This is a genomic window from Myroides gitamensis (assembly GCF_029894455.1).
GTDB lineage: Bacteria > Bacteroidota > Bacteroidia > Flavobacteriales > Flavobacteriaceae > Flavobacterium > Flavobacterium odoratum.
Map to the genome: position 1 here is coordinate 518,258 of NZ_JARYHN010000001.1, position 230,686 is coordinate 748,943.

Below are 230,686 nucleotides of genomic sequence, written 5' to 3' on the forward strand. Positions count from 1 at the left end.
GTAAAAGCACCATTGCTTTCTGGTACTAATTCGCTTAACAAATAGGGGGTAGGTTTATTTAAAATAAATCCCATACAGCCATCGATATTGTGATCCGTTAACAGAATAACCGATTTGTTGAATTCGATATCTGTTGGATTATATCCAGAGGGAAGTGCAATTAAATAATCTCCTTTATTAATCTCGTGTTTTGTCATAACAATACGGCATAAAAAAAAGTCTCATTATACAATATAATAAGACTTTTTCAATTTTTTACTATTTTGATCTGTTTATATTACATAAACAAAGTCAGTAACTACTTGTTTACAGATCCTTCTAATTCAGATCCAGCTTTAAATTTAACTACTTTTTTAGCAGCAATTTTGATTGTTTTTCCAGTTTGAGGGTTTCTTCCTTCTCTAGCCGCTCTTTCAGATACTGACCATGAACCGAAACCTACCAATGAAATTTTGTCTCCTTTAGCTAATGTAGATTCAACGTTAGATAAGAAAGATTCTAAAGCTTTTTTAGCTGCAACTTTACTGATCTCTGCATCTTTTGCGATAGCATCAATTAATTCTGTTTTGTTCATAATAATTTTTTTTAAAGGTTAACTTTATTAACGTTCTTATTACAAATTTAGGGTTATAAAGTTATAAAACAAGCTTTTTGTAAAAAAAAAACGCAATGCAATATCTTTTTTTGTGTTAAGGTTCTATGTGAAGTATTCCTTTGTAGGGAAATGAGTTATAAAACGATAGCGTTTTCGCTAAATTTTTGCCCATTTAATACTTCATTTGCTAGCATCATTTTCTTGCCTGGTAGCTGTAATTTTATGAGGTCTAAAAAGCCATTTTGAACCGCAATTTTTATGGTTTTTTTAGTTGTAACTAATTGACCTATATTTAGTTGGTGTTCTTCTTTTTCGAAGTGTGCTTCGTATATTTTGATGTTCCATTCTTGCTGTGTATCGCGGTCTTCTAGCATGCACCAAGCTGCTGGATAAGGGCTTAGACCTCGGATTAACTGCTCAATCTCAATACCTGTTTTTGAAAAGTCAATTTTGCAATTCTCTCGGTTCAATTTATAGGCCGTTTTCGTGTCTTCAGCAGGTTGATGAACCACTTGTACGTCTCCTTTTTGAATTAATTCGAGTGTTTCTACCACAGTTTCAGCACCTAAAACCATTAAGCGATCGTGTAGTTCGCCGGCAGTTTCTTTGGCTCCAATAGCCGTTTCTTTCTTTAAAATAATAGCTCCTGTATCAATTTTTTCATCAATAAAGAAGGTCGTTACACCCGTTTTAGTTTCTCCATTGATAATCGCCCAGTTGATTGGCGCAGCACCTCTGTAATCAGGGAGTAAAGAAGCATGTAGGTTAAAAGTTCCCAAAGAAGGCATTTGCCATACTGCGGCAGGTAACATTCTAAAAGCAACCACCACTTGTAGATTAGCTTGGTAAGAAGCTAACTCCGTTAAAAAAGCTTCATCTTTTAAATTCGTCGGCTGTAAAACAGGCAATTGTTTCTCTACTGCATATTCTTTAACCGCAGAAAATTTTAATTTCTGTCCTCTACCTGCTGGTCGATCGGGTGCTGTAATCACAGCCACAATATTGAAGTTATGTTGATACATCGCATCGAGAATTCCAACTGCAAAATCAGGGGTTCCCATAAAAATGATACGTAAGTCTTTCATTATAGTAGAATATATTGATTTTTGTTATTTAATTTTATTTTTCGTTGTTCTGACAACTGTTGTAAAAGCAGGAGTATATCCTGTAAATCAAGCGATAAATCTGCTTCCATTTCACTTGTAGATGCCGCTTGTTTATGCTGTAAGTACAAGATAATACGATCTTTTTTGTCAGCCAACTGATCGGTTGATTTCTTTTGATTCGCTTGCAAGCAGGTGGAACAACTCCCACAATTTTGCTCTAGCGTTTCATTGAAATAATGTAAGATGATTTTATTCTTACAAATATCGTCATTTTGTGCGTAAAAGTAAATAGCGCGATATTGTTCAAGTTTGAGGTTGTTTTGTTGTTCTAAGAATGGGAAAGTTCGATAAATTGTTTTATCCTCTTCCCAGGCTTCGAGAAACGTAATTTCCAAATCGTGTTCCTCTGGTGTAAAAACACAGAGTTCTTCTTGATGCCAGGTTTGCAAGCACTCTTGTACAAATAAAATAGGTTCCCCTACTTGTTCGCTGATGAAAGCCAAGTTAATAGGGGTGTTGTATTCGTGTATCCCTGGGTAATGGCGAATAATCTGCAGTAAAACGTTTTCTTGTCGTTCATTGTCATATACATAGTCGAGTAATTCACTACTACTCACAGTGAACTGAACCTGTGTTTTATTCGTCGAATTGGGGGTTAGTTTACAAATACCTTGACGATCCAAGAACTGCAACGCATTATAAGTTAACGTATACGGAAACTTATAATGTACACAAAACTGATTAAAGCTAAAGGAATACGAAGTATTATAGCCTTCGCCTAGACCAATACTCAAATAATTGTTGAGCTTGCGGTATACGAGTTTTAAAAAACTTTTGTCAAATAGGTTGTCTTTGGCCCATTCCTCAATAGGTTTAGGCTCATTGGGTGCAACGAGTAAAGAGGCAAAAGCCTTTGTTTCATCTCGTCCTGCGCGTCCAGCTTCTTGGTAATAGTTTTCTAAATTTTCAGGAAGCTGCAAGTGAATCACATTGCGAACATTCTTCTTGTCGATTCCCATTCCAAATGCATTCGTAGCCACCATAATAGGTGTTTTTTCCGAAACCCAATCGTCTAGTCGCTTCTTTTTCTCAAAGGTGTTTAACCCTCCGTGAAAAAATCCCGCCTTATAATTTTTTTGATTCAATTGTTGGGCTAATACTTGCGTCTCCTTTCGACTGCGTACATAGATAATGGTCGGAAAGGGATTCTTTTGCAGAATACGCTCTACGATGATTTCTTTATTCTCAACCTTATAGACCCCATAAATCAAATTGCTGCGATAAAAGCTCTTCTTGAATAAGGCAACATCGCGCAGTTCGAGATTGGTGCAAATATCATGGATAACGCGTTGGTTGGCAGATCCCGTTAAGGCAATCACAGGAATGCTCGGGAATAGCTTACGCAATTGATTTATCTTGAGATAAGCAGGACGGAAGTCATGCCCCCATTGTGAAATACAATGGGCTTCATCTACGGCAAGCAAACTTATTTTTAAATTTTCAATTCGCTCCAGTAACCACGTTTGTTCCAGTCGCTCTGGGGAGATATAGAGTAATTTATATTCTCCATACAAACAGTTGTCCAGAATTGCATCAATATCCGTTAAGGATGTACCTCCAATAATGGCAGCCGCTTTGATACCTAATGCATTCAAATTGTTGACTTGATCTTGCATTAAGGCAACTAGAGGGGAAATAACCAAACAAGTACCAGGTAGGAGTAGTGCTGGAATCTGAAAACAGACGCTCTTTCCACCGCCTGTTGGCAATAAAGCAAAGGTATCTTTTCCTTGTAAAACAGATTCGATAATGGCTTCTTGTGGTTCACGAAAAGAACTGTGTTTCCAATAGTGTTGAAGTAAATCGATCGGTTTTTTAGTCATTGAAACAGGGGTTTTGCTTTCGACTAAGGTAGTCAAAAATGTAAAAAGGATTGCTACAACAATCCTTTTTTATATTATACTCGATCTAAGATAAATTCGACTCTTTTAATGATAGGTTCTCTAGGAACTTCAATTAAATCATAACCATAACTCTTATAGGTATCAACCAAGTAACGGTGAATTAAATTGGCTTGTTCAAATGATTCATAACGTTGCTCATCACTAATATAGATATTTTCCCAAGGCGGTAATAGGAAAATTTGATGATAGATATGATTTTTACAAGCTAAATCAAAGCTTTCTGGATAGGCATCTCCTTTGTAATGCATATACGCTAGTACATCTGGAATCCCACGATCAATAAAGACGATAGGAGCTTCTTCTTCGGCTGCATTTTTATGTTGATCAATTCTACCTTCTAGTAAAAGTTGACTAAATAGCAAAGGTTCCGTTAAAAAAAGTTGATCAATCCCTTTCTCTTGTGCTTTCTTTGTAACTTCTCTTGATATTTCAGGATAGCAGATGTAACCTCTATCAGTTAATTCATTGATAATAGTTGTCTTACCAGATCCTGGGCCACCGATTATTAAAACGAGTTTTGTATTCATTTCTACGTAAAAATAGGAAAGGGGCAAAAGTATAATAAAAAGTTGGGATAGCATGCCTTTTCGAGGACTCTTTATTATTAAGAGAAGGTTAAAATGGGGTTGAGAAGGTGAGGGGTTGAGAAGGTGAGGGGTTGAGAAGGTGAGGGGGTGAGAAGGTGAGGGGGTGAGAAGGTGAGGGGGTGAGGAGGTGATGAAAAAAACTGTAGGGGCAAATGGCAATTTGCCAAGTAACTGCATAATTCACCAAGTAATTGGATAATTTGTTTGATTAAGAGTGAATCAAAAAAAAGAATTTCTTGGATCAGCAATTTCTGATTGAAAACAAATCTTATTTAACCCATAAATTTCACAACTTCACAAACAACTCTACTTTAGCTTTCCTTCTACATTTCTCGGGCATTCCTTCGACTTTCCTTGGACATTCCTTGGAGTTTCCTAGGAAAAAAGGGGTTTTTGTCGAAGGAAACTCCAAGGAATGTCCAAGTGTGGCCCCAGTATAGTCTAAGCAACCTCCTATGAAAGGTAAGTGAGGTTTGTTTTTTGTGAGGTCGTGAAATCGTAGGTTGTTTTTTTGTGAAGTTGTGAGGTTTATCGATTAAATAGAAATGTTGCATAAAAGCGAAAAACACCTTTAAAAAAGAAAGGGGTGCTCTTTGTGAAGTTTGCTCACCGCCTCACCGCCTCACCGTCTCACCACCTCACCATCTCACCGCCTCACCTCACCACCTCACCCATAACCTTCACTCATTTCCCTTTTCCACTTTCTCATTTCCAATCTCCAATAAAAAGATAGAAAATGCTTATATTTGCATCAAAAGAATGTATGGATACTAAGACGAAAGAATTTTACGAAAGCTTGAAAGAAAAGTTGGAGTTTGAGAGAACTTGGCCAAATGAATATTTATTTAAATTTATTGTTCCTGCGGACGAGAGTAAAATCGCTCAAATTGAACGTGCTTTTGACGAGATGAATCCCGTGATTAACTTCAGAAATTCTAGTAAAGGTACTTTTACCAGTGTATCGATAAAAGTGCATATGACTAGTGCACAAGCTATCGTTGATAAGTATATTGAACTATCAACTATTGAAGGGTTATTATCACTATAAAAATTGCTTTATCCTAGAAAGTTTTATATTTTTATAGCTCAGGCAGATAGCCAAACTTTGTAAACACCAATTAGATGAAATTTAACTCCGCAGAAGCAGTAACACACTTGGGCTATAATACAGCCACCAATAAATTAGTAATTCCCGATTATGGTCGTCATCTTCAAATAATGATTGAGCAAATTGCCGTGATGGAAGATAATGAAGAGCGAAATAAGGCCGCAAATTATGCCATTCGCGTGATGGGGGATATGAACCCGCATTTACGTGATGTTCCTGATTTTCAGCATAAATTATGGGATCAGCTTTTTATGATTTCTGACTTTAAGTTAGAGGTTGATTGTCCATTTCCTATTGCGACGAGAGAAACGGTGTATGCAAAACCAGAAATTCTACCTTATCCAAAGAAACAATTGAGTTATCGCTATTATGGCAATAATATCAAAAGTATGATTGAGGAAGCGTTGAAATTCGAAGAAGGCGAAATGAGAGATGCATTGATTATTGTTATTGCCAATCACATGAAGAAAAGTTACTTAAGCTGGAACAAAGACAATGTGAAGGATGAAGTAATCTTTGAACATCTTAGTGAACTTTCTGGAGGGAAAATCAATCTATCTAAACAAGAAGAAGAGTTATCTACTACGGCTAACCTGATTCAGGTGAATCGTAAACAATCTAATAAAAGCAATTATTCGAACAACAACAACAACAGTCCGAGTAATACAAATAACCAAAAAGGAAATAACAACAAAAAGTATAGCAAGCACAATTATCAAGCAAAAGGTAAAAAGCAATGAGTACATTTAGAATTGAAGGAGGTCACCAATTAAAAGGTGAGGTATATGCACAAGGCGCTAAAAATGAAGCATTACAAGTACTTTGTGCAGTGTTGTTAACAAATGAAAAAGTAGTAATTTCCAATATTCCAGATATTATTGATGTCAATAAATTAATTGAATTATTGGAATCTTTAGGAGTGAAAATTGAACGATTAGCTCCAAATAAAATGTCTTTTCAAGCAGATAATCTAAATCTAGATTATTTAACTTCGGATGACTTTAAAGCAGGCGGAAAAGCTTTGCGTGGATCTATCATGATGGTAGGCCCACTTTTAGGACGCTTTGGAAAAGGGTATATCCCAAAACCAGGAGGAGATAAAATCGGAAGACGTCGTTTGGATACGCATTTCGAAGGATTTATCAAGCTAGGTGCGACATTTAGATACAACAGAGAAGAGCATTTCTATGGAGTAGAAGCAGAGCAGTTAGTGGGTGCGGATATGCTGTTGGAAGAAGCTTCTGTTACAGGAACAGCTAATATCGTAATGGCAGCTGTTTTAGCAAAAGGAACAACAACAATTTACAATGCCGCTTGTGAGCCATACTTGCAACAGCTTTGTAAAATGTTGAATAGCATGGGAGCGAAAATTTCAGGTGTTGGATCTAATTTCTTGACTATCGAAGGGGTGGAAACACTAACAGGATGCGATCATCGTATCTTACCGGATATGATTGAAATTGGTTCTTGGATTGGATTAGCTGCCATGACTAAAAGTGAATTAACCATTAAAAATGTAGGATGGGAGCATTTAGGTGTTATTCCAAATACATTCAAGAGATTGGGAATTCAATTAGAAAAAAGAGGAGACGATATCTATATTCCTGCTCATACGCAAGGATACGAAATACAAAGTTTTATTGATGGTTCTATCTTGACTATTGCAGATGCACCATGGCCAGGACTAACACCCGATTTATTGAGTGTGATTTTGGTTGTTGCAACACAAGCAAGAGGAGAGGTATTAATTCATCAAAAGATGTTCGAAAGCCGTTTGTTCTTTGTGGATAAATTAATCGATATGGGAGCGAAAATTATCCTATGTGATCCACACCGAGCAGTTGTTATTGGACATGATTTTAAATCACAATTGAAAGCAACACGCATGTCTTCACCAGATATTCGCGCGGGAATTTCGTTGTTAATTGCAGCTTTATCTGCACAAGGAACAAGTGTGATTCAAAATATCGATCAAATTGATCGCGGGTACGAAAGAATAGACGAGCGTCTACGCGCATTAGGTGCGAAAATTGACCGCGTTGATGAGTAAATCTATATATCTTAAATAAAAAAAAGCCCCTATTATAGGGGCTTTTTTTTATTTAAGATATTTTTCTAAGAACTGATCTTGTTCCCATAATAAATGTAAAATGTTTTCTTTAGCAACATAACTGTGGCTTTCTTTCGGTAGAATTACCATACGTACAGGTGCTCCTAATCCTTTTAATGCTTGGAAATAGCGTTCTGTTTGCAGGGTAAACGTTCCAGGGTTGTTATCAGCTTCTCCGTGTACTAACAACATCGGTGTTTTCATTTTATCTGCATTCATGAAAGGTGACATGGTATTGTACACTTGTGGTACTTCCCAATAGTTGCGTTGTTCCGTTTGGAATCCAAAAGGAGTTAACGTTCTGTTGTACGCCCCACTTCTTGCAATTCCAACAGCAAATAAATCAGAATGTGTCAATAAGTTAGCCGTCATAAACGCCCCATACGAGTGTCCTCCAACTCCAACTTTTGAACGATCAATATAACCTAAAGCATCAACAGCATCAATTGCTGCTTTACCATTGGCAACTAATTGCTCAATATACGTGTCATTAGGTTCCTCTGTTCCTTCTCCTACAATTGGGAAAGCTGCATCATCTAATACCGCATATCCTTTCGTTACCCAGTATACAAATGATCCATAGTATGGGAACGTAAATTCGCTTGAATTAGACGTTACCTGTCCAGCACTATTTTTATCTTTATATTCTGTTGGATAAGCCCAAATTAATAAAGGTAATTTCTCTGTTTTGTTCTTTCTGTCGTAATTCGCAGGTAAATACAAAGTACCTGATAGTTCTAAACCATCTTCTCTTTTGTAGGTAATTACTTCTTTGTAAACCCCATTTAAGCTTTCAAAAGGATTTTTGAATGTAGTAATAGGTTTAATATCATTTTTCTTCTTGATATTTCTAAAGTAGTAATTCGGATACTCTGTTGCAGATTGAATTGAAACGAGTACCAATCCTTTTTTGATATCTTCAATAGATTGAATACTTTCTTTTTTCGTTGTATACGTAGATTGATATAAACGTTTTGTTTTTAGCGTTGCTAAATCAAATTCGTCGATAAAAGGGAATTGACCTTTTGGTGTATAACCTTCTCCAATCAAGTACATTTTATTGTTTTCAATCGCTAAGGTATAGCGACCATATTCGTTTCTTTTTGTTTCAAATGTTCCTGGATCACTGTAAACATCTTGTGAGTTTCGATCTTCAATTTTTACAGGATTTGCATTGAAAGTAGAAGGATTAATGATGTATTGTCTGATATTACGTGTGTCATACCATTGATCTGCTACAAGAGCCACTTGATCATTCCCCCAAGTAATTCCCGCATAGCGCTGTGATAATTTCACGATAGATTTTGGTGCTGCTGTAAACGGAGCCTCCCAAGTGAATACTTCATCTCTGTATTCGATTTCTTTTGCCGGATCACCACCGTCTAAAGCCTCTACATAAGATAAAGTAGCCGGTTGATCACCACGCCATTGCATGCTTCGCTTTCCTTCTCTTACGGCCATAAATCCTTTTGGCATGATTTCGTTTAGCGGTACATCATTCACTTCCTTAACTAAGGTTCCATCCATCTTGTATATCGTTGTCTTCATCGGAAAACGATTCAGTGGAACAAGGTAAGAAAAAGGCTTTTCTAATGTAGTTAGCATCAGGTAATTTCCATCAGGAGAAATAGCCTCACTAGCATACATCGCTGCCTCTTTGAATAGTTTTTTAGACCCATTTATATCAACTAGATATAATTCAGAAGTGACCAACGTTTCAAAGTTAGCTTCATCCGTTTTGTTCTTTAAAAGATCTTGATAGGTTCTGTTTTGAGAAACAACCCCTTCTTCACTAACTGAAACAATCGGACCTGTTGGTAAATCCTTTTTGGTGTCTACTAAAGCAGGTCTATTTGCTGGTATAACACTAACCAAAACTTGTTGGTTATCTCTTAACCAAGTAATAGGATTTCCTAAATTGGCATTTAGGTTTGCTTCAGTGAGTTTTTTAGCTTCTGCTGTTTTGAAATCAGCAACCCAAAGTTCAACACCCGTAGCAGTGGTATGAGTAAAAGCTATTTTCGTTTGATCAGGCGAAATAGTAAGATTTGAAATTCTAGGGTTTGCAGGTAATCCTTTCACCTGAATTTCGGTTTGACCTTTTACTTTTCTAACTTTTAGGTTGTTAATGTACGTAAGGGTACTTGAAATGTTTGTGTTTACATCGATTCGTAAACCACCTAATCGCATCTCTTCAACATTTAAATCATCTAATGTTTTGTATGTGCTGCGGTAACTTAAAAGCATATACTCCATGTTGCTATCCATAAAGATAGAAGGAGCGCGTTCAAATTCTGCTAGTTGCAAAATTTCTTGCGAAGGCTTTTGGTAGGTTACATTTTCTTGTGCAAACATAGATGTAATTAAAAAAAGAGAGAATAAAGAAGTTTTTAAAATCTTCATTTTTTGTTTGTTTTAGTTTATCTGAGCAATATACGTGGAATATTTATAAAATATATCGTTTTTGTAGTTGATGTTTTTTAAAATACACAAAAAACTTACCTTTGCTTCAACAAATTAAATCAGATAAATATGTTTAGATCAAAGATTTCGGGTCTAGGTTATTATGTACCCGATAACGTAGTAACCAATGACGATTTGTCAAAAATAATGGATACAAACCATGAATGGATCGTTGAAAGAACGGGAATTCACGAGCGTAGACATAAGGTTTTGGAAGAAGATACTACTTCAGGAATGGGAGTGAAAGCGGCTAGAAAAGCCATGGAGCGAGCTGGAGTAGAAGCCAAGGATATTGATTTTGTTGTATTCGCAACACTGAGTCCAGATTATTATTTTCCTGGTCCAGGTGTTATGTTACAAAAAGAATTAGGTCTAAATACCGTAGCTGCCTTAGATATTAGAGCGCAGTGTTCTGGTTTTATTTATGCGTTATCTGTAGCAGATCAATACATCAAAACAGGGATGTATAAGACCGTTTTGGTTGTAGGATCAGAAGTACATTCAGCAGGATTGGATATGACTACTAGAGGAAGAGCCGTTTCGGTTATTTTTGGTGATGGAGCAGGAGCAGCTGTTTTAACGCGCTCAGAAGATGAAACAGGCATTTTATCTACTCATATTCACTCTCAAGGAGAACATGCAGAAGAACTGGCTTTAATTGCACCAGGAATGGGAGGAAGATGGGTGTCTGATATTTTGAAAGACAATGATCCAGATGATTTGAGCTATATGCCCCATATGAATGGACAATTTGTGTTTAAGAATGCAGTTGTACGCTTCAGTGAAGTGATTATGGAAGGATTGGAAGCTAATAAACTTCAAGTATCTGATATCGATATGTTGATCCCGCATCAAGCGAATTTGAGAATCTCTCAATTTATTCAACAAAAATTTGGATTGTCTGATAATCAGGTATTTAATAATATTCAAAAATACGGTAATACAACCGCGGCATCTGTGCCTATCGCGCTAACAGAAGCTTGGGAAGAAGGTAAAATCAAAACCGGAGATGTAGTCGTTTTGGCTGCTTTTGGAAGTGGGTTTACCTGGGGAAGTGTTGTGTTAAAGTGGTAATTTTTTTATCTTAGCTAGAAAAGTAGTTAAGATATATGAAATTTGATAAGATAAATAACAAAGGACAGGCGAGACTATTTGAGAATCCTTATTTAGAAATATTGACTAAAGGACATCCCGCTATCATCTGGGGGATGTACATTCCAATATTGTCTTATATTATTTATACCGGTTATTCCGCATACAATTTATCCGTTCAGAACCTCATACTCCTTTTTTTAGGAGGGATGTTGTTCTGGACGTTTTTTGAATATTTAGCCCATCGCTATTTGTTTCACCTCATTAGTGAAAAGCAAAACCTACAACGCGTGGCTTATATTATGCATGGCAATCATCACCATTACCCTAGAGATAGACAGCGTCTATTTATGCCTCCAATTCCCAGTATTATTTTAGCTTCTATACTGTTTGGACTACAATACCTCCTCTTAGGCCGATATACCTTTGGGTTTTACCCAGGATTTATTATTGGTTATTTACTCTATGCTTCCATGCATTATGCTATTCACGCATTTGCTCCACCTTTTAAGTTTATGAAACCACTTTGGCGTAATCACCATTTACATCATTATAAAAACGAAGAATTAGGCTTTGGTGTAAGCAATACCTTTTGGGATCGCGTTTTTGGTACGATGTTCGATTTATCAAAGGAAAAAGAGGACAAAGAAAAAGTAAAGGAATTGATGTTTGAGAAAAGAAAAAGGGAGAAATAAAATCGAAACGCAGTGTAGATTGATGAGGTGATGAAATCGGAACGTAGTGAAGATTCATCGAATACGAAAACAAATATAATCCAATGAGGTGGTGAGGTGATGAGGTGGTGAGGTGGTGAGATGGTGAGGTGGTGAGGTGATGAGGTGGTGAGGTGATGAGGTGGTGAGGTGATGAGGTGGTGAGGTGATGAGGTGGTGAGGTGATGAGGTGGTGAGGTGATGAGGTGGTGAGGTGGTGAGATGGTGAGATGGTGAGATGGTGAGGTGGTGAGGTGATGAGGTGGTGAGGTGATGAGGTGGTGAGATGGTGAGGTGGTGAAATCGGAACGTAGTGAAGATTCATCGAATACGAAAACAAATATAATCCAATGAGATAGATGGTGAGGTGAGGGGGTGAGATGGTGAAATCGGAACGTAGTGAAGATTCATCGAATACGAAAACAAATATAATCCAATGAGATAGATGATAAGGTGGTGAGATGATGAAAAAAAACTGTAGTGGCAAATGGCAATTTGCCAAATAACTGGATGATAATGTAGATTTTCCTTTAATCGATAAATCTTACGACTTTACGAAAAAGTAAAAAAGCGACCTACAACTTCACGATTTTACAAAAAGCAAAAAAGCGACTTCACAAATAACAAACCTCAAACACCTTTTATTTTTACAGCCTTTTCAAACATTTGACGCTCTTTATTTGACTTGCGTTGGGGTTAAATTGTCTTTTGTAAAGATGTCTTTTGCTTTTAAGTAAATTGGTTATCTAATATCTGCTAGGTCGCTTTTTTTGCGAAGTTGTAGGTTTATTGATTAAAGACGATTTGCAAAAAAGCCTCTCGCAAAAAAGCAACCTACAACTTCACGATTTCACAAAGCACAAACCTCACAAACCACAAACCTCACAAAGCACAAACAAAAAAACCAATCCTAAAAAGAATTGGTTTTCTATATCTTGATAATCTTCTGTTAATCATAAGTTGTTTACCTTGAGTTATTTACCATCTATTTTCCGCTACTGGTCCACCCCATAGTTGAGTTGCCAAATGCGGATTGTCGATAAATGGATTTCGGTTGCCTTGAACTTCAGGTTTACTTAAATATTCATTGCGTTGTATTTCAATTGCAGAAACAGGATCCTCAGCATTCCATTGCAGCAGTGTGTTTACCATATGAGCATCGCGATCATTTTTTTCTCCAACTGCTACGTTGGTGGGTAAACATTGGCTAGGGTAGCGCAGATACATATAGAGCATCATACGGGCCACATCGCCTTTCCATTCATCTCCCGGATACCATCCACCTTGTACATCACCAGCAGTACCAGTTCCTTGTGCAAATTTCTTATTGCCTCGTTGTGCATTCCATTGTACATCCGCAGGTCTGATATGATGAGCATCTTCATTTGCTCCTGTGCTTGACTGTTCTAGCTTAGGTGTACCTAAAGAACGCGCATAGGTATGCTCTCTATTCCATTGGTTTTGACGACCTCCGTTTTGGTTCTTTCCTTTTGCGTATGCTTTCTTCCCTTGCAGAACCCCTTGCTCTCCATAAAGTAAATACACTTCATTGGCTGCAGGAGTTAAATCCGTTACTTTCAGTACATCCCACAACTCATTATACGTAAGACGATGAATGTGTTGTTTTGCCGTTAATTGACCTAAATCCTCTTGTAAAGCCACACTAGATTTAGAAAAATCGATTTCCTTATAGTAAGCCTTTAGCGTTTGAGGAATGGTATACGTAACGCCCTGTTTTGTTTCAGAAACTGCTGTTTGTGTTGTTTCTGTTGAACTAAAACCTGTGATGGGTTGTGTTTTGTTTTTTGTACATCCACAACCAAGGAGTAATGAAGCGAACAAAACAACGACCAAATGCTTTTTCATACCGTAATCTCCTTCGCTCTTATTTAACTCTTTCTAATAAAGCCATGTAAAACCCATCAAAACCTGTTTGATGCGCCAATACTTTGTGGTCTTTAATGAATTTGAAATTCTGTCCATGTTCAGAAGCTAAGAATTGTTCAATTTGCTTCTCATTTTCAGAAGGTAAGATTGAACAAGTCGCATATACTACATTTCCACCTACTTTAACTATTTTAGAATAGTCTTGTAAGATTTGTTGTTGTACCTTTTTGATTTCCTCAATAAATTCAGGTTGTAATTTCCATTTTGTATCTGGATTACGCTTGATCACCCCTAAACCACTACATGGAGCATCAATCAATACGCGATCCGCTTTGTCGTGTAGTTTTTTAATGGTTTTTGTCCCTTCAATGATGCGGTATTCAATATTAAAAGCACTATTTCTTTTCGCTCTGATTTTCAATTGTTTTTGCTTGCTTTCATAGATATCCATGGCAATAATCTGCCCTTTGTTTTCCATTAAAGAAGCCATGTGAAGCGTTTTTCCACCAGCACCAGCACAAGTATCAACCACGCGCATACCTGGTTCAACCCCTAAGAAAGGAGCTACCAACTGAGAAGAAGCATCTTGTACTTCAAATAATCCTTCTTTGAAAGCATCAGTTAAAAATACATTCGCTTCTTTCTTTTAAGATTAAGGCATCTGGATATTCTTCCGGTTGTATCGTTTCAATATCTAAATCCATTAAAATAGCATGCAATTTCTTACGTGTTGTTTTTAAAGTATTCACACGTAAAATAACCTGTGCTTGTTGGTTTTGCGCTGTTATTTCTTTAGACCAAAGTTCTTCACCTAATTCTTTTACGCCCAATTCATCCATCCAATCTGGAATCGCTTCTTTGAATTTTCTGATTTTACTTAGTTCATCAAATCTACCTTTAATTCGGCGAATAGGAGCATTTTCAAAATACTTCCAATCCGGCAAGTTGTACCCTCTTAATACAGCCCAAACGGTAAAAATACGCCATGCATCGTCGCGAGTAAATGGTTCTTTTACTTCTGCGATTTCAGTATACAGCCTTTTCCAACGCACAATTTCGTAAATGGTCTCAGCTACGAATTTGCGGTCTGCACTTCCCCAACGTTTGTCTTTTTTCAAGGCTTTTGCAACCACTTTGTCTGCATATTCCCCTTCGTTGAAAATTAGTAAGATAGAGTCAATAACGGTAAAAACTAAGTTTCTGTGTAATCTCATTATATATATAAATAAAATAGCCTACAAATATAGGTCTTTTGTAGGCTAGGTTAAGAAAGTTTTGCTATTTTTTATTCAATAGCTTATTTTTTGTCTTTATACTTTTTAAGTAACTTTCGATTAAAGTCGTCTTCTGCTTTTTTCAACAAGAGTATTTTTTTGTTTGATAAAATCTTCTTGCTATCTAAAATGAACTGGCTTCGAAGGGAACAATAATCCTCTTCAAAAGTAAGTAAAGCTTGTACTTTTTCTGTTGCTTGTTTTTCAGTTAGCCCCTCAATATCTTGAGTTTCATTAGATTTGATATAATGAATAACTTCGGAGTGTCTAAGTTTAGACAGCTTATTGTCGTAGGTATTGTATATCGGCCAAAATTTTTCAGCTTCCTCACTTGTTAAGTTTAAAACTGAAGACAAGTGGGCTATTTTTAACGATTTTATTTGATCTGATGATTGCTGTGCCTGGCTGAAACTCGAAATGCACAAGAAGATCAATAGCAGTAGAAATCTTTTCATCGTATAATTAGTAATTTAAGTAATAATCTAAGTCAATATTCGTCTGAACGTATTCATTAAGTTCTTTTTGATTCACTTGAATCGCTTGTTCCATTTCTTGAAGGTCTTTTTCATCAAAGGCTTGAATAAATTCATTCGACAAAGTATAAGGCGAATTGTATTCGAAGTAGTTTTCTAACGTTTCATGACTAAGGGTTGAGGTACTTTGTTGTTTCACTAAAAGACCTATACCAACAAGGAGTGCAACTGCAGCTGCCAAAGCAACCAGCATTTTCATTGGTCTGAACTGACGAATGCGCGTATCTTTTTGGTGGAGTTGTACATTCCCGTCTAATCGTTCAAAAAGACGTTGTTCTACTGTATCAAAGTAGCCTTCCGGAACGTTGAAGCCGTCTTTTCTGTTGTGTTTAGGATTGTGATTCGTTATCATGTTATATGTACTTCTATTACTTAGACTGATTTTTAATACAAAGGTTTAATGCTCCCGCAAAAAAAGTTCTATTTTTTTTGTTGCATGGTGATAAGAGGCTTTTAAAGCTCCAACAGAGGTGTCTAAAATAGCAGCAATACTGTTGTAATCGAGCTCCTGAAAATAACGCATTTTAAAAACCAATTGTTGTTTTTCTGGGAGAGTAGCGATCGCTTTATGTAATAAAACGGTTGCTTCATCCCCATTGAAAAAAGGATCAGTTTCGATTTGTTCGATTAATTGTTGATTGTATTCATCTAAAGTTACCCGTTGTAAACGACTTTTTTGTTTTAAAAAATCCAGGGCTTGGTTGGTTGCAATGCGATATAACCAAGAAGAAAGTTTACTCTGACCTTTAAAAGAAGCGATATTTTCATAGGCTTTGATAAAAGTTTCTTGTAACACATCATCCGCATCTTCGTGTTGAATTACAATCGAGCGAATATGGTAATACAACATCGTCTTGTTTTGCGCGATAAGGTTGCGAAAAGCACTGTCTTTGGTATCGATATGTTGCAGTTGTTGCACGAATTGTTCTTCTTCCGACGCTGACAAGATGATTAAGTATTTGAATTTGAGGTAAGGTGTAAACGTAAAAATAATAAAAAGAGTCGAGGCGACACCACTATTTCAGATATAATTTACTTGTACTACGCTAAATCTCTCGTTCTGGGCTATTTGGTATAGCGAAAAACCCCTTACCTTTACACAAAAATAGAACATATGTTACGTACGGTTATTTTTGATATGGACGGGGTGATTGTAGATACAGAACCTGTTCATCGTTATGCCTATTTTCAACATTTTGACGAATTGGGAATTGAAGTTCCTGAAGAGATGTATACTTCTTTTACAGGTTTTTCTACTAAAAATACCTATCAAAAAGTAAAAGAACACTTTCAATTAGAACAAGAGGTTCCCGATTTGGTTTTACGCAAACGCGCGTTGTTCAACGAGTCTTTTGATACAAAACCCGATTTAGAGCTTATTGAAGGAGTTCGCGATTTAATTGTACAGCTTCATGCACAGGATATAGAATTGATTTTAGGATCATCTGCATCAAAAAGTACGATTCACCGCGTATTTAATCGTTTTGAATTATTTCCATACTTCACGCATATTGTAAGTGGAGAGGATTTTCCTAAATCAAAACCCGATCCAGCGATTTTCAATCAAGCCGCTTCATTGGCTAAGATTGCTACAAAAGAACATTGTTTGGTAATTGAAGATAGCACTAATGGGATAAAAGCAGCGAATGCGGCTGGAATAAAAGTACTAGGATATAAAAGCCAACATTCCAAACAGCAGGATTATAGTACAGCGGATTTTATTATTGAATCTTTCTTGCAAGTAGATTCACACGGATTAGCTCATTTATTTCAATCGAAATAGGTGAAAATAAGGCGAGGTATAAAATTTGATGCGTAAGGAGGAAAGGAGCATTCGTTCAATTGATTGAAATAATTGGAATAAAAAACGAAGGATACCGCCACAGCGTAAATAAACCGAACAAAAGAGGAGAGGTTTATGAGGAATAATTTTTATACTACGCTTATTTTTTTAATTTTGCATTCTTAATGAAGTTAATTATAGCGTATGTTTCATAGGTATATTAAATTAGGTATCGCAGCACTATTACTAGCAACGGCTGTTTGGCAGTTTTATGAATCGAATATTGGAAATGGAATTTTCTTATTATTCTTAATGGGGCTTGTAATACTACTGTATTTTAAAAATGAGTTCATCCTATTGTCTTTTTTAAAATTGAGAAAACAAGATTTTGAAGGAGCTGAAAGATGGTTGAAAAAAATTAAAAATCCTGAAACAGCTTTAGTGAGAAAGCAAAATGGATATTATAATTACTTAATGGGAATTATGACTTCTCAAACGAATTTGAATGCTTCTGAAAAATACATGAAGAAAGCGATCGAATTAGGTTTAAATATGGATCAAGATTTAGCAATGGCCAAATTGCAATTAGCGGGAATCTCGATGACAAAGCGCAGAAAATTAGAAGCGACGAAGTTATTAGGAGAAGCGCAAAAATTGGATAAACAAGGGATGCTAAAAGATCAAATTAAGATGATGAAAGAGCAAATGAAACGCTTGTAAACAAGGATATAAAAGTAAAAGCCACATGTCAACCATGTGGCTTTTGTTTTTTACCGCTAGTTTTACTGCTTTCTAGCATAAAATAAATCGCAGAAAGTGAGGAATATTTGAAAAGTTTTATATTTTTGATTTCTTAATAAAATATTAATAACATGAAGTTATATCTGTCGGTCATTTTACTTTTCTTAAGTATTGTTCAAATTCAGGCACAATGTTTAGATGAAAATAAGGTAAAAATAGGAGGAAGTTATCAAAGTGATTTGTTTATTGATGCTTGTCCCTATTATAATTACTTTGTTGATGCAGAGAAATCCTCCACAGGATATCATTATAGTAATAGACCCATTGATTTAGTTCCAGAAGGATTTGCTACCGTAAAAAAGAATTTAGAAGATCTTTTGGTGACTAAAGTAGGAGCAGATATGGTAAGTAAATTAACTTTTAAAGGGGTTAGTATTAGTGCATACGACAGCATACGCAAGTTTGAATCGAGATATCCCGTGGTGGATATGAGTAAATGTTTGACTAAATATTTCTTTTATTACGATTTTGAACCTGTAAAGGGCGTGAGCTATTGTGTTGGTATTGCATTAAACGATTACCAACAAATTATTTCACCGTTGCAATTACCCGAAACGCAAGAGAAATTAGCATTAGATTATTCCTTAGATTTGTGTAAAGTATTGCAAATTGCCAAAGAAACAGGAACGAAGTTTGAACCTGTTGATTTTGTGTCTTTTGAGTTTGATCCAGATAAAAAAGAATTTTTCTGGGTGGTACGTCAGCAAATTGTCAAGCCTAAAAAAGGATTGAACGAATACAATCAGATATTAATTGAAGCAAGAGATGCTACGCAAGTAGTATCCTATCGAAGAACGGTTTATATAGAATAATGAGTTTTAAATTACAGCATACCAGTTGGAATACAGTTTTACAAGGTGAATTTGAAAAACCGTATTTCAAAGATTTACAAGCCTTTGTGGCTCAAGAAAGAGAAACGAAAACAATTTACCCGCCTCAGGAGCAGGTGTTTAAGGCTTTAGAAAGTCTAGATTTTCCTGATGTCAAGGTGGTTATATTAGGGCAAGATCCTTATCACGGCGAATTTCAGGCGAATGGATTGGCTTTTTCAGTGCATAAAGGCGTAAAATTTCCTCCAAGCTTGAAGAATATATTCAAAGAATTGGAAGAGGATCTAGGAATTAAGAATATCCACAATGGAGATTTGTCAAGCTGGGCTAAACAAGGCGTTTTATTGCTTAATGCGACCTTAACGGTTGAAGCCTCTAAAGCTGGGTCTCATCAAAAGAGAGGATGGGAGACGTTTACAGATGCTGTAATTGAACGTGTAGCTACAGAACTGGAGCATGTTGTATTTGTTTTATGGGGAAGCTACGCACAAAAGAAAGGCAAGATGATTGACCGATCGAAGCATTTTGTCATAGAAACGGCACACCCTTCTCCGTTGTCAGTCTATCGAGGATTTTACGGGAGTAAACCTTTTTCAAAAATTAATGATTATTTAGTTGAAACAGGACAAGAACCAATCAACTGGCAAATATAAAGTAAGAATATAAAATAAGAATATAAAAAAACCGCCTACTCAGTAGACGGTTTTTTTTATATGATTAAATAGTTTTTGTTTTTTCTCTTAACCAAGAAGCTTCCTCGGCAGATAATAAATCTTTTAAGCTATTGTATACCCATTCGTTGTATTGGTTCAACCAATCAATATGCGTTTGTTCTAGCCATTTTGTATCCACTAAATCTGTAGCAATATAACAGATAGTCAACGTTTCAAAATCCATGAAATCTCCAAATTGATTTGAATCCAAATCTTTAGCTAAAACTAAGTTTTCAATTCGAATTCCATGTTTTCCCTCACGATATAATCCTGGTTCAATGGAAGTAATCATCCCTTTTTCAATAGCAATATCGGTAGGCGTTGGGTTGAATATGTGTGGTCCTTCGTGTACATTCAAGAAAAATCCAACACCATGACCTGTACCATGTCCATAGTTTCTCAAGGTAGCCCAAATTGGTCTTCTGGTAATGGCATCAATTTGATATCCACGTGTTCCTTTCGTATAAATAGCCATAGATCCTTCAATTGTACCTCTTAAAACGATGGTATAATCATCTTTTTCTTCTTGTGTAGGTGTACCTAAAGCTACAACACGTGTAATATCTGTTGTTCCTGTTTCGTATTGTCCTCCCGAATCAACTAATAATAACCCTTCGGTTTTTAAATCATAACTACTTTGCTCATTAGCAGAATAGTGAGGCAATGCCCCGTGATCTTTATAACCTGCAATGGTATTGAAACTGATGTCTTTAAACCCAGGTTGAGCCGCGCGTAACCCAAGTAGATGATCCGCAATATTTAATTCGGTCAAGGTACCGCTTGCCACATTTTCTTCAATCCATTTGAAGAATTTAGTCATCGCAACACCATCATTGATCATGGCTTGTCTTTCGTGTGCAATTTCAACGTCGTTTTTAATTGCTTTTAGTAAAGTAGAAGGATTCATATCCTCTTTGATGTTTACCGTAGTAGGAACGCTGTCATATGTTGCAAAACACGTGCGTTTAGGATCTAGTAAAATCGTACTTCCAGCAGGAATAGCTGCAATGGTTTGAGGTAAGCTACTGTAATCTGCAATTGCAATACCAAAGTTGCTTAGTTCTTGCTTGGTTGCTGCTTCTAATTTAGTTGCATCAATAAACAAGGTTGCTTTTTCTGCATCAAGGTAGACAAAGCTCAACGTAACAGGATTACAAGGTACATCCGTTCCTCTAATATTTAATAACCAAGCAATATCATCCAAAGATGAAATGATATGACAAGTGGCTCTTTTTTGTTTGAGTATGGCACGTACTTTAGCTAATTTATCTGCTGTACTTTGACCTGTTGTAGTCAACGGTAACGTATAGGCTTTTTCTGTAGGTAGCGCAGGTCTATTTTTCCAAATAGGACTTAGTAAATCCACATGACCGTTAATAGTAAATCCAATAGGAGCCAATGTTGATTGAATGGCATTAGCCACAGCTAAAGAAGCTAAATTTCCATCAAATGCTACAACACCTGTTTCAAATTGACTTGCAATCCAGTCCACGTATTCTGGCATGTGTTGCACCTTCAATTTTACTAATTCAAAGCCACTATTAGCTAATTGTTCATTTGCTTGAACAAAATAACGTGAATCTGTCCATAAACCAGTAAATTGTTGAGTAATCACTAATGTTCCAGCAGAACCTGTGAAACCAGAAGTCCAAGCAATGCACTTGTAATATTCGGGTAAGTATTCACTGATATGAGGATCCGATGAAGGGATAATATAGGCGTCTATTTTTTGTTCTTTCATCAAAGAACGAATAGCGTTTAGCTTTTCTATATGTGTCATAATATGCGTAATTTCAGTTAAAGGTACGAAATGCAATTTTTATACCTAATATAATTCAGGTGTTTTACTCAGAAAAAAGGGAAATAATCAAAGTCTTTATTGGAAGGACTTGATGTTTGCCGGTTTTTTACCTCTGTGTTTCCATCGTTTGTGTGTCCAGAAATAGTAAGCAGGCGCTTCGAGTATTTGTTTTTCAACCTCTTGTAGAAAGCGATTGGTTAATTCATAATTGGGAATTTCTTTTACGTTTTCTCCTTCCTTGCGAAGAGGAATAAATGTCGCTTGGTAATGCCCGCGTTTTACATATTCAACTTTTAGGTACATGGGTTCCATATTGAATTTTTTACACAACGCTTCCCCACCAGTGAATACAGGTACCTCAATTCCCATGAAGTTTTGCCAGTAATTTGCATCTCCAATCATAGGAGATTGATCACTGATAAAGGCATAAATACCGTGGTTTTTGTCCATTTCATTTTGACGAATCACGCGAATGGTTTCTTTCATTTCGATTAAACGAGTATTGAAACGCGTGCGAATCTTTAAAAATAAGTTATCAAAATGAGGGTTGCCTAATTTTTTATATACAGCATAGCCTTGGAAACTGATGAATTTATCCAAAATAATTAACCATTCCCAATTGGCATAGTGTGCACAAAAAAGCAAGGCGCTTTTGCCTTGTTTCTCTACCTCTAAAATGGTGTCTAAATTGGTGAATTGAAAGCGTTTTTTTAATTCTTCTTCAGATATGGTGAAGGTTTTTATCATCTCTAAGAAGATGTCACAGAGGTGTTTGTAGAATTGTTTTACTGTTTTCTGTACGTCTTGATCTGATAAATGTGGCATCGTTAACTTGATGTTTTCTGTTACCGCTTTACGGCGGTATCTTACGATATGGAAGAGCAAAACAAAAAAGCAATCCGATACAAAGTAAAAGATTGGAAAAGGTAATTTAGAAATAAGCCATAAGATCGGATAGGCGATATAGTAAATTAATAACTTCATTATTTTGGTTTAATTTACTAGCAAAGATACTCGATTTAGACTATTTTTAGCCCGTAATTTGCGACATAAATTACACCAAGTAACGGATTTTAAATGTTTAAAGATGGATATAGCTCCTATTATTTTAGTTATTTTAATTGCTTCTGGAATTGTCACTTATAAGGGACTGCAGGATTATTCTTTTTTTGCGAAGTACAATTTTGATTTAGATCGCATTCGCAAAGGAGAGGTTTATCGCATGATTACGGCTGGTTTTTTGCATGTGGATTGGATGCATTTTGCCTTTAATATGTTTACTTTATATATGTTCTCGGGTATTGTAGTGGCTATTAGTGGAAGCTTTTACTTTGTACTGATTTACTTATTGAGTATTATAATAGGGAACATTCTGACTTACCAATTGTATTTCAAACAAAGACAATACTATGCGGTTGGTGCTTCAGGAGGAGTTACTGGTGTGGTATATGCATCTATATTATTGTATCCTGATTTAAAATTGTATTTGTTCTTTATTCCTATAGGGATAAAGGGATACATTTTCGCGTTAGGGTATTTGCTGTATAGTTTATATGGTATGAAAAAGAAAAGTGATAATATTGGACATGCAGCCCATTTTGGAGGGGCGATTGGAGGGTTAGTTTTGACGTTAATTCGCTACCCAGAACTGCTTCAACAACAATTATTTTTGATAGGCTTATTATTGATTCCCATTGTTTTACTCCTAATTTTGGCTAAAACCAATAAAATATAGGTGTTAAAGGTTTGCTATAAAATGAACGGTAAACGTGTTTTTTTGAGTGAGTTCGCTATATTTGTTAGAAACGATTAAGAAAATATACAAGATGAGAAAGAGTATTTTATTAGCAGGGGCTTGTGTGGCTATGGGGTTAACAGCTCAAGCGCAAGTTGCTACAACAGGAAATAATATCCCCCAAATTCAAGTACAAGGGGTAGGTAAAGTAAAAGCAGTACCAGATCAAGCGATTATTCGATTGGGTATTGAAAATAAAGGAAAAACAGCAGAAGAGGTTAAAAAAATAAATGACGCAGCTGTTTCAGCAGTTTTGAAATATTTAAAAGATTCAAAAGTTCCTGAAAAGGATATCCAAACGGAACGTGTAAGTTTTTATTCATACAAGGATTATACCGATAAAAAAGACTATTATCAAGCTAGCCAAACAATTACGCTTACAATAGAAGATTTGTCTAAATACGAAGTATTGGTAGCAGGAGTGATGGGAAAAGGTGTGAATCGAATCGATGGAGTAGAATATAAATCTTCTCAGTTAGCTTCTTACCAAACAGAAGCTAGAAAATTAGCTGTGCAAGAAGCAAAGAAAAAAGCAACAGATTATGCAACGGCTTTGGGACAAAAGGTTGGAAAAGTATTAGTTGTAAATGATGGTGGAGGTTCTATGCCCCCTGTTTTTAGACCGATGTATGCTTTGAAAGGAGCTGCAGCTGATGAATCAATGGATCAAACATTAGCAGTTGGTGAAATTGAAATTAATACATCCGTATCAATTAGTTTTGAATTGGAATAAACAAAATAAATGTATTTTTACAGACGCTAGGTAGTTTTACCTGGCGTTTTTTTTTTCATTCTTCACAAGTTGAGGTTAAATAACCAAATAAAAGTGGAATTTAAAGGAGGCTCTTCACCTCTAAAATTTCGAAAATCAGTAAGGAGGTGTGTCTTTTTAAAACCATTTCTGAGCCTTATTGAGCAGAATTTATCCAAAATTATGGTTTTTCTTTACAAAAAGAGATACAGATTCTTTAAAATATTGTGTACGTGGTTTTTAGCTACAATATGTCACATTTAGTATTTTTTACTTATGAAATACAGATAAACCCGCAATACGAGAAATTATCAGAATCAAATGTGGTGAATCGTGTGTCTTTAGAATAATTTTAAACTGTTTGGTTTATAATTTAAGTGTTAATTTATATTTAATCATTATTGTTTTTTATGGTTTATAGGTGTTTTGTAGTAAAAATATCAACCATACTCCGTTTATTTTGGGTAATGTTTAAATTTGCTTAATTGCACTTGAAGGGAAGATTGCTGCTACATTATCTATTAAATAATGCAGCTATTCTTATTTCGTATCAATGAGCGTATGTTTTATTCTCAATAATAAGAATTTTCATTTTTCCAATATCGATGTATCGTTGTTTCGAATGTTTTTGGAACGGCAATTCGCGATTTTTTCAATGTGATTGATATCCTTTTTAAAGTTTTTAATGAAGCTTAAACCTAGTTTTTATTTGATAATTAAAAGTTTTTTGTTAATAAAAAGCTAAAAATAAAATAGGCTTTATTGTTTTTATGTTGTTTATTTTTAGTTGATTACATTTTTTTTACAACATAATATTAACATTATTTTTATTAAAAACTAAAATTGCGATTTTTCTGGCAAGATAATTGATTTTTAGAGAACAGAAGAAGATGTAGAATTAAGAAAAAGAAAGAAAGTTATGTTACAAGCAAACGAAGTAATTAAAAGATTGAAACAACTACTTGGATACAAGAATGATCTAGAGTTAGCTAACCTATTGGGGATTAAACCCAATACTTTATCCTCGTGGAAGGTTCGTGAAACCATGCGTTATGATAAAATTATCGCCATCTGCAAGAAACATAAAATTGATTTGAATGATTTATTTTTGGCTCACCCCAATTCAGTTTTAAATGTTGATTTAGAAAATAGACGTGTAAAAATGATCTCTGTTGATCATCATATAGAATATTTTTTAAATGCAGAAAAGTGCTGCGGTACTTCACCTACCTGTGTTTTTCCAACGGAAGAAGAAATAGATATGGCTTTTCAGGTTGGAGTAGAAAACATGTATCCTACTATAAAGGTTAGTTCTTATGTGTTGACTAAACAGATTGATTTAAGTGAAATTAAACCTTGGCATATCTATTTATTAGTAGTAGAAGGAAAAGGAATTTTATGTTATCGCTTTAAGCGTTATACACCAGAAGGAGAATTGTTATTCATTAGTGATAATCCTGCGTTTGATTCCTTTTTAGTGGAACCTAAAGACATTCGAGAAATATTTTGCATTCGAGGTGCATTTTTACCGAATATCAAAAATTTATCGGACTATTAATAGTTCTAAAATTGACAAAGGTCTATAATTGATGTTCATACTTCATAAAGACTAAGTGTATATAATATAGGGTAGAGTTGATCGAATATGTTCGCCTTACTACGTGATACTTTACCCGATTTTATCGATTTATTTTCTATATAATTCGATAGTTAATATGAATACTGTTCAACTCTATTTTACATCTCCCTTCATAATAAGAGTCAAGTAGTTAGGAATATTTTAGCTTGGCTTGATGACTACAGCCATTTCACATTATTAATTGAATGAAGAGAAGTATTGCTCTTTTAGTAAAAAGAAGTGCCACCTGACGTTTTTTTTGAGTTTTTCATATTTATTCTTTCAAAAGTGAAAAAAACAAGAAACGAATTATTTAATTTTTTTTCGTTGCAAAGAAATGCTCATTTCGAGATTGTTTTTATTCTAAAACCCACTATAAGTAGAGCGAAATCAATGGAATAGAATTTAATAGATACAAAAGGTGACTGTATGCGAATAATTAACAAAAAGCAGAATATGATTTAAATTCAAATTTAATATAATTTTATGGTTTTAATATTGTTTATTTTGATATTTATGAGTGTTTTTTGTAAAAATTGTATGTTATAGTTAAAGATAATATAATGGTTGTAACTTTGTGGGACAAGATTTTATGAGTTGTATAACAAAAAAAATTGAATATGATAAGAAGATTAATTCCGTTAGTAGCACTTATATTGAGTAGTTCAGCAATGGCTCAAGTTGGTATAGGTACTAAAAAAGCAGCTAGCTCTGCTCAGTTAGATGTTGTTGCTTTAAAAAAAGGGGTTTTACTCCCTAGAGTAGAATTGAAGACTAGTACTGCATTTGATCCTATTGAAGGAGAGAGAATTGAAAGTTTATTAGTTTATCATACTGGAAACACTGAGTTAGTTGCAGGATTTTACTATTGGAAATCAAATGCATGGACTCCACTCCTTTCTGGTGATACTTATATTGATCGAAAAAACTATTCTTTTACTATTGCAGGAAACCCTACAAAAAATGGAGAAGAGTCTTTAGTAGTTACAGATAACCAAAATCATAGTGTATATCTTGCAGTTGCAGAAATTGCAAACAACACTACATTCGTTACGAACTTGGTTGAGAACCAAGAGTTCATTACAAAGTTAGGAGATAACGTAGAATTCATTAATCACATTACCAATAATAATGAGTTCATTGAAAATATCATCAACGAATTAAAAGGAACGTATGGAAACGTAAATTACGATTCAACCAATAATACGTTTGTTTACTATGATGAGAATGGAAACGAACATCCAATTGATTGGTCTAGATTAAATACAACCAACGTTAGTTTTACTTTGGTGAATGACCGTTTGGTAGTGACAGATTCAGAAGGAAATGCTGTTTCTGTAGCTGTAGAAGAAATTGCAAACAACACTACATTCGTTACTAATTTAACAGAGAACCAAGAGTTCATTACAAAGTTAGGAGATAATGTAGAATTCATTAATCATATTACCAATAATAATGAGTTCATTGAAAATATCATCAACGAATTAAAAGGAACGTATGGAAACGTAAATTACGATTCAACCAATAATACGTTTGTTTACTATGATGAGAATGGAAACGAACACCAAATTGATTGGTCTAGATTAAATACAACCAACGTTAGTTTTGAATTAGTTAACGATCAATTGGTTGTTACGGATTCAGAGAACAATGCGGTTCGTTTGGATGTTTCAGAAATTGCAAACAATACTACGTTTGTAACCAACTTAACAGAGAACCAAGAGTTCATCACCAAGTTAGGAGATAACGTAGAATTCATTAATCATATTACCAATAATAACGAATTTATTGAGAACATTATTAAAGAATTAAAAGGCGAATATGGAAACGTAACGTATAATTCTACAAATAATACATTCGTATACTACGATGAAGATGGTAATGAGCATCAAATCGATTGGTCTAAATTAAATACAACCAACGTTAGTTTTGAATTAGTTAACGATCAATTGGTTGTTACGGATTCAGAAAACAACGCGGTTCGTTTGGATGTTTCAGAAATTGCAAACAACACTACGTTTGTAACTAACTTAACAGAGAACCAAGAGTTCATCACCCAATTAGGAGATAATGTTGAGTTCATCAAACATATTACAGAAAACAACGAATTTATTGAAAACATTATTAAGGAATTAAAAGGCGAATACGGAAACGTAACGTATAATTCTACAAATAATACATTCGTATACTACGATGAAGATGGTAATGAGCATCAAATCGATTGGTCTAAATTAAATACAACCAACGTTAGTTTTGAATTAGTTAACGATCAATTGGTTGTTACGGATTCAGAAAACAACGCGGTTCGTTTGAATGTTTCAGAAATTGCAAACAACACTACGTTTGTAACTAACTTAACAGAGAACCAAGAGTTCATCACCCAATTAGGAGATAATGTTGAGTTCATCAAACATATTACAGAAAACAACGAATTTATTGAAAACATTATTAAGGAATTAAAAGGCGAATACGGAAACGTAACGTATAATTCTACAAATAATACATTCGTATACTACGATGAAGATGGTAATGAGCATCAAATCGATTGGTCTAAATTAAATACAACCAACGTTAGTTTTGAATTAGTTAACGATCAATTGGTTGTTACGGATTCAGAAAACAACGCGGTTCGTTTGAATGTTTCAGAAATTGCAAACAACACTACGTTTGTAACTAACTTAACAGAAAATCAAGAGTTTATCACCCAATTAGGAGATAATGTTGAGTTCATCAAACACATTACAGAGAACAACGAATTCATTGAAAATATCATCAAGGAATTAAAAGGATCATATGGAAATGTAAATTACGATTCAGTTAATAATACGTTTGTGTATTATGATGAGAATGGAGATGAACATCCAATTGATTGGTCGTCTTTAAACACAACGAACGTTAGTTTTACTCTAGAACAAGATCGTTTGGTTGTTTCTGATTCAGCAGGAAATTCAGTTTCACTAGCTGTTGAAGAAATCGCAAACAATAGTACGTTTGTGACTAATTTGGTTGATAACCAGGAGTTTATTACTAAGTTAGGAGATAGCGTAGAATTTGTTAAACAAATTACAGAAAACAACGAGTTCATTAAAAATATCATCAAGGAATTAAAGGATACTTATGGAAATGTTGGATACAACACGGAAAATAATACTTTCTATTACTATGATGAGAACAAGAATATTGTACCGATTAGCTGGGATGCTTTAGGAAATACAAAAATTGCAACATTTGCAGTAGATGAGGCTACTGATACTTTGGTAATCACGGATACAGAAGGAGCAAGTTTTTCAGTTGCAATTAATGATTTAGGAAAAATCATCGCAAATAACGATGTATTTGTAACCAACTTAGTGGAGAATCAAGAGTTTATTACTCAATTAGGAGATAACGTTGAGTTCATCAAACACATCACAGAAAACAATGAATTCATTGAAAATATCATCAAGGAATTAAAAGGATCATATGGAAACGTAAATTACGATTCAGTTAATAATACGTTTGTGTATTATGATGAGAATGGAGATGAACATCCAATTGATTGGGCTTCATTAAATACAACGAACGTTAGTTTTACTTTGGAAAATGATCGTTTGATTGTTTCTGATTCAGCAGGGAACTCAGTTTCACTAGCTGTTGAAGAAATCGCTAACAATAGTACGTTTGTGACGAATTTGGTTGAAAATCAAGAGTTTATTACCAAGTTAGGAGATAATGTTGAGTTTATTAATCACATTACAGAAAACAATGAATTCATTAAAAATATCATCAATGAATTAAAGGATACTTATGGTAATGTTGGTTATGATACTGTAAACAATAATTTCTTCTACTATGATGAAAACAAGCAACCTGTAGTTATTAGCTGGGATGCTTTAGGAAATACAAAAATTGCAACATTTGCAGTAGATGAGGCTACTGATACTTTGGTAATCACGGATACAGAAGGAGCAAGTTTTTCAGTTGCAATTAATGATTTAGGAAAAATCATCGCGAATAATGATGTTTTTGTAACGAATTTGGTTGAAAACCAAGAGTTTATCACCAAGTTAGGAGATAGTGTAGAATTTACGAATCACCTAACAGAGAACAATGAATTTATTAAACAAATCATTAATAAGCTAGAAGGAGAATACGGAAACGTATACTACAACACTACAGATAATAAATTCTATTACATTGATGGTGATGGTGATCAGCAACCTGTAGATTGGTCATCAATTAATACAACCAACGTTCGTTTTGAGTTGCTTAATGATCAGTTGATCATCACGGATTCTGAAGACAATACAGTTGCTTTAAATGTAGAAGAGATTGCTAAGAATACGAAGTTTGTAACTGAGTTGGTTGAAAACCAGGAGTTTATTACCAAGTTAGGAGATAACATTGATTTCATTAATCACATTACAGAAAACAACGAGTTCATTAAAAATATCATCAATGAATTAAAGGATACTTATGGTAATGTTGGCTATGATACTGTAAACAATAATTTCTTCTACTATGATGAAAACAAGCAACCTGTAGTTATTAGCTGGGATGCTTTAGGAAATACAAAAATTGCAACATTTGCAGTAGATTCGGCTACTGATACTTTGGTAATCACGGATACAGAAGGAGCAAGTTTTTCAGTTGCAATTAATGATTTAGGAAAAATCATCGCAAATAATGATGTGTTTGTAACGAATTTGGTTGAAAACCAAGAGTTTATCACCAAGTTAGGAGATAGTGTAGAATTTACGAATCACCTAACAGAGAACAATGAATTTATTAAACAAATCATTAATAAGCTAGAAGGAGAATACGGAAACGTATACTACAACACTACAGATAATAAATTCTATTACATTGATGGTGATGGTGATCAGCAACCTGTAGATTGGTCATCAATTAATACAACCAACGTTCGTTTTGAGTTGCTTAATGATCAGTTGATCATCACGGATTCTGAAGACAATACAGTTGCTTTAAATGTAGAAGAGATTGCTAAGAATACGAAGTTTGTAACTGAGTTGGTTGAAAACCAGGAGTTTATTACCAAGTTAGGAGATAACATTGATTTCATTAATCACATTACAGAAAACAACGAGTTCATTAAAAATATCATCAATGAATTAAAGGATACTTATGGTAATGTTGGCTATGATACTGTAAACAATAATTTCTTCTACTATGATGAAAACAAGCAACCTGTAGTTATTAGCTGGGATGCTTTAGGAAATACAAAAATTGCAACATTTGCAGTAGATTCGGCTACTGATACTTTGGTAATCACGGATACAGAAGGAGCAAGTTTTTCAGTTGCAATTAATGATTTAGGAAAAATCATCGCAAATAATGATGTGTTTGTAACGAATTTGGTTGAAAACCAAGAGTTTATCACCAAGTTAGGAGATAGTGTAGAATTTACGAATCACCTAACAGAGAACAATGAATTTATTAAACAAATCATTAATAAGCTAGAAGGAGAATACGGAAACGTATACTACAACACTACAGATAATAAATTCTATTACATTGATGGTGATGGTGATCAGCAACCTGTAGATTGGTCATCAATTAATACAACCAACGTTCGTTTTGAGTTGCTTAATGATCAGTTGATTATCACGGATTCTGAAGACAATACAGTTGCTTTAAATGTAGAAGAGATTGCTAAGAATACGAAGTTTGTAACTGAGTTGGTTGAAAACCAGGAGTTTATTACCAAGTTAGGAGATAACATTGATTTCATTAATCACATTACAGAAAACAACGAGTTCATTAAAAATATCATCAATGAATTAAAGGATACTTATGGTAATGTTGGCTATGATACTGTAAACAATAATTTCTTCTACTATGATGAAAACAAGCAACCTGTAGTTATTAGCTGGGATGCTTTAGGAAATACAAAAATTGCAACATTTGCAGTAGATTCGGCTACTGATACTTTGGTAATCACGGATACAGAAGGAGCAAGTTTTTCAGTTGCAATTAATGATTTAGGAAAAATCATCGCAAATAATGATGTGTTTGTAACGAATTTGGTTGAAAACCAAGAGTTTATCACCAAGTTAGGAGATAGTGTAGAATTTACGAATCACCTAACAGAGAACAATGAATTTATTAAACAAATCATTAATAAGCTAGAAGGAGAATACGGAAACGTATACTACAACACTACAGATAATAAATTCTATTACATTGATGGTGATGGTGATCAGCAACCTGTAGATTGGTCATCAATTAATACAACCAACGTTCGTTTTGAGTTGCTTAATGATCAGTTGATCATCACGGATTCTGAAGACAATACAGTTGCTTTAAATGTAGAAGAGATTGCTAAGAATACGAAGTTTGTAACTGAGTTGGTTGAAAACCAGGAGTTTATTACCAAGTTAGGAGATAACATTGATTTCATTAATCACATTACAGAAAACAACGAGTTCATTAAAAATATCATCAATGAATTAAAGGATACTTATGGTAATGTTGGCTATGATACTGTAAACAATAATTTCTTCTACTATGATGAAAACAAGCAACCTGTAGTTATTAGCTGGGATGCTTTAGGAAATACAAAAATTGCAACATTTGCAGTAGATTCGGCTACTGATACTTTGGTAATCACGGATACAGAAGGAGCAAGTTTTTCAGTTGCAATTAATGATTTAGGAAAAATCATCGCAAATAATGATGTGTTTGTAACGAATTTAGTTGAAAACCAAGAGTTTATTACCAAGTTAGGTGATAGTAATGAGGTTTAAAACGATTATAAAAGGTAATTCAGCAATAGCATCAGTAAAATTAACAGACGGAGCTGTGAATGCAGAAGCTGTGAAAGCTGGATTTACTTTTAATAATGGTAAAGATCTTACTACTGTTGAATTTGCAGAAACGTTAACTGCAATGGAAAAAGGAGCAGATGCAGCAGGTTTCATTGAATACTATTTTGTTGATGAAACAGGAAATCATGATGATGTTGTAATCCAAGTAACACAAGATATTATCACAGACTTTGAAAAAATTCTAAATGATAATAGTGTAAAAAACTTATTAGAACAGTTTATTTCTTCAACAACAGGAGATGTTTCTGTGGTAAGAGATTCGATTGGAGATATCATTATCAAAACTTCGAATGATAATTTTAACCTAACGGATGAAATTAAGAGTAAAGAGACGAAGACAACATTGAAAGCTGTAAAATATCCAGTATATGTTTATATCGATGGAGATTTAGAAGTACACGAAGAAATAAAACGCGAAGGAGAATTTCCTTCAAGAGAATATGAAGGAACTAAATTCGTGTATAATAATGAGGCGGATGAAAATGTTGAAATTAAAGGAACTGATTTGTTTGGTCCAACAGGAAGCAACAATTTAGAAACGGTCACTTCACTTTCATTAGAGGATAATTACGCAGGATTAGGAAAGGCTTTAGTATATGAAAACGAAGAAAGATCGAAGAGTCCAATTTATATTACAGACATCTTTGATAGTTCAGAAACATTAACACACTTAGATATTAAGCTTGATACACGTGAGTTGATCTATACAGACGAAGAGAAGAATACTACAATTATTTCTCTTAATGATCTTGTACAAGAACCTTGGTATACAGGAAGTGATGTTCAAGCAACGAAAAACGATCAAGATATTTATACAATGGGCTGGGTAGGAATTGGTTATAAAACAAAATCTACTGCGCCAAATGAAAGATTACGTGTAAATGGTAGTATTACGGCAACGAATAGCTACTATGCGGATTATGTGTTTGAGAATTATTTTGATGGGTATTCATCATTGAAGTATGACTATACATTTAATGATTTATCTACAGTGGATAGCTACATTAAATCAAACAGACATTTACCTGGAATTACACCAATTAGTGAATTAGAGAAAACAGAAACAGGTTATTCATTTAACGTATCTGAATTATCGATTCAACTATTAGAAAAGACAGAAGAACTTTTCTTACACGTAATTGAACAGAAGAAGGAGTTAGATCAAAAAGCAGATGAAATTCAAGTATTGAAAAATGAGGTGAGAGATTTAACGGAGCGTTTAGAAGCAATTGAAGCGCTTTTAAAATAATCAATTGTATAAGTCAAAATAGTTTATTGATGAAAAAATTAAATTTGAAATCTATTCAATATATAGTATGGATAATGGTAGCTGTATTTTTTAATATAGCTACCGTATTCGGACAAACTAATCTTCATACAACAAAGATTAAGGATGGTTCGGTAGCTAATAGTGATCAGACGGCAGCGCCTGCAACACTATTAGAATTAGAGAGTTCTACGAAGGGATTTTTACTCCCTCGTATGACAACGGCAGAAAGAAATGCGATTAGTATTTCTGATGTTGAACGTGGAAATGGTTTAGTAATTTACAATAAGGATACAGATTGTATCAACTATTGGAGTAGAGAAGGAAACCGTTGGTTGAGTTTATGTGGTACTTTACCACCTGCAATTGTAGATGTTACAGATTGTAGTAGAATTGTTTTAAGTGCTTCTGGTAAGGATTACTTAGAACAAGGAAAATTCTTAAGAGACACAGATATTTTGTATATCCAATTGAATGTACAAGAAGCTGGTTCGTACCATGTTACAGCAACACCGACGCCAGAAAATGGATATTCTTTTAGTAAAAGTGGAACCTTTAATGCTCCAGGTGTATATACCGTAGCGCTTGAAGGTTTAGGAACACCTTTAGCGGGAAATGATGGAACAGGAGGAGGAGATGTATTAACCTTTTCTATTAACGGAAAAGTGAGTACGAGTTGTACCAATACACGAATCAAAGTAAGACCTTCAGAGCTTAATTTTAGAATTGTTGAAGGGCAAAATGTTACAACATCATGGAACGGTTATATTGGAGTTCCTTTAAATGCGAATGATAATAAGGTAGAACTAAATGTCAATGTAACCACACCTGGTTTTTGGAGAATACAGTCTACAAATACAGTAAATGGAATGTCGTTTGCTGGTTCAGGTGAATTTACAACAGAGGGGCTGCAAAGAATAGAAATTGTAGGACAAGGAACACCAATAAATTCTACACCAGTTTCAGATCCTAACAGGTTTACTTTTACTACAAATTCAATTAGTAATTCAAGTGCTACCAATGTAAGTGTTATGGTACATGTAAAAGCAGTTGCCTTTGAATTAGTATGTGATGATACCAATAATAAAATTGAGATTAGAGGAAGTTACCAAGAGGATACAAAATTAACGCAAGCAAATTCAATTTTAATTCCAGTGAAAGTATTAGCACCAGGAACAACTTCAATTGAATTGAAAGGAGCTTTTGTAGTTGGAAATGCTACAACACCAGTGAGCTTTAAAGCGAACAATGTGAATTTAGCCTTTAATCCAAATAGAAATAATATTCAATATGTTACACTCTATCCAGAAGATGTTAGAATTCCAAAAGGAACAACAGCAATTAAATTTACAGATTTAACTCCTGGAACATCAGCGATTTGTACAACATTCCCAGAAATTACAGTAGAGGTTCAACCAATCCGCTATAGTGTTTTATGTCATACGGTTCGTGTAAATGGATCATATTTAGTGGATTCAAGTTTAGGGGCTAATAATTTTATTGAGCTTCAAGTGAATGTAGATTATCCAGGACCTTATTCGATTACAACGAATGAAGTAAATGGAGTTAGTTTTAGTGCTTCTGGTACATTTACAGGACAAGGACAACAAACAATTCGTTTAGTACCTTCAGGTAGGTATACAGAAGGAGGAAATTTAAATTATACCATTACAACCAATAGCCAAGCAGGTACAACAACATGTTCAGCTAGAGTAGATGTTCGCTTTAGAGATATTGTAGTATTGCGTTTAGGTTCTAATAGTTATGGACCTTCTACATCGAATACTTATGCAGGAGGAGCGATTCTAAACAGTAAGGTAAATTTTGGACCAAATGGAAAAGTCAAAGTAAATAATATTCGAATCGTAGATACAGGACATCAGGGTGAAAACCTGCGTAATTTCATTACTTCAAATCAAGTTGATATTATCGTAAACGTAATTGGATATAATGCAACAGCTGCGACAAATCAAGTATTATTAGATTTTGTTCAAAATCAAAAAGGAGTATTGATCACCAGTGATGAGAATACTGTACATACAACAACAAAGAGCTTTATTGAAGCTTTAACGCATACTACGGGGATTACATATAATAACCGATTTACAATGTTGAACCCAGTATTAAGTAGTGCAAATAATGATCCTATTATTAATGGACCATTTGGAAACCTAAGTGGTAAATATTTAGGTAATGATGCTACTAATGGATGGTACTATAGCAATTTACCAAGTAGTATAGTTCCTTTAATTACCAAACAAAATGATGCTTCATCTGTTTGGGCATTGAAACACAGAGATTTAGGTTATGTGTTTGTAGGAGATGGAGGATGGTTTGTTGGAACTGCGACAAATACGAGTACAAATGTTTGGCCTTCAAGATATTTAGCAGATGGAACGCCAGTAGGAAAACCATATTATCAAGGTACAACGGTTTATAATGCTGTGCTATATGCGAATCTAATGGCTTGGGCTATTGAATATGTGAAAGAAAATAGACACTAATTAATTAAGAAGAAGCTGGAACTTTTGATATGTTCCAGCTTCTTAAATCAAAAAAAGAATGCATATGAATTTTGAAATGAAACAATATAACGTATTGTATTATGTATTACTAGCTGTCTTTTTTAGTGTAACTACAATTAATGCACAAAATCTAGCAGATAATAGAGGAATGAAACTGGAAGATAACTCAGTAAGTTCCCCTACCAGTGATATGTTGCCTTTTAGTATTTTGGACTTGAGTTCAGTAGAACGAGGATTTTTACTTCCTAAATTAACTACAGAAGAACGAAGAAATATTCCAAAAGCTGATTTACAGCAAGGATTAATGATCTATAATACAACCATTGATTGCATGGAGTTCTATAATGCAACTCGTGATAGATGGTTAAATCTATGTGGGGAAATCGAACCTGCAACTTTTGTCATTCAAAATAGCCAATGTTCAAAAATAAAAATTGAAGGAAACTATTTTGAAGGTGTATTTCTAAAAGAAAGAGCGAATGTTATTTTTCTTGAAGTAAGTGTTTCTACACCTGGAACTTATAAGGTAGAGGCAACAGCTTTAAATGGAAGTGATGCTAATGGATATGCATTTGAAGGCTCAGGTATTTTTCCTGAAGCTGGAAACTATCATATTGTATTAAGAGGGTCAGGTACTCCAATTAAAGGATATACAAGAGACGGAAATGGTGTTCCAACTAGCCAAGGAGATATCATTAAATTTATATTAAATGGAAAAGAAGCCAATTGTGTTGTTTACAACTTTGTAGAGAAAGAATCGCTAAAATATAAAATTAGTAGAATTGATTCTGTTGGTAAATTTTACACTAGAGTAGATTTAACAAATGCTCGAAGTGGAAATTTAGAAGCCACAATTAAAGATATTACAATGGGTGGAATCGTTGAGATTACTACCTCAGATAATAATGGAATTCGCTTTTCAGGAACACATAGACTAACCAATGCAGAGATTGCTGCAAGAACAGCAAAGGTTGTACTTAGAGGAGAAGGAGCACCTGTTGTTCCACGTAATACACCATTAGATTTCTTTACTAATTCTCACGTTCAGGTGGAATTAGGACACTCAGCAGAGTCTTTTCCGCATAGTGTAAAAATAGAACCTTTATACGCTAACTTTTTGTGTAATGATCCAAATAATCGAATCTCACATACAGGAGAGTTTGAATATAATACGGTGCTAACAGATGCAAATAAAATTCATGTCCCATTAAAAGTAGTTGCTCCAGGACGTGGAGAATTAATTGGAACAATTGAAGTTACTGGTACAGGATATGGACATCAAACAGAAAAAATTGAATTTACTTCAGGACAAACTGATTTTGTATTTAACAATTTAAGAGATGATATCCAAAATGTAGTGCTAACGCCTAAACGCGGGACAGGAAAACCAACCGTAGGAAATAGAGGGCTTACTGTGAAACTAAAATTGGTTTCAAAAGGTGCCCATGAATATGATTCAAGTTATCCAATTGAAGAAAGTATTGTCAATGGATGTGATTATGATATTCCAGTATTTGGAGCTCCTGTGAATTACGAAATGAGAAATGTAAGACTCTTTAGTATGCATCGATCTGTGAGTCAAGGTGGAACTCCTTTTATTACGCCACGTACAAAGATGCCTGATAATGGAAGTGAACAATTTATGCTTCTTGTAACACTTGTTCCGCAAGCTCCAGGTGAATATGAAATTAGAACGAATACATTTAACGGGGTTTATTTCTATGGTCAAGGCATTATCGAAGACAGTGATGTAGCTAGAGGAACAAAAGAAATTTCGTTGAAAGCCTATGGAAGATCAGAAAGAGATTTACCTAAATCAATTTCCCTTTATACCTTAACAGGAAATAGTGAAGTTGTGCAAAGTACTCCAGCACGTATTAATGTGGATTATGTATATCGTGCAATGAAAATGTATTCTATTGGAGGAAGCAGTGAATCTTGGCATCCAGGAGGAACAAACAGAAGCCCTTCGCAAGGATGGTCTTTTGCTGGAGGTCCTCGATTGGTACGTAGCTTAGAGAATTTTGGATGGAATGGAGTTGTTCGAATCGATAAACTTGACATTATCGGAATTAGTAATCCTCAATCGGGTGATTATGTTAATACTTCCGCAGATATGTCAAATACAGGTTATGCTGCTACTTTTAAAGCTAAATTAGACCAAGCTGATATGGTGTTTATCGGAGGGCATAATAAAAATAATTTTGCAAAACAAAATCAACAACTGACAGATTTAGCAAATTATGTAAAAAATAAAAATGGAGTATTGATGTATGGAGAAGGTAATAAAACCTATATGGAGAGTTTCTTCCAAAAATTAGGTTATACTATCGCGACACAGACTTATGGTTATGGTAAAACTAACCCAAGTACTATGGTTTCGTCAGGATATGCCAATCAAATGATATTAGGAAGTCGTACTTCTCATTTTGGAGGTGCATATGGCAATATTGCATTACATGGTCGTAACATTAGTGGAGGATATCCTACTTCATTTAGTATTACCAATCTACCTTATGATTTTGAGCAAATTGCGTACAACGGAAATACAAATTTAAGTTTTTCTTATGTGCACAAAACACTTGGTTTTGTAGGTGTAAATAACGCTTTATTTATGGGAGGATGATATGTAACTACTGACGGATCTGGTCAAACTAAAGCTTATGATTATCCTATGAATTCAACAGTTACGGGGCAACCATTAGTAGGTGATGAAACTTATAACTCATGGTTCTTATTAAACCTTGTACACTGGGCCATTGACTACGCACAGGAACACCAACCAAACGTAGTGAGATAGTAAGAAATGTAAATAAAGGGACCCGAATGTTTTACAAACATTCGGTCTCCCTTTCACTTAAGTAAGAGATATGATGAAGAAAATAATATATACACTAGTACTTGCAAATTGTTGTAGTATAATACTATATGGACAAGAAGATCCTTCTTTGACAAGTAACGAAGGAATCCTCTCTGTATCTTCAGCAGGTTTAGTTTCCTTTGAAGGAACCTTCGAAAATCAAGTATCTGGAGATGTCACCAATGATGGAACTGTGATGTATTATCACGATTTTATCAATGATGGAGGCTATGGTTTGACTAAGGGAAGCACCACTTCGAACACTATTTTTACAGTTGAAGGTCTGCCAACAACAGCTAAACAAATCGCGGGGAATGAGATTGCCTCATTTTACAATGTGATTTTTGATAGTCCGGTGAGTAAAGTAGCCTTTGATTTAAAGAATAATATAGATGCCTCAGGTTTAGTTGATTTTCAAAATGGAATCATTTTGGTTGATTCCACCTACAATCCAGTAACGAAGGTTTCCCACGGGATGTTTACCTTTAAAAAAGGCGGAAAAGCGCAGTCTATGGGGGATGCTTCTCATATTCAAGGCGCGGTAGAAAAGATTGGAAACGAAGTTTTTATCTATCCAATAGGCGATAGCGAGCGATATCGTCCTGCTCGTATTTCAGCTTCTAAAGCGGATGGCGATGTTTTTTTAGGACAATACGTGTATAATGATGCTGCTTTTTTCAAGGCTCGTACCAATACGGTAGGGGTTATCAAGGCAATCAATGACCAAGAATATTGGATTATCGACAAGGGGAACAACGAGCAAAGTGATGTGTTGTTGACTCTAACTTGGGATGAATCTACTACAGCTGCCGCTGTGTTAACCAATCCAGAGGAAGAATTGCACATTGTTCGCTGGGATGCCAAACAGCAAATTTGGGTTGATGAAGGTGGAGTTGTGGATATGTCTACCAAAGAAGTAACAACCATTGGTACGGTAAAAGGCTATGGTTTTTTCACTTTAGGTACAGTTAATAAAGACTGGGTGTTAGACGGAGATATTGTAATCTACAACTTAGTTACTCCAGATGGAGATGGGAAAAACGACTACTTTATCATTGATAACATCAAGAACTATCCCAACAATAAGGTTGAGATCTTCAATCGTTGGGGCGCTCGCGTTTATGAGACTAGAGGGTATGACCCGCATGGGGATGGAAGTACCAATGTTTTCAGGGGTTATTCTGAAGGTAAGGTTACTGTAGATAAAGGAACCAAACTCAGCAGTGGAACGTATTATTACGTGATTACGTATGAGTACACCGATTCCAATGGAAGTCGCATGATTAAAAAAGCGGCGAATTTACACCTTGAAACCAATTAACACCGGAAGCAATGAAAAGAAAAAACACAATCAAGCAGGTTTTGCTGAGCTGTTTAGGTTTGATGAGTATGTATCCAGCCTTGGCTCAACAAGATCCGCAATACACACAATACATGTATAATCCCGCAACGATCAACCCGGCTTATGCTGGAAGTGTAGATCACTTGCAACTCTTCGGATTATACCGCACCCAATGGGTGGGCTTAGAGGGAGCGCCTAAAACGGCTTACCTCTCGGGAACAACACCTTTGACTGATAACGGTTTGGGTATGGGCTTTCACTTTAAGAATGACCATTTAGGTGTGATGGACGAAAACAGCTTATCGATTGATTTAGCGTACACCGTCAATCTGAATTACCACTATAAATTGGCCTTTGGATTAAAAGCCAGTGGATCACTCTTGGATGTGAATTATGATAAATTACACATCTATGACGGAACAGATCCAATTGCGGAAAACAATATCAGCAATAAATTTTCAGGTAATATAGGCGCAGGGGTTTATTTATATTCCGATAAAGCGTATGTAGGGTTGTCGGCTCCTATGATTTTGTCTAATAGTATTTACAACGACAACGACTATAAAGTGATGAAAGAGAAAGCTCACTTTTATGCGATGGGGGGGTATGTATTTGATATCAATCACGACATTCAGTTCAAACCAGCCGCTTTGGTAAAAGTGGCTACAGGATCGCCTTTACAGGTAGATGTGACGGCAAACTTTTTGTTCTACAATAAGTTTACCTTGGGAGCAGCGTATCGTTGGGATGCTTCTGTTAGTGGATTGGCAGGATTCCAAGTGACTGAAGGCCTATTTGTAGGATATACCTATGACGCAGATACCAGCAAGCTCTCCAACTACCATTCGGGTTCTCATGAGATCTTTATGAAATTTGAATTATTTAATAACAACAGAAGAAAAGTGGCTCCTCGCTTCTTCTAAAGACAAGCATATATGGTTAGAAAATATATAGTTAATGGCGTCCTGCTTTGTTTACTATTTTCAAGTATAAGTAGCTTGGGACAAAATAGAAAAGAGCGCAAAGCTGATCGCAACTTTGATACGTATGCCTATATTGATGCAATTAAGGTATATGAAACGATGGTTGAGAAAGGCGAGGCAAACGCCTCTGTTTTGAGTAAACTCGGCGATTCCTATTACTTCAATGGCAAGTTTGCTGAAGCATTTAAGTGGTATGACGAATTGTTTCAAGGTTCTTATGCCGATAAGAATGTAAGTGCTTTAGACAAAGAATATTACTATCGCTATGGGCAAACACTAAAAGCGATGAATTATACCGAACAGGCCGATAAAGTGTTGCAAGAGTTTGCGAAGCTTCAGTCTTCGGATTCTCGCGCCCAGTTATTCATTTCCCACGAAGAATTAGTAGATCAAACCCTACCATCGTCTCGTTTTACCTTGGTTAATCTGTCTACCAATAGCGAGCATTCGGATTATGGGGCTACACTTTTAGACAATCGATTGATTTTTACTTCTTCTCGCGAGAGTGATGAAATGAAAAACAAGGTTCACAGTTGGACCAATCAACAATATACCAAGTTGTATTCCACGACCATTGGCCAAGACGGTAGCTTTAGCGATCCTGTTTTATTCGCCAAGGAGATTGCTTCCAAAGAGCTAAATATGGGAACGGCTATCTTTACAAAAGATGGGAATACGATGTATTTTACTAGTAATAATGGTTCAGTACGCGGGGGCAAACGCGCCCAATACAACGAGGAAGAATCGTCTTTGTTGAAGATTTACAAATCTCGCAAACAAAGCGATGGAAGTTGGGGGACAGTGGAGGAATTGCCTTTCAACGTAGCGGATTATAACACGGCTCACCCAGCATTAACTCCAGACGAGAAATGGATGTATTTTGTTTCGGATCGCCAGGGAAGCTTAGGTCAATCGGATTTATTCCGCGTGAGTATCTATGAAACAGGTCGATTTGGACCAATTGAACATTTGGGTCACGAGGTGAATACGGCAGGACGTGAGACTTTCCCTTTTATCTCGAGTGATTATATGTTGTATTTTTCCAGTGATGGCCACCCCGGATTTGGAGGATTGGACTTGTACAAATCCAAGATCAATCCCGATGGGAAGATGGGAGTACCAGTTAACTTAGGACCGGATATCAACAGTTCTTTTGACGATTTCAGTTTGTATATTGACACTGCTTCGAAGAAAGGGTTTGTTACTTCTAATAAAGCAGGCGGACATGGAGCCGATGACGTGTATTTATTTGTAGAAAAACCATGTTATCAAATCATGGACGGTGTGGTATCGGATCTCGAATCCCATGGCGGTATTCAAGGGGTAGAAATCACGGTATACGACCAGCAGAATAAAGTCGTTGAAAAGGTATATAGCGATGAGCAAGGATACTATAGCGCTGAGAAGTTATTCTGTGGTCAGCAGTATCGCGTTCAAGTTCATAAAGAAGGATATTTTTCTAAGGAATTTGAAGTAGATACCAACCGCGATGCGCAGCAACGCGTGAACATTCAAATAGAATTGATTGAGAAAGGGCATGATTTATTCAAGAAATTGAAATTATCACCGATTCACTTTGATTTTGACTCTGCAGTGATTCGTCCGGATGCACAAGTTGAATTGCAAAAGGTTGTTGACGTCATGCTTGAACATCCAAAACTGGAGATTGACGTACGTTCGCATACCGATAGCCGCGGAAATGACGCGTATAACATGGCTTTATCTGAGCGTCGTGCGCAAGCTACGATTCAATGGATGATCAGCCAGGGTGTAGCAGCAAAACGCTTGACAGGTAAAGGATATGGCGAGAGTCAATTGGTGAATACATGTAGCAATGGTGTAGAATGTACCGACGAACAACACCAAGAAAATAGACGAAGTGAATTTATCATTGTGAACTTGTAAGTAATGTAACATAAGTAATTTAATTTTTTCAATTGAAAAGGATTAGCTGGAAACAGCTAATCCTTTTTTTTTATGCTAAAATTAATCAGGTAAGAAAGGGGTAAGATGAAAGGATAAAATTTTTTAAATAAATAATCCATGTTTTTTAAATATTTGTTTTTATGGGTTAAAATATTTGTTATCAGTTTGTTGTGTTTGTTTTTTGTTGTGAAAATAGAATAAAATCTAATATTGAGATTTTTTTGGTACGGTACTTGATAAAATGTAAATAAATGATTTTGTAAATCAAATAAATTGAGATCAAAGTGAAGAAATGTAAATGCATTGAATACAATCTTGCAGTAATATTCCTTGTTTTTTATGATGATGATACGGAAGTGAGATTTACCCTTTGAGATCAGAAGAACAATCAAAATTAATACAAAAAAAGGATGAAAAAGAGAAGAAAATATATCGTATGGCTATTAGTCTTCAACGGTCTACTACTTTATGGACAAAGTACCGATCCGATTACAAATGAAGGTATCTTGAGTATAGCACCAGAAAGTCTAGTATTCTTTAAAGGAGATTTTGAAAATAGTAAATCAGGTGAGATGACTAATGATGGTACGGTAATTTATTTTGAAAATTTTGCTAATGATGGATCGTATGGATTGACAACGCATAATACGACTTCTACTACCATATTTAAAACAGAAGAATCTTCTCAACAAGTCAAGCAACTTAAAGGGAACCAAATGGCTTCCTTTCATCATATTACCTTTGATAGCCCAGTACACGATGTGGCTTTTGATTTAAGAAATAACATTGATGTTTCAGGAATAGTAGAGTTTCAAAATGGAATTATTCGAGTGGATTCAGTTTATAATTCCATAACAAAAGTATCTAATGGAATGTTTACGTTTAAAAAAGGAGCTAAGGTACACCAAGTTAGTGATGCATCTCATATTCAAGGAGCCATAGAGAAGATTGGGAATGAATCTTTTACTTATCCCAGTGGAGATGGAGGAAAATATCGTTCGGCGCATATTTCTGCTCCTAAAGAAGATAACGCTGTTTTCATCGGTCAATATGTGTATAATGATCCCGCTTTTTTTAAGGCACGTCCAAATAGTGTAGGTGTGGTTAAAAAGCTTAATGATCAAGAATATTGGATTATTAATAAAGGCAACGATAAACACAGTGATGTACTGTTGACGTTAAGTTGGGATGAATCCACTACAGCACCCGAAATATTAACTAATCCCGAAGAAGAGTTACACATTGTACGTTGGGATGCAAGGCAACAATTATGGGTAGATGAAGGAGGAGTTGTGGATATGTCAACCCAAGAAGTAACCACAATTGCGGGTGTAAAAGGCTATGGTTTTTTTACGCTGGCAGCAGTTAAGAAAGAATGGATTACAGACGGAGATGTTGTCATCTATAACCTCGTAACAGTCAATGGTGATGGAAAAAATGACTATTTCATCATTGAAAATATCCAAAACTATCCCAACAATAAAGTAGAAATTTTCAACCGTTGGGGTGCACGAGTATATGAAACTACAGGATACGATCCAAAAGGAGATGGAAGTAGTAATGTCTTTAAAGGATATTCAGAAGGAAAAGTAACAGTAGATAGAGGAGCTAAACTCTCAAGTGGAACCTATTACTATGTTGTTACCTACGAATACAAAGATGCCAATGGAAGTCGCATGATTAAAAAGGCAGCTAATCTCCACCTTGAAACGAATTAAAAATGAATGCTATGCAAATAAAAAACACAATAAAGTCCTTTGTTCTGATTAGTTTGAGTTGGTTGAGTATCCAACAAACTTTTGCTCAACAAGATCCGCAATATACCCAATACATGTATAATCCTGCAGTCATCAATCCTGCTTATGCAGGTAGTGTTGATCGACTACAGATTTTTGGATTGTATCGCACACAATGGGTAGGCCTAGAAGGAGCTCCTAAAACTGCACACTTATCTGTAACAACACCTTTAACAGATAATGGTTTAGGGATGGGCGTTCACTTTAAAAATGATCGTTTAGGAGTGACAGATCAAAATAGTTTATCCGTTGATTTAGCGTATACCGTGAACTTAAACTATGACTATAAATTAGCATTTGGACTAAAAGGAACAGGATCTCTTTTGGATGTCGATTACAATAAATTGCATATCTATGATGGAACAGATCCTGTGGCAGAAAACAATATCACAAATAAGTTTTCAGGTAATGTTGGGGCAGGGGTCTATTTATATTCTGACAAAGCCTATGTCGGATTATCTGTTCCTATGATTTTGTCTAGTACGATTTACAATGATAATGACTATAAGGTGATGAATGAGAAAACTCATTTTTATCTGATGGGAGGTTATGTATTTGATTTGAATTACCAGGTTCAATTTAAACCTGCTGCTTTAGTAAAAGTGGTAACAGGTGCACCCTTACAAGTTGATCTTACTGCCAACTTCTGGTTCTATGAAAAGTTCACGTTAGGTGCTGCTTATCGTTGGGATGCTTCAGTAAGTGGATTAGCTGGTTTTCAAGTTTCAGACGGTTTGTTTGTAGGGTATACCTATGATGCAGATACCAGTAAACTAGCAAATTATCACTCAGGTTCTCATGAGATATTCATGAAGTTTGAGCTTGCAAATAAGAAAAGAAGAAAAGTCGCACCTCGATTTTTCTAAACATATAAAGATTTCATAATTTTTTTTTATTGTTCTTACTGCTTGGTAACAAGCAGTATATAAGAAAGGGAGTAGTTCATCTGAATTACTCCTTTTTTGTTGAATCATTTGGTACTGAACTAGAAAAAATCACTTTCTTAGTCTAAGGAGGCTAAAGCAATAAAACGCTCTGTGATCTTTAGTATAGTGAATTGATAGTGTTGTGCGATATATTCAAAGGTTTGAGCAGTATAAATAAAAACATGAGTTTCATCTTTGCGGTAATACCACGATTCGAAAGGTTTTTGATTAGCATAGAGATGTGTCATAACAAACAACATTCCCTTAGGTTTTAATAGTCCTTTTAAATGTAAAATTTCTTCATGAGGATGATACAAGTGTTCAAATACTTCACAGCTGAAAATATAATCATATTGGTAATTTTGGTATGATTTATCCGGATAAAAATAAGGATCATATAAGTTGATTGCATAGCCACGGTCAACTAATTGTTTAGTAATAACAGGGCCTTTGCCACAACCAAAATCCAATCCTAAAGTATCGGGTTGATAACGCAGGAGAATTTCATTGGTGATGGGTGAGGTAAACTTTTGATAGCCTAAATCATTGACATCGTTATTGTGAAATTCGTAGTGCTTTTTTTCTTGTTCTTCCGAAAAGTAATATTGAACATCTTTGACGTATGCAAAACAAGTGTCACAGTGATAATAGTGCGGATCAACTTTATGGGTTAACTGACTTTGACATAATATACATTTCATAGGAAGAAGTACTTTATATGGTTTTTATCTACCAAAGATAAGGAGGATTTCTGGCGGTTATTCTTATACCTCCAATCCTTTATTTAGTTCCAACTGATACAAATTCAAAAGTTCATCTTCAGGATGTATGGTTTCAATAAAATGAAAACCTAGACGAGTTAAGAGTTTAATTGAACTTCTATTCTCTGGTAGCGTTGTTGCATATAGCTTGGTGTGTAATTGATTGTTTTTTAGGTGCTCAATGACCTTGGAAGCAGCTTCATGTGCATAGCCCATATTCATGTGATGAGGAAGAAAAGCAAAACCTAAATCATGAGCATCCAAGTGTGTTCGCTTAATAAGCGAAACAACACCAATAGGACTTTGATCTGTATGGAGGCGAACCACCCAATAGGTAAATAATGGATTGTCTAAAATATTTTGAATGTAAAGTTGTGCGTCTAATGCGCTGTAAATATTGCGATTACCAATGAATTTTAACCAACCAGGGGTATTGACAATTTCCATCATAAAAGCATTGTCATGATGATCAAGTATAGTAAGAGATAAGCGTTGGCTTTGCATAAAAATTAGTTTTTGTGAAATGTGTGCTACATAATATAGCGTATACGTACTATATTCCTGATAGAATAAATGTTACATAGCTAGTAAACATTAAAAGTACTCTTTTTTTATAAAAAAATAAATTTTATTATGTTATTAACAGTAAATAAGGGTGATGTTTGTTGAAAATAAATGAAATAGAGTGAAAATTTAGCTTAAATGATATAAACGTCTTTTATCGCACTATAATTTAACAAATAAGAAAAGATTCTATAAGGGTAAAATGTAAAATATATTGTAATTTGCAAGGAGCAAAACAACAAAAAAATGAGAAAGAAAATTAATGTACTAGTTGCTTTATTTTGTCTTGTTTCCTTTAATTTAAAAGCGCAAATTTTAGAAATTTACAGCAACAATAAAGCTCAAGAATATTTAGGTTGTCTGAATTGCCCCTCAGAAAATAAAAATTCGGTGTGGAATTCGAATGGAATTTATGGCAATGAATACAATAAAAAATCTATTTGGAATAAATATGGTGTTTATGGAGATGATAAGAGTAATTTCTCGCCTTGGAATCCACATGCAGAAAAACCGCCATTGATTAAAAAAGGTGGAGAATTTCACGGTTATTTTACCTTGAATGAAGTGATGGGACAACGAGTGGAAGTAAAATTAACTCGTATGTTGTATGATTATTATATCGACATCAAAGAAGATCCAACAAAATGGACCGAAATTGAAGAAAAATTAAAATAAGCAAATAGAAAAAAAAGTGATCAAAGGTAATTTGGTCACTTTTTTTTATTTCTTTTTTCATTGTAACTTCTGCAATAGATTTAAAGGATTGATGAAAAAAATAGAACAAAATAAATAGATAGGGACTGCAGTTTGATTTATTTGAGGATGAATGCTAAAAATACACAAAGAACAAGCATTCGGTTTTTTAGGAACAAACAAGTGTAAAATAGGGTAGATGAATGTATTTTTCGAATTATGTGCATAAAAAGAAGTAAATTGCAGGTAAATTAAAACAGATACTATTATGTCAGGAAAAATAACTTCAGAACAAGCTATTGCTTTAGAAAATAAATACGGAGCACATAACTACCATCCACTACCAGTTGTATTATCAAAAGGTGAAGGAGTGTATGTTTGGGATGTTGAAGGGAAAAAATACTATGACTTTTTATCTGCTTATTCAGCAGTAAATCAAGGACACTGTCATCCGAGAATTATTGAAGCAATGACGAAACAAGCCAATACATTGATGTTGACTTCTCGTGCTTTCTACAACGATCAATTAGGAGTGTATGAAAAGAAAATCACTGAATTGATGGGGTATGATAAAGTATTGCCAATGAATTCTGGAGCTGAAGCAGTGGAAACGGCTTTGAAAGTTTGTCGTAAATGGGCATATGAGAAGAAGGGAATTGCTGAAAATCAAGCAAAAATTATTGTTTGTGAAAATAACTTCCACGGAAGAACTACAACAATCATTTCGTTCTCAAATGATGAAGAAGCTAGAAAAAATTACGGTCCTTATACGGATGGTTTTATCCGTGTGGCTTATGATAATATTGATGCTTTAAGAGCAGCATTAGAAAAAGATAGTGCAACAATTGCTGGATTTTTGGTTGAACCTATTCAAGGGGAAGCAGGAGTTTATGTACCGCAAACAGGATATTTAGCAGAAGCAAAATTACTATGTGAGCAACACAATGTATTGTTCATTGCAGATGAAGTACAAACGGGAATCGCTAGAACAGGTAAAATGTTGGCAATCCAACACGAAAATGTAAAAGCAGATATCCTGGTATTAGGAAAAGCTTTATCAGGAGGTGCTTACCCTATTTCAGCTGTATTGGCAGATGATGAAATCATGAACGTAATCAAACCAGGACAACATGGATCTACCTTTGGTGGAAATCCAATGGCAGCAGCAATTGCTATTGCGGCTTTGGATGTTGTATTGGACGAAAAATTAGCAGAAAATGCAGAACGTTTAGGGCAATTGTTCAGAAGTGAATTAACAAAATATATCGAAACAAGCAACATCTGTACTTTAGTACGTGGAAAAGGATTGTTGAATGCAATTTTAATCAACGATACAGAGGATAGTGATACAGCTTGGAATATCTGCTTGAAATTAAGAGATAACGGATTATTGGCTAAGCCTACACACGGTAATATTATTCGCTTCGCACCACCTTTAGTAATGAATGATGAACAATTGTTGGATTGTGTGTCTATTATCGTAAAAACATTGAAAGAATTTGAGAGATAGTAAATAAAATATATTTTTCGTTTCTTTTTTTGTTATAATTTAAAATAAAAGTAGTAACTTATGAAAGCTTTATTGGTAGTTGATTTACAAGTTGATTTTTTACCGAACGGAGCCTTAGCAGTGAAAGAGGGGGATGTAATTATCCCTTATATTAATGCAATACAAGATCGTTTTGATTTGATTGTTGCAACGCAAGATTGGCATCCTTTGGATCACCAAAGTTTTGCTTCTCAGCATCTCAATCAGCACGTATACGATGTGGTTGAAGTGCATGGAATACCGCAGGTATTATGGCCTGATCACTGCGTACAAGGAACGGAAGGAGCAGCATTTAGTAAAGCGTGGAAGAGTAATTCCGTCGCTGCTGTATTTCGAAAAGGAATGAATAAACAAGTCGACTCCTATAGCGGTTTTTACGATAACAATAAAATTGATTCGACAGGGCTTCTAGGTTTTCTCAAGGATAAACAAGTTACAGAAGTGTATGTTTGTGGATTGGCAGCAGAATTTTGTGTGTTTTATACCGCAATGGATGCTAAGAATGCAGGGTTTAAAACTTATTTTTTAGATTTTGCAACGAAGCCAATTACAGTTGAAGGACTGAAACAAGCGAAAACAAAGTTGATTGAGAATGGTATCGTTATCGTAAATGAAAGTGAAGAATTGAAGGTGTAAATGAAAAAATACAACGCGACGAATTTTTTTAAACATACATATTGTGAATGGACAGAAGTTCCGATGGAAGAAATAGCAGATAAAAAACCCAATTTTAAAAGTGAAAAAGGGAGTTGTTATTTCTTTGATGCACAAGGTATTTTTAGATATGCAAATCATTGGGGGAGAGTTGCGAATTGTAGATGGAAATTGATTTCTGACAAACATGCAAATCAAGGGTATACAGTTGGTTATGCCGCCTGGTCTAGTTTTTATCCCAATGATGAAAGAGAAAATAACTATGTTATAAGTGTTAATTTTTTGCAAAAAGAAGTGACGTTTAAACATTATGCAAGTCTTAACGGTAGCGATGCGTTTCGCAGAAATGCCAAAGACACAGCAAAACGCATAAGCGAAATTAAGAAAGTACTTCTTTCGGATGAGTGGGCGAAATACATTACCCATCCCAATAAGGAAGAACTTCGACAATATTTAATTAACGGTCTCATCTGTACGAATAAAAGCTTGTTAGTATTAAAACGAGAATTTTTATCCCAAACTTGATGAAGGCAGCTAAGAAAAATAGGTATAATTAAAAAAGCAAAAAAGATGAAAAAGATTACATTGATTGCAGCATTATTGTTAGGTAGTATGACAATTGCACATGCACAAAAAGGAAAATTAGTAGAAACACCAAAATTATCTGAAGATGTTGGAACAACACCAATCAAAAAAGGAAACTGGATTGTTGGGGGAGCTTTAGGATCAACTGGATATAGTTTCGAAGAAGAGAGTTTTAATATTAATGTAACACCAAGAGCAGGTTATTTTATTTCTGATGGAATTGCGGTAGGTCTTGAGATTGGAACAGGGTTTCAAACAGTAAAAGACGGTGATAACATTTGGAGTTATAAAGTTATGCCATTTGCAAGATACTATTTCCCAGAGGGAGCTAGTGCTACAGGACGTTTCTTTGGACAAGGTGCTGTAGGTATTTCAGGTGCTGAAGTTGCAGGAGAAAGCGATACATCTTTCGCATTTAACATTAATGCAGGGTATTCTCACTTCGTCTCTCGTAACGTTGCCTTAGAAGCAATTGTGGGATATAACTACAGTAAATCTAATCAAGCAAGTGCTTCTGCACATAATGGATTAGGATTATCTCTAGGTTTCCAAATTTTCTTAGGAAAATAATCAAGTAACGATACTAAAAAAGGGACTCAACAGAGTCCCTTTTTTTATATAATTTACACGGGTATTTTTCGCTCAATTTGTTATTTAATAAGAGTGAAAACACAAAATTAATCCGTGCATTCCATTAATAGTAAATCGCCACTTTCATAGGTGATACTGACTATACCATCTTCTAGCACACTATTACTTGATCCTGTGCGAATGCCGAGTTCTAAGGCTTCATTCAACAAAGGGTACTTCAAATTAGATGTTGTAATTCCGCCAGCTTTTCCAACGGGAATCAAAGATAAAATAGTATCCTTCGTATACCATTTTTTATAGGTAGAAGGTAACCGGAAAATTTTAGAATAATCATCGAGGATAACTATTTTCATGCTATTGCGATACTTCACTAAAGTTGTAATATTCGTGAAGGTATGATCTGCTCTTTTACCAGTTGCCCAAATAACATTAGCAGCCGTTATTCCTTTGGTTAGTAAGAAATTTAACGCTTTTTCCAAATCTGTAGTTTCTTGATCGGGGCTGTGTATAATTTCTAAAGGATACTGTTTGGCAAGATATACGGTTGGATCAAAATCTCGATCAAAATCTCCAATCAATACATCTACCTTGATGTTCAGTTCAATAACTCGTTCTATCGCTTGATCTAATACTACAATATAAGGAGACCATTCTAGTAATTGATCTAATAAATCTTGACTACATGCCGCCCCATTAGCAATAATTAAGGCAGGTTCTTGATCATCTCGAACGATGTGATGTGATGACATAAATTATTTCTTGTAATTGATAGAACAAAGTAAAACAATAAATCCTACCAAAAGTCTTTTTTTAGCGCGAAATAATAGATAACACGCAAAATAACTTTATCTTTGAAGCTATTAAAACAAGTAAGCAAAAAATGGATTTAGCACAAGAACAATGGTGGGAACAATATCAAAATGATAGCAACGCTGTTATGTTAGATGTTCGCACAGATGAAGAGGTCGAAGAAGTTTCAATTCCCAATGCAATCAATATTGATATCTATAAAGGTCAAGGTTTTTTAGATGCAGTAGAGCAATTGGATAAAACAAAGAACTACTACGTGTATTGTAAAGCAGGCGGAAGAAGTAACCAAGCTTGTATGTTGATGAACCAATTAGGGTTTGAAAACACCTTTAATTTACTTGGAGGAATTATGGAGTGGGAAGGACCAACCGTATAGAAAGTCAACATAAGTTGACTTTCTTGTTATAATAAAAATAAAATACGGAGGAATACGTATTTTTTCAATCCCTTATCGTCGTTGTATGATTCATATTCATTTTATCGTTAATCCTATTTCAGGAAAAGGTAAACACAATATTACAGAAGAACATATTAGAACTTTTTTTCCCAGCGAAAAATATAACGTTGTTGTTCATTTAACTACTCACAAAAAACACGCCATTGAATTAACCAAATTAGCGCTAACACAAGGGGCATCAATTGTTGTCGCATGTGGAGGGGATGGTACAATTCATGAAGTGGCTACTGAGTTAGTACACAAAGATGTACTATTTGGCGTAGTACCTGTTGGTTCAGGTAATGGATTAGCTTCTAATTTGTCTATTCCTAAAGATATTGATAAAGCCCTTGAAGTCATCCAAAGACAATCAGTTGTTGCTATGGATGTGGGGGTGTTGAATGGAGAGTATTTCTTTAGTAATATGGGATTCGGAATTGATGCGACCATTATTGAACAATACGAAAAATCAGGCAAGCGAAAATTGGGGGCCTATATTCGTGCCGCTTTAAATTCTGCTCAGCATTATCAGGCGAAACAGATGCGTGTAACCTATAATGGAGTGACAAAAGAAGTAAATCCCTTGTTGTTGTTTATTTCCAACTCAAATGAAATGGGATATAACATGAGTTTGACGCCTCAAGCAAGCCTTACAGATGGGTTATTGGATTATTTAATGGTACCTAAAATTGGTATTTTAAAACAATTGACCTTTGGGCTATATGTTTTACTGAAAAAAACAGAAAAATTTAGACGAACAGATTATGTGCAAACAACCAAAATAGAGGTTGAAATTAAGCACAGCCCAAAGAATGGAGCACAAATAGATGGGGAATATTATGAATTTGATACCAACCATTTTGTAATCGAAGTCGCACAAAAGAGTTTAAAAGTTATTTGTTAGTGCAAAATGGCTTTTTTATCATAAAAACAACACCGAATCGTGTAAAGAGTTATTTTAGAAAAGCGTACATTTGTACATCGTATATAAACATCAAAAAGTTAAAAAAAATATGAATTCATTTGACGTAGTTGTAATTGGTTCAGGGCCTGGTGGATATGTAGCTGCAATCCGTTGTGCCCAATTAGGTTTTAAAACTGCAATCGTAGAAAAATATGCAACATTAGGTGGAACTTGCTTAAACGTAGGTTGTATCCCTTCTAAAGCGTTGTTGGCATCTTCTCACATGGTAGAGGAGATGAAACACTTTGCAGAACACGGTATCGAAATTGCTGGAGATGTAAAAGTGGATTTAGCCAAAATGATTGAGCGCAAACAAGCTGTTGTAGACCAAACTTGTTCAGGAGTTAAATTCTTAATGGACAAGAATAGTATTACTGTATTCGAAGGAGTTGGATCATTTGAAAATGCAACTACAATTAATGTAACAAAGAACGATGGTTCTGTAGAGCAATTTGAAGCAAAACACACTATTATTGCTACAGGTTCTAAACCATCAACTTTGCCATTTATCCAATTAGATAAAGAGCGTATTATTACTTCTACAGAGGCGTTAAAACTTCCTGAAGTACCAAAACACTTGATTATCATTGGTGGTGGAGTAATTGGATTGGAATTAGGTCAGGTTTATTTGAGATTAGGTGCTCAGGTATCTGTAGTAGAATTCGCTGATCGTATCCTTCCTACAATGGATGGTGCAGTTTCAAAAGAATTGACGAAAGTATTAAAGAAACAAGGAATGAAATTCTACACGTCACACAAAGTACAAGGTGTTGTACGTGAAGGAGATGTAGTAAAAGTTTCTGCTGAAGATAAAAAAGGAGAAATCATCACATTAGAAGGTGATTACACGTTAGTAGCAGTAGGTCGTCGTCCATATACAGATGGATTGAATGCTGAAAAAGCGGGAGTAAAAGTAACGGAAAGAGGACAAATCGAAGTGAATGATCACTTGCAAACGACAGCTTCTAATATTTATGCAATTGGTGACGTAGTTCGTGGAGCAATGTTAGCACATAAAGCGGAAGAAGAAGGAGTTTTAGTAGCTGAATATTTAGCTGGTCAAAGACCGCATATCAACTACAACTTAATCCCTGGTGTAGTTTACACTTGGCCAGAAGTTGCTGCTGTTGGAAAAACAGAAGAGCAATTGAAAGCAGAAGGTGTAGCATACAAAGTAGGTAGTTTCCCATTCAGAGCGTTAGGACGTTCTCGTGCTAGTGGTGATTTGGATGGGCTAGTGAAAATTATCGCTGACCAAAATACAGACGAAGTTTTAGGAATTCACATGGTAGGTGCTCGTGCTGCTGATTTAATCGCAGAAGCAGTAACAGCTATGGAATTTAGAGCTTCAGCTGAAGATATCTCAAGAATGTCTCATGCTCACCCAACGTTTGCAGAGGCTATTAAAGAGGCTGCTTTAGCGGCTACTGAAAACCGCGCATTACACGTATAGGTTAAGAGAAAATATGTTAAAAAAAGAGTCTAAATGTCTATTTAGACTCTTTTTTATTTTTAGTCGTATAAAAAAGAATATATTTGTTTCCTTAATTAATAAAACCAAAGCGAAATGAAAAAGATAATAGCGATTTTAGTAGGGAGTATCGCCCTAGCATCTTGTTCAAGTGATGATAATAAATCGTCTTCAGATGATCCTATTTTTTCTCAACCTTATACTGAATTAGCTAATTTGGATGAATTGCAAACAGGTAAATATCAATATGTAGGAAATAAAATAGGAGATCGTAAAGTAGGAGTAGTTGGTGAAACAAGTAACTGTAAAAGAATTGACTATTTATTGGTACATAGAAATCCAACAACATCAGTATTAGATTCCTTAACGTATAATAATTTTCGTTTGGATAAAGTTGAAGGAAAACTAGAATGTATGAGTATTTTTGAATTTCCTCGTTTGTTACAAAAAAATGAACTTTTACGTCCTGGTTATATGAGAACTTCTATAGAAGATGGTTATTATGAACAGTTATATAAAGATGATGGGAAAACAAAAGATGGAAGGGCATATAGACGAAAAGATCATTTTAAAGGAGAATTAGAAATTGGTTTTCAAGCTGGTTATTTAAGAGTTGAAGATCGCATCTCAGATTATAGTCGAATAACAAAAGACGAAAAAGTATACCTTTATTTTAAAAAAATGTAATTGCAATAGTTGCAAAGCTTCCTTAATTTTAAAGGAAGCTTTTTTTATTAGCTAAGATTTCCAGAATGTTTTTATAACTTTGTGTTTTAACTAAGAGCGTAGATTATGGATATAAAGGCATTGATTCATCATAACCTAGATGAATTATTGTATTTAGCGGATAAAAAAGGAGTCTTAAATACAGATTTGGTGGTGAAAATTGGAGCTTTTGTGGGCGCAGCTGTACTAAGAGGTAGATTTGCAGACAAAAAAGAAGTAACAGAAGAAGAAATTAATGGTGTCTTTGGGATAGTAGGAGATTTCTGTAAGATGAGCTTTGGGCGTAGTTATACTAAAGTTCACTTTAAAAAAATGACAACAATGGCATTGGAACTCATACAAGAACCTACATTTGATACCGATGTAGAGGTTTTTATACAAGATTTGCAGTCATAAGTATTAAAAGAATAGAAAATAGAGGGGATACTAGGGAACTAGTGTCCCTTTTTTTATTACTAAAGATTGAAAATCAGCCTTTAATATATTGGATAAAAAAGTTAAATCCTTGCATATCATCTAATCAACGCTTCATCCTTTGAATCTCAGGTGTTAATACATTTGCTAGATCAGGGCTAATGCGATATCTTGTACCTTTCGATAAAAATACTTAAATCAACATTTTACACCTATATAATGATTCGAATGAATAGAATAGCCCCTTTAGGAATTGGTTTGTTACTATTGACAGCCACTTTAGGGTATGGACAAAAGAAACCTTTAGATCACTCGGTATATGATCGTTGGGAAACGGTTGCAAGCAAACAATTTACGAACGACGGAAAAGCAATTACTTACCAAATTGCACAACAAGAAGGCGATAAAACCTTAGTGCTTCAGTTTTTAGATCAAAAGAAAAAAGAAGTGTTCCCTCGTGGAGAACAAGTAGCATTTACAGCTGATTCTAAATATATTGTTTTTGCTATTAGACCATTATATACGGACTTAAAAGCTGTAAAAAACAAGAAAAAGAAAGAAGACGAAATTGCTAAAGATTCATTAGCGATATACAATCTGATGCAACAAACTATAGTGAAAATTCCACAGGTAAAATCGTTTAAATTACCACAAAAAGGAAATGATGTTTTAGCTTATTTGTTAGAAAAAGAACAAGATACGGTTGGTGGAAAAAAGAAAAAAGCGGAGAAGAAAACAGATAAAAATGAACCTTTAACGCTTGTTGTACGCCAATTGGAAACAGCCAAAGAGGAACGTATTGCCAACGTGGTGTCGTACCATTTTGATGAAAAAGGAAATTATCTTGTTTATGTAACGGCTAATCCGGAACCAAAGAAAAAAGAGGACAAGAAAGAGGAGAATAAAGAAGAAGTAGCAGAAGAAACTACTGTAATTACCCCTATTAACCAAGAATATGGAGCCTATGCTTTAGAGGTAAAAACAGGGAAGAAAACGGCTTTATTACTTGGAGAAGGGAAATTTACCCAGTTTAACTTGGATAAAGAAGGAAAACAAGTAGTTTTTACCTATACAGGGGATGAAGAGAAAGCTTTGGTGAAAACATATACAATTTACCATGCTTCTTTACCTAAAAAAGCGACCCCTTTAGTTGCTAATACAAGTAAAGGAATGCCTGAAAATTGGGTGGTATCAGAAAATTATACGCCTCAATTCAGTAAAAATGGAAAAAGATTATACTTTGGAATAGCGCCTCAACCAATTGCAAAGGATACTACTTTAATTGCTGATGATCACGCTATTGTTGATATTTGGCATTATAAAGAAGATTATTTACAACCACAACAATTGGTCAATTTAGATAAAGATTTGAAGAAATCGTATGTAGCAACGATGGATCTTACAAAAGTAAATGCTATTGTTGCCTTGGCAGATGAAACATCAAATTATACGTCTTTAGTAGATGAGGGAGATGCAGCTATCGCATTTCAAGCATCTGATTATGGAAGACGGGTAGAAAAACAATGGGATATTTCAGGTGTGACATCGTATTATATTGTTGATGTGCGCACAGGAGTACGCAAAGAGATTATCAAAGATTTACCTGGAAGAGCGACCATATCTCCTAAAGGAACTGCTGTAGTATACTACAATAGTCAAGAGGCAAATTGGTATGTGTATGAAGTAAAAACGGGGATTACCAAACAATTGAATAAAGGGGTAACCGTATCTTTCGCTGAAGAAGAATTTGATATGCCAGATCTTCCTTCTGCTTATGGAATAAAAGGTTGGACAGATAACGACGAATCAGTGTTGATTGGAGATCGATATGATATATGGGAGTTTTACCTGAAAGGAAATAAAGCACCTCGTATGATTACCAATGGCTATGGACGTCAACATAATCTTACGTTTGATTTATTGCAATTAGATGATGAAAAGAAATCATTCAATCGAAATGAAAAAGCAATTGCAGCTGTATTGGATAATCAAACCAAAGATGCAGGTTATTTTTATGTGAATTTAAAAACAGGAGAGAATCCAACGAAGATTGTAGTTGAGAATTACAGCGGATTTACCTCATTGTCTAAAGCGAAAAATGCTTCTGTATACGCTGTTACAAAAGGGAATTTTATCCATTCGAATGATTTATATGTAGGAGAGCAATTAAATCTAATGACCCAACTAAGTCAATTGAATCCACAACAAGAAGAATACAATTGGGGAACGAATGAATTAGTGCATTGGACAACGCCTAATGGATACGAGGCAACTGGAGTTTTGTTTAAACCAGAAGATTTTGACGCAACGAAGAAATATCCGATGATCGTGTATTTCTACGAAAAATTATCGGATAACTTGAATCGTTATGAAGCACCAGCACCGACACCTTCTCGTTTAAATATTCCTTATTTTGTGAGTAATGGTTATTTGGTATTTACACCCGATATTAGTTATACAGATGGATTCCCAGGAAAAGCGGCAGAAGAGTTTATTAATTCTGGAGTAGAGTTTTTGAAAGAAAATGCTTGGGTTGATGGAGATAAAATCGGAATTCAAGGACAAAGTTGGGGAGGATATCAAGTAACGTATTTGGTTACGGTTACAGATATGTATGCAGCAGCTTGGGCAGGTGCTCCAGTAGCTAATATGACTTCGGCTTATGGTGGAATTCGTTGGGGAACGGGAATGAGCCGTCAATTCCAATATGAAAAAACACAAAGTAGAATTGGTAAAACACTTTGGGAAGGATATGATTTGTACATTGAAAACTCTCCTTTATTCAAAGTTCCGAATATAACAACGCCTTTGGTAATTATGCACAATGATAACGATGGAGCGGTGCCTTGGTATCAAGGAATTGAAATGTTTATGGCGATGCGTCGATTGGAAAAACCAGTGTGGATGTTGAATTATAATGGAGATGAACACAATTTGATGAAACGTCAAAATAGAAAAGATATTCAAATTCGTCAACAGCAGTTTTTTGATTATTACCTAAAAGGAGCACAAGCACCTGTATGGATGGTAAAAGGAGTTCCTGCTGTATTAAAAGGAAAGGATTGGGGATTCGATTTGACAACAGAAAGAGTGCAGTAAATCACCAAAAGTAAGCATACAAAAAGGCCTAGAAGAATTCGTTCTTTTAGGCCTTTTGTTGTATGTGAAATATTGCATTTCCTCCAAAAAATAGTAGGAGTGTACTAGGTACAAATACATTCTTATCTGTACATTTGCTGTAAGAAGGAGACCTTGTTTCAAGATCAGAAGACTTCGTTAAAGCTATGAAAAAAATTATTTTAGGGATGCTGCTTTTGCTGTGTGTGTCCTGTATGAATACCTCCTCTAATACGAATCCCAAACTTTCGTTTTACTATTGGAAGACGACTTTCTCTTTGGATCAAGCAGAAAAAGAGGCATTAACCAATTTGAATGTTAGTAAGCTGTATATTCGATATTTTGATATTGGATTGAAAAATGGAACGGCTATTCCTATTACGCCTATTGTATTTAAGGAAGCTGTGCCATTACTAGAAGTAGTTCCGGTTATTTATATTAAAAATGAAGTTGTTTCTCAGTGAGCAATTAGAGGTGAAAAAATTGGCGAATCAAATTGTGGATTTCGTTATACAAATTAATGAACACAACAATATCGACAGTCAAGAAATTCAAATCGATTGTGATTGGACGTTGAATAGTAAAGAGCGCTTTTTTGCTTTAATTGACCAATTACACAAGGAAACGGAAATGAAAATATCTGCTACTGTTCGTTTACATCAGGTTAAATATGCATCAAAAACGGGAATCCCCAATGTGGACCGAGGAGTATTGATGTATTACAACATGGGACGTATTGCTTCCGATTCTTTAAATTCAATATACGATCGCGAAATTGCTCAAAAATACATTGGTGGATTACGAGATTATCCCTTGCAGTTGGATTATGCATTGCCTATTTATTCCTGGGTGGTTCACAGCAGAGATAATCAAGTGATTCGCTTAATCAGTCGTTTGCGAACCGCGGATTTAGCCCAGCAACCAAACATAAAACAGCAGCAGGCAAATCAATTTGTTGTTACGCAAGAAATGGAGGCATTCGGATTTGTGTTTCAGCCTGGTGATGTATTGAAGGTTGAAAGTATCTCAGCCGATCAACTCAAAGAAATGACAACAGATCTGTATCGAGCAAGTGGTACATGCCCTAAAGAAATAATATTATACGACTTAAATTCAAAAAACATCAATTACTATGATCAAGAAATCTTTAAAGAAATGGTACGTTGTAAGTAGCCTTGCCGCTTTGCTGGGAACAGGTATTTATACGTATGGTTGTGCTGATGGCTGGTGGAGCTATTCAAGTATCTCCAATTTTACACCAGAAGCCTTTGCGGATGATTCTTATAAACCTTTATTTTTTGCTCCTTATGATCGCTTTTACAACGGTGGATATATGGACAATAGCTCCATGTTTAACGATAATATTGTAGCGGAATGGGCCACTTATTTACAAGGAAAATTAGAGCAAGCTGAAGTGGAGAAATACCTGTTGTCTAGTCAAGAAAAAGCAGCAGAAATTGATCAATTATACGCTAACTTAAAAGGAAAGAAGTCGACAACTTGGAATTTAAAGGATGAACGCATTCAAAATTTCGTTACTTTTTTATACCATGCTAAAGCAATAGAAATGTATTCCAATGATACATATAGCTATTGGAATTATGAATCACATGTGGCTACTTTAATGGAGGAAAATCAAGCCGATAAAGTAGAAAAAGTATATAAAAATCTGAAGAGTAAAGATGCGTTTTATGCCAATAGAATGTGGTTTCAAGTTATGAAAGCCAAGTTCTACTCAACGAATCGAGCAAGTGCAATTGCCTTTTTTAATGAAAGTGCAGCAAAACAGCCAAAGAATAACTTGTATTATAGAGCATTGGGATATGTAGCTGGAGCCTATTATCAAGCGGGTGATTATGATCAATCTAACGTCTTATATGCCGAGATTTTTAATGCAAATCCTACTTTGCGTCAAGTGGCTTTATATAACTATAAACCTAGAGAAACGGAAAGCGTTAGAGCGTTAGCACAAACTATTCCAAATAAAGATGTACAAGCTGCTTTATGGGCGATGCAAGGATATTACAGCAATGTAATGGATGCATTAAAAGAGGTTGTTGCAGTAGATAGTAAAAGCCCACATGCTAACTTTCTATTAACCCGTTGGGTAAATGAACAAGAAGCTTCCGTTTTACAATTCCGAGAGGAATCATTCAAAACGAGCAAAGAATACTTTGGAAGTTTAAAGAAAAAAATTGATCAGCCTGGATTGGATTGGGTAAAGAAAATAGCAAAAGAAGAAAAAGTAGATAACCCTGCGCTGTGGTATATGGCTAGTGGTTATTTAGCTATTTTTCAAGGACAATATAAAGAAGCGGACGAAGCTTTTGTAAAAGCAAAAAAAGAAGCAAAGGGAAATGCATTAGTTGAAAATCAAATTCGTCTATTTGGATTGATTAATCAAGTATCTCAAATCAAAAAAGTAGATGCCAAAGCCGAACAAGTTATCTTAGAGGATATGCAATGGATTTACAATGAGATTATACCAAAGGCTAATTGGGAAGATCCATTTCGTTATGATTACGCTTTGCATTGGGTTCGTCAGTATTTAGCTGCTATCTATGCAGAACAAGGAAATAACGTAATGAGTGAAATTATGTATTCAAACCTTGATTTTTACGGTAAAGTAGAACATACAGTAAAAATGGAGCAATTCTTACTTGCTACTAAAAAGACCAAGTTTGAACAACTGATGGTGGATAAATACCAATATAACTTGAGTGATATTTACGAAAGAAGAGCAATTAATTTGTTTTACCAAGATAAAATCGACCAAGCTATCGTAGAAATGAAAAAGGCAGAGCCTATAACAGCGACCTATGAGTATAGTGGAGAGTCTTATGTGAAAACCTATAAAAATACAGAATTACTTGGAAATCCATTCAATGGTAAAATTCAAGACTGTAATGATTGTGATCATATGGCGAAACAAAGCGTGAAATATACCAAATTGAGTTTCTTAGAAAAAATTAAAGAAATGCAGGATAGGATTGCGCAGGGTGAAGATGTCTTTAATAATGCGTTATTAGTAGGAAATGCTTTCTACAATGGAACCTATTACGGAAATGCACGCGTATTTTATTATAATGCTTTAGTCAATGAATATGGAAATTTTATTTCTCCTTCAGAGCGAAAATATTTGTTGAATATGGCATTGGCGAAGAAGTATTATGGCTTAGCTAAAAAAGCAGCAACGACAAAAGAGCAAAAAGCCAAAATGGCTTATTTAGAAGCGAAGGTAGAGCGCAATGAGTTTTATGCTAACCAGTATCAAAATAAAGATTACTATTGGGGAGCAGGCTGGGATGATCCGATGTTTAAAAAATGGAAGGGATTCCAAGAATTAGCAACGTTGTATAGTGATACCAAATACTACCAAGACGTAATCAATGAATGTGGTTATTTTAGAACCTATTTAGAAAAAAATCAGTAATAGAAACAAAAAAAATCCAGAAAGTACTTTCTGGATTTTTTATTTTTAATTTTTTGCTAAAACCTGTTTCAATCGATTAATTGCAAACAATATTCATCGATGTAAGGCGGAAATTTCTCAGAAATGCTTCAGGCGCATTTTCTAGTTTCTCTAATTGATGTTTAGATAAAACGAAGTTAGTAATAACCCAGTTTTTTGTATCATACAACATAATTAGAAGCTCCTCATTCAATTGTTGAGAAGAAAGTTGAGCCATGTTTTGTTGTTTCTGCTCAATTCCTTGTTGATTGAAAAATAATTTTTTCATTTTCGGCTACTTTTTAAGAACGACAATCAATTTTTGTAAGGGGCTTTAATAGAATTAAATTGTAAGCGTTGTTTTGTTAGTGTAAAATTACTAAAAATAATTTTATTTTTAACTTAAAATCGTTAAAAACTGTATTTTGTTTCTTTTTATTTGAAATAGAATCTAATTTTTTTTAAAAAATGTATCATTTAATCCTTGATGGTTACTGCGTTATTCAGTAGTTTTTCTTCTAAAAAAAGAAGAAGTAAAAAAAATATTTTTTATGTTTTTCTACTAATTATTTCCCTATTAGGCACTTTTTTATGTTCCATAAAAGGAGAAAAAAGAGAAACAGAAGGAGAGAAAAGATTTTATTTTTTAAAAAAAAGAGAAGAGGTGCAGTTTAATCAACGTGAAAAAAATCAAATCCTTGGAACTGAATTTTTTAAAAGAGAAAATAATTTAATTTTTTCACTATAATAAAAGAGAAAAAGACTACTATTTGTGAAATATTAGTTATTTGTATCCTGATATGCAGGATGTTTTTGTTATTTTTGAGTAAAAATAAAAGACTTTGAAGAAACTACTTGTTAAAATAGGTAAAATAGTGGGTTGGATTGTGTTTTCAATCCTCGTTTTACTGATACTTTTAATTGTATTAGTGCAAATACCTTCTATTCAAAACGCAATAAAGGATAAAGCCATATCATTTGTTGAAAATAAAATTGGCACCCCTGTTCAATTGGATCGGATTGCCATTTCTTTCCCAAAAAAGATAGTGGTCAAAGGACTATATCTAGAATCTCAAGAGCAAGATACTTTAGTTTATGTAAACCATTTAGGCGTAGATATTGGCCTATGGGGATTGTTGAATAATCAAGTCAATATCAATGCAATTGATTTGGATGGGGTAAGGGCTAATATCCAAAGGGATACCTTGCAGCGTTTTAACTTTGATTATATCATAGCGGCATTTGCTTCAGAAGATGAAAAAGAAGATACACCTTCAACCATGGCTATTTCTGTGGGGCAAATCAATCTTAGCGCTATTGCACTGAAATTTGATGATGAATACGATGGCCATCATGTTGATTTTAAATTGAATCAATTTGTTACGCGATTTAGGGATTTTGATTTAGATCAGATGCGATTCGCCTTACCCGTTATTTCTTCAGATGGATTAGACTTAGTGTACCACAAAGAAAAACCGTTTGGTGAACGAGAAGTACTTCAAGAAAAGGAACCGGAGGAAGATGCAACCACGCCATCGAAACCTCTCGATCTGACTATTGGAGTCGTTGAATTGACCAAAACCAAAATTGATTACCAAAGTATAGAAGATTATATTCAGGCTTTTTTATCCTTGGATGAGTTTAAATTGTCTTTGAATAAAATGAACCTGGAAAAGCAACAGATAGACATTGAGGATATTACATGGAATAAAACGGTAGCCAATGTTCGATTTTTACCGCGTAAGATAGTACCTGAAACTACTCCTACAGCTGCTGTTGCTAGTGATACTTTGGCTACAGATACACCAGCAAAATTGGGGTGGAATCTTGCTATTCGAAATTTAGGAATCAAAGATTTCAATGCGAAATACGATGATGATAACCATAAACGAACGCCAGAAGGGATAGATGCCAATCACATCGGAATTGAGTCTTTAAACTTTAGTTTAAAAGATTTTCAATACACAGATGCAGGATTGAATGGAAACTTGCAGCAATTCTCGTTTAAAGAACAAAGCGGATTTACAGTTGATAATATAAAGGCCTATTTTCAATATGGTCAACAAGCGTCTTTTGTAAAAAATCTGAGCATAGAAACACCCAATACTCAGTTTTATACAACTGCTGTATTCAATTACAATAGCCTAGATCAATTACAAGATGAATTAGGTCAACTGTCAACTGATGTGGTTATTTCAAATTCTCATTTGGGATTGAAAGATGCTTATTTACTATTGCCAGATGTTTTTAAAGCAAATGGCTTGACCAAATTGAGTCAGGAAAAGATTAAAGTAGAATTGATTGCTAAGGGATTGGTGAATGACTTGAACATTGAAAAGTTATATGTCAATATGTTAGGGTCTACTTTTTTAAATGCAGAAGGGAAAGTTCGAAATTTACCAGATGCAGCAAAAGCCTATATTGATTTTACAATCAAAGATTTCCAAACATCAGCAAAGGATATTAAACTTATTGCTCCTCCAAAAACGTTGCCGGATAATATTGAAATTCCAGCAATAATTAGTTTTACTGGAAAAGCAAAAGGAACACAACAAGACATAGCGAGTACGTTTAAGTTAAAAACGAGTTTAGGATCTATCGACTTTGATGGTTCTTTTGATCAACGCATAAAGAATAAAGAGAAATATCGTGCCAATTTAACAGTTGATAAACTGAATATAGGTCGTTTAATTAAAAACGATTCGATAGGAATTGTCAGTATGCAAGCGAAAATAGATGGAATGAGTTTTGAACCATCGAAGGCACAAGCGAAGGCATTTATAAAATTAGATCGAGCGGAGTATAATGGGTATGCCTATAAAGATATTCTACTGGATGGACAGCTATCTAATGGAGAATATGCAGTAACCACACATAATGCAGATCCGAATCTTGATTTCGATTTAAAAGCTGCGGGTACATGGACCAATCAAGCGCTAAGCCTGGATTTACTTGCTGATTTAAAGAAGATTGACTTGTATCAACTGCATTTGAATCAGGAGCCGTCTACGGTTTCAGGTCGTGTGGAAGTAGCAATGCCGAATATCTTACCAGATAGTTTGGTGGGAACGGCAACAATTAGCGACTTAAGCTTTAATGCATTGAGTCGATCATTTCGATTGCAACCGATTCAATTCACGGCAGAAGCGGAAGCTTCTCACCGCAAGATGAACCTAACCTCTCAAGTAGTCGATTTCGAAATGGAAGGGGATTATCTGTTAACTCAATTGGGAGATGCAATTACTCAGACTATTGATAAATACTATAAGATTAGTACAACGGATACAAAAGAAGACGTAAAATCCAAAGAAAAAGAAACACAAAAAACAACGGAGAAAACGCCAATAAAACAGCAGTATTTTACCTATCAGTTGCGTGTGAAAAATGACCCTATTTTTCAAAAAATAGTGCCGGATTTAAAGGAAATACAGCCTATTGTATTTGGAGGAGTCTACAGACAAAAGGATGATTATTTGACGTTGAAAGGAGAAATTCCAGCGGTAGAATATGGAGATATTACAGTGGAAGCTATTACCTTGGATGTGCAACCGAATGCTTCTGCTTTGGAATATGAATTAGCGATTAAGAGTATTTCTAATGCTTCTTTTAGTATTAGACGGATGGTTTTAGATGGATTTGCTAAGGATAACCTACTTGATTTTAATTTCAAACTACTAGATAAAGAAGATAAAACCTGCTACCTGATCGGTGCAGAGCTGCTTGCGGAGAAAACGCAGCAACAGTTGCACATGAAAGAAGGGAGTTTTATCTTAGATTATACCCCTTGGACGGTTAACCCAGCGAATCGTATTGTATTTGGTGATAAAGGATTTTATGCGAAAGATTTTGAGTTAGGTTACCAAAAAAGTCTTATTCGCTTAGCTTCAGAGGAAGAGAAAATGAATAGCCCATTGGCTGTGAATTTTGAAAACTTTAGTATTGAAGCGATAACGAAGATGATTCAGAAGGATAAGTTATTGGCAGGGGGAACAATTAATGGAGAAATTCACCTCAAAGATTTAACTTCTGATTTCCGATTTGTTTCGGATATTGATATTACAGATTTAGCAGTATATGAAATCGGATTAGGAAACCTTCATATTGGAGTGTCTAACCAATCATTGAGTCAATATGCAGCTAATATTGTCTTAGAAGGAAAAGAAAACAAAATCAGATTGTTTGGTGTAACGGATGTAGATCAACAAAGTTTAGATTTAAAACTAGCAATAGATAAGTTCCAATTGGAAGCACTAGAGCATTTCAGTATGGGTAACTTGAGCAATGCGCAAGGGTATTTGTCTGGACAAATCGCACTAGGTGGAAAATATGATAAACCTACGATTTTAGGTGGATTAGATTTCAATTCAATTGGTTTCCATGTCAATCCAATTAATGCTGATTTTAAAGATATCAATGAAAAAATAGCGTTTACAGCACGTGGTATTGAATTGGATAAATTCAGTGTTACGGATTCGGAAGGTAATTTGCTTGTTATTGATGGGCAGATCCTTACTCAAACCTATTCCGATTTTAAATTTAATTTAGATATTAAAGCAGTGGATTTCCAAGCAGTAAACTCAACATCGAAAGATAATGATATGTACTATGGAACCTTGCTTTTTGACTCAAACCTTAAAATTAGAGGGGACTTAAATACGCCTAAAGTAACAGGACAAATTAGTATTGGTAAAAAGACCGATTTTACCATGGTTATGCCACAAGAAGATCCTTCTATCGCCGATCGAGAGGGAATTGTGGAATTTATTGATGAAGAGAGTTTACGACAAGCAGAACTGTTGAAATACCAGGATGATTTTAATCAATCTACCTTGAAAGGAATGGATGTTTCGGTATCCATCATCGTTGATAAAGAAGCTACTTTTACCATGATTATGGATAAGAGTAGTGGAGATAAAATTGTACTGAAAGGAGAAGGAGATATTGTTGGAGGAATTGATCAATCAGGAAAAGTTTCCTTGACAGGACGTTATGAGTTTTCAGAGGGGTCTTATGATTTATCATTTAATTTCTTGAAGCGTAAATTCTTAGTTGAAAAAGGAAGTTCCATTACCTTTGCGGGGGATCCAACGGATGCAATCCTCAACCTAACGGCTATTTACGAAACAAAAACAGCCCCAATTGATTTATTGCAAAATCAATTGGCCGCGCTTTCACCAACTCAACAAAATATGTATAAACAACAGTTGCCTTTCCAAGCGCTGTTAATGATGAAAGGCGAATTGTTGAAACCTGAAATTTCATTTGATATTCGATTGAAAGATGGGGTTACAAGTGCTTCTGGAGATGTGATTTCCAATACAAAATCAAGATTAGAGCAGATTAGAGCAAATGAATCTGAATTGAATAAACAAGTGTTTGCCCTGTTGTTATTGAATCATTTTATAGGGGATAACCCTTTTGAAAGTAGCATGGGTGGATTAAGTGCAGGAACAATGGCCCGTCAAAGTGTAAACCGATTATTGTCAGATCAATTGAATAACCTCGCTAGTAACTTAATCCAAGGAGTAGAGTTAAACTTTAATCTAGAATCAACAGAGGATTTCTCTTCTGGTTCGAGAGAAAATAGAACGGATTTGAATGTTGCTGTTTCGAAACGCTTGTTTTCAGATCGTTTGAAAGTAACGGTTGGAAGTAGTTTTGAAGTAGAAGGAAATCAACGTCAAAATGAACAAGCAGCAAATATAGCAGGAGATATTGAGCTAGAGTATGCCTTATCTAAAGATGGCCGTTATTTAATGCGTGTATATCGCAAAAACCAATACGAAGTAGCCTTGCAAGGACAGGTAGTAGAGACGGGAGTAGGTTTTATTATTACCATGAGTTATGAGCATTTTAGAGAATTATTTGAACGCTCTAAAGACAAAAGACAATTGAAAAAACAGATAAGAGATGAAGCTAAAAAAGAAGAATAGTGTCCTATTATTGACCATAACTGGAATTGCAGGATTCTTTATAAGCTCATGTAGTTCCACGAAATATATTCCAGAGGAGGATGCCTTGTATACCAAAGGCATCGTTGAACTAGAAGAAACGGATCTGGGAAAATCCAAGCAAAAAGAAATTGAAGAATCTCTAGAGTCGCTCTTGCGTCCAGAACCGAATAGTTCTTTTTTGGGATTTCGCCCCAAATTGTTTTTTTATAATTTAGGTGGAAATCCAACGAAAACCAATAAAGTAAGACGTTGGATGCGCAATTCTCTTGGTGAACCTCCTGTGCTTTTCAGTCAAGTAGATTTGGAACACAACCGTGCTATTTTGGTTAATCGAATGGAAAACGATGGATATTTTAATGTCCGTGTGAAGGCGGATACACTCAAAGTAAGTGAAAAGAAAAAAGCAGCTCAATATACCATTGTACCAGGAACACAGTTTACAATCAACGATGTTACGTTTTTGAATGATTCAACTCCGCTACAACAAGCTATTTACGATGCGGGAAATCGATGGACAAGGCTAAGAAAAGACAAACCTTATAATCTGGAACAGATTAAAGAGGAACGCGTCCGATTTGATAACTATGTAAAAAATAAGGGATACTATTATTTTAGTCCCAATAACTTATTAGTGCAAGTCGATAGTACAGTAGGGAACCATAAGGTTAATCTATTTGTCAAGGTAAAAGAAGATACCCCTGTGTTGGCTACGAAAGCATATACAATTAATAAGGTCTATATTTTCTCTGATTATTCTTTGGCTGATACGGATATTAAACGCGATATAAAAACGGCTCAAACGTACAAAGGATTTGAAATTATTGATCCTAAAAATAAATTTAAACCGAGTATCTATGATCGAACGGTTTATTTGGAAGAAGGCGAACTCTATAATCGAAATGACCACAATTTATCCTTGAATCGCTTGGTTAATTTAGGAGTTTTCAAATATGTAAAAAACCAATTTGAATTAGCAGATACCGTAAATAATAAATTAGATGTTTACTATTTTCTAACGCCAGATAATCCGAAGTCCATTCGATTAGAGTTTGTTGGGAAAAACAAACTCAGCCAGCTATAGTGGAGCAGAGTTAAACGTAAACTGGAGTCATAAAAATTTCTTGAAGGGAGCGGAATTGTTTTCCGTATCGGCTTATGGAGGAGCTGATTTCCAAATGTCCTCTAAAAACAAAGGGTATAATGTCTATAAAGCCGGATTGGAAGCGAGTCTTACCTGGCCTCGTTTAATAGCTCCGGGTAATTTCCATTCGTCTAGTGGATATATTCCGCGTACAAGAGCAACGTTAGGAGGAGAATATTTAGAACGCAGCCAATTGTATTCGTTGACGTCTTTTAAAGGTTCTTGGGGGTATATGTGGAAGGAAAATGTGAGAAAGGAACATCATTTTAATGCGCTAGAAGTAAACTATGTAACGCCACAAAATGTAACAGACTTATACCGCGAAACAGCAGCAGGAAACCCATCGTTAGAAAGGGTATTGGATAAGCAATTGATTTTTGGACCAACGTATACCTATACGTATACGAATACCATGAACCAATACAAGAAACATACCATCTACTACCGTGGAGGTTTGGATTTCTCTGGAAATATTACAGGATTAATCATGGGAGCTGATGTGGATAAGGATAAAGAAAAATCCATCTTAGGTGTACCTTTTAGTCAATATGTGAAAACAGAACATGACTTTAGACATTATTTAAAGTTGAGTAGAACCTCTCAATTGGTGAGTCGTGTTCATGCTGGAATTGGGTATGCTTATGGGAATTCGAAGAACTTACCTTATACCAAACAGTTTTATGTGGGTGGATCAAATAGTATACGTGCATTTAGAGCGCGAACGTTAGGACCAGGAAGTTTTGATCCGAGTTCATTCGATGCTAAATTTATTCCAGATCAATCTGGGGATATGTTGTTGGAGTTCAATTTGGAATACCGAAAAAAATTAGTGAGTATTATTCACGGAGCTTTGTTTATTGATGGAGGAAATATTTGGAATCTAAATGAAGTATCCGATAGACCAGGAGGTAAGATATCAGGTGACTTCTATAAAGAAATAGCTTTAGGAGCTGGAGCTGGACTTCGCTTTGATATTACTTTTTTGGTGGTTCGTTTTGATTTTGCTTTCCCACTTCGTGTACCTTATAATGAGCCAGGAGAACGTTGGGTGGTAAAAGATATTAATTTTGGAAGTGGAAAATGGAGGAAAGACAACCTCATGTTTAACTTGGCAATTGGGTATCCATTCTAGTATTTGGGGAATATCTACCCACTTTGTGATGGGGATTTTACAGGAATGGCACACAGATAAAAAAAAGATACCAGCTTAAGTGGTTGATAAATAATAAATTATTTGATTTGAAGGTAAATTTGTATTTTTGGCACGCTTTTTTCTATATACTATAGCGTAAGGTGTTATACAAAAAAACAAATAAGTTGAGAAATCAACTTTAATTGCTAGAAAAAGAAAATTAAGTGTTTGTTTTAAAGAAATTTTATTACCCAACGAGGTAATAGGTTAGATCGTTAGTAAGGTGAAGAAGAGAAATCTTCAGGTAAATAGGGAGCTTAGGCTCCCTTTTACTGTTTATAGGAGGTTAAAGTTTTGCTACTTGTTAGTTTCTACAAAATAATTATATTAAATTTGTCTTTAGCCCTTAAATAAAGACGGATAAAATATGAGTCATAAAGTTCTTGTTATAGACGATGATGTACCATTTTGCGAAATGTTGAAAGCCTTTTTAACCAAGAAAGGTTTTGTTGTTATGAACGCCTTTAATTCCTTAGATGCAAAGAAAGCAATAGATGATACTTGTTACGATATTGTATTAACGGATGTAAGACTCCCAGATAGCGATGGAATAGAATTGCTGAAATACATCAAAGAAAAGTGTATTACTTCCCAAGTTATTTTAATGACAGGGTATACTGAAATCAAAACGGCGGTGAATGCCATGAAATTAGGTGCCTTTGATTATGTGGCTAAACCCATCAATCCAGATGAAATTGTTCTAACAATAAAACAAGCGCTAGATAAGAAAAGTAAAGGGGAAGATACGGTGAAACACGAAACGTCAAAATCGACTTCCATCGACTTATCTACAGATGAAACAGCTTTAGAAGAATATGTAAAAGGAGATAGTAAAGTGTCTTCACAATTACAAGAATATATCGAATTGGTAGCACCAACGAATATGTCAGTCTTGATTATTGGGGACAGTGGTACAGGAAAAGAAAATATAGCACATTCGATTCACTTACTAAGTAAGCGTAGTAAAAAGCCATATATCGCTGTAGATTGTGGTGCAATTCCTAAAGATTTAGCGTCTAGTGAGTTTTTTGGTCATATTAAAGGATCTTTTACAGGGGCTGTTACAGATAAAATAGGGCATTTTGAAGCAGCAAATGGAGGAACTATTTTCTTAGATGAGGTCGGAAATTTATCTTATGAGGTACAAATACAATTGTTACGTGCTTTACAAGAGAGAAAAGTTAAACCCGTTGGAAGTAGTACAGAAATTGATGTAGATATTCGCGTTATTGCTGCAACAAATGAAGATTTGCCTAAAGCAGTAAGAGAAGGAGAGTTTAGAGAGGATTTATATCACCGTTTAAATGAATTTGGTATTGTAGCTCCTCGCTTAACAGATAGAGGAAGTGATGTACTTTCTTTTGCTAAGCACTTTTTAAAGCATTCGAATCAAGAGTTAGAGAAGGTTGTAAAAGGATTCTCTAGTGAAGTAGAACGTATTTTCTTGACTTATGACTGGCCAGGAAACTTGCGTGAAATGAAAAATATTATCAAACGTTCGGTTTTATTAACGAAAGGAGATTATATCGAAAAAGAGGTATTACCAGATGAAATGTTTGCTCCTAAGCCGATTGTTTCAGATACTCCAAATGAAGAAGAAAGAGATTTAAAATTGTTTTCTTCGCGCAATGAAGAACAAGCGATACGCACAGCCTTGGAGAAGGTGAAGTTTAATAAAACGAAAGCGGCGCAATTGTTGGGGATTGACAGAAAGACATTATACAATAAAATGAAACTTTATAATATAGAGTTATAAGTAAAAAGGCATCTAAAATCGATTAGATGCCTTTTTTTGTAAACAATTTTATGTAGTAAAGTAAAACACTATTTTCTCGTCACTTCTTCAATCAAATAAAAAATAGATTTGAAGCTTCGGTGACTATGTGCCGTTAAACCAATTTCACAAGTTCGACTAGTAGAAAACCCGTCTGAACAAGTAGAGGGTATTTGTTGCTCAATGGTTTGGGTTCCATGTTGATTTAATTCAGGAAATGTAAATCCACGATCACCTGCAAACCCACAACAATTACTGTCAATATAGTTTACTTTTTTAGCACATTGTTTAGCAATATCTAGTAATTTTTCTTCTAAACCTAATTTTTTAACAGAACAGACCGGAAAAAGAGTTATTTCCTCTCGCGGATGGGTAATGGATAAATCAGGAAGAACAAAATCTAACATGAATTCAATAGGATCATAAAACTGAAAAGCTCCCGCTGCATGATGGTCGTGGTAGGTATAATGACATGGACTCATATCAAATAAAATAGGATAGGTGCCATTTTCAGATGCAGCTAACAATGCGGCTTCTAGCGCAGTGGACTTTTGCAATCCTTCTTCTTGAAATCCTTTGCTACTAAAGGGCATACCACAACACAGATTGGCGATGTTATCAGGATAAATGACTTCATAACCCGCACGTGCTAATAGCAGAACAGTCAAATCTTTTAAATCTAATTCATCTGAGGCATAATCTTTTGATTTACCCATCGTTCGGTTGATACAAGAAGGGAAATAGACTACTTTTCGCTTGTTCTGTTTGTTTTCAACTGTTGGTTTTATTTTTGATTGAGTTCCAGTTGGCATGGCTGGATTCCATTGTGGAATTCGATCATTACTCCAAGTCCTCATTTTAGTGGATAAACGCAACATATTGCGATTGCCCAAGGTATTTTGAAAGAAACGAACAAATTTTAAGCTGTAACGCCCCAATTGGGTGACGCGATCTAAATGTTCGACGAAATATAGGGCATCTTGATGATTTTTAGCCGTTAGGTGAGTCGAACGCCAACTTTTGACATATTGACCTGTGTCAATCTTAACAGGGCAAGCAATCGCACATAAACCATCTGTGGCACATGTATCATCTACAAAGTACTGTGCTTGCTTATGGAGCTGCTCTAATAAAAGAGGATTCTCTCCCGTTTGTTCTAAACGCGCAATTTCTCTCCCTATTACAATGCGTTGACGAGGGGATAAGGTCAATCCTTCGGAAACACAATGCGATTCACAAAACCCGCATTCAATACATTTATCCACTAGAGGGTGGGTAGCTGGTGTTGCTTTTAGGTTTTCTAAGTGAATCTGTGTATTGGCATTAATCATCACGCCCGGATTAATAACCTGATGCGGGTCGAAAATATGCTTAATGCGAAGCATCAAGGCATACGCTTGTGCACCCCATTCTTTTTCTACAAAAGGAGCCATATTACGACCTGTGCCATGTTCTGCCTTAAGCGAACCATCAAACTGATGTACGACTAAATCTACAAGCTCGTCCATTAGATTGGCATAGCGTTGAATGGAGGCTGCGGTACTAAAATCTTGTGAGAAAACTAAGTGTAGATTGCCTTCTAAAGCATGGCCAAATAAAACAGCATCTTCATATTGGTGCTTGGCAAAGAGCTGTTGTAAAGCAATACTCGCTTCCGCTAATTGTTCTAACGGAAAAGCAACATCTTCAATAATACAAGTGGTGCCTGTTGCTCGAAGTGCTCCTGTGGTGGGTAATAAGCCATTGCGCGCTTTCCAATTGAAGGCATATTCTTTCGGATCAGAGGTAAATACAAAAGGAGCTAAGGTAGAAAGAGAAGCCATTGCTTGTTGAACTTCGTCTTGTTTTTGTTCTAATTCCTCCTGATTATTCGCCTGCACTTCTACTAGTAATAAACAAGCAGAGGCAGGAAGTGTTTTAAAATAAGTCGGTGCTTGTGGTTCATTTTCAATGGAGCGAATGCTGTTTCGGTCTAATAGTTCTACCGCAGCAACAGGGCTCTTCTTTAAAAATGGCACAGCTTGACAAGCAGTTGTGATAGAATCAAAGACCATTAAGGTACACGCCTTTTTCTTGAAATTAATTACGGTATTGTACGTAATAGTTGAAATAAAAGCAAGTGTTCCTTCCGAACCAATCATTAAGTGTTTGATGATATCAAATGGATCTTGATAATCAATAAATGCATTTAAGCTATAACCTGTTGTGTTTTTAATTTTATACTTGCGTTTGATTCGTTCGTAGAGGATTGAATCTTGTTGTATTTCGCTGTGAATGGCTTGAATTTCAGCTAGTATTTCTGGATGTTTGACTGCAAACTCTTGTTTACTATTAGAATCAGCGGTATCTAATACTGTTCCATCATAAAAAACAAGACGAATATCCGCTAGGGTGTTGTAGGAGTTTTGCGCGGTTCCACAACACATTCCACTGGCATTGTTCGCTGCGATTCCACCAATCATTGCGGCATTGATTGAACCAGGATCTGGACCTATTTTGCGTCCATAAGGGGCAAGTAGAATATTGGCTCTTCCGCCAATGATACCCGGTTGAAAAGTAGCACGTAAACCGTTGTCTTCAATGTGATAGCCCTTCCAGTGATGCGTAGCGACCAATAGAATAGAATCCGTTATCGCTTGCCCAGATAAACTCGTGCCCGCAGCACGATAGGTGATAGGCAATTGATGTTGATGCGCTAAGGCAATCACTTGAATCGCCTCTGTTTCATCTTTTACTTCTACTACTATTTGAGGATTTAAACGATAAAAACTCGCATCCGTGCCGTAAGCAATCGTTTGAATGGGGTCTGTAATGATTTGTTGAGAAGGGAGGAATTGCTCTAGTTCTCGCGCAAAAGAAGCATAGTTTTCCAATAGCATAACCGTGTGTTTTGTAAGCAGAAAGTTACGATAAAATTGAAAGAGATGTTTTTGACGGAATTAGTTTATATTAAGTTTAAATAGGGGTTAAGGTTAAGGGTTAAGGTTAAGGGTTAAGGTTAAGGGTTAAGGGAAAGACGGCACCTCATAACCTACATCCCATAACCCATAACCCATACCCCATAACTCCTTAACCCACTTCTCCCCATTAATACACAAACTCCAAAGGCACATCGATTTTTTTAGCGATGCGTTCAGCTTGTAAAGCACGTAGTTCTACTCGTTTAATTTTACCGCTAATTGTTTTGGGTAATTCAGTTACAAATTCTAGTCTACGCGGCATCTTATATGGAGCGAGATGTTGACGAGAAAATTGAAATAACTCCTGTGCTAGTGCTGCATTAGCTTGTTGAATATCTTTGATAATGACAAAAGCTTTGACCTCAAATCCTTTGACTTCATGCGGACTTGCTACAACAGCAGATTCAATTACAGCAGGGTGTTCAAGTAAAACACTCTCCACCTCAAATGGGCCAATGCGGTAATCGGATGCTTTAATTACATCGTCATCGCGACCAATAAACCAGATATAGCCATCCTCATCTTTGTACGCCTTATCCCCAGTGAAATAAACCCCATTTTTGAATACTTGCTTTTGACGTTCTTTATCATACATGTATTCCTTGAAAATTCCGTTGATCTTTTTTGTATCTGTTTTGACGCAGATATTTCCTTCTTCATTCGTAGGGAGCTCTCGTCCCTCATCATCAGCAATGATTATATCATATAAAAAAGTAGGTTTCCCCATGGAACCATATTTTAGTGTTGCATTAGGGTAATTGGCAACCATACACGTACTTTCCGTTTGGCCAAATCCATCTCTAATATATAGCCCTGTTGCTTCATACCACTCTTCAATAATTTCAGGATTTAAAGGTTCACCTGCAGCTACACATTGGCGCAAGCTAAATTGGTAAGCGGATAAATCTTCCTGAATAAAGAAGCGGAGCACAGTGGGAGGCGCACAAAGTGTAGTAATTTTGTGTTTTTCAATTAAAGAAAGTGTTTTAGCCGCATTGAAGCGCTCTTTCGTGTGATGGGCAAAAATCGTAGCCCCGACATTCCACGGAGCAAATAAACTACTCCAAGCAAACTTAGCCCATCCAGGTTGGGAAATATTATAGTGAATATCTTCTTTTTTGAGCCCAATCCAAGCGGCAGTAGTTAGATTTCCGATAGGATAGCTCAATTGAGTATGACATACAATTTTGGGCATGCCTGTAGTTCCAGAAGTAAAAAATAAGAAGAGGTTATCGTCAGGTTTGGTTCGAGCTGCTTCGGCTTCGGTATCTTGCTCGTCTAGAACAGATAAAGGATACCACCCTTCGCGATGTCCATCGATAATGATTTTAATCGGAATGTTGAGGTTTGCCGCTTTTTCAGCGGCATCAATTTTTTCCACATTATCCGCATCTGCAAGGATAACTTTAGGCATAATCTTCTCAAAGCGATATTTCAAATCATTTACACCCAGAATACTCGCAGCAGGTGATAAACGATATCCTCCTTTAATTGCTGCCAGATGAGTGACCCAATTGATGCGTTGTAACATCATTTGGGTGAGAATTACATCCTGTTGTTGAATTCCTTTTTGACGAAGGAAATTCAGCAATTGATTGTATCGGTTGTGAAGGGTTTGAAAGGTATAATGCTCTGTTTTTGTACCATCAGTCCAAAGGAGCGCAGTTTTATCAGGATGCTCTTTGACGTTAATCCCTTCAAATATTTCGGTTACCCAATTAAAATATACAGGTTTCTCTACCTGTAGGTCATGTAAAGCATTAAAATTCTCTTCGGCAATGAAGTTTCCAATGCTTTTAAATAAATTTTTCATGTTTGGTTGTTTTTTGTGGTAGTATAAGATACATAAAAGGATTGAAAATTAGGACGATGGACGAGTAGATTTTTACTTTTTTGCGGGTGAGGGGGATAAAAAAATGGAAAAGAGTGTGTGTTTTTGGTAGGGGTAGTTATTTTTTAATTAAAAACAGTAAAAAGATTAAAAATAAATAACTATTGAATATAGTCTGTTAAAAATTAGAAAATAAGCCTTTAATTTCTAATAAAACATAGTATTTATTGCTATGTATTATAGGGGATTTTTGTTCATTTTTCAATTAAAATACCCTTATTGTGTATTTTTTTAAAATAAAATAACATTTCGTTGCAATATGATTAATAAATTTTCGTTTTCTTTGGTACAAACCAAGAAACTAAATGTTATTATGAAGACATACTCCTTAAATGAAATAAATGATATTCTTAATGGAAGCATAATAGGAACAACAGTAAAACAAATTCACGCAGCGGAACAGTTAGACAAAGCACAAGATGGTCAAATTTCCTTTATCGGAAATAAAAAATATGAACGCCTATGGGCGAATTCTAAAGCGAGCATCGCCATTGTGAATCGTGATATCTCCATTGTACCTGGAGATGATCGAGCGTTTATTAAGGTTGACAATGTTGATTTAGCCATGTCTCAATTACTTGCTTTTTTTGCACCTAAATTACCTCATGTAAAAGAGGGAATTCACCCAAGAGCCAATGTTGATGCTACTGCACAAATTGGGGAGGGAGCACAAATTGGAGCAGGATCTTATATTGGAGAGCATGTAATTATTGGAAAAAATGTAGTGGTATATCCTAATGTAACGATTTTAGACCATTCTGTTATTGGAGATAATACCGTTTTATGGTCTGGAGCAATCATTCGTGAGCGTACACAAATTGGACATCATTGTATTATTCATCCAAATGCTGTTTTAGGAGCAGATGGATTTGGTTTTTGTCCTTCTGAAAAAGGGTTGGTTAAAATTCCTCAAATTGGGCATGTGGAGATTGGTAATCACGTGGAGATTGGAGCGAATTCTTGTGTAGATCGCGGTAAGTTTAGTGCAACGATCATTGGAGATGGTTGTAAAATAGATAATTTAGTTCAAATTGGGCATAATTCAGTCCTTGGTAAATGTTGTATCATGGCGGGTAATAGTGGATTAGCCGGGTCTGTAACCTTGGGTAATTTCGTTGTGATTGGCGGAAGTGCTTCAATCAAAGACCACGTTACATTAGGAGATGGTGTTGTAGTAGGAGCAGGATCTGGTGTAACAGGTAACGTAGAAGCAGGTAAAACCGTTTTAGGGTATCCAGCTTTAGAAGCTAAAACAACCTTAAAACAATGGGCCTTCTTAAAGCAATTAGTAAAAAGTTACAATACAAAAGGATCATAGGTCGTTTGCATCATTTGATTTTTTGTAAAGTTGATAAAGACAAAATAGTATAAAAAAAGCCTTGTGAACTCACAAGGCTTTTTTTTATAATTCTTCTCCAGCTTTTTGCTTATTTTCATGAATCATTTTTAAATCTTCTGATTCAATTTTATTTCCTTCTAAGTCATATTTTGTGTCTTTTTCTGGAATAGTAAAAGCCTTTTTATTTGATTTATAAAGTGGGATGAAATAACTCACGGTATAATTAAATCCAACTCCAATAGCTCCACTGTACTTTCTATTAAATCCTGGAATATAAAGGTTTTCAAAATCATCGGGTTGTTTTTGAGAAATTAAGCCCGTTAAACGAAGGCTGAATCCCATAAAAACATTGTTGAATACTCTCGTTTTTACTCCTGCAATAAATTCTATCCAATGCGCAGATAAACCACTGTATTTTTTATTTACCGGAATCGCAGGATTCTCAAAATAAGGATTGGTTGTATACGGTTTATACCAATCTAAGTTCTGAGTAAAAGTAGAAAAACCATAACGTCCTCCTACGTATATTTGGTCCTCACGATCCAACCAGTTCTCATGGAGGTTGTAATCGACCCCAATACGCAGGTAAGTTCCATTGGTGGTATAACCATAGGTACTTTCCGTTTTATTCAATTTGTCATGACCTAATTCAGCCACAGCAAATAGCTTTTTAGTCAATCGATAATCTCCAACAACTTCAAATCCATTGTAGGTTTTATCATACATGGAACGAGTGATTCTAAATAAATCCGCTCCTAAGCGTAAACCGTAACGTTGAGGGTATTTTGGAGGCACTTGAGGTGCCATATGTGTCGTCGTTTTTTCTGTGGTTTCTTCCGTTTTCTTTTGGGCTAAACTTACAACTGAAAACAACAGAATTATACCACTAGTAATATACTTTAAAATGGGCGTCATTTTCATTTTCTAAATTGTTTTCGATTTCGTTCGTTTCTGTTCTATAAAGTTTAATCCAATTTCCTTTTGTTACATTGGCTTGGCCATTTAAGAGTGGAGAAGTACCATCTTGAAGTAAAGAAAAAGTAGAAATATAACCACAAGCTTTATTCAAGTAACGCGTGTTCACTCTGTATTTTAAGGAAAGCGTATCGCGAATAATCAGCGTTTCTTTTCCTTTTACCTCTTGAATTTGTAGGACCCAATCGGTTGCTGGTTGATCCAGACGAAGAGGTAATAATAACGTATTCCCCGTACTGCGAATGGTATCTGGAATACCTATTGCATAGGCCTCAACTAAACCATTTTTGGCAACTTCTTGATCTTCATAGTTGAAGAATTGAATTTTATAATTAGGAGTTGTTGGTTCTTCCTTGCCACATATATCATCTTTCTCACAAGCTACAAATGCAAGAGTAGCAAGGCATAGAAAAGAGGCGATAACCATTATTTTTTTCATAAAGGAATAAGTCTAACGAATAGTAATAGCACCAAAAATACTAAAAACAAACCAAACGATTTATATTCTTAAGATTGGTTTTGCAAATAAGTAGGAATAAAATGATTTCATTTAAAGAATCAGAAGCTGTCTTCTGATTCTTTAAATGAAATAAGCGGCAACTACACCGAGTAATATGGCTATTAATTTATTGATATTGAATTTGTGGTCTTCGTTACTTTCAAAAATAATAGTAGAGGAGATATGGAATAAAATTCCAACTACAACAGCTGATATTTCTGCATAGTACGTGCTCAAAATAGGAACATTACTTGAAATTAAAGTACCTAAAGGTGTCATAATGGAAAATAACATCATAAACACAAAAACCATTTTTTTATTCATTTGGGCATTGATGAAAAAAGCCGTTAGAATAATGGCAATCGGTAAATGATGAATTCCAATTCCTAAGGCCAACTCACTGTGTTGACTGATAGGCATTCCTTCAAACAAAGCGTGAATACACAAGCTGACAAACAACAACCAAGGGATGCGTTCTAGTTTTTCATGTCCATGAACATGTCCGTGTTCAGCACCTTTAGAAAAATATTCTAAGATAATCTGAAACACAATACCTGCCATGATGAAAAATCCAATTCTCCCTGCGCCACTGTGATCATGATCATGTACGTGATCTCCTTCCATAACGAGATGACCAATAGCAGCCTGATAAACATCAGGTAACAAATGAGTCACTGTTATCGTTAGTAAAAAAGAACCACTAAACGCCATCAATAATTTGATGTGTTTTTTGTTCTTGGGTTGAATGAGTAGTGCAATTAAATATCCAATAATTACAGCTAGTAAAGGTACGATATACGCCATCGGCTTATTTAAAGATCATGATTAATCGATCAGATTCGTTTGGATAGAATTTTCTTAATTTATAATCACCAAAAACATCAAGTAAATAAATTTCATTTTCATTCATCATTTGCTCAAAGTCTTCTAAAGTAAAAGCTTTCACACGCTCTGAATAAGCGTGATCTTCTCCATCGGCTTGAAAGCGAATATCTTTGATAATATACCCGTTTTCTACTCTGCGTTCAATGTGAAATTCAATACCATCAACTGTTTTAATCTCAGATGGAACTAAATTAGCAATTACTTTGTTTACATTCATAAAGTCAATCACGGCTAATCCATAATCGGATAAGCTATCATGCATGGCTTTTAATGCTTTGGTGTTATCTTCTGGATTACTAAAATAACCAAAACTTGTGAATAAGTTAAAAATAGCTTCGTATTTATTTTCTAAAGGCTCACGCATATCGTGTACCTCAAAATGAAGCGTGTCATTTTCCGCTACTTTAGCTGCTTCAATACTGTTAGCCGATAAATCTGCGCCTACCACATCATAACCTAAGCTGTTAAGATAAATGGCGTGACGGCCTTTACCACAGGCTAAATCTAAAACTTTAGAATTTTCGGATAAGTTTAAATAATGGGTAAGGTTATCTATAAAAAGTTGTGCTTCATCATAATCTCTATCCTTATATAAAATGTGATAATAAGGGGTATCAAACCACGATGCATACCAAGCTTTCTTCTGTTCAGACATAGTTTTAATTTAAATCTTTTATTAGCTTGCAAATTTACTTTATTTTTGCACATTTGGATAACGAATATAATTATTCCTTATAGCGATATAAAAAAATGGAAAATTTTAAAATGGTAGCCAAAACGCTTTTCGGTTTAGAGGAGGTTTTAGCGAAAGAACTACAGCTTTTAGGAGCAACGAAAGTGAAGGAAGGAACTCGTATGGTGAGTTTCGAAGGAGATAAAGGATTTTTATACAAAGCGAATTTAGCTTTGCGTACCGCTTTGAAAATCTTAGCTCCAATTAAACAATTTGCTGTTTATAACGAAAGTAATCTTTATAAAGGAATTCAAAGTATTGATTGGAGTAAATATATCGGAGCACATCAGTCGTTTGTGATTGATTCAACCGTGTTTTCTGATCAGTTCAACAACAGTTTATTCGTATCATTAAAAGCAAAAGATGCTATTGTCGATCAGTTTAGAGATAAATTTGACAAGCGTCCGAATGTGGATAAAGACTTCCCAGATTTGCGTATTAATGTGCATATTCAACGTGATTTATGTACGGTTTCATTAGATTCTTCAGGTGCTTCTTTACACCAAAGAGGATATAAAACAGCAACCAATATTGCGCCAATTAACGAGGTATTAGCAGCAGGTATGTTGTTGTTATCTGGCTGGGATGGAAGAAGTCACTTCATGGATCCGATGTGTGGTTCAGGAACTTTGTTAATCGAAGCAGCGATGATTGCCTGTAATATTCCGGCGAATATCAACCGAAAAGAATTTGCTTTCGAACGCTGGAACGATTGGGATGCAGATCTATTTGAGGTAATTCAAAGTTCACTGCTTAAACGCGTGCGCGAATTTCATTATACAATCCAAGGGTATGATAAAGCACCTTCTGCAGTAATGAAAGCCCAGGATAACGCTCGTAATGCGAATTTAGAAGAATATATTAAGATAGAAAACGTAAACTTTTTTGAAACTTCAAAAGAGGTAGAAGGACCTTTACACATGGTATTTAACCCACCGTATGGAGAACGTTTAGATATTAATTTAGAACGTTTTTACCGCGAAATCGGAGATACTTTGAAACAAGGATATCCAGGAACAGATGCTTGGTTCATTACTGCTAATATTGAAGCTTTAAAATATGTTGGTTTACGCCCTTCACGAAAAATTAAATTATTTAATGGTAAATTAGAGGCACGTTTAGCTAAATACGAGCTCTATGAAGGAAGTAAAAAAGGAAAATATATGGATCAAAATTAAAAAATGATGAGTGTAGGAACTAAAACAATACTGTTTCAATTTGTGAGCTTTGCCGTATTATTTCTTTTAGCGCGAACAGGTTTGATGTATTTTACCGATTTATCGGGTATATGGCTACCTATTGTTAGTGCTATTGTAGCAACTGTTTTTGCTCCACAATTTAAAGTTTTTAAAACGGATGAAGGAGATAAAATCTGTGTGAAATGGATTTTTCTAAAAGGCGTAAAAGTCTTGAACTAATAAAAAAAAAGGAAGCGTAGTGCTTCCTTTTTTTGTTTGTGGGTTGAGTTGAGGGTTAAGGGTTAAGGGGGAAAGAGAGAAGGTGAGACGATGAGGTGGTGAGACGATGAGGTGGTGTGATGTAAAACCCCGTAGTGGCAAATGGCAATTTGCCAAGTAATTAGATAAAAAGTCTGGACAACCCTCACAAAAACAGCGTTCCTTCATTAATTGATAAATCTTACAACTTCACAAATCAATTGGAAAGAGGAAATAAAGGATGTAAAACCCCGTAGTGGCAAATGGCAATTTGCCAAGTAACTAGATAAAAAAAACTGGGCAACCCTCACAAATCACAAACCTCACAAATCACAAACCTCACAAAGGGCAACCCTCACAAACCCCCTCCCAATTGTTAAAATACTTCTTAACTTAAGTAAAGGACAATCTACCTAGACTTATGTACTTTTGTGGTGTAAAAAAAAGGAAATGATACGATTATTTACAGCTGAGGACAGCAAAGAAGTAGTTGAGCTTTGGTATGAAGCTTCGGTGATAGCTCATGATTTTATTGAGGCAAGTTATTGGCAAGAGAAAAAGGCTGATATGGAGCAGATTTATATTCCCAATAGTGAAACTTATGTATATGAAAAGGAAAAACATATTGTGGGTTTTGTATCTTTGATAGAGAATTATATCGCAGCGATATTCGTTGCTCCAAGTGAACAAGGAAAGGGGATAGGGAAGGAATTGATGCAGTTTATCAAACAAAAACGTTCAACGTTAGAGTTGGGGGTTTATGTGAAAAATATCAATTCTATTGCCTTTTATGAAAAGGAAGGGTTTGTAATCGTAGAAGAACAAATCGATGAATCAACTGGAGAACGAGAAGTTGTGATGGCATATAAATAAAAATGATATCCTTTCACCGAACAGATTTACCTTTAGAAGAAGAATTAAGTGATGCTAGCGTAGCTTTAATTGAGCAAACACTTACACCTATCGTTTTACCTAAAGGGTATCGGCTGTTGGAGGATAAAGAAGGAATAAAGCATGCGTATCTCATTAAAAAGGGCATTGTACGCATCTTTATTACGACGGAGGATAAAGAAATGACATTCGAATTTGCTCGAGAAAAGGATATTTTAAGCACTTCTTTGGGCTATTTTTATCAAGCCCCAAGCTATGAGCGTTTTGAGTTACTAGAGGATACGATTCTTTATCAGATTGATCTCGTGGCAATGAAGCAGCTTTTTTATGAATCTATTGAAATATGTAATTGGGCGAGACAATTCACAGAACTCAACGCCATCAAAACACAAAAGCAATTGATTGATATGTTAGTCTTAACGCCAGAAGATCGTTATCTGCAGTTAATGAAATACGATAAAACACTTTTTCAACGGGTTCCATTGAAACAGATTGCTTCTTATATCGGTATATCACCCATTTCATTGAGTAGAATTCGAGCGAGAATAAAATAGAAAAGCGGTTGTACAACCGCTTTTATTATATCATTTGACTAAATTCAATTAAAGATTCGTGAATCTGTTGCATGCCTACCGATGCCTTTTCTGCAATCACTTCAATCTTGTGATGGAAGTGTTTAGTAGAAGCAGGATGCAAATCGATGTAGTAAACTAAAACATCTGGTTTTGCGAAATCAAGCAAGGAAGCAGCAGGATATACTTGCAAGGAAGTTCCGATAATTAAAATCACATCCGCTTCTTCAACATAAGGAATCGCGCGTTCTAGTTCTGGAACCATTTCTCCAAACCACACAATATGCGGACGTAAACCATGGCCGTGTTCATTGTAATCCAACGCCGTTAAGTCAGTAGTCCAAGGGTAAACCAGCTGTTCATTTACTTCACTGCGCACTTTGAGTAATTCACCATGTAGGTGAATAACATCTTTACTTCCTGCACGTTCGTGTAAATCATCGACATTTTGAGTAATGATAGTGGTTTTAAAGTGTTGTTGCAATTCCGCAATAGCACGATGAGCTGCATTTGGTTCACACGTCAGCAATTGTCGACGTCGATCGTTGTAAAACTTTAAAACCATTTCTTTGTTTTTTGCCCAACCAATAGGAGAAGCAACTTCCATAATATCGTGACCTTCCCATAATCCATCAGCATCGCGAAAGGTTTTGATTCCACTTTCTGCACTCATTCCCGCTCCTGAAAGCACCACTAAACGTTTTTCCATAATATTCTTACCTTTGCATTTTTGAATAAAACTAAAGATATAATGAATATTTCAAACAAGCTATTTCAAGACGTTGAATACTTAGCTTATTTAGAAACTTTTTTGACAGAGAACCGAGTAGAGCGATTCAAAGAAGTTTTATCGAATCGAACCAACCATATAACGGTTGTAGCAGAAGATGTTTATCAATTGCATAATACCAGTGCTGTTATGCGTAGTTGTGAGGTATTTGGTGTGCAAGGACTTCACGTTATTGAACAAAAATTTGGTAAGCGAATTGATAAGCAAATCGCACTTGGAGCAGAGAAATGGGTGGATATTCATCGGTATAATTCTGTACAAGGTAGTATTGATGCAATCAAGGCAAAAGGATATAAAATAGTCGCTACAACACCGCATGGGACAGCACAAAGTTTAGATAAATTTGATCTATCAGAACCGGTAGCTATCTTTTTTGGTACAGAAAAATCAGGATTGTCACCTGAAATTATAGAACAAGCTGATGATTATATTACGATTCCAATGGTCGGGTTTACAGAAAGTTTGAATATTTCGGTTTCTGCTGCTATAATCATTCAAAGTTTATCTACGCGATTAAGAGAATCAGCAATTCCATGGCAATTGCCCAAAGAAGAACTATTGGCAAAACGAATCGATTGGGCTAGGAAATCTATTAAAGATATTGATTTTGTGACTGAACGCTATTTGGAGAATAGTAATAGGAGAGAGGAGTAAATTTAAAATATATACCTAAAAAAAGGTTCAATCTTATTGATAAGATTGAACCTTTTTTTTATAGGATATTTGATATTTCATTAATGTTTATTTCCTCTTTTTCTGATTCGCATATTGATAAATTCCACAACAAGTGAAAAGGCAATAGCAAAGTAGAGGTATCCTTTCGGAACAGCACCCACATCTTGTCCAGCTAATTTCGCGTCAGATAAGTGCATACTTTCTGTAGTAAGCATAAATCCAATTAGAATAAGGAACGATAGGGCTAAGATTTGAATCGAAGGGTTATTGTTGACAAAGGTTCCAACAGGAACAGCAAAAATCATCATAACCGCTACAGAAACAATTACTGCTGCAATCATAATGTACAAAGCACCTTCCACACCATTGGTCATACCTACGGCAGTAAGGATACTATCTACAGAGAAAATCAAGTCAATCAATAAGATTTGAACGAGAATATTTCCAAATGATTTTGTAGCAATTTGCTTGGCATTAGGCGTAGAACTAACATCTTCTGCTACCTGAACATGGGCCACTTTTTCGTGTATCTCCTTGGTGGACTTGTAAATTAGAAAGATTCCTCCTGCTAATAAAATAAGCGCCTGACCATTGAAATTAGCACTGAACCAACCCCAGTCTACACTAAAGAGTGTTGCTTTCATTTTGATTAGCCACGTGATAGCAAATAGCAAGCCAATTCGCATAAACATCGCTAAAAATAAACCGATTTTAGTCGCTTTTTTTCTTTTTTCTTCTGGGAGTTTCCCCGTCACAATGGAAATAAAAATGACGTTGTCAATTCCTAGAACAATTTCTAAGAAGGTTAATGTAATAAACGCTACGATAGCGTCAGCTGTTAAAAAAATTTCCATATAGAGATAGGATTATAGTTCTCCAATTTTTTTAAGGTTTCCGCGCTCTTTTCTCGCGTCACCTACTAAGCCATATTCAAAAACGCAACTATCGCCATCGGTTGTAACAATTTTGATACCCACTGCTTTTTTCTCTGCCATGTTTTTAGGATTTTTCTTTTGTAAAATAAATTCACAATCATTAATCCATCGAATACTTGAGGTGTCAACTCTCCCTTCAAATTCCTCTATTTCATATTCAGCTGTACGAATAAAAGTGGATCTTTTTTCAACACCGTCAATTTCGGTAACAAACTCAAATTTTCCTGTTCGGAAGTTTGCGCAATTGCGCTCTTGTTGATAGCATGAAGCAAACAAGGCAAAGCAGGGTAAAAGATAGAATAGTTTAGTTTTCATAGAATAATTATTTCCCAAATAATGATTTCATAATGGTGTTAATACCTTTAAAAAGTAAAAACATAGAAGATAAACAAATGATACATCCTAATCCAAAGACTGGAATAAAAAACGGATTAGCCTGGTTTTTTAACGAGCTGTGAATTACAATGGGGCCAAGAAACAATAAAGGCAGTGTAATAGCAAGATATTTAACTCCTTTTTGTAATACTTTTCGATTTGTACCTTGAGGTTCCATACTGTTTATAATTTATAATGATCTAGTGCCGAACGGACACTTTTGTATTGATTTAATAGTTGAGTAGCTTCTGCTTTACTCACTTGTAGTTCTTCCTGTAACATGGCAATACCGCGTTGAATTAATTTGGCATTGGTCATTTTCATATCTACCATGCGATTGCCTTTTACCCTTCCCAATTGAATCATGGTAGAAGTAGAGATCATATTGAGCACCAATTTTTGAGCTGTTCCAGCTTTCATGCGGGAGCTACCTGTTACAAATTCTGGACCAACAATCACTTCGATAGGGTATTGTGCTACTTGACTCAATGGACTATTGGGATTACACGTAATACACGCCGTTGGAATTTGATGGGCTTGACAAGCTTCTAAAGCTTTGATGACATAGGGGGTTGTTCCAGAAGCTGCTATCCCAACAACGAAATCGTTGTCGTTGATTTGATAAGCTTGTAAATCCAGCCATCCTTGATTGGGGTTATCTTCTGCATTTTCTACTGCATGGCGAATAGCATGATCACCACCAGCAATTAATCCAATAACTAAATCAGGAGAAACACCATAAGTAGGTGGACATTCTGAAGCATCTAAAATCCCTAATCGACCTGAAGTTCCCGCGCCAAGATAAAATAAACGTCCCCCTTTTTTGAGTTGCTCCACAATTTTGTGAACGGCAACTTCTATCTGAGGAATAGCCTTTTCAACAGCCAACGGAACTAGTTGATCCTCTTTGTTGATATTCGTCAATAGTTCTTGAACAGACATTTGCTCTAAATGATCATACGTAGAAGATTGTTCCGTAATTCTGATAAAATCCACTGGTATCGCTTTTTTGGGTTGATACAAAAATACTCAAAATAGTTTAGATTTAATACGGCTGAAAGGGAATTCCATCTTCTATTTTAAGCATATAATTTTCTGTTTATCAAGCCAAAAAAACGCCAATAGAAAAATAGAATTTTCTACTGGCGTTTGACGTAAATCATTGAAAATTAAAGACAAATATTTTAAAATTCAATTCAATAGTACTACTATACTTGGAGAATTATAGTAATATATTGAAACTGAAGTACTACTTTTTGTAAACTAATCTTTCGTTTAAGCGGAATGTATCAGTGAATGACGTTCTTTCCGATGCTACAACAGATGAAAATTGTCCATCAACAATTGAAAATGCTCCAATAAGTACATGTTGGCTAGGGTCGTTACCACTCCCTGGATTTTCATCTGCAAATTTCCCCATCATATGGTCAGATAAACGGATACTTGTACCTCCAACTATTACATTAACAATATATTTACTACCTGCTTCTGCATTCGTACATTTGCTGTATAAATCAACATAAATGGCATATTCACCATCTTCTAATTGATGAAAATAGATGTTTTCGTTTTTAATGCCATCCAATTGACAACCTGGATTAGAATCAATATCTAATTCAGCAATTTCAATCCCTTCTGAATTATACAAATGTTTACTTCCATAATAGATACGATCGCTATCTTTTTTTACTAAGTGTAAATCCACATCATCTTCTTTATCCCAAGATAGTGAAATTTGCAATTCACCCGTACCAGCTGGAATTAATTGGAATTCTCTGTAGTAAACTACTGTTCTTGTACCATCTGTAATGTAGCCTACAATTTGCAATTCAAAAACTTCTAAATCTAGTTTTTGAGATAAGTCTAAAACTACCTCGTAGCTATATAGTAAATCTCTTGTTTGAATTTCATTAGTCGTTTTGAATTCGTAAAAACCATCATGTCCTTTTAGACCAATCAAAATCGATTGAAGTTCTGCAGTACTTGTAATCGTCATAATGGCTTTTCCTCCGTTGATAACGAAATTATTGACATTAATTTGATTAATAGCATCCTTTTCACCCCCTTGAATAGTTCCTGGCTTGAAAGTAGCTCCTTCAATGTCAAAGAATTTATCCTTTAGGGTATTTGGAACTTCAACTTCCTCAATTTCTGTTGTGTTGGAATCATCACTACTGCATGATGCTGTACTAAAAAGTAAAAACCCTGCTAGGGTGCATAATAAAAATTTCTTTTTCATAGCTTTTTTATTTGATATTAATTAAAACTGTATTTTCTTTTCTTTTTCAGGACAAACATAGATATAATTTTATGTATAAAATAAAATAAATTATTACTTTTTAGTATAAGATATTTTGTTTAAGTGGTTATTGTTTGATTTAAATTCAATTAAAAAGTAAAAAACAGAAATAAATGTAAAAGCTAGGTGTTTTTTGCTAACAGATTGTTTTGTAAAAAGTTAAAAAAAAGTTTTTTCAGATTGTGTTGAAAATGAGGTTGTTTTGGAAAAATGAGTGAATAGTACAAAAAAGGGCGCATGATTATGCGCCCTTACTATATTGTAATAAAAGTTATTTACCCTTTACACCTGATACACAAATGCATTAATATTCATTCCTGCTCCAACAGATGCAAACAAGAGATAATCCCCTTTTTCGAAACTGTGGTTATCCAATTGTTTATTGACAATCATATCATATAATGTAGGAAGTGTAGCTACGCTGCTATTCCCTAATTTTTGAATATTCATCGGCATAATATGTTCAGGCATGCTTTTGTCGTATAGCTCATAAAAGCGCTTAACGATAGCCTCATCCATTTTCTCATTGGCTTGATGGATGATGATTTTTTTGATTTGATTAATGTCCACACCACTGTCATCCAGACAAGCTTTCATCGCTTTGGGTACTTCTGTCAAGGCAAATTCATAGATTTTACGGCCTAACATCTTGATGTAACGTGTATCCTGTTGTGGTTCTTTTTTATAAGATTCACCAAAGTGAATATAATAAGCCTCATCCGCAGTGAAACTACAGCTTTTTGTTGCGATAATTCCCCCCGGTTCATCTGTTACCTCTAGAACTGTAGCACCAGCACCATCTGCGTAAATCATAGAATCCCTATCGTGTAAATCAATCACGCGAGATAATGTCTCTGCACCAATAACCAAACAGTATTTAGCAATACCTAATGACATATAAGCATAAGCTTGAATGACACCTTGTAACCAACCTGGACATCCAAAAAGCACGTCATAAGCAACGCAACTAGGGTTTTGAATTTTGAGGTTGTGCTTCACACGTGCAGCTAAACTGGGAACAAGATCTGATTGATCAGTACCGTATTTCATGTCCCCAAAATTGTGTGCAAAGATGATATAATCTAATTTTTCAATGTCTATTTGTGCATTTTCAATGGCACGTTGCGCAGCAAGGGTACCAATATCTGTGGTTGTTAAGTTGGAAGTGATATAGCGTCTTTCCTGGATACCTGTAATTTGCTCCAGTTTCTTTGCCACTCTTTCGTTGGAATCTTTCAAAGGTTGACCGTTTTCATCGCGAAAGTCGAACTGATGAAAATCGTTGTTGGTCACAACTTGTGTCGGAATATAACTCCCTGAACCTTTTATTTTAACAGCCATAATTTAACGTTTTTTGAAGTAATTAAGAATAGTATTGTAATTACTCCGAGATTAGATGAATTAGTTTAGATAATTTGTACTACTAAGGTACAGAAACCTCCTGTTTCAAGCACTTAAATAAAAGTGAAATTATACATAATATAGCTTAAATTCAGTTAATGAGAAGGATATAAGATATACAACGTTTGATTCGTGATGGTTATTGCTTTCTATTCTTTAATATATTAATCTATAATAAGTGAAAAAGTATTTTTAATTCTTTAATTTAGTGAAAATTAAAAGTTAAAGAGGAGTATGGCAACAAAACAAGAGCAAGTAGCTTATATTACAGGAGGTACAAAAGGTATAGGAAAAGGAATTGCACAAGCATTACTAGCAGCGGGATATCGAGTGGCTATTTCAGGTCGTTCTTTAGAAGAAGTAGAGCGAATAGCTCGTGAATTGGGAACAACGGATCAAGTTTTAGCCCTTGCTTCTAATGTAACACAATATGAAGATGAAGTACAAGCCGTAGCTAAGATTGTTGAAAAATTTGGACGTTTAGATGTGGTGATTGCCAATGCAGGTGTAGGTATTTTTGCTTCGATTGAAGAGCTGTCGATTGAAGATTGGAATACCATGATAGACACGAATCTAACAGGAGTTTTTCATACGTTGAAAGCAAGTGTAGCTCAATTGAAACAAAACAAAGGATATTACATCAGTGTAGCGAGTTTAGCAGGGATTAATTTCTTCGCCACAGGAAGTGGATACAATGCAAGTAAATTTGGTGTGGTAGGATTCACACAAGCAGCTATGCTTGATTTGAGAGCACATGATGTAAAAGTAACGACTATTTTACCTGGTTCTGTGACGAGTCATTTTAATAACCATGAACCCAATGAAAAAGACGCATGGAAAATTCAACCAGAAGATATTGGAGAATTAGTAGTTGATTTATTGAAAATGAACCCACGTGCTTTACCAAGTAAGATTGAAATTAGACCTTTAAAAACAAGTTAACCCATATAGAAAAAGAATATGCAAGATTTAGGAAAATTTATTTTACGATTAGGAGTAGGGGGATTGATGATTTTTCATGGGATTCACAAAATTATCCACGGACACGATATGATCATTGAACAATTAGCAGCCAAAGGATATCCTACTTGGTTGTGGTTAGGTGTTCCTGTAGGAGAAATTATTGCACCTATTCTCCTGATTGTAGGCGTGTTTACCCGTTTGTCTGGTGTATTAATCGCTTTTACTATGGTCATGTCTATGGTTTTAGTAAAAGGAGGTGGATCATTTGCCCTTAGTGCTGCCACTGGCGGAATCGGAGCGGAACTCAATGTGTTGTATTTAGTAGGAGCATTGGCAATCGCTATGATTGGACCCGGTTCTTATCGTTTATACAAAGGCAAAAAAGGATGGTTTATTTAAGTTTTTTGACTGTTTACGGTTAACTTTAACAGTCAACCGTAAACAGTCAAACAAAACACCTTTTAATTAATTCAGATTTTGTATGTTTAGGACATCAACTAAAACATATAAATTTTGTTTACGCTAAAGAAGAAACTGTATCCCGCATTTTTGTGCGCTATGCTATCATGGGCAAGTATAGCTCAAGAAGTACCTGCAAATTATAATTTTGAAACGTTTAAAGACGAAGAACCAGTAGGGTGGATTATTGAGGGAAATAGTCTTTTTATACCTACTCAAGATCATGAGATTTTCAAAGAAGGAAAATCTTCTTTTGCTCTAGCAATGCATGAAACGGATGAGGTTAACCCTATGTTTTCTGTTTCAAAAATATTGCCAAATTACAGCGGGAAAAAGTTAGTTTTCTCGGGTTATATCAGGACAGTTGGAGATGAAACGTTTCAAGTTACTCCTGTGATACGCATCGATCCCATGTTGGATTTTGTCAAGTTATCTGAATTGATTACAGGAACCAATGAATGGCAAAAATTTGAAATTGCGGTCAACCTTAGACAAGAACAAGCCCAACAAATGGTCATTGCAATCCAAACGGCTGGCTATGGAGTTATGTGGTTGGATGATTTTAAAGTAACCATTGACGGTCAAGATGTTTCAAAAGCAAAAGTCGCAGAGATCAATTTTCCAGCAAAACAAGACAAAGCATTTGATCAAGGATCTTCTGTTGTATTTCCAACCTTACAAACCGATCACATTACTAACCTCGCTTTATTAGGAAGAGTGTGGGGATTCTTAAAATACCATCACCCTGCTATTGCTGAAGGAAAGTATAATTGGGATTATGAACTCTTTCGTCTTTTACCCGAGTACCTAGCAGTTACATCCAAAACAGAACGCGATGCCTTGCTGTTGAAATGGATAGATCAGTTGGGCATGGTAAAGTTATGTGAAACCTGTGAGGACACCGATAGTGATGCTATTTTAAAACCGAATTTAGATTGGATGACTACGTATGCACTTTCAGACGAACTTCAGCACAAAATAAAGTACATTTATAAAAATCGAAACCAAGACAGACATTACTATGTCAGTGAAGCTCCTGGTATAGGCAATGCTGTTTTTACCAATGAGGAAGCATATGAAAATAGGGAATTACCCGATGCAGGCTTTCGCTTAATGGGGTTATATCGCTTTTGGAATGTGATGCAGTATTATATGCCGAATCGCCACTTAACAGATACCAATTGGGAAGATGTTTTGGCTATGCATATTCGTCCATTTCTTGAAGCTTCAGATCGCTTAGCTTATGAAACAGCTGTTCTACAGTTGATTGCGGAGGTAAATGATTCTCACACAGATTTATGGCAAGGAAGTAAAGCCTTGAATCAAAAGAAAGGAAATCGATATGCTCCATTTCGCGTGGAATTTATTTTAAACCAATTAGTGGTGACAGATATTTACAATCCCGAATTAATAACGGATATTAAATTGGAGAAAGGGGACATCATAACCCATATTAATCAAGAGCGTATCGAACAAATTTTAGATCGTATTTCTCCGTATCACCCAGGATCTAATTGCAGTGCTCAACTGAGAGATATTAGTTTGTTTAATATTTTGAGAACGAATGAAGAAGAGGTTGAAATTACCTATTTGGATCGCAGCTATAAAGAGCAACACGCCACAATAAAGATGTATCCGAAAAGTGAGCTCAAGTCTTACGGCTGGTTTAAGCCCTTGAAAGGAGAACCAAGTTATCGCTTTTTAGAGGATAATATTGGGTATGTTACACTTGGCAATATTCAGGATGGTGACGTTCAGAAAATTAAAGATACATTCCGAAATACGGAAGGAATTATAATTGATATTCGCAATTATCCATCTGCTTTTGTACCCTTTACTTTAGGAAACTTCTTTGTTTCTGAAACTAAAGCTTTTGCGAGGTTTTCTAAACCAAATTACAAGAATCCAGGAGAAATTGTATTTGATCGTGTTTTTCAGGTAATTGAACCCGATGGAGAACCCTATCAAGGACAAGTAGTTGTTTTAGTAGATGAACGTACCCAAAGTTCAGCAGAGTATACTGCGATGGCCTTTAAAGTCGGTGATCGAGTAACGTTAGTCGGGAGTCAAACCGCAGGTGCAGATGGAAATGTATCATCTATTTCATTCCCTGGAGGGCTAGGGACTTATATTTCGGGCTTAGGTGTATATTATCCTGATGGTAAGGAAACGCAACGTATTGGTATTGTACCCAATTTAGATATACTAAAAACGATACACGATGTACGCAATAATGTGGATACATTCTTGGAAACAGGAGTGAAGGTGATTAAAGGAACCTTATAGTAGATGAATGTGTTGGTTTTTTTTACCTTTTTTGATCTACTTCGTTGAGGGAAATAAATAATAGATTATTTTTATCACAAAATTATAGAAATATACAAAAATGAAACCAAAATTAAATTATATAGAAATCAATCGAAACTCATGGAATAATCGCACGGAGACACATATTCAATCCGATTTTTATGATGTAGAGGGATTCAAAAAAGGAAAGAGTTCTTTAAATGAAATCGAACTCAATTTATTAGGCGATATTAAAGGCAAGAAAATCTTGCATTTGCAGTGCCATTTTGGTCAAGATACCATCTCTTTAAGTCGACTAGGCGCTGAAGTAACGGGTGTTGATTTATCAGATGAAGCCATTAAAAAAGCAAAAGAATTAGCAGAAGAAACTGGGTCAACGGCTCAATTCGTATGTTGTGATATATATGATTTACCTAATCATTTAAACGAAAAATTTGATATTGTCTATACGAGTTATGGCGTGATTGGATGGTTGCCTGATATGGATAAATGGGCCAATGTTGTTGCTACTTTTTTAAAACCAGGTGGACATTTAGTATTTGTTGAATTTCATCCTGTGGTATGGATGTTTGATGATGACTTCACGAAGGTAGGATACAATTACTTTAATGCTGCTGCTATTGTAGAAACGGAAAGTGGAACCTATGCAGATAAAGCAGCGGATATTTCGCAGTCGTATGTTTGTTGGAATCATAGTTTGAGTGAGGTGATGACGAGTCTAATTCAAAATAAATTAACGATTCAGGGCTTTGAAGAATTTGATTATTCTCCCTATGCTTGTTTTCAACATACGGTTGAATTTGAACCGAATAAATACCGCATCAAACACTTGGATAATAAAATTCCAATGGTGTATTCTATTGTAGCTCAATTGTAAGAGTAAGAAAATAAGGATAATAAAATAAGATAAAATAGGAGCGAATTGCAATTCGTTCCTATTTTTTTTACATTTAAGGAACCAACAAAAAAACGAAATAAAAGTATATGAATCAGGTAGATATAACGAAAGAACTAGTTGAAAAATACAGTGAATTTGTACAGCGTATCCATCAACTATCCGAGGAAGCGTATCGCTTTCACCCTTCACCAGGAAAGTGGAATGCAGCCCAGCATTTAAAACATTTGGTTTTAGCAGTACAACCCTTGGTTTATGTTTATACGTTACCAGAAACGGCTATTGAGGCAAAATTTGGACGTGTAGAACGACGCAACCAAACTTATGAGGAGCTAAAGGCGGCATATTTAGTGAAATTGAAAGAAGGAGGGAAGGCGCCTGAACCATTTGTTCCTCAAGAGGAAATTACGGAATCTAAAGAAGAGCTAATGGAACAATTGATGGCGTTAATCTCACAATACAATGCAGCTATTTTAAGATTAGCAAAAGCTGATTTTGAGAGCTTGCAAATCCCTCATCCTTTATTGGGATTGATTACGCTGAAAGAAATGGCTTATAATGCAAGTTATCATGTAGAACATCATTATAATGGTTTACAGTTAGCAGTTAACGGTTAGCAGTTAACGGTGGACGGTTGATGGTGGACGGTTGATGGTGGACGGTTGATGGTGGACGGTTGATGGTTTACAGAGGAAAGTTAACGGTTTACAGTTGCTGTTTTAGACGGTAAACCTTAGTAAGGGCATTCGAATCTATATATTAAACGATATAAAAACGATATAATAAAAAAGGAAGCCATTGGCTTCCTTTTTTATTATTCTCTATAAATCTTTTCGTATAGATCTTTGTAAATTTCCAAAATAACTCTTCGTTTTAATTTTAACGTAGGGGTTAATTGTCCATTGTCAATACTCCATACATCTGGTGTCAATTCGAATTTTTTCACTTGTTCCCACTTACCAAATTTACGGTTTACAAATTCTACTTCTTTCTCGATACGTTGACGTACTTGTTCATTTTGGATCAACTCTTCATTGGTATTCCCCAATGCAATATTTTTGCGTTTCGCCCATTCTCTTACAAACTCAAAGTTTGGCTGAATCAACGCTGCTGGCATTTTTTCTCCTTCTCCAATAACCATGATTTGCTCGATGAAACGCGATTGTTTCAAGGTGTTTTCAATGATTTGTGGTGCTACATATTTCCCTCCAGAGGTTTTGAACATTTCTTTTTTACGATCGGTAATCTTCAAGAATCCTTCTTCATCAATGGTTCCAATATCACCCGTATGGAAATATCCGTCTTTTAACTCCTCTTTGGTGCGTTCTTCATCTTTGTAATACCCTAACATAACATTAGGTCCTTTACATAGAATTTCGCCATCTTCTGCGATTTTAACGACTACATTGCTTAACGGTTTTCCAACAGTTCCAATTTTCATGGATTTGTTTCGCTCGTCATTTACTGCAATCACAGGAGAGGTTTCTGTTAATCCATATCCTTCCATTACAGGAATTCCGGCAGCATTAAATACACGAGATAAACGAGGTTGTAAAGCAGCACTTCCCGAAACGATGATCTTCATCTCTCCGCCCAAGGCTTCTTGCCATTTCTTGAATACTAATTTACGGGCGATACCCAATTGTAAATTGTAAAAGAACCCGCGGTTATAAGGTTGGTATTTGAATCCAAGCTCTAAAGCCCAGAAGAAAATACTCTTTTTTATGCCTGTTAATGCAGAACCTGTTGCAAAAATCTTGTCGTACACTTTCTCTAAAAGACGAGGTACAACAGTCATTACATTAGGTTTCACTTCTTTCATATTCTCACCCATTTTATCAATGGATTCAGCATAGTAAATACCTACACCACTATATTGATACAAATAGATCAACATACGCTCAAAAACGTGACATAAAGGCAAGAAACTTAATGCTTTGAAGTGTTGTTCTCTGGTGAAAGGTACACGCTCACTACTACCTAACACATTGGAAAGGATATTGTTGTGTGAAAGCATAACTCCTTTGGGTTTTCCCGTTGTTCCAGAGGTATAAATTAAAGTTGCTAAGTCATCAGGGGTTACTGCTGCCTTGCGTTGTTCTACTACTTCTTGATTGGATTCATCTGCTCCTAATTCAAATAATTCATCGAGATTTTTACATCCAGCAATAGTATCAAAAGAATAGACTGCTTTGATCAAAGGTAATTGATCAATAACAGACATTAATTTATCGTAGATTTCCTGATCCGATACTACGCAATAGGTAGCTTCAGAATGACCTAAAATGAAGTGATAGTCCTCCGGAGCAATCGTTGGGTAAATAGGAATATTTTGAGCACCAATCTGTAGAATACCAATATCCAATAGATTCCATTTGGTTTGGTTGTTACTAGAGATAACTGCGATTTTATCATTGGGTTGAACACCTAATCTCAAAAGAGCTCTAGATAAAGCATTGGCCTTTTGAAGGTAACTGGCGGATGACGTCTTTTCCCAAACACCGTTAACTTTGGTTACCAGCGCATCTTCCAAAGGAAAATGTTCATGTTGGAAATAAGGTATATCAAAAAGTCTAGTTGGATTCATCATCGTCGTAATTAATTAGTTAATGCAAAATACGAAAAAAAAAGGGAATTTGATACAAAGTAGGTCAAAGTTGTTGACTTTTAAAAAAATAGAAGTAAATCTGCTAATGGATGGTTGATTTATGTTGAATATTCACAATAAAAAGAGGTGTTTTATTGCATTTAAAAATGATTTAAAACACAAAAAACACCTCTTTTTACAGAACTAATAAAAAAGAAAATTTACCCTTTTTTAAATAATATTGTTGGATTTAAAACGAGCTTTTTCTGCTGCATTTCTTCTCTCTTATCTCGAATTACCTTACTTATTTTTAATATTTTTTCAGATAGATGGGCCAACCACGTCAACTGTTGAATTACCATGGCAGATTCTTCCATTAAGTTTTTAATTTGGGTATCGTCTGTATAGGATTTTTTCAACTCGTATTCTCTAACATTTTGTAAATAACTCATGCTTACACGATAGCTTTCCTGATCTTCTGCTGTGATTAAGTCCTCTTCTGTAGGAGTATTGTTAAGCAAGTTATGGGTTAACTGTAAGTTCTTGTCAATATAATCCATCACCAAATTAAACGATTCTGAGGCTTTGGTGGTATGACGAGACTGCACATACACACCAATAGAAGCTGCTGTCGATAAGAAGGTATGATTCAATACGGCTAATTCATAAATTTCGGAACGCAAACGCTGTTTGGATTTTGGTTCCTGAATCATGCGTTGAAAAGAAGCCATTAAGTTTCCAATTTCGATAAAGGCATATTTACGAGCCAATTTATACGATAAAGTAGGCTCGCTCTTTTGGTTGTAAATTTCCTTGATTTCCTTCACGTATTGTTGGTTGGCTTGAATGGATTTAGACAAGTGTACATTGACATTGAGGAACTCCCAAGACGGCCATAGTACATAGTTTGCAGCCAAGGCCAATAGTGCACCAATCAAGGTATCAATAACGCGATAAATCAACAAGTCCATGAAATTAGGCGTCAGGATTGCATAGATCAATACGACATACATCGTAATGAATGTCACCCCTACTTTGTAATCCGTATGAGAAAACCAGTAGCCTAAAATCATCGTCAAGATGGTTAAATAGGCAATAAGCGTATGGTTATCCTGAAGGATAAACAACAAACCAAAGGCAATCAATCCTCCTAATATTGTACCAATTACACGCTCAAAGGAACGCGTTTTTGTCAATCCATAACCTGGTCGCATAATCACGACAATCGTTAGTAAAATCCAATATCCATTAAGTAGATTGAAGATATTACTGATGATCAATCCGATTAAAATAGTCAAGGTTAAACGTGTAGCATGTCTAAAAATTGTAGACGTAAAGTTTAGGTTGACAACAAGTGTTTCCCAACGATAATGTACTGGAGTTAAGAATTTTTCTAACTCTTTAAAGCGATCTTCTACATTATCACTAAATGTCTTTTCGGTTAAGATGCGCTCTAAGATGTGAATTTTATCAATCTGGCTTTGCGCATAGTGCAAGACATTGGAAAAAGAGAGCACTGCTTCTACTTTTTTTGGAGATTTACTATCCGCAATAAAGGCAGTCAGTTTCTCTTGTAAGGCGATTAATTTGCGATCAAAATCGTATTTAGGCTTGTAATTCAATCCCATATTGAGGGAATCCCCAATGTCCTTAATAGCAGCAGCAAAATCTTCTGCTAAAGATTGGTAATCGCGAATAATTGTCGGATCATCCTCATCTAAGAGTTCGTGCAGTTCTTTATGGTCGAAAGAAGTAGAAACGGCAATTTCTAATATTTCAACTAAGGTGGAGAAAGCTACAAGTAAACGTCTGTTATTCGAGGAGTTTCCTGTATTAGCTTTATTGAGTACAAGAAATTCACGAAGATTTTCGTGTACATCATTGAGTTTAATTTGAATGTTGAGTTGTTCTTCAACAATTTTATCTGCATTGACCCCTGGAGTCCATAACTGCGCGCGGTATTTAAGGTATTCTGCAGTTAAATCCATACACTCTGACGTTTGTAAAACTCCATAACGACGAGGTCGTATGAAATAAAACGCAAGGGAAACAACTAAATAGAGTAAACCTCCCAGAAGTAGGAGTAAAGCATGGATCCATAAATCTTTACCGACATAACTGTGTGCCAATCCTAAACTGGCAGCTAATAATCCACTGAAGGATAGTAGATTGGCTCGATGCCCATAGACTGAAATCATCCCTAAACTAAAAATAATAAAGATGAAAACAGGATAAAAGTACCAATTCCCTTGGGTTAAGGATAAGAGCAAGGTAACGAAGGGAACAAGTAATGCTCCAACTAAGATACCGTTAATTTTATCCTTGAGGTTACTAGGAATATCGACAGGAGCCGTTAGTAAAGCACCAACAGCCATAGCAAATGCCCAATCGAATTGTTGACTTGGCATAAAAAATAAGAAGGGAATTACTCCCGAAATGGTGATTTTTAACGAATCTGCTAAATGGGTATTATCAGTGTATTTTCTTGCTTTTTGAAGCATATTTTCAGTGGCTTAGATTTAGTTTTTCTTTTTTTTATCTGCAATTTTTTGTTTTGTCTGGCATACTATCTATGGAATAATATGGTACAAGTTAATTTCTCGCATAATTTTTTTTTACAGTAGCATTATTTTCTATAAAGTTACTCAAAATGCTTGATTGTATTGGATTTCCTGCTTTGAATTTAATAATAATTTAAAACTAAAGCAACTTAATTGAGTAAAGGGAGTAAAAGTGATAAAATGATGGGGGCTAAAATCGCAGTTAGAATCCCGTTGAAGATCATTCCAACACTGGCAAAAGCACCGTATTTATTACTGATTTCCATCGCTTTCATCGTTCCCATAGCATGGGAAGAAGTTCCTAGGGCAATACCTTGAGACATCGGATTGTTGATGTGTGTAAGGCGAAGGACCTGAAAACCAACCATACTACCAAATATTCCCGCAATCATAACAGCCGCTGCTGTGATGGAAGGAATACCATGTACTGTTTTGGAAATTTCAAGTGCAATCGGCGTGCTGACAGATTTAGGCACAAGAGAATAAATAATTTCGCGTTCTGCACCTGTCCAATGAGCTAACAGTACAACAGAAACAACCCCTGTTACGCAACCAGCAAATTGACTGAGAACAATAGGGAAGAGCTGTTTTTTGATTACCGGCCATTGAAGATATAAAGGGATGGCTAAGGCTACAATGGATGGCTTTAAGAAAAAGTCAATGTATTGCCCGGCTTGACTAAAGTTTTCGTAGGGAATTTCTAGCAGAACCAAATACGCAATGAGAATGGCTGTAGATAGAATAATGGGATTAAAAATAATCCATTTGTATTTCTCCGTTAGTGTAAGACCTAAGGCATAAAAGGCTACAACCAAAAAGAGTAAAAATGTTGGGTTAGATAAGAAGCTCATTTTTTTAGTTTTCTCAAAAGTTGGTGAGTTAATCCCGTAATAAAAACAACGAGAACTGTACTGAGTAAAGTCGCTACTACAAGAGGAACAAAAGAGGCTTGTAGTAAGTCAAAATAATTGAGCATGGCTACACAAGGCGGAACAAAGAAGATACCCATATTGCGCATAAGAAAACCCGAAATGTCTTGAATAGTGTGTACTTGTACCACTTTTGTTTGCAATAAGATCCACAAAGTAAGGAGACCAATAATACTAGAAGGAAGCTTGATGTCTGTGAGGTAAATGATTAATTCACCAAAGGCAAGGCAGCCAAAAATGACTGCGACTTGTTTGACTACGTTCATTTTGGATGTAAATTTTAGACAAAATTACTAAAAGTGTTTGGGAGCAGCCTCGGAAATCAACTAGAATTTTATACTGAATAGCGTTAATTTTTAGGAATAAAATTAAGAGGAACACTCCATTTTTATCGGGTAAAAAGGAAATTTTTCTTTGCAAATTTCAGGCGATTGCCGTAAGGGATTGAAAGATACGACGCAGTTTACCTTTGTTATCTTATTGTTTCATGCGTATGGGATTCTTAATAATTAGTTAAAGTAAAAAGCGGGATTCTTGTTTTTTGCGTAATACGATAGCGCGTTGAAAAAACAATATTTGTCTCAACTTAATTAAAAGAATCATGAGACAGCAATTACTATTTTGGAATACCGTATTTCTACTATGTGTCAGCCTGACCTATGCGCAACAAAAGCGAAATATTACAGGGGTGGTACAAGATGAAACAGGATTAGAGTTACCTGGTGCCTCTGTTGTAATAAAAGGAACAACAGCGGGAACAACAACAGATTTAAATGGAAAATTCACATTAGAAGTAGAGGATAAAGATCATATTGTAGTTTCTTTTATAGGGTACAAAAACAGTGAAAAAGCAGTACAAAAAACAATTGATTTTACTTTTGTATTAATCCCAGAACAAGCTTCTTTAGATGAAGTAGTCATCACGGCTTTGGGGATTTCAAAAGCAGAGAAGAAAATTGGATATGCAACGCAAAATATAGACGTTAAAAAAGTACAAGAAGTAGCTACACCGAATATGGGAAGTTTGTTGAGTGGTCAAGTAGCAGGACTTCAAGTATCCAATCCTCCTGGGATGCTACAAGCACCTAAGTTTTCCTTAAGAGGAAAAGATCCACTTATTGTGATTGATGGGATTCCAGTAACGACCGATTTTTATGATGTATCACCAGAGGATATCGCCAATATCAATGTGTTGAAAGGAACGAGTGCTTCTGTACTGTATGGTTCATTAGGTCGTAATGGTGCCATTATGATTACAACTAAAAATGCTAAAACAGAAGGTATAACGGTTGAGGTGTCGCAAAATACAATGATCAGTGCAGGGTATACTTTATTTCCTAAAACGCAAAATGAATATGGAAGTGGGTCAAATGGGAAATATGAATTCTGGGATGGAAAAGATGGAGGAATCAGTGATGGGGATATGATTTGGGGACCTAAATTTGAACCAGGGGTGAATATTGCACAGTGGAATAGTCCAATCCGAGACAAACAAACGGGAAGTGTAATTCCTTGGTATGGAAACGTAGAAGGGACACAGTACGATGATAAATCGCGTTACGAAAGAGTGCCTATTGCTTGGGAGTACCACGATAACTTGAAAGAGTTTATGGAAACGGGAATCATCTCTCGTACCAATTTCGCGGTTTCAAACAAATCAGCAAAAGGATCGTATCGTTTAGGTGGGGATTTTTCGTACAACAAAGATCGAGTACCGAATACGAGTATGTATAGAGGAAGTTTAAACTTCAAATCAACAACTTATTTGACCGATAAATTGACGTTAGATTCTAAGCTTTCTTATAGTAGAGTACATGCGCCAAATGTGCCAAATTATGAATATAACCCAAGTGGGCATATGTACACTATTTTAATTTGGATGGGAGATGATGTAAATGGACGTGATTTGAAAAACAATTTATGGACTCCAGGAATGGAAGGATATAAACAAGCAAGTTACAATTATGCATGGTACAACAACCCTTGGTTTGGATCAGAATATTTCAAACGAATCTGGAATAAAGATGTGACAAATGCACAATTGAGTTTGAGTTATCAAGCAACGGAAGATTTAGTATTACAAGGAAGAGCTTCGATGATTTCAACGAATAACAATACAGAATTACAAAGCCCAAAATCATATTTCAATTATAGTACATCAAGAGAAGGTGGATATAGTTTAGAGCAAAATGATCGATTGGATATTGATTATGATTTCTTAGCGATGTACAGCAAGACCATTACCGATAATTTCGGAATTAATATTAATGCAGGTGCGGCTTCTCGTTACTATCGTTTAACAAATTCATTTGCAGCAGCTGATGGATTAACCGTACCAGGTGTACACAATTTAGGAAATTCAAAAGGTCCCGTTACCGCAACGAATTACTTGGAGAAAAAGGCAGTAAATAGTGTGTATGGAACCATAGAATTTGATTTATACAACGCATTTTTCTTGAGTTTTGCAGGACGTAATGACTGGTCTTCAGCTTTAGCGAAAAGTCAACGTTCCTACTTTTATCCTTCTGCTTCCTTGAGTGTGGTGGTCTCTAATTTAGTTGAGATGCCTGAACAAATTGATTATTTAAAATTGTATACGTCTTGGGCAAATGTATCGAGCGATTTAACTCCTTATCAATTGCAATCGACTTATTCTCCTGTGAACCCTTCTTTCAATGGCAATCAAATGGTAGAATATCCCAATGCCGTTTTGAATCCGTATTTACTTCCTGAGAAATCAAAAACCTATGAGGTTGGTTTATCAAGTGCTTTTTACAAGAAGCGTTTAAATGTAGATGTAACGTATTATCGCGTGTTAGACTCAAACTTTATTATTGATTATCCTGTTTCAGAAGCATCTGGATTCAATAACATGAAGGTGAATGGAAATGAATATACAACAAATGGATGGGAAATTTCTTTAACAGGTGCTGTAGTGAAAAATGATAATTTTCAGTGGAACTCAGCCATTAATTGGAGTGCGAGAACTAGACGTTTGACGAAAATTCACGAAGATGCAGAGCGATTTGGCGATTTGCGTTTGAATGACCGTGTGGATTCCTATTATGGTGTGGATTGGATGAAATCACCAGATGGAAAAGTCATCTTAGACGAAAAAACAGGAATGCCTACCGCAAATAAACAAGCGGCATATTTAGGACATAAAGACCCAAAATGGACATTAGGGTGGAACAATAGTTTCAAGTATAAAAATTGGGGATTGAATATTGGAATTGATGGTATTTGGGGTGGTGTAATGCGTTCTGAAGTGGTAGAGAAAATGTGGTGGGGAGGAAAGCATCCTGAATCTGTTCGCTACAGAGATGAAGAATACTCAACAGGAAATCCCGTGTTTGTACCTAGTGGGGTTAACCTAGTTTCGGGAGAATTAGTAACGGATGTACAAGGAAATGTGATTTCAGATACCCGTGTATTTAAAGAGCATACAGGAGCTGTAAACTGGCAAAGTTGGGCGCAAAACTACCCTTATCGCGCTCGAGTAACTGAAAAAGAAAGCAAATTATTCGCAAACGTATTTGATCGTACCTATTTTAAATTGAGAACCTTGAGTTTATCGTATGATTTTACGCCTATGATAAAATCAAAGAAAATCACGCAGTTATCTGCTTCTTTAACGGGATATAACTTATTGATGTGGAAAAAATCAAAAGGATTGTATTCTGATCCAGATTACGATACAGCAAATAAGAACGATATCCAAGATCCTTCAACACGTTGGATTGGACTAGGGTTAAATGTAAAATTCTAATACTGAGAGTCATGAAAAAATACTTAAAAACACTATACGCAATTACTTTGGCATTAACCGTAGTGGGATGTCACGATTTAGATCAATTGAATGAAGATCCAAATAAAATCAAGGAGGCAGATCCTTATTTACTACTCACAAAAGTTGAAAAAACAGCTTTTTCATTACAAAATATAGATAAAGAGTATGCTTCTCGTATGATTATACAAACGGATGGAGAAAGCACCTATCAGTATTTGAAATGGGGAAGTAAAGGATTTGATCGTTATAAAGATTTGATGCAAACCCAAAAAATGATGGACGAGGCTACTCGTACAGGAAAGACCGAATACCTTGCAATTGGACATTTTTTAAAAGCTTATTTCTTTTATGAATTAACCATGTCGTTTGGTGATATTCCTTTCTCAGAAGCTTTGCAAGGCGAAGGAAGCATCCAATTTCCGAAATACGATACACAAGAAGCTGTGTTTGTGGGAATTTTAGAGGAATTAGAACAAGCGTCAAAAACATTGAAAAAAGAAGGTTCAATTCAAGGTGATATCATTTACAATGGCAATTTAAATCGCTGGGAAAAATTGATTGAATCCTATAAATTAAAAGTGTTGTTGACTTTGTCTAAAAAGCAAAAAGTAGGCGGAATTGATGTGGCTCAACGCTTTAATGAAATCTATCAAAAAGGAATCTTGATGATGGATAATACAGATAATGGCCAGCTTACTTTCTTTGATCAAGCAGGAAGCCGTTATCCTCAGTTCAACTCAAGTTCATACGGATCAAGTATGTATATGTCAAGTACTTTTATTGATTTGTTGAAAGAATTGAAAGATCCGAGATTATTTGCATTTGCTCAACGTACCGCTTCAGCTTTGGAGCAAGGATTAGCCGAAGATAATTTCGATGGATACAATGGAGGAGATCCTACGGTACCTTATGCTGAAAATGAAAAATTAGTACAAAGTAAAAATATCTCTAAAGTAAAAAGCAGATACTATCAAGATCCAACCAATGAAACCAATGTAATTTTGAGCTATGCCGAATTGCAATTCATTTTAGCGGAAGCATCGGCTAGAGGGTGGATTGCAGGAAATGCAGCAGATTTTTACCTGAAGGGAATCAAAGGGAATTTTGAATATTATGCTCAATATGCTAAGGGTTTAGGAAACTATTTCACAACAGAAAAGTATGAGGAATATGTGCAACAGCCTAAGGTAAGCTACCAAGGTGGGGATTTACAAACCCAATTGAAACAAATCTTGACGCAAAAGTATTTGATTATGTTTCATCAAGCGGGAATGAGTATTTATTTTGATTATTTGCGTACAGGATTTCCAGCTTTGAAACTACAACAAGGCGTTACTGCTCCAACGAGATGGCAATACCCAAGTTCAGAGTACAACCGAAATCAAGAGCATTTACAAGAAGCATTAGATCGTCAGTTTAGCGGTTCAGATAATATTAGAGGAATTAGTTGGTGGTTAAAATAAGAGAGATGAGTACAACTAGAAGAGATTTTATTAAAACGTCATCCCTTTTTATGGGAGGGATGACGGTTCTAAATGCAATGCCATCGTCAATTCAACGCGCATTGAGTATTGAAGCAGATCCTGGAACGACTTTTCTCGATGCAGAACACGTGGTGTTCTTGATGCAAGAAAATCGCTCTTTTGATCATTGTTATGGAACGTTGAGCGGTGTTCGCGGGTTTAATGATCCTCGCGTAATTCGACAGCCCAATCAGTTGCCTGTTTGGTTTCAAACAGACCAAAATAAAACGATATATGGCCCTTTTCGATTGGATATTGAAAACACAAAAATCACCTGGATGGGGAGCTTACCGCATAGCTGGAAAGATATGGTGGAAGCGAGAAATGACGGTAAAATGGATCAATGGTTGATTGCGAAAAAACCGGGAAATAAAGAATACGCGCATATGCCTTTAACTATGGGGTATTTTACGCGAGAAGATATTCCGTTTTACTATGCTTTTGCGGATGCTTTTACAGTTTGTGATCAGCACTTTTGTTCTTCCTTAACGGGAACAAGCGCCAATCGATCGTATTTTTGGGCAGGAGCAATTCGCGAAAATCCACGTGATCCCAATTCTGTTGCTCACGTCAACAATGGGCAAATCAACTACAAAGATGTGAGTTGGAAAACCTATCCCGAGCGATTGGAAGAAAATAATATCTCTTGGAAGGTGTACCAAAATGAGTTGAGCGTACCTGTAGGGTTTACGGATATGGAAGAATCGTGGTTGGCTAATTTTACGGATAATAACTTAGAGTTTTACAGGCAGTATAATGTTCGTTTTCACAAGGTGCATATTCAATTCAAGACATTAGAATTGAAACGCTTAACACAACAGATAACGGATGGTACGCTAACTGGAGAAGCGTTGCAAAAAGCTGAAACAGAACGCTTAGCATTAGAAAAATACCTAGCAGAACACGGTGAAACTGCATTTGCTCAATTATCGGATTTTGAACAGCAAATTCACAAAAAAGCTTTTACAACCAATACCGCTGATCCTGATTATCACCAAATAGAAGAAATGGAATACCAAGAGAATGGAGAAACCAAAAAGGTAGCTGTTCCCAAAGGAGATATTTTGTATCAATTTAGAAAAGATGTTGCGGAAGATCAATTGCCTATGGTGAGCTGGTTAGTTGCTCCTTGTAATTTTTCAGACCATCCTGGTGCTCCATGGTTTGGCGCTTGGTATGTATCGGAAGTTTTAGATATTCTAACGAAAAATCCAAAGGTGTGGAAAAAGACTATCTTTATTTTAACGTACGATGAAAATGACGGCTATTTTGATCACGTCGCACCGTTTGTTCCTCCACTGAGCACAGATGAAAAACAAGGGAAAGTATCTAGTCAATTGGATACACAAGATGAGTGGGTAACGCTAGCACAAGATCGCGCCAGAGATAGTAAAAGCGCATTGGCAAGTCCTATTGGTTTAGGGTATCGCGTACCTATGGTAGTTGCTTCACCTTGGACAAGAGGGGGTTGGGTAAATTCAGAAGTATGTGATTTAACGTCAACCTTGCAATTTTTGGAGTATTTCATCGAGAAAAAAACAGGAAAAAAAGTAATTGAAGAGAATATATCAGCGTGGAGAAGAGGTACATGCAGTAATATGACATCCGTTTTTCAACCAGCGAATGATTTGAAGAAATTGGATTTAGATTTTGTTGACCGAAGCAAGTATGTGGAGCGTATTCTAAATGCCCGAGATAAAAATGTACCACAAGGTTTTAATGCTTACACTTGGCAGGAATTGCAACAGCACCAAGCGTGGAATGATTTTCAACATTTCCCTAAACAAGAAAGTGGCGTAAAAAAAGCGTGCGGATTGCCTTATGTAATCAATGTCAATGCATTAGTTGATAAAAAAGGAGTGCAAATGCAATTGGATATTCACGCCAATCAACTTAAAAATAAGGACTATTTAGCGCCTGTTCAAGTATATGCTCATCAGAAGTTTCAAGGAGAAACAGGTCGTAATTGGAATTTCAGCGTAGATGAAAAGGAATCTTTGGTATACCAATGGGGAAGCCAGGATTTAGAACAAGGACGATACAACTTTAGTGTACATAGTTTCAATGGTTTTTACCGAAATTTCAAAGGGAAAGTACAAGATCCTAGTGTAGTTGTTGATTTTATAGTACATGTCGATCAAACTGTAACGATTTCCCTCAAGAACAAATCAAATGAAACACTTGCGTTCTATGTTCAAGATGTTGTATACAGCAAAGAAAATCAGAAGATATCAGTAAAACCAAACGAAGAACACACCCTGAAGCTAGATTATACTAAATACAAAGGATGGTATGATGTGGTGATTACGCTAGTCAATTATGCTAATTTTGTTTATCAATATGCAGGTCATATCGAAAATGGAGCAAGTAGTATTACGGATCCTTATATGGCGAGTTTTTCAAAGTGGAGTTAGGTGAGATGAGGTGGTAAGATGATGAGGTGGTGTGATGTAAAACCCCGTAGTGGCAAATGGCAATTTGCCAAGTAACTAGATGAAAAGTCTGGTCAAACCTCACGAAGAGCAAAAAACAAACCTCACAAAGAGCAAATTCACTTCTGACAAAATAAAGACAAGCAGTACCTTTGTTCGACATTCCTTGGACATTCCTTGGAGTATACTAGGAAAATACACCCTTTTGTCGAAGGAATGTCCAAGAAAACTCGAAGGAAACTCCAAGGAGTGTTGAAGGAGAATCGAAGGAACCTTATCCAATAATAGAAAAAGTGAATGGTGAGAAGGTTAGACGATGAGAAGTTGAGATGTAAAATCCCGTAGTGGCAAATGGCAATTTGCCAAGTAACCAGATAAAAAATCTGGGCAAACCTCACAAAAACAGCATTTCTTCTTTAATCGATAAATTTTACGATTTCACAAAAAACAAACCTCACAAAGAGCAAAGCACAAACCTCACAAAAAACAACCCTCCCAAAGCTCCAATCATAAATATCGTATCTTTGTTGTATTCGTCAAGTGATGAGTGGTAAAAACCGATCAATCGTGGATAAGAGAGCATTTAAAGACACCGTATATACAGAGTTAGCAAAAGTAGCCAAAGCAATGGCAAATCCCGTGCGATTGGAGATTATTGATCTATTAGCGCAAGGGCCTTTCTCTGTAGAACAGATTGCCAATTATACCAATCAATCCATTGCGAATGCATCCCAGCACTTGCAGAACCTTAAAAAAGCGCAACTCGTTCAAATCAATAAACAAGGAAATTTTATATACTATTCACTGAGGAGTAATGGGGTATATAAGACGTGGATTGCCTTGCGTGAATTGGGGATTCATTTCAATGCAGAAGTAGAAAAGGTGATTACTGATTTTCGTCAAGGACAAAATGAAAACCTACAAGCAATCGATGCAGATACGTTAGCAACTCTACTTAAAGAAGAAGAGATTTTATTGTTGGATGTTCGCCCAGAAGAAGAATACAATCGAGGGCATATTCATCAAGCACTATCAATGCCTTTACAGCAATTAGAAAAGGCAATAAAAGCATTCGACAAAAGAAAAACCATTGTGGCATATTGTCGCGGTCCTTTTTGTGTTTATGCGGATGAAGCTGTTGCTTTCCTGATGGAAAAGGGCTTTAAAGCGATTCGCTTGGAGGAAGGGTATCCTGAATGGGCTTTAAAAGGCCTGCCTACAAATAAAAAAGAAGAATAGATTTTTGAAAAATAGCAGAGAAGCGCATGGAGGAATCCATGCGCTTTTTTTGTTATGGATCTGATTGTTTGTTTTGATCCAAAGAGTAAGGAAGTATATTTCATAAAGTATCTATTCAATGAATTTATTGAATAGATGATGGGAAATATTATCTTTGTTTTCGATCTGATGTAGAAAAACATAAAACAAAAAAATAACAGATGAAGGCTATACAACTTGGTTTAAAAGAAAACTGGAAGCAATTTATCCTTTTAGTCGTAGTCAATATGATGGTTGGAGGAATGGTTGGATTGGAGCGCACGGTTGTTCCTTTGGTGGGAACAGAGGAGTTTCATATTCAATCGGACGTTGTTGTCTTTTCTTTTATCATGGCTTTCGGGGTGGTCAAAGCGTTTACCAACTTAATTTCAGGGGTGTTAGCGGATCAATATACGCGCAAGAAAGTATTGGTTTTAGGCTGGCTTATTGGTGTCCCCGTTCCTTTTTTATTGGCTTATGGACCGTCATGGGATTGGATTTTATTTGCGAATATTCTTTTGGGGATTAGTCAGGGATTGGCTTGGTCTATGACGGTAAACATGAAGATCGATTTAGTGGGAAGTAAAAGTCGCGGCTTGGCTATGGGATTAAATGAAGCTGCTGGTTATGGTGCTGTAGGGCTAACTGCTTTGGTCACCGGGATTATTGCTTCTCGTTATGGTTTGCGTCCAGCGCCTTTTTACTTGGGAATTGCTTATACGCTTATTGGTTTACTACTTTCGATTTTTGTTGTGAGAGATACCCGTCAATTTGCACAATTGGAAGCCAAACAGCACAATCAAACAACAAAAGAAGGAATTGCTAAGCCTAACTTGTGGTGGGTGTTTAAAGAAACTACCTATAAAAATAAGAACTTGTTTTCTATTTCTCAGGCCGGGTTAATCAATAATTTAAATGATGGAATGTCTTGGGGAGTATTTCCTTTGCTTTTTATCTCGATGGGTGTAGGATTAGAAGGCGTGGGATGGATTAAAGCTGTCTATCCAGTTGTTTGGGGAGTAGGACAGATTGTAACAGGTCCTTTGACTGATAAATGGGGGAGAAAACCCTTAATTGTTTGGGGAATGTTTATCCAAGTATTGGGACATCTAGAGATTGGAAGTGCTGTTTTCAATCCTTTAACGGCGGGTTTAATTGGTTCTGTTCTATTGGGGATAGGAACAGCTATGGTATATCCTGCGTTGCTCGCTGCGGTTAGTGATGTGGCACATCCCAATTGGAGAGCTTCTTCTTTGGGTGTTTATCGCTTTTGGCGCGATATGGGTTATGCTATAGGAGCGTTAATGGCTGGAATTGTAGGGAATTATTTCGGCTTGATGTGGGCTGTTCACATCGCGGGAGCCTTGACGCTTGTATCAGGTATTGTAGTGTGGATCCGAATGAAAGAAACCCGCTGAGGTAGAATGTAGCTTTATTGATTGGAACAATTGCTCAACAAACATCTTCCCGATGTACCCAGTAAATCAGTATCTTTGATATTGTAAATCTCAATCCATGCGTTATCAAGAAATTCTTCCCATTCCTGCTTTACAAGGGTATATCCGTTACTTTTGGGTATTGGAGAGTGGAGAAGAACAACCGGTGAGCAAGCAATTTAAAATAGTACCCGATGGGATTCCCGCTTTGATTTACCAAGATACGCCTAATCTATTTCGAGATGAACACGAACAATATACGCCTCAATTGTATGTTTACGGTGCCTTTACAACGTATACCAATCAATTAATTGATGGTGCTTTTCGCATTATTGGCGCGTATCTGGAACCTACAGCTTTAAAAAGTATATTCAGATTGGATGCTTCTGATGTAACCAATCAAACCATTGCATTAGCTGATTTGATGGCTACTCCTTTATTGGATCAATTGCAGCATGCTTCTACGATAGAGGATAAAATTACCTTGCTTTCTGATTTTATTCTTCGACAAATCCAGCTTGTCCGTTATGAAAATCAAAAGGCTAAATTTGCCTCTAATTTATTACAATGCGGTAAATCACTAGCAGAGATTCAAGAAGAATTGAAAATGTCTGAGCGCACCTTGGAACGTCTCATGAAACAACATGCGGGAATATCTCCCAAAATTTTCTCGCGAATTATGCGTTTTCAGACGAGTTTAGAATTGCTAAAAACCAAGGGGTTTGATACCCTAACAACGCTAGTGTATGATCAAGATTACTATGATCAATCTCACTTTATCCGAGAGTTTAAAACTTTTACAGGAAATAATCCAACGCAGTTTTTGAAACATTCAGACGAAAAGCTCTCTAATTTTCCCGAGTGGAAAAAGGAGAAAAGGAGAAAAGGAGTAATTTTTAGGGATGTCGGTTTTATCCAATCCTAAGGATTTCGCATCCTTTAGTTTTGCAGTATAATTTTAAAAGATAAAAAAATGCAAAACAAAATCGTTCGAATGAACCCTGCAACAGTACCTCACCCTGTGGGAAAATATGCACACGTAACTGTGATTCCAAAAGAAGCTAGTTTATTTACCTTTTCAGGTCAAATTGGCATCAATGCAGAAGGCGTGATTCCGTCTAATTTTAATGAACAAGTAAAATTGACTTTTGACAATATCCAAGCCCTATTAGCAAGTCAAGACTTAACAGCTGAAGAAGTAATCAAAGTGAATATTTGGGCAACACAAACCATCGATTGGGAGTATTTTGACCCTATCTGGATTAGCGTTTTTGGAAACAATTATCCATCCATGACCGTTGCCTATATTTCCGCTTTAGGTTTACCAGAAATTGCGATTGAAATTGAAATTTGGGCTGCGAAGTAAAAGAAAACATCCTTTTTGTATTGGTATAAAAAGGATGTTTGATTTTAGTATGAAATCAAGTGTAAATACTTGATTTGTAGATTTTTAATTTGATTTATTGTTGCTAATTTTATAGAATAATAACCATTAAAAATTTTATACATATGAAAAAATTACTCTTTTGCTTATTAGCAATTACAGGAATTCTTCTTACAGGGTGTAGTAAAGAAGACGAAAAGACGAAGAATCCTTCAGATTTTCAGTTAACAGAACAAGAATATCGAGAAAAAGTTATTGAAATGAATGAAATCTTTGATAAATATGGCGCTTATGATGATGGAACTATTTCGTATGACTATTATAAAAGTGAGCATAGACATGCAATTGAAAAATTAGATTTAAAAGAATTGGAAAACTTCTTTATTGAGCTTCATTCACCAGAAGGATTGAAAAATGTTGAGGATGAATTTACAATTGAAAAAGTAAATACTAGTGAATCGAAAAAAAGTACTAAATCTACAACACAGTATCAAGTGACAGGTAAACATAGTAGTGCTATTATTGGAAAATCAAGTTCATTTGTTGATTTTACAATTAGAGATTATGAAACTATTGCCTTTGTTAATGCTGGTGCAACATATGAGAATGATAATGTGAGTTATGATAGGACTAATGGTAATAATATTGTTCCGTTTTATCCTGATGCGAATCAAGATTATTTTGAACATAAAGGGGGAATTAATGTTTCTTGTCGAATTCTTGCATTTGGACGTCCAGTTACCGCAGATATGCAAGCTAGATTTAATCGCAATGGCTCAGGAAGTGTTGTGAGTTTTAGAGCTTAATTAAGAAAGAAAAGCTAGGCGTTAATCTAGTCTATTTATAGTAAAAAGTTATACTATTTACTGTAAATGGTTCACCATCCACTGTCAACCATTCACCATCCACCGCCAACCAAACTGTCCACTGTTAACCGTCAACCAAAAACCTATCTTCCTTTAGAAAACGCCATTTTTACAGCTAAAAAGAGCAATACGCTCCCCATAAACCACTTTTGTATTTTAACCCAAAACGGTTGTTTTTGAAAGAAGGATGCGAGTTTAGCAGCGAATAAAATAATTAGTAAGTTATTTAAAAAACTAACGATTAATTGAGTGGTTCCCAGCGTTAAACTTTGCAGTAGAACCGAACCGTGCATCGGTTTTATAAATTGTGGAAATAGCGACAAGTAGAATACAGCCACTTTTGGATTGAGGACATTAGTCAAAAAACCAATAGAAAATAGTTTACTTGGTTTATCAATTTTGAGTGTTTGTTCAACATCAAAGATATTTTTCCCATTGGGTTTTACCGCTTGAAAAGCGAGGTAAACCAGATACAGGGCTCCTGTCCATTTTAAAATGGTATAAGCATAGGGAATTGCAAATAAAACAGCGGTTAATCCAAAGGAAACCAATAGGATATGAAATAAAAATCCAACCATAACACCTAGTAGCGAAATAAGTCCCGCTTTTTTACCTTGTGATAAAGTTCTTGAAATTAGGTAAACCATATTAGGTCCTGGAGTGATAGCTAAAATTAAAGCGGCTAAAGCAAATAGCAACAAGGCTTGAAACGGAATCATAGACTTAGTTTTAAAAGAAGGTGATAGAAAGCAAAAACAAATCGGTTGAGCTAGTATTTTTTGAAAAAAAAGTACTATCTAAAAATAAGGCAAGTAGATACTGCATGTGCATAAATCACACCTGTTGCATCAACGAGTTTAGATTCCAAATAGGCTGTTGTTCTACCTTGGTGAATAATAGTTGTTTCAGTATGTAATAATGGACTGTCGGTGGTGATTTTTTTTAGAAAATTTACTTTTAAATCTAAAGAAGTAAAGCTTTCACCTGCTGCTAAAGTAGTGAGTAGTGAACATCCAATAGCCGTATCCAATACTGTACTGATAATACCTCCGTGAACAGTACCAATAAGATTATATAAAAATGCGCTTGCTTTTAATTCAAAAACAGCTTGTCCTTTTTCTACCGCAATCAGCGTACTGTGAATTGTCTCGAGTGCAGGTGCTTGTGGCAATGAACCATTGAGAACTCCTACTAAAAGATCATAACCACTTTGTTTTTTCGCTTCGTCTAAAAGGGTAGTAGGGTTTTCCCAAGTATAGGTACGTGTATTTTTTGTCATAATTGTTTGTTTTTGTATGTAAATTTATTCGATTTCTTTTAACAGAAAAAGCTTTATTTGTCACCAAATTTAGGAAGATAAATACTTTCAAACAATTGAAATTTTTGGTAGCTTTACTTCAATATTTTAGAAGTATGGATGTACATCAATTAAAAAGTTTTAAGACAATTGTTGAAAAAGAAAGTTTCCAAGAAGCAGCAAAGGAATTAAATTATTCCCTATCGGCTATTAGTTATCAAATGCAACAACTTGAAAATGAGCTTAATTTTTCCTTGTTTGAAAAAATAGGAAGAAGGATGCACCCTACTGAACAGGCTTTAAAAATGATTCCACATATTAAGCGTATTGAGGAAGAGGTTCAACAAATAAAATTACTTAATACAGATTGTACAAAAATAGAAGGTAGTTTAACTATATCAGTTTCGGATAGTTTAGTAACCTATATCTTACAACCTGCATTAAAGAAATTTATTGAAAAAGCACCAAATGTACTTTTAAAATTAAAAGTCAAAAACTGTTATGAAATACAAAGAGATATTATTAAAAATGAAATTGATTTAGGGATTCATTACCAGGTAGATGGTTATGGGCCACAAATAAAAACGGTTCCTATTAAAGACTTTAAAGTAGGCTTGATGGCTTCTCCTCAGTTTCCAAAAAAAGAGATGGATTTCAGTCAATGGAATCAAGAGAAAGGTTGCGCATTGATTAATAGTGATAGCAATGGAGTGTATCAAAAAGCTTTCAAAGAAGAATTAAAAAAGAGAAGTATAGCGGTTAAACAACACATTGAACTTTGGAGTATTGAAGCAACAAAACGAAGCATTATGAGCCAGATCGGTATTTCTTATTTGCCTCATTTTGTGGTAGAGGAAGAATTGAAAGGAGGGAAGATTATCGAAATTCCAGTACAGGGTTTTTTGCCGACAATTACGATGATTGCGGCTTATCATCACCAAAAGTGGATTAGTCCTGCCATGCAGTTATTTTTAACTATTTTACAAGAGCAGATGGAAGAAGATGAAACAGTATAACAATTAGAAAAGGAACAAATGAAAAAAATATTTTTTATCGCTCTACTTATTGTAAGTGGACTTGTACTAGCTAATAGTACAGTATTTCATCAAAGTAAATACACAGCTAAAACAGAGGAAGAAATGGAAACAAGAAAAGATAAAAATACCAAAGTAATTTATTTTGCAGGCGGGTGCTTTTGGGGAACAGAACACTTTTTCCAGCAAGTTAGAGGAGTAGTTGCTACTGAAGTGGGCTATGCAAATGGGAAAACGAAAAATCCAACGTATAAAGAGGTTACTACAGGAACAACTGGTTTCGCAGAAACAGTAAAAGTAACATATGATCCTCAAGTTGTTGATTTTGAGTTGTTACTTGATTTATTTCTACAAATAATTGATCCTACCACCTTAAATCGACAAGCCAATGATGTGGGAACGCAGTATCGCTCTGGGATTTACTATGCAGATCAGTCAGATGAATTTTTAATTACGCAAAAAATTAAGGAATTAGCGAAGCAGTACACGAAAGAAATCGTAGTTGAGGTAGAACCATTGCGCAATTTTTACGATGCAGAAACGTATCATCAAAAATACTTAGATAAAAACCCAGGGGGTTATTGTCATATTGGTGCAGATTTATTTGAAATAGCGAGAAAGGCTAACCCTAAAAAAGAGCAAACGTATCAACGTCAAGAAAAAGAAATATTAAAGACAACATTAACTCCAACTCAATACGAAGTAACGCAAAATAACGGTACAGAACGAGCGTATAGCAATGAACTATGGAAGGAGTTTCGCGAGGGGATTTATGTAGATATTACAACAGGTGAACCGTTGTTTATTTCAACAGATAAGTATGATGCAGGTTGTGGGTGGCCTAGTTTCTCCAAACCGATTAATACGCGATTAATTGAAGAAAAAGAAGATAAATCACACGGTATGGATCGCATAGAAGTGAGAAGTACTACAGGTGATGCTCACTTAGGACATGTCTTTAACGATGGACCTGCTGAGACAGGTGGGTTGCGTTATTGTATTAATGGAGCTTCTTTGCGCTTTGTTCCTAAAGAAGAAATGCAAGCAGCAGGATATGGAGCTTATCTCTCTTTACTTCAAAAGAAAAAATAAGGGCGAAAATAATTTCGCCCCTCTTTTTGAAAAATAGAAAATAAAATTAATCTCGTATTTTATTGTTGATACGTTTCTACGTCTTGAATTAACTGAGTAAGAATTACTTTGATTGATGCACCTGGATAAGGCCCACGAGATTGTCCGGTCCATAAGCTTAAAAATTGTGCATCTTCTTTCTTTTTAGCTGCGATTCGAAAACCTACCGTCAATTTATTTTGGAACGGATAGGGTAGAATATAATCTGAATGATCTAGTTTTTGCGTAAAAGTATTGCGCAATCCTCTTGCATAACGACCTGAAAAACTTTTAGTTAAGACCAATTGGTCTTCAGCAGCTTGTCGTAAAGCTTCTTTTTCGAATTCGGCTAAATTGCTTTCCTCCGATCCCATCAATAAACTACCAAGAGCAAATCCTTGTGCACCTAATGTTTTAACAGCTAGGAGTGTGGAAGCATTATATAATCCACCTGCATAAATGAGTGGTGTTTTTACCGTTTCATATACTTTAGCTAACAAAGATAATCCTCCAATTTCAGGTAGCGTTTCACGTAAAAAAGTACCTTGATGCCCACCTGCTTCAATGCCTTGTACACAAATGATATCGATGCCTTTTTGTTCTAATAGTTGCGCTTCCGCTACAGATGTAGCTGTACCAATAAGGATAACCCCATGTTGTTTGAGCTTTGCAATCGTTGCCTCATCAAAGACACCAAAAGTAAAACTGACGATTTGACAACCTTCGGCAATAATTGCATCCACTTGGTCGCGGTAGTCTGTATAAACCACTTGGTCATAGTCTGCTAATTGAACGTCCAGATTAGCTTGTTTGGAAAAATCTTCTAAATATTGTTTTGTACGGGTATATTGATTTTTTAATTCAGCTGTGCGTTCCGGTAAAGGATTTAGAAACACATTAACCGCAAAAGGATGAGAAGTCAACTGCTTTGTTTCCCGAATTAATTCTCTACATTTTGTAGCAGGTAAGTCGCCCAATGGGAGTGTACCTAAAACACCAATTTCACCAGCTGCAGCTACCATTTGAGGAGTAGCGACGCCAAACATGGGAGCTTGAATAATAGGGTATGGTATAGATAGAAGTGTGGTAATGTTGTTTTTCCAACTAAAAGTTTTCGTAGACATCTTCATTCGTTTTTTGGGGTTAATACTCAAAAGTACGAGTTAAAATAAAAGGAAAAGATGATAAATAGCAGTATTTTAAAACAGGGTAAAAATAAAAAAAGCCCAATTGCAGGCAATTGGGCTTTGATTGTATAAGAGAAGAAAACTATTTTCTACTGTTTTTAGCAGCGTCGAATTTTTTTCCTTTGTTGTACGATTTTTTAGTAGCTTTTGTTTGTTTAGCAGCAGCTCTATTAGCGTTGTTTACGAATTCCAAGGCTCCAGTATACGAAGCAGTAATCTTGTTTTCTCTGTCGTCGATTGCGTTAACAGTGATTGTATATTGATCGCCTGTTTTTTCAATTTTTACAGTTCCTGTACGCGTAGGAGCGAAGTTTGTTGGATTGCCATTCTTTAATTGATAAAACCAAGTTCCCCAGTCTAATCCTGGTTCAGAACCTCCACCTAAACCTGCATTTCCTGCATTTTCTTCTCCGATTGGGAATTCTCCTGTCGGAATATCAGTTGTTGCATTTACGTCTGTGTAAAGTGTTACACGCATCCATTCTCCTGTTCCATCTACATCAAAGTACTCGCCAGGAGTAGGAGTTAACGTACCTGAATATAAATACATATTCCAACGGTTGTTTTCTTTTCCCGTGATTGGTGATTTGCCTTTGTACTCTAAAAATCCTTGTGTTAATTGCTCAACTTCTTTATCTGCTCTCAACGTAGAAACGGTATATTGATCGCCTTGTTTTACTTTTCCGATGTATTTACCTAAATGTCTTGTACCATCTTCTAATAAAATATTAAAGCGAATTTCTTGTCCCTTTTCGTTGTCCATCACTTTGATTGCACCATCTAAAATGTACAATTCATCTTTGATTCCAGCTGCTTTATCGTTGTGTTGGAATGAAGCAAATGAATAATCATAATCTCCATTTTCAATCGCTTCTTTTGATCCTACTCTAAATGTGCCTACTTTATACTCAGTAGATGCCTTAAAGGTTTTCACAGGAACTTTTGCTTCCCATGCTTTTGGAGCCATTTCGTCAAAGAAAGAAAGAGAAATATAGTATCCATCTCCATCTTCTTTTAATTCCCCGTATTCATTTGCATCTCCTTGAGTGAAATACGTCATATATTCCGCTACATTGGGGTGATCAAAGATATTATCTCCCCAATACCAACCGTTTTGAACTTCATACGTTACATTGTAAACAGGTTCAATATCAATGGCTTGTGTGTAATTGATGTCATATTCTTCCCCTTGTTCGTCTTGTAAAGTACCCTTGAAAGTATAAGAACCATTGGTATTTACTACCGCTAATTCCCCTTTTGTGATTGCAACTACTGCGTCACCATTTTTTATTGTACTCGTTGTTGAAAGGGTGTATAGATTTTCTGTATCAGCAACAATATACGTTTCTGATTTTAAGGTTGCTTCTAATAATTCTTCTTCTTTTACAACATTAGAGATGAATTTTAAATTAAATTCCCCTTTGTTGGTTGTAAGAACAATAGCGAAATTCCCGCTATCTTTTACTTTTCCTACATAAGTTCCTGTAGCTTGCTTTACGGTAGTAGGAACTGTTGGATCGATTGGATCTACAGGGATTAAGTAATTGTGGTCATCACTACTACATGATGTGATTGCTAAACTACTAAGCAAAACAAAGTTTATTACATACGATAGTCTTTTCATAATTAAATCGAATTAGTGTCAAAGTGTGTGCAGGCACACGAGTTATTTTTGTTTGTTGGAAGAATTTTATATTTTGATTTTTGGTTTTTTTTGGGTGTTTATATTTGATGTTTATAAAATTCTACTTGGTGCAAGTTAGATTTTATTTTGAACAAAAGGTTAATGTCTAAATAAATTAACATAACAAAACAAGGCTATTTCGCAAGATGTGAATAAATAGAATGTTATAAATGGTTAAATTATTGAATTAAAATTTTTATTATCTAAATTATGATTCAATTTTTTCAAATTGATTTGTGAATTCTTTAAAAGAAAAAGGATTGTCCTAAAGTTGCGTTGACAAAATGCAATAAAAAAGTCCAACTACAAAAGCAGTTGGACTTGATTGATCTATTAAAATTAGATTTATTGCATACTTTCTACACAGAGGATTGCGCATTTCTCTCCATCAATGGCAGCAGAAATAATACCACCGGCGTAACCAGCTCCTTCCCCACAAGGATATAAACCTTTGATTTGAGGGTGTTCTAGTGAGCGATCATCACGAGGAATACGCACCGGTGATGAGGTTCTACTTTCTGGTGCATGTAGAATGGCTTCATTGGTAAAATAGCCTTTCATTGATTTTCCGAATTCCTGAAAAACCTTCTCGCATAATGTCCGTTAAGAAATTAGGAAATACTTCTCCTAGTTCAACCGCTGTTGTTCCAGGTAGGTATGAAGTTTTCGGAATAGCAGTTGATACCTTCTTTTGTGCAAAATCTACCATGCGTTGAGCGGGAACGCGTTGTGTTTCTCCAGCCAATCTAAAAGCTTGTTGTTCGATGGACTTTTGGAATTCCATTCCTGCTAATGCGCCGAATTTTTCAAAAGGTTTGAAATCTTCTAATCGCAATTCAACTACGATACCCGAGTTTGCTGTTGCTTGATCGCGCTTAGAAGGAGACCATCCATTAGTCACTACTTCTCCAGGAGCGGTAGCACAAGGGGCTATTACCCCACCCGGACACATACAGAAGGAATACATTCCACGTCCATTAACCTGCTTTACAATCGAGTAGGGAGCAGGAGGAAGAAATTCCCCTCTATAATCGCACGAATATTGAATTTGATCAATAAGTGATTGCGGATGTTCTGCACGAACACCCAAAGCAAAAGGTTTAGCTTCGATTACTATATTCTTTCGATCCAATAATTCATAAATGTCACGAGCAGAGTGTCCTGTGGCTAAAATAACCTTATTGGCTTCAATTGTATCTCCATTTTCAAGTACTACTCCTCGCATTTCATTGCCATCTAAGACAAAATCAGTGACGCGTTTTTCAAAGAGGACTTCACCACCAAATTCTTCAATTTTATGGCGCATGTCTTGCATGATTTTGGGTAGTTTATTTGTCCCAATATGGGGATGAGCTTCTACTAAGATATCTTGTGAAGCTCCAAAAGCAACCAATAATTCTAAAATACGGTTGATGTCTCCGCGTTTTTTAGAACGCGTATATAATTTACCATCAGAATAAGTCCCTGCACCACCTTCACCGAAACAATAGTTCGAATCAGGATCTACAATATGGTCAATGTTGATTGCTTTTAAGTCTCTTCGACGCCCACGAACGTCTTTTCCTCTTTCGATTACAATGGGTTTTTACGCCCAATTCAATGAGTTGCAGTGCAGCAAAGTAACCCGCAGGTCCTGCACCAACGACAATAACGCGTTTGGCATCTTTTACATTTTTGTAAGCAGGAAAGTCAATGTGTCGATGTACAACCTCTTCTCCAGTAAAAAACACCTGTACTTTTAAATTGATTTTGACGATGCGTTGTCTAGCATCAATCGATCTCTTTAGAATAGTAATGTGTTGAATGTCAGAAACTGAACTTTTAATATGTTGTGCAACATAAGACGTTAATAAGTCCGCAGAAGCCGCAACTTCAGGAAGCACTTGGAGCAGTAATTCTTGTGGCATTTTTTTATAAAGCAATAAAAATTAAAGCGCAAAAATACACTAAAAAAATAGAAAACAATTTTTGAAATTAAATGCAATGAAAAAAAGATACTTCCAGCCTAAATCTGTTTATGCCCTTGCTTAGCGGTGATTATGTTTGTTATTTCTTGCGTATCCTTTTCTATTTTACTTCCACTTGTAAAATAGTTTGAATATCAGCTAAATCAAATGCTGTTAAGCCAAGAAACGACTGAGTAACAATTGCTCTTTCTTTTATATGTGGAGATAGACCATAAATAGATTTATCGTCATCCAGAATAAGTATATCCTCTGGAAGCAAATGATAAGTTACTATATGAGTTTCAATTTCTTCTTTCCTTGAAGTATAAGGACTGCAAGATATCATCTTTGTAAGTTTAGAAAATTTTAATCCTCTGCTTTTTAATAAAGCGGACCATTCCGCTATAGAAAACCTATTTCGATGTGAAGTAGATAAAATAATTTCATCTACTTCGATTTGATTGAAAATAGCAATGGCTTTAGTCATGAAGACGTAAAAACCATCCTCAGCAATTTCCACTTTTTTTTGTGGATTGCCGTGAACCATGACGCCATCGATGTCTAAAAAAACTTTCATATTAAAAATCTAATTTACAGTATTCATTGTCTCTTTTAAATTTGCTCTTGGCTTACTAAAATATAACGTTTTTAGTAGGTTTTACTCTTGTACTTTGTTTTTAGTATGCAATTGTAATATTATCTTTGAAAACAATCGTTTTTTCGTAAAAGAAGAATGTTGTGTTTAGTTTCTCAACCTCAAAGGAGAAAAAATATTTAATTCTGCTTGACAAACAGTTGTCAGTTGGAAGTTTTATTTTTGTTGGTACCAAAATAGTATTGAGTACTAGTAAACAGAATTTTAAAAAGAGAAAGTATGTCTTATTGTGATCACGTTGAATTATTGACTGGGGACCGACAAATACTCCATAAAAATTATCATGACAATCATTATGGTTTTCCGATTCATGATGATAATGAGCTATTTGGACGATTGTTGATGGAAATCAATCAAGCTGGATTGAGCTGGGAAACAATGCTGAAAAAGGAAGAAGCTTTTAGGACAGCTTATAGCAATTTTGATCTTCAGGCGGTAGCTGCTTATACAGAGGAAGATCGAGCGCGCTTGATGCAAGATGCAGGAATTATTCGAAATCGCCTCAAAATTAATGCTGCTATTGAAAATGCAAAGGTCATCGTACAGTTTCAACAAGAGTTTGGTTCATTTGAGCAATGGCTAGAGCACCATCATCCCAAAACAAAAGAAGAATGGGTGAAGTTATTTAAAAAACACTTTCGCTTTACGGGCGGAGAAATTGTCAATGAATTTTTGATGAGTATTGGCTACTTAAAAGGAGCTCATACTGAAACTTGTCCTATTTATGCTAAGGTACTAGCACATCAGCCTTTATGGTCTACAGAAAAATAAAACTTTTATTATTATCTGTTTGTAATTCAGGGGGATAAGTGTGAATTTTGATGTTAAAATTTTCCTTTTTTAGCACCTGTTTTTGTATTGCAGGGCTTTTTTTGTTATCTTTAATCTTGCCCTTAAAATGAGAAAACAGCAATTCTTGATACGAGCTGTAGTGATTTTAAGGTTTAATATTCAAGTAAACCAATACAAAACAGATGGAATTTAGAAAACTAGGTACTTCTACTATAGAAGTTTCCGCTATTACCTTTGGTGCGTGGGCAGCAGGGGGATGGATGTGGGGAAGTACAGACCGCAAAGAAGCGGTTGAGGCTATCCAAGCAGCCCATCAAGAAGGAGTAACCACCATTGACACTGCGCCTATATATGGGCAAGGGGTGAGTGAAGAGATTGTAGGAGAGGCCATAAAAGGATTGGCACGAGATAAAGTACAGCTATTGACGAAGTTTGGTATGCGTTGGGACTTAGCTAAGCCTCAAGGTACTTTTGTAATGAATAGCCAAGATAATCAAGGCAAAGACATCGCTATTTACAAGTATGCGAGTAAAGCGAGCGTGATAAAGGAAGTGGAAGATAGCTTGAAGCGTTTAGGTACAGATTATATCGATTTGTTGCAATTGCATTGGCCTGATGCGACTACGCCTATCGCAGAGACGATGGAAGCTATGGAATTGTTGATTCAGCAAGGTAAAATTCGCGCAGCAGGAGTAAGTAATTACAACCTAGAGCAAGTGAAAGAAGCCAGAAATACCGTCGGAATCGTGAGTAATCAAGTACCCTATAGTATGCTCAATAGAGGAATAGAAAAAGAATTAGTTCCTTATGCTTTAGCTCATGATTTGAGTATTATTGCCTATAGTCCGATGGAAAGAGGACTATTAACAGGGAAATATTTTAAAACTAATGCTTTTATGGAAGGCGATCATCGTGCGAGTTATTTTTCTCAGTTTGATTTGCCTAAAGTAGAGAATTTTTTAGAAGAGATTCGACCACTAGCAGAAGAGAAACGCGCTACTTTAGCTCAGCTTGTTTTGCGTTGGACCACTTTGCAGCCTGCTATTACCGTGACGCTAGCTGGTGCGCGAAACGCGAAGCAATCCATAGCAAATGCACAGGCGATTACTATTGCATTAAATGCAGATGAACTTGATTTTATTAATCGTGCTTTGGCAAAAATGTAATAAATCGAGGATATAAAAATAAAGGGTGGTTCAAAAGACCACCCTTTTTATATTCTATTTGAACAAATAGCGAATTGTGTGGATAGAATTTATTCTTTCCAACGAATCAAAAGATAAGAAGGTTGTTCAAAAGGTTGCATCACCTTTTCTTCACTAATTTCAAATCCCCATGCTTTGAAGTAAGGCAATAAAGGATCATGTTGTAAAACTTCCAACCAGATAGCATCATATTGACGCGTTAGCGATAAGGTTTTGTTCCATAAAGAAGCTCTCACTTCTTCTTGGTTCTGATTTGGTTCGATGTAAAAAGAAGCTAAATTAATTACTTTTTTATCTGCTAAAACTGCAGGTTGATCAACCTGCTTGATCATGACATAACCAGCAGGAATTTCTTTGTTATATACCGTCAACATTTGGGTACTTAAATCATTTAGTTCAAGTATCGTTTCTTTGTGGTCAAGTTGTTGGGAAATATATTGATTCAAAGAAGCGGTATCCGTACTTGAGGTATAAAGATTTCTGATTTGCGCTTCTCTTAATTGAAAAAGAACAGCAAGTCCTTCTTCTGTTGCTATAGTAAATTTAGATATAATACTCATATTCATTTGTCTTTATATACAAAGATAAAAGAACAGCGCTGATATTTTTCGATACAGTATCAGTAAAAACTATCAGTACATCGGTTATTTCAATTCTTCTCCCAATTGTTTAATCAGGGATAAATCTGTAGCAGTGAGTCGTTGTGCAAAAATCGCTCTAAAGTGGCGTTTGTACACATCCGTAAAAGAAAAGGTTTCTCCAGGGGTAAAGCCTATGCCCATCGTTTGACAAGTTTCGTAAAAAGATTTAGCGTCCACATCATTGGGTAATTGTCCCCAAATACTGTAACCACCCTGTGGCGCTTGTTGCGTAAAATCGGAAGGAAAATAAGCGTTGAAGGTGCGGAGAAATTGCATCGCTTGACGTTCCAATTGCTGACGAAAAATACGCAAGTGTTTATCATAGCTTGGCATTTGTAGGAGTTGAATAATGACTTCCTGATTGATTGGGGAGACGGATCTTCCTAAGGAGAATTTAAGGCGCTCAGCTTGTGCAGCATATTGTCCAGCGGCCAACCATCCTAAGCGCAAACCTGGGGCAATTGTCTTTGAATAGGAGGAAAAGGTCAGGACAAGGCCTTTTTTGTCGAAATTCTTGATATTTATCGGTCTTTCCCCCTGAAAGTGTAAATCTCCATAGATATCATTTTCGATGATGGGAATCTGATGTTGTACACCAAGGGAGTAAAGTTCTTCTTTTTGTTCATCGCGCATGAGAATGCCCGTGGGGTTATGGAAATTCGGCGTGAGGACAACTGCTTTAACTGCGTGTTGTTGACACATTTTTCTTAAATAAGCGAGATCAAAACCATGCACAGGTCTTACGGGAATTTCTAAAGCGCGTAAACGCAAGCTCGACAACACTTCCAATACCGAAAACACACAGGGACTTTCTACAGCAACAATATCATGAGGAACGGTAGTAGAAGCTAAAGCAATATATAAAGCTTGTAATGCGCCATCAGTAACAATTAGTTCTTCTTTTTGCAAAGATGCACCATGCAACGCTGCTCGTTTGATTAGCAGGGCCTGTAGCTCTTCAGATCCTGTATTGGGGTAATATTGCAGTAATGAAACGCCTTTTTCGCGAATAACCGTTTGCATCGTCTTTAAAATAAGCTGTTGTGGGATAAAGGTTGATGCTGGCGCAGCTATGTGAAAAGAAGGACGTTCCGTATGCGTTAATCGCTGGGAAGTCAAGGTTTTTTTAGTAGTAAATACGGCATCTTTGGGGATGGTTGGCAAATCAAGCTTAGTCGCTGCTGTAGTTTGAATATGAGCGGCAACCACATAACCCGAACGAGGAATACTCGTTACTAGTCCTTTAAATACAAGGTAATCATACCCACTTTGAACCGAACTTGTACTGAGTTGATACGTTGCTTTTGTTTCGCGAACAGAAGGCAAGGCATCACCAGCTCGTAAATGCCCTTGTTGAATTGCGCGTTCTATTTTGGTGGTAAAGATTTCGTATTTGTATTTTTTCACGGTGCTGTATTGAAAGTCTGTATAGAACAAATATAGTGTTTTTTGATAGTATAATCGGTACAGTTGAAGGAGGGACAGTAAACTTTAGCAGTAATTGACAAGTGAATTGATAACATTTGTTATCGTCTTCCCGCTGCGTAAATATGGACTTTTGTTCTTTCATAATTAAATCACATAAAATGGAAAAATTAGTACGAGAGATGTTACATCAAATCATTGAAAATAAGGTGTATGATGAACAATTAATAACCACTTACTTTTCACCGCAGTATGTACAAGTAGTGAATGATACAGTGTTGGATTTTGAAGGATTTAAGCAGCATATCAAGAAATTAAAAGAGGTTGTTCATACCATTCGTTTAGAAATTCTACAAACAGGAGTAGGGAAAGATTGTGTATTTACCAAGCACAAGGTAGAGGTACTTTTGAATGATCAGTCAGCACATACCTATAAAGTAATGGCGGAGTTTCTTTTTCAAGAAGGGAAAATCATTCGCTGCGAAGAGTTGACTTATTTAGTAGAAGGAGAGGCTAGCTATAATTTAGGTGCTGTGGTATAAGGCGAATCAGCAACATAAAAACAAAAAGAGGGCAACCTTGAAGGTACCCTCTTGTTTACTTTTCAATTACTTCACTTGTTGTTTCAGTAACTGAATCTGTAGTGTTCTGTTTAGGAGCTGCGGTATTCGCATTTGTTTCTCTTGTAGCAGCTTTGAACTCCCTAATTCCTGTCCCAAGTCCCTTCATTAATTCGGGTATTTTTTTACCGCCGAATAACAATAAGGCTATTGCAACAACAACTATAAGTTCAGATGGTGCTACTCCTCCTAAGGGTAATGTAGTCATCAACATGGTTGAATATATTAGTGGTTGAGGAAAACAAATGTATATCAGGTATAAAATTAGATAATACTATTTAACATAACTTTATTATTGGAATTAAAGGGATTAAACGGGTTTTAATGTTGTAAAAGTGTAAAATATTAACAAATGGGCGTAAAAATAAAAGCTATTTTTGTTCATTATGCTTAGTAGTTGAGCTTGTTCTGTTTAAATCCTACTAATATCCAAAATAATACTTTTTTGAATTTTAATCCCGAGCATCGCAAATGGTCATTTAATTGTATCTTTGATTGTGCATTTAGCCTAAGATAAATCTGTTTTTCCGCTGTAATCTTTTAATTGATGGTGTATTTTTTCTATTTTAAACGTATTGTAGCAATCCAATTTTTCATTACACTGCTATATTTAGGAAGTTTATGCTTTTTGATCTACTATCAACCAGCTTTTTTACTCGTATTATTTTTATTACTCTACCTCGTGATTGGTTTTGATTTCCTCATGTGTGAATGGAGAAACTGTTATCTTGCTTACAAGAAAAAACCCATACTTGAAATAAGAGAAGATTATTTTATCGATCATCGTTTAAACTTAATAATACATTGGAAAGACGTATCCAAAGTAGAAATAAAACATTTAAAATCAGATTATTATGCTGTTGTTTATCAGCTTAGAAATGAGGGTGTTATTAAAAGACAACTTCGAAAATTTTACCAAAAATGGCGTTACAACTTACTAGGAGCAATGTGGTATAGTGCCTTTCATCTTGTTCAGATAAAAACGGCTAAAAATGAGCTGTTTGAATGCACGGAGCAGTATCAAAAGGAGGCAAATGAATAAGAATATTTATCTATTTCAGTATAAATGATAGGATTAAGTTGAAATAAAACAGCCTCAAAAATCATTGAGGCTGTTTTATTATTTTTTCGGTGCTTGATCGATAAACATTTGTTTCACTTTTTCAAGACTGTACCCTTTTCCTTCTTCCAATTCACCAGAAGAAATAATATTGGTTACTTCCCCATTTCCATCCAAGACAAAAAAGAAAGGATAACCAATACCACGCGCATTTGGAGCATAAGCATTGAAAACCGCTTTATTTTTGTTCTTTTGAGAGTAATTCAAGTGATAATAAACAAAATTTTGATCTACTATTTGTTTCAACTCAGGTGTTTTTTGCACAAAATCATTGAAGCGCAAACACCAAATACACCAGTTTCCTCCTGCTTGAACAAAAACGTATTTTCCTTCTTTTTTCGCTTGAGCAACGAGTTCATTTAATTTTGCTTGTGCATCTTCGTCTTCATTATACGGTTTGCTCAATGTTTCTTTCTCCTGTTCAATCTGCTTTTTCAAAGCTACTGTATCAACCGCTGTTTCTGGTTGTGGTGTAGCTGTTTGTTCAGTCGATGGAGAAACAACAGGATCTGCTTTTTTCTCTTGCTTACAACTGATAAAAGATACCGTTGAAAGTAGAACTAAACCAAGTAGCGTTTTTCTTTTCATGTGGATTGTATATTTGCTTTTTGTCGTACAAAGTAATGAAATTATAATCAAACAGCCACTCTTGTAAACGGTTATTTAACAAGCTTGTAAGCGAAGCAGACAGAAAGGGATTAAAAGGAAAATCAAGTTCAATTAAAAGGCAATATTTCAGTAATGTAAAGGGAATGTTTAGTCAAATGTGGTGGAATTATCAAATAGTTAAGGAATTGATTCGTTGTGTTTTATGTGTTTTTTTGGTTGTACTTTCGAACTGTGAAAAAGAAAAAGGAAGTAAAACAAAAAAGAAAGGTTACAACATAACAATAGCAAAAAAGGACCAATGCTACCTTGAGCGATTTTTGAGAAACCCTAACAACCACGTGTTCTTATTTTCTCAACCTAAAGTTTATCTATTTATTGATCCCAATTTGTTACTATTTATGGTCCAACCTGCATTGTCGTTGTAACTTTTTTTTTAAAATCTTATTGTTTGAACGATAAAAAATAGAATATGAAACAGCCTTATAGACATTCAATTGAGTTAGGAGTACAAGGAACGATAAAACCTGCACCTGTTCGATCTTTAGGAAAAAGAAGACCAGGTATTGAGGCACTGCAAACGCCCAAGGCTTTTCCACGTCCTAAAGGACATTGTATCACAGATACGTTGTCTTTTGCAGGATTATTAGTTGCGCTAACACTGGTTGTCGCTATTGTTTGGAACTTTGAAAATTTCGATTGGACCAAGCGCCAAGTGGCTTTCTTCTTTTTGAATATGATATTGAGTTTGATTCCTATTGTTTGGGCCTTTCACCTGCTATACCCTCGTTTTGACCGCAAACGCGTGCAAAAAGGCAAATTAAAAGCCTTAGGTCGAGTAGTAGCAACTGATCATGCAGGAAAACTAGTTCAAAATGATGCACAACAACGCGCTTTGGTTGAAGTTGTATATCAAAACCAACGCTATTTGTTAGTAGCAAATCAAGCAGGATTAGCTGTTGATTCGAATGCAACTGTTGAGGTAACGTGGAGTAGTGTTTCTCAATTGTGTTGGATTCACAATGTTAGCTAGAGCTCTCAATTTTTAGACAGGCTCACAAATTAAAAATACCTTTTGATTCGATAGGGTAGTGGTAAAGAAAATATACGTATCACCTCCCTCTTTAATTTTCCATTTCTTGCGTAGTTCATCCACTTTAATAGGGAAATTACGCACCGTAACATTCGCTTTTTGTTGTTGTAAATATTCTTTGGCTGTAGCTTTATTATAAGGCAAATGTTGCTTTATTTTAAAGCGTCTGCCCGAGAAGTCCACAAGTGTTTCACTGGTGTACAGCTGGCTGTGCTGGTGTAATTTAGCAACGTTAAAATAGGCGCTAATGGCATTGAACTTTCCCGTTTTGAGCAAAGCACTATTCGGCTCATACAAATAAGTTTGCGGTTCTGCATAGGTAGCCACAGACTCATCTGATAAATCTAGAATGGTAATTTGAGGCTCCTTTTTAGTTAGATTAACTGCGGTTAATACAATGGTTCCCACATATTCTTTCTCAATAATCCACAGTAATTCTTTTACCTCATTTTGCAAGGCAACAATGTGAATGGCTTTGACATGTTTTAATTCAGAAAACCCCGCTTGAATATCTAACAAAGGCGAGGTTTTTACTAAAACCGTCGCTGTATGTTGGAAAAGCATATCCAGATGTTCAACAATATTCGGGGTACAATCGCTGAGGAAAAATACTTTTTCTTTGTTTTGATTTCTGCGCGCAGGATCCAAGTAAATATAATCGAACTGTTGATTACTATTGGCTAGATAGTCCAAGCTATCTCCTGCGATACAAGTGATATTGGTCTGTTGAAGTTGTTGGTAATTATGTTGCACAACAGCACTTAATTCAGGCTGTATTTCACAATGGGTAACCTGTTTAATACGTTGAGCAAAATAGTAGCAATCAATTCCAAACCCCCCCGTTAAATCAATCAGCGTATTGCCTTCCACTAAAGAAGCTTTATAAGCAGCACATTCTTCGGAAGACGTTTGCTCAATAGATAATTTGGGTGGAAATACGATGCAATCGGTGGTATACCACTTAGACAACTTGTGTTTAGACTTTTGCTTACTCTCAATCTGCGTCAATAAATCAGACATGGGAATAGCTGGAAATGGACTTTTTTTGAATGCCAAATCCGTTAAAGTAGCTTGACTGTGCTCTTTAAGATATGCTTGAACTTCGGGTTGTACGATAAGATGAATATCCACTTATAACTTTTTGGTGAGTACTTGAATAAATCGAACATTTGGGAAAAACTCTTTACCAATAACTTTTAAGCAAGTGTATAGAGGAACAGCGGCAATCATACCGAAAATTCCACTAAACATACCACTAGCTAAGATGACAACGAAAATTTCCAATGGATGTGATTTCACACTATTAGAGAAAATCAACGGTTGATTTACTACATTATCAATCAGTTGAACGATTAAAAAACCAATCATTACAGATATAGCTTTCGGTAAGGTAATTGCGATAAAATCATCGCCAATATACGTTAGCATAGTAAATACAACAGCTAGAATATTTCCGATTAATGGTCCGATATAAGGAATAATATTGAGGATAGCACACAAAAAGGCAATCGTAGCAGCCCCTTTTACACCAAAAATCAATAATACGATGAGGCAGAGAATATAGATGACGAACATCTGAACGCAAAGTCCTAAGAAATAACGGGATAATAGGTTGTTAATCTTATTGATAGAGTTTAAAACCTTGTTTTCGTGCTTTTTGGAAAACAATTTTTTAAATTGATATTCCAGTACAACTTGATCTTTTAGGAAGAAAAAAGCAATAAAAAGAACAGAAAATAGTCCAATACCAATATCGCTCAACATGCTGATGAGGGTATTGAGTAAATTAGGTACAAAATCCAGGTTGAATTGCGATTTCAGGTGAGACTCTTCGACAATTTTATCCAAGCTGATTCCTTTGGCATCGAGGTAAGCGTCAATTTTTAGGATTAAACCATTAAAATCCTCTTGTAAATGCGCGGTATTTAATACAGATAAATTCTGTGCTTGCGTAGTAAATAAAGGCACAAACATAAAAGAAAACCCGATAAAAACAGCTATAAAGAAGCCCATCGTAATACTGATGGCAAACATTTTCTTTAGCCTGCATTTTTTATAGAGAAAATCAACTAAAGGCTTGCCTATTAAGGCTAAGACAAAAGCTAAGGCGATATAAATAAACAAGGTGCGAATTTGATACAACAACCCCGCACTTAATGCAATTCCACTTAAAATAAGAACGGCTTGAACAATACCTTTGGAAATTTCTTTGGATTTCAACATGCAATGATTTATTCGTTAGCGAATACAAAACTATGACAAGCAACAAGAGCAGCAGTTTCTGTTCTCAATCTTGTATGTCCTAAAGATACAGGTTTAAAACCTTTTTCTAAAGCTATTTTAATTTCAACAGGAGAAAAATCCCCTTCAGGACCAACCAATAAGAGGTAATTTTCTTGCGGTTGAATCTTATTTTTCAGGAGTTCTTTCGTTTGGTCATCCTCACAATGCGCAATATATAAAGCACCTTGATGGTCTTGTTTTAAAAATTCTTTTAAGGTAATCGGTTCATTCAACTGAGGTAAATGCAGTTGAAGGGATTGCTTCATTGCCGATTGAATGATTTTTTCAAATCGCTCTGTTTTAACTACTTTTCGTTCCGAATGATCACAAATAATAGGCGTAATCTCATGAATACCGATTTCAGTTGCTTTTTCTAGAAACCACTCATAACGCTCGTTCATTTTAGTCGGTGCAACTGCCAAATGCAAGCGAAAAGGCGTCTGTTCTTTATCTGTATACCCTACAATATCAGTTAAACAACTGCGATCTGAGGCCAATGAAATTCTAGTTTCGAACAAGGTTCCACGACCATTGGTCACGAAGAGAATATCCCCTTCTTTTTTGCGTAAAACGCGTATAATGTGTTTACTTTCATCTTTGTCAAAAGTGAAAGTTGATTGTTCTTTATCGATAGCGGGAGCGTAAAATAACTGCATAATGTAAAACCTTAAAATTCAATTCTAGCTTTGGATACAACAGAAGAATCAGCAAAAAGAGATTCTCTATAACGATAGTATCCTACAATACCAATCATGGCTGCATTGTCCGTTGTATATTCAAATTTGGGAATATATGTTTTCCACTTGTATTTTTGTTCGGCTTCTTTTAAAGTTGCGCGTATACCTGAATTAGCCGATACACCACCGCCAATTGCAATTTGAGTAATACCGGTTAGTTCAACGGCTAACTTAAGCTTATCCATCAATATTTTGATAATCGTGTGTTGAATTGAAGCACAAATGTCTGCTTTGTTTTCTTCTATAAAGTTTGGATTTTCGGCTACTTGTTTCTGAATAAAATATAAAAACTGTGTTTTTAAACCACTAAAACTAAAGTTTAATCCCTCCACTTTTGGTTTTGTAAAAGGATACGCTTTAGGATTCCCTTCCTTGGCATATTTGTCAATCAAAGGCCCACCAGGATAAGGAAAACCAAGAATTTTAGCTGATTTATCAAAGGCTTCACCTACAGCATCATCTGTTGTTTCTCCCAATACTTTTAAATCAAAGAAACTATTTACTTGTACAATTTGAGTATGTCCACCTGAAATTGTCAAAGCTAGAAAAGGGAAAGTAGGCTGATCATATCCGCTTTCATCAATAAAATGACAAAGAATATGAGCATGCATGTGATTCACTGCAATCAAAGGAATATCTAAAGCCAAAGCCAAAGATTTAGCAAAAGATCCACCAACTAAAAGTGAACCCATTAATCCAGGACCTTGTGTAAAGGCAATTCCCTGCAATTCTTCTTTCGTAATTCCCGCTTTCTTTAAAGCAATATCAACAACTGGTACGATGTTTTGTTGGTGTGCTCTTGAAGCTAGTTCTGGAACAACACCACCGTATTCTTCGTGTATCTCTTGACGAGCTACGACGTTAGACAATACTTTGTTATCTGCTAAAACTGCAGCTGCGGTATCATCACAAGAACTTTCAATCGCTAATATATAGGTGGGTTTTGTGGACATGTATAATTTAATTTAATGCTAATTTATATCTTCTTTTTTTAGTCAATCACTCCTAAAAATTAATTAAATTTGTTGATTGTACGTAGGTATTTAAAAAAAGTAGATTTTAGGGGCAAATTTAAAACATTAATAGTTATCAAAAAATTTAAAAAAATAGTTTTTCGCCTGCTTTTGGCTCTGTTCTGCTTGCTGATTTTAGCAGCGGGATCCATGATGTTGCCAATTGTGCAAAGCTATTTAGCACGCTATGTAACGGAAAAAGTCAATGAAAAATTCGGTACGGATTTTTACATTGACCGTTTATCTATTGATGTTTTTGGAGTGATTCACCTCAAAGGGGTAGAAGCAAGAGACAACCACGAAAATATATTAATCGGAATTGATCATCTTCAAACGCGTTTGGCGGACCTAAACGCTTTGCAGCAAGGAAAGGTGTATTTGGGAACAACCCGAATCAATGGCTTGTACATGAATATTCACAAGTATGAAGGGGCAGAACTAACGAATCTAGATGAACTTATTGCTGTTTTTGATGATGGACAACCTGGAGAAGGAAAGTTCCGATTGAAAGCTTCACGCATATTTATTAAAAATTCACAGTTAATTATTTCGGACGACAATACGAAGGCAAAAGTAGCGGTTGATTTCAGAAAGTTACAAGGTCAAGTGGATAACTTTTTAATCAAAGGACCTGAAATATATGGAACTGTGAAAAACGTGAGCTTCCTCGATCATTGGGGAATGAACGTACAAAACTTAACCGCAGATTTTTCCCATACCAAAACAAGTATTGGACTAAAAGACATGAAATTAGTCACAGATCAATCGGATATTGAAGGAAACCTGAAATTGACGTTTGAACCTGGCGATATGAAGTATTTTGTCGATAAGGTGAAGTGGGATTTCGAGATTAAAAAAGCCAAATTAAATTCTTCTGATATCAATGTATTCGCCCATGAGTTTGCTTCTAATAAAGAAGTATTCTTCAAAGGATATATGAAAGGAGTGATGAACGATTTTGTTCTTGAAGGAGCTAATTTAGTAGATGAAAACAATTCGCAGATTATTGGGAAATTTGCATTCCGCAATGTATTTGATGATCATGAACCCTTTTGGATGCGTGCCGATTTATCGCGTTTACAAACTACACGCTATAACTTAGTTGCTTTAATGCCAGATCTGTTAGGTAAATCTTTACCAACGGAATTGGATGACTTGGGATTAGTAAATATCATAGGGAATATTGAGTTAACCAAGAGAACCTTAGATACGGATATTGAATTAGTAACGGCTATCGGAAAAGGAAATGCTAAAATTGCCATTCAACAGCTGAATGATCCAGATCACGCTACATACAAAGGAAATATTAAATTAGATCACTTTGATTTAGGTCACTTTATCCACAATGAACAGTTTGGATTAACGTCTTTCGATTTATATATAGATGGACATGGGTTTAATCAAAAATCGTTGAATACTTCTGTAAAAGGGGATGTATTCTCTTTTGTTTTCGGTAAGTATAAATACACCCAATTAGCCGTGGATGGATTAATGAAAATGCCATACTATCGCGGGTTATTACACAGTGCAGATCCGAATGTAAAACTCGATTTTAACGGGACGATTGATTTAAGTACCAAAGAGAAGAATTACGATTTTGTTGCGCAAATTGATTATGCGGATTTATATGCCTTAGGTTTCGTCAACGATACGTTATCTAAGTTTACAGGTGATTTTGAATTTAAAGCCAAAGGGAATAATATTGAGGATTTAGAAGGTGTATTTAAGGTAAATAATGCGGTTTATGACAACAGTAAAGATCATTATGTATTTGAAGAGTTTTCTATTGAATCTAGTTTTACAGAAGGCGGAGAGCGTTTGTTGAAGTTAAATTCAAAAGAAGCTATTCAAGGATACATCAAAGGGAAATTCTTGTTTGGTGAATCCAAGATGTTGTTTACAAATGCATTGGGTAGTTTGTATACCAATTACTCTCCGTATAAAACAAAAAAAAGGACAATATGTTGATTTTGATATTACGGTACACAATCGCTTAATTGAGGTTTTCTTGCCCCAATTAACGCTAAACGAGCGTACGCACGTAGATGGAGAAATTGACAGCGATGAGAATTTGTTTAAACTTAATTTCGATTCGCCAAGTATTGCCGTGAGTGGCGTGGAATTCTTCAATATCTTATTGAATGTCAATAATTCCAATCCCATTTATAATACGTATGTTTCTATTGATAGTGTACATACTAATTTCTATGATATTTCTGATTTTAACTTGCTGAATTTAACGCATAATGATACGTTATTTGTGCGTTCAGAATTTAAAGGAGGTAAAAACTTAAAAGATAAATACGAATTGAACTTGTATCACACCATTAACGAAGAGAAACTCTCTGTGGTGGGATTCAAAAAATCAGAGGTGTTCTTCAAAGATTTCCAATGGAGTATCAATGAGAATAACGACAAGGCCAATAAGCTGGTATTCAATAAAAAATTGATGGACTTTACCATTGATTCTCTCGCTATTTCTCACAACAAGCAAATGGTGAATTTAAGTGGAGTAATGCGAGATTCTACATACAAAAAACTGAATTTATCTTTCGGAAATGTAGATTTAAATAAGATTACACCTGATATTGAAAATCTGTCTTTTGGCGGTAAAATTGATGGAGAGGTGAATTTCTCCCAAATGAAGGATGTGTATCATCCCCAGGCTAATATCGTCATTGATTCGCTGCTGATTAATAAAATATACTTAGGGGATATGTTCTTCAAAGTGGATGGAGATAAGCGATTAGAGAAGTTTACCGTTCAATCTAGTTTGATGGATGATGAAGAAAAGGAGCGATTTTATTTGAATGGAGATGTTGATGTTATCAATAAACAGACCCATTTCAATTTAGAGTCCGGGCTAACGGATTTCCCATTGGGTACGATTGCACCTTTTTTAAGTAGTGTGGCTAGTGATATGACGGGAACTGCTTTTGGTAAGATTTCCTTCTTAGGAACTGCAAAAAATCCAGATGTCAATGGACGTTTGTACTTGAATGATACCAAATTCAAATCGAAGTTTACAGGGGTAAGCTATGCTTTTGATCAAGAAACCCCACTGGATATTACAACGAAACAATTCATCCTCCGCAAGGCAGGGTTAACTGATACCAAATACAAGACCAGGGGATTGGTCGATGGAAATGTATCTCATAAGATGTTCAAGGATTGGGTGATGAATCTATCGCTTTCGTCTACGAATTTATTGGCTTTGGATACCCAATACGCAGAAGGAAGTTTATACTATGGAACTGCTTATATCAATGGAAAAGCAGACATTGTAGGGCCTATTGAAATGTTGAGTATCAATATTAATGCGACTTCCAATAAAGGAACATCAATTAAGATTCCATTGAAGGAGGCGCAAAGTACAGGCGAAAATAACTTTATCCATTTCCTGTCGCCTCAAGAAAAGAAATTACGTTTAACAGGAAACGATTACGATCCATATAAATACCGCAACAGTGGAATTGAATTGGATTTTGAGTTTTATGTAACGCCAGATGCGGAAATTGAAATTATCCTCGATCGGGAGTCTGGACATGCTATGCGCGGAAAAGGAGCTGGATTTATTACCATGGAAATCAATACACTTGGTAAGTTCAATATGTGGGGGGATTTCCAAGCGTATGAAGGGGAATATAATTTCAAATATGGTGGATTGATCGACAAGAAATTTGTCGTGAAAAAATATGGAACAATTCGCTGGGATGGTAACCCAATGAATGCGATTTTGGACCTTCAAGCCATTTACCATACAGAAGCTAATCCAAGTGTAATTATTGATAACTCGATTATCAATAGAAAAGTACCTACGGATGTGGCGATTGTATTGAATGGAAGTTTAAGTAATCCAGAAGTAGATTTTGATATTAACTTTCCAACGGTGAGTTCGGTTGTAAAATCGGAGTTGGACTATAAACTGAGTGATCGCGATACACGTGAAAGACAAGCCATGGCTTTATTAGCAACGGGGTCTTTCTTCTCCTCTGATAACTCTTCATCTGCTTTAGCAGGAAGTTTATTTGAGCGCGCAAGTAGTATTTTTGATGACTTATTCTCGGATGTAGATGATAAGTTTAAAGTAGGACTAAACTATGCGCAAGGAGAACGAAATCCGTATACGCAAACAGAAGGACGATTAGGGGTAACTTTTACCACGAAAGTGAATGATCGCATCTCTGTAAATGGAAAATTAGGAGTACCTGTCGGTGGAGTAGAGCAATCGGTTATTGTTGGTGACGTTGAAGTATTGTTGCGTATCAATGAAGAAGGAACGCTAAATGCACGCTTCTTTAACCGAGAGAATGACATCAACTATATTGGGGAAGGAATCGGTTATACACAGGGGGTAGGATTGTCCTATGAGGTGGATTTTGATACGTTGAAAGAGTTAATCGCGAAGTTTTTAAATCAATCCGAGAAAAAGAAGAAGAAAAAAGAAGAAAAAGAATCTTCCAACAATAGAGCCGAAGACCTGCCAGATTCAGATTACAGTCAGGAGTTTATTCGTTTTTATGAAACAAGACGCAAAAGCGGAAATACGCCTTCGGGACAGTAGGTGAGAGTAAAGGAATGACTATATAATTTAGTAAAGAGTTTTAAGTAACTGCTAAGGCTTATATTGACTTATGTGCTAGGGTAAAGATTGATTTTATGTTTACCAAGGAGGAGCAAGAAATATATAGTGCTAAGAAAAACAAAAGTGAAATTATTTTATATTATTTTTTTTATCGTTTTAGATTTTATGTTTTTTAGCTTTCTAGTAAAAAAAATTAGATTGGGAAGAAGAAGATTATTTTTGCTTACTGTATTTTTGTTTTTCTTTACTATCATTCATTTTTTGAATCCTTTTGGATTGGCTATTTCTAACGAAGTCTTTTACATATTAATTGGTTTTAGTATGACTTTAATTGTTTCTAGATTTGCAAAGGAGGTAGCTATTTGGGTTACATCAACGTTTAATAGAGAAAAAAACGAGTTGTTTTTAAAGTGGTTTAGTATTTGGGTTGATTATGTGATGTATATCATGGTTTTAATATTCCAAATAGCAACTATAATTAGTAATTAATATAAAGGTTGTTTTTTATTTTCCTTTTTAATTTTGTAGGATATATGGAGGGGCGTTTATTTATAAGCTATATGTTTTACACGATTTTGTCTTTTATATAAGTCAATTAGATCATAAAGGATTTGTTTTTGCGTTCTTCTAGTTCTCCTCAAGACTTGATATCTTCTAGTTTTTTTCAACGACTGTTTACGAAGTATTATCATCTACTAAATAATCCAAATATACTTCTGGGTGTCCACTATTTTTTAGCCGTTTCAGTGAAAGAAATTGCCCTTGCAGTTCATGCTAACCAATAATTTAAAAAAATCTCTAATCTTTTAAATAAACATTTTTTCAATCGTAATAAACTTTATTTTTATAAGGACAGTTGACCCTTTGATAATGAGGGTTGAGTTCGCGGAAAGAAAGGGAGTAGAGTTGGAAGAGTGTGGATCCGTTGGCGGAACAGTTTTATCTGGGTTGAAAATACTTGCTCAAATTATGAAAGGCGTTCAAGATGTAATAGGTACTATATCGGTAGGAGGTGCCGCAGGAGATGGTTTGGAGAGTTGGTTTGGTGGTGATAAAGTAAGGAAACACACATTTACTAGTTATAAAGTATCGAACCCTAATAGACCATACACATATTCACCTGATAAAAAAACCTTTTGGAATTATGGAAATAAAAAAGGATACTTTTTTACATAATAGCCAAATACTAAGAAACGAATTGGAGTGGATTGAAGACAAGAGGTTCAGTGCGCGAAATTGGAAATACAAAAAAATGGGATAATTTATATAATATAAAATGAGAATAGTTAGTTTTTTTTTAATAGTGTTGTTGTTTTTTTCATGTGAAAGAAAACAAGAGAAAAAGGATGAATTTGAAGAGTATAAAGGAATTCAATTAACAGAATCGTTTTCTAAATCTTTAGGAGGTAATATTAGTTATACCTTGGAATTGCCTGATACCTTAAAAGTTAATCAAGCTTATCAAGCTATTTTCAAATTTGATAGCCCTTTTGATACAATTCTTGATCCTATGGTGTCGGATAGTATTAAATTTAGAACAATAAAATTGTCTTATTATAAACCTATAAAAATAGAAACTGAGATTCTAAAAGAGGATATTGTTCTAAAAGATTCTGTTTATATCCCTAATAAATTGTTTACATTAGGAAATATTAGATTTAAAGAAAAAGGGAAGTATCTTTTTTTAGTATTAATTGAAGATGAAATTATGTATAACTATTATAATAAGCATGGAAAGCGTGATTCAGTTCATTTAGATAGAATATTTGAAGAAATAAAAAAAGAGGTGGTGGTTATTGAATAAAACAAACTGCTATAATTAGAATAAAATACCACCCCAACCTTCCAAAACGGATTGTTGGGGTTTTTTTAAGTTAACAGTTTACTGTTAACGGTTGACAGAGGTATTATTCAATAAAAGAGAATTAAAACTGTCGACCGTAAACCAAATAAAACACCCAACAAGACAACAACCCACGAAAAGAATTAACTTTGTTTCTGTTGCGTGTAAAAAGGATCACGCGTGTATAAAAATAAATCGGACCAAACCATGAACAACCAAGTCTATATCTCATGTAGTTTTGCTTTACGAAAGGCATTAGAACCAGAATTGCAAACGATGAAAGATGTGTTGTTGAGCTATCAATATCAACCCTGGGTATTTGTAGAGCACTATACATTTACTGCACAACAAGAAAAAGAAATGATGCAACAAGCGATGCAGGATATTGAAAATAGCGCATTTTTACTCGCAGAGACTACGGATAAAGGAATTGGTATAGGTATAGAAGCAGGGTATGCAAAAGCCTTAAAGAAACCAGTTGTATATTTGAGAAAACAAACGGCGGAACATGCTACCACGTTGTCGGGATTAAGCGATTATCAAATTGTATATCAAGATACCACTGATTTAGCAAACAAATTAGAGGAAGTGATGAAGGCGTTAAGGAAAAAGAAAGGATAATATTTTAGTTGAAAAGAGATTTCACTTTAAAAAACGAAAATACATCCACATCAAAATATGAAAAAAGAAATTTTAGATCGAATTAGTCAATTAGGAGGTGATGTGAGTCAAGTAAAAGGATAAATGATACTAGACGATTTGCTGTCTATTACCTTCAATACAGTGTTGTATAAAAGACCCGTGGATACACCTTGGGCTAAAGCAGAGGAAGAAGAACCTATTTTTGGATTAGGCGAATTCATTGAAGAACATCAAGAACTAGTAGAAACGAATCGAGAAGCACTGTATCAAAAAATAATCACTCATTTTTATCAAAATACAGAAGAAGCGTATGGGCAAACCTTTTGGCAGCCTGTACTTTTTACGCCCTTTAAAGAAGGAACTACGGATTATGACAATTGGTATGAGGGGTGTTTTGATGATGAGACGCTGGTAGATTTAAGTGAAGTGGAGAAAGTAACAGGTACTCGAACGGGCGATTTCTTACAATTGTTTTACAGCTATGGATTTCCAGATCAGTTGTATATTAGTTTAGATGATCCTGAAAAAGAGAATCCAACAGTGTTTGGTACAGATCATGAAGTATTTTTTGGAGAAATTACCAATGAAGGTGCTTTAGAAGCATATTTCAATCAATTTATGACGAGGGACGAGCTTATTGAAATAGTAGCAAAAGCGTTAGATAAACAGCAAAACAAATGAAAATACAAGAACTACTAAAGCAGTTAACAGCAAAGGAGAAAGCTCAAATAAAAGCCGTTGAAGTGCGAGAGTTAGATGAGGAAGATACGGGACATTTTGTTGCTTTTGTAGATGAAGCAGAAGAAACCTATGATGTACATATTCAGTTAAACGAACAAAGTGTGCAACAGATGACTTGTGATTGTGGAACGACTCAAAAAAATTTGTATCCATCAAGGAGCTGTATTGCTGCAAATCATGGAAAAAGGATTGAAAGTGGCTCCAACACAAGTGGTCAAAAAAAGAAGAACAAAGGCGAAGCAAACGGTTAGTGAAGCTTTGGTGCTGGAGCAAAGTAAAGAAATATTAGCCCAATGGTTGATTGATGTTTTTAAGAAAAATAAAACCTTAGAACAGCAGTTTATTGTTACTTTTTCGAAAGAAAAAAGAGAGTACACCGTCGAATATGTGGAGGAAATCATGCAGCAAACATTTAAGGCTGTAGCGGGGAAACGCAAAACCCTAGAAGGAGTAAAGATTAAAAAAATATTGGATACCCTTGCTATTGCTTTTGAACCAGTCAATGATTTTATTACGGTGAATATGGATAAGCCCATCGCATACGAACTCTTTTCAAAAATCATGTTGGATATACAAATCTTTGATAAGCGTATTTCACATCACAGTAAGAAATTCATCGATTTTTACCAAAGTTATAGCACCTGGTTTGCGTTGACGTTGAATAATATGCAAAATCAACTTGCTTGGCAAACGCAGGTTCAACACGTGATTGATCGTGTATTTTTGGAAAATAACACAACGAAAACAATTGATTGTGTGTTGTTAAAAGGCATTTATGATTGCGCGGATGCGAAGCAGCAGAAAGACTTTGCAGCAGCCTTATACCCAAGTGTATTTAAAACAACGCATACCCGATATGATTTCAAAGTGGATTTCATTAGTTTTATTCGAGATGTCGCTTTAACCTATGATTTCTTTGATGAATTGCACCTGTTTTTTAAAATTAGAGCTTAAAAAAATTGAGAATGTAACTTAAGTTACTGTAGGGAACCAAAAAGAGGGATACCTTCGTTTTTTAAATAGAACAAGATGTTACAGTGGTTAAAAAATATATTCGGCTCATCTGAGGCAAAACCTTCTCTAGCAACACGAGTACAAGAAGGTGCTATATTGATTGACGTACGCACCCAAGGAGAATACCTCAGTGGGAGTGTAAATAAAGCAGTTAATATCCCCTTAGACCAATTGGTCGCTAAAAGTGGTAGATACAGCAAAGAAACGCCTTTAATTGTCTTTTGTAGAAGCGGTATGCGTAGCCAGCAAGCAAAAAGAGTATTAGAACAGCTGGGATACCAAAACGTATACAACGGAGGAGGAGTTCGCGCAGTGAGGAATCAATTAGATCAATAATAAAAAAACCAACTGGAATGCCAGTTGGTTTTTTTTGTTTATTCTTCTTTCTCGTCTGAGAAATATTGATTGTAAATTTTGATACTGTCAATCGGGTCAGGCATACCCATGGGAGCATTATCGCGCTCGTATTTCTCAATTAGAATTTGTAGTACCTCTAGTTCATCTACAGTATCTTTATTTTGTGGACTACTTTCTAATAGTTGTACTTTGATCATAGCCATGTGGTAATCTTCTTCCGTACGAATAGGTCTTAATTTCATAATACTATAATTTATTGCACTTTTTGGTTTGAATCAAGGCTCGTATTTTCTAGCCTTTCCTATAAAACTACACATTTTTTTTGATTAAAGCACCTGATCGATTGCTAATTACTGTTAAGAGCCATAAAAAAAGCCCTCGTAATAGAGGGCTTTCATTGTATATTATTTTGTTTGATTTGCTTCAATCCATTGACGTGCATTAACAAAAGCTTCCATCCAAGGAGAAACTTCGTCTTTGCGTCCTTCTGGGTAATTCGCCCAATGCCATTGGAACAATGAACGCTCAATATGAGGCATCATAACCAAGTGACGTCCTGTATTGTCACACATCATAGCGGTGTTGTAATCAGAACCATTTGGATTCGCAGGATAGCTATCGTAAGCGTATTTTGCTACAATATTATAGTTGCTTTCTGCTTCTGGTAAGTTGAATTTACCTTCACCATGTGAAATCCAAACACCTAATGTACTACCGGCTAAAGTAGATAACATGATTGAGTTATTCTCTTGAATGGTAACAGAAGTAAAGTTACTTTCGTGTTTTTGAGAATCGTTGTGTAGCATTTTTCCGTGCACTGCATGCTCAGGATTAATTAACTCCAACTCCATAAACAACTGACAACCATTACAAATACCTACTGATAAAGTATCTTGACGTGCAAAGAAGTTTTTCAATGCTGTATTTGCTTTTTCATTGTACATGAAGGCACCAGCCCATCCTTTTGCTGATCCTAATACGTCCGAGTTAGAGAAACCTCCAACGGCTCCAATGAATTGGATATCTTCTAATGTTTCTCGACCTGAAATTAAATCCGTCATGTGAACGTCTTTCACATCAAATCCTGCTAAGAACATTGCGTTGGCAACTTCTCTTTCAGAGTTACTTCCTTTTTCGCGTATAATTGCTGCTTTTGGACGTGGTTTAGACGCATCAATTGCAGGTTTCTTACCGTCAAATTGCGATGGGAAAGCAAACTGTAAAGGTTGGTTTTTATAGTTGTTAAAGCGCTCAGTCGCTTTGTTGTTTTTTGTTTGTTTTTGATCCAACAAATACGATGTTTTATACCATGTATCGCGGATTGCTGGAACACTATAGCTAAAGCTATCAGTTCCATTTTGGAACGATACCGTTTCTTCAGCTAAAACCGTTCCGATTTTAGTTGCTTCAACACCTGCAGCGTTCATTGCTTTTTCGAAAGTTTCGTCGTTTTTCGCTTGAATCACTAAACCGATATTTTCGTTGAAAAGAACTTTTACTGTATCTTTTTCATTTAAAGCAGTTAAGTCATAACGAGCTCCCAAGTTGATATCAGCAAATGTCATTTCTAAAAGTGTAGTGATTAATCCACCACTTCCAATATCATGACCAGCAGCAATTTGATTGTCTTGTACTAAGTCCTGAACTGCATTGAATGCTTTTTTGAAATAAGCCGCATCTTGAATTGTTGGTACTTCGTGTCCGATTTTATTTAAAATCTGAGCAAATGATGAACCTCCTAATTTGAAATTATCTTGTGATAAACGGATATAGTAGATAGAACCTGCATTTTTCTTTAATGTTGGCTCTACGATTTTCGTAATATCTGTACAGTTTGCAGCAGCAGAAATAATAACCGTTCCTGGAGCAATTACCTCGTCATTTGGGTATTTTTGCTTCATAGATAAGGAATCTTTTCCAGTTGGAATATTGATTCCTAATTCAATAGCGAAATCTGAACACGCTTGTACAGCTTCGTATAAACGAGCATCTTCCCCTGGGTTATTACAAGCCCACATCCAGTTTGCAGATAAAGAAATTCCTTTCATTTGGTCTTTTAATGGAGCCCAAACAATGTTAGATAACGCTTCTGCAATTGCATTTCTACTTCCTGCAGTAGGATCAACTAAAGCAACAACTGGCGCATGTCCAACTGTTGTAGCAATTCCTTCTTTTCCTTTATAATCAAGAGCCATAGCTCCTAAGTTATTCAATGGTAATTGTAATGGACCTGTACATTGTTGTTTAGCCACACGACCACCCACACAACGATCCACTTTATTCGTTAACCAATCTTTAGAAGCAACAGCTTCTAGTTGTAATAATTGAGTTAAATAAGTATCCACTTTTTCAACAGCATAGTCTAAATCAGCATAGATGCGCTCGATGGTTTGATCTGCCATAATTGTTTTTGGAGAACTACCGAACATTTCTTCAATGGCAAAATCCATTGGTTTAGCTCCTGTTTTTGCAGATTCAATCGTAAAGCGATGATCGTTAGTGATTTCACCAACTGTGTACATGGGTGCACGTTCTCTCTCCGCAATACGCTCTAAAGTATCCATATCTTTTTTACCGATAACCAATCCCATTCTTTCTTGAGATTCGTTTCCGATTGTTTCTTTAGCAGAAAGCGTTGGATCTCCAATTGGTAACTGATCTAAATTGATATGTCCTCCTGTTTCTTCTACTAATTCAGATAAACAGTTTAAGTGTCCACCCGCACCGTGATCGTGAATAGACACGATAGGGTTGTGGTCAGCTTCAACTAAACCGCGAATCGCGTTCGCTGCACGTTTTTGCATTTCAGGGTTTGAACGTTGAATGGCATTCAATTCAATTCCAGATCCGAATGCTCCCGTATTTGCAGAAGAAACTGCTGCTCCTCCCATACCAATACGGTAGTTTTCACCTCCTAAGATGACTACTTGATCTCCGAGTTCTGGTTTGTGTTTTTTCGCTTGATCTAACTTTCCGTATCCGATACCACCCGCTTGCATAATCACTTTGTCAAAACCAAGTTTGCGCGCATCTTCTTCGTGTTCGAAAGTTAAAATAGACCCCGTAATTAACGGTTGTCCGAATTTATTTCCAAAATCAGAAGCTCCATTAGAAGCTTTGATTAAAATATCAATTGGTGTTTGGTATAACCAAGCTCTTTCATCCATGGCTTTTTCCCAAGGACGATTCTCCTCTAAACGAGAATAAGAAGTCATGTAAATTGCAGTACCCGCTAAAGGCAATGATCCTTGTCCTCCAGCTAAACGGTCGCGAATTTCCCCTCCAGAACCTGTAGCAGCACCATTGAATGGTTCTACAGTTGTTGGGAAGTTATGTGTTTCTGCTTTTAATGAAATAACAGAATCAAATTCTTTTTCTGCATAAAAATCCGGTTTGTCCGCTGATAACGGAGCAAATTGCGTAACACGTGGTCCTTTTACAAAAGCCACATTATCTTTATAAGCAGAAACAATATCATTTGGATGAGTCTCTGAAGTCTTCTTAATTAATTTGAATAAAGAAGTTGGTTTTTCTTCTCCATCAATTACAAATGTTCCGTTAAATATCTTATGACGACAGTGCTCTGAGTTTACTTGTGAGAAACCGAAAACTTCTGAATCCGTTAGTTTACGGCCTATTTTTTGAGCTAAATCTTCTAAATAGGTAATCTCTTCTTCGTTTAGCGCTAATCCTTCTTCTTGGTTGTATTTCGCAATATCTTCAATGTAAATGATTGGCTCTGGTTGAATGTTAATCGCAAAAATATCTTGATCTAATAAGTCAAACACTTGCGATAACATCGGATCAAATGCTTCTTGGTTAGCCTCAAAAAATTCTTCAATGCGAATAATTCCATTAATCCCCATGTTTTGCGTGATTTCAACCGCATTGGTACTCCAAGGTGTAATCATGGTAGCACGTGGACCAATAAATTGACTGTTAATTACTTTTTGATCTAAGTGTTTAGCGTTGCCAAAAAGCCAATTTAGTTTTTGAATATCTTCAATAGATAAAGCGTTCTCCACCTGTACAGCGTAGAACTTTTTCGAAGGGTTTTCGAAGAAATAAATCATTGCGATAAGATTATTTTAGTTGTTGTTGTAAGATGCAAAAATATACTAAAAAAAGACAATTAAAAAATTATTCTTTTGTAGTTTCAATATGTTGATAAGCACCTAAATCGGCTGATTGACGACGGTCTTTTCCATCGATATCTCGAGGAATACTACGCGCAATTTCTTTGTCGCCCTTGCCAATTAAGTGTGTCATCTGACTAGAGTAGTAGAAGAGGTTCTTTTTTGGGTCAGAAAAATCAATGGCCGCTGAGGAAGGGGTATCCATTAAAATAGTATTGAAATACATCATTTCATTGGCGTAATTGTAAACAGAAGCGTTGTTGTTTCGTTTACTTGTATCTTTTAAAGCACTTGATTCAAAGCGAATATTAGCTGTTTCTTCAAGTTGAAGAATAAAGCTTTGTGCAATCGATGCGTGTAAAATACTGTTTTGAATTGTTAAACGATCAAAAGGAGTCGCGGTATTGTTTGCAATAAGTAAGGCCGTCTGATCGGGACGGAGTCCTGTATTGCTAAAGGTACAATGTTGGAATACATAATTTCCACCATTGCGCAACACAACCGTTGCGTTTTGCGTATTAGAAGCAACGATATTTTGCCCTAGAACTTGCGAGTTTATCGCAACTAAAGAGGAATATAAATGATTGAATAATTTAGTATTACGCAGCGTGAAATCCGTTGCATGATCAAGATACAAACCAATTTTGGCATGAGCGATTGTCACGTGATTGAAAACACTGCTGCCTGGATTTTGTAAACGAATTCCCGACCATTGACCAGCAGTATACTCATAAGCAGGTTCCAAACGGTCATTGCGCATGATAATAGGCTGCTCTAATGTTCCTTGTGCTTGTATAGCGCTACCTGGTAAACCAATGATTCCAGAATTTTCATGAAAATAGAGTTCCGTTCCTTGTTTTAGGGTTAAGGTTTGATTTTCAGGAATGAATGCATAGCCATAGATGACATAAGGTTTCGTGTTATCTAGGGTTAATGTATTTCGAACATGTACATCAGAATCGCCCAGATAAAACCCTTCAACAGTGGTTTGATTGTCCAATTGAACAGTGTGTAAAACTTGTTTTCCTACTTTTCCAGGATGTAAAAAATAAGCATCCTTGATTAGGGTGACAAGTTCTATACTTTGAGGTTGTGCAGCTCCAAGTAAGCGTATTTGATCCGTATAAATAAAATCTTTAGCTTGAGGATCTGCTTTACCTAAGGTATGAACAAAAACGTACAAGCTATCTTTAGGGAGTAGTTCAACATTGGAAAACTGTTTTCCAGACACGCCCTCAATTAACAAATTAAAATAGGATTGCGCTCCTTTACCTAGAGTTAATTGTGGAATTTGGATGTTTTTATTACTCGGATTGTAGATTTTTACCAAATAAGAGCTAGACTGTGTTTCTGTAAAAACAGGATCTAAGAATACGGTATCAGCAGAAAATAGCAAAGGTTGCGTATTGGGTTCAAAATCCATGTCTGTTCGGCAACTAACGATGCTAAACAAAACGATAAAGAACATAATAAACCTAGGTGTATTCATAGCTGGTGTTTAAAGGTAAATGTAGTGAAAATAACGAGACAATGAACAGGCTAATTGTTAATGTTGTTGCGTAACATCCAGAGTTTTACGTAACGTAAAAACGTCGCATAAGCATTCAACGAAGATAGAATTAATCCTGGTACACCATCTCTGAAACCTTGTTTCAAAATATAATGCTTGAGAAAGCGCATGCCTGGTTTAAAGATGAAATGATATCCTGTTAGCTTTCCCGTTTTCTTATCGTAATCTTCGGCTTGTAAACTAGCATATCGACTCAATTTGGCAATGTGAAAATCAAATCCTCTATAGGTGTTGTGATACAGTTTAGCAGATAGAAAACCAAGGGTACCGTTGACGTGTAAACACTCGTGAACGCGATTGGTATAACTAGAAACATCTTTTTTAAACAAACGGATAACCTTGTCATTTTGATAGCCCGAATAGTTGATTTCTCGATTAAAAAAGAAGTTTTTTCGATACACCCAATATGCATCGTATGCATCTAATGTATTCTGTTCTTGTAAGGTTGTAATCTCTTGGTTTAGCTCTGGAGTCAACTGTTCATCTGCATCAAGTAAGAGAATCCATTCACTTGGCATTTGTGTAATCGCCCAATTCTTCTGATCGGAGTAATTGTCAAATTCTCTTACAAGTACTTTTGCTCCAAGTTCTTGTGCGATTTCTGCTGTTTTGTCTGTACTGAAAGAATCTACAATATAGATATCGTCCACTAAATTTTTAGCAGATAAAATACATGCTCTAATATTTGACTCTTCATTCTTTGTAGGAATTAAAAGAGTTATCTTCTTTTTCATAAATACGTTGACACAATTTAGTTTGTTTTCTGAAAAAATATACTTTTAGCTTTTAGATTTATGCAAACGAATGAGTTTTACATATTTCATAAACGAAAAGAATGATTGTATTATTGCAAAAGCCAAGCCATCTATACCATTTAAGACTCCTTTTTTGAAAAAATAACATCTTACAAAAGCTACTGCACCATTTAATACGGGTTTGAACGAAGAAACTTTTTTTCCTTTTTCAAATAATTGTTGCGCAGCCCAGGTCGAATATTGGTTCTTTTTATCAATAACTTGTTTGTAATTTTGCCAACCATAATGAAGAATGTGTACATTCACACTTTTCTCCTGAGTCGTCACAATATATTGATGTGTAATATCAGCAGAAGGACCAGCTGTGTTTTTATTAAAAAAGCGAACTTTTGAATCTGGATACCATCCAGAGAAGTTAATCAATTTATCTCCTAAAAAGTTTTTAACTCTGAATTTATAGCCATCATATGGACTATGTTCATATTCTTTCTTTTGAATAAAAGCCAGTGCATCTACGTCTAGGAATTCATCTGCATCTAAATTCATAATCCAATCATGTTTACAGAATTGTAAACCGTGAGTGCGTTGTGGTCCATCTCCTAAAAAGGCTTGAAGATGAACTTGTGCTCCTTTGCTTTCGGCAATTGCTACTGTATTGTCTGTACTATTAGAATCAATGATGATAACTTCATCACAGTATTGAAATAAAGCATCAATACACTTGCCTATATTTTTTTCTTCATTAAATGTAATTACTAATCCACTGATAGCCATGGTATACTGTATTTTGTAACTTTAAATTGTTTGATAACCGTTGTAAAGATGCTAAAATTATAGCTTTTTTTTAACAATTAGTTGATTGTTTTTTACTCGTGAATTAAAAGTTTGTATATACGCTTTTAAGAAACGTTCCATTTCTTTTACTTTTTCAGGGTTTTTGATAAGCAGATTGTCTTTTAATTCAGGATCAATTTTCCAATTGTAAAGGCCTAAACTTTTGGTTCCATCGAAAGCAAGGTAGTAATCTCCTTCCTCATAGTTGTAAATATTGTTTAAATAACTGATGGCAAAGTCACGATCGGATTGATAAGATTTACCAAAAGAAACTACTTCTGTATTGATTTGCAAATAATCCATTAAACTTGGAAGGATGTCAATTTGCTGAAAGTTGCGTTCTATTTTTGCTACCGGTATACGTTCATCTCCAGGGGCATAGAATAAAATGGGAATTCTAAATTTACCTACATTGGTTTTCCATTTTTCTTCCTGTCCATCCGAAGAGGTATGATCGGCTACAACAATAAAAATAGTGTTGTTATACCAAGCTTTGGTTTTCGCTGTTTTAAAAAATTGTTGCAGTGCATAATCTGCATAGGCAATTGATTCGTGTATAGCAGCTGTTCCTTTAGGGAATTTCCCTTTGTATTGTTCAGGAATTGTATAGGGGTTATGAGAGGAAATCGTAAATAGAGTAGTGAAGAATGGAGCCTGGAAATCATCTAGTTTTTGAGCAAAAAACTGCAAGAATTCTTCATCAAAAATTCCCCAAGTACCATCAAAAGCTTCTGGACCTTCGTATTCATTTTTTCCATAATATTCCTTAAATCCTGCTACTGTTGAGTATTGGTCAAAGTTTTGACTTCCATTAAAAGCACCATGGAAAAAAGCGGTATGATACCCTTGATCATTGAGGATTTTCGGTAGGGGATAAATGTCGTTTAAGGCATAACTTGACGTAATATATGTACGATCCATTAAGCTAGGAACACTTGAAATTGAAGAAGGAACAGCATCAATTGATACCTTTCCATTAGCAAATCCATTTTCAAAGAAATAGCTATTCTGAGCCAAAGAATCCATAAAAGGAGTCAAGCCGATGTTCATGTTTTCGCGGCCAAAACTTTCGATAATTAATAAAACAACATTCTTTTTGTTGATGGAGTCATACTGAAATACTTGTACAGGATTAAAAATATCGAGTAATTCCTCTTCGCTGTAAAAATTATAATCGGGTAAAGTTTCCTTTTTACCCATCGTTTTCAAGACAGAGAAAGGGGTGTTTAACACTAAGGCAGTATTTTTCATTCCTCCATATCCCGCTGCATCAACTAAGCGAATGGGTTTGGGTTGAAGTCCACCACGTCCTAAAATAAGTAAAATACCCAAGACCAAAACAAGTACAATGACTTGTGGAAAGTTGAAACGAGAATCGTGTATTTTGTAGTCTATTTTTCTGTATATCAACCAGAAGAATACAAAAGAACCCAGCATAAAAAGCGGAATCCACCAATAATCTACAATGAAGTTTTTCAGTAAACCAGGCAATTCGTTTTCCATCCCAGAAGCCGTAATAAAGGCATACGAACTGCGTCTACCAATAAAACGGAAGTATTCATAATCCACGAAATTTAAGCATAGAATAAAAATATTGACAAGGTAAAAACTGTAAAATAAAAACGTTTGATATCCTTTTTTGGTTTGGAACTTACCTGGCCAAAGATGCAAAAGAGCAAAAGCAAGGTTAATAAAGCCCAAAGCGGCGAAGTCGAATCGAATACCACCCCAAATGACTTTAGCATCAAAAGGATCTAATAAGTGGTTGTTATACCAATAAAAACCGAGTCTACACAATTGATAGAAAGCAAAAATAAGCAAGAAACGCAACGTGAAAACCTTGAGGTTTTTAGAAAATATTTTAGTCATAAAATAATCGTGTGATTTTAAAGCGAAATTACCACAGCCAATACATGGACTGTGGTAATCTATTAGTTGTACGGTGCCGTATTAAACAGCAACATTGTATTCTCTTAGAGCATCGTTTAACGATGTTTTTAAATCTGTAGAAGGTTTGCGTTTTCCAATAATTAAGGCACAAGGCACTTGATATTCTCCTGCTGGAAATTGCTTGGTATAAGAACCTGGGATAACAACAGAACGTTCAGGAACGTACCCTTTGATTTCTACAGGAGTTTCTCCTGTTACATCAATAATTTTCGTTGAAGCAGTTAAGACTACATTGGCGCCTAAAACTGCTTCTTTTCCTACGCGAACGCCCTCAACAACAATACAGCGTGAGCCAATAAAGGCATGATCTTCAATAATAACTGGGGCTGCTTGTAAAGGTTCTAAAACGCCTCCAATACCCACACCACCAGAAAGGTGAACGTGTTTGCCAATTTGAGCACAAGAACCTACAGTTGCCCATGTATCTACCATAGTTCCCTCATCTACATAAGCGCCAATATTAACATACGAAGGCATTAAAATTACACCCGATGAAATATAAGCCCCATGTCGAGCAACAGCATTAGGTACAACGCGAATTCCCTTTGCTGCATAATGCTGCTTTAAAGGCATTTTATCGTGATATTCGAAAATTCCCACCTCAAAGGTTTCCATTTTTTGAATCGGAAAGTATAAAACAACTGCTTTTTTTACCCATTCATTAACTTGCCATCCTGTTGCTGTAGGTTCTGCAACGCGTAATTTACCTTGATCAACCGCTTCGATCACTTCGCGGATTGCGTCTTGTGTATCTTGATGTTGAAGTAAGGAACGATCATTCCATGCCGTTTCAATAATGTGTTGTAGCTGATTCATTATCCGATTGTTTTGAGATTAAAATTAATTTCGAACTGTCTTGCGATAATCCTTGTACTCGTTTGTTCTTTAGGTTTTATTCTTCTTTTGATGAAGTAAAATAAAAATCAGATTACCTGCATCATATTGGCAGGCATAAAAAATTGCTTTTTTTTACTAAAAAACAGCTACAAATATAAGTATAAATGTTTAGAAAAATTAAATGGAAATGAAGGAAATCAGGCAAAAATCAAGGTGAAAATAGAACAAGAAAGGGAGAGAAGATGGCGAAATCGGAAGGCAGTGAAAATCGAAACGCAGTGTAGATTCATCGAACATCAAAACCAATATTAAGTAGGTGAGATATATTCATCGAATACGAAAACAAATATAATTTCATGAGATAGATGAGGAGAGGGTGAGGCGATGAGATTTAGGTGTTTGATAGTAAAAAATAGGATGGTTTATATTTTACCTTTACTTTTACAAAAAAATGTTAAAAAAGAAAAGACAGGGTATGCAAATAAAAAAAATAGGCTTTGGACTAGCAGCTTTACTATTGCTGGGGTATGTATTTATTTGGTGTAAATATGATTGGATGTATGAGGAATATGATCCTCAAAAAGCAGAAGAACTTTTTGCATCCAAAAAAATAAGAATTCCAGTTTACGATACCTTGAGAGTGAATAACTTTAAGATTGGGTACTTGAGTAATAAGCGATATACCTATGTAGACGGATACGATTATTTAGGGGGTGTACGAAATCCTTACTTAGTTTTGGTGCCTCGTAATGGAGATAATATTACCAGCTTATTGCCTTATTTTCTAGATGAGGAATTAACCAATAATTTTCATCTTATCGCCATCGATCGCATTGGGTTTGGTGGAAGTAAGGTAGGGAAGAATATCCAAGGGGAGCCTTATGGATACTATGATTCAAAAAAAGCTTTTGAAGAAAATGCAGTTTATGCTACTATTTCGATGCTAGATCGGATTGTAGACAACGAAGGAAAACACCTTGATGAAGGGCGTTTTATCTTAGGTGGACCTACAGCAGCTATGGGGTTAGGTGCGGCGTATTCCACTTATTTGTCTTCAGATAAATTTTTGATGGTAGATGCAACTCTTACCAAGCGATTCTTTTTCAGTCAATGGTACAGCCAATTGGTGGTGAGTGGAATAGGACGTGCAATTTTCCCAGCCAATTACGTGAGTAAACAGTGGGATTTATTGCTCAATGATCGCGTCTTAGCGGAATATAAAGAACCTTGGTTAGAAGGAGTAAAGTATACCGAAAATAAGGAAAATGAAAATGAATATAGCATGTACAAAGGGGCTTCTGAAGCTGGCATGGGGAAAATTTTGTTTTTCAGAGGTTTGAGCAACTCCGATAAGAAGGAAATAAAAGAACTAACGGACGAAAAAGCATGGGAAGCTAAAGATCATGCAGTAGATTTATATACTCCTGAGGAGGTAATGAAAGCGCTAAAAGAAATGGATGTTTATACCTTAAACTTTAACCGATTAGATCGATGGAAAACGACTGAATAGGATGGAGTGAGAAATAATATTCAACTAAAAAGGTTCGATTGGATGCAATCGAACCTTTTTAGTTTCTTGTTTTTCTATGCTAACGCACTATTATTTCGTTGTCAATTGATCCTTGAATACTTTACCATCCTTGATAATCAAAAGTAAATTGTTTTTAGGGTCTCCAATCACGGCGATATCTTCTAGTGGACTTTTGTCAAATAGTAAAATATCAGCATAAGCTCCTTCTGCTAGGGTTCCTAAATCACTTGGATATGGATTTCTTGGACCACTCATCTTTAGTAATTGTGCATTGTCATACGTAATCATCTTTAAGATTTCAAAATTGCTAAACCATTGTTGCAAATTCACCACTAATTCATTTTGTCTCAATGGATTTTTTGGTGGAGCAACTAAATCTGTTCCAAAAGCGACTTTTACGTTGTGTTTTTTAGCCCAAGTATATACGTTTTCTGTTCCCATTCCTACCGCTCTTTTATTTGAAGCTTGTTCAGGGTTGGTATAAGCACTTGCATCTAAGTCAAAAGGTTGCATGCTCAACCAAATATTTTTCTCTCCTAAAAGTTTTACCGTTGCCTCATCTAATAAGTGACCGTGATCAATACATCTAACACCAGCTTCAACGGCTTGTCTTACCGCTTTAGGGGTATACGCATGTACCGTTACATAGGTGCCCCAATTTTCAGCTGCTTCTACTGCTGCTTTGATTTCTTTTGTGGTGTATTGTGTGGCATCTAAAGGATCATAGATCGTCGCCACACCACCGCCAGCCATCACTTTTAGTTGAGAAGCTCCTTTTCTTAATTGCTCTCTTGCCGCAACCGTAACTTCTTGTTCGCCATCTGCAATGATACTGCCTCCTAAGACTTGAAATCGAGGGGGAGTATGATCAACCATACGAGGTTCTGACCAAGGGAAACTGGCGTCTCCATGCCCTCCCGTTTGTGATATCATTGCTTCACTAGGGTAAATACGAGGACCTTTATTGATGCCATAATCATTCGCTTGTTTAATTCCCATAACATGACCACCTAGATCTCGAACTGTTGTAAAACCACGTTGTAAGGTATTCTCCGATTCTTTTGCTGCATTGATAAACAGAAAACTCTCATCGCCCAACATAATCGCTTGGTTAGAGTTGGCTGCTAAAAAAGAATGCCAATGGGCATCAATCATCCCAGGCATGGCAAATTTTCCTTTTCCATCAATCACTTGAGCTCCCTCAAGATCGGTTGCTGTAAGTGTTCCAGAAACAATTTTTACAATTTTATTCTTCTCTACAACAATAGACCCGACCTTCGTCTTGTTGTCTTTTCCATTAAAAATCTCTACGTTTTGAAGAACAAGTTTGTTTTGTGCAAAACCTGCAGTAGCCAAACAAAGTGCACCGAAAAGTAAACTAACTTTTAAAAAATTATGTATCATCTTAAATTTTTAGGGTAAATATACACTTATTAAATTTTATTTTGGCTTATTTTGAATTAAAAAAGTTATTTTGTCTGTATATATTGAGAATAATTTAATTTTTTCTTAAAAAGTGAAAATGTTATAGAAACTCAGCTAGCTTTGTGTGTAAATAAGTAATGATGGCTAAAAAATATTTAATATATGGAATCAGCAAAGGTTTAGGAAGAGCCCTTGCACAAGCGATTCCTCAGGAACAAGATGTGGTCTTTGGTGTTTCTCGATCAAAACCAGCAGATGTAAAAGATAATTTGGTATGGATTCAGGCTGATTTGTCTCAACCAACAGAAGCGGTAAGTGCTGTTGAAGCTATCGTAGGTGATACACCTCTTGATTATTTGATTTACAATGTTGGTATTTGGGAACAAGAAGCATTTTCGGATACTTATGATTTTGAACAGTCCTCCACTGCTGAAATTGTACAAATTATACAAACGAATATTACGGCTTGTATTTTATCCTTACACGCTTTTCTTAAGAATCTAAAAGGCAGTGAAAACGCGAAGATTATCCTTATTGGATCAACTTGGGGGCTAGAAAACCACAAGGGAAAAGAGGTCGCTTTTTCAACTTCTAAATTTGCTTTAAGGGGCATGATTCATGCCTTGCGCGAATCCTTGCGCGAGCATGCTATTGGTATTAGTATCCTCAATTTGGGATACTTGGCTACGGAATGTGATTATACTGTACCGCCAGAACAAGTAATCGAAGAAACAGCAGGGGCATTAATTCCTTTAACAGATGTATTAGCTGCTATTCGCTTTATCTTAAGTACAAGTAAAGCTACTTGTGTGAAGGAAATTGACATGCCAGCCATGCAAGATTTTAACGTATAAGTTAATCATCATGCGCTAAATAAATCGTACCTTACTTTTTTAAATCAGACACCATGTTTAGTACACAAACCTATCTCAAACGAAGAGAAAAATTAATACAACAAGTAGAAGACACCGGACTTTTATTGTTCTTAAGTAATGGAGAAAATCCCATTAATTTTGAAGATAATACCTATCGTTTTAGACAAGATAGCACGTTTTTGTACTATTTTGGTATTCAACAGGCGCATATTGCAGCAGTTGTTGATTTGGACGCAAATAAAACGTTGATTTTTGGTGATGAATTGTCGATAGATGCTTTAGTTTGGATGGGAAGACAAGAAACGCTGAAAGCGAAATGCGAGAAAACAGGGGTAAAAGAAACGCGTCCGTATGCAGCTTTAGCAACATATATTGCTGATGCTCAAAAAGCAAAACGCAAAATCCATTATCTGCCGCCTTATCAACCAGCAAACAAGATTGCACTCAGTGCATTACTTCACGTGGCAATCGCTGATCTTCATCCTTCAACAGCGTTGATTCAAGCCATAGTGGCACAAAGAGAAATCAAAGAAGAACAAGAAATTAGCGAAATTGAAAAAGCCTTGACTATTTCTACGCGTATGCATTTAGCAGCAATGCGTCTAGCAAAACCAGGGGTGAAAGAATACGAAATTGCAGCAGCTATTCAACAGATTGCAGCGCAAGAAGATTGTGCCTTAGCGTATCCATCAATTGTAACAGTTCAAGGAGGAATTTTACACAATCACTATCAGGGAAATACGCTACAATCGGGACAATTACTACTGAATGATTCAGGTTGTGAAGTACCCATGGGCTATGCTTCTGATTTAACGCGAACTTTTCCGGTTGATCAGCGTTTTACAGCGGAACAACGCAATCTATATCAAGTTGTACTCACTGCTTTTGAAGAGGCGAAAAATCAATTGAAAGCAGGCGTAAAGTTTAAAGACGTACACTTGCATGCTGCCTTAATTCTTACGGAAGGGTTAATTGATTTTGGATTGATGAAAGGGAATGCTGCAGATGCAGTAGAAGCACACGCACATACTATGTTTTTTCAATGTGGTTTAGGACACATGATGGGATTAGATGTTCATGATATGGAAGATTTAGGAGAACAATATGTGGGATATACCCCAAATGAACCTAAAGAAAAACAGCAATTTGGACTTAAATCACTTCGTTTAGGTAAAGCGTTAAAAGCAGGTCATGTAGTGACTGTTGAACCTGGAATTTACTTTATTCCAGAACTGATTGAACGTTGGGAGGCTGAAAAGAAATACCTCGATTTCATCAATTATGAAAAGCTAAAGCAATACCAAGGGTTTGGTGGAATTCGAATTGAAGATAACTTTCTCATTCAAGAAAGGGGATATCGTCAATTAGGACCTGAATTAATCCGTACAGTGGAAGAAATCGAAGCTTATAAAATGGGGTAATACTTGTTATCTTCGTTTTTTGTAAAATGAAATAATCGCGAAAGAATAACGGAGTAAAGTCAATAGAACTACAGTATAAAATAGAAAAACACGGCATGCAGTTAATTTTGCATGCCGTGTTTTTTATGTTCATATTATAAAACAGAAGTGTTCTTCAATCTTGTTTACTCTTCCTCTTTTTTAGATGCTGTCATTTTGATTGAAAATTGCATTAAGACAGCAAGGATAATAAAGATGCTAATACTTCCTACAAGTAAAGCAGTCTCTTTTAGTTCAATTAAAAAGTAAAGTAAACCATATAGCAGTAGGAGTAAACCAAAGATAGTTCCCGTACTGCTCTTGTTTTTGGAGATTTTCCAGGTAAAAATCGTGATGAGTATTATCGTAGATAAAGAGGAAAGAACATAGGAAATGCTAAACCCTAGGTATTCTGAAAAAGAAAGCAGTAAAATGTAGTTTAAGAAAATAGCAAACCCAATCAAAGCGTATTGGATTAAATTGATTTTTAAGTTTTTAATATTCTCTAAAAAGTAAAAGACAATAAAGGTAAGTCCTACAAAGAGTAAGGCATACTTAATAGAGCGATCAATTTTAGAATAAAAATTATTGAGTTCTAAAAATTCAATCCCAAAGGTGTATTTATCAAACGTTAGGTTGCGTATAGATGTTGTATTTAGAGGTAAAGGCTGGTAAATATTCCAAGTGCTACTCGCTTGTTCTTTCCCTTTTTCAGATTCCTCAGGCAGGTAATTTCCGATGTATTTTACATCGTGGTAATCGCTTTTTATATTGACTTTTGTCGTTGTTGCATGAGCGAGAAACTGCAAATTCGAAGAGCCTTTTAGTTTGAGAGGGAGTTTGATTGCAGTCGGTGTTGATTCTTCTGCAGTATAGTCTAAGCTTAAAAAGGGAATTTGCTCTATAATGGGATTGTCGTTCAACGTAAATACTTTGCCAGGAGTATTCAATAAGGCTAGAGCTTCGGAAAGCCCTTTGGTATCCGAAATTCCATAGAGAATTTTCTTACTTGTAATTTCAGGATTCCCTTGAGTTCCAAGAGAGGCAAGGAGCTTTTCTTGCGCTTCAAATTGAGCTTCAATGAGAAGATCCGTATTGTATAATGTAACTTGGTACAAGCTTCTTTTTTTGGTTGTTGTTGAAATAGAACCCGTTATTGTCTGTGTTGAAGGGGAGAATAATGCTCTTTCTCGTTGATATAAGACTTCATTTTTTTCATTGATAGTAGCAACTCTGTATTCTAATAAGATAAATGGACCATATAAGGTCTGTTGATCTCCCCATTTTTCAGATACTTCTTGTACAACTTCAGTTTGAAAAGCTGAACGTTCGGAAATAATACTTCCAATGATCGGGATGAAAATTAGTAAGCCCAAGGTTAAGGCTGCGATGGCTAACCCTTTAAACAAGTGTTTTTTTGTTTCTTTTTCCATGTTTTTTAATTTTAAAAGTACTTTGTTTTTCAAAGTGAATGAGTAAAAAAAATTATTTTAATTTCTGTATTAAATTTTCTAAATAAGCCAAGTGTTGTTTGAAGGCTAATTTGCCTTCTGCTGTAGCGCTGTAAACGGTATTGGTTTTTCGACCAATAAAACCTTTGTGTACGGTAATATATTGACTGTCCTCTAAATTTTTTAAATGAGAAGCAAGGTTGCCATCGGTCAGTGCTAAGTATTCTTTTAAATCTTTGAAAGACAATGTTTCATTAACCATCAATCCGCTCATGATTCCAACGCGAATACGATTGTCAAATACTTTATTTAATTGTTCAATATCAAATTTCATGTCTCTCTAATTTGCTCTTTTGTCGTACTTATTCCATAAAATTAAACCATAAAGTAGATGAGTTAACCCAAATCCTAAAGCCCAAAATACAAGTGAATATGCGGAAAAATAAAAAGCCAATAAACCCAATACAATTTCGATAAAAGCAATAGCTTTAATTTCTTTAACGGTATCTTCTTGAATACTATACAAAGCTAACCCATAAAATAAAAGGGTAGTAGGTAACGTAAGTTCGAGGAGGGATTTAGAATAAAATACAATACACAGTATTCCTCCTAATACTAGAGGAAATAAAAAGCGAAGGAGTAAGCGTTTCGTCACATTAGTTAGAAAGGGAATGCCTTGCTTTCTTGTTTTTTGGATCGTAAAGTAAAGTCCACCACCTAAAGCAACGCCAAGTGTAATTAATGCTAATAGGATTAAGTTTACAGCATGATAAGATAAAACTTGCGCTGCGCTTGTATTGGATTGCCACGTATATAAAATAGCACTTGCAGCTAAACCACAAATACCAACCCAGATTCCACTCCAACCACTTAAGCTTAAAAACTTAGTAGAACGTTCCATGATGGACTTGATTTGCTGTAAATCTTCGATTGCTTTTGTGTTCATTTGAAAAGTACTTTGAAAAACAAAGTTATAAATAATTTTGATAAAAAAAAGAAAGAAGTAAAAAAATAGTACACGTAAAAAAAGAAGAGATTCTTATTTCACCTTGTAAAGTTTTAATAGTAGTTTCTCTTTCTTGGATTCCGAAAAATAAAACCTATCTTTGGTATTACTGTCAGAAATAGAAGACTTTGTATGTATAAAGTATGGAATATAGTAATAAAATTAGTTCTACTTGGAATTTTTTTCCTTCCAAGTGAGCTATTGGCTTGTGCTGCCCATACTGATGCTACTAGGGTATCTCATGAAACAGCTGTAGGGACTACAATGTCTTCTTCATCAACCCATCATGAAAGTAGTTTTTGCGGAAATGCTTGTTGTGCAGATGTAGGAGAAGGTTCTCGTTCCCACGGCGATTGTTGTCAATTTTTTTGCCAAGGTCCTTGTCATATTTTGCTACTCGCTCCATTGGAAAAGGAGTCTTATACTGTGCTTGTATTTAAAGATAAACACAGTTATCCTGTTTATCGTCAACCCCAATATCCTTCGGGGGAATTTTCAATTTGGTTACCTCCTAAAATAGGTTAAATAATAGGCTGTATAGCCTAAGATGTGTCTTGTCGAAAGCGAAAAATTGTTTTCGAATCCTTTATTTTCACAATCCTTCTTTGGTAAGGATTGCGCTAGCTGTTGTTCCATTTACAAGATTGAAAATAGGGTAGCGTATTGAAAATAAATGTTTTTTATAAATACATAATATATAATCTAATTTAAAAATTCACAAAAGATGAAATACTTAGTTTTAGGGTTAATCGCCACTTTATTGGTTACTTTAACAGCGTGTAACGATAAAAAAGAAGCTATGCCAACAATAGCGGATACACCAACCGAAACGATACAAGAAAAGCCAGTAGAAGCGGTAGATTTTACGGAATTGTTAGGGTATTATGATCATATGACTTTTGCTTTGTCCTCCGATAATGCTGAAGAAACAGCTAAGGCAGCGACGGGGATGTTAGCGGCTTTACAAAAGATAGAGGGAGCTCATTTTGATGCAGAACACAAGGATACTTACCAAGATATTGCTGCTAATATTAAAGAAAACGCAGAACATATTGAAGATAATGTTGGGGATATTGCACACCAAAGAGAACATTTAGTGGAAATTAGCACAGATATCTATGATTTAGTGCAACTATTAGGTATTTCAAAACCATATTACAAAGTTTTCTGCCCTATGGTTAAGGGAGGAGAAGGTGCTTTTTGGTTGAGTACAGCGAAAGATTTTAGAAACCCTTATATGGGAGAAAAAATGTTGTCTTGTGGATCAATCCAAGAAGAATTAAATTAATTATACCTCTTTATTTTATCCCCTTTGATGTAAGCATATAAGGGGGTAAAATACTTTGTAATTTTAAGGCTATGTTTAGTAAAAGTAGTACCTATATCTTCTTCTTCTTACTGGTCTGTTTTGCTTTAATTCAATTGAAAAGACCAGAAATCAAGGCCTATACGGTACCTTCGGAAGAAAGTTTCAATGTGGCCTTTCAAGTTCCTTCAGAAGTCCAATCGATCTTGAGAACCTCCTGTTATGACTGCCATAGTAATGAAACGACGTACCCTTGGTACAGCAAAATTCAACCGATGGCTTGGTGGATGGAACAGCACATTGTAGAAGGAAAAGAAAAACTGAACTTTGATGAGGTAGCTACTTATGGAACGCGAAAAAAAAGGTCGAAGTTCAAGCAAATCATCAATCAGATTCAGCAAGGAAAAATGCCTTTGACGTCCTATACCCTCATGCACAAAGGGACAGCTTTGACGAAAGAGGAAGAAGAGATTTTAATTCGTTATTTTAATTCATTAGTAAAACCATAAAACAATGAAAAAATATACTTGTCCCATGCATCTTCAAATTTTAGAAGATCAACCTGGAAAATGCCCCATTTGTGGAATGGATTTAGTTCCATTCGGAACAACTGGAGGACATGCCGATGATGAACATCACCATCATCATATGGAACATACTCATGATAAACATAAAGGGCATAATACCAATGCTTTTTTAAGTAAATTTTGGGTGAGCTTAGCAGTGACAATTCCCATTCTCATCTTATCTCCCATGATACAGCAATGGCTGGGGTTTACTTTGAGTTTTACAGGTGATAAATATGTGTTACTTGCTTTGGGAACATTTATTTATTGCTATGGAGGAATACCTTTCTTAAAGGGAATGATAGGGGAAGTAAAAGCAAAGAATATTGGAATGATGACATTAGTTGCAATTGCAATTACAGTCGCCTATACGTATTCAACGGCAGTTGTATTTGGCTTAGAAGGGATGGATTTCTTCTGGGAATTGGCAACACTTATTGTTATTATGCTTCTTGGACATTGGTTAGAGATGCGTTCCCAAATGGCGGCTTCTAAGGCATTACAATCCTTAGTGGCTTTATTGCCCAATGAAGTAACAGTAGAGCGTGAAGGGGAGGCTGTAAAAATCAAGTTGAGCGAACTAACGGACAAAGAAACGGTCATTATTAAACCTGGTGAAAAAATTCCCGCAGATGGAGAGGTAATAGAAGGCATGTCCTATGTTAATGAGAGTATGCTGACGGGTGAAAGTGTTCCAGTTAAAAAGGAAGTAAAAGCAAAAGTAATCGCAGGCTCTATCAATGGCGATGGTGCATTAAAAGTATGGGTAACCGGTGTTGGAAAAGACAGCTACTTAAATAAAGTTATTACCCTGGTTCAAGATGCGCAAACAGCCAAATCGAATACCCAAAATTTAGCGGATAAAGTAGCGAAATGGCTAACTTTTATCGCCCTATTTGCTGGTGTTGCGACCTTTGCATATTGGTATAGTGTAGAAGGAAACTTGAGTTTTGCTTTAGAGCGTATGGTGACGGTTATGGTAACGGCATGCCCACATGCTTTAGGTGTTGCAATTCCACTGGTTGTGGCTATTTCGACAACACTCTCCGCTACTAATGGGCTATTAATCAGAAACCGAACAGCTTTTGAAATTACCAGAAACTTAACGACTATTATTTTTGATAAAACCGGTACGTTAACTGAAGGTTCCCATGAAGTACAAGATATTATTCCTTTAGGGGATTATTCCTCCCAAGAAATTATTCAATACGCAGCTGCGGTTCAACAAAACTCAGAACATCACATCGCTAAGGGAATCATGCGCGTACTCCAAGCAAATGCTTATCCTTTATGGAAATCAGAAGATTTTCTGTATATGCAAGGAATAGGTGTAAAGGGGAAGGTAAATGGAAAAGAAGTAATTGCTGCTGGACCAAACTATTTTACAACAAATAATCTCGCTGTCCCACCAATTCCAAAAGAAATAGATCAAGATACAGCCACTGTCAACTTTGTATTAATAGATAATCAAGTTGTTGGTATTTTAAGCTTAGCGGATAGAATTAGAACAGGATCTGCAGAGGCGATTGCAGAATTAAAAGCAATGGGAATTAAGTCCTTCTTGCTTACAGGTGATAATGAGAAAATAGCGGCTTCGGTAGCAGCTAAATTGGGCATGGATGGTTATTTGGCGAATGTACTTCCCCATAATAAACAAGAAATTGTGAAAGAATACCAAGCTAAGGGAGAAATAGTAGCGATGACTGGGGATGGAGTGAATGATGCACCTGCTTTAGCGCAAGCGAATGTAGGAATTGCCATCGGATCTGGAACGGATGTAGCGGCCGAAACAGCAGATATTATTTTGGTGAATAGCGACCCAAGAGATGTGGTAAAATTAATTGGATTTGGTAAGAAAACATACCGTAAGATGATTCAAAACCTCTTGTGGGCCGTCGGATATAACGTGATCGCAATACCTTTAGCTGCTGGAATATTGTATCCACATTTTATGCTTAGTCCTGCTTTAGGTGCGGTATTAATGAGTGCAAGTACAATTGTCGTAGCATTAAATGCAAGCTTATTAAAAATGAATACAATAAAATAACGTACTTTATGACAGTGGAAGTTATAAAGTGAAATACTTTGAAAACCGGTAGTTTGACTATCGGTTTTTTTTATTTACAAGTTTAATGGAACTGAAGCAAGAACCAAATTACAGTTTTTGATTACGCATGTATTGGAAAAAAGCATAGGTTTTGCGTTGCTTTAAATACGCAAGATTAGCTTCATTTTTATAGGCTTCTTGTTCAAATGAAATGGCGCGATATGCTTTTTTTCTGTTTCTCAAATATAGTAATCGAATGAGAAATTCAATTCCATACCAAAGATAAAAAGGAAGAATAAGAAGTTCGAGTTGTTGTTTTAGGTGAATGCGTTCATGATTGACTAGAATAGCATCTTCAGCAAAAGAGGCATCTTTGTAGATAATAAAGGGGTATAAGGTGAGGGCTGCTATATGTTTAGGCAGTTGTTTACAAACGATAACAGATTGCTTTTGCTTCATACCTTGCAAAGGTTAATAAGAAATATGAAGCAAATTACGCTTTTTTTCGTCTTCTTTTTAGGCTAATACGCGTGCTTCTAATTTGATCGACTGTATGGTGTCGTAAGTATTCGTGGTGTAGGAGCCAACCACCAATACCACCCAATAAACTGCCAATAACAATATCCGTTAATCGCGCTTGTATAAGTTCGTTAGGAGAGTGAATCAATGAACTTCCTGCTTCCGCTAATAAAACCGTTAAAGCGGTAATGAATATCACAGCAAGTGCATAGTTTCTCGAAATGAAAATTTCAATGATAAATTGCAAAAGCATGATGCAAATACACAAGTATAGGGGATCTTGTGAAATGGAAATAAGAACCCAACAAAGTCCAATGCCAATAAACGTTCCCGCAATACGATGCAAGGCTCTTTGCCAGACGTGATAAAGGGAAATTCCCTGCATAATCGCCAAGCAAGAAATGGGAATCCAATAGGGATTATTGAAATTCAGTAAATTACCAATCAATAGCGATAAGCACATAAAAGCCCCCACAATAAGAGAACGAATGAAGTAATCGACTTGTGTTTTTATAGGAACAGGTATAATAATGCGAACAGGCGTTTTAGAGGTATATTTACGTCCAACAATAAAGCTGTAAATCAAAGCTAAGGTACAAGCGAAAATAGTTCCCAAAACAAAATAGCCAATTCGCGTAGCAATGGTATCAAAGTCAAACGGAGTATTACTGGCCATTGAGGCAATCATGGTAAAGAAAAAACTCCCAGGAGGAGGCATAGAAAAATACAAGGATATCCAGTGTACGGCTGTTGCAAATAATCCAAATACAAGGGCGGATACAATAAAATTAAAGCTAAAAATAACCCCTACTACATACGAAAACATAAAGCCAAATGAACACACCAACATGATAAACATGCGTTGAGGAGTAGGTAAATTGGAAGGAAGGTATAAAATAACTAAACCCGCTAAACAAGCTAATAGACCTGCTTGTAAGTTATCGAAATACCACCCAACTAACAAGGGAACTCCAATGGCAAACATAGCCATAAATGGAATGTGCCATAAGCGATCACTGTGTTTGAGTTGGAATAAATTTTTACTTTCTTGTTTGAGTAATTGAACGAAGAAGTTACTTCTCATGGTTAAAATTGGTTTTTTAGCTTACGATGAGTAAACTGTACTACGTTGATTAATTGTGTCTTACATAAGAGGTAAAGGCCTTAATAATCAACTTGTAAGGTAGGGCAAAGGTACGAATCAATTTGCAGTTTAAAAATAGAAGAAACGAGTAAAATAGAGGACAAAAGAAGGAGATGAAACAATTCAATAAAAAAAGGCTATCCTCGTAAGGATAACCTCTTTTGTTGAAAAGTAGTTGTTAGTTTTGGTGAAGCGTTGATTTAAAATCGCTTAATCGCGCTTCAAATTCTTGTTGTAAGTTGTCATTGACAATCGTTCCTTCTTTAAAATTATCCTGGAAACTTGGCAAGGAGAAATGAGATTTAATATTTCCACCAAAGAAAGGAAAGATCGTTTTGGCTGATTCCATAACAAACTGTCCTCCTCTAGGCCCAGGTGATGTTGATAATAATAGCATTGGTTTTTGTTGAAACAAGGTTTTATCCGCGCGTGATCCCCAATCAAAGATGTTTTTGAAAGCGGTACTGAATGTTCCGTTGTGTTCAGCTAGACCAATAACTAAGGCATCACTTTCTTTTAATATCTGATTAAAAGCGAGTGCTTTTTCAGGAATACCCGCTTGGTTTCGCTCTGGCGAATAAATAGGCATCTCGTAATCGTTGAGGTCTAAAATTTGTATTTCGTATTCTTGTAAAGTATCTAAAGCGCTCTTTACTAACTCAAGGTTGATAGATTGCGTACTATTTGTAGCTGCAAAGGCTGTAATTTTCATGGTTGAATTGTTTTTTATTACACTACAAAGATACGAGCGCAGACTCAACCGTTTCTTAATCTAGAATAAGAAAAAAATAAGAGCAAATGGTGATTTGACTTTTAACTTAAAAAGGAAAGATTCATAGAAGTAAATAGAAGTTGCCCGTAAATGTGTAGAAATAAAAAAAAGCTGCAAAATTTATTTTTTGCAGCTTTTTGTATGTAAAATATAAATATTATTTGTCGATTGACCCTAAAACGCGTTGCATAAAGCTGTTTAAAGCTTCTTTTTGCGTTGCACCTTCTTTCATTAATTTCTGAACTTCTAGTGCTCCATACATATTGGAAATTAATTCACCAATTACATCTAATTCTTCGTCTTTTAACGAAGGAACTTCCGTAAGGTTTTCCAATACTTCAAGGGTTTCAATGATATAGTCTTGGTCATTTTGCTCAATAAATTGAGTTAAATGTTTAATTACAGGTAATTTCATGCTTGTTGTATTTAGAATTAAGCGATTTCACCAACTAACTCGTGTAAAACTTCCGTTTTATTTGTTTGCGTTTGGTTCACTAATTTTCCATTTACGAAAGTAGCGAATGTAGGTAGATTACTCACGTCAGCTAGTTTTCTAGATTCAGGGAATTTTTCCGCATCTGCAACCACAAATGTGATATTCTCTTTTTCTGTTGAAAGCTTTTTAAACTTCGGTTTCATAATTCTACAATTACCACACCATGTAGCTGAAAATTGAACAACTACTTTTTCATTTTGACTTACAATTTCTTGTAAGTTATCTTGATCTAATTCTAAAAGCATTTTTTAAGTTTTTTTACGTTAGTATTTAATTAGTGTTTGCTTAAGTAATCAGCAACACCTTTTCTGTCAGCATTCATCGCATCTTTTCCTTCTTCCCAGTTTGCTGGACATACTTCACCATGCGTTTGAACGTGTGTGTAAGCGTCGATTAAACGCACGTACTCATTTACGTTTCTTCCTAATGGCATATCGTTTACTGACTCATGGAAAATTTTTCCTGTCTCGTCAATTAAATAAGTAGCTCTGTATGTAACGTTTGATCCTTCGATTTGAACTGAATCTAACTCTTCGTTGTATACTTCACTCTCTACGTCTAAAATTCCTAATACAGAAGATAAATTTCTTTGTGTATCAGCAATGATAGGGTAAGTAACTCCTTCAATACCTCCGTTGTCTTTTGCTGTGTTTAACCAAGCAAAGTGAACTTCGTTTGTATCGCAAGATGCTCCAATTACCATTGTATTTCTTTTTTCAAATTCAGGAAGAGCCTCTTGGAAAGCATGTAATTCTGTTGGACATACGAAAGTAAAGTCTTTTGGATACCAGAATAATAATACTTTTTTGTTATTTTTTGTAGCTTCTTCGAAAAGGTTGATTCTTAAATTATCACCCATTTCTGAAATTGCATCTACTGTAATGTTTGGAAACTTTTTACCTACTAAAGACATAATGTTTATTTTTTAAAAGTTAATATTTGTTTTTTCTTTCTTATTTCTAGTACAAAAGTAGCCCACAAAAGTGGCTTGTACTATTATTTCTGATTATTGTTTTTTATTTTACTATAAGATTTATTTATAGTAGTAAGCCCTGTCCGATTGATTTTACGCTCAACCGTATATCAAATTTCGACGAGACTAAATATACGGAGAATAAACGAGTTTTAGTGTGAAGGATTTGTTATAAATGGGGGTTAGGAGTTAAGAGTTATGGGTGACTTCTCATCGTCCACTGTCAACCGTCAACCGTCCATTGTTAACCGTCCATTGTCACTTCTCACCCTCCACCATCTACTGTTTACTATTCACAATTCGTCTTATTTTAATATCAAAAGCAGCGTACAACAAAGTAACAAACGGACTTAAGTAATTAAAAAAGGCATAGGGTAAGTAGGTGAGTGTTGGAATTCCCAATACTCCTGCATGATAAGCACCACAGGTATTCCATGGAATCAATACAGAGGTTACCGTTCCAGAGTCTTCAAGTGTTCTACTTAAGTTTTCAGGAGCGAGTCCTTTTTGTTTATAAGCATCTGCAAACATTTTTCCAGGTACTACGATGGATAAATACTGATCTGAAGTTGTGATATTAACCGCTAAACAACTAGCAACTGTACTGGCAAATAAACCAAATAAACTACTAGCAATAGACAGTAAAGCAGTAGATATTTTTTGCAATGCACCAATGGCCTCCATTGTTCCACCAAAAAACATGGCGCATAGAATCAACCAAACGGTATTAAGCATACTGGCCATTCCTCCAGCTTCAAATAGCTCATTGAGGCTTTCTAAAGGCGATAAAATGCGAATATCAGTGGTTAAAGCTAACATTACTCCCTTATAGGCATTGTAGAAATTAAATTCTTCTCCACCTGCTACTGCAACAACAATATTGGGTTGGAAAATTAAAGCAAATACAGCACCTAATAAGGTACCCATTAACAAGGCTGCAATAGGTTGTACTTTCTTTACAATAAGAACAATAACTAATACTGGAACAATAAATAAAAGGGGGGTAATATGAAAGGTAGCACTAATAGCTTCTAGTGTTTCTGCAGTATTTACTTGACCTTCTGCACCATAGACAAACCCTAAAATGATAAATAAGATGAGGGTAACTACATAGGTAGGAACTGTAGTATACAGCATATAGCGAATATGAGTAAACAAATCCGTACCTGCCATTACAGGAGCTAAATTGGTAGTATCCGACAGTGGAGATAATTTATCTCCAAAATACGCACCAGAAACAACGGCTCCACCAATTACCCCTAAAGGCATCCCTAAGGCATTTCCGATTCCTACAAGCGCTATTCCGACAGTCGCAGAGGTGGTCCAAGAACTACCCGTTGCAATAGAAATAATAGACGTGATAATAACACATGCTGGTAGATAAATGGATGGATGTAGAATCTCTAAACCGTAGTAAATCATACTGGGAATAATACCACTCAATAACCAAGTACCCGATAAAGCACCTACTAGCAGCAAAATAAAAATGGCATTCGACGTATCACGGACATTATTGACAATTTGAAGCAGAATCTTATCATAAGAAACGCGATTGTACATCCCTACAAGAATTGCAATAGCACCACCCAATAATAAAATGAATTGATTGGTTCCTGATAAAGCATCATCCCGGAATACATAAACATTAACAGCCAGTAATACAACAAGTAATACGACAGGAATTAATGATTGTGTGAGCGAAATTGGCTTTTCTTGTTTTTCTTGCATTTCAAGTTTCATTTAAAATAGTAATGGTTTAAAAAGTAAAAGTACTTAATTTTGATTGAATCGTAAATAATACCCCTCATAAACTATACCAAAAAAGGGAGGGAAAGGTTTTTTTGAAGGTGATGAGGGGGTGAGAGGTCAGGTGATGAGAAGGTAAGCAAACCTCACAAAGAGCAAACCTCACAAAGAGCAAACCTCACAAATAACAAACCTCACAAAGCACAAACCTCACAAAGCACAAACCTCACAAATACCTCCCCTATCGAGGTAGCGTTTGTATCAACCGATCTAGCGTAGTATCTTCAGCAGGATAAAATTGAGTACGCTGTTTAAAATCGGCATAAGCAAGTAAAGCTTGTTTGAGATCTCCCTGAATTGATTCCGTTGAAATTGCAATTTGTTCCACAAGGTGAATCAAAAAGTAAATGACGCGTTTTAAATAAGCATGTGCTTGATGGAGTTCCTGAAGTTCTTCGTGGGTATGTGCTAAGTTATTACATGAAATGATATACACTTGGACAACAGGGATCTTTAATCGCATGCACAATTCCCAATGATTATTTAATACTTCAGCTCTATACAGCGCCTCTTTGTAACCCTCTAAGGCTTCCAGGTAGTTTTCCTGGTTGAATTTCTCATTGCTCGACACCGTCAAGGTTTTCCAATAGCGTTCTAGGTGATTTATACAAGTATCACTCATAATTATTTTAAATTTTGATTCGCAAATTCCCAGTTGACCATCTCCCAAAAATTGGCAATAAATTGAGGTCTTGCATTTCTATAGTCAATATAATAAGCATGTTCCCAGACATCTAAGGTTAGAATAGGCGTTTTGTTAAGTGTCAAAGGAGTATGCGCCTCTTTCAAGGGAATAATTTCCAACTTACCTTCCTCATTTTGAGCTAACCAAGTCCAGCCACAACCAAAAAGTTTAGCTGCCGTTGTAGAAAAAAGTGTTTTAAATTGGTCAAAACTACCAAAATCACGAATGATTAAGTCGTGGATTTTTCCTGTGGGAGCCTTTCCTCCAGAAGGGGATAGACTATGCCAAAAAAAGGTGTGATTCCAGTGTTGGGCAGCATTGTTAAAAAGAGGCATATCACCTGTTTGATAGCTGTATAGAATGATTTCAGGTACAGATTTTTTAAGTAAAGGCGTATCTTGAATCAAATCATTGAGGTTATTGACATAAGCAGCATGATGTTTACCGTAATGATAGTCAAAGGTTTCTTCTGTAATTAAAGGGGTGAATGCATTTTTTTCATAAGGTAATGCAGGTAATTGTAAGTCGATTTCCATTTTTGTTCATTTTGTAATTAGCGGACTTATGTCCGTGTTTAGGTGGTGTTTTCACTATATGAAGTGAAGTATGCCTGTACAAATATAGGATTTATTTAGTACTGTAAAAATATAATTTTAGAGCAATCTAAAATTATATTTAGAGCATATTGAGTAAAAGGAGTTTGTCAAGTTTCCACACTGCGTTTTTAATTTGTTTTTATTTTTGGTGTTTTGAGAGCTATTTTTCCCTCAGTATGGGTTAATTTTGTAGGATATAAATTCTATAGCATATGATAGTTAGAGACAAAAAGCATATTGTTCAAATGCTTTTTATTTGGAAAGGATCTGTGTTGAAGAAGATTGCGCCTACTTTATTAGCCATCTTTATTTTTTCTTGGTTAGTCTATTGGAGTCATTACTTTTTTCCAGACATTATTATACCCTTAAATGTTGGAGCGTTTACCTTAGTGGGGATTTCCCTTGCCATTTTCTTAGGTTTTTGTAATAGTGCAGCTTATGATCGGTATTGGGAGGGACGAAAACAATGGGGAAGTTTAGTTATCTACAGTCGCTCCTTGGCTTTTCAGCTGTTGCATTTCATCAAAGAAGATGACCCTTTTACTTTAAAAGAAAAGCAAAAGGGGATTCAGTTAATTATTGCATTTTGTTATGCGTTAAATAAGCAATTGAGAAATAAAACCGATTGGACGATTGTTCGTTCTTATCTAACGGAAGAAATGTATCAAGAGATGCTGACCAAGCGTTTTAAACCTGCTTTTTTGTTGAGTGAACTGACAAAGTGGGTGAGCGAACAGCATAGAGCAGGGCGTATAGATTCAATTACACAATCGAGAATAGATCAGAATATTGAACAATTGTCGATTGTACTTGCTGCTTGTGAGCGTATTGTACATACTAAGATTCCATTTGTTTACTTTATTATCTTGCATCGTACTGTTTACGTTTATAGCTTCCTTCTTCCTTTTGGGTTGATTGATTTGATTGTATGGACGATGCCTTTCTTTGTGACCTTTGTCGCTTATACTTTTATTGCCTTAGATGCAGTAGTAGCGGAAATTGCTGAACCTTTTGGAGAAGAAGAAAATGATTTGGCTTTGGATCAAATGTGTGGCAATATCGCCTATTCGTTATCGGAAATTTCAGGACTAGAGCTTCCTGCTTTGGTACTGCCAGACGAAAATTACATTGTAAAATAAGGGAACAAGCCCTATATGATAAAAAAACACACGCCTAATTCGCGTGTTTTTTTTGTCCCTAATGACATGGAGCTTTCTTTTTATTAAGAAAAAATTAACGCAATCACCACGAAAAAAAAGTGCCCTATACGCATTATTTTTTTTGTCTTGTAAATTATTTTTGCTTAGTTTTTATCTAATGATATATGAGTGACTTTGAAGTAAATTCATTTTATGAGTTAATAATACACGATTTAGTGAATCGTGGTTACTCCGTGGTAGATTGTTTTTTCACCGAAAGGGAAATTGACCTGTTGCGCGCTAACTTTTTTATGAAACAAGATTTACAAGTGTTTAAAAAAGCAGCGATTGGACAAGCAAGTGAAGAGCAAATAGTGGAAGAGGTAAGAGGGGATTTTATTTTATGGTTGAATGAACAAACCACCGATGAGGTTGAGGCGATGTACTTCCAAAAGATGAATGAATTTATTGCTTATGTAAACCGCACTTGTTTCTTGGGAATTAAAGAAGGAGAATTTCACTACGCAAGTTATCCTGTTGGTACAGGATATCAACGTCACTTGGATGTATTTCACAAAGATACGCGTCGTACTTTATCCGTTGTGTTGTATTTAAATGAAAAAGATTGGACCCCAGCTAATGGAGGTGAATTAGTCCTATTCTTACCAGATGAAGAAGGAAATGAACGAGAGGAAATCGTGTATGCTTTACCAGGTCGATTAGTGATTTTTGATAGTAAATCTATTGAACACGAAGTTCGAACAGTAAACAAACCCCGCTATAGTATTACGGGATGGTTGAAAACAAGATAAGAGAGTTAGGAATACCTAACTCTTTTTTTATTATTAGTTCTTATGCGGATTTATACATGTTAGAAGTGTATAAATAAATTAGAATAATTGCAATAGGTCCAATTGGATTGAAAAGGCTTGTTAACTAGTGTAATTAGTATGATGCTATGAATCAATGTATCGCTGCTATCAAAACAAAAAAACACAAAGCATCCAATATTTTCAGTATTTTTGTTAACACAACAGATATTGCTTCCGAATAGAAGTATCATTTAATAGAGAAAACTATGTTTGATTTCCGGTTAAAAGTTTTTTATACCGTGGCAAAGAGAGAAAGCTTTACAAAAGCAGCCAAAGAACTACTGATTTCTCAACCCGCTGTATCGAAACATATTCGAGAAATAGAGGGACATTATCAAACGAAACTATTTGTGCGGGACGGAATTAATATTCGTTTAACTGAATCTGGACAATTACTCTATACCTACGCAGAAGATATTTTCTCTACGTATCGCAATTTAGAGTTTGATATGCACGCGCTTAATGCAAAAATGGATGGTAACTTGCGTATCGGTGCAAGTACAACCGTTTCTCAATATGTTTTACCCCCACTTTTAGCTGAATTTAGAGCTAAAGTTCACGATATACACCTCGATATTCTTTCTGAAAATTCAGCCGTAATAGAGCAATTACTCTTGAGTAAAAATATCGATGTCGGAGTAGTTGAAGGATGTTCTAAAAACCCTCAAATCAAGTATATCGACTTTATTGACGATGAAATTGTATTGGTTTGTCGAGCGGATAACCCGAAATTCAAAACGGGAATCATTGAACCAGATGAATTAAAAGAGTATTCCTTCCTTTTAAGGGAAGCTGGATCCGGGACGTTAGATGTGATTGAAAGCAACCTAAATCAAGTGGGAATGTCACTGAATCAGTTGCGAAATGAAATGAATTTCTCGAGTACTGAAAGTATCAAGATGTATTTAAAGCATTCCGATAGTTTTGCATTTTTATCGATTCATGCTATTCTCAAAGAATTAAAATACAATGAATTAGTTGTCGTGGATATTAACGGCTTAGATATCAGGCGAAAATTCAGTATTGTACAACGTCAAGGACAAGAAAGCGCCTTAGTAGAATTATTTATTCGATTCATTAAATCATATAACCTAAAGTTATAACCGATAACTATTATGTATTTTTTCCGCTAGTATAGATGATTGACCTTTGTAGGGTTGAAAATAGATACGTTATGACAGTACAAAATAGCAATACTGCACTCGGTAGTAAAATAATATTCATAGGCTTAGCGATTCTAAGTTTATTTCCCTTTATCTCTTCTGCAACAGCTTTGGTGTTGGGAATCATTTACGCTCAAATTTTTGAAAATCCCTATGCGAAGCAAACGAAAAAAGCCACAGGGCTTCTGTTGAAGGTGGCTGTAGTTGGATTGGGATTTGGAATGAATGTTTACAGCGCTTTAGCTGCGGGAAAGGATGGTTTCGTCTTGACGATTTTCTCTATCTTCTTAACCTTAACCTTGGGATTCGGAATAGGGAAATTATTGAAAATTGACAAGAAAATATCGTACTTAATTTCTTCTGGAACCGCTATCTGTGGAGGTAGTGCGATTGCTGCTGTATCGCCTGTTATTGATGCAGATGAAAAACAAATCTCTGTAGCCTTGGGGATTGTATTTATCTTGAATTCAGTGGCTTTAATCATATTCCCTCCTATAGGACATGCGTTGGGATTGAGTCAAGTAGATTTCGGACTTTGGTCTGCGATTGCTATTCACGATACAAGTTCTGTAGTTGGTGCAGCTGCTAAATATGGAGATGAAGCGTTAGAAGTGGCTACAACGGTTAAATTAGCCCGTGCCTTATGGGTGATTCCAGTTGCGTTTTTATCTACAATGCTCTTCAAAAATAAAGGCTCTAAAGTGAAGATACCTTATTTTATTGGGTTGTTTATCTTAGCAATGCTAGCCAATTCCTATATTCCTTTTATTCAACCTTTAGGCCCTTATATTGTTGAGATTTCAAAAGCTGCCTTGACATTAACTTTATTTTTAATTGGTACATCACTGTCTTTTAGAACGGTGAAAAATGTGGGTGCCAAACCTTTTATTGAAGGGGTCTTGTTGTGGATCTTTATTTCGGTAAGCTCGTTAGTGTATATCTTGTATGTGTAGTTTTTTGTGAGGCGATGAGAAGATGAGGGTGTGAGAAGATGAGGGGGTGAAATCGAAACGCAGTGTAGATTCATCGAATACGAAAACAAATATAAACCCATGAGATAGAAGATGAGAGGATGAGACACATTCTTCTTTAACAGAAGAAATCATCAAAAAAGCCTCTGACAAAAAAGCGAAAAAGCAATACCCCCACAGTATCTCGCGCTCGCACTAGGCTGTGAGGTTTGTGCTTTGTGACAATCCTTCAAAAAGGCAAAGAAGCGAAAAAGCAAAACACACTTTTTACAAAAACTAATTTGACCTTTATTTGGGTTAGTTGAAGGGTTTTTTGTTTCTTTTTTACCCTTTAAAAAAGAAAAGGTTGTTCTTTGTGAGGTTTGTGAAATCGTGGATTTTATCGATTAAAGAAGGTACTCTGTTTTAATCGAAAATTTACTTCTCTCTATTTTCCTCTCTCCAATTGATTTGTGCTTGATTGCGTCAAGTATGGTAGATAAAGAGGATGCGACCTTTCGTTCCTCAAGGTGACATACGGACTGGAACCGTATACCGTACACTGAAACTAGGTATGGTAAGTACAAGTTTTATTCGACGATGCCCCAAATTAAAAGAAGGAGAGAGGTGTTTTTATATATAAATTTCATATTATTTATATAAATGCGAATACTTATGAAATAAGCTTAAAAAAGTGGACTGTTTTTTGAAGATAGCATGGATATAATAATTTAAAATTTTTATAACATGAAAAAGAACAGTATTTTGTTTTGTATCGTCCTTCTTTTTATGGTTGGCTGTAGTACAGACGAAGAACAAGGGAGGTCTGACCAAGATCAGAAACTTTCAGAGGAAGCTTATCGAAAAAAAGTTAGTGACATGGAAGCTATTTTGTACAAATATGGAGGGGTTGATGATGTAGAAAACCCTTATGACTATAACAACCCTGAAAATAGAAAGGAAATTGAAAAATTAGATCTAAGGGAATTGGACCAATTCTTTCAGGAGTTTAGCTCAGAAGAAGGATTGAAAAATTTAGACCAAGACTTGAGTATAGAAAAGTCTAAGCAATACGCAAGAGAGCACAATCCTCAAGAGAGCACAATCCTCAAGGAGCAATAGGCTATACTACTAGGGCAGAAAGTAGTTATTCCGTTACAGGGAGTCATAGTAGTGCTATCATAGGTTCTTCTAGGTCATTGGTTAATTTTAAAATTAACGATAATGAAAGAATAACTTTTACTAGTGCTAATGCAACTTATAGTAATAATAGTGTGGAGTTTGAACAGGTTAATGGGCATCATATTATCCCTTTTACTCCCAATGCAAACCAAGATTATTATGACCATAAGGGAGGAATTAATGTCGATTGTACAGTAAAGGCTTATAATAAAAAATATGTTGCCGTAATGTATGCTAGATTTAATAGAAAGGGAGAAGGAAGTGTGGAAAGTTTTAGAATTTAATTTTCAAAAGAATGAAGCAGCAGTGGAAGAACAGTATTTTGTTTTGTATCGTCCTTCTTTTTATGGTTGGCTGTAGTACAGACGAAGAACAGGGAAGACCTGACCAAGACCACAAACTTTCAGAAGAAGCTTATCGAAAAAAAGTTAGTATAATGGAAACTATGTTTTCAAATGCTGGATGGAGTAAAGATGATGAAAATGTTTACGATTATAATGATCCTAGTAATCGAAAGGCAATCGAAGAGCTCAATTTAAAAGAATTAGAGCAATTTTTTCAGGAGTTTAGCTCAGAAGAAGGATTGAAAAAAAATAACTAAAATCGAAAGTGAATGATAAAACAAAGCAACTTCACGAAGTAATAAAAAGCAATAAAAAAAATCGGCAATTTTAAATTGCCGATTTTTTTTTATACTTATACTTGGATCACACCTAAGTTAAACTGTTTTTCGATAGGAGCGTGGTTCGCCGCTTCAATTCCCATAGAAATCCACTTTCTCGTATCTAATGGATCGATGATAGCATCAGTCCAAATGCGAGCAGCAGCGTAATAAGGAGAAACTTGTTTGTCGTATTTCGCTTTAATCTTATCGAATAATTTTTGTTCTTCTTCAGCTGATAATTCTTGTCCTTTTGCTTTTAAAGAAGAAGCTTCAATTTGCAACAATACTTTTGCCGCTTGTGCTCCTCCCATTACAGCAAGTTCAGCACTTGGCCAGGCAAAGATTAAACGTGGGTCATAAGCTTTTCCACACATTGCATAATTACCTGCTCCGTATGAGTTTCCTACAACTACCGTAAATTTAGGAACAACAGAGTTAGATACTGCATTCACCATCTTCGCTCCATCCTTGATAATTCCTCCGTGCTCTGATTTAGAACCTACCATGAATCCTGTTACGTCTTGTAAGAATACCAATGGAATTTTCTTTTGGTTACAGTTTGCAATAAAACGAGTTGCTTTATCTGCAGAGTCAGAATAGATTACTCCTCCAAACTGCATTTCACCCTTTTTCGTTTTTACTACTTTACGTTGATTAGCAACAATTCCCACAGCCCATCCATCAATACGAGCATACCCCGTAATCAAGGATTGACCATATCCCGCTTTGTATTCTTCAAATTCAGACTCATCAACTAAGCGTTTGATGATTTCCATCATATCGTATTGCTCTGCGCGAGATTTAGGTAGAATACCGTAAATTTCATTTGGATCTGCAGCTGGTTTTTTAGCTGCAATTCGATTATAACCTGCTTTGTCAAAATCACCAATCTTATCTACAATATTTTTGATGGTATCTAAAGCATCTTTATCGTCTTTTGCTTTGTAATCTGTAACACCTGAAATCTCACAATGCGTCGTTGCACCACCAAGAGTTTCGTTGTCAATACTCTCGCCAATGGCTGCTTTTACTAAGTAGCTTCCTGCTAAGAAAATACTCCCCGTTTTATCTACGATTAGCGCTTCATCACTCATGATTGGCAAGTAAGCACCACCTGCAACACAACTTCCCATTACGGCAGCAATTTGCGTAATGCCCATGCTACTCATGATTGCATTGTTTCTGAAAATTCTTCCGAAGTGCTCTTTGTCAGGGAAAATCTCATCTTGAAGGGGTAAATATACTCCAGCACTATCTACCAAGTAAATAATAGGAAGTTTATTCTCAATCGCGATTTCTTGTGCGCGTAAATTTTTCTTTCCTGTAATCGGAAACCAAGCACCCGCTTTTACTGTAGCATCATTTGCTACAACGATACATTGTTTCCCTTTGATATAACCTATTTTGACTACAACACCAGCAGAAGGACATCCTCCGTGTTCTTCATACATCTCATCTCCTGCAAAAGCACCAATTTCGATACTATTAGTTTTAGGATCTAATAGATAATCAATGCGCTCTCTGGCTGTCATTTTTCCTTGTTGGTGTAATTTTTCAATTCGTTTTTCACCTCCACCAAGTTTAACTTTTGCTAGTTTTCGTTTTAAATCTGAAAGCAATAACTTGTTGTGATCTTCGTTTTTATTGAAGTTAATATCCATAGTTATCTAGGTTGTTGTATAATGTTATTAGTTTTCGCTAAAGTACAAAATAAAAATTTATAGGAATAGCAATAGGGTGAATATTCAAGAATGCTTAAATATAAAAGGCAATACAAAAGAAAGTAATTCATCCACAAAGAGAGCGTCAAATAAATAGCTGTATTTTTGTTAAATTTATAGGGTCAACTAAAAAATAACCTATGCAGGTGCGAGATTTATTTTGGTGATTAAACTTGTCATATTAGTCTTGCTAATCGATATAGTTTTTTCTACCATTCCTTTTGTAGCCATAGAAATTGCTACAACTCACAGTATTTTAGAAACAAATAAAACTAATGCAGTAACCTTGCTGATTTCTCTTGTACTATTAATTTTACTCTTTCGGTATGCTGGAAAATTGGTTGACTGGCTAAAAATTGAACAAAGCTTTTCGAATCCGATTCTTCCTTTACAGCATATCACGTTGTCTATGCTTGCACAGTTGGGCATCTTTTTTGTAGGATTAAGTTTATTTATTCACCATCTCCCTTCTTTTTTGAGTAATACGTGGTTTTGGTTCAAAGCAACAGCAACAGAAAATCCGTATGAATATGTACAAACTGGCAATTATTGGTTTATTAGTGTATTCAATTTAGTTTTGGGGTATCTTTTAGTGTTTAATACACACCGTATCGCGCGTTGGATGGTCAAAAATCAAGAATAGGGTGTGTAAAATTGAAAATATTGAATTTCAGTTAGTTAAATAGATAAGATACAAAGAATATACTATACTATATTACTCCAATGTTACCTTAATGTTAAGTGATTGTTGAATTTTAATACTCATGTTAATTTTGTAAGTGGTTAAAAATCAATAAATAGTCGTAAATTGTATCAATAAAATAAAGGGAAACCGTGTTTTGACGTAAAAATTAACGTTAAGGAAACATTAGGTTGATTTTATTGCGTAATTTTGCCTCTGTTTATAACATATATTATTATATAATGTCATTGAATAACATTTTTCAATTTTTAGTTCCAAAGGACAAAACGTTTTATCCTTTATTTGAACAAGCAGCTGTAAAGCTTAAAAAATTATCAGAAACGCTGAATGAAGCTGTGAATACACCAGCTAAGGAGAGAGAGAAATTACTTAAAGATGTTGAAGTAATTAAGGTGGAAATCGAAGCGATCGCACAGAAAACAAGAATTGAATTGGGGAAAAACTTTATCACTCCTTTTGATAGAGAAGATATCCACAGTTTAATTACTGCGGTTGATGATGTAGCGGATCACTTATCTGATGCTGCTTCTCGTATGAGATTGTATCAAATTGATAAAGTTACTAAGCCTTTGCGCAAATTAACGGAAGCGAATTTAGAAGCTTGTAGTGAAGTATACAAAGGACTATTACATTTGAAAGATTTAAAAAAGCTAGAAGAGTTAGCTACAGTATGTAAAAACATTTCACGCTTAGAAAGAAAAGCGGATAAAGTTTTTGATAAGGCCGTGGCCGATATTTTTGAAAATGAAAATAACGCGATCGAAATTATAAAATACAAAGAGGTAATGGTGGCTTTAGAAACGGCTACAGATAGTTGTAGAGACGTGGCTAACGTTTTAGAAACTGTTATCGTTAAATACTCTTAATGATCTAGCGCAAGTATATGGAATTTTTTACAGAAATATTGAGTAATCAAAGTGGGATAATGCTGATTGTTATTATCATTTTAGCCCTAGGATTTGATTATATCAATGGTTTTCATGATGCCGCAAACTCAATTGCTACTATTGTAACAACACGAGTTTTGACGCCTTTCCAAGCAGTGCTTTGGGCAGCGGCTTTTAACTTCGCAGCCTATTTTATCTCCTTATACATTATTGGTGAATTTAAGATTGGTAATACCATCGCCAAATCCGTAAATGAGAATTTTATTAGCTTAGAAGTTATTTTTGCAGGTTTAATTGCTGCAATTATTTGGAATTTAGCCACATGGAAGTTAGGTATTCCTTCTTCTTCTTCTCATACCTTAATTGGTGGTTTTATTGGAGCTGCTGTTGCTCACGCAGGTGGTTTCTCTATTGAAGGAGTAGATGTAGTGGTGTACTCGAAAGTAATTCCAATTTTCTTATTCATTTTTGGAGCACCTTTATTGGGTTTAATACTCGCTTATTTTATTACCATCGCTATTATGTGGATTTGTAGAAATCAAAACCACTACAAATGTGAAAAATGGTTTAAACGCTTACAATTAGTTTCTTCCGCTTTATTCTCTTTAGGACATGGAGGAAACGATGCTCAGAAAGTAATGGGTATTATTGGAGCTGCAGTAATTTTCTACCACGTAAATGTTGATATGGATCCAGATTACTTAGTAGAAGGAGTTGATACATTTAAAGTGTTCGTAGAGCACTGGTGGTGGGTTCCGCTTGCTTCTTTCTTATTCATTGGTTTAGGAACGTTATCTGGTGGATGGAAGATTGTTAAAACAATGGGAAGTAAGATTACCAAAGTAACACCATTAGAAGGTGTAGCTGCTGAAACAGCTGGAGCTGTAGCGTTATACGTAACAGAGCACTTAGGTATTCCAGTTTCAACAACACATACGATTACAGGTTCTATTATCGGAGTTGGTGTAACAAAACGCGTATCAGCGGTACGTTGGGGAGTTACAATTAACTTATTATGGGCTTGGGTATTGACTATCCCTGTATCAGCTATTATCGCTATGATCGTATATTATATTGTATCAGCAGTGATTTAATTAGACACAAGTTTTTGAGTATAGATAAAAAAGGAATGATTGAAAAATCATTCCTTTTTTTGTTTGATATACCTAGGTAAATAAGAGAATTGAAACGAGAAGAAGTAAGGTTATGTGCTTTTATTCTTGACCATAAAGAGTAAAGAACCACTCCTGAAAAGGAGATAAAAAGATAACGTATTCTTGTCTTTTCTGTTCTACAACTGGCTTAAGGATTTAAAAAAATAGAGGAAAAACAAATAAAAACCACCAATAAATAAGGCGATGAAAATTTAAATAATTGAATTCTTTTTTATAAAAATGCAACCGTATTTTATGCTTTACACCTGTAATTCCTACAGGTGTATTCTTTTTTATAGACTAGTATCAAAAAGTTTTTTTTAAAATAAAAACACTTTTATCATCTAGGAAAAGAGTAAATACAAATTTACATGAACCTTTTTACAGTTTAAATCTGCTGTTTTTGACATCTTTAGTTGTTTTGTACCATTAAATATGTAAAAAATGAGGAAGAAAAAAAGGTTAGTTGTTGGGCTAATGGCTTTAACTGCTACAGCAATTCACGCACAAGATAACATTGGTATTGGAACGGCAGAGCCCCATCAAGCTGCAATTTTAGATATAAGTGCAACAGATAAAGGAGTATTATTTCCCAGGTTAGCTTTGAATAAGCAAACTGTTTTAGCGGGAGGAGTAAATCCTATTGGCGTTGTTGTATTTAATGATGGAGCAGGCGAAATTTCTAAAAAAGGATTCTACTTCTGGAATGGAAATGGATGGGAGTTATTAGCCTTAGAATCTGAAGTAACGATTGAAATTGATAAGGTCTATCAAAAAATAGAACAGATTAAAGGCCCAGTCCTGATCATTGGTAATCCTCCAGTTTTTGCCAATGAAGTTCTAGATAATCGACAAGTGTATATTGGGAAATTTGAAATAGAAGTAAGTGCACCTAATGCAACAACCTTGTCTTATAATACGACAATCAAACAACCACTGATGATAACTAATTTTGATCAAGTAATGGACGCAAAAATATACGATAGTACAGGTGCTTTAGTTTTACAACATATTGCTGACATTACAACAAATGGCGGTTTGTCTTTCCATTTCGGAACAAAGAATATGTATACTACATTACCTACAGGAACCTATACAATGATCTTGAAATACAAAACTACACTACCAGCTAGTTAGAAACTAAATCGCATATATAATTATAAAGGGAAGAAAATGAAAAGTAAAATACTAATTACCTTATTGCTTGTATTGGGATATGGGCATTCGTTTTATGGACAAGTGGTTGTAGGTGGTGCAACTTATCCTGTAGAAGGAGCTTTGTTGGACATCAAAGAATATCAAGCAGATGCAGAGAATACCACAGCTACGAAAGGACTCTTATTACCGCGTGTAAAATTGAGTGATTTATCTAGTTTAAAGCCCGTGGTACAGACTGAAACTGAGGTAAATAAAAAAGAACACATCGGTTTACAAGTTTATCACATCGGAGATGATGAAATTCCGGCGGGAATAAAAACATGGAATGGCTCAATATGGACAGGTGGGGGGGGGGCTGAACAAGATCCTTGGATTTATATGCCTGCATTTCCTATTCAAATGTATAAAACAACAGAACAGAAAATCTATCTCTATGAGGAATATAAGAAACAGTTAGGAACTGTTGGAGCTTTGGTTATTTGGGAAGAAAATGAAGTGAAATTTGTAGTGACAAGTTTTGATACTACTGCCTTTAGTACGGCTCCTACTGTTAGAACTGAAAATGGAAAACAATACCTTGTCTATAAATCGAATGTCAATAAGGTGACAGCATCGAGTTACTTAAATATAATTATAGTGAAAATATAATGAAGACACGTTTTTATTTGATATTGTGTTGTTACACAATTTTTATGTCTTCATGGGCTGTTGTTTATGCACAATTACCTTATAATAACACAGCTATTTCTGGGGACGAATTTAGTTCATTTATTGGGTCTGGTAAAGTTGAATTTAAAGACCACGGTATGGAATTAACAACAAAAGCAAACGAAACGAATGGGGTATTCTTGAATGAAGTACTCCTTGCTTCAGAACGTGGGTTTATTTTGGGGTTTGATTATCTCATGACAGGAAGAGGAGGTGATGCTAGTGGACAAGGAGCTCATGGTCTTGCTCTTGTGCTTTTTGATGGTAGCTTAAATAATCCCACAATAGGCTCTAAAACTTCTGGCCTAGGATACAGTTATAGCAAAGCTACAGATGCAACTAAAGCTGTTCAGGGGGTAAGTAAAGGCTTTTTGAGTATTGGATTGGATTTGTATGGGGATTTTAAAGAGCGTACAGCACTTGATACTGAATTTAGAAACGGAATCAAGATGACAAGAAAACAATCTAATCATATTACAGTGAGAGGACAAGGGAATCAATTAGAAGGATATCCTGTACTGCTTTCCCAGAGTGTTACTGCTATTGGAGACCGCTATAAACTTGATTTAGATACGGGTGTTTATAGAAGTGTTTTTGATGCGCCTGATTCTAAGGGGTTTAGTTTTAAATTGCGAGAGAATAAGGTCAATAATGAGTCTGATATTAATGCTAGTTTCGGACATGCTTCGTACAGAAGAGTAATTGTAAATTTTTTGCCAGGTAAGAAGTCAGGAGATTCAGGGTTTTATTTGAATGTAGATATTATTCACGGTAGTGAAACGAGCCGAGTAATTAATGCTTTGTTTATTCCGATTAATTCGAATTTTAAGTATCAAGAAGCAACTTCTATAACAGCTAATACTTTAAAAGTAAAACAAATCATTGCACCAACATTTTTGAAGATAGGTTTTACAGCTACTACAGGAACAGTGTTTCAAAAAAATATTATTCGAAATATTAGTATGAGCCTCCCTTTTTCTCCTGTAGTACAAGATGTGCAGGTATCTAATGCTTGTAAAGACCATACTACTACCTTGGATGTATTAGCAAATAGTGTTGGTTTCGATACGGATAAATATGTAGAAGGACAAAATATTGCTGCAGTAGGTAGTAAAGAACATTTAGATCCCTATAGTTTTAATTTTTTAACGTTAGTGGATAATGAGCGAGAAAATACATTAGAACCTTATGTTGCAGTTACAGCTGCAGGTCGATATGAATATAATCCTCAAACGATGGAAGTTGTTTTTATCCCTAAAAAAGGACTCACGGCAGGACAAGATGTAGTGTACTTTAGTATAAAAAATAAAAGAAAAGTAGTAGGAGATATTGATTTAGGAGGGGAACAATATCGATCAGAAAGTGCTAAGATTGAGTTGAATTTTACCCATAATTGTAATGATATTATTATGGTTAATGGAAGTGCATTATAAAAATATAAGATGAAAAAGAATAAAAAATTACAAATAAAATTTACATTACTTGGGTTTACATTACTTGGGTTTAGTTTACTTCATAGTGTTATTTTTTATGCTCAGTTTCCTTATTTTACCTCTGGGCAAAATGCGACAGATTTTCAATTAATATCTGAAAGTAAACCTGGTTTAGTTCGCTTTTATCAATATGGTGTTAAATTGACACAAGATCGAAATGAGTTTTCAGGGGTGTATTTAAAGAATTTAAGTTTTACAACACAAAAAGGATTCATTTTAGAATTTGAATATGCTTTTGATATAGGAAATACAGAGAATGGAAAATATGGGGATGGTTTGACCATGATTCTCTTTGATGCTCGCGAATCAACACCTAAAACAGGAGATAGAGGAGGGGCATTAGGGTATGCTTATACTAAAACGGGAGCCAACAGAAATGAACCAGGCTTCACTAAAGGAATTTTTGGACTTGGCTTGGATGCATTTGGCAATTATAAGAGAATAAAACAAGCTTCAGATGAAATTAGAAATGGAATAACAACTAACGAAGATGGGAATTTTATTGTTCTTCGAGGCCCTTATAGTCCTGAGCATGCATCGGAAGGGTATCCAGTTCTCTTTGCTATAGGGACCCAAAAAAATACTAATTTGTATTTAGATACGAATACTGGAGAAGCAATTAGTAAGCAAAAGGGATTTAAAGGAAAGCGATTTAACTTACGTAGTAACACATTGAATGCTAAACCAGGAGAAGTAGGGTATAGAAAAATTCGCATAGCCTTCGTTCCTGGGATTGATGACTTTAGTCAACAACAAGGTTTTTTTGTTTTTGTTGATAATGTTAGTGGAGTAAATAATTCTTCTGTCATTATAGATTATTTTATACCGATATCAGGCAATATCAAATACCAAGAACAAGTAATTCGAAACGCTGTAGGAGAGGCAGAAACAAGGGATTTAGCTATTAATATTCCCACTGCAATGAAAATGGGTTTTACGGCTTGTACAGGAGGCGCTTCTATGCGTTCGCATGTGCGAAATATTACTGTGAGTTTACCTTTCTCTCCTATTGTACAAGATATTACTATTCCTGATGTGATTAGAAGTAGAGAATTCGTGTGTAACCCATTATATAGTGCGGTAGGATATGATACCAATAGTTATTCAGTCCTTAATCCACCAAGTCCTTCAACGATGTTTTTAGACTTTGCTTCTTTTCGATTTAAAGTATTTAATGCTACTACGAAGACTTATGAAGTGAATAGCGATCCTTTCCATTTGGCTGTGCGCAATGTAGGAGATTTTACTTATGACAAAGATACTGGAGAAGTTACTTTTACTCCTGTCCAAGGATATAATGGGACAAGTCATACGTTTTATTATGACATTAAAAATAAAAAACCGACTACAGGTGTAAATATTGGTGCGGAAGAATACCGATCAACTACTGCCTCCGTAACGTTGAATTTCACAGATGAAATTCCGCTCTACCGCAATCCGCCTTTATTGGTCAATAAAGGGGTGAAAAAAGTAAAATAATAAAAGTAAAATAATAAATGTAAGTTGGTTAATTTGATTCAAACGAAAAACGCTTAGTCTTTTAAGGCTAAGCGTTTTTTATAGGATAAGAATAGCTTTTTACAATTGAAAAGCTTGTTTGATATCTTCTACTCGGTCTAATTTCTCCCAAGTAAACAATTCAACTTCTACTTGTTTGGTTTCTCCACCAGGTCTAGTAAATGTTTTAGTTACTACTTGTGGTTTGCGTCCCATATGTCCATAAGCCGCTGTTTCACTGTAGATAGGATTACGCAATTTTAACGTTGTTTCAATAAAGTAAGGACGTAAATCAAATAGTTCACTTACTTTTTTCGCAATCTCACCATCTGTTAGATTTACTTTAGATGTACCATACGTATTCACATAAACTCCTGTTGGTTTTGCAATACCAATCGCATAAGAAACTTGTACTAAAACTTCTTCTGCAACACCAGCTGCAACAAGGTTTTTCGCGATGTGACGCGTAGCATAAGCTGCACTGCGGTCTACTTTACTCGGGTCTTTTCCTGAGAAAGCACCTCCACCATGTGCTCCTTTTCCTCCATAGGTATCAACGATAATCTTTCTACCCGTTAATCCAGTATCTCCATGAGGTCCTCCAATAATGAAAACACCTGTAGGGTTGATTAAGAACTCAATTTCTTCTGTTGATTCAAACAAGTATTGATATTGAGGATATTTAGCTAATACACGTGGAATTAATACCGCAATGATGTCTTTTTTAATTTGAGCTTGCATCGCTGTTTCAGCTTTTGCTTTCGCCTCAGGAGTTGCATTTTCAGCCGTAATAAAGTCATCGTGTTGTGTAGATAATACAATCGTTACAATGCGAACGGGTTTATTGTCGTCATTGTACTCTAAAGTAACCTGACTTTTTGCATCTGGACGAAGGTATGTCACTTCTTTATTTTCTCTGCGGATTACAGCAAGTTCTTGCAATAATTTATGAGATAAATCCAAAGCTAAAGGCATATAGTCTTCAGTCTCCGTAGATGCATAACCAAACATCATTCCTTGGTCTCCTGCCCCTTGATCTTCTTTGTTTGTACGCTCAACACCTTGGCTAATCTCTGCCGATTGTTCGTGAATCGCTGATAAAATACCGCATGAATTGCCATCAAACATATACTCACTCTTCGTATAACCAATCTTGTTGATTACATCACGAGCAATTTGTTGTACATCTAAATAGGTTTTTGATTTTACTTCTCCAGCAAGAATGACCTGCCCAGTAGTAACTAAAGTCTCACATGCTACTTTTGATTCTAAATCAAAAGCCAAGAAATTGTCGATTAAAGCATCTGAAATTTGATCTGCAATTTTATCAGGATGTCCTTCACTTACAGATTCCGATGTGAAGTAATAAGCCATATGATTTGTTTTTTTTAATGTTTTAAAAAAAGAGGAAATGGCTAAAGTGAAGATACAATATATTCTGCTTTAGCATTTTTTACCGAGGTTGCAATCAGTACAAATTTTTCCTCCCGTGAAATTCTTTGCAAATGTATTAACTATTTTTGAATCTATATAATTTTTATCTTTTTTATATTTCCCTTAACGATTATGTGATTTGTAGTAATCCCGAGCAAATACACCTTTATATGAATTGGAACTGAAACATATAGAGCCATAAAATCCTTAAAAACTGTTATGTTTTTTTTAAATTGATAAAAATATAGAGGTTTATTGCTTTATTTATATTTTAAAAGTCATTTTTGGTTACATTTGTTTCGAATTATTATCGTACAAATCGCGTAAAAATGAGACTACATAATATAGACGATCAAAAGTCAATGACTCCGCAAATGGCGCTGTCTTTTTTAAAAGAAGGAAACAAACGCTTTGTTGCAAACTTAAAAGCACATGCTAATTTACTGGAGCAAGTCAATGAAACTAAAGAGAGCCAATTTCCTTTCGCTATTATTCTAAGCTGTATCGATAGCCGTACTTCTGCTGAACTTATTTTCGACCAAGGATTGGGCGATGTATTTAGCACGCGTATCGCTGGAAATGTCTTGAATGAAGATATTATCGGTTCGATGGAATTTGCTTGTAAATTAGCAGGTTCTAAATTGATTATGGTTCTGGGGCATTCACACTGTGGGGCAATTACAGGAGCGTGTAAAGACGTTAAATTAGGCCATTTAAGCAACTTATTAGCTAAAGTAGATCCTGCCGTTGAACACGTAAAAAAATACTACCCTGATCTAGATATTAAATCGAAAGAAGGAGTTGATATGGTTGCGTTTTACAATGTTGAATACACCATCAATCATATTTTGACTAAAAGTACGGTACTTTGTGAAATGTATGAAAAAGGAGAAATCGGTATTGTAGGTGCTTTTTACAAAGTGGAAACGGGAGAAGTAGATTTCGTCAAAGAAATGTTTGTTGAATAAAAGAAGAAGTTTTGAAACACAACGAATTTTACAAAAAAATATTAGAGAATAACAAAGCTTGGGTAGAAGAAAAACTAGCCATAAATCCAGAATATTTTAAGCGCCTTTGCCACAGACAAACACCACCCGTTTTATGGATTGGTTGTTCGGATAGCCGGGTACCAGCAAACGAAATTATTGGAGCGGAACCAGGAGATGTATTTGTACACCGTAATATAGCCAATATGGTTATCCATTCGGATATGAATATGTTGAGCGTACTAGATTATGCGGTGAACATCCTAAAAGTAACCAACATCATTGTATGTGGACATTATGGATGTGGTGGAGTAGAAGCTGCAATGAAAAATGAATCTTATGGATTGATTGACAACTGGATCAGACATATCAAAACCGTTTACCGCTTGCACAATGTGGAATTAGATGGTATTGAAGATACCACGGAGCGATTCAACCGATTTGTAGAATTAAACGTACAAGAACAAGTGTACGATTTAGCAAAAACATCAATCGTACAAGGGGCTTGGGCAAGAAACCAAGACTTGAGCATTCACGGATGGGTTTACGGACTAAATTCGGGCTATGTGACCGATTTAGAAGTAAACGTGACGAGTAACCAAGATCTTGACGAAGTATACCAACTTCGTTTCAAAAAAATTTAATCCTCTGAATCTAAATTCTCATTGAATGAGGAGGGCAGGAGCGAAGGGATAAATTTTAAAATTATAGGAAGTAATATTGTACCACCTGGTAATAAAAATATAGCAAGAGAAGGAATTGTTTTAATCACCTCTAAGGTTTGTTTCTTAATCAATTTCTTTTCTTGTATATCTAAATTTCGATGGGTTGAATCCATCAATAACTGCATCAATTGCTTGTTTTTCTGAATTTCCTTTAGAATTCTTCCCTTATTTCGTCCAACTAAAAACTCTACATAATTGGTCGAATTATTAATCATATTGTTGAATAAATTCGATGATTTTAAATAGAAGTAGTTGTAATCATTTTGCTGTAAGAAAAGCATAAAACACAAACGACTGTCCTCGATTTGTTCTGTAGTAAAAGCTAATCTACTGAATGGCTCCACAGAAAAATCAGGTAATTCCAATGTCTTTACTTCATTATTCCAAGAGCTACACATCACAATATCCAAGAGTAAACTTGATTCCAAATAAGAAGATTGCACTTCCATAATCTCATCAATAGCAAAGTCATTCGGGTTCTCGGATAAAAGAACTTCGGTATGCTGCTGTGGTTGGGTGCGATTTAAGATGGATTGAATTAAATCTTCCAAGTAAACATGGTATAGATTCGGGTGAATTTGCCCAGCTAAATACGTCTCAAAAGTCAAGAGATAAATAGACAGAACAAGTAAATTCAGTACAATATTATTACTCTTAGACTGCGAAAAGAAGTTTTCTTTCCACTTGATTGCAAAGAGGTGTTCTAAACGAGCATAGGTATTTTTATCTTCGAATAAACTTGTGAAGAAATTGGTTTTATGCGGTACAAATAACTGGTAAAAATCAAGCAATCGACTGATGAATTCATCGGTTGTATGCGTCGGATACTTAAAAAAGTAAATCTTTTCTAATAGCTGTAAGAAGCAGATTTTAGCAAACTCCTCTTGGGTATACTTAAATGTAGTATAAATTTCGGGAAATCCACTAGCGTTGATTTGCCCAAAACTAAAACCAGTCGCCCTTATTTCATGTGCTAGTGTTTTGGTATCAGTAGCTTTGAAAATGGCGTATTTATCTTGCTCAGCGAAGTATTTTTTTATCCAGCCAGTTGTCGATGGGTTCATAAATACAAGGTGCGTTTATAATGAAGGTAAGAAATAGCACGAGGCTATTTCTTTACCATTTAACTTGTTTTTCGATTGCTTTAATCATTTCAGAGGCAATGTCTTTATTCGTTGCGCCTTCAATACCTTCTAATCCAGGTGAAGAGTTCACTTCTAATAACAAAGGACCCTTAGCTGAACGAATGATATCAACCCCCGCTACTTTTAAATTCATCGCTTTCGCTGCGCGAATAGCAATGCGTTTTTCCTCTGGTGTTACTTTGATAATTGAGGCAGTTCCTCCTAAGTGGATATTCGCTCTGAATTCTCCAGGAACAGCTTCACGTTGAATCGCCGCAACTACTTTGCCATCCACCACAAAACAACGAATGTCTTTTCCATTCGCTTCTTTGATGAATTCTTGAACTAAAATGTTGGCATTTAGGCTCTTGAAAGCATTGATTACACTTTCTGCTGCTTTCTTTGTCTCTGCTAATACCACCCCTTTTCCTTGTGTACCTTCTAATAATTTGACAATTAGCGGACTTCCACCAACCATTTTAATCAAGTCGTTTGTATCCAAAGGTGAGTTAGCAAATCCCGTTGTAGGAATGTCAATTCCGTGATTTAAAAGCAATTGCAAAGAGAATAATTTATCTCTTGATTGTGCAATAGCTGCAGCACTATTTAAACTGTATACTTTTAGCGATTCAAAATGACGCGTCAACGCACAACCATAGTACGTCATACTCGGTCTAATACGTGGAATAACAGCGTCAAAATCATTCAATACGCGTCCCCCTCTATAGTGAATTTCGGGTTGATTCGCATCCAATTTCATGTAACAGTATTTCAGGTTTAAGAAGTGCATTTCATGCCCTCTTAATTCTCCTGCTTCAATAATACGTTGGTTACTGTATAAGTCTGGATTACTAGCCAATAAGCCAATTCTCAAGCCGCTTTTAGCTTCTTTGGGTTTATTGTAGTATTCATCTAGTTTTTCTACTGTCGGTTGACCCAATAAAAAGTGTTTTTCAGGATCAACTAAAATACGACCGCCCATCGCTTCTCGTCCCAATAGCATGCGATACCCCATAGAGTCTCTATTGGTTAGGGTTAATTCAATATCCCAAGAAGTTTCACCCAAAACAAGGGTGGTTTTGATAACATAGCGAGATTCTCTAGAACCACTAGAGCTTTTGACGATTCTCTTATCCACCATTTTGGCTTCACAATGTATAATGGTCTTGCCATTATTTTGTAAAGGATTTACATCAAACTTGACCCATTTTTCACCGTCTTTTTCAAAAGCACTAATGTTTACCGCATGTAAAGCAGAAGTCTTTGCTCCAGAATCTACGCGAGCTTTAATCGCTGGGATATTTAATGTAGAGAAAGAACACCATTCTTCACTACCAACAATGAGTTTATCTACCATTTTATTTAATTATGCAACCGCGAAAGTACTACTTTAAAGCAATTGCTATGATGTAATAAAGATAAAAAAATAAAAAATAACGATTAAATAACATGTCTATTATCTTTAGTCTAAAAACCACTAAGATAGAAAAAGGAAAAACCTGCTAATTAGCAGGTTTTTTTGTTTTTATTTTAATCAGTAAAGCTTCTCCTTTTTCATCTTTAGGCGCATCCAATGTAATGGTATCTCCTACAGTGAGCTTGGCGTTTACAATTTCTTCGGCAATTGGATCTTCAATATACTTCTGAATCGCTCGTTTTAATGGTCGCGCTCCATATTGTTTATCAAAACCTTTTTCCGCAATAAAATTCTTCGCTTTCTCTGTTAAGTTCAATTTATATCCTAGATCATCAATGCGTTGGAATAATTTAGCCAACTCAATGTCAATAATAGCGTTAATGTGTTCTTTCTCTAACGAGTTGAAGACAACAATATCATCAATTCTATTCAAGAACTCAGGTGCAAAGGCTTTTTTCAAGGCACTTTCAATCACTGATTTACTGTGCTGATCCGTTTGTTCCTTACGAGCTTGTGTACCAAACCCAACGCCTTGTCCAAAATCTTTCAATTGACGAACTCCAATGTTGGAAGTCATCACAATAATTGTATTTCTAAAATCGACTTTACGACCTAAGCTATCCGTTAAGTGCCCATCATCTAAAACTTGTAACAACATATTGAAGATATCAGGGTGTGCTTTTTCAATTTCATCAAATAGAATAACACTGTATGGTTTTCTGCGGATCTTTTCTGTTAATTGACCTCCTTCTTCATAACCAACATATCCTGGAGGCGCTCCAATCAAACGAGATAAAGCAAATTTCTCCATGTATTCACTCATGTCGATGCGAATTAAGGCATCTTCTGAATCAAAAAGCTCTTTGGCAATAACTTTGGCTAATTGCGTTTTACCAACCCCTGTTTGACCTAAAAAGATAAAGGATCCAATCGGCTTGTTCGGATCTTTTAATCCCGCGCGATTGCGTTGAATAGCTTTGGCAATTTTTCCAACTGCTTCGTCTTGCCCAATTACTTTTCCTTTTATAATAGCCGGTAGGTTCGCCAATTTGGTAATCTCTTTTTCGGCAATTCGATTCACTGGAATTCCCGTCATCATTGATACAACATCCGCAACATCATCTTCTGTGATGAGAATGCGATTGTCTTTTACGTCTTTTTCCCATGCTTCTTGCGCAATCTCAAGTTCTTTTTCGATGTTTTTCTCTTTGTCCCTTAGATTGGCTGCTTCTTCATACTTCTGCTTTTGAACCATTAGGTTTTTGTTCTCGCGAACTTCTTCTAATTCTTGTTCTAAGTTGAGTATGTTTTGAGGTACATTAATATTGGTGATATGCACACGAGATCCTACTTCATCCAAAGCATCAATTGCCTTGTCTGGTAAGAATCGATCCGTCATATAACGATTGGTCAATTTTACACAAGCCTCAATAGCTGCATCGGTATAACTAACGTTATGGTGACTCTCATATTTGTCCTTAATGTTGTTCAAAATGATAATGGTTTCATCTACCGAAGTAGGCTCTACCAATACTTTTTGGAAACGACGCTCTAAAGCTCCGTCTTTTTCAATGTGCTGTCTGAATTCATCTAGCGTTGTGGCACCAATACATTGGATTTCCCCTCTAGCCAAAGCAGGCTTGAACATATTAGAAGCATCTAATGATCCAGTTGCTCCACCCGCACCAACAATGGTGTGAATTTCATCAATGAACAAAATGATATCCGTATTTTTTTCTAGCTCATTCATGACCGCTTTCATGCGCTCTTCGAATTGTCCTCTGTATTTCGTTCCTGCTACTAAGCTCGCTAAATCTAACGTTACGACGCGTTTATTGAATAAAACACGAGAAACTTTTTTCTGGATAATCTTTAAAGCTAACCCTTCCGCAATAGCTGATTTACCAACTCCAGGCTCACCAATTAATAACGGGTTGTTTTTCTTTCTACGGCTCAAAATCTGGGAAACGCGTTCAATTTCTTTCTCACGTCCAACAACAGGATCTAATTTGCCTTCAATAGCCATCTCTGTTAAATCTCTACCAAAATTGTCTAATACTGGAGTTTTACTCTTTTTATTTGGAGGAGTAGCTTGAGTGTCAGATTTTTTGCTACTAGAACTGTCATTTTGTCCTGATTCTTCAAAAGTCTCCGCTTTGGGACTGTGGAAGATATCTTCACTATCTGATTCTGCCTTCTCTTCAGAAAGAAATTCTACATAATATCTCTTTACATTCTCATAATCCACATTCATTTTGTTGAGGATTTGAGTAATAGGATCTTCGTTGTTCTTTAAAATACACAAAAGCAAATGGGCAGAAGTAACTTCAATGTTCTTGAATACTTTAACTTCTAAATAGGTTAAGCGCAAAGCTCTTTCTGCTTGCTTGGTAAGATATAGGGATCCTTTCTCGTTTACTGCTGTCTTGGTGGTAGAATAAGGTGTTAAATTCTCAACTTTATGTCGTAAAAAATCAATGTCGACTTCTAAATTTTGGAGAATCGTTGACGCTTCACCTTGCTCAATTCTCAATAAGGCTAACAAAAAGTGCTCAGTTCCAATAAAGTCATGACCTAGACGTAATGCCTCGTCCTTACTAAAGGAAATAACATCTTTTATTTCTTGTGAAAAATTTTCGTCCATATTAACTGAATTTAGGTGATTATTTGTTTTATACATAAACTAAGGCAAAAAGCATACCTAGTTGGTAAAAGTTGCCCTTCTGTCATACGCTAATTGACAAAAAAAATCTGGTAAATAAAAATATTATGGGTTCTTTTTTTTATACCAAAGCCAAAGTTTGCAAGAGGAGAAGTTGTTGTTGTAAATAAATGACGTAATATCATTTAATAGTGAGAGGGTGAGATTGGTGAGGCGATGAGAAGGTGAGGCGATGAGAAGATGAGGTGGTGTGTGATGTAAAGTTCCGTAGTGGCAAATGGTAATTTGCCAAGTAACTAGAGAAATTATGAAAAAAAGACGATAAGGCACTTCAAAAGGGAGGATTTTTTGAGGGGTGTATTTTTTGTTTTTTCCTTTCATCGAGGTTGATTCATATCAGGGGCCAATTGCCATTGCCCCCCTACACTTTTTGCCTTCAAAAATAAAAAAAAACATGATTCAACTCATTGAAAAATAATGACTTAACCCCAGGTTTATCCCCCTTAAAAAATATTTTAGGGAGGAATAGGGTTTCTTCAGTGTTCCTAGGATTCTCTCTGGACTCTCCTTGGAGATTCCTAGGACATTCCTTGGAGAGTCCTTCGACAAAAGTGTCTATTTTCCTAGTATTCTCCAAGGAATGTCGAAGGAATGTCGAAGGAATGTCTAACAAAACTACTAGGAACTCTTTTTGAGAGGCAAATGGAGGGTTAGGTAATGAGATGGTTAGGCGATGAGATGGTTAGGCGATGAGACGATGAGAAATTCTTCTTTAATCGATAAATCTACAATCCACCGTCTCACAAAGCACAAACCTCACAAAGTACAAACCTCACAAAGTACAAACCTCACAAAGTACAAACCTCACAAACTCCCTCCTCTATTCCTCAACGTTTTTATGATTTTCAATAAACTGGTATTTGCGTTGTTTACTTTTCCATCTTTCTTCGGCGTATTGTCTCAAATCGACAATTTTATCCTTTTCATCGACAATTTCGAATCCCAAAAGAGTTTCCAAGATATCTTCTAACGTTAGAAGTCCCTGAACTTCCCCGTACTCATTGGTAATGATGGCAATATGTTCGTGTTTTTCTGTCAAGCGACTCCAAGCTTCTAAAACGCTTGTTCGTTCGTTGAACTGAAGGATGTTTCGCTTTAGGTCTTTTAGTTGAATATCAAATTGATCGTCTGCTAAGTGCTCAAAGATGAGGTCGCGCAGTACATATCCCACGATATTTTCTGTTTGTCCACTATAAATAGGAATACGCGAAAAGTGAAGCAATTCTTTATTCGCTAAAAACTCTTGAAGTCTTAGTTCTTCATCCGCGTGAATCATCATAATACGGGGAGTAAAGATGGCTGACACTGAAACATCTTTGAGTTGGATTAGGTTTTGGATGATCTTTGTTTCCTTTCCTTCTAATATCCCTTCCTGTTCACCAATACTTGCTAAACTCGATAACTCTTCTCGGCTAATACTTGATTCTTGTTGTTTTTTACTCAAGCGTTTGGTTAAGAAAGAAGAAAGCAAAACTAAAGGATAGCAGAGAATAACCATACTAGAAATCGTAGTGGCGGTTGAGCTATACAAGGATTTATAATAGTTTGCACCCAATGTTTTAGGGATAATCTCAGTTAATACTAAGATGAGTAAGGTTAGAAGGGCAGAGATAACACCAAAATAAGCCTCTCCAAAAACGGCTGTGGCTTGTGCTCCAACACCAGCAGCACCAACAGTGTGTGCAATGGTATTTAAAGATAGGATGGCAGATAAAGGTTTATCAATATCCTTTTTCATGTGGATCAAAGCTTTTGCTTTGGTATCCCCTTGATCCGATTTTGAATGCAAGAATGCAAGAGGGGTAGATAATAATACTGCTTCTGCAATGGAACAGATAAAAGAAACCGTTAAGGCTAAAAATAAATAAATTAATAATAAAGTCATTCAATTAAAACTTAAAGGAACAATACTATTCTTTTTTATTTTTCAATAAGGGTTAAATATAACTCAAGCAAACAAATTGCTCACTGAAGTAGCGGGAAAAGAAAATAAATAAACAAGAGCTAAAAGTGAAGCGGAAGAGTAAGGGCTATTTTTTCTTTTACTTCCGTTTGAATCAAAAAGTAGTTTGCTGTTTAATGGCAGCTGTTTTTCTGAAGTTGATATAAACTTCACTCGGAGGTATTTTGAAGGAGAAATCAATTGAAAAGGGGAGAAAGAAAAAAGAAGATAAAAATGAAATTTATCCTCCGTTAAAATGTACCCTTATGGCGTAATTATTTTTTTGTATTGACTTTGTTTTTATTTTAGTTGATATGTGTTTATTGTTTAGAATATTCTAAATATATAATTAGATAACTATTTTATTTTTATCTAGGCTTATAGGTGGTAAAAGTTCCGTCTTTATAAAAAACGACAATTTGTTCCATGTCTGCAGAAGTCAAAAAATCAGGAATGGGTTTGGGTGTTAGGGCCTCTTTTTTACCCTCCAAAGGAGCGGGTGGAAGTGTAGTGTTTGGCGTTTCAATTTTACTTGTTGAAGAAAATAAATCGACAGTAGGAGCACCTAAATCGGCTTGTTTTTTTTCACCAGAAAAAGAGCCAATTCCCTTAATCAACCACTCGAGATTTAGCTCCGGAAAAGTGTCGTTTATTTTTAAAATAAAATCCAAACTTGCCTTATTTCTTCCTGATAAAATATGAGATAAACTTGAACGTTGAACACCTATTTTATCCGCAAAAGCAGAGGCAGAGAGCTCAAAATGCTCTAATAAAAACTCCAGTCTGTTTACAAAATTCTCCATGGATACAAATGTATATTTTTAAGTCAAATAGTTTACAAATGTAATAAAAATAATGAATTAACAAATGTATACAAGTAAAATATGTGCTAGATGTGTTATATTTTTAGTTTAGGTAATAGTGCATAACTATTTGAATTTAAATTAAAAATAAGTTTTAAAATAGAATTGTAAAATCTTAGAGTATTCATTGGAAAAGAGCAGGGTGTAATTGTTGACAAATGTAAAATACAAAAAGCAAAACAATGTTTACATTTGTAAAAAATGAAATGTTTACATTTGTAATATTGTAAATAGATTGAGACAATGAACGAACAACAGAAAGCCAGCGCGTATAAAGTACCAATAATTTCAGGTCGATATATAGCCAATGAAATGGTGGAGAATTTCTTATCGCACTTAAACCATTACTTTAAGGTTGATGTGATTGGAAAATCAGTTGAAAACAGATCGATTTATACGGTGCAATTTGGTCAAGGAAAAACGAAAATTTTGATGTGGTCACAGATGCATGGAAATGAATCGACGACAACAAAAGCCGTGTTGGATTTACTTCACTATTTAAACGAATCTAAAGAAGAACAAATTGCAAAATGGGCGGAGCAATTTACCCTTACAATTGTTCCAATTTTAAATCCCGATGGTGCGTTTTATTATACACGAGTAAATGCAAATCAGGTCGATTTAAATCGAGATTCGGTTGAGTTAAGTCAGCCCGAAAGCAAACTATTGCGACAGTTGTTGGAGAACATACAACCCGATTTTGCATTTAATTTACATGATCAACGCAGTATTTTTGGTGTAGGGGATACCGGAAAATCGGCTGCAATATCATTTTTAGCGCCTGCTTTTAATGCCGAAAGAGCGATGAATGCAACCCGAAAAAAGGCTGTACAATTAATTGTAGCGATGAATGAAATCGCACAAGAAATGGCTCCTGGACATGTTGGGCGTTTTGATGATGGTTTTAATTTAAATTGTATCGGAGATTATGCACAAGCAATGGGGATTCCTACTATATTAATAGAGGCAGGTCATTGGGCTAATGATTATCAGCGAGAAAACACCAGAACCTTAGTCTGTGCAAGTTTGTTGCGTGTATTGGATGTACTGGCTCAGACTAATGGATATGAAGCCTATTCTCCTGAAGTTTACTTTTCGCTCCCTGAGAATACAAAGAGCTTTTGCGATGTCGAATTGAGAAGTGTAATTATCCCATCTTTACAGCGAGAAATTATAGTGAAAATTCAATATAAAGAGGTATTAACGGATGGAAGTGTTAAATTTTGTCCTATTATTGTGGGTATTGATAAAAAAGGGAGTAAATTTGTGCATACATTAATAGAAAAAGATTGCATCTTGAAATCTTTCATTGAGAACCCACACGATATTTTAGACCAAAATTTTGAGGATGTTATAGCGTTATCAGTCGAAGAGGTTAATTATTTATTAAAAAAATAGGTAAAATTGCTATTTTTTGAATAAATAAGATTTTTTTTTATTATTATTGTACTGAAATATAGATTTAGAATTAACATAAATAATTGATTTATGAGTAAGTTTCGTTTAGATGAAATCGATCACCAGATTTTAGATATGCTGATTGATAATACGAGAGTGCCTTTTACAGATATCGCTAAGAAATTATTAATTTCAGCAGGTACAGTTCACGTACGTGTTAAAAAAATGGAAGATGCTGGTATCATCCAGGGGTCTTCGTTGACGCTTGATTATGAGAAATTAGGATATGCATTTATTGCTTATATCGGAATATTTTTACATAATACTTCACAAACTAAATTTGTTTTAGAACGTATCAATGAAATTCCATATGTGACAGTTGCTCACGTAACTACTGGTAAATTCAATGTGTTCTGCAAAATTAGAGCGAAAAACACACGTCACGCAAAAGAAGTTATCTACATGATTGATGATATCGATGGAGTGTACAGAACAGAGTCAATGATTTCTTTAGAAGAAAGTATCAACGACAAAAAACGATTAATGCATACAATTTTTAAAGAATTGTAGTCAATTTTTTAAAAAAGTAAATGAATAAAAAACTGCCCTTGTGCAGTTTTTTTTTATATTCGTTTTTTATACAGAATAAAAATGGATTCGTTTACTCAAATTGTTTTAGGTGGTGCTGTCGGAAACGCGCTATTGGGGGAGAAACTAAAAAATAAAGCCGTCTTATACGGGGCAATAGCTGGTACTATTCCTGATTTAGATGTTCTTGCTACTTTTTTTACTGATCCGCTAAGTGCATTAGAATTCCATCGCGGTATCACGCATTCAATATTATTTGCCATTTTTGGCGCATTCCTTTTTGGTTTCTTGCTGTATTGGCTTGAAAAGAAAAGAGGAGTAACCTATGAAGAAGGAGTTTGGTTCTTCTTTTGGGGATTTTTCACCCATGCCGCATTGGATGTCTTTACCACTTGGGGGACACGCGTGTTATGGCCTCTAGATTATTCCTTCGCTTTTAAATCAATCTTCGTGATTGATCCACTTTATACCTTACCGTTTTTATTTTTCCTTATTAAATCCATGAGGGAAAAAACCGATATGAAACGACGTTTGTACTTCAATCGATTGGGATTGTATGTTAGTAGTGCATACTTAGTGCTAACGCTTTTACTCAAGGCTGTTGCTTTTTATAGTTTTACAGGGGCTTTAGATCAACAACATATTGCCTATAAATCCATGTCGGTTAAACCTACAATCATGAATACCATTCTGTGGACTGCTATTGTAGAAACGGATGATGCTTTCTTGATTGGAATGTATTCGTTCTTTAGTCCAGAGCCTGTCGAATTTAAAACGTACCCAAAAAATAGAGAGGTAATTGGGAGTTTGGAAAAACACAGTCTTATTAATCGTCTAGTTAAACTTTCGGAGGGGTATTATACTTTTTCTGAAGTGAATAATGAAATATACTTCAACGATCTTCGCTTTGGTGTTTTGCGAGAGCAGGAGGGAGATGTGCAGTTTGCATTTAGCTACAAATTCTACATTGATGAAAAAGGAGAATTGAATGTGAAGGAAGTGAAAAAGGATAGAGGGGACGGAATTAAATTGTTGAAATCTATTGGACGAAAGATTTTTGGATTGAAAGAAGATTAAAGGAAGAATGGCTATATTTGAAAAAAAAATAAGATGAAGATAGTTGTGTCGCCTGCTAAGAGCTTGGATTATAATACAAAAGTGCCTTTTACAGCTACTACAGAGCCTTTGTTTGTGAAAGAAAGTAAAATAATCAATGGGGTTTTGAAAGAAAAAACACCGGTTGAATTGATGGAGTTGATGAAAATCTCTTCTAATTTAGCAGAGCTGAATTGGCAGAGAAATCAAGAGCGAAATTACAAGAAGAATAAAAAGAACGAAGCTGATTTTAGACAAGCAGTGTATGCGTTCAGCGGAGATGTGTATGTTGGATTAGATGCTTATACGTTGTCTGAAGATAAAATAGAACGCTTGCAAAATAGCTTGCGCATCTTGTCTGGATTATATGGAATTTTACGTCCATTGGATGAAATCGAACCGTATCGTTTAGAAATGGGGACTAAAATGCCAATCGGCGATAAAGCGAATCTACCTGCATTTTGGAAACCGATTATCGTAGATTATTTAAATAAGGAGATGGAAGAAGGGGAAGTATTGGTTAATTTAGCTAGTAATGAATATTTTAGCGCTATTGACCAAAAGAAACTCAAAGCGCCTATCGTTGTTCCAGAATTTAAAGAGTTGCGAGATGGAAAGCTGAAAACAATTAGCTTTTACGCGAAAAAAGCAAGAGGGATGATGGTGCGTTATATCATCGATCACAATATTCAAGATGTAGAAGGATTGAAGCGATTCAACCTAGATGGATATGCATGGAGTGAAAGCGAATCTACAGCAAATAATTTGATATTTACAAGATAATAAATAAAAGAATAGAGCCAATAAAATTATGGAAACAGTACATTATATAAGTTCAGATGTATTTACAATTGAAAAATTAAATGAGATTATCACCCAAGACCAAAAGTTGGATATCTCAGAAGAAGCGCGTGCAAATATTGTAAATTGTCGTGCCTATCTGGACAATAAAATGGAAACACAAAAAGATCCAATCTATGGAATTAATACCGGATTTGGATCGTTATGTGATGTAAAGATCAACGATAGTGATTTAACGAAATTACAAGAGAACTTAATGAAATCTCATGCTTGTGGTACAGGTGAAATTGTGCCAAATGAGATTGTGAAAATTATGTTGTTGTTGAAAGTTAAATCGTTGAGCTATGGTAATTCTGGGGTTCAATTAGAAACGGTAGAACGCTTAGTTGATTTCTTTAACCACGATATTTTACCTGTTGTGTATACACAAGGATCTTTAGGGGCATCAGGAGATTTGGCGCCTTTAGCACATTTAACGTTGCCTTTGATTGGTGAAGGAGAAGTAGTGTATGAAGGATTCAGACAACCGGCAAGTAAAGTGTTGGAGAAAATGGGATGGAAGCCTATTCAGCTGAAATCAAAAGAAGGATTGGCTTTGCTTAACGGAACGCAGTTTATGAGTGCTTACGGATGCTATGTGATGATTAAATCAAGAAAAATGTCTTATTTGGCAGATTTAATTGGAGCGGTTTCTTTAGAAGGTTTTGATGGGAGAATCGAGCCGTTTAATGAATTGATTCACCATGTAAGACCACATCGTGGGCAAATTGAAACAGCTTCTTTCTTTAATGAAGTATTAGAGGGATCTGAATTAATCGCGCGTCATAAAGAACACGTACAAGATCCATATTCATTCAGATGTATTCCACAGGTGCACGGAGCATCGAAAGATGCTATTGAATATGTGAGTAAAGTATTTAAAACCGAAATCAACTCGGTAACAGATAATCCTAATGTATTCTATAAAGAGGATTTAGTGGTGTCTGGAGGAAACTTCCATGGACAACCTTTAGCGTTGGCTTTTGATTTCTTGGGAATTGCTTTGGCTGAGTTAGGAAATATTTCGGAAAGACGTACATATCAGTTGATTTCAGGACTGAGAGGATTACCTGCTTTCTTGGTGTCTGATCCAGGATTGAATTCAGGATTTATGATTCCTCAATATACAGCTGCGAGTATCGTAAGTCAAAACAAACATTTAGCAAACCCTACAAGTACAGATAGTATTGTTTCAAGTAATGGGCAGGAAGATCACGTGAGTATGGGAGCAAATGGAGCTACGAAAACGTTGCGTATCATTGATAATCTAGAGCGTATTTTGGCTATCGAGTTATTCAATGCAGCACAAGCGTTAGAGTTTAGACGTCCGGCTAAATCAAGTGAGTTTATCGAATCATTTATTAAGTCTTACCGCGAAGAGGTGCCTTTTGTTTCAGAAGATCGTATTCTACATTATGATATTGAAAAAACAATTGCATTTTTAGGAAGCTTTCAAATCGATTTAGAAGAATAATATTGGTTTTTTAAAACCGTTGATATAAAAGCTGCATCTTTTTCTAAAAAAGAGATGTGGCTTTTTATTATATTGTTATCTTTGTTTTACGTTGTACAAAATAATTTATCATCGTTGATTACAAGCAATAAATTAAAAATACTGAACGATCCAATTTATGGATTTATTTCTATTCCCAATTCATTCGTTTATGATTTGATAGAGCATCCTTATTTTCAAAGATTAAGAAGGATTTCTCAAATGGGAGTGTCTTATTTGGTTTATCCTGGGGCACATCATACTCGTTTCCACCATGCTTTAGGCTGTATGCACCTGATGCAGAAAGCTGTACAAGTACTCCGTTTTAAAAATATCGCTATCTCTGAAGAAGAAGAAACTGCCTTATACGTGGCTATTTTGTTGCACGATATCGGACATGGTCCGTTCTCGCATGCAATGGAAGAAAGTATCGTAGAAGGGGTGCATCACGAGGCGATTTCTCTTTATTTTATGCATCAATTAAATAAAGAATTTAATGGAAAACTCGATTTAGCTATTCAGATTTTTAAAGGAGAATACCACCGTCAATTTATGTTGCAATTGATTTCTAGTCAGTTGGATATGGATCGCATGGATTACCTAAAAAGAGATAGTTTTTACAGTGGAGTTGCGGAAGGAGATATTAATTCAGAGCGATTGATTCAAATGCTTAATGTTGTGGATGACCGATTGGTTGTAGAGGAGAAGGGAGTTTATTCCGTAGAAATGTTTTTAGTTGGACGCCGTTTGATGTATTGGCAAGCTTACCTACATAAAACAAGTGTTTGTGCGGAATTAATCTTAGTGCGTATTTTAAAACGCGCCAAAGAATTAGTCAGCAAAGGAGTAAAACTGTGGGGTAGTCCAGCCTTGTTGTTTTTCTTAGAACACAAAGGAGAGTTTGTAGATTTTGAACAAACTGCTTTAGAGCAATTTGCCTTGTTAGATGATTCAGATATTGTTAGTGCATTAAAATCGTGGCAGTTTCACGACGATTTTGTCTTGGCTCAGTTGAGTAAGATGATCGTTAATCGAAAATTGTTGCGTATAGAAATTATAGAAGACAAGAAATTAGTTAAAGAAGAATTGAAAAAACGTTTAGAAGACGTTCAGACCAAAAATAAAATTTCGGCAGAATGGGCGAGCTACTTTGTGTTTAAAGGAAAGGTTAGGAATCAGGCTTATAGCAAGGATAAGGAGCCGATTATGATTGTGAGAAAAGATGGACAAGTTGCGGATGTTTTATCCGTTTCGGATCAATTAAATCTCAAAGCGTTAACCAAACCAGTGACAAAGCACTTCGTTTGTTATCCAAAAAGCGTTTTTGAAAGTTAATTTTCAATTATATTTTATATTTTTGCGGTGATGAAAATAACAGCAGAACAAATAGCGTCAGTATTAGGAGGAGAAATAGTTGGTAATCCTCAAGTAGAGGTATCTACATTAGCTAAGATTGAAGAAGGGGCAAAAGGCTCTATTTCGTTTTTGGCCAATCCAAAGTATGTCCATTATATCTACACCACTCAGGCATCGGTTGTCATTGTGAATAAAACATTTGAACCGGAGCATGAAGTGGAAGCAACATTAATTAAGGTTGATGATGCATATAAAGCTTTCTCAAAACTCTTGGAATATTACAACCAAGTGAAATTAATGAAATCTGGAATTGAACAACCTAGCGTAATCTCGGAAGGGGCTACGTATGGTACAGATTTGTATTTAGGGAGCTTTTGCTATGTAGGGAAAAATACAAAAATTGGAAACAACGTAAAAGTGTATCCAAATACCTTTATTGGAGATAATGTAGAGATTGGCGATAATACCGTGCTGTTTGCAGGAGTGCGTATTTATTCAGAATCAATTATTGGATCGGGTTGTACGCTTCATGCAGGAACTATTGTAGGATCAGATGGATTTGGTTTTGCGCCAAATGGAGATGGAACCTATAGTAAAGTACCACAAATTGGAAATGTTATCATTGAAGATAATGTTGAAATTGGTGCTGCAACAACAATTGACCGCGCAACTTTGGGGTCAACCATTATCCGTAAAGGAGTGAAACTAGACAATCAAATTCAAATTGCACATAACGTTGAAATCGGTGAAAATACCGTTATTGCTTCCCAAACTGGAGTAGCAGGATCAACGAAAATTGGCAAAAACTGTATGATTGGCGGACAAGTGGGGATTGTTGGACACTTAACAATTGGAGACAATGTTAAGATTCAAGCACAATCAGGAGTAACAAAGAATTTAGAATCGAATATTGCTGTTCAAGGATCACCAGCTATTGGCCATACTGATTTCTTAAAATCATATAGCCATTTTAGAAATCTACCGAAAATCGTAGATGACCTAGACATGCTAAAGAACGAAAAATAGTAACCGATCGAAATACAAAAAGATTTTATTATGGTTAAGCAAAAAACCATCCAAAGTGAAGTTACCTTAGAAGGAGTTGGATTACACACAGGACAAAATGTTATCATGACATTAAAACCTGCGCCAATTAACAATGGGTTTACTTTTGTCAGAGTGGATTTAGAAGGGCATCCCGTTATTGAAGCAGATGCAAATTATGTTGTTAATACACAACGCGGTACAAACTTAGAGAAAAAAGGAGTTCGTGTTCAAACTACAGAACACGTATTAGCGGCTTTCGTAGGGTGCGACCTTGATAACGTGATTGTTGAGTTGAATGCATCTGAACCACCTATCATGGATGGATCATCCAAGTATTTTGTTGAAGCCGTTGAAAAAGCGGGTGTTGTTGAACAAGATGCAGAAAGAGACGAGTACATCGTAAAAGAAGTAATCTCTTATGTAGATGAAGCAACAGGTAGTGAAATCATTGTAATGCCAGCGGATAGTTATCAAGTAACAACGATGGTTGATTTCGGTACAAAAGTTTTAGGTACACAGAATGCTACTTTAAAAGATATGAATGATTTTAAAGTGGAAATTTCTGAAGCACGTACATTCAGCTTTTTACATGAATTAGAAGCTTTGTTAGCAAATGGATTAATTAAAGGAGGTGATTTAAATAATGCTATCGTTTATGTGGATAAAGAGATTTCTCCAGAAACGATGGGACATTTGAAAAAAGCTTTCGGTAAAGAAGAAATTAGTGTAAAACCAAATGGGGTTTTAGACAACTTAACTTTACACTATCCAAACGAAGCAGCAAGACATAAATTATTAGATGTAATTGGAGATTTAGCTTTAATCGGTACTCGTATTAGAGGAAAAGTAATTGCTAATAAACCAGGACATGCTATCAATACAGGTTTCGCTAAAAAAATGTCGAAGATTATTCGCAATGAAAAGCGCAACCAAGTACCTACCTATGATTTACATCAAGAGCCTTTGATGGATATCGTTAAAATCATGGAATTTTTACCACATAGACCTCCGTTCTTGTTGGTAGATAAGATTTTAGAGATGTCGAAAACGCATGTGGTTGGATTGAAAAATGTAACAATGAATGAGTCTTTCTTCGTTGGACACTTCCCAGGAGCGCCAGTTATGCCAGGTGTATTAATTTGCGAGGCAATGGCTCAATCAGGAGGAATTTTAATCTTGAGTACTGTTCCAGATCCAGAAAATTACTTAACGTATTTCATGAAAATGGATAATGTGAAATTTAAAAACAAAGTTACCCCAGGGGATACTTTAATTTTTAAATTAGAATTAATTACGCCTATTCGCCGTGGAATATGTCATATGCAAGGTTATGCCTATGCTAATGGAAAACTAGTAGCTGAGGCTGAGCTAATGGCTCAAATATCAAAAGTTAAAAATTAAATATAAATAGTATGAATCAGCCTTTAGCATATGTTCATCCAGGAGCAAAAATAGCTAGAAATGTCGTAATAGAACCATTTACTACGATTCATAATAATGTGGAAATTGGCGAGGGAACTTGGATTGGTTCTAATGTAACCATCATGGAAGGTGCTCGTATTGGAAGAAATTGTAAAATTTTCCCTGGTGCTGTAATTTCTGCTGAACCACAAGATTTAAAATTTGAAGGTGAAGTAACTACTGTTGAAATCGGAGATAATACAACCATTCGTGAGTGTGTTACCATCAACAGAGGGACAAGAGATAGATATAAAACAGTAATTGGACAAAATTGCTTGATTCAAGCATATAGCCATATTGCGCATGATTGTATTGTTGGAGATAATTGTATTTTCTCTAACTCAAGTACTTTAGCTGGACACGTGACAGTTGGAGACTTCGTTGTGTTAGCAGGATTAGTTGCTGTTCACCAATTCTGTACCATTGGATCACATTCTTTTGTAACAGGTGGTACTTTAGTTCGTAAAGATGTACCTCCTTATATCAAAGCAGCAAGAGAGCCAATTTCTTATGCTGGAATCAACTCTGTTGGTTTACGTAGAAGAGGGTATGAACCCGAAAAAATTAGAGAGATTCAAGAAATCTACAGAATTTTATTTCAAAAGAACTATAACACAAGTCAAGCACTAGAGATTATAGAAACTGAAATGGAAGCAACTCCAGAAAGAGATGAGATTCTTATGTTTGTTCGCAATAGTTCAAGAGGAATTATGCGTGGATATTCAGGAATGTATTAATAATAAAATAAAGACTTAAAAAATGGCAACAACTTCAGATATTAGAAATGGTTTGTGTATCCGTCATAACAATGACATTTACAAGATTACAGAATTCTTACACGTTAAACCAGGAAAAGGACCTGCATTTGTTAGAACAAAAATGAAAAGTTTGACAAATGGAAAAGTATTAGAAAATACATTTTCTGCTGGTCATAAAATTGAAACAGTACGTGTTGAAACACATAAATTTCAATACTTATACCCAGAAGGAGATCAGTTTCATTTCATGAATGTTGAATCTTACGAACAAATTACTTTACTAAAAGATATTTTAGATGCTCCAGAATTATTGAAAGAAGGAGAAATGGTAATGGTTCAAATTAATACTGATACAGATTTACCTCTTGCTGTAGATATGCCAGCTTCTGTAATTTTAGAAGTAACATACGCAGAGCCAGGTGTAAAAGGAAATACTGCAACGAATGCTACTAAACCAGCAACAGTTGAAACAGGAGCTTCTGTAAACGTACCTTTATTTATCAACGAAGGAGATAAAATTAAAATCGATACAGCTACAGGTTCTTATATCGAGCGTATCAAAGAATAGTCTATAAATAGTCTAAGAAGAAAAGATGCGTTTTTCAAAAGTTCAAGATTTACAAACTATAGCCGAAATTATCGGTTGTAAATTCGTAGGGTCAGCTGATTTTCCGGTGTACGGGATGAATGAAATTCACGTAGTACAAGAAGGAGAAATAGTATTTGTGGATCACCCTAAATACTATGATAAAGCCTTAAATTCTAATGCAACTATTGTCCTAATTAACAAGGATGTGGAATGCCCAGAAGGGAAAACTTTATTGATTTCTGACGATCCATTTAGAGATTTTAATAAGTTGTCAACTTATTTCAATCCATTCAAACCTGCTACGCAATTGCAAGCAAAAGATGCAGTGATTGGCGAGGGTACAGTAATTCAACCAGGAACTTTTGTTGGAAACAATGTGGTGATTGGAAAAAACTGTTTGATTCATCCAAATGTTGTTATCTACGATGGTACAGTGATTGGGGATAACGTAGTTATTCACGCGGGTACAATCTTAGGAGCAGATGCATTCTATTACAAAAAGAGACCAGAGGGATTTGATCCATTGATTTCTTGTGGTAGAGTCGTGATTGAAGATAACGTTGGTATTGGAGCAGCTTGTACAATCGATCGCGGTGTAACAGGTGATACAACCATCAAAGAAGGGGCTAAAATTGACAATCAAGTACATATTGGACACGACACTGTTATTGGTGTGCGTTGTTTAATTGCAGCTCAAACAGGAATTGCAGGATGTGTTGTGATTGAAGATGAGGTAACGCTTTGGGGGCAAGTAGGTACAACAAGTGGAATTACCATTGGTACAAAAGCGGTTGTTTTAGCACAATCAGGTGTTTCTAAGAGCTTAGAAGGAGGAAAAGTCTACTTTGGATATCCTGCAGAAGAGTCAAGAGAAAAGCTAAAACAAATGGCTAATATGAAAAAAATACCATCTATTTTAGAAGATCTAAAGAGATTAGAGAAATAACTAGGAGTAGAGGAAAAGAATAGATAATTAATCGATAATTGTTAAGGCTTATTTAACGAAGATTGCACCTAAAAAGTTTTAAAGCTGATTAGAATTGTTTATTTTTGTAGGAAGTAAGTTTTAAAAATAAATTAAAAACAAGATCATGAGTGTTTTAGTAAATAAAGATTCAAAAATAATCGTTCAAGGATTTACTGGAAGCGAAGGTACTTTTCATGCTTCTCAGATGATTGAATATGGAACAAACGTTGTAGGTGGTGTAACTCCAGGAAAAGGTGGAACAAGCCATTTAGATCGTCCAGTATTCAATACAGTATCAGATGCTGTTGAAAAAGTAGGTGCAGATACATCTATCATTTTTGTACCGCCTGCATTCGCTGCAGACGCTATTATGGAAGCTGCAGACGCTGGTATCAAAGTAATTATTTGTATTACTGAAGGTATTCCAGTAGCGGATATGATTAAAGCTTATGACTACATTAACACAAGAGACTGTAGATTAGTAGGACCAAACTGTCCAGGAGTTATCACTCCAGGTGAAGCTAAAGTTGGTATTATGCCAGGTTTCGTATTCAAAAAAGGAACTGTAGGAATCGTTTCTAAATCAGGTACTTTAACTTACGAAGCTGCTGACCAAGTAGTAAAAGAAGGTTTAGGAATTACTACAGCAATCGGAATAGGTGGAGATCCAATCATTGGAACTACAACAAAAGAAGCTGTACAATTATTAATGGCTGACCCTGAAACAGAAGCAATCATCATGATTGGTGAAATCGGAGGACAGTTAGAAGCTGACGCTGCAAGATGGATCAAAGAAAACGGAAACAAAAAACCAGTTATCGGATTCATCGCTGGAGAAACTGCACCTAAAGGAAGAACAATGGGACACGCTGGTGCTATTGTAGGTGGAGCAGATGATACAGCTGCTGCTAAGAAAAGAATCATGAGTGAGTGTGGAATTCACGTTGTTGATTCTCCTGCTGAAATCGGGAAAAAAGTAAAAGAAGTTTTAGGTTAATCCTAGGTTCAAATATAAAAAAGCCACATCAAAGATGTGGCTTTTTTTGTTTACGGTTAACAGTGTACAGTCAACTGTAAACAAAAAAAAAGCGGTCATATGACCGCTTTTTTTATTATCTCAATTGAGCTCCTATATTATTTTCTAATTGGTATTGGATTTTACCCATAATCTTCTCAATCTGGCTTTCAGTAAGTGTTTTAGTACTGTCTTCCATTAAGATTGAAATCGCATAGGATTTCTTACCGTCTTCAATTTTATCGCCTTGGTAAACGTCAAATAACGTAACATCTTTAATGATGGCTTTATCTACTTGTTTAACGATATTGAAGATTTCATCGAAGGTTACTTTTTCATCCAATAGTAAAGCGTAATCTCTTTTTACCGTTGGGAATTTATTCAAATCGGTAAATTTGATTTTGCTGCTTACTAATTTTAAGATTGCATCCCATTTAAAATCAGCGTAGCTAACCTCTTGTTTGATGTCAAATTGCTTTGTTATGGCCTTTTTAAGGACTCCAAAGTCAACAATCGCCTCTTTACCTACAAAATAAGTAATCCCTTCTGAGAACGCGTCATTTTCTGTCGGTTGCGTTGTGAACTTCGTTAAGCCTAATCGACTTAAGATACTCAAGATATATCCTTTGAATTCGAAGAAGTCGCTTGGTTTTTGTTGAGAGTTCCACGAAGCTGGAGTACTATTACCCGTTACAAATAGAGCGAAGTGTTTATTCTCTTCGAAGTTGTTCAACATCTTGTGGTAGGTTTTACCAAATTCGAATAAACGTAAATCGCTGTTTTTTCTATTGATATTGTAAGAAATAGACTCTAAACCACCAAACAATAAAGATTGTCTCATTACAGATAGATCTGTACTTAATGGGTTTACGATATCTACTTGATAGCTCTTGTTGATACTTTCTGTTAGATTACTATACTCTGGCGTAGTCAATGAATTGTTCATGATTTCGTGGAATCCTTGAGCAACCAATTGATTTGCGATGATATTTTGAACGCGGTGATCTTCTGTTCTTGAACTATTTGAGATTGTTGCGTTTAATTTTGAAGAGAAGCTAATGTTGTTGTATCCATACACACGTAGGATTTCCTCAATAACGTCAATTTCTCTCGTTACATCTGCGCGATAAGCAGGAACGGTAATTCCCAATCCAACATCAGACATGCTGTGTACTTTGATATCTAGCGAAACTAAAATCGTTTTGATTGTTTCTTTAGAGATATCTTCTCCTAAGATGCGGTTGATGTTATTGAAATTCAAGAATACCGAATGATCTTCTACTCTCTTAGGGTATAAGTCAACGATATCCGATGTAATTTCACCACCAGCTACACTTTGAATTAATAGAGCCGCATGTTTTAATGCGTATTCCGTAATAGATGGATCAATTCCTCTTTCAAAACGGAAAGATGAATCAGTATTTAAACTATGTCTTTTTGCTGTTTTTCTAACGCTAACTGGGTTGAAGTATGCACTTTCTAAGAAGATAGTTGTTGTGTTTTCTGAAACGGCAGATTTTAATCCACCAAACACACCAGCGATACACATTGGTCCATTTTCGTCACAAATCATCAAATCATCTTGATGTAAGGTGCGTTCTACTCCGTCTAAAGTAACGAATTTCGTTCCTTCAGCCACTGTTTTTACAATAACTTTACTTCCTTTGATTTTAGCTGCGTCAAAAGCATGTAAGGGCTGTCCTAAGTCGTGTAATACGTAGTTTGTTACGTCTACAATGTTGTTTTTAGGTGTAATACCAATGGCTTTTAAGCGATTTTGTAACCATTCTGGAGAAGATTTTACTTCAATTCCAGAAATGGTAACCCCACAATAGCGTGGTGCTTTTTTGTAATCATCAACGATTACATCCATTTTAAGGGTTCTGCGCTCTACTTTGAATTTACTTACAGCAGGTGTAATTAATTCTTTGTGTGGAGTTTCTATTTTTGGATTTTGTAAAAGACCTGCACGCAAATCTCTAGCAACGCCCCAGTGGCTCATTGCATCAGAACGGTTTGGTGTAAGTCCGATTTCAAAAACTTGATCCGTTGTAATATTGAAGATTGTAGCAGCAGGAGTTCCAGGAGCAATAGACTCATCTAAAACTAAGATTCCACTTCCATCTGTTCCGATGCCTAATTCAACAGCAGAACAAATCATCCCGAAGCTATCTTCTCCTCTGATTTTACCTTTTTTAATTTGAAATGCATTTCCTTCAGCATCGTACAACTCTGTGCCAATAGTTGCAACTGGTACTTTCTGTCCAGCAGCTACGTTTGGAGCACCACAAACGATTTGTACAGGTTCCCCCGTTCCTAAATCAACTTTTGTAACATTTAGTTTATCTGCATTGGGGTGTTTACTGCAAGATAATACATGTCCTACAACAACTCCTCTTAAACCTCCTTTTAAGCTTTCATATTGAGTAATTCCCTCAACCTCAAGACCTAAATCCGTAAGAATTTCTGATGTTTCTTCTGGCGTGATGTCTAACTTAATGAATTGCTTTAACCAATTGTATGAAATATGCATTCGAAAATAATTTTATTGTAGGCAAATATACGGATTGCCTTAGTTTAAGTGAAATAAATTTGGTGTTAATATTTAAAATCTAAAGTTCGTATTATTATAAGAACTTTTTTCGGATTGACTCACTGGGAATCATACATTGATCTTTTTTCCCGTACCATTTGTAGCGATTTTTTGCTATATAATCATAAAGCGAATCGGCTAATTTGGTAGGTAAAATCAGAAAAATTGTCAATAGCGAATGCCAACCACCAAGATATTTGGCAATCATCAATGCAGCTTGTGACTTGACGTAATAAGCTTCTCCAGGTATGTATAGTACAATACTGTCTGTTTGTGCGCGATCTACACCAATTTGCTGTAGAATTTTTTGTCCCAATTCCGAATCCAATGAGGTAAATCGGAATTGATCTTGTCGATCTGCGGCAATCACCTTTTTGACTACATTGTCACATAGGTTGCATACGCCGTCAAAAAGAACAATTTTTTTGTTTTTAGGGAGTTCTTCTATCATTTTTTACGCTCTACCATTTCAAGTTGATCTATGTTTACTTTTGACGTAAAGAAACCATAATTCACCGTAGCGGTTTTCTTTTCAATACTGTCAATCGTTCCAACAGCTCTTCCTTCAAGCATTCTAACGCGATCACCAACTTTAAGTGGAAATTTCGTCTTATTGCTCTCTTCTTGCTGTTTTTGAATCTCTTTTTTCTCTTTCTTCTCCTTGCGAATAACTTCTACTTTTTTCTCTACTTCTTGGAGTAAAGCTTTTTGTTCCGTCTCTTTTTTCTTTTTCTCCTGAAGGGTAACTTTTTTGCGCTTGGAGTTTTCAATTTCAACTACTTTGAGCAATTCACTAAATAGGGTCTTTTTACTCTTGTTGTTGAAGTATTTTTCGGATAAGTCATCTAATTTCTGACCCAGATAAACCAAACGTTGGTTGGAATCATATAATTCTTGGTAACGCTCTAGCTTATCTTGAACTTTTGCATTGATGCCCTCTAATTTTTTGCTTTCTTCTCTTGCCTTTGTTTCTTCTTCTTTTAGGTTTTGAGAGGTGCGTTCCAGTTTGTGTCTTTCCTTCTGTAAATTGGCAATGGTTTTGTCGAAGCGAACTTTTTCCGTTTCTACTTTCTTCTTTGCTCGGTTGATTAAACTAAAAGGAATACCATTCTTTTGTGCGACTTCAAAAGTAAAGGAACTACCTGCTTGACCGATATTCAATTTGTACAGGGGTTCTAACGACTTTTCGTCAAAAAGCATATTAGCATTGGTAGCATCAGGTAATTGATCTGCTAAGATTTTTAAATTCGTATAGTGGGTGGTAATGATACCATAAGCCTCTCGATCATAGAATTCTTCTAAGAAAACTTCGGCTAATGCACCTCCTAATTCTGGATCAGATCCTGTTCCGAATTCATCTATTAAAAATAAGGTATTTGAATTACATTTCTTCAAAAAATAATTCATATTTTTTAATCGATAGCTATAAGTGCTTAAATGATTTTCAATCGATTGATTATCACCAATATCCGTTAAGATGCGATCAAATAAAAATGTATGACTGCGTTCGTGTACCGGAATTAATAATCCCGATTGCAACATCAGCTGTAGTAATCCAACGGTTTTTAACGTGATACTTTTTCCTCCTGCATTTGGTCCTGAAATCACAATGATTCGACTGTCTTGTTCCAATTGAATCGTCTGTGGATGCGTAACCTTTCTCTTTTCTTTGTTGTTTAACCACAAAATAGGATGGTAGGCTTCTCTGAAATACAGACTCTTTTCTTCGCGTATTTCAGGGAGTAAGCCATTGATCTTTAGTGCATATTTTGCCTTTCCTGCGGTAATGTCAAGTAAACTCAAATATTGGGTATACTCCAATAATAACGTTCTGAATGGACGAATACTGTTGGTTAGCGTTTTTAAAATGCGAACGATTTCTTCTCGTTCTTCGTATTCTAAATTGTTGAGCTCTCTCGAAAAATGCAAGGTCGCTTCTGGTTCAATATAAATGATACTTCCCGTTTTGGACTGCCCTAAAACACTTCCCTTAACTTTTCGACGGTGCATAGCTATTACCGCTAATACACGTCGGTTATCTACAATAGTTTCTCGAATATCATCAAGATATCCCGCGCTGTTGTATTGAGATAAGGCATAACCAAAACTCTGGTTAATCTTACCGCGAACCAAATTAATGCTCTTGCGAATCGATAATAAATCTACCGAAGCATTGTCTTTAATCTCCCCATATTTATCCAGTACATTTTCAATTTCTTTTAAAATGCTCTTTTCTAAGGTTAGGGTAGCGGTATCTGAAGAGAGATAAGGATAATAATCACTGAATTTTTTGAAATAGGTGATTAAATTACTCGTTGTCTCTGTTAGGTTATATATCTTTTTAAAACTACTTACTTCTAGGAAGCTGTCTTCAATGCCTAAGAATTTTAGTTCATAGTCAATCCCTTCAAAATAATGATTGGGAATAACGTTGTTGTTGGTAAAAGAAGCTAAATATTCTGAGGTTTGTTGGAGGGCATGTAAAGTTTGTTCTTTTGTTTTGTACGGAACAATCTCCATGGCCAGTTCCTTTCCGCTTTCTGTCACACAGAGATTGGAAACGAAAGTTAAAACGGTATTAAATTCTAAATCTTGTAAAGTCTTTGTATTAATCGATGTCATGTGTTACAATGAGATTATCTAGCAAAAATACTACTTATTTATGTAAAAAAAGAGAGAAGAGCGATAAAGATACGCGGTAATTCGCTAGGCAAAGATGGGAATGGAATAGAATGGTTTACCTTTGATAGGCAAGAAATAAAGCGGAGATAGCAGTAAAAGAAAACAGATGAAAAATACGGTTTGGGTAGATGAGATTTTAGAAGCATTGCACGATGTTGTGGTGGAAAGAGAATTCAAAAAAGGGGAATCTCTTCTGCGTATTGGCGAGGTATGTGAATATGTAGGTCGAGTAGAGGAAGGGGCCTTGCGTATGTTTTATCTCGATGCAGAAGGAAAAGATATTTCGTTTTCCTTTTCTTTAACACACGATATTTTTACGCATTATGAAGGGTTGCTTTCTGGACAAGTTTCTACCATGGAGATCGAAGCTCTTGTGGATACGAAAGTTTTGCTCATTCGAAAAAAAGAGTTGTTTGAGCTATATGAATCCTCTTTTTATTGGCAAAAAATAGGAAGATTAATGTCGGATGCTATTTTCTTATCCGCAAAAGAGCGCATCGACTTTTTACTTTTTTACACCATTGAGCAGCGTTATACCTATTTGCTGATGAAACAGCCTGAAATTTTGGATGTAGTGGCGCAGAAACATATTGCCAGCTATATCGGCATTCAACCGCAATCGCTCTCTCGATTAAAAAAACGCATCAATAAAAACGAAGAGTTAACTTAAGTGAATGTGCCTTTTTTGCTGATACAGTAGTTTTGTAGTTCATAATAAACGAAACGTGATGATAGAAGGTATTCAAGGGATAAATGCAATAATCTTTCTTTTATTAGGAGGAATACACCTGTTTTGGGTATTCGGCGGTCTTTGGGGAACGCAATTTGCTATTCCTAGTACAACCACAGGAGAGCCTATTTTTCAACCTAGAAAAGGTGGGACTTTATTTGTGGCTTGTTGCTTGTTTGCAGCAGCAATACTAAATTTAGGTTTTTTAGCGATTGGCCAATGGGCGTATTTTTGGATTGGCCTCTTGTTCGGATTGCGTGTTATTGGAGATTTTAAGTATGTTGGACTTGGTAAAAAAGTGAAAAATACTCCTTTTGCTCAGAAAGATGCAACCGTTTTTATTCCAATTTGTATATATTTGAGTTTTAGTCATTTTTTCTTGTTTTTTTGGTAATAGTTGGAGTTTTTTGGTAGATATGATGAATATCAGTTCTTTTCTTTGTTAAAAAGCAGTAATTTGTATTCGGAATTAAAAAGCTAAAAATTAACCTGATAAGAAAAACTGAATCTATGAAATATGTATCTGCTCAAGAAGCTGCTAAAGTTGTACAATCTGGAGATCGAATTTATGTCCATGCGGCGGCTGCAACCCCAAATGTCTTAACCAAAGCGATTAGTGATCGAGCTGGTGAATTGCGCAATGTTGAATTTTGTCATATTCACACAGAAGGAGAAGCGCTTTATGCAGATCCTGCGTTGTCAGGAAGCTTTCACGTCAATTCGTTCTTCATTGGTAAAAACGTACGCCATACATTAGCAGCGGGTAACGGATCGTATACCCCAGTTTTTTTAAGTGAAGTTCCTATGTTGTTTAGAAAAGGCGTGCTAAAAGTAGACGTTGTTTTAATTCAAGTTTCTCCACCAGATGAACATGGATTTTGTTCGCTTGGGGTATCTGTAGAAGCTTGTGTGGCAGCAATGGAGAGAGCGAGAGTGGTTATTGCGCAAATTAACCCACAAATGCCACGTACATTTGGTGATAGTGTATTGCATAGCTCAAAAATTGATTTAGCTGTGGATTATGATTGTCCAATTTATGCGGCTAAAGAAGTTGTTATTACAGAAAAAGAAGCGACAATTGGAAAATTTGTGGCTAATTTAATTGAAGATGAGAGTACCCTTCAAATGGGGATTGGGTCTATTCCCAATGCTGTTTTGGCTCAATTGAATAACCATAAAAATTTAGGACTACATACAGAAATGTTTTCGGACGGGGTGATTGATTTAATCCAAAATGGGGTGATTGATTGCTCGAAAAAGAAAATTGCCAAAGGAAGGGCGTTAGCTACTTTCTTAATTGGTTCTAAGAAACTCTACGATTTTGTCGATAATAACCCCTTTATAGTACTGAAAGAATCGAGCTATGTAAACGATACCGCAATTATTCGCAAGAATCCAAAAGTAGTGGCAATTAACTCTGCTATTGAGGTGGATTTAACAGGGCAAATTTGTGCGGACTCTATTGGACATCGCATGTATTCTGGAGTAGGAGGGCAAATGGATTTTGTTCGCGGGGCTTCTTTGAGTGAAGGTGGAAAAGCAATTATTGCTTTAGCTTCTACGAGTAACCAAGGGCATAATCGAATTGTTCCCTTCTTGCGTCAAGGCGCTGGAGTTGTTACAACACGTGCACACGCACAATATATCGTTACGGAATATGGAGTAGCTGATTTGTACGGTAAAACACTCAAACAAAGGGTAGCAGCCATGGCTGAAATTGCCCATCCAGACTTTAGAGAAGAAATTTTGAAAGCGTATTTCGATAATTTGAAATCGTAAGGCCGAATAAGATTCACCTGGAACTAAAAATAGCATATCATCCTGCTAAGAGGCAAATGGTCATTTGTCTATATAGAAGGAAATATAGAGATAGAATAGAAGGAGCGAATAACCATTCGCTCCTTTTTTTATGGTTGTACTTGGGTTTGTGTTGGTTTTGAGGGATTTGTAAAAGGATAAATGGAAAGTGAAAAATATTTTCTTTAGATTTTAACCCATAATTTTAAGATTAAGTTGGTTTTTTGTACAATAAAATATAAAGGTATACTGTTTAAAAAGGGTATAAATCGTTATATTTGACACTAAAATAAATAGAAAATCAATGCGTAGAATTAATAGGTTGGCTTGTATAGCTGCACTAGTGGGTAGTATGAGCCTTTATGCACAGCAAACAGCTGTATATACAGGTCCTTATGCAACGTTTAATCATGCAGTAGCGCTGTATAATGAACAAGAGTATTTAGCAGCCCAACTATTGTTTGATAAAATAAAGAAAGAAAATAGTTCAGAGAATAAAGAAATAGAAGCGGATTGTGCGTATTATATCGCGAATTGTGCTATTCGATTGGATCAAAGTGGTGCGGAAAACAAAATTGATGATTTTGTTGCCAATTATCCAACGAGTTCCAAGCAGAATATTGCGTATATCGAAGCAACAGACTACTATTTCACTAGAGGTCAATTTGCAAAGGCGGCTCATTATGCAGCTAAAGTAAAAGACCATGTAATTGAAACAGAAAAAGTAGCTGATCGATTCTTCTTTGAAAAAGGATATAGTTCTTTTTACATGAAGAACAGAAAAGAGGCAAAGAAATACTTAGAAAAAGTAAGTCCAAACGGCGAATGGAGTGAGCAAGCAACCTATTATTTAGGGTATATCGCTTACGATACCGATAATTTTGACGATGCGAAAAAGCTGTTTGAAAAAGTAGAAAGCAAGGAAAAGTACAAAGAGAAAATGGGGTACTTTCAAGCGGATATGAATTTCAAAACAGGAAATTTTGAGCAAGCGATTACAGATGGTTTATCGCAGATCAATAAATCCAATCCACAAGAAAAATCAGAACTTTCAAAGATTATTGGAGAGAGTTACTTTAACCTCAAACAATATGACAAAGCCCTTCCTTATTTATTAGAGTATAAAGGGAAAAACGGCAAGTGGAATAATACGGATTACTATCAATTAGGATACGCTTATTACAAGTCGAAAGACTATGAAAAAGCAATTGAGCAATTCAATAAAATTATCGATGGAGATAATGCTATTGCTCAAAATGCATACTACCACTTAGGGGAAAGCTATTTACATACACATAAAAAAACACAGGCTTTGAATGCATTTAAAAATGCTTCGGAGATGCGTTTCGATGCCAGTATTCAAGAAGATGCTTATTTGAATTACGGGAAGTTGAGCTATGATATTGGAAATGCTTACCAAAGTGCACCAAAAGTAATCAGCGGATTCATGGAGAAATACCCAACTTCACCTTATAAAGAGGAGATGGAAGGGTTGTTAATCGATTCGTATATTACTTCTAAAAACTTTTCAGAAGCTTTAGTGCTTTTAGAGAAGAACAAAACAACAGCAAATAAAGAAGCCTACCAAAAGGTAACGTTTTATCGCGGATTAGAATTGTTTGCTGAAGGAAAGTATGACGAGGCTTTAGCTATGTTTACTAAATCTTTAGTAGAACGTCAAGATGGAGCATTCACCGCTCGTGCTTATTATTGGCAAGCAGAATCTAATTATGCGTTGAATAAGTTTTCGGAAGCGATTTCCTCTTATGTGAGCTTCTTAGGTAGCCCACAAGCTAAAAACACCAACGAATACAAAAATGTAAACTACGGTTTAGGGTATACGTACTTCAAGCAGAAGGATTATAGCAATGCAGCAAAGCAGTTTCAAAGCTTTATAGCAACAGCGCCAAAAGACGAGGCAAGACGTGTTGATGCTTATCTTCGTTTAGGGGATAGTCAATTTGTTGAGGGAAGTTATTGGGCTGCTATGGAGTCATACAATAAAGTGATTGAGGCTAATAAGGTAGATGTCGAGTATGCGCGTTTTCAAAAAGCATTGGCTTATGGATTCGTAGATCGTTTACAGAAAAAAGCAGATGATTTAATTGCTTTTACTAAAGATTATCCGAAATCAAGTTTAGCGGATAACGCTTTATATGAATTAGGAATGACGTATGTTGTGATGCAACAACCACAAAAAGCAACGCCTATTTTTGATCAATTATTGAAAAATTTCCCGAAGAGTTCTTATGCTTCTAAGGCTTTATTGCGTCAAGGTTTAATTCACTACAACGCGAATAGACCAGATGAGGCATTGGTTAAATTTAAAGAGGTTGTCGCAAAATACCCGACTAGTGCAGAAGCGATTGAAGCGGTACAAAATGCTCGATTGGTTTATGTAGATCAAGGAAAGGTAGATGAATATGGGGCTTGGGTTAAAGGCTTGTCATTTGTAAGTGTAAGTGACTTGGAGTTAGATAAGGATACGTATGAGTCTGCGGAGAAACAGTATATGCAGAATAATACGCAAGCTGCAATTGCTGGTTTTGAGAAATATTTAGCTGCATATCCAAAAGGATTAAAAGCGTTACAAGCTCATTTTTATTTAGGACAAATGTATTTTGCGGCTAATAATCCGAAAAAAGCACAAACTCATTATTTAGCAGTTGTTGAAGGCAACAAAAATGAATATGTGGAGGTGAGTTTATCGCGTTTGGCTGAAATGTACTTGAAAGATAAAGATACCGATCAGGCGTTATTGATGTTGAGTCGATTGGAAAATGAGGCTGCTCAAGAACAAAATAAAGTTTTTGCGAAGTCGAATTTGATGAAACTGTATTATCAAGAAGAAGATTATACCAACGCTTTAGATTATGCTGAGCAGGTATTGAAAATGGCTAAAATAGACGATAAGGTTAAGAGTGATGCGCAAATTATTATTGCGAGAACGGCTTTTGCAAATAAACAATACGACAAGGCGAAAAAAGGATATGCAGATGTAGCTAAAATTGCCAAAGGGGAATTAGCGGCTGAGGCCTTGTATTATGATGCGTTCTTTAAGCGTATGGACAGCAAGTTCGATGCTTCTAATGAGAGTGTTCAAAAATTAGCAAAAGACTATTCAACCTATAAGTATTACGGGGCAAAAGGATTGGTATTGATGGCGAAAAATTTCTATAGCTTAAAAGATGCGTATCAAGCGACGTATATCTTGGATAGCGTAATTAAGAATTTTGGAGAATTTTCGGATGTTGTTGCAGAGGCACAACAAGAATTGAACACCATTAAGGGCCAAGAAGCGAAAAGCAATTCATCTGTAGTACAGTAAGGTTTAATCGAATTAGAAAGTAATTATGAAGCAGATAAAAATATTAACCTTTGTATCAAGTGTATTGTTCGTTGGTGCAGCGGTTGCTCAAGATAAAAATAAAAGTGATTTAGGAACAGAAGTTGTGGACGTAGTAAGACGTTATGATGCAACTGTTTCGGAGGCATTCAAAGTGAGAGAAATGCCTAATTTAGATGAAGATGTTAAAGGGAAAAAGAAAGAGGTTGTTTATACAATTACTTCCTTTCCGGTAGCGTCTACCTTTGTACCTACAAAAGGAGAAGCAGCAAAAGTAGAGGCAAAGCGCAATTTAGAGCGTTTTGATAACTATGCCTTATTTGCTATTGGTAATTATACGAATATCAATGGGGAATTGTTTTTGAGTGGCCAAATCGATCCGGATAGTTATATTGCTGGATTCGTGAACCACTTTTCTTCTCAAGGGGGAATTAAGAACTTGTTGTTAGATGATGATTTTTCTAAAACGAAAGCAGGTATTAATTTTTCTGGACAGAAAAAGAAAATAGGATGGAACACAGAGGTAGGAGGTTCTTATCAAACATTGAACTGGTATGGTTTACCTCAAGAGGAAATGGGCGACCTGATTCCTCAGAGTACCATAGTTAGCATCAATCCAAAACAAAAGTATAAATCGTTCTATTTTGATGGATCTGTATCTTTTGAAGATTTACCAATCAAAGGCGTGGATGTGTATTACAACAACTTTAGTGATGATTTTGATCGTGCTGAAAATCGCTTTGTATTCAAACCAAGAGTGGAAACGGCATTTGATGAAGGAATTATTGGTAAGTTGAACTTGGTAGTGGATTATGTGAGTTCAGATTATAGAAAACAAACCTTTTTAACGGACCAAGGTTGGGATTATGCTAATACTGCTATTGCGACACAAAAATTAAGTGATAAGCATTTTAATTTCGGTGCAGAGCCTAGTGTTGTTTTGAAAGGAGATGATTACTTCGTGCAATTAGGGGTAGGTTTATACTACAACAATGGTAAAGTAGGAGGTAGTTCAGATAATAGTTTTAAATTTTACCCACAAGTAAAGGCTTCTTATAACTTAGTGCCGAATATTGTAATTGCTTATGCTGGGATTGATGGTCGTTTGACGCAAAATTCATTTAAAGATTTCGTTGATCAAAATCCATTTGTATCACCAGAAGCGATGCTGTTGCCAACAGATAAGACCTATGATTTTCACGTGGGGATGAAAGGAAAATTAGATCATACCATCTCGTATAATATTAAAGCTTCTTATTTAAAGGAAAATGACAAAGCATTATTTGTTTCTACTCCTTATTCATCAAATACAAAACGTTTAGGGTATTTATACGGCAATGCTTTTAATGTAGCCTATGCTGAGGTAGAAACGTTTCGTTTGTTTGGGGAATTGCGTTTTGATATTGATAATACCTTGCTATTAGGTGTTCATGGAGAATACAACCACTATGACACAAATACAGCAGAAGCTTGGGGATTACCTAAAATAAGAGTTGGTGCAGATGCCTTGATTAACTTTACAGAACAATGGTTTGCAGGAATGGATTTACAGTATGTTGGAGAGCGAAAAGACATGTTTGTTAACCACGATTTTTCACTAGATGGTGGAAATGTAGCGGATGCAGTGAGAAAAGTAGATGGATATGCAGATTTGAACTTGAAAGTAGGGTATAGACCAACAAAAAATTGGACCGTATTTTTAAAGGGAAATAACCTGTTGAATGAAACGTATAATCAGTGGGGAAGCTTCAAATCTCAAGGTATACAGGTAATGGGTGGAGCTAATTTATAAATTCGATTTTTGAGAATAATTGCGACTTAAATATTGTTAAAAATCATATTTTTTTAGTTTAAAGCCGTTTTATTCTCAATTTTTAATTTTTTTTCATAGTTTATTGGACTACTTTTGTTGCTCAAACAGCAAAACAGAACCTATAAGGTATTTAAGAAATTAGAAATGACACTAAAACAAGAATTAAAGGCTACATTTTTACAGCGATTAGATGATAAGATTGATGCCCTCCGAGGTATTGTCGAAGATTTAGCGGTGGATGCCCAAACAGATGCAAAAAGCTCTGCAGGGGATAAACACGAAACAGCTTTGTCTATGATGCATTTAGAGCAAGAAAATATTGCCAAAAAAATTAAAGAGAGCCTTGATCTAAGAGAGGTTGTCAAGCGCGTAGATGAGCATAAAAACTCAGATATCGTAGAGTTTGGAAGCATTGTAAAAGTCAATACAGTTTATTTATTTTTGGCTGCTGCCTTGCCGAAAGTATCCGTAGACGACGTATCGGTTTTAGGTGTTTCTATGGATGCACCCATTGCGAAAGCATTGTTGGGACGTAAATTACACGATTCATTTTCTTTTAATAATTGTGATTTTACGGTTAATTTTTTAGAGTAAAAAAAAGAATTAGATTGATAAATAAAACAGGTGTAAGCGAAAGTTTACACCTGTTTTATTTTGAATTGATCCAGCTGAAAATAAAGTAGAACTTTTTTGTGAAAAGATGGAATATTATTGTAATTTGAGACCTTCCGTTTTTTGTTAGAAATGTTTAAATTAAATACGAAAAACGTTGAGATAAGGAGAAGAGAAGTTGATAAATTGTTTAAAAAAAGCTATATTTGTACGTTACTTATTTTAGAAAATTATTATGAGCCAAGAAGTAAATAAGGGAAATTATTCAGCCGATAGTATTCAGGCACTAGAAGGAATGGAGCACGTAAGAATGCGTCCTTCCATGTATATTGGAGATGTAGGAGTGCGCGGATTACACCCACCTTGTATATGAGGTAGTAGATAACTCTATTGATGAGGCATTAGCGGGACATTGTGATACCATTAATGTAGTTATTAACGAAGACAACTCGATTACTGTTGAAGATAATGGTCGTGGTATTCCCGTTGATATTCACAAAAAAGAAGGAGTATCTGCTTTAGAGGTAGTAATGACCAAAATTGGTGCAGGAGGAAAGTTCGATAAAGATTCATACAAGGTATCTGGAGGTTTACACGGGGTAGGAGTATCGTGTGTGAACGCGTTATCTGATTTATTGAGAGCGACTGTTTACCGCGATGGAAAAATCTATGAACAAGAATATTCAAAAGGTAAAGCTTTATTTCCAGTAAAAGTTATTGGTGAAACGGATAAGAGAGGGACAACCGTAATGTTTAAACCCGATCCGACCATCTTTACACAAACATTAGAATACTCGTATGATACATTAGCGTCTCGTTTACGTGAGTTGGCTTTCTTGAACAAAGGATTGACTATCAATTTGACGGATGCACGTGAAGTAGATGAGAAAGGACAGCAAAAAAGTGAGGTTTTCTTTTCTAAAGAAGGATTGAAAGAATTTATCAAGTTTTTAGATGGAAACCGTACGCCTATTATCAATGAAGTAATCTGGATGGAATCAGAAAAAGGAGATGTTCCAGTTGAGGTTGCTTTAGTGTATAATGATACGTATTCAGAGAATATCTATTCGTACGTGAATAATATTAATACACACGAAGGAGGTACGCATTTACAAGGTTTCCGTATGGGATTAACTCGTACGTTGAAAAAGTATGCAGATGCTTCTGGATTGTTAGATAAGTTGAAATTTGAAATTAGTGGGGATGATTTCCGTGAGGGATTAACCGCTATTATCTCTGTGAAGGTAATGGAGCCACAGTTTGAAGGTCAGACAAAAACTAAATTGGGGAATAGAGAAGTTGTTTCTCCGGTGAGTCAGGCTGTTGCTGAAATGTTGGAGAATTACTTAGAGGAAAATCCAAATGATGCAAAAATCATCGTGCAAAAAGTAATTTTAGCTGCACAAGCTAGACATGCTGCGAAAAAAGCACGTGAAATGGTTCAGCGTAAAACGGTAATGACTGGAGGAGGTCTTCCAGGTAAATTATCGGATTGTTCTGAGCAAGATCCAAAGAAATGTGAGGTATTCCTTGTCGAGGGTGACTCGGCGGGTGGAACTGCCAAACAAGGACGTGATCGTAATTTTCAAGCAATTTTACCTTTGCGTGGTAAGATTTTGAACGTTGAAAAAGCAATGGGACACAAAGTGTTCGAAAGTGAGGAGATTAAAAATATCTTTACTGCTTTAGGGGTTACTATTGGAACAGAAGAAGATAGTAAAGCCTTAAATCTTGAAAAACTGCGTTACCATAAAGTAGTGATTATGTGTGATGCCGACGTGGACGGTAGCCACATTGCAACGCTTATTTTGACTTTCTTCTTCCGTTATATGAGAGGATTGATTGAGAATGGACACGTATTTATCGCAACACCACCGTTATATATGGTGAAAAAAGGACAGCGTAAAGTTTATGCTTGGAGCGATGAAGAGCGTATCGATTTAATGGAAGAGATGGGGAATGGATCAAGTGTACAACGATACAAAGGTCTTGGAGAGATGAACGCAGAACAATTGTGGGAAACTACAATGAATCCTGAGCACCGTATCTTAAGACAAGTTAGAATTGACGATTTAAAAGAAGCCGATTTGGTTTTCTCAATGTTGATGGGGGATGAAGTTCCACCACGTAGAGACTTTATTGAGAAAAATGCAACGTACGCGAAAATCGATGCTTAATTAAAAATATCTAAAATAAAAGGTCAAGCATATTTGCATTGACCTTTTTTTGTTTAACGAAAACTTTAAAAGCCATTTAATTATGAAAGTATCTGTAATTGGAGCAGGTAACGTTGGTGCAACATGCGCCGAGGTTATCGCATTTAGGCAAATAGCAAGCGAGGTAGTACTCGTAGATATTGCTGAAGGATTAGCTGAAGGTAAAGCGATGGATATCATGCAATGCGCTGCTAACTCAGGATTTGACACCGTAGTCAAAGGGGTAACAAAACAGTATGCCCGTACTGTGAACAGTGATGTTGTTGTGATTACTTCCGGAATTCCAAGAAAACCGGGGATGACACGTGAAGAATTAATTGGAACAAACACCGCAATTGTGAAAAGTGTGATGGAAAATGCATTGACTGTTTCACCTAATGCGATTTTTGTTATTGTGACCAATCCAATGGATACTATGGCTTTGGCTGCCTTGAAAATATCAGGTTTAGCTAAGAATAGAATTATTGGAATGGGAGGCGCTTTAGACTCGGCTCGTTTCAAGTATTTCTTAAGCCAGAAATTAGATAAACCCGTAGCGGATATCGAAGGAATGGTGATTGGTGGACATGGTGATACAACTATGATTCCGCTTATTCGTTTAGCAACGTATAAAGGAATTCCTGTTACACAGTTGCTGTCAGAAGCCGATCAACAAGAAGTGGTAAAACAAACGATGGTTGGTGGAGCAACATTGACGAAGCTTTTAGGTACATCCGCTTGGTATGCACCAGGAGCAGCAGTTGCATATTTAGTAGATAGTATCTTGCACGATAGAAAAAAATTAATACCTTGTTCAACTTTATTGGAAGGGGAATATGGAGAACAAAATATTTTTATTGGTGTTCCTTGTATTATCGGAAAAAACGGAATTGAAAAAATCGTTGACGTTACTTTAAATAAAGAAGAAAAAGACGAATTTCGTAAGAGTGCGGAAGCTATTAAGGAGGTAAATAAAGAACTTCACAATATACTTTCATAAAATAATTATAACATGTCGGGCAAATAGAAATGGAAATCCTTATTTTTTTAGCGATAAACTTGCTAAAAGAATTGGTTAATCTAGCATCATATTTTATATTTGCTCGTTTTAAAAAAATAATTAATTAATTTTTAGTAATAATGCAAAACAAGGGACTTGTTAAATTTTTTGCAATAATTTTTGCTCTGGTAAGTATTTATCAGTTGTCTTTCACCTTTGTTACAGGCCATTATGAGGACAAAGCGAAAGCTTTTGCTAACGGGGATTCTGAGAAAGAATTACACTATTTAGACTCTATTGGTAATCAAACAGTTTTTTTAGGACAGACATTTAATGAAGTAAGAGCTAAACAAATCAACAAAGGTTTGGATTTAGAGGGAGGTATTAACGTTACGTTACAAATCTCAATCAAAGACATCCTTAAAGGATTAGCGAATAATTCGAAAAATGCTGTTTTTAATAAAGCATTGGCAGAGGCTGAGACAATGAGACAAGGTAATCAAAGTTACCTTGATGCGTTTTATGCTGCTTTTGAAAAAGAATCAAAAGGTAGCGTGAAATTAGCTTCTGGAGATATTTTTGCGAACAGAAATTTAAGTGAGATTACAGTAGGTATGTCAGATAACCAAGTAAAGGCTATCTTAGACAAAAAAGTAAAAGAATCTATTGAGAGTGCGTACCGCGTATTCAGAGAGCGTATTGACAAATTTGGTGTTTCACAACCGAATATTCAGATGCTTGGTGATACAGGACGTATTTTAGTTGAATTGCCAGGTGCAAAAGATGTAGATCGTATCAAGAATCTTTTACAGAGTACTGCTCAATTAGAGTTTTGGGAAACGTATAAAGTTGAAGAAATTGGAAACTACTTAGCTTCTGCTAATGAGTATTTAAAATCGACTGATAAAGCGGCTAAACCTGAAACAAAAGAAACTGAACAAGTTCAAGATTCAACAAAAACAGATGTTGATGCATTATTAGGTGGAATCAAAGCTGATTCTACTGAGACGGATCAATTGCAAGAATTAGGTCCTTTATTCAGCTTATTCGTTGGAGGTGGACAGCAAGGAAGTCCTATTTTAGGATATGTTCAAACAAAAGATACAGTAAAGGTAAATGGTTTATTAAAACGTCAAGACGTTAGAAACTTATTGCCAGCTGATCAAAAATACGCTCGTTTTGTTTGGGGTAAACCAAGTAAAAAGGCACCAGATATCGTTGAGTTATATGCATTGAAAACAAACCGCGAAGGAGTTCCTCCTTTAAGTGGAAGTGTTGTAACAGGTGCACAAGATGAATACGATAACTTTGGTCGTCCAGTTGTTGGTATGACAATGAGCCCAAAAGGAGCTAAAATCTGGGAAGAATTAACAGGAAAAGCATTTGCTGAGCGTTCGAATATCGCAATCGTTTTAGATAACGTGGTGTATTCAGCTCCAGGTGTTACTAACGGAGCAATCTCTGGTGGTAGATCATCTATTTCTGGTGACTTCTCTGTTGCTGATGCAAAAGATTTAGCGAATATCTTACGTGCTGGTAAATTACCTGCAGGTGCGGATATCGTTCAATCTGAAATCGTAGGACCATCATT

Annotated in this window: 193 protein-coding genes and 4 pseudogenes (2 of these 197 cut by a window edge); 119 read left to right on the forward strand and 78 right to left on the reverse strand. The window is 35.6% G+C overall.

What is annotated here, in order from left to right:
- From M2306_RS02355 to M2306_RS02375, 5 genes are all read right to left on the reverse strand, one after another.
- Nucleotides 1-197, reverse strand: the 5' portion of a protein-coding gene (locus M2306_RS02355; protein ID WP_259188985.1) for a YqgE/AlgH family protein. It extends 367 nt beyond the left edge of the window; the window shows 197 of its 564 coding nt (coding positions 1-197); its start codon is at nucleotides 195-197; its stop codon lies off the left edge, out of view.
- A 101-nt stretch (nucleotides 198-298) separates the two neighbouring features.
- Nucleotides 299-574: an HU family DNA-binding protein gene (locus M2306_RS02360; RefSeq protein WP_002986040.1), complete on the reverse strand. Its 276-nt coding sequence runs from the start codon at nucleotides 572-574 to the stop codon at nucleotides 299-301.
- 155 nt (nucleotides 575-729) lie between these two features.
- Nucleotides 730-1,680: a methionyl-tRNA formyltransferase gene (gene fmt / locus M2306_RS02365; protein WP_259188984.1), complete on the reverse strand. Its 951-nt coding sequence runs from the start codon at nucleotides 1,678-1,680 to the stop codon at nucleotides 730-732.
- Nucleotides 1,680-3,584 (reverse strand): RecQ family ATP-dependent DNA helicase, encoded by a 1,905-nt coding sequence (locus M2306_RS02370; protein ID WP_259188982.1) that lies wholly within the window; start codon nucleotides 3,582-3,584, stop codon nucleotides 1,680-1,682. The genes fmt and M2306_RS02370 overlap by 1 nt, the downstream gene beginning before the upstream one ends.
- Before the next feature lie 74 nt (nucleotides 3,585-3,658).
- Nucleotides 3,659-4,192, reverse strand: a complete 534-nt coding sequence (locus M2306_RS02375) for an AAA family ATPase (protein ID WP_181816699.1) — start codon at nucleotides 4,190-4,192, stop codon at nucleotides 3,659-3,661.
- Between the two features lie 823 nt (nucleotides 4,193-5,015).
- On the opposite strand from M2306_RS02375, the gene M2306_RS02380 reads away from it, so the two are divergent.
- From M2306_RS02380 to murA, 3 genes are all read left to right on the forward strand, one after another.
- Nucleotides 5,016-5,300, forward strand: coding sequence for a DUF493 family protein (locus tag M2306_RS02380; RefSeq protein WP_181816698.1), 285 nt, complete (start codon nucleotides 5,016-5,018; stop codon nucleotides 5,298-5,300).
- 74 nt (nucleotides 5,301-5,374) lie between these two features.
- Entirely contained in the window at nucleotides 5,375-6,100 is a 726-nt protein-coding gene (locus M2306_RS02385) for a DUF4290 domain-containing protein (protein WP_259188979.1), read from the forward strand.
- Nucleotides 6,097-7,410, forward strand: coding sequence for a UDP-N-acetylglucosamine 1-carboxyvinyltransferase (gene murA / locus M2306_RS02390; protein ID WP_259188976.1), 1,314 nt, complete (start codon nucleotides 6,097-6,099; stop codon nucleotides 7,408-7,410). The genes M2306_RS02385 and murA overlap by 4 nt, the downstream gene beginning before the upstream one ends.
- 48 nt (nucleotides 7,411-7,458) lie before the next feature.
- Here murA and M2306_RS02395 read toward each other — a convergent pair whose 3' ends face one another.
- Nucleotides 7,459-9,873, reverse strand: coding sequence for a S9 family peptidase (locus tag M2306_RS02395; protein ID WP_259188974.1), 2,415 nt, complete (start codon nucleotides 9,871-9,873; stop codon nucleotides 7,459-7,461).
- Between the two features lie 129 nt (nucleotides 9,874-10,002).
- On the opposite strand from M2306_RS02395, the gene M2306_RS02400 reads away from it, so the two are divergent.
- Entirely contained in the window at nucleotides 10,003-11,007 is a 1,005-nt protein-coding gene (locus M2306_RS02400) for a 3-oxoacyl-ACP synthase III family protein (RefSeq protein WP_259188971.1), read from the forward strand.
- A gap of 35 nt (nucleotides 11,008-11,042) precedes the next feature.
- Entirely contained in the window at nucleotides 11,043-11,720 is a 678-nt protein-coding gene (locus tag M2306_RS02405; protein WP_259188968.1) for a sterol desaturase family protein, read from the forward strand.
- Between the two features lie 996 nt (nucleotides 11,721-12,716).
- Here the strand turns inward: M2306_RS02405 and M2306_RS02410 are convergent.
- The 5 genes and pseudogenes from M2306_RS02410 to M2306_RS02430 all read right to left on the reverse strand — a co-directional run bounded on the left by M2306_RS02410 (nucleotide 12,717) and on the right by M2306_RS02430 (nucleotide 16,378).
- Nucleotides 12,717-13,604, reverse strand: a complete 888-nt coding sequence (locus M2306_RS02410) for an endonuclease I family protein (protein ID WP_259188967.1) — start codon at nucleotides 13,602-13,604, stop codon at nucleotides 12,717-12,719.
- Between the two features lie 19 nt (nucleotides 13,605-13,623).
- Nucleotides 13,624-14,839: pseudogene (locus tag M2306_RS02415) on the reverse strand (RsmB/NOP family class I SAM-dependent RNA methyltransferase).
- Nucleotides 14,840-14,922: 83 nt separating this feature from the next.
- The gene (locus tag M2306_RS02420; RefSeq protein ID WP_002986017.1) at nucleotides 14,923-15,354 is read right to left on the reverse strand and encodes a hypothetical protein; all 432 of its coding nucleotides are present in this window, start codon (nucleotides 15,352-15,354) and stop codon (nucleotides 14,923-14,925) included.
- Nucleotides 15,355-15,361: 7 nt separating this feature from the next.
- A complete protein-coding gene (locus tag M2306_RS02425) occupies nucleotides 15,362-15,784 on the reverse strand; it encodes a hypothetical protein (RefSeq protein ID WP_259188965.1) in 423 nt (140 codons plus the stop codon).
- Between the two features lie 45 nt (nucleotides 15,785-15,829).
- Nucleotides 15,830-16,378: an RNA polymerase sigma factor gene (locus tag M2306_RS02430; RefSeq protein WP_115090861.1), complete on the reverse strand. Its 549-nt coding sequence runs from the start codon at nucleotides 16,376-16,378 to the stop codon at nucleotides 15,830-15,832.
- Nucleotides 16,379-16,546: 168 nt separating this feature from the next.
- Between M2306_RS02430 and M2306_RS02435 the strand changes: the two genes are divergently transcribed.
- From M2306_RS02435 to ung, 4 genes are all read left to right on the forward strand, one after another.
- Nucleotides 16,547-17,215, forward strand: coding sequence for an HAD family hydrolase (locus tag M2306_RS02435; RefSeq protein ID WP_115090860.1), 669 nt, complete (start codon nucleotides 16,547-16,549; stop codon nucleotides 17,213-17,215).
- Nucleotides 17,216-17,419: 204 nt separating this feature from the next.
- Nucleotides 17,420-17,935, forward strand: a complete 516-nt coding sequence (locus tag M2306_RS02440; protein ID WP_115090859.1) for a DUF2892 domain-containing protein — start codon at nucleotides 17,420-17,422, stop codon at nucleotides 17,933-17,935.
- A gap of 152 nt (nucleotides 17,936-18,087) precedes the next feature.
- Nucleotides 18,088-18,828, forward strand: a complete 741-nt coding sequence (locus tag M2306_RS02445) for a hypothetical protein (RefSeq protein ID WP_259188962.1) — start codon at nucleotides 18,088-18,090, stop codon at nucleotides 18,826-18,828.
- Complete coding sequence (gene ung / locus M2306_RS02450; protein WP_259188960.1) at nucleotides 18,828-19,499, forward strand: uracil-DNA glycosylase; 672 nt, start codon at nucleotides 18,828-18,830, stop codon at nucleotides 19,497-19,499. The genes M2306_RS02445 and ung overlap by 1 nt, the downstream gene beginning before the upstream one ends.
- A 64-nt stretch (nucleotides 19,500-19,563) precedes the next feature.
- Here the strand turns inward: ung and M2306_RS02455 are convergent, their stop codons facing one another.
- On the reverse strand, nucleotides 19,564-21,339 hold the full coding sequence (locus M2306_RS02455; RefSeq protein WP_259188959.1) for an aminopeptidase P family protein: 1,776 nt from the start codon (nucleotides 21,337-21,339) through the stop codon (nucleotides 19,564-19,566).
- Nucleotides 21,340-21,435: 96 nt separating this feature from the next.
- Entirely contained in the window at nucleotides 21,436-22,344 is a 909-nt protein-coding gene (locus M2306_RS02460; RefSeq protein ID WP_259188958.1) for a lysophospholipid acyltransferase family protein, read from the reverse strand.
- Between the two features lie 103 nt (nucleotides 22,345-22,447).
- Between M2306_RS02460 and M2306_RS02465 the strand changes: the two genes are divergently transcribed.
- From M2306_RS02465 to M2306_RS02525, 13 genes are all read left to right on the forward strand, one after another.
- Complete coding sequence (locus tag M2306_RS02465; protein ID WP_002986001.1) at nucleotides 22,448-23,095, forward strand: rhomboid family intramembrane serine protease; 648 nt, start codon at nucleotides 22,448-22,450, stop codon at nucleotides 23,093-23,095.
- A 91-nt stretch (nucleotides 23,096-23,186) separates the two neighbouring features.
- Nucleotides 23,187-23,888, forward strand: a complete 702-nt coding sequence (locus tag M2306_RS02470) for an SIMPL domain-containing protein (RefSeq protein WP_115090855.1) — start codon at nucleotides 23,187-23,189, stop codon at nucleotides 23,886-23,888.
- Between the two features lie 937 nt (nucleotides 23,889-24,825).
- Nucleotides 24,826-25,464: a LexA family transcriptional regulator gene (locus M2306_RS02475; RefSeq protein WP_115090854.1), complete on the forward strand. Its 639-nt coding sequence runs from the start codon at nucleotides 24,826-24,828 to the stop codon at nucleotides 25,462-25,464.
- Between the two features lie 680 nt (nucleotides 25,465-26,144).
- Nucleotides 26,145-32,270 (forward strand): phage tail-like protein, encoded by a 6,126-nt coding sequence (locus M2306_RS02480; protein WP_498882741.1) that lies wholly within the window; start codon nucleotides 26,145-26,147, stop codon nucleotides 32,268-32,270.
- Entirely contained in the window at nucleotides 32,260-33,600 is a 1,341-nt protein-coding gene (locus tag M2306_RS02485) for a hypothetical protein (RefSeq protein ID WP_498882742.1), read from the forward strand. Before M2306_RS02480 ends, M2306_RS02485 begins: the two co-directional genes overlap by 11 nt.
- A 29-nt stretch (nucleotides 33,601-33,629) precedes the next feature.
- Nucleotides 33,630-36,122: a phage tail-like protein gene (locus M2306_RS02490; RefSeq protein ID WP_259190944.1), complete on the forward strand. Its 2,493-nt coding sequence runs from the start codon at nucleotides 33,630-33,632 to the stop codon at nucleotides 36,120-36,122.
- 64 nt (nucleotides 36,123-36,186) lie between these two features.
- On the forward strand, nucleotides 36,187-38,769 hold the full coding sequence (locus tag M2306_RS02495; RefSeq protein ID WP_498882743.1) for a phage tail-like protein: 2,583 nt from the start codon (nucleotides 36,187-36,189) through the stop codon (nucleotides 38,767-38,769).
- A gap of 48 nt (nucleotides 38,770-38,817) precedes the next feature.
- Nucleotides 38,818-38,943: a hypothetical protein gene (locus M2306_RS02500; RefSeq protein ID WP_498882744.1), complete on the forward strand. Its 126-nt coding sequence runs from the start codon at nucleotides 38,818-38,820 to the stop codon at nucleotides 38,941-38,943.
- 73 nt (nucleotides 38,944-39,016) lie between these two features.
- On the forward strand, nucleotides 39,017-40,324 hold the full coding sequence (locus M2306_RS02505) for a T9SS type B sorting domain-containing protein (RefSeq protein ID WP_410795548.1): 1,308 nt from the start codon (nucleotides 39,017-39,019) through the stop codon (nucleotides 40,322-40,324).
- Nucleotides 40,325-40,335: 11 nt separating this feature from the next.
- On the forward strand, nucleotides 40,336-41,268 hold the full coding sequence (locus M2306_RS02510) for a PorP/SprF family type IX secretion system membrane protein (protein WP_115090420.1): 933 nt from the start codon (nucleotides 40,336-40,338) through the stop codon (nucleotides 41,266-41,268).
- 12 nt (nucleotides 41,269-41,280) lie between these two features.
- Entirely contained in the window at nucleotides 41,281-43,233 is a 1,953-nt protein-coding gene (locus M2306_RS02515; RefSeq protein ID WP_259190953.1) for an OmpA family protein, read from the forward strand.
- Nucleotides 43,234-43,664: 431 nt separating this feature from the next.
- The gene (locus M2306_RS02520) at nucleotides 43,665-44,972 is read left to right on the forward strand and encodes a T9SS type B sorting domain-containing protein (RefSeq protein WP_259187881.1); all 1,308 of its coding nucleotides are present in this window, start codon (nucleotides 43,665-43,667) and stop codon (nucleotides 44,970-44,972) included.
- An 11-nt stretch (nucleotides 44,973-44,983) separates the two neighbouring features.
- The gene (locus M2306_RS02525) at nucleotides 44,984-45,916 is read left to right on the forward strand and encodes a PorP/SprF family type IX secretion system membrane protein (RefSeq protein ID WP_115091664.1); all 933 of its coding nucleotides are present in this window, start codon (nucleotides 44,984-44,986) and stop codon (nucleotides 45,914-45,916) included.
- Between the two features lie 137 nt (nucleotides 45,917-46,053).
- Here the strand turns inward: M2306_RS02525 and M2306_RS02530 are convergent, their stop codons facing one another.
- Together M2306_RS02530 and M2306_RS02535 are read right to left on the reverse strand one after the other, a co-directional pair.
- Complete coding sequence (locus M2306_RS02530; RefSeq protein WP_115090848.1) at nucleotides 46,054-46,677, reverse strand: class I SAM-dependent methyltransferase; 624 nt, start codon at nucleotides 46,675-46,677, stop codon at nucleotides 46,054-46,056.
- Nucleotides 46,678-46,740: 63 nt separating this feature from the next.
- Nucleotides 46,741-47,241 carry a GNAT family N-acetyltransferase gene (locus tag M2306_RS02535; protein WP_115090847.1) on the reverse strand — a complete coding sequence of 167 codons (501 nt, stop codon included), beginning with the start codon at nucleotides 47,239-47,241 and terminating at the stop codon, nucleotides 46,741-46,743.
- A gap of 306 nt (nucleotides 47,242-47,547) precedes the next feature.
- Here M2306_RS02535 and M2306_RS02540 point away from each other — a divergent pair, with 306 nt between their 5' ends.
- From M2306_RS02540 to M2306_RS02560, 5 genes are all read left to right on the forward strand, one after another.
- The gene (locus M2306_RS02540) at nucleotides 47,548-47,976 is read left to right on the forward strand and encodes a hypothetical protein (RefSeq protein WP_115090846.1); all 429 of its coding nucleotides are present in this window, start codon (nucleotides 47,548-47,550) and stop codon (nucleotides 47,974-47,976) included.
- A 286-nt stretch (nucleotides 47,977-48,262) separates the two neighbouring features.
- Nucleotides 48,263-49,504: an ornithine--oxo-acid transaminase gene (rocD, locus tag M2306_RS02545; protein WP_115090845.1), complete on the forward strand. Its 1,242-nt coding sequence runs from the start codon at nucleotides 48,263-48,265 to the stop codon at nucleotides 49,502-49,504.
- Nucleotides 49,505-49,564: 60 nt separating this feature from the next.
- Nucleotides 49,565-50,179 (forward strand): bifunctional nicotinamidase/pyrazinamidase, encoded by a 615-nt coding sequence (pncA, locus tag M2306_RS02550; RefSeq protein WP_115090844.1) that lies wholly within the window; start codon nucleotides 49,565-49,567, stop codon nucleotides 50,177-50,179.
- Nucleotides 50,180-50,722, forward strand: coding sequence for a hypothetical protein (locus M2306_RS02555; RefSeq protein ID WP_002985969.1), 543 nt, complete (start codon nucleotides 50,180-50,182; stop codon nucleotides 50,720-50,722).
- 45 nt (nucleotides 50,723-50,767) lie between these two features.
- Complete coding sequence (locus M2306_RS02560) at nucleotides 50,768-51,352, forward strand: outer membrane beta-barrel protein (protein ID WP_002985967.1); 585 nt, start codon at nucleotides 50,768-50,770, stop codon at nucleotides 51,350-51,352.
- Between the two features lie 107 nt (nucleotides 51,353-51,459).
- Here M2306_RS02560 and M2306_RS02565 read toward each other — a convergent pair whose 3' ends face one another.
- Nucleotides 51,460-52,122 carry a thiamine diphosphokinase gene (locus M2306_RS02565; protein ID WP_115090842.1) on the reverse strand — a complete coding sequence of 221 codons (663 nt, stop codon included), beginning with the start codon at nucleotides 52,120-52,122 and terminating at the stop codon, nucleotides 51,460-51,462.
- Nucleotides 52,123-52,253: 131 nt separating this feature from the next.
- Between M2306_RS02565 and M2306_RS02570 the strand changes: the two genes are divergently transcribed.
- The 9 genes from M2306_RS02570 (at nucleotide 52,254) to M2306_RS02610 (ending at nucleotide 62,744) form a co-directional block, all read left to right on the forward strand.
- Complete coding sequence (locus M2306_RS02570) at nucleotides 52,254-52,559, forward strand: rhodanese-like domain-containing protein (RefSeq protein WP_115090841.1); 306 nt, start codon at nucleotides 52,254-52,256, stop codon at nucleotides 52,557-52,559.
- 85 nt (nucleotides 52,560-52,644) lie between these two features.
- Complete coding sequence (locus M2306_RS02575) at nucleotides 52,645-53,523, forward strand: diacylglycerol/lipid kinase family protein (RefSeq protein WP_115090840.1); 879 nt, start codon at nucleotides 52,645-52,647, stop codon at nucleotides 53,521-53,523.
- 109 nt (nucleotides 53,524-53,632) lie between these two features.
- The gene (gene lpdA, locus M2306_RS02580; protein ID WP_002985960.1) at nucleotides 53,633-55,036 is read left to right on the forward strand and encodes a dihydrolipoyl dehydrogenase; all 1,404 of its coding nucleotides are present in this window, start codon (nucleotides 53,633-53,635) and stop codon (nucleotides 55,034-55,036) included.
- A 114-nt stretch (nucleotides 55,037-55,150) separates the two neighbouring features.
- Nucleotides 55,151-55,741 (forward strand): hypothetical protein, encoded by a 591-nt coding sequence (locus tag M2306_RS02585; RefSeq protein WP_115090839.1) that lies wholly within the window; start codon nucleotides 55,151-55,153, stop codon nucleotides 55,739-55,741.
- A 105-nt stretch (nucleotides 55,742-55,846) separates the two neighbouring features.
- Nucleotides 55,847-56,176 carry a hypothetical protein gene (locus tag M2306_RS02590; protein ID WP_002985955.1) on the forward strand — a complete coding sequence of 110 codons (330 nt, stop codon included), beginning with the start codon at nucleotides 55,847-55,849 and terminating at the stop codon, nucleotides 56,174-56,176.
- Between the two features lie 246 nt (nucleotides 56,177-56,422).
- On the forward strand, nucleotides 56,423-59,293 hold the full coding sequence (locus M2306_RS02595) for an alpha/beta hydrolase family protein (protein ID WP_259187882.1): 2,871 nt from the start codon (nucleotides 56,423-56,425) through the stop codon (nucleotides 59,291-59,293).
- Nucleotides 59,294-59,478: 185 nt separating this feature from the next.
- On the forward strand, nucleotides 59,479-59,775 hold the full coding sequence (locus M2306_RS02600; RefSeq protein ID WP_498882745.1) for a hypothetical protein: 297 nt from the start codon (nucleotides 59,479-59,481) through the stop codon (nucleotides 59,773-59,775).
- Nucleotides 59,756-60,484 (forward strand): hypothetical protein, encoded by a 729-nt coding sequence (locus tag M2306_RS02605; protein WP_498882746.1) that lies wholly within the window; start codon nucleotides 59,756-59,758, stop codon nucleotides 60,482-60,484. Before M2306_RS02600 ends, M2306_RS02605 begins: the two co-directional genes overlap by 20 nt.
- Nucleotides 60,444-62,744: a tetratricopeptide repeat protein gene (locus M2306_RS02610; RefSeq protein WP_259187884.1), complete on the forward strand. Its 2,301-nt coding sequence runs from the start codon at nucleotides 60,444-60,446 to the stop codon at nucleotides 62,742-62,744. The genes M2306_RS02605 and M2306_RS02610 overlap by 41 nt, the downstream gene beginning before the upstream one ends.
- 76 nt (nucleotides 62,745-62,820) lie before the next feature.
- Here the strand turns inward: M2306_RS02610 and M2306_RS02615 are convergent, their stop codons facing one another.
- Nucleotides 62,821-63,051 carry a hypothetical protein gene (locus tag M2306_RS02615; RefSeq protein WP_115090834.1) on the reverse strand — a complete coding sequence of 77 codons (231 nt, stop codon included), beginning with the start codon at nucleotides 63,049-63,051 and terminating at the stop codon, nucleotides 62,821-62,823.
- 198 nt (nucleotides 63,052-63,249) lie between these two features.
- Between M2306_RS02615 and M2306_RS02620 the strand changes: the two genes are divergently transcribed.
- The 4 genes and pseudogenes from M2306_RS02620 to M2306_RS02635 all read left to right on the forward strand — a co-directional run bounded on the left by M2306_RS02620 (nucleotide 63,250) and on the right by M2306_RS02635 (nucleotide 72,805).
- Nucleotides 63,250-63,510, forward strand: a complete 261-nt coding sequence (locus M2306_RS02620) for a hypothetical protein (protein ID WP_115090833.1) — start codon at nucleotides 63,250-63,252, stop codon at nucleotides 63,508-63,510.
- A gap of 94 nt (nucleotides 63,511-63,604) precedes the next feature.
- Nucleotides 63,605-68,695 (forward strand): translocation/assembly module TamB domain-containing protein, encoded by a 5,091-nt coding sequence (locus M2306_RS02625; RefSeq protein WP_259187886.1) that lies wholly within the window; start codon nucleotides 63,605-63,607, stop codon nucleotides 68,693-68,695.
- Nucleotides 68,673-70,989 (forward strand): annotated as a pseudogene (gene tamL / locus M2306_RS02630) (translocation and assembly module lipoprotein TamL). Before M2306_RS02625 ends, tamL begins: the two are co-directional and overlap by 23 nt.
- A 427-nt stretch (nucleotides 70,990-71,416) precedes the next feature.
- On the forward strand, nucleotides 71,417-72,805 hold the full coding sequence (locus M2306_RS02635; protein ID WP_002985943.1) for a sigma-54-dependent transcriptional regulator: 1,389 nt from the start codon (nucleotides 71,417-71,419) through the stop codon (nucleotides 72,803-72,805).
- 68 nt (nucleotides 72,806-72,873) lie between these two features.
- On the opposite strand, the gene M2306_RS02640 is transcribed toward M2306_RS02635, so the two are convergent.
- Both M2306_RS02640 and M2306_RS02645 read right to left on the reverse strand, forming a co-directional pair.
- Nucleotides 72,874-75,702 (reverse strand): FAD-binding and (Fe-S)-binding domain-containing protein, encoded by a 2,829-nt coding sequence (locus M2306_RS02640; protein WP_259187888.1) that lies wholly within the window; start codon nucleotides 75,700-75,702, stop codon nucleotides 72,874-72,876.
- 208 nt (nucleotides 75,703-75,910) lie between these two features.
- Nucleotides 75,911-77,596, reverse strand: coding sequence for an acetate--CoA ligase (locus M2306_RS02645; RefSeq protein ID WP_259187889.1), 1,686 nt, complete (start codon nucleotides 77,594-77,596; stop codon nucleotides 75,911-75,913).
- A 391-nt stretch (nucleotides 77,597-77,987) separates the two neighbouring features.
- Here M2306_RS02645 and lpxD (M2306_RS02650) point away from each other — a divergent pair, with 391 nt between their 5' ends.
- The gene (gene lpxD, locus M2306_RS02650; protein WP_181816697.1) at nucleotides 77,988-78,992 is read left to right on the forward strand and encodes a UDP-3-O-(3-hydroxymyristoyl)glucosamine N-acyltransferase; all 1,005 of its coding nucleotides are present in this window, start codon (nucleotides 77,988-77,990) and stop codon (nucleotides 78,990-78,992) included.
- Between the two features lie 84 nt (nucleotides 78,993-79,076).
- Here the strand turns inward: lpxD (M2306_RS02650) and M2306_RS02655 are convergent, their stop codons facing one another.
- The 4 genes from M2306_RS02655 to M2306_RS02670 all read right to left on the reverse strand — a co-directional run bounded on the left by M2306_RS02655 (nucleotide 79,077) and on the right by M2306_RS02670 (nucleotide 82,027).
- A complete protein-coding gene (locus M2306_RS02655; protein WP_259187890.1) occupies nucleotides 79,077-79,934 on the reverse strand; it encodes a DUF6048 family protein in 858 nt (285 codons plus the stop codon).
- Entirely contained in the window at nucleotides 79,900-80,427 is a 528-nt protein-coding gene (locus M2306_RS02660) for a DUF6452 family protein (RefSeq protein ID WP_230847994.1), read from the reverse strand. The genes M2306_RS02655 and M2306_RS02660 overlap by 35 nt, the downstream gene beginning before the upstream one ends.
- Nucleotides 80,428-80,568: 141 nt before the next feature.
- Complete coding sequence (locus tag M2306_RS02665) at nucleotides 80,569-81,291, reverse strand: ZIP family metal transporter (RefSeq protein ID WP_115090825.1); 723 nt, start codon at nucleotides 81,289-81,291, stop codon at nucleotides 80,569-80,571.
- Between the two features lie 4 nt (nucleotides 81,292-81,295).
- Nucleotides 81,296-82,027, reverse strand: coding sequence for a class I SAM-dependent DNA methyltransferase (locus tag M2306_RS02670; protein ID WP_115090824.1), 732 nt, complete (start codon nucleotides 82,025-82,027; stop codon nucleotides 81,296-81,298).
- Between the two features lie 95 nt (nucleotides 82,028-82,122).
- Here M2306_RS02670 and M2306_RS02675 point away from each other — a divergent pair, with 95 nt between their 5' ends.
- From M2306_RS02675 to M2306_RS02690, 4 genes are all read left to right on the forward strand, one after another.
- Entirely contained in the window at nucleotides 82,123-83,283 is a 1,161-nt protein-coding gene (locus M2306_RS02675; RefSeq protein WP_259187891.1) for a THUMP domain-containing class I SAM-dependent RNA methyltransferase, read from the forward strand.
- Nucleotides 83,284-83,286: 3 nt separating this feature from the next.
- The gene (locus M2306_RS02680) at nucleotides 83,287-83,523 is read left to right on the forward strand and encodes a hypothetical protein (protein ID WP_259187892.1); all 237 of its coding nucleotides are present in this window, start codon (nucleotides 83,287-83,289) and stop codon (nucleotides 83,521-83,523) included.
- Nucleotides 83,524-83,991: 468 nt separating this feature from the next.
- Nucleotides 83,992-84,414 (forward strand): N-acetyltransferase, encoded by a 423-nt coding sequence (locus M2306_RS02685; protein ID WP_115090822.1) that lies wholly within the window; start codon nucleotides 83,992-83,994, stop codon nucleotides 84,412-84,414.
- Nucleotides 84,415-84,416: 2 nt separating this feature from the next.
- Complete coding sequence (locus M2306_RS02690; RefSeq protein ID WP_115090821.1) at nucleotides 84,417-84,986, forward strand: Crp/Fnr family transcriptional regulator; 570 nt, start codon at nucleotides 84,417-84,419, stop codon at nucleotides 84,984-84,986.
- Nucleotides 84,987-85,011: 25 nt separating this feature from the next.
- On the opposite strand, the gene M2306_RS02695 is transcribed toward M2306_RS02690, so the two are convergent.
- The gene (locus M2306_RS02695; RefSeq protein WP_259187893.1) at nucleotides 85,012-85,713 is read right to left on the reverse strand and encodes an SIR2 family NAD-dependent protein deacylase; all 702 of its coding nucleotides are present in this window, start codon (nucleotides 85,711-85,713) and stop codon (nucleotides 85,012-85,014) included.
- A gap of 42 nt (nucleotides 85,714-85,755) precedes the next feature.
- Here M2306_RS02695 and M2306_RS02700 point away from each other — a divergent pair, with 42 nt between their 5' ends.
- The gene (locus tag M2306_RS02700; RefSeq protein WP_115090819.1) at nucleotides 85,756-86,448 is read left to right on the forward strand and encodes a TrmH family RNA methyltransferase; all 693 of its coding nucleotides are present in this window, start codon (nucleotides 85,756-85,758) and stop codon (nucleotides 86,446-86,448) included.
- Nucleotides 86,449-86,528: 80 nt separating this feature from the next.
- Here M2306_RS02700 and M2306_RS02705 read toward each other — a convergent pair whose 3' ends face one another.
- The 6 genes from M2306_RS02705 to M2306_RS02730 form a co-directional block, all read right to left on the reverse strand.
- The gene (locus M2306_RS02705; RefSeq protein ID WP_115090818.1) at nucleotides 86,529-87,323 is read right to left on the reverse strand and encodes a TerC family protein; all 795 of its coding nucleotides are present in this window, start codon (nucleotides 87,321-87,323) and stop codon (nucleotides 86,529-86,531) included.
- 12 nt (nucleotides 87,324-87,335) lie between these two features.
- Nucleotides 87,336-87,719 (reverse strand): hypothetical protein, encoded by a 384-nt coding sequence (locus M2306_RS02710; RefSeq protein WP_002985915.1) that lies wholly within the window; start codon nucleotides 87,717-87,719, stop codon nucleotides 87,336-87,338.
- 7 nt (nucleotides 87,720-87,726) lie between these two features.
- Nucleotides 87,727-87,957, reverse strand: coding sequence for a DUF6095 family protein (locus M2306_RS02715; RefSeq protein ID WP_060873297.1), 231 nt, complete (start codon nucleotides 87,955-87,957; stop codon nucleotides 87,727-87,729).
- A gap of 5 nt (nucleotides 87,958-87,962) precedes the next feature.
- Nucleotides 87,963-88,775: an N-acetylmuramic acid 6-phosphate etherase gene (gene murQ / locus M2306_RS02720; protein ID WP_259187894.1), complete on the reverse strand. Its 813-nt coding sequence runs from the start codon at nucleotides 88,773-88,775 to the stop codon at nucleotides 87,963-87,965.
- 253 nt (nucleotides 88,776-89,028) lie between these two features.
- Nucleotides 89,029-90,018 (reverse strand): DUF2135 domain-containing protein, encoded by a 990-nt coding sequence (locus tag M2306_RS02725; RefSeq protein ID WP_259187895.1) that lies wholly within the window; start codon nucleotides 90,016-90,018, stop codon nucleotides 89,029-89,031.
- A gap of 342 nt (nucleotides 90,019-90,360) precedes the next feature.
- Nucleotides 90,361-91,419, reverse strand: a complete 1,059-nt coding sequence (locus M2306_RS02730) for a 3-oxoacyl-ACP synthase III family protein (RefSeq protein ID WP_259187896.1) — start codon at nucleotides 91,417-91,419, stop codon at nucleotides 90,361-90,363.
- Nucleotides 91,420-91,713: 294 nt separating this feature from the next.
- On the opposite strand from M2306_RS02730, the gene M2306_RS02735 reads away from it, so the two are divergent.
- From M2306_RS02735 to M2306_RS02755, 5 genes are all read left to right on the forward strand, one after another.
- Nucleotides 91,714-92,421 carry an SDR family oxidoreductase gene (locus tag M2306_RS02735; RefSeq protein ID WP_115090815.1) on the forward strand — a complete coding sequence of 236 codons (708 nt, stop codon included), beginning with the start codon at nucleotides 91,714-91,716 and terminating at the stop codon, nucleotides 92,419-92,421.
- Nucleotides 92,422-92,439: 18 nt separating this feature from the next.
- Nucleotides 92,440-92,841, forward strand: coding sequence for a DoxX family protein (locus M2306_RS02740; RefSeq protein WP_115090814.1), 402 nt, complete (start codon nucleotides 92,440-92,442; stop codon nucleotides 92,839-92,841).
- Between the two features lie 159 nt (nucleotides 92,842-93,000).
- Entirely contained in the window at nucleotides 93,001-95,187 is a 2,187-nt protein-coding gene (locus tag M2306_RS02745) for a S41 family peptidase (protein ID WP_259187897.1), read from the forward strand.
- Nucleotides 95,188-95,287: 100 nt separating this feature from the next.
- Nucleotides 95,288-96,085, forward strand: a complete 798-nt coding sequence (locus tag M2306_RS02750) for a class I SAM-dependent methyltransferase (protein WP_259187898.1) — start codon at nucleotides 95,288-95,290, stop codon at nucleotides 96,083-96,085.
- A gap of 107 nt (nucleotides 96,086-96,192) precedes the next feature.
- On the forward strand, nucleotides 96,193-96,720 hold the full coding sequence (locus tag M2306_RS02755) for a DinB family protein (RefSeq protein WP_259187899.1): 528 nt from the start codon (nucleotides 96,193-96,195) through the stop codon (nucleotides 96,718-96,720).
- A gap of 197 nt (nucleotides 96,721-96,917) precedes the next feature.
- Here the strand turns inward: M2306_RS02755 and M2306_RS02760 are convergent, their stop codons facing one another.
- From M2306_RS02760 to M2306_RS02775, 4 genes are all read right to left on the reverse strand, one after another.
- Entirely contained in the window at nucleotides 96,918-98,693 is a 1,776-nt protein-coding gene (locus tag M2306_RS02760) for an AMP-dependent synthetase/ligase (RefSeq protein WP_115090810.1), read from the reverse strand.
- A 218-nt stretch (nucleotides 98,694-98,911) separates the two neighbouring features.
- Nucleotides 98,912-101,191 carry an FUSC family protein gene (locus M2306_RS02765; protein ID WP_115090809.1) on the reverse strand — a complete coding sequence of 760 codons (2,280 nt, stop codon included), beginning with the start codon at nucleotides 101,189-101,191 and terminating at the stop codon, nucleotides 98,912-98,914.
- A 209-nt stretch (nucleotides 101,192-101,400) separates the two neighbouring features.
- Nucleotides 101,401-102,102 (reverse strand): LrgB family protein, encoded by a 702-nt coding sequence (locus M2306_RS02770; protein WP_115090808.1) that lies wholly within the window; start codon nucleotides 102,100-102,102, stop codon nucleotides 101,401-101,403.
- On the reverse strand, nucleotides 102,099-102,446 hold the full coding sequence (locus M2306_RS02775) for a CidA/LrgA family protein (protein ID WP_002985890.1): 348 nt from the start codon (nucleotides 102,444-102,446) through the stop codon (nucleotides 102,099-102,101). Before M2306_RS02775 ends, M2306_RS02770 begins: the two co-directional genes overlap by 4 nt.
- Before the next feature lie 335 nt (nucleotides 102,447-102,781).
- On the opposite strand from M2306_RS02775, the gene M2306_RS02780 reads away from it, so the two are divergent.
- The 8 genes from M2306_RS02780 (at nucleotide 102,782) to M2306_RS02815 (ending at nucleotide 114,808) form a co-directional block, all read left to right on the forward strand.
- Complete coding sequence (locus M2306_RS02780; protein ID WP_259187900.1) at nucleotides 102,782-105,949, forward strand: SusC/RagA family TonB-linked outer membrane protein; 3,168 nt, start codon at nucleotides 102,782-102,784, stop codon at nucleotides 105,947-105,949.
- Nucleotides 105,950-105,960: 11 nt separating this feature from the next.
- Nucleotides 105,961-107,433 carry a SusD/RagB family nutrient-binding outer membrane lipoprotein gene (locus tag M2306_RS02785; RefSeq protein ID WP_115090806.1) on the forward strand — a complete coding sequence of 491 codons (1,473 nt, stop codon included), beginning with the start codon at nucleotides 105,961-105,963 and terminating at the stop codon, nucleotides 107,431-107,433.
- A 5-nt stretch (nucleotides 107,434-107,438) separates the two neighbouring features.
- Nucleotides 107,439-109,907 carry a phosphocholine-specific phospholipase C gene (locus M2306_RS02790; protein WP_259187901.1) on the forward strand — a complete coding sequence of 823 codons (2,469 nt, stop codon included), beginning with the start codon at nucleotides 107,439-107,441 and terminating at the stop codon, nucleotides 109,905-109,907.
- A gap of 585 nt (nucleotides 109,908-110,492) precedes the next feature.
- Complete coding sequence (locus tag M2306_RS02795) at nucleotides 110,493-111,164, forward strand: ArsR/SmtB family transcription factor (RefSeq protein ID WP_236594129.1); 672 nt, start codon at nucleotides 110,493-110,495, stop codon at nucleotides 111,162-111,164.
- Between the two features lie 200 nt (nucleotides 111,165-111,364).
- Nucleotides 111,365-112,600 (forward strand): MFS transporter, encoded by a 1,236-nt coding sequence (locus M2306_RS02800; RefSeq protein WP_259187902.1) that lies wholly within the window; start codon nucleotides 111,365-111,367, stop codon nucleotides 112,598-112,600.
- Between the two features lie 97 nt (nucleotides 112,601-112,697).
- Entirely contained in the window at nucleotides 112,698-113,543 is an 846-nt protein-coding gene (locus M2306_RS02805; protein ID WP_259187903.1) for a helix-turn-helix domain-containing protein, read from the forward strand.
- Between the two features lie 48 nt (nucleotides 113,544-113,591).
- Nucleotides 113,592-113,984 (forward strand): RidA family protein, encoded by a 393-nt coding sequence (locus M2306_RS02810; protein WP_115090801.1) that lies wholly within the window; start codon nucleotides 113,592-113,594, stop codon nucleotides 113,982-113,984.
- A gap of 143 nt (nucleotides 113,985-114,127) precedes the next feature.
- The gene (locus M2306_RS02815; RefSeq protein WP_259187904.1) at nucleotides 114,128-114,808 is read left to right on the forward strand and encodes an EexN family lipoprotein; all 681 of its coding nucleotides are present in this window, start codon (nucleotides 114,128-114,130) and stop codon (nucleotides 114,806-114,808) included.
- Nucleotides 114,809-114,951: 143 nt separating this feature from the next.
- Here the strand turns inward: M2306_RS02815 and M2306_RS02820 are convergent, their stop codons facing one another.
- Nucleotides 114,952-115,587, reverse strand: coding sequence for a LysE family translocator (locus M2306_RS02820; protein ID WP_115090799.1), 636 nt, complete (start codon nucleotides 115,585-115,587; stop codon nucleotides 114,952-114,954).
- A 74-nt stretch (nucleotides 115,588-115,661) separates the two neighbouring features.
- Complete coding sequence (locus tag M2306_RS02825; protein ID WP_115090798.1) at nucleotides 115,662-116,147, reverse strand: PaaI family thioesterase; 486 nt, start codon at nucleotides 116,145-116,147, stop codon at nucleotides 115,662-115,664.
- A 134-nt stretch (nucleotides 116,148-116,281) separates the two neighbouring features.
- Between M2306_RS02825 and M2306_RS02830 the strand changes: the two genes are divergently transcribed.
- Both M2306_RS02830 and msrA read left to right on the forward strand, forming a co-directional pair.
- Nucleotides 116,282-117,181, forward strand: coding sequence for a LysR family transcriptional regulator (locus M2306_RS02830; protein WP_147279630.1), 900 nt, complete (start codon nucleotides 116,282-116,284; stop codon nucleotides 117,179-117,181).
- Between the two features lie 18 nt (nucleotides 117,182-117,199).
- Entirely contained in the window at nucleotides 117,200-118,291 is a 1,092-nt protein-coding gene (msrA, locus tag M2306_RS02835; RefSeq protein WP_259187905.1) for a peptide-methionine (S)-S-oxide reductase MsrA, read from the forward strand.
- A gap of 59 nt (nucleotides 118,292-118,350) precedes the next feature.
- Here the strand turns inward: msrA and M2306_RS02840 are convergent, their stop codons facing one another.
- The 4 genes and pseudogenes from M2306_RS02840 to M2306_RS02855 all read right to left on the reverse strand — a co-directional run bounded on the left by M2306_RS02840 (nucleotide 118,351) and on the right by M2306_RS02855 (nucleotide 123,703).
- Nucleotides 118,351-119,433, reverse strand: a complete 1,083-nt coding sequence (locus M2306_RS02840) for an NAD(P)H-dependent flavin oxidoreductase (RefSeq protein ID WP_259187906.1) — start codon at nucleotides 119,431-119,433, stop codon at nucleotides 118,351-118,353.
- A 145-nt stretch (nucleotides 119,434-119,578) separates the two neighbouring features.
- Nucleotides 119,579-121,120 carry a hypothetical protein gene (locus M2306_RS02845; protein WP_259187907.1) on the reverse strand — a complete coding sequence of 514 codons (1,542 nt, stop codon included), beginning with the start codon at nucleotides 121,118-121,120 and terminating at the stop codon, nucleotides 119,579-119,581.
- Between the two features lie 405 nt (nucleotides 121,121-121,525).
- Nucleotides 121,526-123,087, reverse strand: a pseudogene (locus M2306_RS02850) (NAD(P)/FAD-dependent oxidoreductase).
- 160 nt (nucleotides 123,088-123,247) lie between these two features.
- Complete coding sequence (locus M2306_RS02855; RefSeq protein WP_259187909.1) at nucleotides 123,248-123,703, reverse strand: HAD domain-containing protein; 456 nt, start codon at nucleotides 123,701-123,703, stop codon at nucleotides 123,248-123,250.
- A gap of 297 nt (nucleotides 123,704-124,000) precedes the next feature.
- Here M2306_RS02855 and M2306_RS02860 point away from each other — a divergent pair, with 297 nt between their 5' ends.
- Both M2306_RS02860 and M2306_RS02865 read left to right on the forward strand, forming a co-directional pair.
- Nucleotides 124,001-124,552 carry a DNA-3-methyladenine glycosylase I gene (locus M2306_RS02860; protein ID WP_259187910.1) on the forward strand — a complete coding sequence of 184 codons (552 nt, stop codon included), beginning with the start codon at nucleotides 124,001-124,003 and terminating at the stop codon, nucleotides 124,550-124,552.
- Between the two features lie 203 nt (nucleotides 124,553-124,755).
- Nucleotides 124,756-125,739 carry an aldo/keto reductase gene (locus M2306_RS02865; protein WP_115090791.1) on the forward strand — a complete coding sequence of 328 codons (984 nt, stop codon included), beginning with the start codon at nucleotides 124,756-124,758 and terminating at the stop codon, nucleotides 125,737-125,739.
- A gap of 89 nt (nucleotides 125,740-125,828) precedes the next feature.
- Here M2306_RS02865 and M2306_RS02870 read toward each other — a convergent pair whose 3' ends face one another.
- The gene (locus tag M2306_RS02870) at nucleotides 125,829-126,338 is read right to left on the reverse strand and encodes a hypothetical protein (RefSeq protein ID WP_115090790.1); all 510 of its coding nucleotides are present in this window, start codon (nucleotides 126,336-126,338) and stop codon (nucleotides 125,829-125,831) included.
- 84 nt (nucleotides 126,339-126,422) lie between these two features.
- Nucleotides 126,423-127,826 carry an aminotransferase-like domain-containing protein gene (locus tag M2306_RS02875; RefSeq protein WP_259187911.1) on the reverse strand — a complete coding sequence of 468 codons (1,404 nt, stop codon included), beginning with the start codon at nucleotides 127,824-127,826 and terminating at the stop codon, nucleotides 126,423-126,425.
- 179 nt (nucleotides 127,827-128,005) lie between these two features.
- On the opposite strand from M2306_RS02875, the gene M2306_RS02880 reads away from it, so the two are divergent.
- Entirely contained in the window at nucleotides 128,006-128,386 is a 381-nt protein-coding gene (locus M2306_RS02880) for a hypothetical protein (RefSeq protein WP_115090788.1), read from the forward strand.
- 55 nt (nucleotides 128,387-128,441) lie between these two features.
- On the opposite strand, the gene M2306_RS02885 is transcribed toward M2306_RS02880, so the two are convergent.
- Nucleotides 128,442-128,678, reverse strand: a complete 237-nt coding sequence (locus M2306_RS02885; protein ID WP_115090787.1) for a Sec-independent protein translocase subunit TatA/TatB — start codon at nucleotides 128,676-128,678, stop codon at nucleotides 128,442-128,444.
- Nucleotides 128,679-129,011: 333 nt separating this feature from the next.
- On the opposite strand from M2306_RS02885, the gene M2306_RS02890 reads away from it, so the two are divergent.
- Nucleotides 129,012-129,506, forward strand: coding sequence for a hypothetical protein (locus M2306_RS02890; protein ID WP_259187912.1), 495 nt, complete (start codon nucleotides 129,012-129,014; stop codon nucleotides 129,504-129,506).
- Between the two features lie 78 nt (nucleotides 129,507-129,584).
- Here M2306_RS02890 and M2306_RS02895 read toward each other — a convergent pair whose 3' ends face one another.
- Complete coding sequence (locus tag M2306_RS02895; protein WP_230847997.1) at nucleotides 129,585-130,172, reverse strand: thioredoxin family protein; 588 nt, start codon at nucleotides 130,170-130,172, stop codon at nucleotides 129,585-129,587.
- A gap of 490 nt (nucleotides 130,173-130,662) precedes the next feature.
- Here M2306_RS02895 and M2306_RS02900 point away from each other — a divergent pair, with 490 nt between their 5' ends.
- Nucleotides 130,663-131,223, forward strand: coding sequence for a hypothetical protein (locus M2306_RS02900; RefSeq protein ID WP_259187913.1), 561 nt, complete (start codon nucleotides 130,663-130,665; stop codon nucleotides 131,221-131,223).
- A gap of 12 nt (nucleotides 131,224-131,235) precedes the next feature.
- On the opposite strand, the gene M2306_RS02905 is transcribed toward M2306_RS02900, so the two are convergent.
- The 4 genes from M2306_RS02905 to tsaD are packed head-to-tail and all read right to left on the reverse strand — an operon-like array spanning nucleotide 131,236 to nucleotide 135,256.
- Nucleotides 131,236-132,414 carry a class I SAM-dependent methyltransferase gene (locus M2306_RS02905; RefSeq protein ID WP_259187915.1) on the reverse strand — a complete coding sequence of 393 codons (1,179 nt, stop codon included), beginning with the start codon at nucleotides 132,412-132,414 and terminating at the stop codon, nucleotides 131,236-131,238.
- The gene (locus M2306_RS02910) at nucleotides 132,415-133,506 is read right to left on the reverse strand and encodes an AI-2E family transporter (protein ID WP_259187916.1); all 1,092 of its coding nucleotides are present in this window, start codon (nucleotides 133,504-133,506) and stop codon (nucleotides 132,415-132,417) included.
- Nucleotides 133,507-133,514: 8 nt separating this feature from the next.
- A complete protein-coding gene (locus tag M2306_RS02915) occupies nucleotides 133,515-134,222 on the reverse strand; it encodes a 16S rRNA (uracil(1498)-N(3))-methyltransferase (protein WP_002985843.1) in 708 nt (235 codons plus the stop codon).
- An 11-nt stretch (nucleotides 134,223-134,233) separates the two neighbouring features.
- Nucleotides 134,234-135,256: a tRNA (adenosine(37)-N6)-threonylcarbamoyltransferase complex transferase subunit TsaD gene (tsaD, locus tag M2306_RS02920; RefSeq protein WP_115090782.1), complete on the reverse strand. Its 1,023-nt coding sequence runs from the start codon at nucleotides 135,254-135,256 to the stop codon at nucleotides 134,234-134,236.
- 210 nt (nucleotides 135,257-135,466) lie between these two features.
- Here tsaD and M2306_RS02925 point away from each other — a divergent pair, with 210 nt between their 5' ends.
- The 9 genes from M2306_RS02925 to M2306_RS02965 all read left to right on the forward strand — a co-directional run bounded on the left by M2306_RS02925 (nucleotide 135,467) and on the right by M2306_RS02965 (nucleotide 144,477).
- Nucleotides 135,467-137,284: a hypothetical protein gene (locus M2306_RS02925; RefSeq protein WP_498882747.1), complete on the forward strand. Its 1,818-nt coding sequence runs from the start codon at nucleotides 135,467-135,469 to the stop codon at nucleotides 137,282-137,284.
- Nucleotides 137,220-139,880, forward strand: a complete 2,661-nt coding sequence (locus M2306_RS02930; RefSeq protein ID WP_498882748.1) for a translocation/assembly module TamB domain-containing protein — start codon at nucleotides 137,220-137,222, stop codon at nucleotides 139,878-139,880. The genes M2306_RS02925 and M2306_RS02930 overlap by 65 nt, the downstream gene beginning before the upstream one ends.
- 990 nt (nucleotides 139,881-140,870) lie before the next feature.
- A complete protein-coding gene (locus M2306_RS02935) occupies nucleotides 140,871-141,077 on the forward strand; it encodes a hypothetical protein (protein ID WP_498882749.1) in 207 nt (68 codons plus the stop codon).
- A gap of 100 nt (nucleotides 141,078-141,177) precedes the next feature.
- The gene (locus M2306_RS02940) at nucleotides 141,178-141,705 is read left to right on the forward strand and encodes a hypothetical protein (protein ID WP_115090779.1); all 528 of its coding nucleotides are present in this window, start codon (nucleotides 141,178-141,180) and stop codon (nucleotides 141,703-141,705) included.
- Between the two features lie 219 nt (nucleotides 141,706-141,924).
- On the forward strand, nucleotides 141,925-142,365 hold the full coding sequence (locus M2306_RS02945) for a nucleoside 2-deoxyribosyltransferase (RefSeq protein ID WP_259187918.1): 441 nt from the start codon (nucleotides 141,925-141,927) through the stop codon (nucleotides 142,363-142,365).
- Nucleotides 142,366-142,488: 123 nt separating this feature from the next.
- Complete coding sequence (locus M2306_RS02950) at nucleotides 142,489-143,067, forward strand: hypothetical protein (protein WP_259187919.1); 579 nt, start codon at nucleotides 142,489-142,491, stop codon at nucleotides 143,065-143,067.
- A complete protein-coding gene (locus M2306_RS02955) occupies nucleotides 143,064-143,378 on the forward strand; it encodes a hypothetical protein (RefSeq protein ID WP_498882750.1) in 315 nt (104 codons plus the stop codon). The genes M2306_RS02950 and M2306_RS02955 overlap by 4 nt, the downstream gene beginning before the upstream one ends.
- Nucleotides 143,305-144,081, forward strand: coding sequence for a hypothetical protein (locus M2306_RS02960; protein ID WP_498882751.1), 777 nt, complete (start codon nucleotides 143,305-143,307; stop codon nucleotides 144,079-144,081). The genes M2306_RS02955 and M2306_RS02960 overlap by 74 nt, the downstream gene beginning before the upstream one ends.
- 75 nt (nucleotides 144,082-144,156) lie before the next feature.
- Complete coding sequence (locus tag M2306_RS02965) at nucleotides 144,157-144,477, forward strand: rhodanese-like domain-containing protein (protein WP_115090775.1); 321 nt, start codon at nucleotides 144,157-144,159, stop codon at nucleotides 144,475-144,477.
- 38 nt (nucleotides 144,478-144,515) lie between these two features.
- On the opposite strand, the gene M2306_RS02970 is transcribed toward M2306_RS02965, so the two are convergent.
- The 7 genes from M2306_RS02970 to M2306_RS03000 all read right to left on the reverse strand — a co-directional run bounded on the left by M2306_RS02970 (nucleotide 144,516) and on the right by M2306_RS03000 (nucleotide 154,559).
- A complete protein-coding gene (locus M2306_RS02970; protein ID WP_002985766.1) occupies nucleotides 144,516-144,740 on the reverse strand; it encodes a hypothetical protein in 225 nt (74 codons plus the stop codon).
- Between the two features lie 162 nt (nucleotides 144,741-144,902).
- Nucleotides 144,903-148,571, reverse strand: coding sequence for a phosphoribosylformylglycinamidine synthase (gene purL / locus M2306_RS02975; RefSeq protein ID WP_115090774.1), 3,669 nt, complete (start codon nucleotides 148,569-148,571; stop codon nucleotides 144,903-144,905).
- Nucleotides 148,572-148,638: 67 nt separating this feature from the next.
- Nucleotides 148,639-150,123 (reverse strand): beta-helix domain-containing protein, encoded by a 1,485-nt coding sequence (locus M2306_RS02980; protein ID WP_259187921.1) that lies wholly within the window; start codon nucleotides 150,121-150,123, stop codon nucleotides 148,639-148,641.
- Nucleotides 150,124-150,173: 50 nt separating this feature from the next.
- Complete coding sequence (locus tag M2306_RS02985) at nucleotides 150,174-150,938, reverse strand: glycosyltransferase family 2 protein (RefSeq protein ID WP_115090772.1); 765 nt, start codon at nucleotides 150,936-150,938, stop codon at nucleotides 150,174-150,176.
- Between the two features lie 45 nt (nucleotides 150,939-150,983).
- On the reverse strand, nucleotides 150,984-151,733 hold the full coding sequence (locus M2306_RS02990) for a glycosyltransferase family 2 protein (RefSeq protein ID WP_259187922.1): 750 nt from the start codon (nucleotides 151,731-151,733) through the stop codon (nucleotides 150,984-150,986).
- Between the two features lie 57 nt (nucleotides 151,734-151,790).
- On the reverse strand, nucleotides 151,791-153,662 hold the full coding sequence (locus M2306_RS02995) for an LTA synthase family protein (protein ID WP_259187923.1): 1,872 nt from the start codon (nucleotides 153,660-153,662) through the stop codon (nucleotides 151,791-151,793).
- Nucleotides 153,663-153,743: 81 nt separating this feature from the next.
- On the reverse strand, nucleotides 153,744-154,559 hold the full coding sequence (locus M2306_RS03000) for a 2,3,4,5-tetrahydropyridine-2,6-dicarboxylate N-succinyltransferase (RefSeq protein WP_259187924.1): 816 nt from the start codon (nucleotides 154,557-154,559) through the stop codon (nucleotides 153,744-153,746).
- Nucleotides 154,560-155,055: 496 nt separating this feature from the next.
- Between M2306_RS03000 and M2306_RS03005 the strand changes: the two genes are divergently transcribed.
- Complete coding sequence (locus M2306_RS03005; protein WP_259187925.1) at nucleotides 155,056-156,090, forward strand: hypothetical protein; 1,035 nt, start codon at nucleotides 155,056-155,058, stop codon at nucleotides 156,088-156,090.
- Between the two features lie 90 nt (nucleotides 156,091-156,180).
- Here M2306_RS03005 and M2306_RS03010 read toward each other — a convergent pair whose 3' ends face one another.
- A complete protein-coding gene (locus tag M2306_RS03010) occupies nucleotides 156,181-157,515 on the reverse strand; it encodes a metal-dependent hydrolase family protein (protein WP_115090768.1) in 1,335 nt (444 codons plus the stop codon).
- 161 nt (nucleotides 157,516-157,676) lie between these two features.
- Here M2306_RS03010 and M2306_RS03015 point away from each other — a divergent pair, with 161 nt between their 5' ends.
- Nucleotides 157,677-158,390 carry an SDR family oxidoreductase gene (locus M2306_RS03015; protein ID WP_259187927.1) on the forward strand — a complete coding sequence of 238 codons (714 nt, stop codon included), beginning with the start codon at nucleotides 157,677-157,679 and terminating at the stop codon, nucleotides 158,388-158,390.
- A gap of 53 nt (nucleotides 158,391-158,443) precedes the next feature.
- Nucleotides 158,444-159,832: an aminopeptidase P family protein gene (locus M2306_RS03020; RefSeq protein WP_259187928.1), complete on the forward strand. Its 1,389-nt coding sequence runs from the start codon at nucleotides 158,444-158,446 to the stop codon at nucleotides 159,830-159,832.
- Nucleotides 159,833-159,996: 164 nt separating this feature from the next.
- Here M2306_RS03020 and creD read toward each other — a convergent pair whose 3' ends face one another.
- The 3 genes from creD to M2306_RS03035 are packed head-to-tail and all read right to left on the reverse strand — an operon-like array spanning nucleotide 159,997 to nucleotide 162,247.
- The gene (gene creD / locus M2306_RS03025) at nucleotides 159,997-161,283 is read right to left on the reverse strand and encodes a cell envelope integrity protein CreD (protein ID WP_115090765.1); all 1,287 of its coding nucleotides are present in this window, start codon (nucleotides 161,281-161,283) and stop codon (nucleotides 159,997-159,999) included.
- 52 nt (nucleotides 161,284-161,335) lie between these two features.
- Complete coding sequence (locus tag M2306_RS03030) at nucleotides 161,336-161,635, reverse strand: winged helix-turn-helix domain-containing protein (RefSeq protein ID WP_002985740.1); 300 nt, start codon at nucleotides 161,633-161,635, stop codon at nucleotides 161,336-161,338.
- Between the two features lie 6 nt (nucleotides 161,636-161,641).
- Nucleotides 161,642-162,247 carry a hypothetical protein gene (locus M2306_RS03035; RefSeq protein WP_115090764.1) on the reverse strand — a complete coding sequence of 202 codons (606 nt, stop codon included), beginning with the start codon at nucleotides 162,245-162,247 and terminating at the stop codon, nucleotides 161,642-161,644.
- 192 nt (nucleotides 162,248-162,439) lie between these two features.
- Between M2306_RS03035 and M2306_RS03040 the strand changes: the two genes are divergently transcribed.
- From M2306_RS03040 to M2306_RS03055, 4 genes are all read left to right on the forward strand, one after another.
- Nucleotides 162,440-162,832, forward strand: coding sequence for a hypothetical protein (locus M2306_RS03040; RefSeq protein WP_115090763.1), 393 nt, complete (start codon nucleotides 162,440-162,442; stop codon nucleotides 162,830-162,832).
- A 199-nt stretch (nucleotides 162,833-163,031) separates the two neighbouring features.
- Nucleotides 163,032-163,595, forward strand: a complete 564-nt coding sequence (locus M2306_RS03045) for a DUF3347 domain-containing protein (protein ID WP_259187932.1) — start codon at nucleotides 163,032-163,034, stop codon at nucleotides 163,593-163,595.
- 71 nt (nucleotides 163,596-163,666) lie between these two features.
- On the forward strand, nucleotides 163,667-164,122 hold the full coding sequence (locus tag M2306_RS03050) for a heme-binding domain-containing protein (RefSeq protein ID WP_115090761.1): 456 nt from the start codon (nucleotides 163,667-163,669) through the stop codon (nucleotides 164,120-164,122).
- A 4-nt stretch (nucleotides 164,123-164,126) separates the two neighbouring features.
- Nucleotides 164,127-166,226, forward strand: a complete 2,100-nt coding sequence (locus M2306_RS03055) for a heavy metal translocating P-type ATPase (RefSeq protein WP_259187933.1) — start codon at nucleotides 164,127-164,129, stop codon at nucleotides 166,224-166,226.
- A gap of 108 nt (nucleotides 166,227-166,334) precedes the next feature.
- Here M2306_RS03055 and M2306_RS03060 read toward each other — a convergent pair whose 3' ends face one another.
- The 9 genes from M2306_RS03060 to M2306_RS03100 form a co-directional block, all read right to left on the reverse strand.
- The gene (locus M2306_RS03060; protein ID WP_115090759.1) at nucleotides 166,335-166,685 is read right to left on the reverse strand and encodes a hypothetical protein; all 351 of its coding nucleotides are present in this window, start codon (nucleotides 166,683-166,685) and stop codon (nucleotides 166,335-166,337) included.
- A gap of 34 nt (nucleotides 166,686-166,719) precedes the next feature.
- Entirely contained in the window at nucleotides 166,720-167,829 is a 1,110-nt protein-coding gene (locus tag M2306_RS03065; RefSeq protein ID WP_259187934.1) for an FUSC family protein, read from the reverse strand.
- A 238-nt stretch (nucleotides 167,830-168,067) separates the two neighbouring features.
- Nucleotides 168,068-168,601: an NADPH-dependent FMN reductase gene (locus M2306_RS03070; protein WP_115090757.1), complete on the reverse strand. Its 534-nt coding sequence runs from the start codon at nucleotides 168,599-168,601 to the stop codon at nucleotides 168,068-168,070.
- A gap of 217 nt (nucleotides 168,602-168,818) precedes the next feature.
- Nucleotides 168,819-169,076 carry a DUF6952 family protein gene (locus tag M2306_RS03075; protein WP_002985723.1) on the reverse strand — a complete coding sequence of 86 codons (258 nt, stop codon included), beginning with the start codon at nucleotides 169,074-169,076 and terminating at the stop codon, nucleotides 168,819-168,821.
- A gap of 17 nt (nucleotides 169,077-169,093) precedes the next feature.
- Nucleotides 169,094-169,402, reverse strand: coding sequence for a thioredoxin family protein (locus tag M2306_RS03080; protein WP_002985721.1), 309 nt, complete (start codon nucleotides 169,400-169,402; stop codon nucleotides 169,094-169,096).
- Between the two features lie 29 nt (nucleotides 169,403-169,431).
- Nucleotides 169,432-170,070 (reverse strand): peroxiredoxin, encoded by a 639-nt coding sequence (locus M2306_RS03085; RefSeq protein ID WP_115090756.1) that lies wholly within the window; start codon nucleotides 170,068-170,070, stop codon nucleotides 169,432-169,434.
- A 339-nt stretch (nucleotides 170,071-170,409) separates the two neighbouring features.
- A complete protein-coding gene (gene nhaC, locus M2306_RS03090; RefSeq protein WP_259187936.1) occupies nucleotides 170,410-171,858 on the reverse strand; it encodes a Na+/H+ antiporter NhaC in 1,449 nt (482 codons plus the stop codon).
- Nucleotides 171,859-172,117: 259 nt separating this feature from the next.
- Nucleotides 172,118-172,558 carry a DUF2753 family protein gene (locus tag M2306_RS03095; protein WP_259187937.1) on the reverse strand — a complete coding sequence of 147 codons (441 nt, stop codon included), beginning with the start codon at nucleotides 172,556-172,558 and terminating at the stop codon, nucleotides 172,118-172,120.
- Nucleotides 172,559-172,560: 2 nt separating this feature from the next.
- On the reverse strand, nucleotides 172,561-173,157 hold the full coding sequence (locus tag M2306_RS03100) for a superoxide dismutase (RefSeq protein ID WP_310503458.1): 597 nt from the start codon (nucleotides 173,155-173,157) through the stop codon (nucleotides 172,561-172,563).
- A 272-nt stretch (nucleotides 173,158-173,429) separates the two neighbouring features.
- On the opposite strand from M2306_RS03100, the gene M2306_RS03105 reads away from it, so the two are divergent.
- The 7 genes from M2306_RS03105 to M2306_RS03135 all read left to right on the forward strand — a co-directional run bounded on the left by M2306_RS03105 (nucleotide 173,430) and on the right by M2306_RS03135 (nucleotide 179,124).
- Nucleotides 173,430-174,356: a bestrophin family protein gene (locus M2306_RS03105; RefSeq protein ID WP_259187938.1), complete on the forward strand. Its 927-nt coding sequence runs from the start codon at nucleotides 173,430-173,432 to the stop codon at nucleotides 174,354-174,356.
- A 185-nt stretch (nucleotides 174,357-174,541) separates the two neighbouring features.
- Nucleotides 174,542-175,168, forward strand: coding sequence for a 2OG-Fe(II) oxygenase (locus tag M2306_RS03110; protein WP_259187939.1), 627 nt, complete (start codon nucleotides 174,542-174,544; stop codon nucleotides 175,166-175,168).
- Between the two features lie 266 nt (nucleotides 175,169-175,434).
- On the forward strand, nucleotides 175,435-176,331 hold the full coding sequence (locus M2306_RS03115) for a LysR family transcriptional regulator (RefSeq protein WP_115090751.1): 897 nt from the start codon (nucleotides 175,435-175,437) through the stop codon (nucleotides 176,329-176,331).
- Nucleotides 176,332-176,402: 71 nt separating this feature from the next.
- Complete coding sequence (locus M2306_RS03120) at nucleotides 176,403-177,344, forward strand: YeiH family protein (RefSeq protein ID WP_259187940.1); 942 nt, start codon at nucleotides 176,403-176,405, stop codon at nucleotides 177,342-177,344.
- Nucleotides 177,345-178,088: 744 nt separating this feature from the next.
- Nucleotides 178,089-178,463 carry a hypothetical protein gene (locus tag M2306_RS03125; protein ID WP_259187941.1) on the forward strand — a complete coding sequence of 125 codons (375 nt, stop codon included), beginning with the start codon at nucleotides 178,089-178,091 and terminating at the stop codon, nucleotides 178,461-178,463.
- A 152-nt stretch (nucleotides 178,464-178,615) separates the two neighbouring features.
- Nucleotides 178,616-178,807 (forward strand): hypothetical protein, encoded by a 192-nt coding sequence (locus tag M2306_RS03130; protein ID WP_259187942.1) that lies wholly within the window; start codon nucleotides 178,616-178,618, stop codon nucleotides 178,805-178,807.
- 11 nt (nucleotides 178,808-178,818) lie between these two features.
- The gene (locus M2306_RS03135) at nucleotides 178,819-179,124 is read left to right on the forward strand and encodes a hypothetical protein (protein WP_259187943.1); all 306 of its coding nucleotides are present in this window, start codon (nucleotides 178,819-178,821) and stop codon (nucleotides 179,122-179,124) included.
- A gap of 95 nt (nucleotides 179,125-179,219) precedes the next feature.
- Here the strand turns inward: M2306_RS03135 and M2306_RS03140 are convergent, their stop codons facing one another.
- Complete coding sequence (locus M2306_RS03140) at nucleotides 179,220-180,848, reverse strand: acyl-CoA carboxylase subunit beta (RefSeq protein ID WP_115090745.1); 1,629 nt, start codon at nucleotides 180,846-180,848, stop codon at nucleotides 179,220-179,222.
- Between the two features lie 247 nt (nucleotides 180,849-181,095).
- Between M2306_RS03140 and M2306_RS03145 the strand changes: the two genes are divergently transcribed.
- From M2306_RS03145 to M2306_RS03175, 7 genes are all read left to right on the forward strand, one after another.
- A complete protein-coding gene (locus tag M2306_RS03145; protein WP_259187944.1) occupies nucleotides 181,096-181,551 on the forward strand; it encodes a hypothetical protein in 456 nt (151 codons plus the stop codon).
- A gap of 281 nt (nucleotides 181,552-181,832) precedes the next feature.
- Nucleotides 181,833-182,477, forward strand: a complete 645-nt coding sequence (locus tag M2306_RS03150) for a DUF47 domain-containing protein (RefSeq protein WP_002985696.1) — start codon at nucleotides 181,833-181,835, stop codon at nucleotides 182,475-182,477.
- Nucleotides 182,478-182,494: 17 nt separating this feature from the next.
- Nucleotides 182,495-183,592 carry an inorganic phosphate transporter gene (locus M2306_RS03155; RefSeq protein ID WP_002985693.1) on the forward strand — a complete coding sequence of 366 codons (1,098 nt, stop codon included), beginning with the start codon at nucleotides 182,495-182,497 and terminating at the stop codon, nucleotides 183,590-183,592.
- 504 nt (nucleotides 183,593-184,096) lie between these two features.
- Nucleotides 184,097-184,789, forward strand: a complete 693-nt coding sequence (locus M2306_RS03160; RefSeq protein WP_259187945.1) for a phage tail-like protein — start codon at nucleotides 184,097-184,099, stop codon at nucleotides 184,787-184,789.
- A gap of 36 nt (nucleotides 184,790-184,825) precedes the next feature.
- The gene (locus M2306_RS03165; protein WP_259187946.1) at nucleotides 184,826-185,458 is read left to right on the forward strand and encodes a phage tail-like protein; all 633 of its coding nucleotides are present in this window, start codon (nucleotides 184,826-184,828) and stop codon (nucleotides 185,456-185,458) included.
- A gap of 44 nt (nucleotides 185,459-185,502) precedes the next feature.
- Complete coding sequence (locus M2306_RS03170) at nucleotides 185,503-186,951, forward strand: L-type lectin family protein (protein WP_259187947.1); 1,449 nt, start codon at nucleotides 185,503-185,505, stop codon at nucleotides 186,949-186,951.
- A gap of 9 nt (nucleotides 186,952-186,960) precedes the next feature.
- Complete coding sequence (locus M2306_RS03175) at nucleotides 186,961-188,490, forward strand: hypothetical protein (protein ID WP_259187948.1); 1,530 nt, start codon at nucleotides 186,961-186,963, stop codon at nucleotides 188,488-188,490.
- Between the two features lie 99 nt (nucleotides 188,491-188,589).
- On the opposite strand, the gene metK is transcribed toward M2306_RS03175, so the two are convergent.
- Nucleotides 188,590-189,882 carry a methionine adenosyltransferase gene (gene metK, locus M2306_RS03180; protein ID WP_115090740.1) on the reverse strand — a complete coding sequence of 431 codons (1,293 nt, stop codon included), beginning with the start codon at nucleotides 189,880-189,882 and terminating at the stop codon, nucleotides 188,590-188,592.
- Nucleotides 189,883-190,271: 389 nt separating this feature from the next.
- Here metK and M2306_RS03185 point away from each other — a divergent pair, with 389 nt between their 5' ends.
- Nucleotides 190,272-190,910 carry a carbonic anhydrase family protein gene (locus M2306_RS03185; protein ID WP_115090739.1) on the forward strand — a complete coding sequence of 213 codons (639 nt, stop codon included), beginning with the start codon at nucleotides 190,272-190,274 and terminating at the stop codon, nucleotides 190,908-190,910.
- Between the two features lie 11 nt (nucleotides 190,911-190,921).
- Complete coding sequence (locus M2306_RS03190; protein WP_115090738.1) at nucleotides 190,922-191,572, forward strand: carbonic anhydrase; 651 nt, start codon at nucleotides 190,922-190,924, stop codon at nucleotides 191,570-191,572.
- Here M2306_RS03190 and M2306_RS03195 read toward each other — a convergent pair.
- From M2306_RS03195 to M2306_RS03215, 5 genes are all read right to left on the reverse strand, one after another.
- Nucleotides 191,569-192,717 (reverse strand): LETM1-related biofilm-associated protein, encoded by a 1,149-nt coding sequence (locus M2306_RS03195; protein WP_259187949.1) that lies wholly within the window; start codon nucleotides 192,715-192,717, stop codon nucleotides 191,569-191,571. The genes M2306_RS03190 and M2306_RS03195 overlap by 4 nt on opposite strands.
- Nucleotides 192,718-192,769: 52 nt before the next feature.
- Complete coding sequence (rimK, locus tag M2306_RS03200; protein ID WP_002985675.1) at nucleotides 192,770-194,134, reverse strand: 30S ribosomal protein S6--L-glutamate ligase; 1,365 nt, start codon at nucleotides 194,132-194,134, stop codon at nucleotides 192,770-192,772.
- A gap of 145 nt (nucleotides 194,135-194,279) precedes the next feature.
- Nucleotides 194,280-196,838: an ATP-dependent Clp protease ATP-binding subunit gene (locus M2306_RS03205; RefSeq protein WP_115091658.1), complete on the reverse strand. Its 2,559-nt coding sequence runs from the start codon at nucleotides 196,836-196,838 to the stop codon at nucleotides 194,280-194,282.
- A gap of 898 nt (nucleotides 196,839-197,736) precedes the next feature.
- Nucleotides 197,737-198,801 carry a CNNM domain-containing protein gene (locus M2306_RS03210; protein WP_259187950.1) on the reverse strand — a complete coding sequence of 355 codons (1,065 nt, stop codon included), beginning with the start codon at nucleotides 198,799-198,801 and terminating at the stop codon, nucleotides 197,737-197,739.
- Between the two features lie 425 nt (nucleotides 198,802-199,226).
- Nucleotides 199,227-199,661 (reverse strand): helix-turn-helix domain-containing protein, encoded by a 435-nt coding sequence (locus M2306_RS03215; RefSeq protein WP_259187951.1) that lies wholly within the window; start codon nucleotides 199,659-199,661, stop codon nucleotides 199,227-199,229.
- Between the two features lie 303 nt (nucleotides 199,662-199,964).
- On the opposite strand from M2306_RS03215, the gene M2306_RS03220 reads away from it, so the two are divergent.
- From M2306_RS03220 to sucD, 12 genes are all read left to right on the forward strand, one after another.
- Entirely contained in the window at nucleotides 199,965-201,119 is a 1,155-nt protein-coding gene (locus M2306_RS03220; RefSeq protein ID WP_259187952.1) for a M14 family metallopeptidase, read from the forward strand.
- A 90-nt stretch (nucleotides 201,120-201,209) separates the two neighbouring features.
- Complete coding sequence (locus M2306_RS03225) at nucleotides 201,210-201,689, forward strand: Lrp/AsnC family transcriptional regulator (protein WP_002985664.1); 480 nt, start codon at nucleotides 201,210-201,212, stop codon at nucleotides 201,687-201,689.
- Between the two features lie 81 nt (nucleotides 201,690-201,770).
- The gene (locus tag M2306_RS03230; RefSeq protein WP_259187953.1) at nucleotides 201,771-202,784 is read left to right on the forward strand and encodes a metal-dependent hydrolase; all 1,014 of its coding nucleotides are present in this window, start codon (nucleotides 201,771-201,773) and stop codon (nucleotides 202,782-202,784) included.
- Between the two features lie 33 nt (nucleotides 202,785-202,817).
- A complete protein-coding gene (gene yaaA, locus M2306_RS03235) occupies nucleotides 202,818-203,585 on the forward strand; it encodes a peroxide stress protein YaaA (RefSeq protein ID WP_002985660.1) in 768 nt (255 codons plus the stop codon).
- A 28-nt stretch (nucleotides 203,586-203,613) separates the two neighbouring features.
- Complete coding sequence (gene hutH / locus M2306_RS03240; protein ID WP_259187954.1) at nucleotides 203,614-205,116, forward strand: histidine ammonia-lyase; 1,503 nt, start codon at nucleotides 203,614-203,616, stop codon at nucleotides 205,114-205,116.
- A 114-nt stretch (nucleotides 205,117-205,230) separates the two neighbouring features.
- Nucleotides 205,231-206,469: an HD domain-containing protein gene (locus M2306_RS03245; protein ID WP_259187955.1), complete on the forward strand. Its 1,239-nt coding sequence runs from the start codon at nucleotides 205,231-205,233 to the stop codon at nucleotides 206,467-206,469.
- A gap of 30 nt (nucleotides 206,470-206,499) precedes the next feature.
- Complete coding sequence (lpxD, locus tag M2306_RS03250) at nucleotides 206,500-207,516, forward strand: UDP-3-O-(3-hydroxymyristoyl)glucosamine N-acyltransferase (protein ID WP_259187956.1); 1,017 nt, start codon at nucleotides 206,500-206,502, stop codon at nucleotides 207,514-207,516.
- Nucleotides 207,517-207,546: 30 nt separating this feature from the next.
- Nucleotides 207,547-208,938: a bifunctional UDP-3-O-[3-hydroxymyristoyl] N-acetylglucosamine deacetylase/3-hydroxyacyl-ACP dehydratase gene (locus M2306_RS03255; RefSeq protein ID WP_115090729.1), complete on the forward strand. Its 1,392-nt coding sequence runs from the start codon at nucleotides 207,547-207,549 to the stop codon at nucleotides 208,936-208,938.
- A gap of 11 nt (nucleotides 208,939-208,949) precedes the next feature.
- Nucleotides 208,950-209,735 (forward strand): acyl-ACP--UDP-N-acetylglucosamine O-acyltransferase, encoded by a 786-nt coding sequence (lpxA, locus tag M2306_RS03260; protein ID WP_002985650.1) that lies wholly within the window; start codon nucleotides 208,950-208,952, stop codon nucleotides 209,733-209,735.
- A gap of 22 nt (nucleotides 209,736-209,757) precedes the next feature.
- On the forward strand, nucleotides 209,758-210,324 hold the full coding sequence (gene efp, locus M2306_RS03265; protein ID WP_115090728.1) for an elongation factor P: 567 nt from the start codon (nucleotides 209,758-209,760) through the stop codon (nucleotides 210,322-210,324).
- A 25-nt stretch (nucleotides 210,325-210,349) separates the two neighbouring features.
- The gene (locus M2306_RS03270) at nucleotides 210,350-211,291 is read left to right on the forward strand and encodes a UDP-3-O-(3-hydroxymyristoyl)glucosamine N-acyltransferase (RefSeq protein WP_259187957.1); all 942 of its coding nucleotides are present in this window, start codon (nucleotides 210,350-210,352) and stop codon (nucleotides 211,289-211,291) included.
- A gap of 145 nt (nucleotides 211,292-211,436) precedes the next feature.
- Complete coding sequence (sucD, locus tag M2306_RS03275; RefSeq protein ID WP_115090727.1) at nucleotides 211,437-212,309, forward strand: succinate--CoA ligase subunit alpha; 873 nt, start codon at nucleotides 211,437-211,439, stop codon at nucleotides 212,307-212,309.
- Nucleotides 212,310-212,424: 115 nt separating this feature from the next.
- Here the strand turns inward: sucD and pheT are convergent, their stop codons facing one another.
- From pheT to M2306_RS03290, 3 genes are all read right to left on the reverse strand, one after another.
- A complete protein-coding gene (pheT, locus tag M2306_RS03280) occupies nucleotides 212,425-214,860 on the reverse strand; it encodes a phenylalanine--tRNA ligase subunit beta (RefSeq protein WP_259187958.1) in 2,436 nt (811 codons plus the stop codon).
- Between the two features lie 94 nt (nucleotides 214,861-214,954).
- Nucleotides 214,955-215,371 (reverse strand): thiol-disulfide oxidoreductase DCC family protein, encoded by a 417-nt coding sequence (locus M2306_RS03285; protein ID WP_115090725.1) that lies wholly within the window; start codon nucleotides 215,369-215,371, stop codon nucleotides 214,955-214,957.
- Nucleotides 215,368-217,542, reverse strand: coding sequence for an endonuclease MutS2 (locus M2306_RS03290; RefSeq protein WP_002985638.1), 2,175 nt, complete (start codon nucleotides 217,540-217,542; stop codon nucleotides 215,368-215,370). Before M2306_RS03290 ends, M2306_RS03285 begins: the two co-directional genes overlap by 4 nt.
- A 166-nt stretch (nucleotides 217,543-217,708) precedes the next feature.
- Here M2306_RS03290 and M2306_RS03295 point away from each other — a divergent pair, with 166 nt between their 5' ends.
- The 9 genes and pseudogenes from M2306_RS03295 to secDF all read left to right on the forward strand — a co-directional run.
- Nucleotides 217,709-218,272: a Crp/Fnr family transcriptional regulator gene (locus tag M2306_RS03295; protein ID WP_002985637.1), complete on the forward strand. Its 564-nt coding sequence runs from the start codon at nucleotides 217,709-217,711 to the stop codon at nucleotides 218,270-218,272.
- Nucleotides 218,273-218,330: 58 nt separating this feature from the next.
- Nucleotides 218,331-218,726 carry a DUF3995 domain-containing protein gene (locus tag M2306_RS03300; RefSeq protein WP_259187959.1) on the forward strand — a complete coding sequence of 132 codons (396 nt, stop codon included), beginning with the start codon at nucleotides 218,331-218,333 and terminating at the stop codon, nucleotides 218,724-218,726.
- Nucleotides 218,727-218,842: 116 nt separating this feature from the next.
- Complete coding sequence (locus M2306_RS03305) at nucleotides 218,843-220,111, forward strand: acetyl-CoA hydrolase/transferase family protein (protein WP_259187960.1); 1,269 nt, start codon at nucleotides 218,843-218,845, stop codon at nucleotides 220,109-220,111.
- 322 nt (nucleotides 220,112-220,433) lie between these two features.
- Nucleotides 220,434-223,457, forward strand: a complete 3,024-nt coding sequence (locus M2306_RS03310) for a tetratricopeptide repeat protein (protein ID WP_259187961.1) — start codon at nucleotides 220,434-220,436, stop codon at nucleotides 223,455-223,457.
- 25 nt (nucleotides 223,458-223,482) lie between these two features.
- Nucleotides 223,483-225,267, forward strand: a complete 1,785-nt coding sequence (locus M2306_RS03315) for a TonB-dependent receptor (RefSeq protein WP_498882752.1) — start codon at nucleotides 223,483-223,485, stop codon at nucleotides 225,265-225,267.
- 165 nt (nucleotides 225,268-225,432) lie between these two features.
- The gene (locus M2306_RS03320; protein ID WP_002985625.1) at nucleotides 225,433-225,882 is read left to right on the forward strand and encodes a hypothetical protein; all 450 of its coding nucleotides are present in this window, start codon (nucleotides 225,433-225,435) and stop codon (nucleotides 225,880-225,882) included.
- 253 nt (nucleotides 225,883-226,135) lie between these two features.
- A pseudogene (gene gyrB, locus M2306_RS03325) lies at nucleotides 226,136-228,077 on the forward strand (DNA topoisomerase (ATP-hydrolyzing) subunit B).
- An 82-nt stretch (nucleotides 228,078-228,159) separates the two neighbouring features.
- Entirely contained in the window at nucleotides 228,160-229,095 is a 936-nt protein-coding gene (locus M2306_RS03330; RefSeq protein WP_259187963.1) for a malate dehydrogenase, read from the forward strand.
- Nucleotides 229,096-229,235: 140 nt separating this feature from the next.
- A protein-coding gene (gene secDF / locus M2306_RS03335) for a protein translocase subunit SecDF (RefSeq protein WP_115090719.1) crosses the window boundary here: on the forward strand, nucleotides 229,236-230,686 show its 5' end (the start). It continues 1,546 nt past the right edge of the window; the window shows 1,451 of its 2,997 coding nt (coding positions 1-1,451); it begins with the start codon at nucleotides 229,236-229,238; the stop codon falls past the right edge of the window.

What these genes read in the sequence shown, in the direction of transcription:
- M2306_RS02410 (WP_259188967.1), bottom strand. Translation starts at nt 13,604, where the DNA reads ATGAAAAAGCATTTGGTCGTTGTTTTGTTCGCTTCATTACTCCTTGGT.
- M2306_RS03225 (WP_002985664.1), top strand. Translation starts at nt 201,210, where the DNA reads ATGAGTAAGTTTCGTTTAGATGAAATCGATCACCAGATTTTAGATATG.
- M2306_RS02880 (WP_115090788.1), top strand. Translation starts at nt 128,006, where the DNA reads ATGGAAAAATTAGTACGAGAGATGTTACATCAAATCATTGAAAATAAG.
- M2306_RS02655 (WP_259187890.1), bottom strand. Translation starts at nt 79,934, where the DNA reads ATGAAAATGACGCCCATTTTAAAGTATATTACTAGTGGTATAATTCTG.
- M2306_RS02805 (WP_259187903.1), top strand. Translation starts at nt 112,698, where the DNA reads ATGCGTTATCAAGAAATTCTTCCCATTCCTGCTTTACAAGGGTATATC.
- M2306_RS02925 (WP_498882747.1), top strand. Translation starts at nt 135,467, where the DNA reads ATGATGTTGCCAATTGTGCAAAGCTATTTAGCACGCTATGTAACGGAA.
- M2306_RS02770 (WP_115090808.1), bottom strand. Translation starts at nt 102,102, where the DNA reads ATGAGCTTCTTATCTAACCCAACATTTTTACTCTTTTTGGTTGTAGCC.
- rocD (WP_115090845.1), top strand. Translation starts at nt 48,263, where the DNA reads ATGTCAGGAAAAATAACTTCAGAACAAGCTATTGCTTTAGAAAATAAA.
- M2306_RS02780 (WP_259187900.1), top strand. Translation starts at nt 102,782, where the DNA reads ATGAGACAGCAATTACTATTTTGGAATACCGTATTTCTACTATGTGTC.
- M2306_RS02595 (WP_259187882.1), top strand. Translation starts at nt 56,423, where the DNA reads ATGAATAGAATAGCCCCTTTAGGAATTGGTTTGTTACTATTGACAGCC.
- M2306_RS03125 (WP_259187941.1), top strand. Translation starts at nt 178,089, where the DNA reads ATGAAAAAGAACAGTATTTTGTTTTGTATCGTCCTTCTTTTTATGGTT.
- M2306_RS02370 (WP_259188982.1), bottom strand. Translation starts at nt 3,584, where the DNA reads ATGACTAAAAAACCGATCGATTTACTTCAACACTATTGGAAACACAGT.
- M2306_RS03055 (WP_259187933.1), top strand. Translation starts at nt 164,127, where the DNA reads ATGAAAAAATATACTTGTCCCATGCATCTTCAAATTTTAGAAGATCAA.
- pncA (WP_115090844.1), top strand. Translation starts at nt 49,565, where the DNA reads ATGAAAGCTTTATTGGTAGTTGATTTACAAGTTGATTTTTTACCGAAC.
- M2306_RS02755 (WP_259187899.1), top strand. Translation starts at nt 96,193, where the DNA reads ATGAATCAGGTAGATATAACGAAAGAACTAGTTGAAAAATACAGTGAA.
- M2306_RS02445 (WP_259188962.1), top strand. Translation starts at nt 18,088, where the DNA reads ATGAAGTTATATCTGTCGGTCATTTTACTTTTCTTAAGTATTGTTCAA.
- M2306_RS02490 (WP_259190944.1), top strand. Translation starts at nt 33,630, where the DNA reads ATGAAAAAATTAAATTTGAAATCTATTCAATATATAGTATGGATAATG.
- M2306_RS02745 (WP_259187897.1), top strand. Translation starts at nt 93,001, where the DNA reads ATGCTATCATGGGCAAGTATAGCTCAAGAAGTACCTGCAAATTATAAT.
- M2306_RS02420 (WP_002986017.1), bottom strand. Translation starts at nt 15,354, where the DNA reads ATGAAAAGATTTCTACTGCTATTGATCTTCTTGTGCATTTCGAGTTTC.
- M2306_RS03310 (WP_259187961.1), top strand. Translation starts at nt 220,434, where the DNA reads ATGCGTAGAATTAATAGGTTGGCTTGTATAGCTGCACTAGTGGGTAGT.
- nhaC (WP_259187936.1), bottom strand. Translation starts at nt 171,858, where the DNA reads ATGCAAGAAAAACAAGAAAAGCCAATTTCGCTCACACAATCATTAATT.
- M2306_RS03040 (WP_115090763.1), top strand. Translation starts at nt 162,440, where the DNA reads ATGTATAAAGTATGGAATATAGTAATAAAATTAGTTCTACTTGGAATT.
- M2306_RS03165 (WP_259187946.1), top strand. Translation starts at nt 184,826, where the DNA reads ATGAAAAGTAAAATACTAATTACCTTATTGCTTGTATTGGGATATGGG.
- M2306_RS02740 (WP_115090814.1), top strand. Translation starts at nt 92,440, where the DNA reads ATGCAAGATTTAGGAAAATTTATTTTACGATTAGGAGTAGGGGGATTG.
- M2306_RS02635 (WP_002985943.1), top strand. Translation starts at nt 71,417, where the DNA reads ATGAGTCATAAAGTTCTTGTTATAGACGATGATGTACCATTTTGCGAA.
- M2306_RS03115 (WP_115090751.1), top strand. Translation starts at nt 175,435, where the DNA reads ATGTTTGATTTCCGGTTAAAAGTTTTTTATACCGTGGCAAAGAGAGAA.
- M2306_RS02375 (WP_181816699.1), bottom strand. Translation starts at nt 4,192, where the DNA reads ATGAATACAAAACTCGTTTTAATAATCGGTGGCCCAGGATCTGGTAAG.
- M2306_RS02575 (WP_115090840.1), top strand. Translation starts at nt 52,645, where the DNA reads ATGATTCATATTCATTTTATCGTTAATCCTATTTCAGGAAAAGGTAAA.
- M2306_RS02700 (WP_115090819.1), top strand. Translation starts at nt 85,756, where the DNA reads ATGAATATTTCAAACAAGCTATTTCAAGACGTTGAATACTTAGCTTAT.
- M2306_RS02385 (WP_259188979.1), top strand. Translation starts at nt 5,375, where the DNA reads ATGAAATTTAACTCCGCAGAAGCAGTAACACACTTGGGCTATAATACA.
- M2306_RS02885 (WP_115090787.1), bottom strand. Translation starts at nt 128,678, where the DNA reads ATGTTGATGACTACATTACCCTTAGGAGGAGTAGCACCATCTGAACTT.
- M2306_RS02475 (WP_115090854.1), top strand. Translation starts at nt 24,826, where the DNA reads ATGTTACAAGCAAACGAAGTAATTAAAAGATTGAAACAACTACTTGGA.
- M2306_RS02645 (WP_259187889.1), bottom strand. Translation starts at nt 77,596, where the DNA reads ATGAAAAATTTATTTAAAAGCATTGGAAACTTCATTGCCGAAGAGAAT.
- M2306_RS03230 (WP_259187953.1), top strand. Translation starts at nt 201,771, where the DNA reads ATGGATTCGTTTACTCAAATTGTTTTAGGTGGTGCTGTCGGAAACGCG.
- M2306_RS02760 (WP_115090810.1), bottom strand. Translation starts at nt 98,693, where the DNA reads ATGATGAATCCAACTAGACTTTTTGATATACCTTATTTCCAACATGAA.
- murA (WP_259188976.1), top strand. Translation starts at nt 6,097, where the DNA reads ATGAGTACATTTAGAATTGAAGGAGGTCACCAATTAAAAGGTGAGGTA.
- M2306_RS03220 (WP_259187952.1), top strand. Translation starts at nt 199,965, where the DNA reads ATGAACGAACAACAGAAAGCCAGCGCGTATAAAGTACCAATAATTTCA.
- M2306_RS02620 (WP_115090833.1), top strand. Translation starts at nt 63,250, where the DNA reads ATGGTTACTGCGTTATTCAGTAGTTTTTCTTCTAAAAAAAGAAGAAGT.
- M2306_RS02990 (WP_259187922.1), bottom strand. Translation starts at nt 151,733, where the DNA reads ATGGCTATCAGTGGATTAGTAATTACATTTAATGAAGAAAAAAATATA.
- M2306_RS02750 (WP_259187898.1), top strand. Translation starts at nt 95,288, where the DNA reads ATGAAACCAAAATTAAATTATATAGAAATCAATCGAAACTCATGGAAT.
- M2306_RS02480 (WP_498882741.1), top strand. Translation starts at nt 26,145, where the DNA reads ATGATAAGAAGATTAATTCCGTTAGTAGCACTTATATTGAGTAGTTCA.
- M2306_RS02530 (WP_115090848.1), bottom strand. Translation starts at nt 46,677, where the DNA reads ATGAAATGTATATTATGTCAAAGTCAGTTAACCCATAAAGTTGATCCG.
- hutH (WP_259187954.1), top strand. Translation starts at nt 203,614, where the DNA reads ATGGAAACAGTACATTATATAAGTTCAGATGTATTTACAATTGAAAAA.
- M2306_RS03215 (WP_259187951.1), bottom strand. Translation starts at nt 199,661, where the DNA reads ATGGAGAATTTTGTAAACAGACTGGAGTTTTTATTAGAGCATTTTGAG.
- M2306_RS02980 (WP_259187921.1), bottom strand. Translation starts at nt 150,123, where the DNA reads ATGAATACACCTAGGTTTATTATGTTCTTTATCGTTTTGTTTAGCATC.
- M2306_RS03295 (WP_002985637.1), top strand. Translation starts at nt 217,709, where the DNA reads ATGAAAAATACGGTTTGGGTAGATGAGATTTTAGAAGCATTGCACGAT.
- M2306_RS02710 (WP_002985915.1), bottom strand. Translation starts at nt 87,719, where the DNA reads ATGAAAACTAAACTATTCTATCTTTTACCCTGCTTTGCCTTGTTTGCT.
- M2306_RS02585 (WP_115090839.1), top strand. Translation starts at nt 55,151, where the DNA reads ATGAAAAAGATAATAGCGATTTTAGTAGGGAGTATCGCCCTAGCATCT.
- M2306_RS02570 (WP_115090841.1), top strand. Translation starts at nt 52,254, where the DNA reads ATGGATTTAGCACAAGAACAATGGTGGGAACAATATCAAAATGATAGC.
- M2306_RS02715 (WP_060873297.1), bottom strand. Translation starts at nt 87,957, where the DNA reads ATGGAACCTCAAGGTACAAATCGAAAAGTATTACAAAAAGGAGTTAAA.
- M2306_RS02435 (WP_115090860.1), top strand. Translation starts at nt 16,547, where the DNA reads ATGTTACGTACGGTTATTTTTGATATGGACGGGGTGATTGTAGATACA.
- M2306_RS02455 (WP_259188959.1), bottom strand. Translation starts at nt 21,339, where the DNA reads ATGACACATATAGAAAAGCTAAACGCTATTCGTTCTTTGATGAAAGAA.
- lpxD (WP_181816697.1), top strand. Translation starts at nt 77,988, where the DNA reads ATGAAGACATACTCCTTAAATGAAATAAATGATATTCTTAATGGAAGC.
- M2306_RS03210 (WP_259187950.1), bottom strand. Translation starts at nt 198,801, where the DNA reads ATGACTTTATTATTAATTTATTTATTTTTAGCCTTAACGGTTTCTTTT.
- M2306_RS02845 (WP_259187907.1), bottom strand. Translation starts at nt 121,120, where the DNA reads ATGAAAAGACTATCGTATGTAATAAACTTTGTTTTGCTTAGTAGTTTA.
- rimK (WP_002985675.1), bottom strand. Translation starts at nt 194,134, where the DNA reads ATGGTAGATAAACTCATTGTTGGTAGTGAAGAATGGTGTTCTTTCTCT.
- M2306_RS02395 (WP_259188974.1), bottom strand. Translation starts at nt 9,873, where the DNA reads ATGAAGATTTTAAAAACTTCTTTATTCTCTCTTTTTTTAATTACATCT.
- M2306_RS02495 (WP_498882743.1), top strand. Translation starts at nt 36,187, where the DNA reads ATGAATTTTGAAATGAAACAATATAACGTATTGTATTATGTATTACTA.
- M2306_RS02560 (WP_002985967.1), top strand. Translation starts at nt 50,768, where the DNA reads ATGAAAAAGATTACATTGATTGCAGCATTATTGTTAGGTAGTATGACA.
- M2306_RS03010 (WP_115090768.1), bottom strand. Translation starts at nt 157,515, where the DNA reads ATGATACATAATTTTTTAAAAGTTAGTTTACTTTTCGGTGCACTTTGT.
- M2306_RS03255 (WP_115090729.1), top strand. Translation starts at nt 207,547, where the DNA reads ATGGTTAAGCAAAAAACCATCCAAAGTGAAGTTACCTTAGAAGGAGTT.
- M2306_RS03155 (WP_002985693.1), top strand. Translation starts at nt 182,495, where the DNA reads ATGGAATTTTTTACAGAAATATTGAGTAATCAAAGTGGGATAATGCTG.
- M2306_RS02675 (WP_259187891.1), top strand. Translation starts at nt 82,123, where the DNA reads ATGGAAAATTTTAAAATGGTAGCCAAAACGCTTTTCGGTTTAGAGGAG.
- M2306_RS02870 (WP_115090790.1), bottom strand. Translation starts at nt 126,338, where the DNA reads ATGAGTATTATATCTAAATTTACTATAGCAACAGAAGAAGGACTTGCT.
- M2306_RS02685 (WP_115090822.1), top strand. Translation starts at nt 83,992, where the DNA reads ATGATACGATTATTTACAGCTGAGGACAGCAAAGAAGTAGTTGAGCTT.
- efp (WP_115090728.1), top strand. Translation starts at nt 209,758, where the DNA reads ATGGCAACAACTTCAGATATTAGAAATGGTTTGTGTATCCGTCATAAC.
- M2306_RS03080 (WP_002985721.1), bottom strand. Translation starts at nt 169,402, where the DNA reads ATGCTTTTAGAATTAGATCAAGATAACTTACAAGAAATTGTAAGTCAA.
- M2306_RS03110 (WP_259187939.1), top strand. Translation starts at nt 174,542, where the DNA reads ATGAGTGACTTTGAAGTAAATTCATTTTATGAGTTAATAATACACGAT.
- M2306_RS03300 (WP_259187959.1), top strand. Translation starts at nt 218,331, where the DNA reads ATGATAGAAGGTATTCAAGGGATAAATGCAATAATCTTTCTTTTATTA.
- M2306_RS02535 (WP_115090847.1), bottom strand. Translation starts at nt 47,241, where the DNA reads ATGCAAAGCCAACGCTTATCTCTTACTATACTTGATCATCATGACAAT.
- M2306_RS02930 (WP_498882748.1), top strand. Translation starts at nt 137,220, where the DNA reads ATGCATTGGGTAGTTTGTATACCAATTACTCTCCGTATAAAACAAAAA.
- M2306_RS02960 (WP_498882751.1), top strand. Translation starts at nt 143,305, where the DNA reads ATGGAAAAAGGATTGAAAGTGGCTCCAACACAAGTGGTCAAAAAAAGA.
- yaaA (WP_002985660.1), top strand. Translation starts at nt 202,818, where the DNA reads ATGAAGATAGTTGTGTCGCCTGCTAAGAGCTTGGATTATAATACAAAA.
- M2306_RS03045 (WP_259187932.1), top strand. Translation starts at nt 163,032, where the DNA reads ATGAAATACTTAGTTTTAGGGTTAATCGCCACTTTATTGGTTACTTTA.
- M2306_RS02690 (WP_115090821.1), top strand. Translation starts at nt 84,417, where the DNA reads ATGATATCCTTTCACCGAACAGATTTACCTTTAGAAGAAGAATTAAGT.
- ung (WP_259188960.1), top strand. Translation starts at nt 18,828, where the DNA reads ATGAGTTTTAAATTACAGCATACCAGTTGGAATACAGTTTTACAAGGT.
- M2306_RS02525 (WP_115091664.1), top strand. Translation starts at nt 44,984, where the DNA reads ATGCAAATAAAAAACACAATAAAGTCCTTTGTTCTGATTAGTTTGAGT.
- M2306_RS02900 (WP_259187913.1), top strand. Translation starts at nt 130,663, where the DNA reads ATGAAACAGCCTTATAGACATTCAATTGAGTTAGGAGTACAAGGAACG.
- M2306_RS03075 (WP_002985723.1), bottom strand. Translation starts at nt 169,076, where the DNA reads ATGAAATTACCTGTAATTAAACATTTAACTCAATTTATTGAGCAAAAT.
- M2306_RS02615 (WP_115090834.1), bottom strand. Translation starts at nt 63,051, where the DNA reads ATGAAAAAATTATTTTTCAATCAACAAGGAATTGAGCAGAAACAACAA.
- M2306_RS02915 (WP_002985843.1), bottom strand. Translation starts at nt 134,222, where the DNA reads ATGCAGTTATTTTACGCTCCCGCTATCGATAAAGAACAATCAACTTTC.
- M2306_RS02855 (WP_259187909.1), bottom strand. Translation starts at nt 123,703, where the DNA reads ATGAAAGTTTTTTTAGACATCGATGGCGTCATGGTTCACGGCAATCCA.
- M2306_RS02680 (WP_259187892.1), top strand. Translation starts at nt 83,287, where the DNA reads ATGATGAGTGTAGGAACTAAAACAATACTGTTTCAATTTGTGAGCTTT.
- M2306_RS03205 (WP_115091658.1), bottom strand. Translation starts at nt 196,838, where the DNA reads ATGGACGAAAATTTTTCACAAGAAATAAAAGATGTTATTTCCTTTAGT.
- M2306_RS03035 (WP_115090764.1), bottom strand. Translation starts at nt 162,247, where the DNA reads ATGAACACAAAAGCAATCGAAGATTTACAGCAAATCAAGTCCATCATG.
- M2306_RS02950 (WP_259187919.1), top strand. Translation starts at nt 142,489, where the DNA reads ATGATACTAGACGATTTGCTGTCTATTACCTTCAATACAGTGTTGTAT.
- M2306_RS03050 (WP_115090761.1), top strand. Translation starts at nt 163,667, where the DNA reads ATGTTTAGTAAAAGTAGTACCTATATCTTCTTCTTCTTACTGGTCTGT.
- M2306_RS02955 (WP_498882750.1), top strand. Translation starts at nt 143,064, where the DNA reads ATGAAAATACAAGAACTACTAAAGCAGTTAACAGCAAAGGAGAAAGCT.
- M2306_RS02790 (WP_259187901.1), top strand. Translation starts at nt 107,439, where the DNA reads ATGAGTACAACTAGAAGAGATTTTATTAAAACGTCATCCCTTTTTATG.
- M2306_RS02910 (WP_259187916.1), bottom strand. Translation starts at nt 133,506, where the DNA reads ATGTTGAAATCCAAAGAAATTTCCAAAGGTATTGTTCAAGCCGTTCTT.
- lpxD (WP_259187956.1), top strand. Translation starts at nt 206,500, where the DNA reads ATGAAAATAACAGCAGAACAAATAGCGTCAGTATTAGGAGGAGAAATA.
- M2306_RS02555 (WP_002985969.1), top strand. Translation starts at nt 50,180, where the DNA reads ATGAAAAAATACAACGCGACGAATTTTTTTAAACATACATATTGTGAA.
- M2306_RS02380 (WP_181816698.1), top strand. Translation starts at nt 5,016, where the DNA reads ATGGATACTAAGACGAAAGAATTTTACGAAAGCTTGAAAGAAAAGTTG.
- M2306_RS02465 (WP_002986001.1), top strand. Translation starts at nt 22,448, where the DNA reads ATGGATATAGCTCCTATTATTTTAGTTATTTTAATTGCTTCTGGAATT.
- M2306_RS02425 (WP_259188965.1), bottom strand. Translation starts at nt 15,784, where the DNA reads ATGATAACGAATCACAATCCTAAACACAACAGAAAAGACGGCTTCAAC.
- M2306_RS03105 (WP_259187938.1), top strand. Translation starts at nt 173,430, where the DNA reads ATGATAGTTAGAGACAAAAAGCATATTGTTCAAATGCTTTTTATTTGG.
- sucD (WP_115090727.1), top strand. Translation starts at nt 211,437, where the DNA reads ATGAGTGTTTTAGTAAATAAAGATTCAAAAATAATCGTTCAAGGATTT.
- M2306_RS03015 (WP_259187927.1), top strand. Translation starts at nt 157,677, where the DNA reads ATGGCTAAAAAATATTTAATATATGGAATCAGCAAAGGTTTAGGAAGA.
- M2306_RS03140 (WP_115090745.1), bottom strand. Translation starts at nt 180,848, where the DNA reads ATGGATATTAACTTCAATAAAAACGAAGATCACAACAAGTTATTGCTT.
- M2306_RS03135 (WP_259187943.1), top strand. Translation starts at nt 178,819, where the DNA reads ATGAAGCAGCAGTGGAAGAACAGTATTTTGTTTTGTATCGTCCTTCTT.
- M2306_RS02800 (WP_259187902.1), top strand. Translation starts at nt 111,365, where the DNA reads ATGAAGGCTATACAACTTGGTTTAAAAGAAAACTGGAAGCAATTTATC.
- M2306_RS02725 (WP_259187895.1), bottom strand. Translation starts at nt 90,018, where the DNA reads ATGAAAAAGAAATTTTTATTATGCACCCTAGCAGGGTTTTTACTTTTT.
- M2306_RS02540 (WP_115090846.1), top strand. Translation starts at nt 47,548, where the DNA reads ATGAGAAAGAAAATTAATGTACTAGTTGCTTTATTTTGTCTTGTTTCC.
- M2306_RS02565 (WP_115090842.1), bottom strand. Translation starts at nt 52,122, where the DNA reads ATGTCATCACATCACATCGTTCGAGATGATCAAGAACCTGCCTTAATT.
- M2306_RS02765 (WP_115090809.1), bottom strand. Translation starts at nt 101,191, where the DNA reads ATGCTTCAAAAAGCAAGAAAATACACTGATAATACCCATTTAGCAGAT.
- M2306_RS02590 (WP_002985955.1), top strand. Translation starts at nt 55,847, where the DNA reads ATGGATATAAAGGCATTGATTCATCATAACCTAGATGAATTATTGTAT.
- M2306_RS02840 (WP_259187906.1), bottom strand. Translation starts at nt 119,433, where the DNA reads ATGTCTACGAAAACTTTTAGTTGGAAAAACAACATTACCACACTTCTA.
- purL (WP_115090774.1), bottom strand. Translation starts at nt 148,571, where the DNA reads ATGATTTATTTCTTCGAAAACCCTTCGAAAAAGTTCTACGCTGTACAG.
- M2306_RS02470 (WP_115090855.1), top strand. Translation starts at nt 23,187, where the DNA reads ATGAGAAAGAGTATTTTATTAGCAGGGGCTTGTGTGGCTATGGGGTTA.
- M2306_RS02515 (WP_259190953.1), top strand. Translation starts at nt 41,281, where the DNA reads ATGGTTAGAAAATATATAGTTAATGGCGTCCTGCTTTGTTTACTATTT.
- M2306_RS03005 (WP_259187925.1), top strand. Translation starts at nt 155,056, where the DNA reads ATGCAAATAAAAAAAATAGGCTTTGGACTAGCAGCTTTACTATTGCTG.
- M2306_RS02815 (WP_259187904.1), top strand. Translation starts at nt 114,128, where the DNA reads ATGAAAAAATTACTCTTTTGCTTATTAGCAATTACAGGAATTCTTCTT.
- M2306_RS02825 (WP_115090798.1), bottom strand. Translation starts at nt 116,147, where the DNA reads ATGACAAAAAATACACGTACCTATACTTGGGAAAACCCTACTACCCTT.
- M2306_RS02695 (WP_259187893.1), bottom strand. Translation starts at nt 85,713, where the DNA reads ATGGAAAAACGTTTAGTGGTGCTTTCAGGAGCGGGAATGAGTGCAGAA.
- M2306_RS02995 (WP_259187923.1), bottom strand. Translation starts at nt 153,662, where the DNA reads ATGACTAAAATATTTTCTAAAAACCTCAAGGTTTTCACGTTGCGTTTC.
- M2306_RS02440 (WP_115090859.1), top strand. Translation starts at nt 17,420, where the DNA reads ATGTTTCATAGGTATATTAAATTAGGTATCGCAGCACTATTACTAGCA.
- M2306_RS02360 (WP_002986040.1), bottom strand. Translation starts at nt 574, where the DNA reads ATGAACAAAACAGAATTAATTGATGCTATCGCAAAAGATGCAGAGATC.
- M2306_RS03065 (WP_259187934.1), bottom strand. Translation starts at nt 167,829, where the DNA reads ATGAGAAGTAACTTCTTCGTTCAATTACTCAAACAAGAAAGTAAAAAT.
- M2306_RS02985 (WP_115090772.1), bottom strand. Translation starts at nt 150,938, where the DNA reads ATGAAAAAGAAGATAACTCTTTTAATTCCTACAAAGAATGAAGAGTCA.
- M2306_RS02640 (WP_259187888.1), bottom strand. Translation starts at nt 75,702, where the DNA reads ATGCTATTGGAAAACTATGCTTCTTTTGCGCGAGAACTAGAGCAATTC.
- tsaD (WP_115090782.1), bottom strand. Translation starts at nt 135,256, where the DNA reads ATGTCCACAAAACCCACCTATATATTAGCGATTGAAAGTTCTTGTGAT.
- M2306_RS03285 (WP_115090725.1), bottom strand. Translation starts at nt 215,371, where the DNA reads ATGATAGAAGAACTCCCTAAAAACAAAAAAATTGTTCTTTTTGACGGC.
- M2306_RS02940 (WP_115090779.1), top strand. Translation starts at nt 141,178, where the DNA reads ATGAGAATAGTTAGTTTTTTTTTAATAGTGTTGTTGTTTTTTTCATGT.
- M2306_RS03330 (WP_259187963.1), top strand. Translation starts at nt 228,160, where the DNA reads ATGAAAGTATCTGTAATTGGAGCAGGTAACGTTGGTGCAACATGCGCC.
- M2306_RS02505 (WP_410795548.1), top strand. Translation starts at nt 39,017, where the DNA reads ATGAAGAAAATAATATATACACTAGTACTTGCAAATTGTTGTAGTATA.
- M2306_RS03315 (WP_498882752.1), top strand. Translation starts at nt 223,483, where the DNA reads ATGAAGCAGATAAAAATATTAACCTTTGTATCAAGTGTATTGTTCGTT.
- M2306_RS02935 (WP_498882749.1), top strand. Translation starts at nt 140,871, where the DNA reads ATGAAAGGCGTTCAAGATGTAATAGGTACTATATCGGTAGGAGGTGCC.
- M2306_RS02400 (WP_259188971.1), top strand. Translation starts at nt 10,003, where the DNA reads ATGTTTAGATCAAAGATTTCGGGTCTAGGTTATTATGTACCCGATAAC.
- M2306_RS02670 (WP_115090824.1), bottom strand. Translation starts at nt 82,027, where the DNA reads ATGTCTGAACAGAAGAAAGCTTGGTATGCATCGTGGTTTGATACCCCT.
- M2306_RS02500 (WP_498882744.1), top strand. Translation starts at nt 38,818, where the DNA reads ATGAATTCAACAGTTACGGGGCAACCATTAGTAGGTGATGAAACTTAT.
- M2306_RS02785 (WP_115090806.1), top strand. Translation starts at nt 105,961, where the DNA reads ATGAAAAAATACTTAAAAACACTATACGCAATTACTTTGGCATTAACC.
- M2306_RS02895 (WP_230847997.1), bottom strand. Translation starts at nt 130,172, where the DNA reads ATGAAAAGAAAAACGCTACTTGGTTTAGTTCTACTTTCAACGGTATCT.
- lpdA (WP_002985960.1), top strand. Translation starts at nt 53,633, where the DNA reads ATGAATTCATTTGACGTAGTTGTAATTGGTTCAGGGCCTGGTGGATAT.
- M2306_RS03100 (WP_310503458.1), bottom strand. Translation starts at nt 173,157, where the DNA reads ATGGAAATCGACTTACAATTACCTGCATTACCTTATGAAAAAAATGCA.
- M2306_RS03305 (WP_259187960.1), top strand. Translation starts at nt 218,843, where the DNA reads ATGAAATATGTATCTGCTCAAGAAGCTGCTAAAGTTGTACAATCTGGA.
- M2306_RS03085 (WP_115090756.1), bottom strand. Translation starts at nt 170,070, where the DNA reads ATGTCTTTAGTAGGTAAAAAGTTTCCAAACATTACAGTAGATGCAATT.
- M2306_RS03320 (WP_002985625.1), top strand. Translation starts at nt 225,433, where the DNA reads ATGACACTAAAACAAGAATTAAAGGCTACATTTTTACAGCGATTAGAT.
- M2306_RS03170 (WP_259187947.1), top strand. Translation starts at nt 185,503, where the DNA reads ATGTCTTCATGGGCTGTTGTTTATGCACAATTACCTTATAATAACACA.
- M2306_RS03160 (WP_259187945.1), top strand. Translation starts at nt 184,097, where the DNA reads ATGAGGAAGAAAAAAAGGTTAGTTGTTGGGCTAATGGCTTTAACTGCT.
- M2306_RS03095 (WP_259187937.1), bottom strand. Translation starts at nt 172,558, where the DNA reads ATGAGTGATACTTGTATAAATCACCTAGAACGCTATTGGAAAACCTTG.
- M2306_RS02405 (WP_259188968.1), top strand. Translation starts at nt 11,043, where the DNA reads ATGAAATTTGATAAGATAAATAACAAAGGACAGGCGAGACTATTTGAG.
- pheT (WP_259187958.1), bottom strand. Translation starts at nt 214,860, where the DNA reads ATGCATATTTCATACAATTGGTTAAAGCAATTCATTAAGTTAGACATC.
- M2306_RS02705 (WP_115090818.1), bottom strand. Translation starts at nt 87,323, where the DNA reads ATGGAAATTTTTTTAACAGCTGACGCTATCGTAGCGTTTATTACATTA.
- M2306_RS02890 (WP_259187912.1), top strand. Translation starts at nt 129,012, where the DNA reads ATGGTGTATTTTTTCTATTTTAAACGTATTGTAGCAATCCAATTTTTC.
- M2306_RS02610 (WP_259187884.1), top strand. Translation starts at nt 60,444, where the DNA reads ATGATCAAGAAATCTTTAAAGAAATGGTACGTTGTAAGTAGCCTTGCC.
- M2306_RS03175 (WP_259187948.1), top strand. Translation starts at nt 186,961, where the DNA reads ATGAAAAAGAATAAAAAATTACAAATAAAATTTACATTACTTGGGTTT.
- M2306_RS02600 (WP_498882745.1), top strand. Translation starts at nt 59,479, where the DNA reads ATGAAAAAAATTATTTTAGGGATGCTGCTTTTGCTGTGTGTGTCCTGT.
- creD (WP_115090765.1), bottom strand. Translation starts at nt 161,283, where the DNA reads ATGGAAAAAGAAACAAAAAAACACTTGTTTAAAGGGTTAGCCATCGCA.
- M2306_RS02660 (WP_230847994.1), bottom strand. Translation starts at nt 80,427, where the DNA reads ATGAAAAAAATAATGGTTATCGCCTCTTTTCTATGCCTTGCTACTCTT.
- M2306_RS02460 (WP_259188958.1), bottom strand. Translation starts at nt 22,344, where the DNA reads ATGAAGTTATTAATTTACTATATCGCCTATCCGATCTTATGGCTTATT.
- M2306_RS02665 (WP_115090825.1), bottom strand. Translation starts at nt 81,291, where the DNA reads ATGGCGTATATCGTACCTTTACTAGCTGTAATTATTGGATATTTAATT.
- M2306_RS02735 (WP_115090815.1), top strand. Translation starts at nt 91,714, where the DNA reads ATGGCAACAAAACAAGAGCAAGTAGCTTATATTACAGGAGGTACAAAA.
- M2306_RS02865 (WP_115090791.1), top strand. Translation starts at nt 124,756, where the DNA reads ATGGAATTTAGAAAACTAGGTACTTCTACTATAGAAGTTTCCGCTATT.
- metK (WP_115090740.1), bottom strand. Translation starts at nt 189,882, where the DNA reads ATGGCTTATTACTTCACATCGGAATCTGTAAGTGAAGGACATCCTGAT.
- M2306_RS02510 (WP_115090420.1), top strand. Translation starts at nt 40,336, where the DNA reads ATGAAAAGAAAAAACACAATCAAGCAGGTTTTGCTGAGCTGTTTAGGT.
- M2306_RS03270 (WP_259187957.1), top strand. Translation starts at nt 210,350, where the DNA reads ATGCGTTTTTCAAAAGTTCAAGATTTACAAACTATAGCCGAAATTATC.
- M2306_RS03060 (WP_115090759.1), bottom strand. Translation starts at nt 166,685, where the DNA reads ATGAAGCAAAAGCAATCTGTTATCGTTTGTAAACAACTGCCTAAACAT.
- fmt (WP_259188984.1), bottom strand. Translation starts at nt 1,680, where the DNA reads ATGAAAGACTTACGTATCATTTTTATGGGAACCCCTGATTTTGCAGTT.
- M2306_RS02520 (WP_259187881.1), top strand. Translation starts at nt 43,665, where the DNA reads ATGAAAAAGAGAAGAAAATATATCGTATGGCTATTAGTCTTCAACGGT.
- M2306_RS02810 (WP_115090801.1), top strand. Translation starts at nt 113,592, where the DNA reads ATGCAAAACAAAATCGTTCGAATGAACCCTGCAACAGTACCTCACCCT.
- M2306_RS03020 (WP_259187928.1), top strand. Translation starts at nt 158,444, where the DNA reads ATGTTTAGTACACAAACCTATCTCAAACGAAGAGAAAAATTAATACAA.
- M2306_RS03195 (WP_259187949.1), bottom strand. Translation starts at nt 192,717, where the DNA reads ATGAACCCATCGACAACTGGCTGGATAAAAAAATACTTCGCTGAGCAA.
- M2306_RS03000 (WP_259187924.1), bottom strand. Translation starts at nt 154,559, where the DNA reads ATGAATCAGCTACAACACATTATTGAAACGGCATGGAATGATCGTTCC.
- M2306_RS02730 (WP_259187896.1), bottom strand. Translation starts at nt 91,419, where the DNA reads ATGGCTGTTAAAATAAAAGGTTCAGGGAGTTATATTCCGACACAAGTT.
- M2306_RS03185 (WP_115090739.1), top strand. Translation starts at nt 190,272, where the DNA reads ATGAGACTACATAATATAGACGATCAAAAGTCAATGACTCCGCAAATG.
- M2306_RS02605 (WP_498882746.1), top strand. Translation starts at nt 59,756, where the DNA reads ATGAAGTTGTTTCTCAGTGAGCAATTAGAGGTGAAAAAATTGGCGAAT.
- M2306_RS02820 (WP_115090799.1), bottom strand. Translation starts at nt 115,587, where the DNA reads ATGATTCCGTTTCAAGCCTTGTTGCTATTTGCTTTAGCCGCTTTAATT.
- lpxA (WP_002985650.1), top strand. Translation starts at nt 208,950, where the DNA reads ATGAATCAGCCTTTAGCATATGTTCATCCAGGAGCAAAAATAGCTAGA.
- msrA (WP_259187905.1), top strand. Translation starts at nt 117,200, where the DNA reads ATGAAAAAAATATTTTTTATCGCTCTACTTATTGTAAGTGGACTTGTA.
- M2306_RS02970 (WP_002985766.1), bottom strand. Translation starts at nt 144,740, where the DNA reads ATGAAATTAAGACCTATTCGTACGGAAGAAGATTACCACATGGCTATG.
- M2306_RS03150 (WP_002985696.1), top strand. Translation starts at nt 181,833, where the DNA reads ATGTCATTGAATAACATTTTTCAATTTTTAGTTCCAAAGGACAAAACG.
- M2306_RS03120 (WP_259187940.1), top strand. Translation starts at nt 176,403, where the DNA reads ATGACAGTACAAAATAGCAATACTGCACTCGGTAGTAAAATAATATTC.
- M2306_RS02830 (WP_147279630.1), top strand. Translation starts at nt 116,282, where the DNA reads ATGGATGTACATCAATTAAAAAGTTTTAAGACAATTGTTGAAAAAGAA.
- M2306_RS02485 (WP_498882742.1), top strand. Translation starts at nt 32,260, where the DNA reads ATGAGGTTTAAAACGATTATAAAAGGTAATTCAGCAATAGCATCAGTA.
- M2306_RS02775 (WP_002985890.1), bottom strand. Translation starts at nt 102,446, where the DNA reads ATGAACGTAGTCAAACAAGTCGCAGTCATTTTTGGCTGCCTTGCCTTT.
- M2306_RS02965 (WP_115090775.1), top strand. Translation starts at nt 144,157, where the DNA reads ATGTTACAGTGGTTAAAAAATATATTCGGCTCATCTGAGGCAAAACCT.
- M2306_RS03290 (WP_002985638.1), bottom strand. Translation starts at nt 217,542, where the DNA reads ATGACATCGATTAATACAAAGACTTTACAAGATTTAGAATTTAATACC.
- M2306_RS03030 (WP_002985740.1), bottom strand. Translation starts at nt 161,635, where the DNA reads ATGAAATTTGATATTGAACAATTAAATAAAGTATTTGACAATCGTATT.
- M2306_RS02860 (WP_259187910.1), top strand. Translation starts at nt 124,001, where the DNA reads ATGTCTTATTGTGATCACGTTGAATTATTGACTGGGGACCGACAAATA.
- M2306_RS03070 (WP_115090757.1), bottom strand. Translation starts at nt 168,601, where the DNA reads ATGAAAATTACAGCCTTTGCAGCTACAAATAGTACGCAATCTATCAAC.